The sequence below is a fragment of the Corallococcus sp. AB011P genome (assembly GCF_003611605.1).
In the GTDB taxonomy this organism is placed as follows: Bacteria; Myxococcota; Myxococcia; order Myxococcales; family Myxococcaceae; genus Corallococcus; species Corallococcus coralloides.
This window is the reverse complement of sequence record NZ_RAVX01000004.1, coordinates 341,814-572,499: the sequence shown is the minus strand read 5'-3', so window position 1 is coordinate 572,499 and position 230,686 is coordinate 341,814. Positions and strand designations below refer to the sequence as shown.

The 230,686-nt window shown below is 70.4% G+C and carries 171 protein-coding genes and 2 pseudogenes (1 of these 173 running past the window's edge); 72 read left to right on the top strand and 101 right to left on the bottom strand.

Annotation, left to right across the window (positions count from 1 at the left end; genetic code table 11):
- Window positions 1-972: the 3' portion of a M4 family metallopeptidase gene (locus D7X30_RS15510; protein WP_120563675.1), read on the top strand. It extends 180 nt beyond the left edge of the window; only the last 972 of its 1,152 coding nucleotides appear in the window; its start codon lies off the left edge, out of view; it ends in the stop codon at window positions 970-972.
- Window positions 973-989: 17 nt separating this feature from the next.
- The gene (locus D7X30_RS15505) at window positions 990-1,313 is read left to right on the top strand and encodes a protealysin inhibitor emfourin (RefSeq protein ID WP_120563674.1); all 324 of its coding nucleotides are present in this window, start codon (window positions 990-992) and stop codon (window positions 1,311-1,313) included.
- 3 nt (window positions 1,314-1,316) lie between these two features.
- Here the strand turns inward: D7X30_RS15505 and D7X30_RS15500 are convergent, their stop codons facing one another.
- A complete protein-coding gene (locus D7X30_RS15500) occupies window positions 1,317-2,846 on the bottom strand; it encodes a M91 family zinc metallopeptidase (RefSeq protein WP_120563673.1) in 1,530 nt (509 codons plus the stop codon).
- Window positions 2,847-3,197: 351 nt separating this feature from the next.
- Between D7X30_RS15500 and D7X30_RS15495 the strand changes: the two genes are divergently transcribed.
- A complete protein-coding gene (locus D7X30_RS15495) occupies window positions 3,198-4,520 on the top strand; it encodes a porin (protein ID WP_120563672.1) in 1,323 nt (440 codons plus the stop codon).
- A 1-nt stretch (window position 4,521) separates the two neighbouring features.
- On the opposite strand, the gene D7X30_RS15490 is transcribed toward D7X30_RS15495, so the two are convergent.
- From D7X30_RS15490 to D7X30_RS15470, 5 genes are all read right to left on the bottom strand, one after another.
- Window positions 4,522-7,080 (bottom strand): polynucleotide kinase-phosphatase, encoded by a 2,559-nt coding sequence (locus tag D7X30_RS15490; protein WP_120563671.1) that lies wholly within the window; start codon window positions 7,078-7,080, stop codon window positions 4,522-4,524.
- On the bottom strand, window positions 7,077-8,477 hold the full coding sequence (locus D7X30_RS15485; protein ID WP_120563771.1) for a 3' terminal RNA ribose 2'-O-methyltransferase Hen1: 1,401 nt from the start codon (window positions 8,475-8,477) through the stop codon (window positions 7,077-7,079). The genes D7X30_RS15490 and D7X30_RS15485 overlap by 4 nt, the downstream gene beginning before the upstream one ends.
- A gap of 81 nt (window positions 8,478-8,558) precedes the next feature.
- Complete coding sequence (locus D7X30_RS15480; protein WP_120563670.1) at window positions 8,559-9,563, bottom strand: fumarylacetoacetate hydrolase family protein; 1,005 nt, start codon at window positions 9,561-9,563, stop codon at window positions 8,559-8,561.
- A complete protein-coding gene (hmgA, locus tag D7X30_RS15475) occupies window positions 9,560-10,870 on the bottom strand; it encodes a homogentisate 1,2-dioxygenase (protein ID WP_199724327.1) in 1,311 nt (436 codons plus the stop codon). The genes D7X30_RS15480 and hmgA overlap by 4 nt, the downstream gene beginning before the upstream one ends.
- 41 nt (window positions 10,871-10,911) lie before the next feature.
- The gene (locus D7X30_RS15470; protein WP_233591575.1) at window positions 10,912-11,610 is read right to left on the bottom strand and encodes a MarR family winged helix-turn-helix transcriptional regulator; all 699 of its coding nucleotides are present in this window, start codon (window positions 11,608-11,610) and stop codon (window positions 10,912-10,914) included.
- Between the two features lie 75 nt (window positions 11,611-11,685).
- Between D7X30_RS15470 and D7X30_RS15460 the strand changes: the two genes are divergently transcribed.
- Both D7X30_RS15460 and D7X30_RS15455 read left to right on the top strand, forming a co-directional pair.
- Window positions 11,686-12,084 (top strand): hypothetical protein, encoded by a 399-nt coding sequence (locus D7X30_RS15460; RefSeq protein WP_120563667.1) that lies wholly within the window; start codon window positions 11,686-11,688, stop codon window positions 12,082-12,084.
- Between the two features lie 542 nt (window positions 12,085-12,626).
- Entirely contained in the window at window positions 12,627-12,893 is a 267-nt protein-coding gene (locus D7X30_RS15455; protein WP_120563666.1) for a hypothetical protein, read from the top strand.
- A gap of 150 nt (window positions 12,894-13,043) precedes the next feature.
- Here D7X30_RS15455 and D7X30_RS42905 read toward each other — a convergent pair whose 3' ends face one another.
- Window positions 13,044-13,304: a hypothetical protein gene (locus D7X30_RS42905; protein ID WP_233591574.1), complete on the bottom strand. Its 261-nt coding sequence runs from the start codon at window positions 13,302-13,304 to the stop codon at window positions 13,044-13,046.
- 149 nt (window positions 13,305-13,453) lie between these two features.
- Here D7X30_RS42905 and D7X30_RS15445 point away from each other — a divergent pair, with 149 nt between their 5' ends.
- Entirely contained in the window at window positions 13,454-13,876 is a 423-nt protein-coding gene (locus D7X30_RS15445; RefSeq protein WP_147443200.1) for a hypothetical protein, read from the top strand.
- A 502-nt stretch (window positions 13,877-14,378) separates the two neighbouring features.
- Here D7X30_RS15445 and D7X30_RS15435 read toward each other — a convergent pair.
- Entirely contained in the window at window positions 14,379-14,747 is a 369-nt protein-coding gene (locus D7X30_RS15435; RefSeq protein WP_120563769.1) for a DUSAM domain-containing protein, read from the bottom strand.
- A gap of 152 nt (window positions 14,748-14,899) precedes the next feature.
- Entirely contained in the window at window positions 14,900-15,304 is a 405-nt protein-coding gene (locus D7X30_RS15430) for a hypothetical protein (protein WP_120563664.1), read from the bottom strand.
- Window positions 15,305-15,566: 262 nt separating this feature from the next.
- Between D7X30_RS15430 and D7X30_RS15425 the strand changes: the two genes are divergently transcribed.
- Entirely contained in the window at window positions 15,567-16,538 is a 972-nt protein-coding gene (locus tag D7X30_RS15425) for a type III secretion system effector protein (RefSeq protein WP_120563663.1), read from the top strand.
- Window positions 16,539-16,665: 127 nt separating this feature from the next.
- Window positions 16,666-18,360, top strand: coding sequence for a tetratricopeptide repeat protein (locus tag D7X30_RS15420; RefSeq protein ID WP_120563662.1), 1,695 nt, complete (start codon window positions 16,666-16,668; stop codon window positions 18,358-18,360).
- Between the two features lie 2 nt (window positions 18,361-18,362).
- Here D7X30_RS15420 and D7X30_RS15415 read toward each other — a convergent pair whose 3' ends face one another.
- The 4 genes from D7X30_RS15415 to D7X30_RS15400 all read right to left on the bottom strand — a co-directional run bounded on the left by D7X30_RS15415 (window position 18,363) and on the right by D7X30_RS15400 (window position 22,845).
- Window positions 18,363-19,766 (bottom strand): hypothetical protein, encoded by a 1,404-nt coding sequence (locus D7X30_RS15415; RefSeq protein WP_120563661.1) that lies wholly within the window; start codon window positions 19,764-19,766, stop codon window positions 18,363-18,365.
- Between the two features lie 53 nt (window positions 19,767-19,819).
- Window positions 19,820-21,100: an MFS transporter gene (locus D7X30_RS15410; RefSeq protein WP_120563660.1), complete on the bottom strand. Its 1,281-nt coding sequence runs from the start codon at window positions 21,098-21,100 to the stop codon at window positions 19,820-19,822.
- A gap of 11 nt (window positions 21,101-21,111) precedes the next feature.
- On the bottom strand, window positions 21,112-21,849 hold the full coding sequence (locus D7X30_RS15405; RefSeq protein ID WP_120563659.1) for a dienelactone hydrolase family protein: 738 nt from the start codon (window positions 21,847-21,849) through the stop codon (window positions 21,112-21,114).
- 129 nt (window positions 21,850-21,978) lie between these two features.
- Complete coding sequence (locus D7X30_RS15400) at window positions 21,979-22,845, bottom strand: hypothetical protein (RefSeq protein ID WP_120563658.1); 867 nt, start codon at window positions 22,843-22,845, stop codon at window positions 21,979-21,981.
- Window positions 22,846-23,154: 309 nt separating this feature from the next.
- Between D7X30_RS15400 and D7X30_RS15395 the strand changes: the two genes are divergently transcribed.
- From D7X30_RS15395 to D7X30_RS15385, 3 genes are all read left to right on the top strand, one after another.
- Complete coding sequence (locus tag D7X30_RS15395; RefSeq protein ID WP_120563657.1) at window positions 23,155-24,270, top strand: alpha/beta fold hydrolase; 1,116 nt, start codon at window positions 23,155-23,157, stop codon at window positions 24,268-24,270.
- A gap of 18 nt (window positions 24,271-24,288) precedes the next feature.
- Window positions 24,289-24,804, top strand: coding sequence for a GNAT family N-acetyltransferase (locus D7X30_RS15390; protein ID WP_120563656.1), 516 nt, complete (start codon window positions 24,289-24,291; stop codon window positions 24,802-24,804).
- A gap of 83 nt (window positions 24,805-24,887) precedes the next feature.
- On the top strand, window positions 24,888-27,299 hold the full coding sequence (locus tag D7X30_RS15385) for a hypothetical protein (RefSeq protein WP_147443199.1): 2,412 nt from the start codon (window positions 24,888-24,890) through the stop codon (window positions 27,297-27,299).
- A gap of 56 nt (window positions 27,300-27,355) precedes the next feature.
- Here D7X30_RS15385 and D7X30_RS15380 read toward each other — a convergent pair whose 3' ends face one another.
- The 6 genes from D7X30_RS15380 to D7X30_RS15355 all read right to left on the bottom strand — a co-directional run bounded on the left by D7X30_RS15380 (window position 27,356) and on the right by D7X30_RS15355 (window position 35,984).
- Window positions 27,356-29,788: an ABC transporter permease gene (locus D7X30_RS15380; RefSeq protein ID WP_120563654.1), complete on the bottom strand. Its 2,433-nt coding sequence runs from the start codon at window positions 29,786-29,788 to the stop codon at window positions 27,356-27,358.
- Between the two features lie 198 nt (window positions 29,789-29,986).
- Complete coding sequence (locus D7X30_RS15375) at window positions 29,987-32,710, bottom strand: PQQ-dependent sugar dehydrogenase (protein ID WP_120563653.1); 2,724 nt, start codon at window positions 32,708-32,710, stop codon at window positions 29,987-29,989.
- A 55-nt stretch (window positions 32,711-32,765) separates the two neighbouring features.
- Entirely contained in the window at window positions 32,766-33,302 is a 537-nt protein-coding gene (locus tag D7X30_RS15370) for a hypothetical protein (protein WP_120563652.1), read from the bottom strand.
- Between the two features lie 97 nt (window positions 33,303-33,399).
- On the bottom strand, window positions 33,400-33,936 hold the full coding sequence (locus D7X30_RS15365) for a hypothetical protein (protein WP_120563651.1): 537 nt from the start codon (window positions 33,934-33,936) through the stop codon (window positions 33,400-33,402).
- Between the two features lie 176 nt (window positions 33,937-34,112).
- The gene (locus tag D7X30_RS15360; protein ID WP_120563768.1) at window positions 34,113-34,667 is read right to left on the bottom strand and encodes a hypothetical protein; all 555 of its coding nucleotides are present in this window, start codon (window positions 34,665-34,667) and stop codon (window positions 34,113-34,115) included.
- 78 nt (window positions 34,668-34,745) lie between these two features.
- Complete coding sequence (locus tag D7X30_RS15355) at window positions 34,746-35,984, bottom strand: citrate/2-methylcitrate synthase (RefSeq protein WP_233591572.1); 1,239 nt, start codon at window positions 35,982-35,984, stop codon at window positions 34,746-34,748.
- 173 nt (window positions 35,985-36,157) lie between these two features.
- On the opposite strand from D7X30_RS15355, the gene D7X30_RS15350 reads away from it, so the two are divergent.
- A complete protein-coding gene (locus D7X30_RS15350) occupies window positions 36,158-36,934 on the top strand; it encodes a class I SAM-dependent methyltransferase (protein WP_120563649.1) in 777 nt (258 codons plus the stop codon).
- A gap of 61 nt (window positions 36,935-36,995) precedes the next feature.
- A complete protein-coding gene (locus D7X30_RS15345) occupies window positions 36,996-38,342 on the top strand; it encodes a S9 family peptidase (RefSeq protein ID WP_120563648.1) in 1,347 nt (448 codons plus the stop codon).
- A gap of 3 nt (window positions 38,343-38,345) precedes the next feature.
- On the opposite strand, the gene D7X30_RS15340 is transcribed toward D7X30_RS15345, so the two are convergent.
- From D7X30_RS15340 to D7X30_RS15325, 4 genes are all read right to left on the bottom strand, one after another.
- Window positions 38,346-38,642, bottom strand: coding sequence for a hypothetical protein (locus tag D7X30_RS15340; protein WP_120563647.1), 297 nt, complete (start codon window positions 38,640-38,642; stop codon window positions 38,346-38,348).
- Entirely contained in the window at window positions 38,639-39,667 is a 1,029-nt protein-coding gene (locus D7X30_RS15335; RefSeq protein ID WP_120563646.1) for a prephenate dehydrogenase/arogenate dehydrogenase family protein, read from the bottom strand. Before D7X30_RS15335 ends, D7X30_RS15340 begins: the two co-directional genes overlap by 4 nt.
- Before the next feature lie 101 nt (window positions 39,668-39,768).
- On the bottom strand, window positions 39,769-41,271 hold the full coding sequence (locus tag D7X30_RS15330; protein ID WP_120563645.1) for a hypothetical protein: 1,503 nt from the start codon (window positions 41,269-41,271) through the stop codon (window positions 39,769-39,771).
- Between the two features lie 102 nt (window positions 41,272-41,373).
- Window positions 41,374-42,735, bottom strand: a complete 1,362-nt coding sequence (locus D7X30_RS15325; protein WP_120563644.1) for a DoxX family protein — start codon at window positions 42,733-42,735, stop codon at window positions 41,374-41,376.
- A gap of 428 nt (window positions 42,736-43,163) precedes the next feature.
- On the opposite strand from D7X30_RS15325, the gene fusA reads away from it, so the two are divergent.
- Together fusA and D7X30_RS15315 are read left to right on the top strand one after the other, a co-directional pair.
- On the top strand, window positions 43,164-45,269 hold the full coding sequence (gene fusA / locus D7X30_RS15320) for an elongation factor G (RefSeq protein WP_120563643.1): 2,106 nt from the start codon (window positions 43,164-43,166) through the stop codon (window positions 45,267-45,269).
- A 127-nt stretch (window positions 45,270-45,396) separates the two neighbouring features.
- Window positions 45,397-46,653 (top strand): RNA polymerase sigma factor, encoded by a 1,257-nt coding sequence (locus tag D7X30_RS15315; RefSeq protein WP_120563642.1) that lies wholly within the window; start codon window positions 45,397-45,399, stop codon window positions 46,651-46,653.
- A gap of 9 nt (window positions 46,654-46,662) precedes the next feature.
- On the opposite strand, the gene D7X30_RS15310 is transcribed toward D7X30_RS15315, so the two are convergent.
- The 3 genes from D7X30_RS15310 to D7X30_RS15300 form a co-directional block, all read right to left on the bottom strand.
- Window positions 46,663-48,111: a hypothetical protein gene (locus D7X30_RS15310; protein WP_120563641.1), complete on the bottom strand. Its 1,449-nt coding sequence runs from the start codon at window positions 48,109-48,111 to the stop codon at window positions 46,663-46,665.
- A gap of 42 nt (window positions 48,112-48,153) precedes the next feature.
- Window positions 48,154-50,352 carry a DUF4082 domain-containing protein gene (locus D7X30_RS15305; protein ID WP_120563640.1) on the bottom strand — a complete coding sequence of 733 codons (2,199 nt, stop codon included), beginning with the start codon at window positions 50,350-50,352 and terminating at the stop codon, window positions 48,154-48,156.
- A 209-nt stretch (window positions 50,353-50,561) separates the two neighbouring features.
- Complete coding sequence (locus D7X30_RS15300; protein WP_158619273.1) at window positions 50,562-51,086, bottom strand: DUF2007 domain-containing protein; 525 nt, start codon at window positions 51,084-51,086, stop codon at window positions 50,562-50,564.
- Window positions 51,087-51,303: 217 nt separating this feature from the next.
- On the opposite strand from D7X30_RS15300, the gene D7X30_RS15295 reads away from it, so the two are divergent.
- Both D7X30_RS15295 and D7X30_RS15290 read left to right on the top strand, forming a co-directional pair.
- A complete protein-coding gene (locus D7X30_RS15295; protein ID WP_120563638.1) occupies window positions 51,304-52,443 on the top strand; it encodes a glycosyltransferase in 1,140 nt (379 codons plus the stop codon).
- Between the two features lie 20 nt (window positions 52,444-52,463).
- Window positions 52,464-53,600 (top strand): glycosyltransferase family 4 protein, encoded by a 1,137-nt coding sequence (locus tag D7X30_RS15290; RefSeq protein ID WP_158619272.1) that lies wholly within the window; start codon window positions 52,464-52,466, stop codon window positions 53,598-53,600.
- A gap of 746 nt (window positions 53,601-54,346) precedes the next feature.
- Here the strand turns inward: D7X30_RS15290 and D7X30_RS15285 are convergent.
- Window positions 54,347-55,591 carry a glycosyltransferase family 4 protein gene (locus D7X30_RS15285; protein ID WP_158619271.1) on the bottom strand — a complete coding sequence of 415 codons (1,245 nt, stop codon included), beginning with the start codon at window positions 55,589-55,591 and terminating at the stop codon, window positions 54,347-54,349.
- Window positions 55,592-55,887: 296 nt separating this feature from the next.
- Between D7X30_RS15285 and D7X30_RS15280 the strand changes: the two genes are divergently transcribed.
- Together D7X30_RS15280 and D7X30_RS15275 are read left to right on the top strand one after the other, a co-directional pair.
- Window positions 55,888-57,708 (top strand): aminopeptidase P family protein, encoded by a 1,821-nt coding sequence (locus D7X30_RS15280; RefSeq protein ID WP_120563635.1) that lies wholly within the window; start codon window positions 55,888-55,890, stop codon window positions 57,706-57,708.
- Window positions 57,709-57,825: 117 nt separating this feature from the next.
- Complete coding sequence (locus tag D7X30_RS15275; protein WP_120563634.1) at window positions 57,826-58,155, top strand: hypothetical protein; 330 nt, start codon at window positions 57,826-57,828, stop codon at window positions 58,153-58,155.
- Between the two features lie 12 nt (window positions 58,156-58,167).
- Here the strand turns inward: D7X30_RS15275 and D7X30_RS15270 are convergent, their stop codons facing one another.
- Genes D7X30_RS15270 through D7X30_RS15260 form a run of 3 tightly spaced genes read right to left on the bottom strand, consistent with a single transcriptional unit; the run spans window position 58,168 to window position 60,884 of the window.
- Window positions 58,168-58,878, bottom strand: a complete 711-nt coding sequence (locus D7X30_RS15270; RefSeq protein ID WP_120563633.1) for a LytTR family DNA-binding domain-containing protein — start codon at window positions 58,876-58,878, stop codon at window positions 58,168-58,170.
- Window positions 58,875-59,912, bottom strand: coding sequence for a sensor histidine kinase (locus tag D7X30_RS15265; protein WP_120563632.1), 1,038 nt, complete (start codon window positions 59,910-59,912; stop codon window positions 58,875-58,877). Before D7X30_RS15265 ends, D7X30_RS15270 begins: the two co-directional genes overlap by 4 nt.
- Window positions 59,913-59,954: 42 nt before the next feature.
- Window positions 59,955-60,884, bottom strand: a complete 930-nt coding sequence (locus tag D7X30_RS15260) for an alpha/beta fold hydrolase (RefSeq protein WP_120563631.1) — start codon at window positions 60,882-60,884, stop codon at window positions 59,955-59,957.
- A 194-nt stretch (window positions 60,885-61,078) separates the two neighbouring features.
- Here D7X30_RS15260 and D7X30_RS15255 point away from each other — a divergent pair, with 194 nt between their 5' ends.
- The 3 genes from D7X30_RS15255 (at window position 61,079) to D7X30_RS15240 (ending at window position 66,975) form a co-directional block, all read left to right on the top strand.
- Window positions 61,079-61,441 carry a hypothetical protein gene (locus D7X30_RS15255; RefSeq protein WP_120563630.1) on the top strand — a complete coding sequence of 121 codons (363 nt, stop codon included), beginning with the start codon at window positions 61,079-61,081 and terminating at the stop codon, window positions 61,439-61,441.
- Between the two features lie 245 nt (window positions 61,442-61,686).
- Window positions 61,687-65,079 carry a Dauer Up-regulated gene (locus D7X30_RS15245; protein ID WP_199724324.1) on the top strand — a complete coding sequence of 1,131 codons (3,393 nt, stop codon included), beginning with the start codon at window positions 61,687-61,689 and terminating at the stop codon, window positions 65,077-65,079.
- A 306-nt stretch (window positions 65,080-65,385) separates the two neighbouring features.
- A complete protein-coding gene (locus D7X30_RS15240; protein WP_120563627.1) occupies window positions 65,386-66,975 on the top strand; it encodes a peptidoglycan-binding protein in 1,590 nt (529 codons plus the stop codon).
- 24 nt (window positions 66,976-66,999) lie between these two features.
- Here the strand turns inward: D7X30_RS15240 and D7X30_RS15235 are convergent, their stop codons facing one another.
- Window positions 67,000-67,584: a TetR/AcrR family transcriptional regulator gene (locus D7X30_RS15235; RefSeq protein WP_120563626.1), complete on the bottom strand. Its 585-nt coding sequence runs from the start codon at window positions 67,582-67,584 to the stop codon at window positions 67,000-67,002.
- Window positions 67,585-67,647: 63 nt separating this feature from the next.
- Window positions 67,648-68,838, bottom strand: coding sequence for a toxin-antitoxin system YwqK family antitoxin (locus D7X30_RS15230; protein WP_120563625.1), 1,191 nt, complete (start codon window positions 68,836-68,838; stop codon window positions 67,648-67,650).
- Between the two features lie 206 nt (window positions 68,839-69,044).
- Between D7X30_RS15230 and D7X30_RS15225 the strand changes: the two genes are divergently transcribed.
- Together D7X30_RS15225 and D7X30_RS15220 are read left to right on the top strand one after the other, a co-directional pair.
- Entirely contained in the window at window positions 69,045-69,866 is an 822-nt protein-coding gene (locus tag D7X30_RS15225; RefSeq protein ID WP_120563624.1) for a hypothetical protein, read from the top strand.
- Window positions 69,863-72,361, top strand: coding sequence for a kelch repeat-containing protein (locus D7X30_RS15220; RefSeq protein ID WP_233591571.1), 2,499 nt, complete (start codon window positions 69,863-69,865; stop codon window positions 72,359-72,361). The genes D7X30_RS15225 and D7X30_RS15220 overlap by 4 nt, the downstream gene beginning before the upstream one ends.
- Window positions 72,362-72,429: 68 nt before the next feature.
- On the opposite strand, the gene D7X30_RS15215 is transcribed toward D7X30_RS15220, so the two are convergent.
- Together D7X30_RS15215 and D7X30_RS15210 are read right to left on the bottom strand one after the other, a co-directional pair.
- Window positions 72,430-73,662 carry a S8 family serine peptidase gene (locus D7X30_RS15215; RefSeq protein ID WP_120563623.1) on the bottom strand — a complete coding sequence of 411 codons (1,233 nt, stop codon included), beginning with the start codon at window positions 73,660-73,662 and terminating at the stop codon, window positions 72,430-72,432.
- Between the two features lie 150 nt (window positions 73,663-73,812).
- The gene (locus D7X30_RS15210) at window positions 73,813-75,960 is read right to left on the bottom strand and encodes a M13 family metallopeptidase (protein WP_120563622.1); all 2,148 of its coding nucleotides are present in this window, start codon (window positions 75,958-75,960) and stop codon (window positions 73,813-73,815) included.
- Window positions 75,961-76,177: 217 nt separating this feature from the next.
- Here D7X30_RS15210 and D7X30_RS15205 point away from each other — a divergent pair, with 217 nt between their 5' ends.
- The 3 genes from D7X30_RS15205 to D7X30_RS15195 all read left to right on the top strand — a co-directional run bounded on the left by D7X30_RS15205 (window position 76,178) and on the right by D7X30_RS15195 (window position 80,190).
- On the top strand, window positions 76,178-76,807 hold the full coding sequence (locus D7X30_RS15205) for a GNAT family N-acetyltransferase (RefSeq protein WP_120563621.1): 630 nt from the start codon (window positions 76,178-76,180) through the stop codon (window positions 76,805-76,807).
- Between the two features lie 164 nt (window positions 76,808-76,971).
- Window positions 76,972-78,492 (top strand): CocE/NonD family hydrolase, encoded by a 1,521-nt coding sequence (locus D7X30_RS15200; protein WP_233591570.1) that lies wholly within the window; start codon window positions 76,972-76,974, stop codon window positions 78,490-78,492.
- A 90-nt stretch (window positions 78,493-78,582) separates the two neighbouring features.
- A complete protein-coding gene (locus D7X30_RS15195) occupies window positions 78,583-80,190 on the top strand; it encodes a hypothetical protein (RefSeq protein WP_120563619.1) in 1,608 nt (535 codons plus the stop codon).
- Window positions 80,191-80,218: 28 nt separating this feature from the next.
- On the opposite strand, the gene D7X30_RS15190 is transcribed toward D7X30_RS15195, so the two are convergent.
- The 22 genes from D7X30_RS15190 to D7X30_RS15085 all read right to left on the bottom strand — a co-directional run bounded on the left by D7X30_RS15190 (window position 80,219) and on the right by D7X30_RS15085 (window position 102,244).
- Window positions 80,219-80,650 (bottom strand): excinuclease ATPase subunit, encoded by a 432-nt coding sequence (locus D7X30_RS15190; RefSeq protein WP_120563618.1) that lies wholly within the window; start codon window positions 80,648-80,650, stop codon window positions 80,219-80,221.
- Between the two features lie 17 nt (window positions 80,651-80,667).
- Window positions 80,668-81,906, bottom strand: coding sequence for a beta-ketoacyl-ACP synthase (locus D7X30_RS15185; protein ID WP_120563617.1), 1,239 nt, complete (start codon window positions 81,904-81,906; stop codon window positions 80,668-80,670).
- Complete coding sequence (gene fabG / locus D7X30_RS15180) at window positions 81,903-82,634, bottom strand: 3-oxoacyl-ACP reductase FabG (RefSeq protein ID WP_120563616.1); 732 nt, start codon at window positions 82,632-82,634, stop codon at window positions 81,903-81,905. Before fabG ends, D7X30_RS15185 begins: the two co-directional genes overlap by 4 nt.
- Complete coding sequence (locus D7X30_RS15175; protein WP_014398653.1) at window positions 82,627-83,094, bottom strand: hotdog family protein; 468 nt, start codon at window positions 83,092-83,094, stop codon at window positions 82,627-82,629. The genes fabG and D7X30_RS15175 overlap by 8 nt, the downstream gene beginning before the upstream one ends.
- Window positions 83,091-84,272, bottom strand: coding sequence for a beta-ketoacyl-ACP synthase (locus D7X30_RS15170; RefSeq protein ID WP_120563615.1), 1,182 nt, complete (start codon window positions 84,270-84,272; stop codon window positions 83,091-83,093). The genes D7X30_RS15175 and D7X30_RS15170 overlap by 4 nt, the downstream gene beginning before the upstream one ends.
- A gap of 6 nt (window positions 84,273-84,278) precedes the next feature.
- Entirely contained in the window at window positions 84,279-84,848 is a 570-nt protein-coding gene (locus D7X30_RS15165) for a DUF3261 domain-containing protein (protein ID WP_120563614.1), read from the bottom strand.
- Window positions 84,836-86,065 carry an NAD(P)/FAD-dependent oxidoreductase gene (locus D7X30_RS15160; protein ID WP_120563613.1) on the bottom strand — a complete coding sequence of 410 codons (1,230 nt, stop codon included), beginning with the start codon at window positions 86,063-86,065 and terminating at the stop codon, window positions 84,836-84,838. The genes D7X30_RS15165 and D7X30_RS15160 overlap by 13 nt, the downstream gene beginning before the upstream one ends.
- Complete coding sequence (locus tag D7X30_RS15155) at window positions 86,062-88,359, bottom strand: MMPL family transporter (RefSeq protein WP_120563612.1); 2,298 nt, start codon at window positions 88,357-88,359, stop codon at window positions 86,062-86,064. The genes D7X30_RS15160 and D7X30_RS15155 overlap by 4 nt, the downstream gene beginning before the upstream one ends.
- Window positions 88,349-88,957 carry an outer membrane lipoprotein carrier protein LolA gene (locus D7X30_RS15150; RefSeq protein ID WP_120563611.1) on the bottom strand — a complete coding sequence of 203 codons (609 nt, stop codon included), beginning with the start codon at window positions 88,955-88,957 and terminating at the stop codon, window positions 88,349-88,351. The genes D7X30_RS15155 and D7X30_RS15150 overlap by 11 nt, the downstream gene beginning before the upstream one ends.
- Window positions 88,954-89,373, bottom strand: coding sequence for a thioesterase family protein (locus D7X30_RS15145; RefSeq protein ID WP_120563610.1), 420 nt, complete (start codon window positions 89,371-89,373; stop codon window positions 88,954-88,956). Before D7X30_RS15145 ends, D7X30_RS15150 begins: the two co-directional genes overlap by 4 nt.
- A complete protein-coding gene (gene hutH, locus D7X30_RS15140; RefSeq protein WP_120563609.1) occupies window positions 89,363-90,922 on the bottom strand; it encodes a histidine ammonia-lyase in 1,560 nt (519 codons plus the stop codon). The genes D7X30_RS15145 and hutH overlap by 11 nt, the downstream gene beginning before the upstream one ends.
- Window positions 90,894-91,841 (bottom strand): acyltransferase, encoded by a 948-nt coding sequence (locus D7X30_RS15135; RefSeq protein ID WP_120563608.1) that lies wholly within the window; start codon window positions 91,839-91,841, stop codon window positions 90,894-90,896. Before D7X30_RS15135 ends, hutH begins: the two co-directional genes overlap by 29 nt.
- Window positions 91,838-92,575: a glycosyltransferase family 2 protein gene (locus D7X30_RS15130; protein ID WP_120563607.1), complete on the bottom strand. Its 738-nt coding sequence runs from the start codon at window positions 92,573-92,575 to the stop codon at window positions 91,838-91,840. Before D7X30_RS15130 ends, D7X30_RS15135 begins: the two co-directional genes overlap by 4 nt.
- On the bottom strand, window positions 92,572-94,281 hold the full coding sequence (locus D7X30_RS15125) for an AMP-binding protein (protein ID WP_120563606.1): 1,710 nt from the start codon (window positions 94,279-94,281) through the stop codon (window positions 92,572-92,574). The genes D7X30_RS15130 and D7X30_RS15125 overlap by 4 nt, the downstream gene beginning before the upstream one ends.
- Window positions 94,274-94,825 carry a hypothetical protein gene (locus D7X30_RS15120; protein WP_120563605.1) on the bottom strand — a complete coding sequence of 184 codons (552 nt, stop codon included), beginning with the start codon at window positions 94,823-94,825 and terminating at the stop codon, window positions 94,274-94,276. The genes D7X30_RS15125 and D7X30_RS15120 overlap by 8 nt, the downstream gene beginning before the upstream one ends.
- On the bottom strand, window positions 94,822-95,082 hold the full coding sequence (locus D7X30_RS15115) for an acyl carrier protein (protein WP_120563604.1): 261 nt from the start codon (window positions 95,080-95,082) through the stop codon (window positions 94,822-94,824). Before D7X30_RS15115 ends, D7X30_RS15120 begins: the two co-directional genes overlap by 4 nt.
- A gap of 36 nt (window positions 95,083-95,118) precedes the next feature.
- Window positions 95,119-95,382: a phosphopantetheine-binding protein gene (locus tag D7X30_RS15110; protein ID WP_014398640.1), complete on the bottom strand. Its 264-nt coding sequence runs from the start codon at window positions 95,380-95,382 to the stop codon at window positions 95,119-95,121.
- Entirely contained in the window at window positions 95,369-96,148 is a 780-nt protein-coding gene (locus D7X30_RS15105) for a 1-acyl-sn-glycerol-3-phosphate acyltransferase (protein WP_120563603.1), read from the bottom strand. The genes D7X30_RS15110 and D7X30_RS15105 overlap by 14 nt, the downstream gene beginning before the upstream one ends.
- Window positions 96,141-96,881, bottom strand: a complete 741-nt coding sequence (locus D7X30_RS15100; protein ID WP_233591569.1) for a beta-ketoacyl synthase chain length factor — start codon at window positions 96,879-96,881, stop codon at window positions 96,141-96,143. The genes D7X30_RS15105 and D7X30_RS15100 overlap by 8 nt, the downstream gene beginning before the upstream one ends.
- A gap of 346 nt (window positions 96,882-97,227) precedes the next feature.
- A complete protein-coding gene (mdcG, locus tag D7X30_RS15095; protein WP_158619270.1) occupies window positions 97,228-97,887 on the bottom strand; it encodes a malonate decarboxylase holo-[acyl-carrier-protein] synthase in 660 nt (219 codons plus the stop codon).
- Between the two features lie 249 nt (window positions 97,888-98,136).
- Entirely contained in the window at window positions 98,137-99,675 is a 1,539-nt protein-coding gene (locus tag D7X30_RS15090) for a hypothetical protein (RefSeq protein ID WP_233591591.1), read from the bottom strand.
- Window positions 99,676-99,760: 85 nt separating this feature from the next.
- Window positions 99,761-102,244 carry a ribonuclease H-like domain-containing protein gene (locus D7X30_RS15085; protein WP_120563600.1) on the bottom strand — a complete coding sequence of 828 codons (2,484 nt, stop codon included), beginning with the start codon at window positions 102,242-102,244 and terminating at the stop codon, window positions 99,761-99,763.
- Between the two features lie 192 nt (window positions 102,245-102,436).
- Here D7X30_RS15085 and D7X30_RS15080 point away from each other — a divergent pair, with 192 nt between their 5' ends.
- A complete protein-coding gene (locus tag D7X30_RS15080) occupies window positions 102,437-103,072 on the top strand; it encodes a YafY family protein (RefSeq protein ID WP_120563765.1) in 636 nt (211 codons plus the stop codon).
- A gap of 51 nt (window positions 103,073-103,123) precedes the next feature.
- Here the strand turns inward: D7X30_RS15080 and D7X30_RS15075 are convergent, their stop codons facing one another.
- Window positions 103,124-103,648 carry a phage tail protein gene (locus D7X30_RS15075; RefSeq protein WP_120563599.1) on the bottom strand — a complete coding sequence of 175 codons (525 nt, stop codon included), beginning with the start codon at window positions 103,646-103,648 and terminating at the stop codon, window positions 103,124-103,126.
- Between the two features lie 185 nt (window positions 103,649-103,833).
- On the opposite strand from D7X30_RS15075, the gene D7X30_RS43625 reads away from it, so the two are divergent.
- Entirely contained in the window at window positions 103,834-105,699 is a 1,866-nt protein-coding gene (locus D7X30_RS43625) for a collagen-like protein (protein ID WP_120563598.1), read from the top strand.
- A gap of 27 nt (window positions 105,700-105,726) precedes the next feature.
- Here the strand turns inward: D7X30_RS43625 and D7X30_RS15065 are convergent, their stop codons facing one another.
- Window positions 105,727-106,245, bottom strand: coding sequence for a GNAT family N-acetyltransferase (locus D7X30_RS15065; protein ID WP_120563597.1), 519 nt, complete (start codon window positions 106,243-106,245; stop codon window positions 105,727-105,729).
- A gap of 173 nt (window positions 106,246-106,418) precedes the next feature.
- On the opposite strand from D7X30_RS15065, the gene D7X30_RS15060 reads away from it, so the two are divergent.
- Window positions 106,419-107,915 carry an NAD(P)/FAD-dependent oxidoreductase gene (locus D7X30_RS15060; protein ID WP_233591568.1) on the top strand — a complete coding sequence of 499 codons (1,497 nt, stop codon included), beginning with the start codon at window positions 106,419-106,421 and terminating at the stop codon, window positions 107,913-107,915.
- Between the two features lie 15 nt (window positions 107,916-107,930).
- Here the strand turns inward: D7X30_RS15060 and D7X30_RS15055 are convergent, their stop codons facing one another.
- Both D7X30_RS15055 and D7X30_RS15050 read right to left on the bottom strand, forming a co-directional pair.
- Window positions 107,931-108,401, bottom strand: a complete 471-nt coding sequence (locus tag D7X30_RS15055; protein ID WP_120563596.1) for a DUF6321 domain-containing protein — start codon at window positions 108,399-108,401, stop codon at window positions 107,931-107,933.
- Window positions 108,402-108,495: 94 nt separating this feature from the next.
- On the bottom strand, window positions 108,496-109,896 hold the full coding sequence (locus D7X30_RS15050) for a S41 family peptidase (protein ID WP_158619269.1): 1,401 nt from the start codon (window positions 109,894-109,896) through the stop codon (window positions 108,496-108,498).
- Between the two features lie 115 nt (window positions 109,897-110,011).
- On the opposite strand from D7X30_RS15050, the gene D7X30_RS15045 reads away from it, so the two are divergent.
- From D7X30_RS15045 to D7X30_RS15030, 4 genes are all read left to right on the top strand, one after another.
- Window positions 110,012-112,078, top strand: a complete 2,067-nt coding sequence (locus tag D7X30_RS15045) for a carbon starvation CstA family protein (protein ID WP_120563762.1) — start codon at window positions 110,012-110,014, stop codon at window positions 112,076-112,078.
- Window positions 112,075-112,281 (top strand): YbdD/YjiX family protein, encoded by a 207-nt coding sequence (locus D7X30_RS15040; RefSeq protein ID WP_120563595.1) that lies wholly within the window; start codon window positions 112,075-112,077, stop codon window positions 112,279-112,281. The genes D7X30_RS15045 and D7X30_RS15040 overlap by 4 nt, the downstream gene beginning before the upstream one ends.
- An 86-nt stretch (window positions 112,282-112,367) precedes the next feature.
- The gene (locus D7X30_RS15035) at window positions 112,368-113,789 is read left to right on the top strand and encodes an RICIN domain-containing protein (protein ID WP_120563594.1); all 1,422 of its coding nucleotides are present in this window, start codon (window positions 112,368-112,370) and stop codon (window positions 113,787-113,789) included.
- A gap of 84 nt (window positions 113,790-113,873) precedes the next feature.
- Complete coding sequence (locus D7X30_RS15030; RefSeq protein ID WP_120563593.1) at window positions 113,874-115,205, top strand: hypothetical protein; 1,332 nt, start codon at window positions 113,874-113,876, stop codon at window positions 115,203-115,205.
- Between the two features lie 6 nt (window positions 115,206-115,211).
- On the opposite strand, the gene D7X30_RS15025 is transcribed toward D7X30_RS15030, so the two are convergent.
- From D7X30_RS15025 to D7X30_RS15005, 5 genes are all read right to left on the bottom strand, one after another.
- Window positions 115,212-125,516 (bottom strand): non-ribosomal peptide synthetase, encoded by a 10,305-nt coding sequence (locus tag D7X30_RS15025; RefSeq protein ID WP_120563592.1) that lies wholly within the window; start codon window positions 125,514-125,516, stop codon window positions 115,212-115,214.
- A 13-nt stretch (window positions 125,517-125,529) separates the two neighbouring features.
- Complete coding sequence (locus tag D7X30_RS15020) at window positions 125,530-126,765, bottom strand: MFS transporter (RefSeq protein WP_199724318.1); 1,236 nt, start codon at window positions 126,763-126,765, stop codon at window positions 125,530-125,532.
- A 94-nt stretch (window positions 126,766-126,859) separates the two neighbouring features.
- Entirely contained in the window at window positions 126,860-127,936 is a 1,077-nt protein-coding gene (locus D7X30_RS15015) for a HAMP domain-containing sensor histidine kinase (RefSeq protein WP_120563591.1), read from the bottom strand.
- Window positions 127,933-129,399 carry an ATPase domain-containing protein gene (locus tag D7X30_RS15010; protein WP_120563760.1) on the bottom strand — a complete coding sequence of 489 codons (1,467 nt, stop codon included), beginning with the start codon at window positions 129,397-129,399 and terminating at the stop codon, window positions 127,933-127,935. The genes D7X30_RS15015 and D7X30_RS15010 overlap by 4 nt, the downstream gene beginning before the upstream one ends.
- Before the next feature lie 223 nt (window positions 129,400-129,622).
- Window positions 129,623-130,963, bottom strand: coding sequence for an MFS transporter (locus tag D7X30_RS15005; protein WP_120563590.1), 1,341 nt, complete (start codon window positions 130,961-130,963; stop codon window positions 129,623-129,625).
- A 237-nt stretch (window positions 130,964-131,200) separates the two neighbouring features.
- On the opposite strand from D7X30_RS15005, the gene D7X30_RS15000 reads away from it, so the two are divergent.
- The 4 genes from D7X30_RS15000 (at window position 131,201) to D7X30_RS14985 (ending at window position 138,715) form a co-directional block, all read left to right on the top strand.
- Complete coding sequence (locus D7X30_RS15000) at window positions 131,201-132,433, top strand: serine/threonine-protein kinase (protein WP_233591567.1); 1,233 nt, start codon at window positions 131,201-131,203, stop codon at window positions 132,431-132,433.
- 43 nt (window positions 132,434-132,476) lie between these two features.
- Window positions 132,477-133,544: a PEGA domain-containing protein gene (locus tag D7X30_RS14995; RefSeq protein WP_120563759.1), complete on the top strand. Its 1,068-nt coding sequence runs from the start codon at window positions 132,477-132,479 to the stop codon at window positions 133,542-133,544.
- 98 nt (window positions 133,545-133,642) lie between these two features.
- The gene (locus tag D7X30_RS14990) at window positions 133,643-135,700 is read left to right on the top strand and encodes a TonB-dependent siderophore receptor (RefSeq protein WP_120563588.1); all 2,058 of its coding nucleotides are present in this window, start codon (window positions 133,643-133,645) and stop codon (window positions 135,698-135,700) included.
- A gap of 69 nt (window positions 135,701-135,769) precedes the next feature.
- A complete protein-coding gene (locus D7X30_RS14985; RefSeq protein ID WP_120563587.1) occupies window positions 135,770-138,715 on the top strand; it encodes a DEAD/DEAH box helicase in 2,946 nt (981 codons plus the stop codon).
- Here D7X30_RS14985 and D7X30_RS14980 read toward each other — a convergent pair.
- The 6 genes and pseudogenes from D7X30_RS14980 to D7X30_RS14955 form a co-directional block, all read right to left on the bottom strand.
- Window positions 138,681-138,866 (bottom strand): annotated as a pseudogene (locus tag D7X30_RS14980) (Imm52 family immunity protein); the annotation flags it as partial. The gene D7X30_RS14985 and the pseudogene D7X30_RS14980 overlap by 35 nt on opposite strands.
- Before the next feature lie 7 nt (window positions 138,867-138,873).
- A complete protein-coding gene (locus D7X30_RS14975; protein WP_120563586.1) occupies window positions 138,874-139,344 on the bottom strand; it encodes an NUDIX hydrolase in 471 nt (156 codons plus the stop codon).
- Window positions 139,341-140,873 carry a DUF2380 domain-containing protein gene (locus D7X30_RS14970; protein ID WP_120563585.1) on the bottom strand — a complete coding sequence of 511 codons (1,533 nt, stop codon included), beginning with the start codon at window positions 140,871-140,873 and terminating at the stop codon, window positions 139,341-139,343. The genes D7X30_RS14975 and D7X30_RS14970 overlap by 4 nt, the downstream gene beginning before the upstream one ends.
- Entirely contained in the window at window positions 140,863-142,140 is a 1,278-nt protein-coding gene (locus tag D7X30_RS14965; protein WP_370051386.1) for a hypothetical protein, read from the bottom strand. The genes D7X30_RS14970 and D7X30_RS14965 overlap by 11 nt, the downstream gene beginning before the upstream one ends.
- Before the next feature lie 178 nt (window positions 142,141-142,318).
- Window positions 142,319-143,422 carry a winged helix DNA-binding domain-containing protein gene (locus tag D7X30_RS14960; RefSeq protein ID WP_233591566.1) on the bottom strand — a complete coding sequence of 368 codons (1,104 nt, stop codon included), beginning with the start codon at window positions 143,420-143,422 and terminating at the stop codon, window positions 142,319-142,321.
- Window positions 143,423-143,445: 23 nt separating this feature from the next.
- Window positions 143,446-144,408, bottom strand: coding sequence for a TIGR03885 family FMN-dependent LLM class oxidoreductase (locus D7X30_RS14955; RefSeq protein ID WP_120563583.1), 963 nt, complete (start codon window positions 144,406-144,408; stop codon window positions 143,446-143,448).
- Window positions 144,409-144,566: 158 nt separating this feature from the next.
- Here D7X30_RS14955 and D7X30_RS14950 point away from each other — a divergent pair, with 158 nt between their 5' ends.
- A complete protein-coding gene (locus D7X30_RS14950) occupies window positions 144,567-146,231 on the top strand; it encodes an alpha-amylase family protein (protein ID WP_120563582.1) in 1,665 nt (554 codons plus the stop codon).
- Here the strand turns inward: D7X30_RS14950 and D7X30_RS14945 are convergent.
- A complete protein-coding gene (locus D7X30_RS14945; protein WP_120563581.1) occupies window positions 146,228-147,409 on the bottom strand; it encodes a hypothetical protein in 1,182 nt (393 codons plus the stop codon). The two genes, D7X30_RS14950 and D7X30_RS14945, sit on opposite strands and share 4 nt — an antisense overlap.
- Before the next feature lie 226 nt (window positions 147,410-147,635).
- On the opposite strand from D7X30_RS14945, the gene D7X30_RS14940 reads away from it, so the two are divergent.
- Genes D7X30_RS14940 through D7X30_RS42890 form a run of 3 tightly spaced genes read left to right on the top strand, consistent with a single transcriptional unit; the run spans window position 147,636 to window position 152,120 of the window.
- Window positions 147,636-148,412 (top strand): CPBP family intramembrane glutamic endopeptidase, encoded by a 777-nt coding sequence (locus D7X30_RS14940; RefSeq protein ID WP_120563757.1) that lies wholly within the window; start codon window positions 147,636-147,638, stop codon window positions 148,410-148,412.
- 50 nt (window positions 148,413-148,462) lie between these two features.
- A complete protein-coding gene (locus D7X30_RS14935) occupies window positions 148,463-150,124 on the top strand; it encodes a DUF262 domain-containing protein (RefSeq protein ID WP_120563580.1) in 1,662 nt (553 codons plus the stop codon).
- Window position 150,125: 1 nt separating this feature from the next.
- Complete coding sequence (locus tag D7X30_RS42890) at window positions 150,126-152,120, top strand: HipA domain-containing protein (RefSeq protein WP_233591565.1); 1,995 nt, start codon at window positions 150,126-150,128, stop codon at window positions 152,118-152,120.
- Here the strand turns inward: D7X30_RS42890 and D7X30_RS14925 are convergent.
- A complete protein-coding gene (locus D7X30_RS14925; RefSeq protein ID WP_120563579.1) occupies window positions 152,117-154,009 on the bottom strand; it encodes a Hint domain-containing protein in 1,893 nt (630 codons plus the stop codon). The two genes, D7X30_RS42890 and D7X30_RS14925, sit on opposite strands and share 4 nt — an antisense overlap.
- A gap of 224 nt (window positions 154,010-154,233) precedes the next feature.
- Between D7X30_RS14925 and D7X30_RS14920 the strand changes: the two genes are divergently transcribed.
- The 4 genes from D7X30_RS14920 to D7X30_RS14905 all read left to right on the top strand — a co-directional run bounded on the left by D7X30_RS14920 (window position 154,234) and on the right by D7X30_RS14905 (window position 163,151).
- Complete coding sequence (locus D7X30_RS14920) at window positions 154,234-156,090, top strand: OPT family oligopeptide transporter (protein WP_120563578.1); 1,857 nt, start codon at window positions 154,234-154,236, stop codon at window positions 156,088-156,090.
- A 15-nt stretch (window positions 156,091-156,105) separates the two neighbouring features.
- Window positions 156,106-160,047 carry a serine/threonine-protein kinase PknK gene (locus D7X30_RS14915; RefSeq protein WP_120563577.1) on the top strand — a complete coding sequence of 1,314 codons (3,942 nt, stop codon included), beginning with the start codon at window positions 156,106-156,108 and terminating at the stop codon, window positions 160,045-160,047.
- A gap of 119 nt (window positions 160,048-160,166) precedes the next feature.
- Complete coding sequence (locus D7X30_RS14910) at window positions 160,167-161,732, top strand: hypothetical protein (RefSeq protein ID WP_120563576.1); 1,566 nt, start codon at window positions 160,167-160,169, stop codon at window positions 161,730-161,732.
- 3 nt (window positions 161,733-161,735) lie between these two features.
- On the top strand, window positions 161,736-163,151 hold the full coding sequence (locus D7X30_RS14905) for a serine/threonine-protein kinase (protein ID WP_120563575.1): 1,416 nt from the start codon (window positions 161,736-161,738) through the stop codon (window positions 163,149-163,151).
- Window positions 163,152-163,157: 6 nt separating this feature from the next.
- Here the strand turns inward: D7X30_RS14905 and D7X30_RS14900 are convergent, their stop codons facing one another.
- The 5 genes from D7X30_RS14900 to D7X30_RS14880 form a co-directional block, all read right to left on the bottom strand.
- Window positions 163,158-164,573, bottom strand: coding sequence for a sigma 54-interacting transcriptional regulator (locus D7X30_RS14900; RefSeq protein WP_370051385.1), 1,416 nt, complete (start codon window positions 164,571-164,573; stop codon window positions 163,158-163,160).
- An 87-nt stretch (window positions 164,574-164,660) separates the two neighbouring features.
- On the bottom strand, window positions 164,661-165,458 hold the full coding sequence (locus tag D7X30_RS14895) for a ZIP family metal transporter (RefSeq protein WP_120563574.1): 798 nt from the start codon (window positions 165,456-165,458) through the stop codon (window positions 164,661-164,663).
- 103 nt (window positions 165,459-165,561) lie between these two features.
- On the bottom strand, window positions 165,562-166,542 hold the full coding sequence (locus D7X30_RS14890) for a HEAT repeat domain-containing protein (protein WP_120563573.1): 981 nt from the start codon (window positions 166,540-166,542) through the stop codon (window positions 165,562-165,564).
- Window positions 166,542-167,708, bottom strand: coding sequence for a HEAT repeat domain-containing protein (locus D7X30_RS14885; protein WP_120563572.1), 1,167 nt, complete (start codon window positions 167,706-167,708; stop codon window positions 166,542-166,544). Before D7X30_RS14885 ends, D7X30_RS14890 begins: the two co-directional genes overlap by 1 nt.
- A 115-nt stretch (window positions 167,709-167,823) precedes the next feature.
- Entirely contained in the window at window positions 167,824-168,369 is a 546-nt protein-coding gene (locus D7X30_RS14880) for a peptidase M23 (RefSeq protein ID WP_120563571.1), read from the bottom strand.
- A 279-nt stretch (window positions 168,370-168,648) separates the two neighbouring features.
- On the opposite strand from D7X30_RS14880, the gene D7X30_RS14875 reads away from it, so the two are divergent.
- The 4 genes from D7X30_RS14875 to D7X30_RS14860 all read left to right on the top strand — a co-directional run bounded on the left by D7X30_RS14875 (window position 168,649) and on the right by D7X30_RS14860 (window position 172,976).
- On the top strand, window positions 168,649-170,166 hold the full coding sequence (locus D7X30_RS14875; protein ID WP_120563570.1) for a M91 family zinc metallopeptidase: 1,518 nt from the start codon (window positions 168,649-168,651) through the stop codon (window positions 170,164-170,166).
- 10 nt (window positions 170,167-170,176) lie between these two features.
- Complete coding sequence (locus D7X30_RS14870; RefSeq protein ID WP_120563569.1) at window positions 170,177-170,830, top strand: hypothetical protein; 654 nt, start codon at window positions 170,177-170,179, stop codon at window positions 170,828-170,830.
- A gap of 18 nt (window positions 170,831-170,848) precedes the next feature.
- Window positions 170,849-171,670, top strand: coding sequence for a spermidine synthase (locus D7X30_RS14865; RefSeq protein WP_120563568.1), 822 nt, complete (start codon window positions 170,849-170,851; stop codon window positions 171,668-171,670).
- Between the two features lie 70 nt (window positions 171,671-171,740).
- Window positions 171,741-172,976 (top strand): nitronate monooxygenase family protein, encoded by a 1,236-nt coding sequence (locus tag D7X30_RS14860; protein ID WP_233591564.1) that lies wholly within the window; start codon window positions 171,741-171,743, stop codon window positions 172,974-172,976.
- Here D7X30_RS14860 and D7X30_RS14855 read toward each other — a convergent pair.
- The 4 genes from D7X30_RS14855 to D7X30_RS14840 all read right to left on the bottom strand — a co-directional run bounded on the left by D7X30_RS14855 (window position 172,973) and on the right by D7X30_RS14840 (window position 180,791).
- Window positions 172,973-174,406, bottom strand: coding sequence for a serine/threonine-protein kinase (locus tag D7X30_RS14855; protein WP_233591562.1), 1,434 nt, complete (start codon window positions 174,404-174,406; stop codon window positions 172,973-172,975). The genes D7X30_RS14860 and D7X30_RS14855 overlap by 4 nt on opposite strands.
- Before the next feature lie 183 nt (window positions 174,407-174,589).
- Window positions 174,590-176,779: a serine/threonine-protein kinase gene (locus D7X30_RS14850; protein ID WP_120563565.1), complete on the bottom strand. Its 2,190-nt coding sequence runs from the start codon at window positions 176,777-176,779 to the stop codon at window positions 174,590-174,592.
- A gap of 126 nt (window positions 176,780-176,905) precedes the next feature.
- Complete coding sequence (locus tag D7X30_RS14845; protein ID WP_120563564.1) at window positions 176,906-178,720, bottom strand: serine/threonine-protein kinase; 1,815 nt, start codon at window positions 178,718-178,720, stop codon at window positions 176,906-176,908.
- A 235-nt stretch (window positions 178,721-178,955) separates the two neighbouring features.
- Window positions 178,956-180,791: a serine/threonine-protein kinase gene (locus tag D7X30_RS14840; protein WP_233591561.1), complete on the bottom strand. Its 1,836-nt coding sequence runs from the start codon at window positions 180,789-180,791 to the stop codon at window positions 178,956-178,958.
- A gap of 278 nt (window positions 180,792-181,069) precedes the next feature.
- On the opposite strand from D7X30_RS14840, the gene D7X30_RS43620 reads away from it, so the two are divergent.
- From D7X30_RS43620 to D7X30_RS14820, 4 genes are all read left to right on the top strand, one after another.
- Entirely contained in the window at window positions 181,070-183,430 is a 2,361-nt protein-coding gene (locus D7X30_RS43620) for a GMC oxidoreductase (RefSeq protein WP_120563562.1), read from the top strand.
- Window positions 183,431-183,449: 19 nt separating this feature from the next.
- A complete protein-coding gene (locus D7X30_RS14830; protein ID WP_120563561.1) occupies window positions 183,450-184,991 on the top strand; it encodes an FAD-dependent oxidoreductase in 1,542 nt (513 codons plus the stop codon).
- Window positions 184,981-186,087 (top strand): alpha/beta fold hydrolase, encoded by a 1,107-nt coding sequence (locus D7X30_RS14825; protein WP_120563560.1) that lies wholly within the window; start codon window positions 184,981-184,983, stop codon window positions 186,085-186,087. Before D7X30_RS14830 ends, D7X30_RS14825 begins: the two co-directional genes overlap by 11 nt.
- Before the next feature lie 131 nt (window positions 186,088-186,218).
- Window positions 186,219-187,124 (top strand): NADP-dependent oxidoreductase, encoded by a 906-nt coding sequence (locus D7X30_RS14820; protein ID WP_120563559.1) that lies wholly within the window; start codon window positions 186,219-186,221, stop codon window positions 187,122-187,124.
- Between the two features lie 9 nt (window positions 187,125-187,133).
- Here D7X30_RS14820 and D7X30_RS14815 read toward each other — a convergent pair whose 3' ends face one another.
- Complete coding sequence (locus D7X30_RS14815; RefSeq protein WP_233591560.1) at window positions 187,134-188,732, bottom strand: RluA family pseudouridine synthase; 1,599 nt, start codon at window positions 188,730-188,732, stop codon at window positions 187,134-187,136.
- A gap of 187 nt (window positions 188,733-188,919) precedes the next feature.
- Between D7X30_RS14815 and D7X30_RS14810 the strand changes: the two genes are divergently transcribed.
- The gene (locus D7X30_RS14810) at window positions 188,920-189,789 is read left to right on the top strand and encodes a hypothetical protein (RefSeq protein WP_120563557.1); all 870 of its coding nucleotides are present in this window, start codon (window positions 188,920-188,922) and stop codon (window positions 189,787-189,789) included.
- Here D7X30_RS14810 and D7X30_RS14805 read toward each other — a convergent pair.
- Window positions 189,786-190,103, bottom strand: coding sequence for a hypothetical protein (locus tag D7X30_RS14805; protein WP_147443196.1), 318 nt, complete (start codon window positions 190,101-190,103; stop codon window positions 189,786-189,788). The genes D7X30_RS14810 and D7X30_RS14805 overlap by 4 nt on opposite strands.
- Window positions 190,104-190,184: 81 nt before the next feature.
- Between D7X30_RS14805 and D7X30_RS14800 the strand changes: the two genes are divergently transcribed.
- The 3 genes from D7X30_RS14800 to D7X30_RS14790 all read left to right on the top strand — a co-directional run bounded on the left by D7X30_RS14800 (window position 190,185) and on the right by D7X30_RS14790 (window position 193,028).
- Window positions 190,185-190,490, top strand: a complete 306-nt coding sequence (locus D7X30_RS14800) for a hypothetical protein (RefSeq protein ID WP_147443195.1) — start codon at window positions 190,185-190,187, stop codon at window positions 190,488-190,490.
- 141 nt (window positions 190,491-190,631) lie between these two features.
- Window positions 190,632-191,870 carry a glycoside hydrolase family 2 TIM barrel-domain containing protein gene (locus tag D7X30_RS14795; RefSeq protein WP_233591559.1) on the top strand — a complete coding sequence of 413 codons (1,239 nt, stop codon included), beginning with the start codon at window positions 190,632-190,634 and terminating at the stop codon, window positions 191,868-191,870.
- A gap of 24 nt (window positions 191,871-191,894) precedes the next feature.
- Window positions 191,895-193,028: a hypothetical protein gene (locus D7X30_RS14790; RefSeq protein WP_147443194.1), complete on the top strand. Its 1,134-nt coding sequence runs from the start codon at window positions 191,895-191,897 to the stop codon at window positions 193,026-193,028.
- A gap of 10 nt (window positions 193,029-193,038) precedes the next feature.
- Here D7X30_RS14790 and D7X30_RS14785 read toward each other — a convergent pair whose 3' ends face one another.
- From D7X30_RS14785 to D7X30_RS14775, 3 genes are all read right to left on the bottom strand, one after another.
- Entirely contained in the window at window positions 193,039-195,486 is a 2,448-nt protein-coding gene (locus tag D7X30_RS14785) for a hypothetical protein (RefSeq protein ID WP_147443193.1), read from the bottom strand.
- 179 nt (window positions 195,487-195,665) lie between these two features.
- The gene (locus D7X30_RS14780) at window positions 195,666-196,970 is read right to left on the bottom strand and encodes a hypothetical protein (RefSeq protein WP_120563552.1); all 1,305 of its coding nucleotides are present in this window, start codon (window positions 196,968-196,970) and stop codon (window positions 195,666-195,668) included.
- Window positions 196,971-196,976: 6 nt separating this feature from the next.
- Window positions 196,977-198,215: a hypothetical protein gene (locus D7X30_RS14775; protein WP_147443192.1), complete on the bottom strand. Its 1,239-nt coding sequence runs from the start codon at window positions 198,213-198,215 to the stop codon at window positions 196,977-196,979.
- A gap of 123 nt (window positions 198,216-198,338) precedes the next feature.
- On the opposite strand from D7X30_RS14775, the gene D7X30_RS14770 reads away from it, so the two are divergent.
- The gene (locus D7X30_RS14770) at window positions 198,339-199,412 is read left to right on the top strand and encodes an energy transducer TonB (RefSeq protein WP_147443191.1); all 1,074 of its coding nucleotides are present in this window, start codon (window positions 198,339-198,341) and stop codon (window positions 199,410-199,412) included.
- A gap of 10 nt (window positions 199,413-199,422) precedes the next feature.
- On the opposite strand, the gene D7X30_RS14765 is transcribed toward D7X30_RS14770, so the two are convergent.
- From D7X30_RS14765 to D7X30_RS14745, 5 genes are all read right to left on the bottom strand, one after another.
- Complete coding sequence (locus D7X30_RS14765) at window positions 199,423-201,939, bottom strand: hypothetical protein (RefSeq protein ID WP_120563549.1); 2,517 nt, start codon at window positions 201,937-201,939, stop codon at window positions 199,423-199,425.
- Between the two features lie 82 nt (window positions 201,940-202,021).
- The gene (locus tag D7X30_RS14760; protein ID WP_120563548.1) at window positions 202,022-203,092 is read right to left on the bottom strand and encodes a hypothetical protein; all 1,071 of its coding nucleotides are present in this window, start codon (window positions 203,090-203,092) and stop codon (window positions 202,022-202,024) included.
- A 43-nt stretch (window positions 203,093-203,135) separates the two neighbouring features.
- Window positions 203,136-205,277, bottom strand: coding sequence for an FUSC family protein (locus tag D7X30_RS14755; RefSeq protein WP_120563547.1), 2,142 nt, complete (start codon window positions 205,275-205,277; stop codon window positions 203,136-203,138).
- A gap of 168 nt (window positions 205,278-205,445) precedes the next feature.
- Window positions 205,446-206,525 (bottom strand): hypothetical protein, encoded by a 1,080-nt coding sequence (locus D7X30_RS14750; RefSeq protein ID WP_120563546.1) that lies wholly within the window; start codon window positions 206,523-206,525, stop codon window positions 205,446-205,448.
- Between the two features lie 135 nt (window positions 206,526-206,660).
- Complete coding sequence (locus D7X30_RS14745; RefSeq protein WP_120563545.1) at window positions 206,661-207,221, bottom strand: DUF2378 family protein; 561 nt, start codon at window positions 207,219-207,221, stop codon at window positions 206,661-206,663.
- A gap of 238 nt (window positions 207,222-207,459) precedes the next feature.
- Here D7X30_RS14745 and D7X30_RS43615 point away from each other — a divergent pair, with 238 nt between their 5' ends.
- The 3 genes from D7X30_RS43615 to D7X30_RS14730 all read left to right on the top strand — a co-directional run bounded on the left by D7X30_RS43615 (window position 207,460) and on the right by D7X30_RS14730 (window position 210,790).
- A complete protein-coding gene (locus D7X30_RS43615) occupies window positions 207,460-208,905 on the top strand; it encodes a hypothetical protein (protein ID WP_120563544.1) in 1,446 nt (481 codons plus the stop codon).
- A gap of 94 nt (window positions 208,906-208,999) precedes the next feature.
- Complete coding sequence (locus D7X30_RS14735; protein ID WP_120563543.1) at window positions 209,000-209,863, top strand: ATP adenylyltransferase; 864 nt, start codon at window positions 209,000-209,002, stop codon at window positions 209,861-209,863.
- A gap of 114 nt (window positions 209,864-209,977) precedes the next feature.
- Window positions 209,978-210,790 (top strand): SAM-dependent methyltransferase, encoded by an 813-nt coding sequence (locus tag D7X30_RS14730; RefSeq protein WP_120563542.1) that lies wholly within the window; start codon window positions 209,978-209,980, stop codon window positions 210,788-210,790.
- Here the strand turns inward: D7X30_RS14730 and D7X30_RS14725 are convergent.
- Window positions 210,771-211,988, bottom strand: a complete 1,218-nt coding sequence (locus D7X30_RS14725; RefSeq protein WP_120563541.1) for an MFS transporter — start codon at window positions 211,986-211,988, stop codon at window positions 210,771-210,773. The genes D7X30_RS14730 and D7X30_RS14725 overlap by 20 nt on opposite strands.
- Window positions 211,989-212,001: 13 nt before the next feature.
- On the bottom strand, window positions 212,002-212,547 hold the full coding sequence (locus D7X30_RS43610; protein ID WP_120563540.1) for a hypothetical protein: 546 nt from the start codon (window positions 212,545-212,547) through the stop codon (window positions 212,002-212,004).
- A gap of 146 nt (window positions 212,548-212,693) precedes the next feature.
- Here D7X30_RS43610 and D7X30_RS14715 point away from each other — a divergent pair, with 146 nt between their 5' ends.
- The 3 genes from D7X30_RS14715 to D7X30_RS14705 are packed head-to-tail and all read left to right on the top strand — an operon-like array spanning window position 212,694 to window position 215,543.
- Window positions 212,694-213,206 carry a sigma-70 family RNA polymerase sigma factor gene (locus D7X30_RS14715; RefSeq protein ID WP_120563539.1) on the top strand — a complete coding sequence of 171 codons (513 nt, stop codon included), beginning with the start codon at window positions 212,694-212,696 and terminating at the stop codon, window positions 213,204-213,206.
- On the top strand, window positions 213,199-213,918 hold the full coding sequence (locus D7X30_RS14710) for a hypothetical protein (protein WP_120563538.1): 720 nt from the start codon (window positions 213,199-213,201) through the stop codon (window positions 213,916-213,918). The genes D7X30_RS14715 and D7X30_RS14710 overlap by 8 nt, the downstream gene beginning before the upstream one ends.
- Entirely contained in the window at window positions 213,915-215,543 is a 1,629-nt protein-coding gene (locus D7X30_RS14705) for a caspase family protein (RefSeq protein WP_120563537.1), read from the top strand. The genes D7X30_RS14710 and D7X30_RS14705 overlap by 4 nt, the downstream gene beginning before the upstream one ends.
- A 32-nt stretch (window positions 215,544-215,575) precedes the next feature.
- Here the strand turns inward: D7X30_RS14705 and D7X30_RS42860 are convergent.
- Window positions 215,576-215,728 (bottom strand): annotated as a pseudogene (locus tag D7X30_RS42860) (IS5/IS1182 family transposase); the annotation flags it as partial.
- Between the two features lie 415 nt (window positions 215,729-216,143).
- Window positions 216,144-218,354 carry an FG-GAP-like repeat-containing protein gene (locus D7X30_RS42305; protein WP_199724312.1) on the bottom strand — a complete coding sequence of 737 codons (2,211 nt, stop codon included), beginning with the start codon at window positions 218,352-218,354 and terminating at the stop codon, window positions 216,144-216,146.
- A gap of 602 nt (window positions 218,355-218,956) precedes the next feature.
- Between D7X30_RS42305 and D7X30_RS14690 the strand changes: the two genes are divergently transcribed.
- The 3 genes from D7X30_RS14690 (at window position 218,957) to D7X30_RS14680 (ending at window position 221,629) form a co-directional block, all read left to right on the top strand.
- The gene (locus D7X30_RS14690; RefSeq protein WP_199724311.1) at window positions 218,957-220,285 is read left to right on the top strand and encodes a M12 family metallopeptidase; all 1,329 of its coding nucleotides are present in this window, start codon (window positions 218,957-218,959) and stop codon (window positions 220,283-220,285) included.
- Between the two features lie 181 nt (window positions 220,286-220,466).
- Window positions 220,467-220,850, top strand: coding sequence for a transposase (locus D7X30_RS41960; protein ID WP_158619268.1), 384 nt, complete (start codon window positions 220,467-220,469; stop codon window positions 220,848-220,850).
- A gap of 269 nt (window positions 220,851-221,119) precedes the next feature.
- The gene (locus D7X30_RS14680; protein WP_120563535.1) at window positions 221,120-221,629 is read left to right on the top strand and encodes a formylmethanofuran dehydrogenase subunit E family protein; all 510 of its coding nucleotides are present in this window, start codon (window positions 221,120-221,122) and stop codon (window positions 221,627-221,629) included.
- A gap of 12 nt (window positions 221,630-221,641) precedes the next feature.
- Here the strand turns inward: D7X30_RS14680 and D7X30_RS14675 are convergent, their stop codons facing one another.
- Complete coding sequence (locus D7X30_RS14675; RefSeq protein WP_120563534.1) at window positions 221,642-222,019, bottom strand: DUF1304 domain-containing protein; 378 nt, start codon at window positions 222,017-222,019, stop codon at window positions 221,642-221,644.
- Window positions 222,020-222,111: 92 nt separating this feature from the next.
- Between D7X30_RS14675 and D7X30_RS14670 the strand changes: the two genes are divergently transcribed.
- The 3 genes from D7X30_RS14670 (at window position 222,112) to D7X30_RS14660 (ending at window position 225,575) form a co-directional block, all read left to right on the top strand.
- Window positions 222,112-222,705: a TetR/AcrR family transcriptional regulator gene (locus D7X30_RS14670; RefSeq protein WP_120563533.1), complete on the top strand. Its 594-nt coding sequence runs from the start codon at window positions 222,112-222,114 to the stop codon at window positions 222,703-222,705.
- 87 nt (window positions 222,706-222,792) lie between these two features.
- Window positions 222,793-224,178: an ATP-dependent RNA helicase DbpA gene (gene dbpA / locus D7X30_RS14665; protein ID WP_120563532.1), complete on the top strand. Its 1,386-nt coding sequence runs from the start codon at window positions 222,793-222,795 to the stop codon at window positions 224,176-224,178.
- A gap of 50 nt (window positions 224,179-224,228) precedes the next feature.
- Window positions 224,229-225,575: a Fic family protein gene (locus D7X30_RS14660; RefSeq protein WP_120563531.1), complete on the top strand. Its 1,347-nt coding sequence runs from the start codon at window positions 224,229-224,231 to the stop codon at window positions 225,573-225,575.
- Between the two features lie 6 nt (window positions 225,576-225,581).
- Here the strand turns inward: D7X30_RS14660 and D7X30_RS14655 are convergent, their stop codons facing one another.
- The 3 genes from D7X30_RS14655 to D7X30_RS14645 form a co-directional block, all read right to left on the bottom strand.
- Window positions 225,582-226,265 carry an abortive infection system antitoxin AbiGi family protein gene (locus D7X30_RS14655; RefSeq protein ID WP_233591558.1) on the bottom strand — a complete coding sequence of 228 codons (684 nt, stop codon included), beginning with the start codon at window positions 226,263-226,265 and terminating at the stop codon, window positions 225,582-225,584.
- A gap of 128 nt (window positions 226,266-226,393) precedes the next feature.
- Window positions 226,394-227,647, bottom strand: coding sequence for an APC family permease (locus D7X30_RS14650; protein ID WP_120563754.1), 1,254 nt, complete (start codon window positions 227,645-227,647; stop codon window positions 226,394-226,396).
- A gap of 84 nt (window positions 227,648-227,731) precedes the next feature.
- Window positions 227,732-228,265 carry a hypothetical protein gene (locus D7X30_RS14645; RefSeq protein WP_147443190.1) on the bottom strand — a complete coding sequence of 178 codons (534 nt, stop codon included), beginning with the start codon at window positions 228,263-228,265 and terminating at the stop codon, window positions 227,732-227,734.
- Window positions 228,266-228,353: 88 nt separating this feature from the next.
- Here D7X30_RS14645 and D7X30_RS14640 point away from each other — a divergent pair, with 88 nt between their 5' ends.
- Complete coding sequence (locus D7X30_RS14640; RefSeq protein WP_120563528.1) at window positions 228,354-229,478, top strand: hypothetical protein; 1,125 nt, start codon at window positions 228,354-228,356, stop codon at window positions 229,476-229,478.
- On the opposite strand, the gene D7X30_RS14635 is transcribed toward D7X30_RS14640, so the two are convergent.
- The gene (locus D7X30_RS14635) at window positions 229,462-230,511 is read right to left on the bottom strand and encodes a GNAT family N-acetyltransferase (RefSeq protein ID WP_120563527.1); all 1,050 of its coding nucleotides are present in this window, start codon (window positions 230,509-230,511) and stop codon (window positions 229,462-229,464) included. The two genes, D7X30_RS14640 and D7X30_RS14635, sit on opposite strands and share 17 nt — an antisense overlap.
- Window positions 230,512-230,686 lie beyond the last annotated feature (175 nt).

Here is a 230,686-nt window from a genome sequence, read left to right as displayed (position 1 = left end):
CGCCTCATCCCCGGCCCCATGGTCGTGGAGAGCCAAAAGCAGCGCACCATCTACGACGTGAAGAACACCGAAGCCCTTCCAGGAACGGTGGTCCGCACGGAAGGCTCGGACGACACCGGAGACCCGGCGGTCGACGAGGCCTATGTCGGCCTGGGCGCGACGTATGACCTCTACTGGGACGTCTACGGGCGCAACTCCATTGACGGCAACGGCATGCCGCTGAACGGTCACGTCCACTATGGCAGCGGCTACGACAACGCCTTCTGGGACGGCGAGCGCATGGTGTTCGGCGACGGCGACGGCGAGCTCTTCAACCGCTTCACCATCTCCGTGGACGTCATCGGGCACGAGCTGGCCCACGGCGTGACGGAGCACGAGGGCCCTCTTGCCTACTTCTCCCAGGCGGGCGCGCTCAACGAGCACATGTCGGACTGCTTCGGCTCGCTCGTGAAGCAGCGCCTGTTGAACCAGACGGCGGATCAGGCCGACTGGCTCATTGGCGAGGGGCTCCTCACGGACAAGGTCAAGGGCAAGGCCCTGCGCTCCATGAAGGACCCCGGCACCGCGTTCGATGATCCGGTGCTCGGCAAGGATCCGCAGCCGGCCCTCATGAAGGACTTCGTGAACACGTGGGAGGACAACGGCGGCGTGCACATCAACTCCGGCATCCCCAACAAGGCCTTCTGCCTCGCGGCCACCAACCTGAAGGGCTACGCGTGGGAGAAGGCCGGCCTCATCTGGCTGGAGACGCTGCGCGACCCCCGGCTGAAGCCGAACGCCTCGTTCCTCTCCTTCGCCCGGCTCACCGTGACGGCGACCGTCCGGCTCTACGGCAGCGGCGACGAGGAGCAGATCGTGCGTGACGCCTGGAACCAGGTGGGCATCAAGGTCTCCAAGGAGCGGGCAGGCCAGCCGGCCTGGACGCCGCAGGTGCAGAAGCAGGCCGCGCAGCCGGTGCAGCGCAAGCACTAGGACCTGGAGTCGATGGAATGCGAATCGAGCTCAAACGGGAGGGAGGCCTCGCCTTCTTCCCGGGCCTCTCCAGGCCCCGCACCGTGGACCTGACGGCCCTGCCTCCCGCCACGGCGGAGGCGCTCCAGAGGGAGGTGCGGGAGGCCCGCTTCTTCGAACAGCCGGCCACCGTGGGGGCTTCCCCCCAGCGGGGCGCGGACCGGACGAGTTACGCCGTCACCATCGAGGACGACGGCGGGAGGAGGCACTCGGTCCGGCTGGTGGAGCCGGTGACGGAGCCGCACCTGCGCTCCCTGCTGGAGCTCATCCAGAAGGCCGAGCGGGAGCAGCGCGCCCCCTAGGTCTTAGTAGCGCGGGCGGGTGGGCAGGTTCAGGTCGTCGCGGAGGACGTTCTCTCCGGGGCGGCCGCCCTGCACCACGTCCGGCGTGGACGGGTCCTGATCCAGGTCGATGGGCAGGCCCACCGCGGACGTCTCTCGGTTGTTCACGCCGTTCTTCTCACCGAGCGCCAGCGTGCCGTTGGCGTAGTCCGAGGCGTGCACCAGCTCGTGGAACAGGGCGACGACGGGCGGGCGGTTCATCCAGTCCTCGCTGCCCAGCGAGATGCGCGTGGTGTTGTAGTTCACCGTGCCGTTGGTGCCCTTGCCCGGCGTGCCGTCCGCGTTGAACCAGGCGTCGTCCTTGTTCTGCGCGGACGCGGAGTTGCCGCTGGACGTCTCCTTGATGGTCGTGGTGTGGCCGCTGTCATCCAGCGTGCGCAGCAGCTCCTGGCCCGAAGGCAGCGAGCGCATCGCGTCCAGGTCCGACTGCACACGCGCCTGGAAGTCCGCGCTGCCCGACACCGTCACCGAGCGCCCGCGCTGGTCGGCGTCCGTCATGTCGACGATCTCGCGCTCACCCTCGGCCGCGTCGGCGGTGGTCTCGTTCTCCTCCACGTAGAGCTTGTCCGTGCCGGTGCCGCCGCGGACCCTGTCCTGTCCCGCGCCACCCGCCACCGCGTCGTTGCCCGAGCCACCCGACAGCGTGTCGTTGCCGCGCCCGCCGATGACCTGGTCGTCGCCCGCGCCGCCGGAGGCCCGGTCATCACCCGCGCCGCCGTCGATGTAGTCCCGGCCACTGCCGCCGGACAGCACGTCGTTGCCGTCCAGACCGTAGAGCACGTCGCGGCCCTCGCCGCCCTGGATGCGGTCATCACCCGCGCCGCCCTCCAGGTAGTCGTCGCCGTCCTGGCCCTTCAGCGTGTCCTTGCCGTCGCCGCCGAGGATGGTGTCGTTGCCCGCGCCGCCGATGAGCGTGTCGTTGCCCTTGCCACCGGTGAGCTTGTCGTCGCCCGCGCCGCCGTCCAGGGTGAGGTCCTGCGTGACGCTCTCGTCCACGGTGATGGAGTCGTTGCCGTCACCGCCGTTGATGATGGCGCCCTTGGCCTGCTCCGCGGTCAGCGTCACCGAGTCGCTGCCGGACTTGATGGTCAGCCCGCCGTCCTTGTTCTGCGACACCGTCGCGGTGTTGTTGCCCGCGCCCAGGTCCACCACCGTGCGGCCATCCGCGTTCGTGCTCACCTGCGGCCCGGCGAGGGCGCTGCCCACGCGGCCCGCAAGCTTGCCCAGCGCTTCTCCAATGCCGCCGGCCGCCTTGCCCGCCGCCTTGCCCAGGGCGCCCCCAATGCCCCCGGCACCCTCACCGGAGCGCATCTCCGCGGACAGCACCGGCCGGGAGGCGGCGCCCGTACGGGGGCCCGCGTCAAAGCCGTCCTTCATCCGCTGCGCGACGGCGGCCTTCACCGCGTTGGGCTTCGCCGTGACGGGAGCCTTCGCCGGCTGCGTGCTCACGGGGGACGAGGTGGGGCGCGAACCGGGCTTTCCAATCGAGGTCATGTCGCTTCTCGCGGGTGACGGAGACACCCGGTGCGTGCCCGGCGGACGGCTGCCGGGGAGCGGATGAATGCCGCCCGGAGGGGATTGTCGCGGAAGCGTGACGCCGGTTGCCTCGGGCCTGCTTTTCCAGGCCAACCCCTGGGAATGACTCGTTCAAGGCGTGGGCGGCAGGGGCATGTCACGGACGTGTGACACGGCTCGCTCGTTCATGTGACAGGACGGCGTCGCCGGTAACGGTGTGGCAACAACAGGGGTTGGTGCGTGGCGGAAGGCGGCGCCATTCGGTAACGGAAGCGCCACATCGGGACCAGGCGGGTCCCTCCTTGTTCCCCGCCCGGCTCCCACGCACCCATGACCCTCGCCTCGTCCCACCGCTCCGTCCTTCAGGCCCTGCTGGCTGGTACCGCGCTCCTCTTCTCCTCCTCCGCCCTGTCCCAGGAGGCTCCGCCCGAGTCCGCTCCCACGGGCGAGGTCGCGCCCTCCGCGCCCGTGCCTCCCGCCGCCCTGCCGCCTCCCGCGGAGGAGAAGGAGAAGGAAAAGGAGAAGACCAGGCCCTGGTACGAGAGCATCCGCCTCCGGGGCTACACGCAGGTCCGCTACAACCGGCTGCCCAGCTTCCGGGTCAACGACTCGCTCATCAACGACCAGGGCGACCGCTTCCTGGGCAAGGACACCGGCTTCGGCATCCGCCGCGCGCGGCTTGTCATCTTCGGGGACGTGCACCCGCACGTGTCCATCTACCTGCAGCCGGACTTCGCCTCCGTCATCGGTGACCAGTACAACGTCGCCGTCATGCGGGACTGGTACGCGGACATCTTCGTGGACGCGAAGAAGGAGTTCCGCTTCCGCGTGGGCCAGTCGAAGGTGCCGTTCGGCTTCGAGAACCTCCAGTCCAGCCAGAACCGCCTGGCGCTGGACCGCAACGACGCCATCAACAGCGCGCTGAAGGACGAGCGCGACGTGGGCGTGTTCTTCTACTGGGCGCCCTCGCACATCCGCGAGCGCTTCAAGTTCCTCGTCGACAGCGGCCTCAAGGGCTCCGGTGACTACGGCGTGGTGGGCCTGGGCGTCTACAACGGCCAGACGGCCAACCGCGCCGAGCGCAACAACAGCCCCCACGCCGTCGCGCGCGTCAGCTACCCCTTCCTCTTCGGCTCCCAGTACGTGGAGGTCGGCACCGGCGCCTACTACGGCCGCTTCAACCTCAGCGCGTCCCCTCGGGATGACGCGGCCTATGCGCTCGCGCGTGGCCCCAACATGGTGGATGCCCGCGCCATCGTCAGCCTGACGGTCTACCCGCAGCCCCTGGGCTTCCAGGCCGAATACAACCTGGGTCGCGGACCGTCGCTGGGCTCGTTCCCGGACGAGGCGCTGCTCATCGACAGCCGGAGCCTGCAGGGTGGCTACGCGCAGCTCATGTACAAGCTGGACGGCGTGGTGGGCGTGTCGCTCATCCCCTACGTGCGTGGCACGCTCTACAAGGGCGGCAAGAAGTTCGAGACCAACGCCCCCCGCTACGACGTGCGCGAGCTGGAGCTGGGCGCGGAGTGGCAGATCTGGAAGGCGCTGGAGCTGACGGCCGCCTACGTCATCGCGGACCGCACCTCGTCGCGCTACCCGTATGTGCAGGAGCAGGGGCACGTGACGCGCCTCCAGCTCCAGTTCAACTACTGAGTCAGAGGCGCGGGTCCACGGGCTCGCTCTCCAGGGCGAGCACGCCGAAGACGCACTCGTGCACGCGGCGCAGGGACTCCTTCTTCGTGAAGCGCTCCAGTCCCTCCACGCCCAGCGAGAACTCACGCAGCGCGAGTGAGCGCTTGGTGCCCAGGCCCCGCTGGCGCAGCCGGTCCAGGTTCGCGGGCGTGGTGTACTCCGGGCCGTAGATGATGCGCAGGTACTCCGTGCCCCGGGACTTGATGGCGGGCTGCACCACGCCCTTGCGTCCGCGCACCGCGAAGCCGAAGGGCTTCACCACCATGCCCTCGCCGCCGCGCGCGGTGAGCTCCTCCCACCACCGCACGCCGCCGGCCACCGCGTCCGCGTCCTCCAGCGCCACGACGCGGTAGGGCGTGGCCACCAGGAACGACGGATCCGCGCGGCACACACGCGCCAGCGTCTCCATGTGCCAGACATGGTCCTTGTTCACGTGGGCCGCGCCCTCCGTGGCCAGCAGGTGGAACGGCGCCAGCCGCACGTCGTCCAGCGACGCCACCGGCCAGCAGTAGCGCCGGTACGCCTCCACGTAGCGCTGCACGTGGGTGGCCTTGTCCGTGAAGCGCGCGGACAGCTCGCCCAGCGGCAGTCCCCGGGCGGTGGCCTGTCCCAGCACGGACACCACGTCCGTCAGCGCCGCGCGGGAGGCAGCCCCCACGGCGGCGTACGGGTCGCGCAAGAGCTCCTGGGCCTTGAGCGACCAGGGCATCAGCTCGCAGTCCAGGCAGGCCCAGTCCGTCTTCAGCTCCTCCCAGAAGCCGGACGCGTCCAGCGCCGCCCGGACGCGCGCGAGGTACGCGGCCTCCAGGGCTTCGTCGGTGAAGAAGCGCCGGCCGGTGCGCGTGTAGCAGACGCCCGTCTCGCCAGAGGTGACGCCGAAGCGGCGGCGGGCCGTGTCCGCGTCGCGCGTGATGACGACGACGGCGCGCGAGCCCATGTGCTTCTCCTCGCAGACGACCTGGGCCACGCCCTCCTTGCGGTAGTAGTCGAACGCCTGCTGGGGATGCTCCAGGAAGCCGGGCAGGGTGCTCGTCTCCGACGGCGACATGGTGGGCGGCAGGTAGATGAGCCAGCGCGGATCCATGGCGAACCGGCTCATTGCCTCCAGCGCGGCGGTGGTGTTCTCCTCGCGCAGGGTGACGTTCGCGGCCAGCCGCGTGGAGATGACGCGCTTGCCCCGCACGTCCTCCAGGTCCAGCACGTCATCCGCCTGCTGCTGCGCGCTCAGGCCGGACGGGGCCGGAGCGGCCAGGGGCTTCACCGGCTCGCAGTACACGCGCTGCGCGGGCACGGACACCAGCTCCCGCTCCGGGTAGCGCAGGGCGGTGAGCTGGCCGCCGTAGACGCAGCCGGTGTCCACGCACAGCGTGTTGTTGACCCACTCGGCCTCCAGCACGGCCTGGTGGCCGTACACCACCGACGCGCGGCCCCGGTACTCCGCCGCCCAGTTGAAGCGCACCGGGAAGCCGTATTCGTCCGTCTCGCCCGTCGTCTCGCCGTAGAGCGCGAAGGTGCGCACGCGGCCGGAGCCCCGGCCCTGCATGCTCTCCTTCAGGCCCGCGTGCGCCACCACCAGGCGCCCGTCGTCCAGCACGTAGTGGGACACCCGGTCGTCGATGAACTTCGCCACCCGCTGATGGAACTCCGGCGGTTCCTTCTCCATCTGCTCCAGCGTCTGGGCCATGCCGTGGGACACGTTGACCTTGCCGCCGCGCAGCTTGCGCAAGAGCTTCATCTCGTGGTTGCCCGGCACGCACAGCGCGGTGCCGGCCTCCACCATGTCCATCACCAGCCGCAGCACGCCCGGGATGTCCGGGCCCCGGTCCACCAGGTCGCCCAGGAAGACGGCCTTGCGGCCCTCCGGTGGACGCACGTCGAAGCCCGGCGTGCCGTCCGCGCGCGGACGCACCTGGTAGCCCAGCTTCGCGAGCAGCGCCTCCAGCTCCTCGCGGCAACCGTGGATGTCGCCGATGATGTCGAACGGCCCGCGCTCGTGCTTGAGGTTGCACCAGAGCGGCTGGCGCTCCAGCACCACACGTTCGATGACGTCTGGCTTGAGGACGTGGAGGTGGCGGAAGCCCTCGCGCTCCAGGCCGCGCAGCGAGCGGTGCATCTGCGAGACCTGGTTGCGCACGAAGCGGAAGCTGGCGGCGCGGTCCGGCCGCTGCTGGTTGCGCTCGATGCAGGTGCGCTCCGGCACGTCCAGCACCAGCGCCACGGGCAGCACGTGGTACTCGCGCGCCAGCTCTACGAAGGCCTTGCGGGACTCCGGCTGCACGTTGGTGGCGTCCACCACGGTGAGCAGACCTCGTGCCAGCCGCTTCGCCGCGACGTAGCGCAGCGTCTCGAAGGCGTCCTTCGTCGCCTCCTGGTTGTTCTCGTCATCGGACACGAAGCCCCGGTAGGTGTCCGAGGAGAGCACCTCCGTGGGCTTGAAGTGCCGGCGCGCGAAGGTCGACTTCCCCGAGCCGGATGGGCCAATCAGCACGACGAGCGACAGCTCTGGAATGTGGAGGTTCATCGCGTGAACACCGCCATCTGCGTCGGCGCGCCGACCTCCGCGTCGTTCTCTCCCACGGGCAGGAAGCTCACGGTGTAGCCGTAGCGCTCGCACATGCTGGCCGCCCACGCCTCGAACTCGGCGCGGGTCCACTCGAAGCGGTGGTCTCGGTGGCGGAAGGTGCCGGCGGGGAGCGAGGTGAAGCGCACGTTGTACTCGGCGTTGGGGGTGGTGAGGAGGATGAGGCCCGGCCGCGTGTACTCGAAGAGCACGCGCTCGAAGGCCGCGAGGCGCGGCATGTCCAGGTGTTCGATGACTTCGATGACGGTGGCGGCGTCGAAGCCCGCGAGCCGCTGGTCGCGGTACAGCAGCGAGCCGTGCAGCAGCTTCACGCGCTGCCGTTGCAGGTCCGGCATCCGTTCGATGCCGAGCCGGTCGTGGGCAATCTCCAGCGTGCGGTGGGACACGTCCATGCCCACGAGCTCCGTGAAGCGGCGGTCCTTCAGCAGGGCTTTGATCAGCCGGCCCTCGCCGCAGCCCAGGTCCACCACGCGCGCGGCGCCGTGCTCCTGGAGGACGGTCATCACCGTCTGGAGCCGCTGCTCATTGAGGCTCAGGCGTGATTCGAGCACGGCCTCCTCGGCGTTGCGCGCCTCCTGGCGTTCCTCGGGCTCGGGGGCCTCGTCGCCCGCGAGCCGCTCCAGGGCCTCGCGCGCCAGGCTGTGGCGGTGGCGCAGGTAGCGGCGGGCAATCTGCTCGCGCTCCGGGTGCGCGGCGAGCCAGCCCTCACCGTGGCGCACCAGCTTCTCCACCTCCTCGTCGCCGACCCAGTAGTGCTTGTCGTCGTCGAGCACCGGGATGAGGACGTACAGGTGCGAGAGCAGGTCGCCCAGGCGCACGCGTCCCTCCAGCGTCACGGTGAAGTAGCGGCTGTCCCCCCAAGCGGGCACCGTCTCATCCAGCGCGTGGCGGGTCGCGGTGACGGTGTAGCCGAGCGGCTCGAAGAGGCGGCGCAGGAAGACTTCTCCGCCCCGGCAGGGCAGCACCGACAGGCGGGCGGAGAGTGGGATGGGCTGTTCGGCCAGCTCCGGCCGGTCCTTGCTGCGTCCGGACAGCGCGGTGCCGAAGACGCGGGACAGCGCCACGCTCATGAAGGACGACGCCACGTAGGGCCGGTCGTTGACGTACTGCTCCAACGTGCCGCCCTGGCCCCCGGACGACGGACGGCCGCGCACCAGGGCGACGGGGTCCACCTCCAGGAGGAGCGCCGCCGTGGTGCGGCTGGCGGAGGCCTCCGGGTAGAAGACGTGCGCCAGTCCAAAGGGCAGCTCGAAGGACTGGGGCCGTTCCGGGTTCTTGTGCAGCAGGTAGCCCAGGTCCGTCGCGGGCGTGTGGGTCGTCGAAAGGGTCAGGAGCATGGGAGGCGCGCGTGAATCCTGCTGCGCGCTGGACGGGTGGAACAAGAGGCCCTGACGGAAAGGGGCCTCTTCTTTCCCCGCCTACCCGCCGACCGCCTGCTCGATGGCGCCGAAGATGCTGGCGCCCGAGTCGTCCCGCATCTCGATGCGCACCCGGTTGCCGCGCTTGAGGAACGGCGTCTTCGGTGCGCCGTCCCGGAGCGTCTCCACCACGCGCACCTCCGCGATGCACGAGTAGCCTGCCCCACCCGCACTCACCGGCTTACCGGGGCCGCCGTCCGGACCCCGGTTGGACACCGTGCCGGAGCCCACGATGCTGCCCGCGCACAGCGAGCGCGTCTTCGCCGCGTGCGCCACCAGCGTGCCGAAGTCGAACGTCATGTCCACGCCCGCGTCCGCGCGGCCGAAGGGCTCTCCGTCGAGGAAGACCTCCAGGCGGCGGTGCAGCTTGCCTTCCCGCCACGCGGTGCCCAGCTCATCCGGAGTGACGAACACCGGCGAGAACGCCGACGCGGGCTTGGACTGGAAGAAGCCGAAGCCCTTCGCCAGCTCGTTCGGAATGAGGTTGCGCAGCGACACGTCGTTGACCAGCCCCACCAGGACGACGGCGCCCAGGGCCTGCTCGCGCGTGGCGCCCAGCGGCACGTCGCGCGTCACCACCACGACCTCGCCCTCCATGTCACAGCCCCACGCCTCGTCAGCGAGCGGGATGGGCTGGCGCGGCCCCAGGAAGCCGTCGGAGCCGCCCTGGTACATCAAGGGGTCGGTCCAGAAGGAGGGTGGCAGCTCCGCGCCGCGCGCCTTGCGCACCAGCTCCACGTGGTTCACGTACGCGGAGCCGTCCGCCCACTGGTAGGCGCGGGGCAGGGGCGCTGCGCACCGGGCGGGGTCGAAGGGCGCTCCCGGAACCTCTCCGCGCTCCAGCCGCTCCGACAGCGCGAGCAGGGCCGGTGCGTGGCGGTCCCAGTCATCCAGCGCGGCCTGGAGCGTGGGCGCGATGGCGGACGCATCCGCCTGCCGGGACAGGTCCTTCGTCACGACGACGAGCCGTCCATCCCTTCCTGCGTCAATCGAGGCGAGCTTCACGGCTGACCGCCTCCCGAGGACGAAAGCTTCGCCTTGGGCAGGTCCGCCCAGCAGGCGTCGTAGTCCTTCTGGAGGACGGGGCTCTCCATGGCCTGGCGCGTGGGCGCGATGACCCAGCGGGTCTCGAACATGAAGGCGAGCGTGTTGTCGATCTTCTTCGGCGTCAGCTCCGCGGCGACGGCGGCTTCGTAGGTCTTGCGGTCCGGGCCGTGGGCGCTCATGCAGTTGTGGAGCGACGCTCCGCCGGGCAGGAATGCGTCCGCCTTGGCGTCGTAGACACCGTGCACCAGGCCCATCAGCTCGCTCATCACGTTGCGGTGGAACCAGGGCGGCCGGAAGGTGTTCTCCGCGACCATCCACCGGGGCGGGAAGATGACGAAGTCGCAGTTCGCCGTTCCCGGCGTGTCACTGGGCGACGTGAGCACCGTGAAGATGGACGGATCCGGGTGGTCGTAGCTCACCGTGTTGATGGTGTTGAAGCGCGCCAGGTCGTACGTGTACGGCACGTTGTTGCCGTGCCACGCCACGACGTCGAACGGCGAGTGGTCCAGCATCGTCTCCCAGAGGTTCCCCTGGAACTTCTGCACCACGCGGGTGGGGCGCTCCACGTCTTCATACGCCGCGTGCGGCGCCACGAAGTCGCGCGGGTTCGCCAGACCGTTGGAGCCGATGGGCCCCAGCTCCGGGAGCCGGAACTGCGCGCCGTAGTTCTCGCAGATGTAGCCGCGCGCGGGGCCGCCGGGCAGCTCCACCCGCATGCGCATGCCGCGCGGGATGAGCGCGACGTGGCCGGGCGGGACCTCCAGTACGCCCAGCTCCGTGACGATGCGCAGCGTCCCGGACTGGGGGACGATGAGCAGCTCACCGTCCGCGTTGAAGAACGCCGTGTCCGTCATGGACGCGGTCGCCGCGTAGAGGTGCACCGCCGCGCCCGCGTTCTCGGCCGGGGAGCCATTGCCGCCCAGCGTGAAGAGGCTCTCCAGGAAGGTGGTGGGCGTGGTGGGCATGGGCGCCGGGCTCCAGCGCAGCCGGTTGGGCGAGGGAGGCACCTCCCGGAACGGTCCGCTCTTCAGCGTGCGGGCCTCCACGGGCCGGTATGCCGGGTGGCCCGCGCTGGGCCGCAGCCGGTACAGCCACGTGCGCCGGTTCACGCCGCGCGGCGCGGTGAACGCGGTGCCGGAGAGCTGCTCGGCGTAGAGGCCGAACGCGACGCGCTGGGGCGTGTTCTGGCCTACGGGAAGCGCACCGGCGACAGCCTCCGATGCGTGCTCGTTTCCAAAGCCTGTCAGATGGCGGACGTTTTCCATGGCGTCCGAAATAGTAACAGATGTAACCAATCCGGCAAGGCTCAGGGGCCGGGCTTGAGGGCGCGGATGGCGGCGCGCTCCACGCGCTCCAGCAGCGAGCGCAGGACCTCGCGTTCAGAGGGCGACAGCTCCGCGAGCACCTCTGCCTCCGCTTCGAGCGCGGCGGGGGCGATCCGCTGGTAGAGCCTGCGTCCCGAGGCGGTCAGCGTCAGGCGTCGCGAGCGGGCGTCGCTCTGGCTCGTGGCGCGCCGCACCAATCCGCGCTCCTCCAATGCGCGCGCGGCGCGGCTCACCGGGACCTTCTCCATCCGCGTGCGCCGGACGAGCTCCAACTGTGAGCGCTCCCCGTCCTCGCCCAGTACGGCGATGAGCCGCCACTCCTGCGTGGAGAGGCCGTCCTCGGCCGCGTACACGCGGGCGATGCGCTGGCTCACGACGTTGTCCGCGACCGACAGGCGATAGGGGAGGAACTCATCGAGGGTGAGGCTCGCGGTGCGTGCTTTCTTCATCGGGCTGGGGACTATAGCCAGCGCGGCCCGCGTGCCATGGCTCGTGTGGAGGGCGGTGCTGGTGTCGCGCGCCCATCCGTCCTCGGAAGGAGTTCCCTGCATGCTGTCGCTGCTCGCCGCCGTCATGCTTGCGTCCTCGCCCACGCCCTCTTCGTTGTCGCTGTTGGCGCTGGAGGATGGGCCCGCGCACTCCGCGCGGCTGCTGGTGGCGCAGGCCCCGGAGACCGGCATTCAGGAGGTCCCCGTTCCCTCGACTCCTTTCCGGACCGGGGCCTGGATGCGCGCATCCAGGAGCTGACGCAGCGAGTGGGTCTGCTCCAGGAGGAGATCGACGGCATCCGTCTGGGGCGCCCGCGCAGCTCGAAGGTCATGACGACCATCGGGTTCATTCTGGCGGCGGCGCTGCTCATTGGCGTGCCGGTGATGATCGACGGCCTGATGGACTCGGGCACGGATCAGACGCTGAAGCTGTTCGTGGGACTGCCCATCACGGCGGTGGGCGTCGTGGGGGTGGTGCTGGTCGTCGTGGGCTTCAGCCGGGGAGGGCGCATCGCGCTGGAGAACAAGGCTCGCCGCGAAGCGCTCGTCGAAGAGAAGACCCAACTGGAGGCGGAGTCGCGGGACCTGCGGGCCCGCAGCGATGGACTGCGTTCGCGGCAGTGGCAGCCCCGCCCCTCCGTCCCCCTCATTGCCGTGAACTTCTAGTCCTCGTCCCGGATGAAGTCCTCCGGTTGGTAGCCTGGGGCTCTTCGCCTTCTCCGAGGCCAACGGCCGTAAGCAGATGGCTGGCGCGGGCGCGTGGTGGACGTTCGGCTGGTGATGCATGGCGGCCTGCTCCGGTTGATCGGGGCGGGCTGCTGGGCTTGACGCGCTAACTTTCTGCGAGGCCCTGGTGGGTAGATGCTGCCCCTCCCCACGGGGCAGGTTTCCGCCGGAATGTGCGGTCGTTAATAGCCATACCGCGCAGGGCGCCGTACCAGCACCCCCTGCTTGGTGGGGAAATGTTTCGTTGGCTCAACTTGGATTCGCACACCAGGGAACTCATGGAGGAGGAGGTTCAGAAGGACATTGACGATGGGAACCTTTACCTGAGCGGCCGCCTCACGGAGGCTGGCAGAAAGGCATACCCTGGCCACCTACTTGAGGCCGTCAAGTTGGGCACGGAAGCAAGTCTTGCAGAGGCTCTTCGACGCCCCGGCTACTTCAACTCGCATGAACCGCGTGGAAACTCGATGGCAAGAGTTCCCGTGACCGCTCCGGATACGTTTGCGGAAGGGGAATTTAATCGTTTCTACATCCGAGCCTTGTGCCGGCGCGCGGAGGAAGACGACATCGAGCACTTGGTCATCTACCGGGCCAAAGCTGCGGAATCCCCGCGCGTGGAGAGCGAGATGCGGATCGGGCAGGCGATGGTACCTGATCGCCTGCTGCGTGACCTGCGCACGAACATTGGTGTGGGCACGGCGCTTGGTCTTCCGCAGCCCAACAGCGGGCTCAGCGTGCACTTGCCGTAAGAGCTGCATCGCCGATGTGTCATCGGCCCGCTACTGGGAACCCTGCACCTCATGCTCCGGCAGGGCGTTCTGGTGGACCATTGCGCCTACCGCATCCAGCGAGACGCTGCAGGTGGCGCAGCGGTAGACGCGGCAGCCACCTGCCAGCACCTATGTGGCCACCTCAGGATGCCGCACCAGTAGATCGAGCGCGCGGGACGGGCGAGTGCGAGGGATGCCCGCGCGGCCGAACTGGGCCGTCAGGTCCTCGATCCGGACCCAGGCCTCGCTGGAGAGGCGCAGCCCGTCGATGCGCACAGTGGTTCCGGCGGGCGCGCGGCGTCGCTCCGGCGGCGTCTTCGTCTTGTCGTGGATGGGCACGGTGCGGACTTCGCACGCGCGAGGCCGCAACACGACGTGGTAAAAGGTCATGCTTGGGCAGCGCACGCATGGGAGGGGAACTGATGGCGCTTTGTCAGCTCTGCGGGCAGCGTGGAGGACGTCACACCGACATCTGCCCCAGATTCAGGGGGAGTCGTGAAACGCAAGAGCCAGAACGCTTCAGGTCACAGGAGCCGGAGATGACAAGAGCGCAAGCCGCGATGATCGATCTTGCTCGGCTGCTTGGTGACGACGGATGGACCTTGGAGCACTCGGTATTCAGCGACCGCACCTACGTGCGGCACCACACCGCAATTGTGTTGCGCGGGCTCAATGGTGACAGCTTCCGCGCGGACAGCTATGTGCGGCTGCTCGGTCGCACGGACCTCCGTGCGAACGAGTTGTTGACCGGCTATACGGGGCTCGAGCCGACGCCGGCAGCTTTCTTCAGCATCCGGGTGCGCGCGGAAGGTTTCGATGTTGAGGAACAGGTTGGCGACGAGGTGACGAAGAGGACCTCGTCGCGCCCTTACTCGTGTCCCTCTGTGCCGGTCCTGTACCGCCTCGTGTCATCGCGCTCCGAAGCCGTCGTGGCTGAGAAAATGGGATCTCCGCAGGCGTAAGCGAAAGGTGTTCCGGCCGATGGGCCACGCTGGTGGCCGCGCAGCCGCTCGGGCTCCGCGCGGTATTCGTAGAACTCAATGATCGCTACTGCGAGACGGCAGCCCACTGCCTGAAAGAGGACGGCGGCCTCGCACGCTCAGACTGAGGTTCATGCGGGCTGAGGTGCTCCACAACCTCTAACGCCAAGAGGGCGCGAAGCACCTGCTGTGCCTATAGCCGTGCCATCATCGTTGAGAAGGAGTTGGGCACGTGCACCGCCGCCGGGTACGGCGGGTGCATTCTTAAGGGCGAGTACGTGGCCTTCACCGCGGCCACTGTCTCGCGGCACCTGGAGTGCGCCGGTGCACACGGGCAGGCGCCCCAACCTCAAGGCAGGGAAGTGCCGCTGCGGCGCCCAGGTGGCCTCGCATGAGGACTCCCTCCTCCTGGAGGAATCTGGGCCCGGAGGCCGTCTCGTGAAGAAGTGACTGGTGCGGTGCTCGAAGTGTGGATGGGCGCCCGTCAGTCCATGTCCCCCAGGGCTATCTCCGCCAGTTCGCGGTAGAGCGGCACCACCTCTACCGCGAGCAGGTCCTCCATCACCTTTCGAGCGCCCGCGGTGTCTCCTGCCTGCCGGAGCCGACGGACCTCGGATCGCGCAGCCATCATCCGCATGGAGCTGCTTCGGATTCGGCCCCGCTCCTCTCGGAGCAGGGCCGTCGCGGTGGTGACGTCCTGGATGGCTGCCTGTGCGTCGGCCTCGGAGATGGCCACCTCGCGTGCCGTGCGCAGCAGCAGTTCGCGCACGTCCTGAGTGAGCACCAACGCTTCGCCCGCCTCCACGCGGGCGGCGAGGGCTCGCACCTCATCCCAGTTGAGGTCTTCGGACATGCTCAGCGCCTCTTCCTCTTCGGACGGCACCTGTCGTCCGGCCATTCCCCCCGCTGCCCTTCGCAGTATCTGCTCAAAGAGAAGATCCAACTGGAGGCGGAGTCGCGGGACCTGCAGGCCCGCCCCTCCGTCCCCCTGCTCGCCGTGAACTTCTAGTAGGCGCAAGCGCGGTTGTTGCACCACCCCTGCGTCGTGCCGCAGACGCAATCCGAGTCGTCGATGCACCGGGTGGACGGGCACGTCGGACCGCCACCACCGCCGCCACCGCCCGGGAGTTGGTAGGAGCAGGCGTTGCGCGTGCACGAGACAGACCGCGCGTTGGGACACGCGTTCCAGCAGTCATCCTCCGAGGAGCACCGGACGGAGAAACAGATCAGCCCCGCGGCCTCCTCGGGCGTGGGCTCGGAGGTCAGGGCCTCGGAGGACTCGGTGGCGGCACACACCGCCTGCGTGGCCATCTCCAGGGCCGGCGCGGACGGCTCCGCGAAGGCCGCGGTGGCCGCGAAGGACAGCAGGACTGCGACGCTCCAGGACAGGCTTCGGCGGGACGACGACATGACGGCGGGCTCTTTCCTCCCAGTGAAGTCATGCGGCGCTGCATGGGGATTCCTGGGAACACCAAATTAACATGGCTGTCCGGGCTGGGACCGCGCGCCCCCTGGTGACAGCCGCCATCAGGCGCATGACGGCAGCCATCAGGGCAGGGCCCCCGGGGCTGGGGCAAACCCCTGGAATCAGGTGCGGGCCGGGGGCTCCGGGGGCGGCACGACGGTTGCTGTAGGGGAGGGCACACGACGTCTTCCGCAGCCGAGGCCCACCATGAAGCTCCGCTCCTCCTCCTTCTCCAAGCCGTCCCTCTCCTCCGGCTCCCGCACGCGCAGCCCCAGCGCGCCCCCCAAGCTGACGACGCCCGGGACGGTGAAGCCGGAGACGGTGAAGTCGCAGAAGGCGCCCACGGCCCTGGAGCTGCAGGATGGCAAGAACAAGCTCAAGCCGGCGGACCACGGCGTGGTGCACCCGGACCTGTCGGGCATCCGGACCCGCCGTGACAGCCGTCAGTCCGGCGCGGACTTCGCGGACTTCACGCAGGACGCGCGCAACTCCACGCACCAGCTGATGAGCCGCCCCGTGGGCAACCAGATGCTGACGGAGCTCAACGGCCGCACGCAGCACGTGAACCCCGGCGCGACGGGCACCGCGCAGAAGCCGCTGACGGTGGCGGACATCTACTCCGGCCGCAGCGAGGCCATGCCCATGTCGCACCGCCCTCGCCACGACGGCACGCTCCAGTCGCTGCGCCCGGCGTACCGCTACGACGGCCAGGCCAGCGCGGGCCAGGCCAGCCGCATCAACTACAACGAGAACCAGCCCAGCCAGCGCTTCAACAGCCTGGGCCACGAGTCCGTGCACGCCTGGCGCGCCGCCAATGGCGTGCAGGTCAGCCCCCTGGCCGCCAGCAAGCACGCGGACGCGGAGGTGTTCAAGCGCTACCCCAGCCACTCGGCCGCGATGAAGGACACCGTGGAGACGCGCCTTCAGCTGCGCGAGGAGTTCGAGACCGTCGGCCTGCGCCCCACGCCGCGCATGCCGAATGCCCCCACGGAGAACGCCATCCGCGCCGAGCACGGGCTCCCCGCGCGCCAGGACTACTCGGGCTTCCGGCCCGGCGCGAACAAGAACCAGGCGAACTTCGAGAACTTCGACGCGGGCTCGGATGACCGCAGCCGGTTCCAGAAGTTCATGGGGACGCCGTCGCCGCTCGGGCAGATCGTCGGCGACCTGGAGAAGTAGGCGCTCGCGCCGGACGCGTCCCGGACAAGGGGTTCATCGGTTGGATTGATACCCGGCCTGGGCCCGATTGCCGCGTGCGCCAGGTCCCCCCACCGTTCCCGGGAGACCGCAGGCCCGGGGGGACCTCATGCGCGCGCGACTCCTGTTCATCCTCATCCCGTCTTTGATTGTTCCGGGGACGTATGCCGGAGCACAGGACGCCAGCTCGGCCGCGCACGGAACGCATGGCAAGCCTTCCGCGCTGTCGAGCCTGACCTCGCTCGCCCAGGGCGCGGTGCTCTTCGATGACCTGGGAACCCTCCAGCGGAAGGTGACGACCCGGTCGCCCGAAGCGCAGGCCTTCTTCAACCAGGGCCTGCGGCTCACGTATGCCTTCAACCACGACGAGGCCGCGCGCTCGTTCGCCCGCGCCGCGCAGCTGGACCCCTCCTGCGCCAGTTGCTTCTGGGGCGTCGCCCTGGTGCTGGGGCCCAACTACAACGTGCCCATGCTGCCGGACCGGGCCGCGACCGCGTGGACGGCCCTGCAAAAGGCCCAGGCGCTCGCTCCCACGGCGACTCCCACGGAGCAGGCGCTCATCGGCGCGCTGTCCCGGCGCTACGGCGGGCCGGAGCCCCGCACGCCCGAACAGATGAAGCCCTTCTCCCAGTCCTACGCCAACGCCATGCGCGACGTGGCGAAGCGCTTCCCGGACGACAACGACGTGCAGGTGCTCTTCGCCGAGTCCCTGATGAACCTCAACCCGTGGAAGCTGTGGACACTGGAGGGCAAGCCGGAGCCGGGGACGGGAGAGATTGTCTCGCGGCTGGAGACAGTGCTCGCGCGCGCGCCGAACCATCCGGGCGCCAATCACTATTACATCCACGCCGTCGAGGCCTCGGAGCATCCCGAGCGCGCGCTGGCTTCCGCGGACCGGCTGCCGGGGCTGATGCCCGGCGCGGGACACGTGGTGCACATGCCGGCGCACATCTACCAGCGGGTGGGCCGGTATGCGGATGCCTCGGAGAGCAACCGCCGCGCCGTCCAGGCGGACAATGACTATCTGCGCCAGGTGGAGCCCATCGGGTACTACCCGATGTACCTGGCCCACAACTGGGGCTTCCTGTCGTTCTCCTCGTCCATGGAGGGACGCGCGGGGGAGTCCATCCGCGCCGCGCGCGAGTCCGCGAACGTCCTGCCGCCGGAGATGCTGAAGGAGATGCCGGGCATGGACTTCTTCGCCTCCGAACCCCTGCTCGCGATGGTGCGCTTCGGGCACTACGACGAACTGCTCACGGAGCCGCGGCCGGATCCGAAGTACCCGGTGCTGACGGGGCTGTGGCTGCACGCGCACGGGCTGGCGCTCGCGGCGAATGGGGAGTTCAAGGAGGCCCGCGCGGAGCACGCGGAGCTGGTGAAGCTGGCCGCCAACGTCCCCGACACGATGACCGCCGGAAACAATTCGGCGAAGGACGTGCTGGACGTAGCGGCCCGCGTGCTCGACGCCTCCATCGCGGAGCGCCAGGGCTGCGCGGACGCGCTGACTCGCTGGGAGGACGCGGTGCGCGCCGCGGATCAGCTGGCCTATTCGGAGCCCAGTGACTGGTTCTACCCCGTGCGTCACTTCCAGGGCGCGGCGCTGCTGGACGCGGAGCAGTACAAGGCCGCGGAGGCCGTCTACCGCGAGGACCTGCGCCGCAACCCCGGCAACGGCTGGGCGCTCTTCGGACTCGCCCAGTCGCTCAAGGGGCAGGGCCGCACGGCCGAGGCCTCCGCCGTGCAGCAGCGCTTCAAGAAGGCCTGGGCGGGTGCCGACATCGCGCTCACCCGCACGGCCTTCTGACGTCAGAAGCGGGCCTGGAGCAGGACGCTCACGCCCACCGCGCCGGCGGGTTGAAAGACAGGCCGGGAGACTCCCGTCTCGTCATCCTCGAAGAGGGTCCGGTTCGGGTCGTGCGTGTAGGAGACCTCCGCCAGCACGCCGGCAATCGTTCCCAGGTCCCAGCGCGCCGTGGCCTTCACCGTCACCACCAGCTTCGGGTCCTCGCCTTCGGGCAGGAGGGTGAGCCTGTTGGGCCCCTGGAACACGGCGGTGGAGTTGCTGATCAGGGGGCTCACCGGTGGGTTCCGCAACGAGGCGGGGCGGGTGACGCGCACGAGCAGCCCGGGCGTCAGCCCCCAGTCCTGGAGGTGGTAGTCACTGCTCAGCGTGCCGGATACCTCCGCGCGGGTCTCCGCGTCGCTCATGAAGGCCTGGTACGGGGGGAACCCGGGGACGTCGACCTGGATGAATCCGAGGGAGCGGACGTAGGCCAGCACATGCGCCCGCCAGAAGCCCTGCTTCACCCGGGCCTCCAGGGCTCCAGCCCCCGACGGCTGGGTGCGCCGCTGGGGCGGGTCGGTCTCCCGATCATGCAAGCCCTGGGACACGATGCTGCCCTCCAGCGACACCGACGCGGCGAAACCGCCGGGGTACGTCTCCGGCTGGAAGAAGCGTTCGAAGAAGGTCGGGTCGCCCTGGTACAGGGCCAGGTCGACGTTGTTCCCGATGGGCGCGCCCCGGTGCCAGACCGCGCCCAGCGAGGCCCCGCGTACGGGGACGTGCATCTCGATGCCCAGGTTCGCGACGCCGGGGATCTGCCCCCGGTCGAGCACGGTGCCCTTCGCGGCCAGCCGCACCTCGGGCGTGACGTCCAGGAAGCCGCCCGCGAGCAGGGCGTAGCGGCGCGAAGCCTCCAGCTCCAGGTCGTCGAACACGGGGGCGGACTTGAGCGCCACGAAGGCGTCCCACCGCTGCCGGGACAGGCGCAGCTCCAGCGCGGACTCGGCGGCCGAGCGGCGCGGGAAGGCCTGCCGCTCCCACGTCACCGGGTAGGTGAAGCCCATGTAGAGCCGGGACGTGGACATGGGGTGGACCACCGCGGAGAGCCCCTCTCCGGCCTCCCATCCAGAGGGCCGGTAGCGCAGCCGGAAGGTGCTGCCGTTGTCCGAGAAGCCCATGCCCTGCGAGTTGCCCAGGGTGAGGAAGAACGACAGCGCGGCCTCCGCGCGCAGGCCCGACGCGAGCTCCGGCGTATGTCCTTCCAGCGCCGCGTGGAAGGAGGTGCCGGTGGGGGCGCCTTGGGTGTCGATGCCCTCGTCGGTGGCGTAGAAGGACAGCCGCGCCTGGAAGGGCGGCTCGGTGGACGTGGGTGCGGAGGCCTGTCCCAGCAGGAGCAGCAGGGGAAGCGTCAGGAGTGGAGACGTCATGGGCGCGCGCGCATAGCACGTCCCGCCTGGGGCAGGCATTGCCAGCAGGCGCTTCAGGACGCGGCGTCAATGCGGCTGTGGCGCCGCGTGTCTGGCATCACCGTGTAGACCAGCAGCGAGCAGAAGATGCAGGCCGTGACGTACCAGAAGAACCACGGCTCGTGCCCGGCCAGCTTCAGACGCGTGCCCACGTACTCCGCGGTGCCGCCGAAGAGGGACACCGTCAGCGCGTAGGGCAGCCCCACGCCCAGGGCGCGGATGCGCGCCGGGAACAGCTCCGCCTTCACCACGGCGTTGATGGACGTGTAGCCGGAGAGGATGACCAGCGCGGCGAGCACCAGCAGGAACGCGGTGAAGGCGTCCCGCGTCCGCGTCAGCGCCGTGAGCAGCGGCACCGTGCACAGCGTGCCCAGCACACCGAACCCCATCAGCACCGGCCTGCGCCCCACGCGGTCGGAGACGTACCCCAGCACCGGCTGGAGGAACATGTAGAGGAACAGCGAGCCCGCGGAGATGAGCGTGGCCTCGTCCCGCGTCAGCCCCACGGAGTTCACCAGGAACTTCTGCATGTAGACGGTGTAGGTGTAGAAGGCCAGCGTCCCGCCCATCGTGAGCCCCACCACGACGGCGATCTCCTTCGGGTGGCGCAAGAACTCCCGCATGGGGTCGTGCTCGGACTTCTTCGCGGCCTCGCGGGTGAAGGCCTCCGTCTCCACCATGTTGCGGCGCATGTAGAAGCCGAAGATGGCCAGCGCCGCGCCAATGCCAAACGGGATGCGCCAGCCCCAGGCCTCCAGCTGCGGGCCCGTCAACACCAGCCGCTGCAACACCAGCAGCGTCAGCGTGGCCAGCAGCTGCCCCATGATGAGCGTGACGTACTGGAAGGAGCTGTAGAAGCCTCGGTGGCGGGAGGTGGCCACCTCGCTCAGGTAGGTGGCGCTGGTGCCGTACTCGCCGCCCAGGGAGAGGCCCTGGAGCAGCCGCGCGAGCATCAGCACCACGGGCGCCGCCACGCCGATGCGCGCGTACGTGGGGCACACGGCGATGATCAGCGAGCCCAGGCACATCAGCGTGACGGACAACGTCAGCGCGGACCTGCGGCCCTGGCGGTCCGCGTAGAGCCCCATCAACCACCCGCCCACCGGCCGGATGAGGAAGCCCAGCGCGAACACCCCGGCGGTGTTGAGCTGCTGCACCAGCGGATCCGCGTCCGGGAAGAACGCCTGCGCGAAGTACAGCGAGAACGCCGAGTAGACGTAGAAGTCGTACCACTCGATGAGGTTGCCCACCGAGCCGCCGAAGATGGAGAGCAGCCGCTGCCGCACGGGGGACATCGGGTGGGGGCTCAGGCCTTCAGCGTGCGGCCGAACAGGTCCTCGAGCCGGCTCCAGTGCGTCTCCGCGACCTCCGCGTTGAACTGGGGCGTGCCCGGCACCGAATAGCCGTGCTGCGCGCCGGGGTAGAGCTCCGAGCGGTACTTCACGCCCGCGTCCTTCAGCGCCGCCTCCAGCGTGCGGATGGCGTCCGCGGGCATGGAGTTGTCCTGGTCCGCGTGGCCGAAGTACAGCTCGGCCTTCACCTGGCTCACCAGACGGTGGGGACTGTCGGGCGCATCCGTGGCCAGGCGGCCGCCGTGGGAGGACGCCACCGCGCCGATGCGGTCCGGGAAGTCCGCGCCCATGCGCACCGCGATGCCGCCGCTGAAGCAGTAGCCGGCCACGCCCGCCTTCGGGCCCTTCACGAAGGGCTGCCGGGCGAGGAAGTCCAATTCAGCGCCCGCGTCCAGCTTCAGCCGTTCCGGCGTCAGCGTGCCGATGAGTCCGTAGATGCGCTTGCGGAACGCCTCATCCGCGAAGGTGCCCTTGAGGTCCAGCTTCGAGGCGGGCGCCTCCCGGTAGAACACGTTGGGCAGCAGCACGACGTAGCCGGACTTCGACAGGCGCCGGGCCATCTCCTCGGAGACGGGCCGGACGCCAAAGGCATCCGGAATCATGATGACCGCCGGCCACGGTCCCGAGCCCTCCGGCTGGAAGAGCTTCGCGTCCATCACTCCATCCGCGGTCTTGATGTCGACGTCCTGCATGGCGTGGGTGACCTCCAGCGCGGGCGGTGCATGCGCCCGGCAGGAGGGTGACACCACACGCGCGGGCGATGCGCCATCCGTTTCGCGGCGGGCCCCCACCGCCCCGCGCGAAACGGACACTTGCTTGGATTACTTGACGCAGTTGCTCCAGCCGCGCTTGCTGTTGCTGACCGTCATCTCCCAGTAGCGGGTGCCGCTGTTGTAGTCGATGGAGACGCCGTCGTTGAAGTCGCTGGTGCTGAAGTTGCCGCCGATGCCAGACAGCAGGCAGGCCACGCCGCCGGGGTTGTAGTCCAGGTTGTGCGTGAAGGTGCCCGGGTAGCCCGCGATCCACAGCCAGCCGCCCTGGGCCGTGGGGACGTCCACGCAGATGGCGCGGGCGCCGCCGGACGCGCCCAGGTTGCCGCCCAGGTACCAGTTGTTGCCGTCGTTCCAGACGCGGGCGTAGTCGGAGTTGGACGTGAAGCCACCCGCGGCCTCCACCTGCGTGAGGAAGCAGCGGCGGTCCGCGGTGACGGCGCCCAGCAGCTTCGCCGCCTGGCCCTTGTACCAGGCCATCTCCGCGGTGCGGTTGGTGGCGGTGTTGAGGCACTGGACGCCCGTGCCCAGCGCCTTGCTGTTGGTGTGGTTGACGAAGAGCTGCCAGTTGCCGGCGTACTGGTACACGCCCGCGCTGGCCCAGCTGGTGCCCTTGAGGTTGCCCTGGATGCCGGTCAGGAAGCAGGTCCGGCCCGTGGAGGTCCCGATGGCGGTGGAGGTCAGGCCGTTGTTGGAGGTGCCCCACCAGTAGGTCCCACCCAGGGTGACAGCCTGCTCGCTCGTCGCGAGGGACGCGTCCTCGGGCGCGACGGGGGTGGCGGTCTCGGTGACGGCCTCGCCCGCGGGGGCCTCGCCCGACAGGGTCTCGTCCATCATCGGGTCGCCGCCACAGCCCACCGCGAAGAGGCAAAGGGGGGCCGCCAGGAACAGCTTTCGCGCGAAGTGATTCGTGTGCATGTCGCTTCTCCGTCCGTCGTTTGGGAATGCCAGCGATGCGTCCGGCTGGCCGGGGTTCGTCCCGGCCGGGTCGCCAGCGGGGAACGTGGCGGGCCATGAGCAACGGGGATGCCAGCGCCGCGTCCCTGGGGCGCGTGTCGAAGGAGGGCTCGGGGAACGGCAAGCCTTGCGCTTCCACGACGCGTGCGGGACGGCAAGGCTTGCACGGACGGCAAGCGTTGCACGGTGGGGCGGCCGGGACGTGTGTCCGGGCGGGGCTCCTGGCAGGATCGCGCAATCAGTCTACGGAGCGGGGAGGGCAAGTTGGGCATGCATCGCGAAGGCGCGGCCGTGGTCCGGACGCTGGTGGTGCTGGGCGCGCTGTTCGGAGCCGGTGCGCGGGCGGAGGTGACGCGCGCGGAGTTCCTGGTGCCGTCAGACGAGGGCATCGAGGTGTCCGTGCGCGAGGTGAAGGACACGGGCATGCAGGTGGCCAACCTGCCGCCGCTCATCCTCCTGCACGGCGCGCGGGTGCCGGGGCGGGCCTCGTTCGATTTGCCCGTCGAGGGCGGCTCCATCGCGGCGGAGCTCGCCCGCGCGGGGCATGCGGTGTACCTCCTGGATGCGCGCGGCTATGGCGGCTCCACGCGGCCCCTGGCCATGAGCACGCCCGCGAAGGGCCGGCCCCTGGTGGGCTCACATGAAGTCGTCCAGGACGTGCACGCGGTGGTGGGCTGGGTGAAGGCGCGCACGGGGCAGCGCCGCGTGGGACTGGTGGGCTGGGCCACGGGAGGTCACTGGGCGGGCATGTACGCCAGCCTCCATCCGGACAACGTCAGCCACCTGGTGATGCTCAACGCGCTGTACGCGGGCAGCGCGGAGCACAAGATGCTGGGCAAGGGTACGGACTTCGAGGACCCGAAGCGGCCGGGGCACTTCAACGCGGAGGGCATTGGCGCCTACCGGTGGAACACGGGTGCGTCGCTGATGGCCGTGTGGGACCGGCAGCTGCCCGCGGAGGAAGAGGAGCGGGTGAAGTGGCGGGACCCGGAGGTGGCGGCGTCGTTCCAGCGCGAGGCGGTCACGAGTGATCCGCTGGGGCCGTCACGCACGCCGTTCGCCTTCCGGGCGCCGTCCGGGGCGCTGGAGGACAGCTTCTATCTGGCCACGGGCCGGCAGCTGTGGGACGGAGCGTCCATCACGGGGAAGGTGCTCATCCTGCGCGCGGAGAACGACTTCTGGAGCCGGCCGGAGGACGTCACGCGCCTCCAGGAGCACCTGAACCACGCCGCCAGCGTGAAGGCCGTGGTGCTCCCGGGCGCGACGCACTTCGTGCACCTGGAGCGGCCGGAGCGGGGCCGCCGCCTGCTCATGGACGAGCTGCTGCGCTTCACCGGCGCCCGCGTCACCCCCGCGCCGAAGCCCCCGAAGCCCGTCGCGCCGTGAGCCGCTAGACTGGTGGGGATGATTTCCATCCGGAGACTCGAACAGGCGACCCTCGACGAGCGAGAGGCGCTGGCCGAACTGCTCATCGACTCCGTGGACGGAGGCGCGTCGGTGGGCTTCCTGCCGCCGCTCTCGCGGGACGTGGCGGTGGAGTACTGGCGGGGCGTGCTCGCGGCGCTGGGGCCGGGGCTGGTGCTCTGGGTCGCGGAGGTGGACGGGCGCATCGCCGGCACCGTGCAGCTCGCGCCGTCGCTGCGTCCCAACGGGCTGCACCGCGCGGAGGTGCAGAAGCTGCTCGTGCACTCGCGGGCCCGCGGACAGGGGCTCGCGTCGCGGCTGCTCCAGGAGGTCGAGCAGTACGCCCGGAGCGCGGGGCGCACGCTGCTGGTGCTCGACACGCTGGCGGGCTCGAAGGCGGAGGCCGTCTATCGGCACTGCCAATGGCAGCGTGCCGGAGAGATTCCAGACTGGGCGCGGCACACCGACGGTGAGCTGCACCCCACGGTCCTCTTCTTCAAGCGCCTCGCGCCCTGACGCTCACGGCACGTGGGGGCAGGGCGGGTCGTCGGGGCAGCGGGATTGAGACTAAGCTGCGCGGACCTGCTCTGGGAGGAACAATGCCAAGAGGCTCCGGTAAGCGCGTGGTGCGCTACGTCCCCATCCGGTACGACGTGCTCGACCCCCGGGCCAATCCCTACACGGTCCGCACGGTCACCCTGGACCTTGGCCAGTGTCTCGGCGCCAAACGCCCCATCCGCGTAGCCCCCCAGAAAGTGAAGCAGGAGGTCTGGAACAACGTCATCTTCCGCTCCGTCACCCGGGACGCCCACGACTTCATCCTGGTGAAGGTTCCCGCCGCGTGCGTGAACGCCGTGCTGAAGAACGGGGTGGAGCTCGACGGCCAGCGCTTCCGGGTGGACCTCATGTCCGGCTCCCTGTTCAAGCCGGATGACCATGATCGCCGCACGCTCATCGGCATCCCAGACGCGGCGAGACAATTCTTCTCGGACCTGCTGGGCTTCGAGGAGTCCGTCTACTACGCGTCGCGGGCACTCTTCGCCCGGCACCTCACGGGGGTCCGGGGCAACATCCGGGGCCGCGCCTATCCCCTCTCGGACGAGCACCCGCCCGTCATCGAGCTGACCCATCGCATCAGCGGCCGGAAGCTGTCCCTCATGGTCCATGACGGTTGGGGCTATGTCCGGGGCTCGGTCGCGCAGGACATGGCGCGCCAGCTCTCCCAGCGCAAGCGGCGCCACAAGCCGGGCGGCAACGCGAACTACCAGATGCTCCAGTGGTTCAAGGACGAGCGGCCCGAGGTGGTCTCCGAGCTGACCTCCTCCGCGAAGCGCCACCTGTCATCTTCCCTGTCGAGCAAGGTGCGATACAGCGCCCTCACGACAGGCCGTCCCACGATGCAGCTCGGCGTGGCGATGCCCACCCCCGGGCGGTGCGTGGTGTTTCCCTCCGGCCAGGAGCGCTTCGAGCCCGCGGCCCAGGGCGGGCTCATCCTCTCGCGCTCACCGGCGGACAAGCCGAACTGCCATCCGGTCCACTGGGATGACGTCGAGACCGTGGGGCCCGCCTCGGACTTTCTCGCCCAGATGGAGTGCCTCCAGTACACGTGGACGGGCTTCGACCGGGGCCACCTGACGTTCTTCAAGGGCATGCTGGGCATCATCCCCGAGGCGTGGTGGCCCGCCGAGTGGGAGAGCCGCAGCGTCATCGTCTGCGCCAAGGATCGCAAGCTCGACGAGCGCTGGACCACCGAGAAGAAACGCGACGAGGCCCATGCGCTCCAGGAGGACTTCCTGCTCGAAGACAGCAGCCTGGTGGCGGTGGACTGGTTCGAGGCGGGGGAGGCCATCGGCGTGCCGTATGACATCCAGTCGTGGCTCGGCGGCGACTACGACGGCGACAAAGTCCAGGTGTTCTTCGAGAAGCACAACCCGCGCCTCTTCCAGCAGGCCGTCGATGAGTTCGACCGCGAGGCGCTCAACCCCAAGCTCGCCAAGCGCTTCAGCCATGCGCCCGGCCGCACGCGCCGGGGGCGGCTGCTGGCCATGACCTCGAAGAACACCGAGTTGTGGTCGGTGATCGCCGCCACGGTGAACGCACTGACGGAGACGCAGCGAGGGAAGCTGGCCACCTCCCTGGGGTTCACGGGGGAGAAGGCGGAGGCCGAGCTCTGGGCGACCATCGAGCGGGGCATCAAGGTCGGGACCGACAGCTACAAGACCTCGGAGGATGTGCGGACCTGGGAAGCGCGCGCCCGCGAATATCAGAAGGTCCTCCGCAAGGAGTTCGGCGCGAGCCGGTTGCCCTACAGCAAGGCCCTGCGCGGGCTCCTCGAACAGACGGCCCAGCCGGTGCTCACCGACCCGGAATGGCGCGGCGTCTACTTCCAGTGCATCAACACCTACCCCCTGCCGCCCCTCCAGGGCACCCTGGCCTTGCGCGGCGTGCCCGTGAGGGTGTTGGGGCATGTGCTCCATCGGCTGCTCCCGGCGGAGCAAAGGACTCCCGAGGCCCTCCAGGGCTTCTTCGAGCAATGGCTCCGCGAGCGCTCCCTTCCCACGGAGGAGGCCCACCGGATCGCCACCAGCCGCGAGGTCCAGGAGATGTTCGCCACGCTCCTCAAGGACTTCGCCCAGGCGGAGGCCGAGCCTGTGAAGAACCGCTCCGCGTATGTGCCGCGGCCCGCGACGCGAGGCTCCCTGGGCTGGAGCAGCCACCTGCGAAACGTCCACGGCTACGTGCCCAAGACCGGAGGGGTGCTCGGCGTGCTGGACGTCCTGTACCTGATGGCGGACTCCGGGGAGGAAGGAGGCCCCGCATCGTTCTGGCAGGCGTATCAGCTTTTCGTCCGGGACCACCCGCAGCACCGCTACAAGCTGTCCCCGGTGGACGTGATTCGCTGGAAGAAAGGCATCTCCCCCACGGGGCTGTACATCGTGGCGGGCCGGGAGGAATGGGCCGAGTACGAGCGCTTCAAGCAACAGCACCCCGAGTTCGAGTACTCGCACTGAGCAGTTCCAAGGCCTACCGGCACCATGTGTCCAATACGGCGGGCTGGGATAGGGGCTCAGTCCGCCCGGAGCACGACCGCGGGGGGCACGTGCGCGGCCCTCCTTGCTGGCAACAGCGCCGCGAGGAACGCCACCGCGCCGAGCACCGCCACCACCAACCCATACGTGAGTGGATCCGTGGGGCGCACGCCGTTGAGCAGGTGCGACAGCGCGCGGCTGGCACCCCATGCGAGCCCCAGCCCCAACACCAACCCCACCGCCGTGAGCCGCAGGTAGTGGCTCAACACCATGCCCATCAGCTGGCCCGCCCTCGCGCCCAATGCCATGCGGATGCCAAGCTCGCGCGTGCGCTGCACCACCGCGTAGGCCACCACCCCGTAGAGCCCCACCGCCGCCAGCACCAGCGCCACCCCCGCGAAGAGGCTCGCCAGCAGGAGATAGAAGCGCAGTGGCGCCACCGTTCCATCCACCACCGACGCCAGTGTCCGCACGCTGCCCAGCGCGAGGTTCGCGTCCAGCCCCCGGACCTCCGCCCGCACCGCCCCGGCCAGCGCGAGCGGCTCTCCTGTCGTGCGCAGCACCAGCGTCATGTCCGTGGTCCGTGCCTGCTCAAAGGGCACGTACACCTCCGGCGCGGCCGGCGCGGCCAGCCCCTCCGTGGCCAGGTTCGCCACCACCCCCACCACCCGGCCTCCGAACGCGCCGTTGCCCAGGTCCATGTCCATGTCCAGCGTGCGGCCCAGCGGGTCCTCTCCCGGCCAGAAGCGGCGCGCCGCCTCCGCGTTGATCAACACCGCGCGCCCACCCGCGCCCCGGTCCTCTGGCAGCAGCCCCCGGCCGCGCAGCACGGGCACCCGCAGCGCCTCCAACGCGCCCGGCGTGACGATGCGCATGCTGGCCTGCCAGGGCTCCGTGCCCGGAGCCACCGGCCGCTGGGGGTCTCGCACCGCGAGCGTCCACCGCTTCCCTTCCATGGGAACTGCATTCACCGCGCCCGCCACGGTCACTCCGGGCAGGCCCCGCAGCCGCTCGAGCAGCCCGTCGTAGAAGGCCGCGGGCGCCGCGCTGCCCATCGCGTAGTGGATGGGTGGAAGGCTCAGCTTCACCGTCAACACGCCCTCCGGCTGGAAGCCCGGGTCGACCCGCCGCAGGTGCACGAAGCTGCGCAGCAGCAGCCCCGCGCTCACCAGCAGCAGCACCGCCAGCGCCGTCTCCGCCACGATGAGCGCCGCGCGGGTGCGGTGGTGGTGCGCGGCGCCGCCCGCGCCCTCGCCCGCGGTCCGCAGCACGCGCGCCAGCTCCACCCGCGACGTCTGCCACGCCGGCACCAGCCCGAAGAGCAGCGTGGTGAACACCGACAGGCCCGCGGTGAACGCCAGCACGGTGCCATCGAGCGACACCTCGTCGATGCGCGGGATGTCCCTGGGCCCGAACGCCGCCAGCGCATCCAGCGCCCACATCGCCGCGAGCAGCCCGGCCCCTCCACCCAGCACCGACAGGAGCGCGCTCTCCATCAGCAGCTCCCGCGCGATGCGCCCCCGGCTGGCGCCCAACGCGAGCCGCACGGACGTCTCCGCCTCGCGCGACGCGGCCCGCGCCAGCAGCAGGTGCATGAGGTTGGCGCACGCGATGAGCAGCACCAGCCCCACCGCGCCCAGCAGCAACAACAACGAGGGACGCACCTGGCCCAGCAGCACGTCGCGCAAGGGCTCCACGCTCGCGCCCATGTCCGCGTTCGTCGCCGGATACCGCGCCGCCAGGCTCCGCGCGACCGCCGCCGCGTCGGCCCTCGCCTGCTCCAGGCTCACGCCGGGCCCCAGCCGCCCATACACCTCCAGCCAGTGCGCGCCGCGCGCCTCCGGCTTCGTCATGGACTCGTCCTGGGTGAGCGGCGTCCACAGCTCCGCGCGCGACGGGAAGTCGAAGTCCGGCGCCATCACGCCCACCACCGTCCAGGGCAGCGGGCCGCCCAGGCTCACCGTGTGCCCCAGCACGTCGGGGCTGCCGCCGAAGCGGCGCTGCCAGAGCGCATGCGACAGCACCGCGACCTGGGGCGCCCCCGGCGCGTCATCCCCGGCCTGGAGCGCGCGGCCCAACTGCACGCGGGGCCCCAACACCTGGAAGAACCCGGCCGTCACCATCGCGGTCTGCACCTTCATCGGCGAGGCCTCCGTCCGGTCCGCCCCGAGCGTCACCATCGCGGGCGCTACACCGGCGAGCCCCTCGAAGGCCCGCGTCTGTTCGCGCAAATCCAACAGGTCCGGCGGCGACGTGGGCCCCGGCCCCTGCCGGCCCACGCTGAACAGCCGCACGAGCCGCGCATCGTCACGCAGGGGCAACGGCCGCAGCAGCACCGCGTGCACCACGCTGAAGATGGCGACGTTGGCGCCAATGCCCAGCGCCAGCGTGGCCACCGCCACAAGGGTGAAGGTGGGGCTGCGACGCAGTCGCCGCAGCGCGAGCAGGAGGTCTTGGAGGAGGAGAGCCATGGCGGACGCCGTTGAGCATGGCGCATGCCAGGGAGCCCGGACAGCCACGCCCAGGCGACAGGGCGGAGGAACTGACCGGCGCTGGGAATCCGCGTCCCGCTTCCGGACACGCGCACGTGCCTTCATGCGGCGCTGACGCGAAAAAAGAACGGGAGGGCATCCGCACGGGCGCCCTCCCGTTGCTATTTCAGCAGGGCATCAGCTCGCGCGTGACCGCTTGCGACGGGTGGCCAGCGCGACGAGCGCCAGCCACGCGAGCGGCGCCACCGGGGCCGCGCCGCAGCCGCAGCCGGAGTCGTCCTGGGGCAGGGGATTGTTCGTGCCCGCGTCCGGGGTCCCCGTGCCGGCATCCGGCTCACCCGCCTCGCAGCTTCCGTCCCCGACACAGACCGTCACCGTGGCCTCGGCGGTCGCGCCCTGCGTGTCCACCACCACGAAGCGCACGGTGTGCGGGCCCGGCGAAAGGCCCGTGGTGTCCCAGAGGGCAGGCGCGCCACCGAAGTAGAAGCGGTTGTCCGGATTGACGTCCGTGTAGACCTGCGTGCCGTCCACGTAGAACCCGGCGCCGGTGCAGCCCACGTCGTCCTCGCACTCGCCGAAGAACTCCGCCGTGGCGCCGGACACGCGCTCGCCCTGGGTGGGGCGGATGAGGATGGCGCGAGGCGGCTCATCCGCCTTCGTGGTGAGGGTGAAGGCCTGCTCCGCGTCCGGCGACACGCCGTTGGCCGCCCGCACGCGCACGTCCACGGTGCCCGCCGCCGACGGCGTCCAGGTGATGAGGCCGGTGGCCGCGTCGATGCTCATACCCTGCGGCACCGTGCCCTCCAGCGAATACGTGGGCTGCGGCCGGCCCACCGCCTCCACGTCGTAGCGGTAGGCGCTCCCCGCCACGGCGGTGGTGACGGGCGTGGAGGTGATGGTGGGCTGGAGCGGTTCGTCATCCACCTCCACGGCCTCCAGCGTGCGCGCGTCCAGGCCGGGCATGGCGAGCGTGATGGTGGCCGTGCCGTCCACGTTGTCCGCGTCCTGCGCCGCCCGGAGCGTGACGGTCTGAGGCGTGTTCCAGTTGGACGCCGTGAACGTGAGCGTGGACGCGGAGGTCACGGTGAGGTCCGGATCCCCCTGCGTGGCCGCCACGGTGACGGTGACGTTCGACGAGGGCCTCAGGGACAGGGACACGTCGAAGGTGGCGGTGCCTCCCTCGGGCACGGAGAGCCGGGTGGTGGACAGCACCAGCCGGGCCGAGTTGGTGTCGATGGTGGTGGCCACTACCGACTCGGTCGTCAGGCCCTCCGAGGCCACCGTGAAGGTGGCGACGTCCGCATCCGCGTCCGCGTCCTCCACCGCCTCAAGCACCACGACCTGCGGCGCGCTCCAGTTCGCGGGGGAGAAGGTGAGGGTGCCACCGCCCGTCAGGCGCAGGTCCTCGGAGCCGCCCATGGCTCGCGCCACGCTCACCGTCACGGGCGCGGTGGGCGCCTGGGCCAGCCGCACGGTGAAGGCCGCGCGCCCGCCCTCCATCAGGCGCAGGTTGAGCCCGGACACGACCAGCTTCTGGCCGGTGGCCGTGGGCATCACCCGGCGCACCACGCCGTTGGTGTACCCCAGCGCGTAGAGCGCGCCATCCGGCCCCACGCTCATGTCCACGTTGGCGGAGAAGCCCGTCCCCCACTCGTCCACCGTCGCCACCGAGTTGTCCGCCGCCAGCGTGGCGCGCGTCACCTGGGCGCTGTTGAAGTCGCCGAAGAAGTAGTTGCCGCGGTACTCCGCCGGGAAGAGGGTGGCGTCGTAGAAGACGCCGCCGGTGATGGAGCCGCCCAGCGCCTGCGTCGTCGCGTTGCCCCCGCCGCTGGTCGCGTCCGGCAGGCCCGGCTGGGCCACGGTGAAAGTGGTGGTGGTGGGCGCGTTGTTGGCGCTGGCGACGTAGAACTCGCCGTTGAAGCTCGCGACCCCCACGCCTTCGAGCGTGAGCTTCTCCCCCTTGCGGAAGCCGTGCGGCGTGGCGGTGGTGAACGTGGTGATGCCCCCGCTGCGCACCGCGCCCGTGGCGGTGAGGTTGCGTGAGTCAACCGAGTTGGTGCGGTACTTGATGACGGGGGTGATGGAGTCGTTCCCGACGGGCTGGTTGTTCTCGTAGTCGTTGTAGCCGGCGTGGCTGCGCCGGGTCACGACGAGGACCTGCTCGTAGCCGTCTCCCACGTCGTTGACCCACAGGAGTCCGGTGGTGGGCTGGAACGTGAAGGTGAACGGGTTTCGCAGGCCGCGCGCCCAGATGTATTCGTTGTTGGGGCCCACGCCGTCGTTGAACGGGTTGTCATTGGCGGGCGTGCCGTCCAGGTTGGCGCGGCCCACCTTGGCCGCCAGCGACGTCAGGTCCGCGTCCACGCCAGTGCCGTTGCCCAGGTCGCCAATGGCCCAATACAGCTTCCCGTCCGGCCCGAAGCCCAGCCCGCCGCCGTCGTGGTTGTTGCCCGCCGTGGGCAGCCGCGTGACGACCTCCGTGCGCGCGATGCCCGTGCCGTTGGAGTCCGTGTAGCGGACGATGCGCTGCTCGGAGGCGGAGACGGTGACGAAGAAGTAGACGTACCGGTTGACCACGTAGTTCGGGTCGAACGCGATGCCGATGAGGCCACACTCGCTGTTGGTGTGGACCGCGGGCTCCGTGGCGAACGTGCGCGTCACCAGCGTGGAGGTGCCGGGCTGCGTCTCCAGCACGCCGTCCTTCATGGCCACCGTCCGCACGACGCCGTTCTTCAGCGTGACGAACAGGCGCCCTGAACCATCCGGCGCCCACGCCATGCCGGTGGCGGGTGTCAGGCTGGTGGACGAATAGCTCGTTTCCACGAAACCAGCCGGTACGGCGGCCCGGGCTGGCGCGGACATCATCAGGAACAACAGTGAGGCCATGAGGGGGGTACGCATGGCCCCGAACCTACCGTACCCGGAGTAGGGCCCGGTGCCCTACCCGGAGGACCCCCTACCGCGTCGCGGTGAAGCTCCGCTTGATGTGGCACTTCACGCTGTTGTCCTCGGAGGAGAGGAGCTCCAGATCATACGTCCCCTCAATGACGGACCTGTCGGTGGCCGACCGGGGCGAGGGCGCGGCCACCGTCGAATCGATCCGGACGGTGCGCCTGACGCTCTTTTCGGTGAGGTACTGCGCGGTGGAGAAGTAGAGCCGCCGTGCGGGCTCACCCTCGTAGTAGGCCGACAGCGTCTCATCGCCGAACTTCGCCGTGACGTAGCTGTCGGACAGGGTCAGCACGAGCGGTCCTTGTGGCAGGCCGAACCCCAATGCCTCGCATCCCTCGCCCGGAGGCGATGAGTCCGCGAACTGGAGCGTGTAGGTGCCCGCGATGGCGCATCCCTCCTCACATTCAGGAACGCCGCTGCTACAGCCCGGGTTCCCCATGCCGCTGCCCATCGTCATCATGCCCACGGCGAGCAGCACGGGGATGCGGAGGAACGTCACGGCCTTCGGGGAACGGGCGCTGCGCGAGGACTCGATGTGCATGAAGGACTCCAGGTGGAACGGGCGGGCGTCAGACTAGCCAACGCCTGCCCTGGTCCGCACCTGGGGTCCGTGGTGTTTCACATCACGACATCATGCGTCACAGCGTGACGTTGCCGGACACCACCTCGGTGAACTTGCAGGGGATGTCGCTGGAGAGCGTGGCGCAGGTGGACGGCTGCGCCGGGGTCCACGTGGTGGCGTTCAGCTTGATGGCCGCCTGCGAACGCTGACGGTAGACGCCCGCCGCGTAGGGCGTGGGGTTCGCCGTCTGGCCACCGAAGTCCGTGTTCGTCTCCGGCCAGCAGCTGCGGCTGCCCGGGATGGCCGTCCAGGTGACCGTGCCCGTGCTGCTCACCGACTTCTGCTCCACGGTGGAGCAGATGTAGATGATGGGGTAGTCCTGGTCGCAATCCCAGGCAGACGCCTGGGCGCTGATGGGGCCACCCACGTCATACGTGTAGGGCTTCGTCGCTTCGACCACGCACGTCGTGCCCGGGATGGCCTTGGTCACCTGGGACTGGACCTGCGCGATGTCGCCGCCAGAGGGGGCCGGCTCCGTTGTTTCCGGCGCGGGGCCACAGGCGCTGAACGCAAGGGCCACCACGGCGAGGCTGCACGTCTTGAGCTTGAACATGTGGGGTGTCTCGGGGGAAATGAACCTGACGCGCTGTCACCGCCCACCGTTTGAATCCCATGCATCAACATGGTTTCCATGTGAGCAGTGACTAGCTTGCCAGCAAGGTAAATCCGTTCATCCCCTGCCGTCCACCCACGCGCGGGGCAGGAGCGTGGGCAGGACACCCCGTGAACTCAGGGCTTGCGGGACGCCACGGCGGGCGCGGCGCTCATCGCCTGGCTGAGCTTCCGGGAACCTTCCGAGAAGGCGCCGCGTGCGATCTCCTGCCCGGAGGTGCCGAGCACCTGGGCGAACACGTGGTCGAACCCCTTCTCCAGGCCCATGGACTTGTGGGGCTCACCCTTGGAGTCCGCGACCATGTAGAGCGACGAGTCCAGCTCGGCGGGCGGTGCCTCGCCCTTCTGGCGGTACAGGTCCTTCATGGCGGCGAGCGACTCGTTGTGGCTCTTGCGGATCTCCCCGCGCGCCATACCCTTGAAGAGGCCCGGGACGTCGCGCAGGTCCACGTGGATGACGACGATGGGCTTCTTCTCACGCACGTCGTAGATGAACTGGGAAGCGCGCTGGCGCAGCTCCTCCTTGGTGCCCTTGTTGGCATACAGCACCAGGGTGGGACGGCCCTGCCCGATGGGGACCTCCTTGCCGAACACGTCCTTGAGTTCAGCGGCGCTGGCCGGGAGAGCTCCCAGCAATCCGAGCAGGCAGGTCAGCAGGGCGGTCTTCTTCATGCAGTGGCTCCGAAGGGTGAAGAATCGCATCGGGTCCACAAACATCGTCACCCCCACCCTGAATCCCGACGGATGAATTCAATCCGTCTCTTGTGAAGAGGGGCCGACGTAGCGAGCCCTGGGGCGCAGCAGGTGTCCCTGCTCCCGCTGCTCCAGCACGTGGGCCACCCAGCCCGCCGAGCGCCCCACCGCGAACACCGTCGCCGCGGCGCCCTTCGGCAGCCCCAGCGCCTCCGCCAGCATCACCAGCCCCACCTCCATCGAAGGCGCGGGATGTCCCGCGTCGCGCATCACGTCCACCAGCGCGGAGCCCACGCGCACCGCTCGCGCATCCGGGCGCAGCGCCCGCGCGGCCTGGATGAGCGGGGGCGTGCGCGGGTCTCCCTGGGGATACAGCCGGTGGCCGAAGCCCGGCACCGATTCGCCCCGGTGGACGTACGTGTCCACCACCTCCTTCGCCCGCTCCGGACGGCCCACCTCCGTGAGCAGCGCCTCCACGCGGTCGCACGCGCCCCCGTGCTTCGCTCCGGAGAGCGCCGCCATCGCCGCGCCCACGCACGCGTACAGGTCCGCGCCGGAGGATGCCGTCACCCGGGCGGCGAACGTCGACACGTTCAGCTCATGGTCCGCGCAGAGCACCAGCGCCTGGTTCAACGACGCCGGGGCGTGTGATGCGCGGGCGTCCCACGCGTGCGCCAGCGAGTCCGCCACCGTCCGTTCCCTCAGGGCGGGGCCTACGCGCTCCGGCGCCCGGGCCGCGCACACCCACGCCGCCAGGTGACGCAGCAGTCCCCGGGCCCGCGCGAGCTCCTGGTCCGGTGGCGCCGCGAAGCGCACCGCGTCCCGTGCGCCCAGCAGGGACACCAGCGTCGCCAGCACCTTCGCGGGAGGCGTGCCCTGGGGCAGGAGCGCCGCCAGCGCGGCAGGAGGGAAGGGCGCTCGCGGCGCGGGCCACGTCGTGTCCCGGTGTTTCGGCAGCACGCCGGACCAGAGCAGCTCCGCCACGTCCTCGAAGGCGCGCCCCTTCGTGGCCAGCTCCACCGCGGAGTGGCTTCCCCGGTACGCCAGGCCCTTGGCCTCCACGCGCGACACGGCGGAGTCGATGACGGGCTCGCCCCAGCGCAGCGCTCCCGCCGCCACCGCCGCGTGTCCCGCCCTCGCGTCGTGGCGGACCTTCAGCCGCTCCAGGTCCGCGCGTGCGTAGCGGTTCTCCTTCGTTCCCTGCACCGGCACGCACCGCACCAGTCCCCGGCTCACGTAGGTGTAGAGCGTTGCGAGCTTCACGCCGAGCAGCGCCGCGGCCTCGCTCGCCGACACCAGGGCTTCCTCCCGCTCAGGTCGATGGTCGAATCGAGATTGAGAGCGTCCACCACGGCGTCTATCCATGCTCCACCCACCTCCTGGAAGGGGAGTGTCGGCGCGGCGCGCAGCCGCTGTCGACGTGTCTTTCCTCCTGGACGCGTGGAGCCCCGAACCCTGGAGGACATGCCATGCAGGTGGACTTTGGCCGCACGTCGGAGGACTACGCCCGGCACCGCGCCGGCTTCCCGGAGGCCTTCTTCGAGAAACTCATCCGTGAAGGTGTCTGTCATCCGGGCCAGCGCGTGCTCGACCTGGGCACGGGCACGGGCACGCTCGCGCGGGGACTGGCGAATCGCGGGGGCGACGTCACGGCGTTGGACCTCTCTGCGTCCATGTTGGATTCGGCCCGCCGGCTCGCGAGCGACGAGGGGCTGTCCATCGACTTCCGCGTGGCTCCGGCGGAGCGGACCGGCCTGCCTTCGGAGTCCTTCGGGCTCGTCACCGCCGGCACGTGCTGGCATTGGTTCGACCGCGCCGCCGCGGCCCGCGAGGCCTTCCGGGTGCTGGCGCCGGGAGGACGGCTGGTCATCGCGCACTTTGACTGGCTGCCTTTGCCGGGCAATGTCGTGCAGGTCGTCCACACGCTCATCGATACATTCAATCCCTCGCAGGTCGCGCCCTACGTCGAATTCGGACACGACGCCGGCATCTACCCGCGCTGGTTCCAGGACGTCGCCACCGCGGGCTTCACCGGCCTGGAGTCCTTCTCCTTCGACACCGTCGTCCACTACTCCTACGAGGCCTGGATGGGGCGGGTGCGCGCCAGCGCCAAGGTGGGCCCGGTGCTCTCAGAAGAGGAGGCCGCCCGCTTCGATGTCGCGCACGCGAAGCTCCTCGCGGAGCGGTTTCCCCAGACGCCGTTCGCCGTGCCGCACCGCGTGTTCGCGCTGGTGGCCACGCGGTGAGTGACAGAAGTGGAGGCCCGCGGTGTTCAAACCGCCAGCACTTCGCTGGAGGCCAGAGACCATGGGCATCACACTGGACCGTCGCTCCCTCATCCAAGCCAGCCTGGGGCTGACCGGAGGGCTCGCGCTCCTCCGGGGCGCTCCCGCCGCGGCGGCCGGACAGCCGTCCACGACCGCCTCGTCCTCCTCGTCCACCGAGGAGCCCCGGCCCTGGTGGGAGCTGGGGCCGATGGCGGACCCCATCATGGAGAGCCAACTCCTGCACTTCCTGGCTGGGACCTACAGCGCGCAGTCGGACATCAGCGAGGTGCTGGACACCGCGACCCGCATCGTCGCAGGGGATGACTGGAGCTGGCCCAATGAGTGGGTCCGCACCGCCGACCGCATCCGCGCCATGGGCGACGTGAGCCTGTCCCGCCGTCATCCCATCAGCGCGGGCAATGCCTACCTGCGCGCCGCCAACTACTACCGCGCCGCGCTCATCCACCACCCCGAGCCCAGCCACCCGAGCGTGGTCGCCACCGGGCGCAAGGCGGTGGAGGCCTACAACAAGGCGCTCCCCCTGCTGAAGATACCGGGCACGCCCGTGCGCATCCCGTACGAGGGCACCACGCTGCCCGGCTACTTCTTCCGCGCCCCGAGCGCCCGGAGCATCGCGCCGCTGCTCATCTTCCAGCAGGGCCGCGACGCGTGGCCGGAGGAGTCCAAGTACGTCATCGACGCGGCGCTCGCGAGGGGCTACCACTGCCTCATCGTGCACGCGCCCGGCCAGGGCATGGCCATCCGCGAGCAGGGGTTGCCCTTCCGTCACGACTGGGAGCAGGTCATCCGCCCGGTGGTGGACTTCGCCCTGTGCATCGCGGGCGTGGACTCACGGCGCATCGCGCTCCTGGGCTGGAGCATGGGCGGAGCGCTGGTGCCGCGCGCCGCCGCGTTCGAGCGGCGCATCAAGATCCTCATCCCCAACCCGGGCGTCCTCAACTGGGGCGAGTCCTCCTTCGAGCAGTTCAACATGTACTTCCCGGAGCTGATGCCGCTCTTGGACAGCAACCCCCAGGCCTTCGACGCGGCCATGGCCCAGCTGATGGAGCAGGTATTCCTCTACCGCTGGTACATGAAGGACGCGATGTCCAAGCACGGCGTGAGCACGCCGTCGGCCCTGCTCTTCGAGCTGCGCCGGTTCAACAACGAGCCCATCGTCCACCGCATCCGCTGCCGCACGCTGGTGATGGACGGCACCGCCGAGGCGTTCTCCCAGGGCCAGGCCCGGCTGCTCTTCGACGCGCTGGAGTGCCCGAAGGACTACATGCTCTTCACCACCCAGGACACAGGGCTCTTGCACTGCCAGGAGGGCGCGCAGGCCGTGGCCAACCACCGCATGTTCGACTGGCTGGACGAGTACCTCTGAGGCTCAGTCCAGCACGCCGCTGGACTCCCCACCGAACAACACGAACTCCGCCTCTTCCAGCGTGGAGAACGCCCGGCCATGGCGCTTCAGGTAATGGGAGAGGCGGATGGCGAGTCCATCACCCATCAGCATGAAGTCCCGCACGAGCGCGCCGTCGTGGGGCATGCGCGTCCAGTGCTGAAGCTCGCCGGCCACCAGTGCATAGGTGCCTCCGAGCCGCGCTTCCTGTTCGAGGATGTGCTTCACCGCCGCGGCCTCGCGCTGCCAGGCCTGGGTCTTCCGGCCCTGGCGCCGCGTCATCGCAGGTCGCTACCCAGCACGACTCGGAAGACGGCCTCCACCTCCTGCGCGTCCACGCCCAGCTCCCGGGCCCACGCCCGGCGCACGGCGAGCAGCGCCTCCGTGCGCGCGGGCTCGTTCCCGGTCTTCTGGGCGCGCCGCTGACGGCGGGCCAGCTCCTCGCGGCGGGCGAGCAGTTCCACCAGTTCGCGGTCGAGCGCATCGATGTGCTCGCGCGGCTCGCGGGGCGCAGGTGCTTCCGGCTCCAGCCCGGGCACGGCGACGCCCGAAGCCTCCGGCGCCTGCGCCACCGTGGGCGCTGCCTCCAGGTCGCGGTGGATGTCCTGGAGCGCGGCGAGCAGTTGCCCTCGCGCCTGCGTGGCGAAGGGATTCTCCTGCTGGATGGCGTTGAAGAGGTGGCCCGCGTCCGCGCGCACGGTCTCGATGGTGCGCGACAGCGCCTTGAAGCTGGCCGGCGCGAAGGGCACGTCCGCCGCCGCGCCGGAGTCCACCATCCCCTTGGCCACGAAGAAGGTGAGCGCATGCGTGCGCGCCATCACCTCGTCATGTCCCTCGGGCGTCTGCTCAATCACCTCGCAGCCCAGCCCCTCGTAGAAGCGCCGGGCGCGTGGGGCCGCTTCCGGATGCAGCGGGTTGGGGCAGAGCACGACGCGCATGGGGCGCTCGGCCATGGCCAGGCTCAAGGGGCCGAAGAGGGGATGGGTGCCCACCCAGGGCACCCGCGCGCCCAGCACCTCCGTCAGCGCCTCCACGGGCTTCACCTTCACGCTGCCCACGTCCAGCACCAGGTGCTCCGGCTTCAGGTGGGGCCGCAGCGAACGCAGCACGTCCCGCATCTGGGGCACCGGCACCGCCACCACCACCAGCTCCGTCCCTTCCAGCAGCTCACTCACCGAGTGCGCGCGGAGCGGCTCCGGGATGTCCGCCACCGGGTCCAGGGCGCGGTGCTCCACGCCTACCGCCTCCAGCAGTGTTCCCAGTGCGCGTCCAAAACGTCCGTATCCCACGAGTGCGACATGCGGCATGCGCCGGAGTCTACGCGGGCACGCGGCCAAGAAACGACCGCCGGGTCCCTCGTGAAGAGGGGCCCGGCGGGGGACGACTTGCCAGGATGGACGGCCGGGGACTACCGCTTGAGGACCATCTGCTCCGTGAGGCAGGAGTCCGTCTTCTCCGGGACGACGAAGAAGGGCTGCTGGCGGCTCAGGCCCTGGGTGGTGCCCAGCCAGCCGTCGCCAATCTGCCCGGCGCCGTCGTACACCAGGGCCAGCCAGTCATTCTGCGACGCCGGGAAGAGGTCCACGCTGTCGGAGTCGCGGTTGAAGTTGTAGGCGAAGGACGCGGCCTGGATGGCGCCGCTGCCGTTGATGTCCAGGTTCGCGCTCGCGGTGCCCGTGCGCTGCACGCCGTTGATGCGCACGCCGATGCGGGCCAGGTCCGCCTCCGTGGTGGGGGCGATGGGCGCGAAGGCGGACACCTCGTTGACGGACGTCTCACTCACGGAGGCGACGCGGACGCGCGAGTAGTCCAGCACGTTGTCCACGCCGTCGATGCGCAGGCCGAACGTCTGGTACTCGTAGTTCATCACGCTCAGGTAGTTGGGCTTGTAGTTGGCGCCGTCGTTGCCGCCGTGCTGCAGGCCGATGTTGTGCCCCAGCTCGTGCATGAGGGTGCCTGCCTGCTGCAGCTCCGTGCCGCCCGGCGTGGACCAGCCGCCCAGCGTCACGATGAGGTCATGGGCGGGGATGCCGCGCGACAGGCCGCTGGAGGTCGTCGTGCCGTAGGTGTTCGCGAACAGGGCGTAGTGGAAGAAGGGCGCCCGGCGCGACTTGAAGTACTTGCTCTTGATGGTGTCCACGCCCACCCAACCGGTGTCCAGGTTGGAGATGGCGTCCGCGGCGGCGATCTGCGAGTCCAGCACCAGGTGGAGCGCGATGCCCGTGGTGCCGTTGGGGTTGGACACCGGCGCGTTGGCGAAGGCCGTCGTCACGCTGTCCAGCGCGCCCTGCGTGGGCTTGCGGTCCGCGTAGTAGTCCACCTCCACGAAGACGTCCTTCTTGAGCGGATTCGCGCCCCAGTAGCGCAGGTCCACGCCGCCGTAGCCGAACAGCTCCGCGAAGTCGCTGATGCGGTCGCCGTCCGTGTCGGAGCTGTTGGGGTTGGTGCCGTAGCGGGCCTCGGCCGCGTCACAGACGCCGTCGCCGTCGGAGTCCACGGCGTTGAGCGCGCACAGGTACACGGGCTGCACGGCGGAGACCTCATACTCGGTCCCGTCCTGCGTCATCGTCGTGTACTTGGGCCGGTGGTAGACGGTGACGGACCGGAAGCCCGCGCGGGAGTAGACGAGCCGCACCGCCTCCTCGCCGGACGCCGCGGTGATCAGCTGGACGTTGTTCTCACCGTGGCGGTTGCCGTAGGCGTCGAAGACATAGAGGCCGGACGAGTCCGTGGACTGGGTCGCGAGCCCGGTGCCGCAGCCGGTGCCGCTGCAGGTGCCGGAGGCGACGATGACCGTCACGCCTTCCACGGCGCTGCCCGACGCGGAGTCGTAGATGTAACCGTAGACACACCCATTCAAGCCGACGAGACCCATGGAGGCCGTCAGCAGGCTCTTGTAGAACGTGGACATACTTCCCCCTCGGAGGAACCAGGGGTTGGCTTCTGTCGCCAACCGCCACATCTACGGCGCGCGCGGCGGATATTCTTTCGGGATTTATTTCCCGGCGGCGGACTACCGGTTGAAGGGGTACTCCTGGATCCAATGGAAGCCCCGGTCCACCAACTGGAACGTGGAGGCCTCCACCTTCTTGAGCCGGGCCTGGACGGAGGCGCCCCGGAAGACGCCTTCGACGACGAGGTGCCCCTCATCCGGGCGGGACCACGCCAGCGTGAACGCCTCCGGGTCGTTCTCCCCGGGGTAGCTGTTCGCGGTGAGCTGGAGGCGCTGCTCCGGGGCGTCCGCCATGCGGAAGCGCTTGCCCGTGTCGTCCATGAAGCGCAGGGCCAACCGCTCCCGGGTGCCAATCAGCACGTAGCGCCATGCCGTGGCGTCGCCCGCGAGCATCGGCACGGCCTGTCCGTCGCGGGTGAAGGACTCCACCACGTAGACGCCGTGGAGCGGATGGCGCGGCGCTTCCTCTCCGTGGCTGGCCTGCCGCTCCAGCGCCTTGCTCGCGTCCGAATAGAGGACCCACCCCGCGAAGAGGCCCTTCACCGCCCGGCTGCCGCGCTCCGTCCACGGGCGCGAGAAGGGCGTGCGGAACACCACCGGCCGGGTGGGCCGGTTGAGCACCAGCACGTTGGCGATGCGCTCCAGGTCCGGCAGGAGCAGGAACACGGACATCAGCAGGAGGTGGGAGGAATAGAGCTTCACCGGCACGTCGTACGCCAGGTTGAGCGCCACCACGTTGGTCATCACGGCGGCCACCAGCACCGCGCCGAGCGTCGTGGTGCGCCGGAAGAGCAGCAGCACCCCGCCCACCACCTCCAGGCCCCCCGTGAAGAGGTTGTAGCCCCGCGAGTAGCCCATGAAGGTCCACATCAGTCCCATGGGGGATGACTCGCCAAGGGGCTGCAGCAGCTTCTCCGGGCTGGGGAAGGGGAACTGCATCCAGAGGACCTTCGACAGGCCGTAGGACACCAGCGTGTAGGCCAGGAAGTAGCGCAGGGCGATGCGCAGCAGGGCGTGCGCCGTCTCATGCCGCGTGGGCGTCCGGGCCCTCGCGGACCAGGCGGCGGTCGCCAGGCCCGCGAGCGCGAGGAAGCACAGCAACTGGACATGGTTGTACGTCGTGTCCCCGCTGCCGTTGGGGAACACGGTGATGGCGGTGTCCAGGTGCAGGACGTGCTGGCCCACCCAGGGGACGAGGGCCTGCCACGCTTCGCGGTACGCGCCGCTGAGGCGTTGCGTGCCCGGCAGCATCCCCAGGGGGAAGGGGAGGACGTGGAGGAGGAGGTAGACGCTGGCGAACCGGAACGCGAGCCGCCGCGCGAGGCTCCACCCGGAGGTAGGCGCGGCCGGGGCCGGGCTGGTCGCATGCAACGCGGAGGATGTCTCGGCGGGGGACGCGGCTTCGGAGGGCGCGTGGGTCATGGAGCCTGGAGCCTGGAGCCAGGGTGGCCGGGTTGACAGCGAGGGCTGTCTGTCTTATCTCAATTCCATCATGAGGCCCGTCACCATCCATGCCCTGCCGACCCTGAGCGCCTTCGCGCCGGCGGCGGACGTGCGCCTCGCCCCCCGTCACGAGGTCCTGCTCGATATTTGAGCAGGCGGACCGGAGTCCTCCGGTGCGCGCGTGGCTGGTTGCCCGCGCACCGTGAGCTCTGTCTCCGCCCGTCCCCTCCCTGGGGGTGCCTTCGTGTGTCCTCGCGCCATCCCGTGGCGGCCTGACGTGCCGCTCCGGCCCTGCGTGCGCGTGCGCACCTGAAGACAGCCACCGGTCCATTCCACTCATCCAACCGGCGTCTCAATCCAATACACACCCGCGGGCCTCGCTGCCCGGACGGGAACGGGAGTCTTCCATGTCTCGCACCACGCGCATCGAGCGGTATCGCAACATCGGCATCATGGCCCACATCGACGCGGGCAAGACGACGCTCACCGAGCGAGTCCTCTTCTTCACCGGCCGCATCCACTCCACGGGAGAGGTGCACGCGGGCTCCACGGAGATGGACTGGATGGAGCAGGAGAAGAAGCGCGGCATCACCATCACCTCCGCGGCGACGACGGCCTTCTGGCAGCCCCGGCACGGGCGGGAGGCGGGCGTGCCCCACCGCATCAACATCCTGGACACGCCGGGCCACGTGGACTTCACCATCGAGGTGGAGCGCTCGCTGCGCGTGCTGGACGGCGCGGTGGCGGTGTTCGACGCCAGCCAGGGCGTGGAGCCGCAGTCGGAGACGGTGTGGCGTCAGGCGGACCGCTACGGCGTGCCGCGCATCGCGTTCATCAACAAGATGGACAAGGTGGGCGCGGACTTCGCCCTGAGCGTGCAGTCCATGGTGGACCGGCTGGGCGTGCGCCCGGTGGCCGTGCAGTGGCCCGTGGGCGACGGCGCGGACTTCCAGGGGCTCGTGGACCTGGTGCGCATGCGGCTCGTGCGCTTCCAGGGCGAGGACGGCGGCTTTGACGACGATGCGCCCATTCCTCCGGAGCTGGTGGAGGCGGTGCTGCCGTACCGCATGCGCCTCATCGAAGTCTGCGCGGACCTGGATGCGGGCGTGATGGAGAAGTTCGTGGACGGGCGGGTGGAGGACATCACCGCGGAGGAGCTGGAGCGCGCGCTGCGCGCCGGCACGCTCGCGCGGACACTGGTGCCGGTGCTGTGTGGGTCGGCCTTCAAGAAGAAGGGAGTGCAGATGCTCTTGGATGCGGTGGTCAGCTACCTGCCGTCACCCGCGGACATGGCCGCCGTGGAGGGCTTTGCGCCCGTCACCGGCGAGCGCGTCAGCCGTCCCGTGTCGGACTCGGGGCCGCCCACCGCGCTGGCGTTCAAGCTGATGAGCGACAAGGCCGTGGGAGGCATCGTGTTCCTGCGGGTGTACTCGGGCACGCTGCGTGCGGGCACCGTGCTGCTCAACCCCGTCACCGGACGGAAGGAGCGGGTGGGGCGCCTGATGTTCATGCACGCCAACCGCCGCGAGGAGGTGGCGGAGGTGCACGCGGGCGACCTGTGCGCGGCGCTGGGGCTCAAGGGCGTACGCACGGGCGACACGCTGTGCGACCCGGAGGCGCCGGTGGTGCTGGAGGCGTTGAACGTGATGGAGCCCGTGGTGCAGCTCGCCGTGGAGGCGCGCTCCCCCGCGGAGCTGCCGAAGCTGGAGGAGGGCCTGCAACGGCTGGCGGCGGAGGACCCGTCGCTGCGCCTGGGCGTGGACCCGGAGAGTGGCCAGGTGCTGCTGTCCGGCATGGGTGAACTGCACCTGGAGGTGGTCGTGGACCGGTTGAGGACGGAGTTCGGCGTGGAGGCGCGCGTGGGACAGCCAAAGGTGGCGTACCGCGACACGCTCCGGAGCGCGGTGCGCCAGGAGTACCGGCACGTCCGCCAGTCCGGCGGGCCCGGACAGTACGCGCGGGTGGTGCTGGACGTGGGGCCGGCGCCGCGAGGGGCGGGGCTCGTCTTCGTGGACGCCACGAAGGGTGGCTCCATCCCCCGCGAGCTGGTGCCCGCCATTGAAAAGGGCGTGGCCGGCGCCATGGCGAAGGGCATGCGGGAGGGCGTGCCGCTGGTGGACGTGGAGGTGCGGCTGGTGGATGGGGACACGCACGTGAAGGACAGCACGCCGCAGGCCTTCATGGTGGCGGGCTCCCTGGCGCTCCAGGAGGCCGCGCGGCGCGTGGGGGTGCAGGGGCTGGAGCCGGTGATGGAGGTGGAGGTGGTGACGCCGGAGGAGTTCCTGGGCGACGTGCTGGGCGACCTGGCGTCGCGGCGGGGACGGGTGCTGGGGATGGAGGCGAAGGGGGCGGCGCGGTGCGTGTCCGCGCGCGTGCCCATGGCGCGCCTGTTCGGCTACGTGACGGCGCTGCGTGGCCGCACGCAGGGGCGGGCCCAGGCGAGCATGCGCCTGGGGACGTACGAGCCGGTGCCGGAGTCGGCCGCTGGCCTGGCGGCCGAGGCGCGGGCGTGAGGTGACGGCCCCGGGCTTCCCGACGAGGGGAGGCCCGGGGCCGTGCTGTCTTCGCGGGAAATCGAACCCCGTGTCGATTTCCGGGGCGCTCATTCGACGTGCATTTGATTGAGTTCGCGCCGTGACGATGTCCAAGGCGCAGGCCGCGGTGCACGCGGTGTGGAGAATCGAGTCCGCCCGGCTCATCGCCGGGCTTGCGCGCATGGTGCGCGACGTGGGGCAGGCGGAGGAGCTGGCGCAGGACGCGCTGGTCGTGGCGTTGGAGAAATGGCCGGTGTCGGGCGTGCCGGAGAACCCGGGCGCGTGGCTCATGGCCACCGCGAAGCGCCGCGCCATCGACGAGATGCGCCGTCACAAGCTGCTCGCGCGCAAGCACGAGGAGCTGGGACACGGGCTGGAGGAGGCGGAGGTGCCAGACCTGGACGCGGCCCTGGACGACGACGTCGGCGACGACCTGTTGCGCCTCATCTTCACGTCCTGCCACCCGGTGCTGTCCCCGGAGGCGCGGGTGGCGCTCACGCTGCGGCTGTTGGGCGGCCTGACGACGGATGAAATCGCCCGCGCGTTCCTGGTGCCGGAGCCCACGGTGGCCCAGCGCATCGTCCGGGCCAAGCGCACGCTGGCGGAGAAGGGCGTCCCCTTCGAGGTCCCCCACGGCGAGGAGCTGGCGGCGCGGCTCGCGTCGGTGCTGGAGGTCGTCTACCTCATCTTCAACGAGGGCTATGCCGCGACCGCGGGCGATGGCTGGATGCGGCCGGAGCTCTGTCAGGACGCGCTGCGCATGGGGCGCATCCTCGCGGAGCTGGCGCCGGGCGAGCCGGAGGTGCACGGGCTGGTGGCGCTGATGGAGATTCAAGCGTCGCGGTCCCGGGCGAGGGTGGGGCCTTCGGGAGAGCCCGTGTTGCTGCTGGAGCAGAACCGCGCGCAGTGGGATCAGCTCCTCATCCGCCGCGGGCTCGCGGCGCTGGAGCGCTCGGAGAAGGCCGGGCCGGCGGGGCCCTACACGGTGCAGGCCTCCCTCGCCGCCTGCCACGCTCGGGCGCGCACGCCGGAGGAGACGGACTGGCCGCGCATCGCGGCGCTCTACGCGGTGCTCGCGCGGCTCACGCCGTCGCCGGTGGTGGAGTTGAACCGCGCCGTCGCCCTGTCGATGGCGTTCGGTCCCGCGGTGGGGCTGGAGCTGGTGGATCAGCTCGTGGCCGAGCCGTCGCTCAAGCACTACCACCTGCTGCCGAGCGTGCGCGGCGACCTGCTCCAGAAGCTGGGGCGGCTGAAGGAGGCCCGGGCGGAGTTCGAACGGGCGGCGTCGCTCACGCGCAACGCGAAGGAACAGGCGCTGCTTCGCGCTCGCGCCGCAGCCTGCTCGGGCGAGAAGCCGTCGTAGTCCCGCGCGCTAGGGATTGTGGCAGCTGACGAGCTGGGTGATGCCGGAGCCCTTCACCCGGTAGTCGAAGTTGTGCTTGCCGGCGTCGTGGGCGGACTCGACTTCCGGCTGGGCCCTGAGCCAGGACACGGTGTCGGCGATGTCGGCGCAGGGGGTGGGAATCTCCTGCGTGAAGCGCTGGTCCAACGCCTGCCACCGGCGGCTTCCTTCCTCGTAGCCCTTGCGCCGCGCCTCCACGAACGCCGGGGTGACGATGGTCACCTCCCGCGTGTCCGAGCCCCGGGTGCTGCCGTCCGCGAAGCGCGCCTCCACGGACAGCCGCACGGTGCGCGCGGTGGACGTGTCCAGCGTCAGCTCCGTCGTCACCTCCGCCGCGCCCGCGGGCACTGGCACCGTGGCGAAGCGCTTCTTCACCTTGCCCCGTGCATCCACCTCCACGAATGTCACCGAGGCCACCGGGGGAACGACGCTGTCGAGCCCCGACGCCTCCAGCGTCAGCGCGGCCTTCGTGCCCGTGACGTATTCCTCCGGCGCGCCGCGAAGGCCGAGCAACCGGAGGCCATCCGCGTCTTCGTCCGGGAGCTTCTGCTCGCACTTCAGGGGCAGCTTCACCGGGAGGGCCTGCTGGAGGACGGGCTCGTCCTTGCACGACAGCTCCGCGCGCAGCGTCACCGCCAGGGACGACTTCCCAGCGGCGCAGGCCCGGGTGACGTCCCGGACGGACCACAGCGGCAGGTCGAAGGTGAAGTCCTGACCGGTGTACGCGGAGTCCGCTGCGGGCTGGAACGTCCGGGGCAATCCCTTGCTCGGACCACTCAGCACCACCTTCTCCAGCCGGTCGGGGCACCGCGCGTCCAGGGTGAGCTCCGGGTGGATCCACAGCCCGGTGAAGCCGCCTCCGTCCACGGACCTCGGCTGGCCCTCCTTCACCCAGGCCTCGCTCTGGTGGCGGAGCTCGAGGCCCGGCTTCTCACGCGGCGTCCGGTGCAGCTCCCGCAGGCGCCGGGCTTCATGCAGTTGCTGCTGGAGGAGCGACAGCCGGGCCCGCTTCTCCGGGGGCAGGGGGAAGCCGGGGAACTCCTCGGCGGGCCGCGGATCATCGCGCTTGAGGGCGACGTAGCGGCCGTCCTCGCGCGTGTTCCCCACGAAGAGCAGGAGCGGTTCATCCCAGGTGGAGATGAGCGCATCGTGCGGGTCCGTCTGGCCGAGCTGCTCGATGGGGCCCCGCGCGAACGTCCGCTCCGGTGACTCGATGCGCAGGATGCGCGTGCCGGGCGTCAGCTTCGCCTGGTCGGCCGGCCTCCCTGGCACCACCTGGGTGATGATCACCGCCTTGCCGTCGGACTGGACGGTGAAGCCGGAAGGCTCCACCGCGACGGAGAATGGCGCCGCCGCGAGGAGCCACGTGGTGGCGAACAGGGACGTCGCTGCACTCAGGAGTAGGGGAGCGGCGGGCATCCGTGAAGCATGCCCGCCCTCCCATGCGTCACGCGCTCAGGCTCAGGGCCGGGGCGACAGCTCCAGGTTGTCGAAGTTCGTGTCCCAGCCGTTGGACGTGATCACCGTGAAGACCGTGCAGGGCTGCGTCCAGGTGGGCACCACGTGCGTCACCTGTCCCGCCGTCAGGGGGAAGGTGAGGGTGGGCAGGTCGATGCACTTCAGGGTGAGCGTGGCGCCGCTGTCCCAGGTGAAGGCATCCAGGCCCAGGATGCGACGCTGGCCGATGATGCCCAGGTTGGCCTGGGTGGGGCCGCCGCCGTTGAACGACACACTCTTCGTGGTGAACCCACCCCAGGGCGACGCGATGTACCAGCTGTTGAGGCCGAACTGGATGGGGCCATACGTGCCGTTGAGGGTCTCGTCCTGGCCGGGGATGGTGTCGAAGGTGACGAGGTTGGTGGACGCGCCCACGGGGATGGCCAGCGCGTGCGTGTTGTTGCCCGGCACGAAATCCGTCTCCGAGGACGAGAGGGTGGCCTGGCTGGTGAACGTCCCGGCGCTCAAGGGGATGGCCTCCACGTGGACGGTGAAGCTCGCGCCCGGCGCCAGGGTGGGGGCGCCACACTGCAGGTCACTGAAGAACCCGCAGTGCCCGCCGTTCACCGGCGGCGCGTTCGCCGAGTAGAAGAAGTAGTTCAAGCCCGCGGGGATCGGGACGTCGAGCACGACGTTGGTGGCGGTCGCCGGGCCATTGTTCGTCACGGTGATGTCGTAGAAGAGCACGTCACCGTTGGCGCCCGTGCCGGCGGGGAACGACTGCGTCACGGCCAGGTCCACCGTCGCGGGACCGCTGGGCTCCGCCGGGACGAACGTCACATCCACCCAGAAGTTGGTGTTGAGCCACGCCTCCGTGGGGAACGCGCTGCCGTTGAGGTTGCGAACGCCGTTGCCGCTGGCCTCCAGGGTGGAGGGCGCGTGCAGCGGGGGCATGTCCACGCCCGCGGTGCTGAAGTAGTACGGGGTGATGGCATAGCGCCCGCCGGTGGCGAAGTACGACACGACGTAGGTCGTGTTCGCGGCGAGGCTCACCGGCGTGGGGAAGGACAGCTCACGCCAGCCGAAGCCCGTCTCCGCGGGCGTGGTCTCCGTGGTGGCCAGCAGCGTGCCGGTGGCGCTCCACAGGTGGCCCACGTGCGGGCCGTTGTCGGTGCTGCCCTTGTAGTAGCGGACCTTCGTCACCGTGCCCGCCACGTCGGTGCGGAACTTCACGCCGACCTCCGTGGGGGTCGCGTCGGCGTTCTCGTACTGCGGGTCGCCCGTCACGCTGTTCCACAGGCTGCAGGGGTTGCAGGCCATGTTCGGGAGCGTGGTGGCGTTGATGATCGTGGAGGACGCGCTGAGGTTGCCGGCGGCGTCACGGCCGCGCACGGCGTAGTTGTACCCGGTGGAGGGCGTCAGGCCGGTGTCGCGGTAGCGCACGGTGGTGCCGGGCAGCTCCGCGATGAGCTCGTTGTTCCGGTACACCAGGTGCCAGCGAGCATTGCCCTGCATCTCACCGTTGCCGTCCACGGACGCGTACCAGGTCAGGTCGATGGCGGTGGACGAGCTGGGCAGGGCGGTGACGTTGGTGGGCGCGCGAGGCGCCGTGGTGTCGTTGGGCTGGAAGGCCACGTCCACCCAGTAGTTGCTCGCGTTGAACGAGCTGGTGGGGAAGCCGCTGGTGCCATAGCGGTAGAGGCCGTTGTTGGACGCCTCGGCGTGCAGGGGCGGCGCATCCAGCGCGGACGCGAAGCCGTTGCTCGTCACGGCGTAGTGCCCCGCGGGCGCGTGATACGAGACGACGTAGTTCGTGTCGGCGGCGATGGTGACCGGCGAGGCGAAGCGCACCTCCTGCCAGCCGGACGCCGTCTCGTCCTGGAAGGTGGCGGTGGCCATCAGCGAACCGGACGCCGTCCAAAGGCTGCCGGTGTGCGTGCCCGTGTTGCCCGCGCCCTTGTAGAAGCGCACGCCCATGATCCGTCCCGGAGCGTCGCTGCGGAAGCGAACGCCCAGCTCCACCGCGCCGCTGTCGTCCGCGGCCGTCACGGCCGGAAGCGCGGTGGTGCCCAGGAGCGACCGCTCACCGGCCAGCAAAGGCTGCGCGGCGGTCGTTGTCTCCGGTGTCTGCTGTGCAGGCGGTTCCGCCGGAGCACAGCCCGTCTGAATCCAGGTGAAACCCAACACGAACGTCGTGACCCATCGTGATGCATGTCGAAGCACGTCGGACTCCTGGCATGAGTAAACCGACGGTGGCTTCTCATGTTGTCAACATGAAATCCATGTATTCCATGGATGGTTGACATTTCTCGCGTGGCTGACGGAAAAAGGTCAGGGTCCCCGAGACAATTCCGCCAGGAATTGAAACAGCACAGTGGGTGACCATGGCGGAGAAGTGGCCGCGAAGGGCCAATGCCAGACACCTCCTGGGCTCAGCGCAGCAGGGCGTTGAGGGTGCTCGCCAGCATGAGGAGGAAGGGCGGGCCGAACAGGAAGAGGAGGATCATCCATGCGACGACCTTGCGCTTCCGGCCGCGCTGGACCTGGGCGCCCGAACCCTTGCGGTCGGCGCAGTCCTCACACACGCCGGTGGTGGCGCCATCGCAGCTCGCGCACAGGAAGGTGCCGCACCGCTCACAGGTCCGTGTGGCGCGCTGGCCGTGCACCGCGCATTGCGCTTCCTCGGAATCGGGGTCCGGCGTCGCGGTAGGACCGCTCCCGGCGGGCTCCTCATTCGGCACGCTCCGGAGCAGCTCCCGCGCGTGCTCGAGCTCGCTGGACGGGACCAGCACCCGCAGCTCGATGAAGGCCCCGGCCACGCCCAGCATGGAGCGGTGCTGCTCGCCCTGGACGAGGCATGGGATGCCGTTCGCTTCGAGCAGGGCCCGCACGAGCGCGGACTCGGATTCGTCGCCGCAGGTCGTGAGCAGCTGGAAGTCGTGATCGGGGATTCCCAAGAAGGGCTCCGGTGGGGCCCTCCAGGGGCCCGTGGGCGTTGAATGCACACGAGTCTCCCGTAGGACGGGAGCCCCGGGCAAACGGGCCGTTCCTCCTCTGGAAGGCACCGTCGCTTCACGCTCCGCGAAGGAACTTCCACTGCCGGACATCCGCCGGGTCGTGGGCCGCCCTCGGGGGGTTGTGGGGCTGGAGCGCGTGCCTAGCTTGGCCGCGTCCATGACGAACGAAATGCACCCGACGGCGCGCCCGACGCGCGTGGCTCACGTGATGTATGGCCTGGAGATGGGCGGACTCGAACAGCTGGTGGTCCGGCTGTCCCAGCATGGCCGCGAGCGGGGCATCGACTCCGTGGTGCTGGCCCTGGGGCCGGACGGTCCGGTGCGCGAGCTGCTCCAGCGCGCCAACGTCCCCACGGTCTGGTTGGGAGGCCTCGCCGGCATGACGCCCGCGGCCATCCGCCGGCTGGCCCAGGAGGTGGACGCCTTTGGAGCGGACGTGGTCCATGGCCACGACGTGGGGCCCTGGCTCAACGCCGTCGCCACCCGGACGCTGCGTCCGCGCACGCCGGTGATGGGCACCTTCCATCAGACGGTGGAGCCGCAGGGCAAGCTGCGCCCCGCGGCCATGGCCGCCGCCATGTTCACCCAGTCGCTGGTCGCGTGCGGCAGCGAGGTGCGCGCCAGCCTGGAGCGCTGGAGCCCGAAGCTGCTCTCCAATGTGGTCACCATCGAGAACGGCGTGCCGCTGGAGGTGGCTACGGGCGAGGAGGCCCGCCGGGCCGCGCGTGAGCGCCTGGGCCTGCCCCAGGACGCCACGGTGGTGGGCTACCTGGGCCGCCTCTCCGAGGAGAAGGGCCCGGACCTGCTGGTGGATGCCTTCCTGCGCCACTTCGCGGACGCGAAGGACACGCACCTGGTGATGATTGGCCCCGGCCCGATGGAGGCCTCGTTGCGCGCTCGCGCCGCCGCGTCTCCGCTGGCCGGTCGGGTGCACTTCACGGGCGCGCTGCTGGAGGCGAGCAAGCTCCTGCCCGCGTTCGACGTCTACGTGCAGCCGTCCCGTCGCGAGGGCCGCTCGCTGTCGCTGCTGGAGGCGATGGCGGTGGGGCTGCCCACGGTGTCGCACGCGATTCCCGCCATCCGCGAGGTACACAGCGATGGTCAGACGGCGCTCCTGGTGAGGTCCGAAGATGTGGATGCGCTCGGTGGCGCGGTGAAGCGCCTGACCCACGACGCGGAGCTGCGCTCCCGCCTGGGCGAGGCCGCGAAGCGCGAGGCGCAGCGCTACTCGCTGTCCACGATGGTGGACACGTACGCGAAGCTCTACCGGGGTGCCGCGGCTCGCGCCCAGGCGTGAGCGGCACGGGAGAGTCACGCGTGTCGCACGCCACCATCCTCCATGTGCGCAGCACCTGCGGCCTGTATGGCGCGGAGCGGGCGCTGCTGTCACTGGCCGCGTCCACGCCGTCACCGTGGCGTGCGCAGGTGTGCAGCCTCGTTCCGCCCGGGCGGGTGGATGTGCTGTCGGGCGCGGCTCGGGAGCAGGGGCTGGACGCGCTGACGCTGGAGGTGCCTGGCCGCTTCAGCGCGATGGCCGTGGCGACGCTCGCTTCGGAAGTCCGCCGACGCGGCGTGGGGCTGCTGCACGCGCATGACTACAAGTCGCTCACGCTGGGCGCCGCCGCGAGCGCGCTGGCCGGAGTCCCGCTGGTGGCCACGTACCACGGGGACACCGGCGCCACGCCCGCGCTGATCGCCTACGAAGGATTCGCGCGCGTGCTGGGCAACTGCACGCGTGCGGTGGCGGCGGTGTCGCGAGAGCTGACCGCGCGCCTGCGCCGGTACGTCCACCGCTCGCCAGTGGTCTACATCCCCAACGCGTTGCCGCTCGCGGCCGAGTGCACGGAGGAGGAGCGGCTCCAGGCTCGCGAGGCACTGGGGCTCGCGGCGGAGGGGTCCGTCATCGCGCTGGTCGGGCGCCTGTCGGTGGAGAAGGGTCCCCAGGTGCTGCTGGATGCGATGCAGCGGCTGGCTCGGACGCCCGGCGCCACGGTGCCCACGCTGCTGCTGGTGGGCGATGGCCCGCTGCGCGAGTCGCTGGAAGCGCAGGCTCAAGGGCTGCCGGTGCGCTTCCTGGGATTCCGCTCGGAGGTTCGCAGCGTGTACGCGGCGGCGGACGCGGTGGTGATGCCGTCCCTGCGGGAAGGCATGCCGCTGGTCGCGCTGGAGGCGATGGCGCTGGGCCGGCCGCTGGTGGCGTCCGGAGTCGGGGAGTTGCCCCATGTGCTGGGCACGGGTCGCGGGCTCGTGGTGCCGCCGGGAGACGCGGGCACGCTGGCCTCGGCGCTCGCGGGATTGCTCACGGCGCCCGGCTGGCGCACGCGGATGGCGCAGGCGGCCCGGGAGTACGTCGTGGCCCACCACGCGCCGGAGCGGATGGCGAATCGCTACATCGAATCCCTCTACCTGCCCGCCCTGCTGGATCCGCGCGAAGAGCAAGTCGCGGCCGGGTAGGGCAACCGAGGCATCACCGCCTCGTCCCCGGACAGCCCCGCGACCACCCCTCCCGCCCGGCGCGGCAAAACCTGTCCGACAGTCGGACAGGTTTCCGAGGTCCGGATGGAGGGGGGCACCCGTCGGCCGCAGCCACCCAAAACCTGTAGGACAGTCGGACAGGTTTCCGAGGCCCGGGTGGGCGGAGGCACCCGTCGGCTGCGGCCGCCCAAAACCTGTAGGACAGTCGGACCGGTTTCCGAGGCCCGGATGGGTGGGGCCACCCGTCGGCCGCGGCCACCCAAAACCTGTAGGACAGTCGGACAGGTTTCCGAGGCCCGGATGGGGGGAGGCCCCCGCCAGCCCCGGCCACCCAAAACCTGTAGGACAGTCGGACAGGTTTCCGAGGTCCGGATGGGGGGAGGCCCCCGCCAGCCCTGGCCGCCGAAAACCGTTCGGACAGGTTTCCATTGTCCGGGTGGGCGGAGGCCCCATCGGCTGCGGTCACCCAGAACCTGTCGGACAGGTTTTCGCGGCCTGGATGGGTGAGCGGCACCTGCCAGCGGCGACCGCCCAGAACCTGTCGGACAGTCGGACAGGTTTCCACCGCCCGGGTGGCGGAGGCCCCCGTCGGCCTTGGCCGCCCAAGACCTGTCCGACAGTCGGACAGGTTTTTGCGGTACGTCCCCGGCGGGCGAGCCCCGAGTGGAGCCCATGTCCGCGGGCCTGGGCGTGCGGTGGTGGCCCGCCGCACGCTGCCCCAAGGCTCAGTTGGCTTCCGCTCCGGAGGGATTCTTCCCTTCACCACTCACGGACACCGCGTTCAGGTAGAGCTCTCCCAGCCCGGCCCCGATGCCGTCCCACGCGAAGGACTCCGCCAGGCGGCGGGCGTTCTGCGCGAGCCGGCTGCAGAGGTCCGGATCATTGCGCAGCCGACGCAGCGCGGCGGCGAACTCCTCGGGGGACTCCGCCAGGAGGACATGCTGCCCCTCCACCACCGGCAACCCTTCCACCGCCAGGCGCGTGGCCACCACGGGCACTCCCGCCGCCGCGGCCTCCAATACCTTCAGGCGCGTCCCACTGCCTGCTCGCAGCGGAATGGCCGTCGCCAGCGCGCGCTCCAGGTACGGCGCCACCGACGGCACCGAGCCCGTCACCACCAGCCGCTCGTTCTCCAGGGCGCGCACGGACGCGGGCGGACTGCGGCCCACCACCATCAGCTTGCTGGTCGACAGCTCCGACGACACCAACGGCCACACCTCGCGCGCCAGCAGCAGCACCGCGTCCTCGTTCGGCCACCAGTCCATGGAGCCCACGAAGACCAGGTCGTCGCCCTTGCTCTCCCGGGGCGTGAAGTCCGGCAGCTTCACGCCGTTGGGCACCACCTGAACCCGCTTCGCTCCCATGGCGCGCAGCTGCTCCGCGTCCACGGACGAGCACGCCAGCACGGTGTCCGCCTGGCTCACGCACTCGCGCTCCAGCCGCTCCACCCGGTTGAACTGCCAGCGCAGGAGCGGACGCATCGGCCGCGGGCTCAGCGGCGCCATCCGCGCGAGCAGCTGGCTCTCCACGTTGTGCTCGTCGATGACCAGGTGCGCGGACGGGTTGAGCCGCCGCGCTAGCGGCAACAGCTGCGCCATGTGCAGGTGGTCGAAGTGGATGATGTCGAACGGGCCGCGCTCCGCCAGCACCCGGCGCAAGGCGTCCTGCACACTCTGGCGCGCGAAGCGGACGTAGGTGAGCGGTGTGCCCCGCAGGAAGGCCCGCGTGCTGTTCAGGGTCTCCTCGGGCGCCACGCGCGGCAAATCCACCAGGTGCAGCCGCGAGGCCGGTACGCCCAGCTCTCCCAGCCAGCGCCTGAAGCCCTCGGCGTCGTTGCCCGCCCGGTGCACCGCGAGCACGTCCAGCGAGAAGCGCGAGGCAAGGGCGCGCACCAGCTCGAGCGTGCGCAGGGTGCCGCCCGTATCCGAAGGCAGCGGAACATAGGGAAGGATGGCGAGTACGCGTCGCACGGTGGGAAACCAGGCCTGCTTCAGGAGACGGGTGGAGCCGGCCGCGTGCTCCTCACCGCGGCCACCGGCTTGGTAAGCACCTGCTTGCAATGGGCCCAGGCCCTCGCGGCGCTTTCCCGTCGATGGACAACACATCGTCCATTCGCGATGCAACGGGATGCTGCACAGCGTCTTCCGAGCGACAGCCATATTCCCGGCGGTCTTGACCCGGGCGGAGGCCCCCCTGCCCGTGAGGGGCCTCGAAAAGGCGCGTGGTTTGCGGCATGAGGACGCACGGCGCAACGACGGAGGATGCCATGGGCCTTGAGCAGACGCAGGGGGCCGCGGCGCGCGAGCGAATCGCGCGGGTGCGGCAGGTGATGCGGGAGCGCGGTGTGGCGGCGGTCTGGGTCCCGACGAGCGACCCGCACCTGTCCACCTACGTGCCGGCCCGCTGGAAGGGGCGGGAGTGGGCGTCTGGCTTCACCGGTTCGCTGGCCACGCTGGTGGTGACGGCGGAGTACGCCGGCCTCTGGGTGGACAGCCGCTACTGGGATCAGGCGGACGCCCAGTTGAAGGGCAGCGGCATCGCGACGGTGCGGACGATGAACGCGCCCGGGCAGTCACACCTGGACTGGCTGGCCGCGAACGTGCAGCCGGGGCAGACGGTGGCGGTGGACGGGGCGGTGCTGGGCCTGGGCGTGGCGCGCTCGGCGGCCGCGCAGCTGTCCGCGGCGGGGCTGGTGCTGCGCACGGACCTGGACGTGGTGGCGGAGGCGTGGGCGGACCGGCCGCCCCTGCCCGCCGCGCCCGTGTTCGCGCACGCGCTGTCACCCGTGCCGCGGATCGACAAGCTGCGGGCCGTGCGCGCGGAGATGGGCGTGCTGGGCGCGACGCACCACTTCATCTCCACGCTGGATGATGTCGCGTGGCTGATGAACCTGCGCGGCGCGGACGTGGACCACCTCCCGCTGTTCCTCGCGCACCTGCTGGTGGAGCCCGGCGGCGCCCGGCTGTTCATCGGGGCGGGCAAGGTACCGGACGCGCTGCGCGCGGCGCTGGAGGCGGACGGCATCACGCTCCACCCGTACGACGAAGCGGGCCGCGCGCTGGGGGCGTTGCCGGACGGGACGCGGCTGCTGGTGGACCCACGGCGCATCACCCACGGGCTGCGGCAGGCGGTGCCCAAGGGCGTGACCGTGGTGGAGGGGCTCAACCCGTCCACCGTGGCCAAGTCGCGCAAGACGGACGCGGAGCTCGCGCACTTCCGCAACGCGATGGAGCAGGACGGCGCGGCGCTGTGCGCGTTCTTCGCCTGGTTCGAGTCCGCCCTGGGCCGCGAGCCCATCACCGAGCTGACCGTGGACGAGCGCCTCTCCGCGGAGCGGGCGCGGCGCCCGGGCTTCGTCTCGCTCAGCTTCTCCACCATCGCCGCGTTCAACGCGAACGCCGCCATGCCGCACTACCGGGCCACGCAGGCCTCGCACGCGACGGTGTGCCTGCCAGGGCAGAAGCCGCAGGGCCTGCTGCTCATCGACTCCGGCGGCCAGTACACGTCCGGCACCACGGACATCACCCGCGTGGTCCCCGTGGGCGAGCCCACGCCCGAGCAGCGGCGCGACTTCACGCTGGTGCTGCGCGGGAACATCAACCTGTCCCGCGCCCGCTTCCCCCGGGGGACCCGCTCCCCGAACCTGGACGCGCTGGCGCGGGCGCCGCTGTGGGCGGAGGGGCTGGACTACGGCCACGGCACGGGCCACGGCGTGGGCTTCTTCCTCAACGTCCACGAGGGTCCGCACGGCTTCTCCCCGACGCTGCCCAACGACCTCACCACGGCGATGGAGCCGGGGATGATCACCTCCAACGAGCCCGGCCTCTACCGTCCGGGCCGCTGGGGCATCCGCATCGAGAACCTCATCGCCGCCGTGCCCGACCGCAAGACGGAGTTCGGCGACTTCCTGCGCTTCGAGACGCTGAGCCTCTGCCCCATCGACACGCGGCTGGTGGACCCGGCCCTGCTGTCCCGGGAGGAGGTGGACTGGCTCAATGCCTATCACGCCACCGTGCGCGAACGGCTCCAGCCCCACGTCGAAGGCGCGGCGCGCGACTGGCTGAACCAGCGCACCCAGCCGCTCTGAACCGCACTGCTCGCGACCCGACGGAAAGGCAGACGCGTCGCTGGACGCGTCGCCCTGAAGGCGCGCAAGCTGGGCCGCGCGGGGGGCCGGCCCCGCATGTGATGGGAAGGGCTTCGCATGCGACTGACCCGAGTGCTGTTCCCCCTGCTGGCGGTGTTCCCCCTGCTGGCCTGTGGAGACAGCGATGGCGGCGTGGGGGAGAGCTGCGGTGAGGACGGCTGTGATTCCGGCCTCTCCTGCCGCAGGGACTTCCCCGGCACCTTCTGCGCGCAGGACTGCACCGCGGAAGGGGAGGGCGGAGGCTGTCCGTCCGGCACGCTGTGCACGAGCCAGTTCGACACGCTGATGTGCTCGCCCGTCTGTGACTCCGCGTCCGACTGCCGGGAGAGCTTCGCCTGCAACGGCGTCAGCAACACGAACCTCAAGGCCTGCCAGGTCAAGCTGTAGGCCCCACCGCCCTCACGGGCTCAGCCGCTCACGGAAGCGCTGGGACTGGCGGCGCGACATCTCCACTTCCCGGCCTCCCCGGAGCCGGGCGATGAGAGTGCCGCCTGGACCCGGCTCCAACGCCTCCACGAAGTCGAGGTTGATGAGGTGCTGGCGGCTCGCGCGGAAGAAGCGCGCCGGGTCCAACCGCTCCTCCAGGTGGTTGAGCGAGCGGGCCAGGAGTGGCTCCGCGTCCGGCAGGTGCAGCCGGGCGTAGTTGCCCTCGGAGCTGAAGAGCGGCACCTGCGACAGGGCCACCAGCCAGCAGCGCTCGCCGTCCCGCACGAACACGCGCTCCAGGGGCGTCACCGGCGCGCCAACCGCGCGCTGCGCACGCCCCCGTTGCCGTACGCGCTCCAGCGCCTCCGCGAGCCGCGCGGCCTCGATGGGCTTGAGCAGGTAGTCGAGCGCATTCACCTGGAAGGCCCGCAGCGCGTGGGCGTCATGCGCGGTGGTGAAGACCACGTCCGGCGGGGCTTCCAGCCGGTCGAGCACGTCGAAGCCCGTGCCGCCCGGCATCTGGATGTCGAGCAGGAGCAGGTCCGGCGCGAGCGCCTCCACCCGCTCGCACGTCTCGTCCACATGGGTGGCCTCGCCCACCACCTCCACCTCGGGGAAGGCCGTCAGCAGGCGGCGCAGCTCCGCGCGCGCGAGCCGCTCGTCGTCGGCGATGAGGACCTTCATGCCGCCTCCAGGGGGATGTGCACGCGGGCCGTCGTGACCGTGGACTGTGACTGATCCAACCGGAGGGACGCGGCGGCGCCGCAGAGCAGCCGCAGGCGCTCCGTGGCATTGCGCAGCCCCACGCCCCCCGAGTCCACCGTCCCCGCACCCACGTCCGGACTCCCCGGCGTGTTGGCGACCTCCAGGCACAGCGCCCGGTCCTCGATGCGAGCCTTCACCGACACCTCCCCTCCGCGGGGCGCGGGCGCGATGCCGTGCTTGATGGCGTTCTCCACCAGCGTCTGGACCAGCATCGCGGGCACGGAGACGCCCAGCGCGTCGGGCGCTACGTCCATGCGGACGCGCAGCCGCTCCTCCAGGCGGATGGCCTCCAGGCCCAGGTAGTCATCCACCACCTGGAGCTCCCGCTGCAGCGTCACCGTCTCCGGCCCCCGCGCACCCAGCGCATAGCGCAGCAGCCCCGACAGGCGCGTCACCGCCTCCTGCGCGCGGACGGGATCCTCCACGATGAGGCCCCGCAGCCCGTTGAGACAGTTGAAGAGGAAGTGCGGCTGGAGCTGCGCCTGGAGGAAGCGCAGCTCCGCGGACCGGGTCGCCGCCTCCAGCTTCCAGTGCTCCAACTCCACCCGCCGCGCATGCGTGACGGCCTGCACGGCGATGTAGAGGGTCAACCAGACACCCATCACCAGCGACCACATGGTGGCGCTGCTGAAGTAGCCCGCCCAGGAGGCCTCCTCCAGCGAGTACACGTGGAAGACGAACACGGCCTCCAGGAAGACGAGCGTGTTCTGGAGCAGGCCCAGGACGAGCCCCGCCGCCAGCACGCGCGCGACCAGCCGGGGCAATGGCAGACGGGCCCATGCGTGCAACCGCAGCGCCCGGCGCGCCACGTGGGTGAGCCCCAGCCCCGTCGCACCGGCGATGAGCCAGCCCATGGCCGGCGGGCCGTGAGCCCCCGCCAGCGCGATGTTGAGGAGGGTATGCAGTCCCCAGCCCCCCACCTGGCAGGCCGTGTAGCCCCGCGAGCGTGTCATCCGAATCGTGCCTCCGGTGAAGGACCGGGGAGTCGAACACACTCAGTGGACTGGTTCCACCCGGGCCACCGGCGCGGGCAGGGCGCCGAGGAAGGCGTCGGTCTCCCGCAGGAAGCCCGCCGGGTCATCCCACATGATGAAGTGCCGGGCCGTGTCGTTCAGCACCACGCGTGCACCGGAGAGGTTGCGGTACTGCGCGCGGTAGACGGCCTCCACCTGCTCCTTCGGCACCCGGCCCTTCAGCGCCACCCACGAGCCCAGCACGAGCGCGGGCACCTGGATGCGCGTCAGCTCGGGCCGCAGGTCCGTGGTGGAGAGCTCGGAGAAGGCGTTGATGATGGTTTCCAGATCGCTGTCCACGCTCCAGCGCATCGCGGTCTGGACGTTGTCCTCGTTGGTGATGAAGCCGCGCAGCGTGCGCAGCGTCTGGGCATTGCGCTGATCCGGCGGCTGCATGCGCATCCTCGCGCTCAGCTCCTCCACCTGGGGACGGACGCTCTCGGCCGTCGCGGAAGGGTCCATCGCGGCGGGAAGGAACGGCAGGCTGTCCACGAGCACGAGCCCTCCCACGAGCTCCGGTGCGTCCTCCGCCACCGCGAGCGCCAGCACTCCGCCCAGGCTGTGGCCCACGAGGATGGGGCGCTCCAGGTGCTCGCCGCGGATGTAGTCCGCCAACGCGCGGCGCATCGTCGGCAGGAAGGGGCCGGGCACCGCGGGCTGCCCCGCGAAGCCCGCGAGCGTGAAGACGTGGCAGTCATACCGGGACTGGTAGTGCGCCACCGTCGCGTCCCAGACCTTGCCAGACGACGACAGCCCGGGGATGAGCAGCAGCGGCCGGCCCTGGCCCGAGCGCTGGACACGGAACGGCGTGGGCGCCGACGCTTGAGCAGCCGTCGCGCCGCCGCCGGGGGACGCCGTCGCACAGCCAAGCAACAGGGGAAGGGTACAGAGGGCAAGCAGGATGCGGCGCATCTACGGACTCCGCGAAGGACCGCCGGTCGGACGGTGCGTGACGCGAAGAAGACTAGGGAGCCGCCAGCCCGGGTCCGCGCCTTTGTGATGAGCGGCGCGGCGGAAGGATGAGCGGTAACGACGGCATCGCCGTCCGGACAGTGTCTGTCGCCAGGGAATGACGAGGAGCCAGGACCTGGGATGGATTGAAGCCCATGTCCAAGTCCCCGCCGTCGCGCCGCTGGATGCTGACCGCCTTCCTCGTCTGGCTCCCCGGCCTCGTGCATGTCTTCCCGTTCCTGGGCGTCTACATGCTGATGTTCAACAAGGCCTACGCCCTGGCGCTGTTCGTCGGCTTCGCCCTCACCGGGCTCGCCCTGGGCCTCATCCAGGCGCTCACGCGCGGCCTCAGGGCGCTGTGGCTCACCCCGGCGTCCTTCGTCGCGGGGTGGACGCCGTTGCCGGTGCTCATGTCCCTGGACGCCCCCTTCAGCGTCGCGTGGGCGCTGACCCTGTTCACCTCCGCCGGGTGCGTGGGCCTGGGCCAGTGGATGCTCCGCTCCGAAGGCCGGGCCTGAATCGCCCTGGAGGGCATGACGCGGCCGGACAGGAGCGGGGCGCCTCGTGGAAATTACATAGCGCCCGCTATGCCTTCCCGCGTCATGCGGGCCCGAGCGATCCATGTAACCCGTCGAGCGACACTGGCGTATCGCCTGCGCTGCTCCGGGATTCACGTGATTGCGGAGAGTCAGGCAACATTCGAATCGAAATGTAGAGAATCCCGGGGACTTTCTCGATTCTCGAAAAGGTAGGAGTTCCGCCCATGACCACCCCCATTGATGGTTCCGCCGCCGCCGCTGCCCGTGCCGCCGCCGAAGCCGCCGCGCGCGCCGCCGCCGAGGCCGCTGCCCGCGCCGCCGCGAAGGCCGCCGCCGAAGCCGCCGCGAAGGCCGCCGCCGAAGCCGCCGCGAAGGCCGCCGCGAAGCAGCAGGCGAAGCAGCCCACGGTGAAGCTCTTCAATGACGGGTTCTCCTCGGGCGGCGCGCAGAACCGCGGCGGGGTGAACCGGCTGACGGGTGAGACGACCAACCCGTTCGCCACGCCGCTCGGCACCAGTGGCGGCCATGCGCGTCCCCTCAGCGGTCCGGTGACGGGGAATGCCAACGGCGCGGTCCCGGTGCGGGCCGACGTCAACGGTGCCGCTCCGGCGGCGGATCCGAAGCCGCCCAAGGCGGAGGCGCTGCCGGACAAGCCGGAGGAGCTGCCCAAGCTCTTCCCGGAGCTGAAGGACAAGAGCAAGGAGGACCTGAAGAAGGCCTACGACTCGCTCAACAAGCTGGGCACCGGCACCTTCTCGGAGAAGGCCACCGCCCTGGGCGAGCTGGCCTCGCAGTTCCCGGAGACGGTCCCCAACGCGCTGGAGCGCCTGGGCGTCCAGGACGACAAGCTGGCGAAGCTGGCCACCAACTCGGACGCGCTCACGTCGCTGGGCAAGCTGACGGACCCCAAGGCGAGCAAGGTCGACAAGGCGCAGGCGGCCCTCACCCTGGCGAAGGTCACCGGCGACACGTTCGCGCCGGAGGACCTGAAGGGCGTGCTGGACACCACGCTCAAGGGGCTGCCCGCGGCGGAGAAGCTGGTGGGCGCCATCGGCAAGTGGACGGACCCCAACGCCTCCGCCACGGACAAGGCCACCGCCACGCTGGAGCTGGGCAAGGCGCTCAAGGACTTCGCCGGGGACAAGTTCCCCGCGCTCGCCAATGACCTGCGCAAGCTGGACGGGTCGCTGCGCGCCGCGGGCGCCGCCATCACCCTGGTGGACCCCAACGCGTCCACGCAGGACAAGGCGCTGGCCGCCGCGCAGCTCCTGGCGGAGGTGCCCGACCTCAAGAAGGACCTCAAGGCCTTCGCGGACGTCCTCAAGAACGCGGGCGTGAAGAACGCGACGGACGTGGCCCAGCAGGGCGCGCGGATGGCCGACGTGAAGGTGAAGGGGTTGGATCCGCAGCTCGCGTCCAAGCTCACGCCGGATCAGCTGAAGAAGCTGGAGTCCGCCGCCACCAAGCTGGGCGGTCCGGAGTCGATGGAGGCCGCGCTCAAGGGCATCACCGACCCCAAGGCCCTGGACAACCTGGTGGGCCAGCTGGGCAAGGTGGACGCCGAGGCCGGCAAGAAGCTGGTGAGCGCGCTGGGCGGCATGGAGCACAAGGTCCTCAACGAGGTCCTGTCGGATCCGAAGACCACGGAGCAGTTCGCCAAGCTCGCGGGCAAGCTGGACGACGACGCGGCGAAGATCGTCTCCAAGCTGGTGACGGACATGGACTCCGGCGCCGTCAAGGCGCTGCTCAAGCTCACGGACGGCCTGGGCGCGGACGCGCTCAACACCACCGTGAAGGGCCTGGGCCCGCTGCTGGACAAGGCGGGCAGCAAGCTGGTGGGCCAGGGCCTGAAGGTGATTGAGAAGGTGCTGGGCAAGATCGGCGTGGAGATCACCGCCGACGTGGCCGGCAAGGTCTTCAAGAACCTGGCGAAGGTCGTCCCGGTGGCGGGCGCGCTGCCCAACGCCATCGACGCGGCGAAGTTCGAGAAGGAATCCCTGGAGCTGCACGGCAAGAACAACGACCTGGGCTACTTCGCGCACACCGCCGCGGCGCTGAACGTCGCGGACGGAGCCCTGGGCATCGCGCTGGATCTGACCGGCGTGGGCGTGGCCGTGGACGTGGGCGCCAGCGTGCTCCTGGGCGCCGCCGAGCTGGCGATGGACATCGGCTTCACCCAGGAGAAGGCCAGGTATGAGGCCGACCCCAAGGGCTACAAGGCTCCGGACTGGATGAAGGCCGTGAACCTGGCGGGCGCCGCCGCGCAGGGCCCCGCGGGCCTGGCTCACATGGCCGCGTACTACGGGCCGGAAGGCACCGCGCAGCTCATCCAGTGGGGCGTGGAGAAGGCCGCCAAGGGCGCGACGAAGGCCGCCGAGTTCGTGGGCGTGTCCCAGGCGGAGCTGGCCGGCGAGGGCCTCAAGGGGGCCGCGAAGGTCATCCACAAGCTGGCGGACGTGGTGCGCAACCCGTCCCAGTACGGCGAGGCCGCGGTGAAGGCGGCCACGGAGGCCTTCAACACCGCCATCGAGAAGGGCGGCGAGCTGGCGAAGGAGGCCAAGCAGGTCCTCGACAACGTCATCGACGGCGCGAAGCAGCTGGGTGAGAAGGGCCTGGAGACGCTCAAGTACATCGCCCAGAACCCGGGCGAGGCCGCGAAGAAGGCGCTCGATGGCATCAAGAGCGTCGTGGACTCCGGCCTGGACCTGGCCACGGACGCCGGCAAGGCGCTCTACAAGCAGGCCGTCTCCACGCTGAACGACCTGAAGGCCGGCTACGACAAGCTCACCGGCGCCGCGAAGGAGAAGGCCAAGGAGCTCATCGACGGCGCGACGACGCTCGTGTCCAACACGGTGAACAAGGCCAAGGAGCTGGGCGAGAAGGGCCTGGAGCTGCTGGCCTGGACGGCGCAGAACCCGGGCGAGGCCGCGGCCAAGGCCAAGGAGGCCATTGGCGATGCCCTGGCCAAGGGCGGCGAGCTGGCGAAGAAGGCCTGGGAGTCCGTGAAGGACCTGGGCGCCGCGGGCGCCGAGCTGGCGGAGGGCCTGGTGAAGGGCCTGGCCAACGCGGGCGAGAAGGCCGTGGAGACGCTCAAGTACATCGCGGAGAACCCCGGCGAGGCGCTCACCAAGGCCGGCGAGTGGGTGGGCGGCGCGCTGTCCGACCTGGCCCGCAAGGGCGGCGAGCTGGCGAACGCCGCGGCCGGCGCCCTCAAGGACATGATCGACTTCGGCGGCCGGCGCCTGGAGTGGGCCAAGGGCTTCGCCCGCGACCTGCTCAAGGACGGCGTGGAGTCCTTCAAGAACGTCGCCAAGGCCTGGAAGGACAACCTCTCCGAGGGCGGCAAGGAGCTGCTCATCGCCGTGGCGGACCTGGGTGACGCGGGCGTGGACGCGCTCAAGGACCTGGCCGGCGTGGGCGGACAGCTGGCGGAGGCCGCCGTCGGCCACCTGGGCGACCTGGCGAAGAAGAGCATCGAGGGCGCGAAGGAAGCGCTCGGGGCCCTGGCGGATTTCGGCGGCGAGGTGGGCGAGCTGGCCGGGGACGCGTTCAACGGCGTGAAGGACTTCTTCGACGACCTCATCCCGGACGACATCCCGGGCGTGCCCTTCGTCTGATCCACCGCGTCACAAGCCTGTAGCGCCGCACGGGGTCTGTTCCTTCACGGGAACAGGCCCCGTTCGCGTTCGTGGTGTGTGATTGGATTTTTCCACCAAACGCCCCGGGTCAACGGCTGTGAAGCCAGGCAGACCCGGGGTGTCATCGTTGCCCGTTCGTGACGAACCGGGCAATCCAGACAAGTTTGGGCGGAAAATTACGCACTGGTTAAACTGTGAGATCTTTATTTCCAGATCTCACGCAACTCACAGGGAGGGGTCTGGATAATCGGGCAGGAATTACAGCCGCCAACGAGGAATCCCCGAATGAGCCTCTCCGCGACCACGTCCCAGCGCACGAACTCTGTCTTCTCGAATCGTTCCCAGGCGCTGACGACGAGCGCGGTTCGCACCAGCGCGAACCCGAACGCCATCCTGTCCCAGTACCAGCCCACGGGCGCCTCGGCGCGCACGGCGCGGCAGGACGGGCTGCAGCCGGGCGTGGCGGCGTCCACGAAGATGGCGCAGACGGACCTGGCGCGCCTGCAGCAGTACAAGGGCAACATCGAGGCGGCGGCGGCGAAGCACGGCCTGCCCCCCGCGCTGCTGGCGGCCATCGCCAGCCGCGAGTCCCGCGCGGGCGCGGCGTTGGATCGCACGGGCCACGGCGACGGCGGCAACGGCTTTGGTGTGATGCAGGTGGATCACCGCTACCACACGACCAAGGGCGGCCCCACCAGCGCGGAGCACATCGACCAGGCGGCGGGCATCCTCAAGGGCTACGTCAACGACATGAAGAAGGCGCACCCGGACTGGTCCGAGGCGCAGCAGCTTCGTGGCGCGGTGGCCGCGTACAACTCCGGTCCGGGCAACGTCCGCACCCTGGCGGGCATGGACCAGGGCACCACGGGCAATGACTACTCCAACGACGTGTGGGCGCGCGCGCAGGCGCTGGCGCCGCACTTCGGCGGTGCCGCGACGAACGCCGGCACCAACACGAACACCAACACCTCCACGCGCCCGTCGCGGACCGCCGACACCTTCGAGCCCGCGAGCACCCAGAAGCCGGGGACGAAGACGTGGAGCGCCGCACCCTCGATGGACCAGGTGACGGCGGGCGGTAACAACCTGCGCGAGGGCATGCAGGGCCCGGCGGTGAAGCAGATCCAGGAGATGCTGGGTGTCCCGGCGGACGGCAAGTTCGGCCCCGTGACGAAGAAGGCCGTGGAGGACTTCCAGCGGGCGAACGGCGTGAGGGCGGGCAGCAACGCGGGCCAGGTCGGCCCCGACACGTTCAAGGCGCTGCAGGGCAACCGCCCCGGCAGCACCAACACCACCAACGGGACGACCAACACCCAGGGCACGACCAACACCCAGGGGACGAACAACAACGGCGCGGTGCTGGGCAACGGCGTCCGCATCAACACCAACGACCCCACGCTGCAGAAGCTGGCCACCTCGCGCCTGAACAATGGCCAGACGGGCTACTGCGTGCGCACCACGCTGGACAACATGACCCGGCTGGGCATCCCGAACACGCCGGCGGCGACGGGCAACGACCCGAACAACCCCCGCGGCGGCATGGCGCAGATGCTGCGCAACGGCTGGGAGTCCATCCCGTTCCCGGGTGCCCAGCAGAAGGCCATCAAGAGCCCGTACGGCAACGCCACCGCGAACGTCGTGACCGCGGACCAGTACCGCAAGCTCGTCGCGGACGGGAAGGTGCCGGACGGCGCCATCATCTTCCAGTCGCGCCACGGCTGGGACTACAGCGGCGGCTCCAAGGGCAACGACATGGGCATCGTGCGCAACGGCGGCAAGACGACCCACAACTACCAGTCCATGAACTCCATCATCTATTCGGACTGCAAGGAGGTCGTCATCCTGGTCCCGAAGGGCGCCATCCAGCGCGACTGATGTGAGCCGGGGAGGGGGCTGGTTTCAGGCCCCCTCCTTCGTCAGCAGCTCCGCGCCCAGCTTCCTGGCCGCGTCCAGGAACTCGTCCCCCAGCTTCGTGCCGCGCACGGCGCGCGCCAGCGACAGTGCGCCGTACATGAGCGCGATGGCGGCCAGCGCCTTCTCCCGGCGCCGCGCCCCGGACGGCAGCAGCTCCGCGTACGAGCGGACGAACTCCTGCAGCTCCGCCTCCAGTCCGCCCCGATAGGGCTCTCCCGCGCGCGACACCTCCGCGGTGATGCTGGGCAGGGGACAGGTGGGGGTGACGGCGTCGCGGTGCTTGCGCGACAGGTAGCGCTCCAGCACCTTCAGCGCGGGCGCGTCCGGCGCGTCCTCCTTCGCCTTGCGCAGGAGCGCGTTCCACGCCGTGCGAGCGGTGCTCCGGAGGGTCTCCGTGAACAGGTGCTCCTTCGAGTCGAAGTGCCCGTAGAAGCCGCCCACCGTGAGGCCGGCTCCCTTCATCACGTCCATGATGGAGCTGGCCTGGATGCCCCGCTCCAGGAGCAGCGTGGCGGCGGACGCGAGGATGGCGTCATGCGACTTCTGCTTCTGCTCCGTCTTCTGGGTCATGATGGATGACGGCAGTAATATTGCCGTCATCCTCCGTCAAGGCGGCGCTCCCTCGCGCGCCTGCTACTTCTTCTTGCGCGAGCCGTCCTCGTAGAAGGCCTCGTCCTCCACGAGCCCGCCGTCGGGGTTCCAGCGCTTGCGCGTGGTGACGCGGTCCTTCGTCCACTGCGAGTCCTCGACGAGGGTGCCGTTCTCCGCCCACACCTGGCGCCGGCCTTCCGCCTTGCCCTTCACGTAGTGCTCGCGGCGCTCCGTGCCGCCGTCCGGGAAGAAGGCCTCCGCCACGCCGTCGGAGTCGAAGCCGTTGTGGAAGTCACCCTTGAGCAGGTTCCGCCGCTCGCGCAGCGAGCCGTCGTCCTCGAAGTAGGACTCCACCGCGCGGTCTCCGGTCACGACGAGCTCGTGCTTGCGCTCGCCGTTCTGGAAGTACTCCACGCGCTTCACCTGCTGGCGGTTCTTCCAGGTGACGACCTGCTTCTTGCCGCCGTCGTTGAAGAACTCCGTCTCGTCGCCCTCCCTCTGGCCCTGGGCCCAGGTCGTGGAGGTGAGGGCCTTCCCGGCGGCGTACCGCGTGCTCACGCCGTCGAGCACGCCCGCGGAGTACGCATTGGTCGCGGTGCGCTGCCCCTCCTTGTCGAAGAGCTCCGTCACGCCTTCGCGCCGTCCGTTCTTCAGCGGGATGACGGCGCGCTTCTGGCCGTTCGGATGGAAGAACACCAGCGGGGAGGGCCCCTTCCAGACGCAGTCCTTCAGGCCGGCCTCCCATGACGAGCGCAGGCCGCAGCCCGCCTTGGTGAGCCGCCCGTTCTCGTCATAGTCCTCGTAGGTGCTCTTCTCGTCCTCCGGCTGCCGGTCCATGCGCCGGGACACCTTGCCGTTGGGGTGGTAGCGCAGCGACTCGCCCTGCTCGTTGTCGTCCACGTAGTGGCTGGTCTCCACCAGCCGGCCGTCCTCATGGCGCTTGAAGCCGCCGTGGCGCTTGCCGGCCTTGTACTCCTGCTCCACGGCGCGGCCGTCGGACCAGCGGCGCACCTCCCAGCCGTCCTGCTTGCCGTTCTTGAACGAGACGGTGTGCGTCTCCTTCTTCGTGTCCTCGTCCACGCAGCGCACGGTGCCGGTGAGGTTCGCGGTGGAGCTTCCGTTGTCCAGGTTGATGGGCTTGCCCTGGAACGAGCAGCGCTCGATGGCCCACGCGGGCGTGGAGAACAGGGGCACGGACAGCAGGACAAGACGCATCACGGAAGGCGCGCGCATGGAGGGCTCACGGACGTGGGAACGAAGGGGCCGTTTTACTCACCCTAGATGAGCGCGCGCTCCGTCAGGCCTCTTTCCCTGTGTATGGGGAATGCCTACCCGGAGTCGAAAGGTGTTCACTTGCTGTGCGTGCCCCCCTGTAGAGTCGTGGCTCGCGACGACGGGGGGACTTCATGCGCGCGCAGGAATCAGGCTTCGGGCTCCGGATGCGAAGGCTCGTGCTGGCGTGGCTCTTGGGGGTGGGGCTCGTGCTCGTTCCATCCGGGGCGCGGGCCGAGGAGCCGGGGCCCTTCCAGACGCAGGTGCGTGCGGCGCGCCAGCTCTATGACGAACTCGAATACGAACGCGCGCTGGCGGAGCTGTCCCGCGCCCGGCGGCATTCCTCGGGTGAGGCGGACGACGTGCTCCTGGCGCTCTACGAGGGCGTCATCCTGGCGGACCTGGGCCGGACGGAGTCCTCCAGCGCCGCCTTCCGGGTGGCCCTGCTGCTCCAGCCCGGGGCGGAGCTGCCCTTGAAGGTCTCGCCCAAGGTGGAGCAGCGCTTCGAGTCCGTGCGGCAGCAGGTGCTGCGCGAGCTGGCGAAGCAGGACGTGCGCGTGCCTCCGTTGGCTCCTCCGCCCGTGGCCACCGCGCCTCTTGATCCCGTCACGTCCGCGGACATGCGCGCCTCACCCGTGCCCGCCGCGCCGGAGGTCTCCACGTCAGCGACCGTGCGGAGCCGCGCGTGGATCCCCGCGACGGTGGGCGGGGTGCTGCTGGTGGGCGGTGGGGTGTCCTATCTCCAGGCCCGGAGCGAGCGCTCCCGGCTGCGGCGCGACGACGCCAGCATCGCGAACTCCCAGGACGTGGACCGGAGCGTGTCGCGAGGAAAGAGCTTCCAGACCGTGGGCCTGTTGCTCGCGGGGGCGGGTGTTGCGGGGCTGGGGCTCTCCGCGGGCATGTACCTGCTGGGCGGGCCCGCGGAGAAGGTGGGCCTTCAACTGGGGACGGACGGGACGTCCGCCTTCGTGTCCGGGAGGTGGCCGTGAACGCGCGCGCACTTCGCATCCTCTGGGTGGGCGGGCTGCTGGCCGCACTCTCTGGCTGCACCGACTTCGATCAGGAGAGGCGGGAGTTCTGCCTGCGCAACCCGGAGCGCTGCGGCGCCGACGCGGGAGAAACGGGCGACGCGGGTGATGGTCATGACGCGGGCACCGATGATGCTGGAACCGGTGACGCGGGCACGTCGCGGCCCCCTCTGTTCCTGGAGGCTCCCGCGGCGTCGAACTACGTGGAGGGCGGCGGACGGCTCACCTTCCGCGTGTCCGCGCAGGACCCCCAGGGCAGCGCGCTGCGCTTCACCTGGACCGCGAGCGTCGGGACGCAGGGGGCCGCGCAGGAGACGGCCACCACGAGCCAGATTGTGTGGACGGCGCCGCAGTGCCTGGAGCCCGGCATTGTCGCGTCGTTCACGGTGAGCGTCACCAACGCGCTGGACCTGTCGGCCGAGGCGTCCTTCGTCGCCGTCGGCATCCCGGACTGCCCCACGTGGCAACCGACGGGAATCCTGCTGAGGGGCCGCGTGTCACACACCGCCACGCTGCTGTTGTCGGGCCAGGTGCTGGTCACGGGACATGCGAGTAGCGCCGTCACGGAGTTGTTCGATCCCGTGACACTGACGTGGTTCACCTCATTGACCCTGACCCGGGCTCGCCAGGCGCACACAGCGACACTTCTGCCCTCAGGCAAGGTGCTGGTGACGGGAGGCGACGGGGGCGGCTCCACTACCGCCTCGGCGGAGCTGTATGACCCCAAGACGGGCACTTGGAGCGCCACCGGCTCCATGTCCATCGCCCGCTTCAATCACGCGGCGGCGCTGCTGCCGTCGGGCAAGGTGCTGGTGTCGGGGGGCTATACCTCGGGGGCGGGCCTCGCCTCGGCGGAGGTGTATGACCCCGCCACGGAGACCTGGAGCTCCACCGGCGGCATGGTGGGTGGTCGCTCCCTACACGCGCTCACGGTGCTGGCGTCGGGCAAGGTGCTGGTGACGGGGGGCTTCACCATGAGCGGCTCCCGCGCGGTGTCGGAGCTCTATGACCCCGCCACGGGCGCCTGGACCGCCACCGGAAGTCTGTCCTCGGATCGCTTCCGCCACACGACCACGCTGTTGCAGTCAGGCAAGGTGCTGGTGGTGGGAGGCCACAGCCTGATGGGCACGGGAACCCTCGCCACCGCGGAGCTCTACGACCCGGCCACGGGCGCATGGAAGGCCACGGGCAGCCTGCCCATGGGCATCAGCCAGCACACGGCGACGTTGCTGCCGTCGGGCAGGGTCCTACTCGCGGGAGGCCATCTGACGGACGGTAGGGAGTCCACCTCTGCGTGGCTCTACGATCCGGAGACGGAGGCGTGGACCTCGACCGTGGCGCTCAATGCTCCGCGCGGCTCGCACGAGGCCGTCCTGCTCACTTCGGGCAAGGTTCTGGCGGTGGGTGGCACGGATGGCACGACGTCCTCGCTCGCCACCGCGGAGGTGTATTCGCCGGGAATGGACACCTGGCGCGACACGGCCGCGCTGTCCACGGGCCGCGCCTCCAATGTGGCGGTGTTGCTGCCTTCGGGGGACGTGCTCGTGACGGGGGGGGCCTCGGCCACGGGCGCCCTGATGTCGGCGGAGCTGTTCAATCCGAAGAACGAGAGCTGGAGTTCCGCGGGGGAGATGCTCACCGCTCGCCAGTCGTTCGGGGCCACGCTGCTGCCGTCGGGCCGGGTGCTGGTCGCGGGGGGAACCAACGACAAGGGGCCGACGTCCGGGACGGAGCTATACGACCCGGCGACCCGCTCCTGGGCCTCCGCCGGCAACCTGTTCGCGCCCCGCTCGGAGCACGCGGTGACGCTCCTGCCGTCGGGCCGGGTGCTGCTGTCGGGCGGCGGCAGCCCCACTGCGCAGCACTACGACCCGGCGTCAGGGATCTGGGACTTCACCGGCAATCTGTCCACGGCCCGCTCGGGACATACGGCGACGCTGCTGCCTTCGGGCAAGGTGCTGGTGACGGGCGGGCGCGTGCTCGACAACCTGATCGCCACGGCGGAGCTGTATGACCCGGCGGATGGTACCTGGAGCAACACGGGAGGCATGGCGGTCACCCGGTACCGCCATACGGCGACGCTGCTTCCGTCCGGCCAGGTGCTGGTGACGGGAGGGCAGGGCGATGCCGGTATCCTCGCCACAGCGGAGCTGTATGACCCGGGCTCGGGCACCTGGACCCCTGCCGGCCGGATGTCCGTGGCGCGCAGTGCCCATACGGCCACGCTGCTGCCCTCGGGCCGGGTGCTGGTGACGGGCGGTGACAATCCAGCCCCGGGCCTTCTGTTCAGCACGGAGGTCTACGACCCGCGGACGCGCCTCTGGCGCGCGTCCGGGAGGCTCAGCGTGGGCCGGAGCAACCACGCGGCGACGCTGCTGCTGTCGGGCCACGTGATGGTCACGGGGGGCGAAGGTGATGCAGGCCCTGTGTCCGCCACGGAGCTCTTCACTCCCTGACCCGATGAAACACAACGGGCCGGGCGCGCACGCAGCGCACCCGGCCCGGAAGGTAACAGGCGGTTCTTTCAGCGCGAGGCGACGGGCTGCTGCGTCTCCGGCTTCGGCTCCACGGTGGCCTTGGCGGCGTCGATGGCGGCCTGGATGTCCAGCTTGCCGCCGGTGATGACCTTGCCCTTGAGGTCCGCGTCCTGCTCCACCGTCTTGAGGATGAGGTCGCGCACCTGCACGGCCGTCAGGTCCGGGTTCTCCGCGAACATGCGCGCGGCGGTGGCGGCCACCGTCGGCGTCGCCATGGAGGTGCCGCTCATCTCCTCCCAGTCATTGCCGGGCACGGTGCTGAGCACGTCCTCGCCCACGGCGGCCAGGTCCACCACCTTGTCGCCGTGCGACGAGAAGCGGGCCAGCTTGTCGTTGTTGCGGTCCATGGACGCCACGGTGAGGACGTTGGGCAGGTCCACGTTGGCGGGCATGTCCGGCACGTTGTTCATGTTGCTGCCGTTGCCGTTGGCCGTGGCCGCGAGCAGCAGGATGTCCGCGTCCGCCAGCTTCTGGATGGCGGCCTCCCAGCGCTTCTGGGACGCGGCGTCGCGGTAGGAGTCACCGAAGCTCGCGTTCGCGGCGCGGATGTTCACGCCGTGCTCGGTCTTCATCTTCACCAGGTAGTCCACCGAGCGCTCGAAGTTGGTGAGCAGGTCCGCGCCGTCGTACAGGCCGCCCACGCTCAGAATCTTCGCCTTGCCCGCGGCGATGCCGGTGTTGCCCTCGCCGTTGTCCTCGGCGGCGATGATGCCCGCCACGTGCGTGCCGTGGTCCGTGCCCTCGCCCTTGAACGGGTCGCCCTTGCCGGTGCCCACGTTGAAGCCGTGGATGTCATCCGCGATGCCGTTGCCGTCGTTGTCGATGCCGTCCCCCTCGACCTCACCGGGGTTCGTCCACATCGCGTCGTCCAGGTCCGTGTGCTTGTAGTCCACGCCGCCGTCGATGACCGCGATGACCGGCTCGCCCGTGAGCTTGGGCTTGGGCTGCGAAGGGTCCACCGGCTTCGTGTCGGCGACCTTGTTCGCGCCCGGCTTCACCGCGACGTTGGCGCCGCCGAAGGCAAAGGCCGACGCCGGCACGCTGGCGCCCGGAGTCGAGGGGCGGCCCGTCGGGCGGTCCACGAAGTTGGAGGGACGCGCACCCTGGGAGTCGAAGCCGTCACGCACCGTCAGGGGCTTCGCCTTGGGCGCCTGGGCGCGAGAGGTGGCCGTGTTGGCGGTGGGGGCGATGGAGGCGGGCGACTTGCGGTTGATTTCCATGGTGTTCCTCCGGGGGGATGAGGAGCGGCCTACTGACTCCTACATTGTCGCATCGCGCCTTTTTAAGTTTCGTCCCCAATGGTTTTTCAGGAGGACCCCCGGTGCACCGGACGCACGGCCTTCGTGCGCCCGGTGCGGGTGGGAAGCGGACTACCAGACCTTCACGCGCTGCTCCGGCGCCAGGTAGAGGCCCTGGCCCGGCTTCACGTCGAACGCCGGGTACCACGCGTCCAGGTTGCGCACGGTGGCGGCGCGGAACATGCCGGGCGAGTGCCCGTCCGTCACGAGCAGCCGGCGCAGCAGAGGCTCACGGAACTTGTTTCGCCACACCTGCGCGAAGCCCAGGAAGAAGCGCTGCTCACCCGTGAAGCCGTCCAGCGTGGGCGCGGGCTTGCCCTCCAGGGACATCACGTAGGCGTCATGGGCAATGGAGACGCCCGCCACGTCGGCGATGTTCTCGCCCAGCGTCAGCTCGCCGTTCACGTTCATGTCCGGCAGGGGCTTGTACGCGTTGTACTGCGCGGCCAGCGCCTTGCCCGCGGCCTTGAACTGCTCCAGGTCCTTGGGCGTCCACCAGTTGGACAGCTTGCCCTTCGCGTCGAACTGCGCGCCCACGTCGTCGAAGCTGTGGACGATTTCGTGGCCGATGACGGAGCCGATGCCGCCGTAGTTCACGGCCGGGTCGGCGTTCGGGTCGAAGAACGGGGGCTGGAGGATGGCGGCCGGGAAGATGATGGAGTTCTGCTGCGGCGAGTTGAGCGCGTTGACCTCCTGGGGCGTCATGAACCACTCCATGCGGTTCACGGGCTTGCCCAGCTTGGCCAGGTTGCGCTGGTGCTCGAAGAGCTCCGCGCGCTCCGCGTTGCCGAAGGCGTCTCCCTTGATGATTTCCAGGCCGGAGTAGTCACGCCAGGTGTCCGGGTGGCCAATGCCCACCTGCACCGTGCCCAGCTTCTCCTTGGCGCGGGCCTTGGTCTCCGGAGACATCCACGCGAGCGCGTCGATGTGGCGGCCCAGCGCGGCCAGGATGTTGCGCACCATCAGGTCCGCCTCGGCCTTGGCGGCGGGCGGGAAGTGCTTCTCCACGTAGCGCTTGCCCACCGCTTCGCCCATGGCGAAGTTGGAGAAGTTCACGCCGCGCTTCCAGCGGTCGCTCAGCTGCTGCGCGCCGGAGAGCGTCTTCCCGCTGAAGTCGAAGCCCGCGTCCACGAAGGCCTTCGACAGGTACGGGGTGCCCTGCATGATGGCGTGGAAGGCCAGGTAGTCCTTCCACGTCTGGAGGGGCTCGCTGCCCACCAGCTTCGCGATGCCGGTGATGGCGGACGGCTGCCAGACGATGAAGTCCTTTTGGGACGCGAGCCCGGCGCTCGCGAAGTACGCGGCCCAGTCCATGCCGGGCGCCTTCTTCGCGAAGTCCGTCTGCTTCCAGGGGTTGTTCACCTTCTCCACGTCCTGCGTGTCCTGCGCGGACCAGTGGGCCTGGGCGATCTTCGTCTCCAGGCCGAAGATGGCGCGGGCCTTCGCTTCCGCGTCGGGGATGCCGGCGTTCTTCAGCTGGGTCGCGATGTTCTGCTGATACTTCTCCCGCACCTCTTTGAATCGCGGCGTGTCCTTCAGATAGAAGTCGCGGTCCGGCAGACCCAGGCCGCCCTGGAGGAGGTACGCGGCGTAGCGGCTGGGGTCGTTCAGGTCCTCCGCCACCCAGAGGCCCAGGAGGCGGTCCGTGGTGGCCTGCCCGGTGTTGAGCGGATCCACGTCGCTGCGCAGCGTGGTGCCCAGGAGCGAGGCCAGGGCCTTGCGGTTGGCCACGGCGGCGATGCGGTCCAGCTCTGGCTTGAGCGGCGTGGCGCCCTTGGCCTCGATGGCGGCCTCGTCCATGAAGCTGGCGTAGAAGTCACCCAGCTTGCGCTCCTCGCTGCCAGCGGGGGCGTCCGACTTCGCGGCGGCCTCCAGGATGTCGCGCGTCTGCTTCGTGGCGTCCTCGGCCAGGCGCGTGAACATGCCGAAGGAGGAGCGGTCCGGCGGAATCACCGCGCCGTCCGCCCACTTGCCGCTGACGTATCGGTAGAAGTCATCGCCGGGGGCGACGGAGGTGTCCATGCCCGGCGTGTCGACGCCGAAGCTCCCGAAGTGCGGCTTGGGAGCGGCGGGGGCGGCCGGAGCCGGGGTGGCGGCGGCCTGGGCCGGCGGGGACTTCTCCGCGGGCGTGGTGGAGGCGCACGCGGTGATGAGCGCGGAAGCGCAGACGCCGAGCGTCATGCGCGCGGCGCCAAACGGCGGTCTGGAACGGAACGACATGGAGGCTCCTGGATGTGGCCCGTACGGGGTGGCGCACTCTGGCGCACGCGGGCGCGTCCCCAACAGCGCAAACGGCGGTTTCATCCCAGCCATTGCGTTCTGGACGTCCGGGCGCATTCGAGCTCCCGGGTTGGAACCCGGGGACGATGGCGCGGTGCGGTGTCCCGCCGGCCTCGAATTCTGATTACGGTCAGGGATTGAGCCATCCGGAGGGCCCATGACTCCCACCGCGTTTCGTCCTGCGTACACAGTCCAGACCGCGCACACCGTGCTCCGTTGCTGGTCACCGGCCGATGCGCCGCTGGCACTGCGCGCCATCGAAGCCAACCTCGAACACCTGCGTCCATGGATGGAGTGGGCGAAGCGCTATCCAATGAACGTCGCGCAGCAGGCCGGGCAGCTTCGCCGGATGCGCGGGCTGTTCGACCTGGGACAGGACTTCGCCTACGGCGTGTTCAGCCGCGACGGCTCCGAGGTCCTTGGAGGCACGGGCCTGCATCCCCGGGTGGGTGAGGGGGCCCTGGAGATCGGCTACTGGATGTCGGCCCGTCACACGGGCCGGGGGCTCGCGACGGAGATCTCCGGGGCGCTCACCCGCGTCGCCTTCGAAGTGGAGGGCGTGCGCCGGGTGGAGATCCATTGCGACCCCCGCAACGTCCGCAGCGCGGCGGTCGCCCGGAGGCTGGGATTCGTCCATGAAGGCACGTTGAGGCAGCGGCTCGTCGCACCCGACGGCACGCTCCGGGACACGATGATCTGGACCCTGCTCGCAGAGGAGTACCCCGCCAGCCCCGCCGCCGCGACCGTCGTCGAGGCCTTCGACGTGCTGGGACAGAAGCTGCTTTGAGATAACAAACATCGCGCTTGGTTTGGAATCCTGCTTGTTCTCGTCTGTGTATTGACTCGGGAGTCAACGGATCTCATATTGGCGGCGCGTCAACTACCCGCCGCCCCCGAGGTGTCTCGATGACGTTGAAACTCCCTGCGTGGTGCAAGCGTTTGCCAGTGGTCATGTTGTTCCTGTTGCTGCCGCTCACGAGCCTGGCCTTGCCGACCACCGGCTTCCGGTTCGTCGACATCCCCGGCAGCGACGGCACCGTCCTGAAAGCCAACTACATCGCGCCCACGACGCCGGGCCCGCATCCGGCGGTGGTCTTCATCTCGAGCTGGGGACTCAACGACCTGGAGTACCTGGCCCAGGCCAACGCGCTGGCGCAGAAGGGCTATGTGGCGCTGTCCTATACGCCGCGCGGCTTCTGGGCGTCCGGCGGTGGCATTGATACCGCCGGGCCGGCGGACATCGCGGACACGTCGCGCGTCATTGATTGGATGCTCGCCAACACGACCGCGAATCCCTCTCGTATCGGGCTCGCGGGTGTTTCGTATGGCGCGGGCATCTCGCTCATCGCCTCCGGCTTCGACTCGCGCGTGAAGGCGGTGGCGGCGCTCTCCGGCTGGTCGGACCTGGTGGCGTCGCTGTTCGGCGGGGAGACGCGGCGTCCGCAGGCAGTGGCGCTCTTGAACCTCGCCGCGACCCTGCTGGGCCGGCCTGGCCCCGAGCTGAGCACCACCATCAACGACTACTTCGCCAACCGGAACATCGAGTCCATCAAGGCCTGGGGCCGCGTGCGCTCGGCGGCCACGTACATCCAGCGCATCAACGCCAACAAGCCCGCCATCCTGATGGCCAATGCGTACGGCGACAGCCTCTTCCCGCCCAACCAGCTCGTGTCGTTCTACGGCCAGCTCGCGGGCCCCAAGCGGCTGGAGTTCGCGCCGGGCGACCACGCCGTCGTGGAGGCCACGGGCCTGTTGGGCCTGCCCAACGGCGTCTGGACCAGTGTGACGCGCTGGATGGACCAGTACGTCGCGGGCGTGGACACCGGCATCTCCCGTGAGGCGCCCGTCGTGCTGCGCACCTATGACGGCGACACGGAGGGCTATGCGTCCTGGGCCCAGGTGTCCACCGGCACGCAGCGCTTCGGGCTGGGCGCCATCCGCATCCTGGATGGCACCGGCACCCTGGGCGGCACGCCTTCATCGAGCGGCTCGCGGACCGTCTGGTCCGGCTTCGACACGAACGCCGACGCGGGCGTGGCGCTCCTGACCAACGGGCTCCAGGCGCTGACCGGCATTCCGCCCGTGGTCTGGCTGCCGGGCGTCAACCGCCTCAACGCGGGTGTCTGGACGTCGTCCCTCTCCACGAGCGGCATCGCCATCCGGGGCTCGGCCACGCTGCGCCTGCGTGTCACGCCCTCCACCGCGTCGGGCACGGTCGTCGCCTACCTGTACGACCTCCTGGGCGACTACGGCGGGCTCATCACCCACGTGCCCCTCACGTGGAAGAACGCGACGCCGGGCGTGCCGCTCGACCTGGACCTGGCGTTCCCCGCCACGGCCTACGACGTCCCCGTGCTGCACCGGCTGGCGCTCGTCGTGGATACGGAGGATCCGCTCTACCTGGACGCCAACACCACCGGCGCGACGCTGTCGCTCGGCGGGCCGTCCTGGTTGGACCTGCCGACGCGCTGACCTGACGCGTGACGGGGACGGAAGGGCGCTTGCAGGGCGCCCTCCGTCATTCCAGCGGGCGTGTCCGGTGTGTTAACGCTCCCGGCGCCCATGGGAACCGCCGTCTCGGAACGCACCCGCGTCGCCCTGCTCGTCCTCGCTGGCGGCGTGCTGGCCCTGTTGCTGTCGCACCATCCCGCCATCCTGTCCGGGCTGCGCCTGGTGCAGGGGGACGAGGGCGACGTGCGCTTCAACCACTACGTCCTGGAGCACGGCTGGCGCTTCGTGACCGGCGACCCGGCGCACGCGCGCTTCTGGGATCCGCCGATGTTCTTCCCGGAGCTCAACGTCGCCGCGTACTCCGACGTGCTCCTGGGCGTGGCCCCGTTCTACTGGGTGTGGCGCGCGCTGGGCCTTGGCGCGGACCTGTCCTGGCAGGCGTGGTCGCTCACCATGGCGGCGCTCAACTACGCCGCGGCGGTGTGGCTGCTGCGGCGCGGGTTTGGCCTGCGCATCTTTCCCGCCGTGGTGGGCGCGGTGCTCTTCACTGCCGGCGCGCCGCGCATCAACCAGCTCAACCACCCGCAGCTGGAAGGACAGTTCTTCGCGCTCCTCGCCGTGGGCGCGGTCATCGCGCTGACGAGGCCGGAGACGGACCGGCGGCGGGGGATTGCCTGGGCCGCGCTGCTGGTGGGCGCGTTCGTGGCCCAGCTCTACGCGGGCTTCTACTGGGGCTGGTTCCTCTTCTTCTTCCTGCTGCTGGCGTTCCTCGCCGGGCTCGCCTTCCGGGACACGCGCGGTCCGCTGCTGACGGCGCTGCGCCGCCACCTCCCGGCGCTCGCGGGCTTCGGAGTGTTGGGGCTGGCGCTGCTCGCGCCGCTCGTCCTGCACTCGAGTCAGGCCATTGGCACGGTGGGGCTGCGCACCTTCGCGGAGGTCTCACCCATGGTGCCGCGCTTCTGGAGCTGGTTCTTCGTGGGCCAGGACAGCTGGCTGTACGGGTGGACGAACGGCTTCTCCAAGTTCCAGCGCATGCCCGTGGCGTGGGAGCACCGCCTGGGCTTCGGCTTCGTCACCCCGGTGCTCGCGGGCATCGGCCTGTGGCAGGCGCGCTCACGGCCCGCGGTGCGGTTGCTGCTCGTCGTGGCGGTGGCCACCGTGGTGCTCTCGTCGCGCTACACCGGTGGCTACACGCCCTGGTGGCTCGTCTTCCACGGCGTGCCCGGCGCGGCGGCCATCCGGGCCCTGGCCCGCATCGGCATGTGGCTGCTGGTGCCCGCGGCCGTGGGGCTGGCCCTGTACCTCCAGCGGCAGTGGGAGTCCGGACGCGCGGCGCTGGCGGTGGGGCTGGGCGCGCTGTGCCTCCTGGAGCAGGGGCTCAACGGTCCCGTCTATGACCGGCACGAAGCCCGCGCGGACGTGGAGGCGGTGGCCGCGCGCATCGCACCTGGCTGCGCGACCTTCTTCTACGCGCCGACGTCCGGTGAGGCCCAGGATTGGAAATATCAACTGGATGCCGTGTGGGCGTCCGGCGAGCACGGGGTGCCCACGGTGAACGGCTACTCGGGCAACTCCCCGCAGGGTTGGAAGCTCCAGGACAACCGCCGCTTCAACGCGGAGGCCTCGGCGCGAATCGACCGCGACCTGGAGGCCTGGATGCGCTCGCGGAACCTGGCTCCGGAGAGTGTCTGCCGCATCGAGGTGCCCGCGCGGCGGTAGGGCCCGCCGCGCGGAACAACCATCAGGACTACTTGGCGATGGTGGCGTAGTCGCCCTTGAGCGCGACGCCGGTGACGAAGCTGCCGGCGTGGCACTCGATCTCGGTGGCGCTCTTGAACTCCACCTTCTTGTAGTAGCTCACGATGTTGACCACCGCGTTGGCGCCGTTCTTCTTCGCGCCGTCCTGCAGGGCGATGATCGCGGAGAGGGCGGCCCACTTGCAGGCGTAGTCGTCCGACTTGCCCACGCCGTTGGTCTTCTTGTTCGAGGTGTCGCTGCCCAGCGTCTTGAGCACGTTGGGGGTCTTCGTGCCAGCCATGTAGAACTTCACCGAGCCGTCCAGCTTCTGCTTTGCCTCGGGCAGGGCCATCACGTCCGCCAGCTTCACCTTCGTCACGGTGTCGCGCGCCAGGGCGGGGCTCGCGGCGGTCAGGGCCAGCAACAGGAGGGCTTTCTTCATGGCGAGGTCTCCAGGCATCAAGGCCAGCGGCGGAAGATCAACGACGTGTTGATGCCGCCGAAGGCGAAGTTGTTGCTCATCACCAGGTCCGTCTGCAAAGCACGTCCCTCACCCATGACATAGTCCAGGGGCGCGCACTTCGGGTCCACGGAGTCCGCCGTCAGGTGCAGCGTGGGCGCGAACCAGTCCGAGCGCATCATCTGGATGGTCATCCACGCCTCCAGCGCGCCGCAGGCCCCCAGCGTGTGGCCCATGTAGCTCTTGAGGCTGGAGATGGCGACCTTCTCCCCGAAGACGGTCTTCGTGGCCGCGCTCTCCGCCACGTCGCCCGTGTCCGTCGCCGTGCCGTGCGCGTTGACGTAGGGGATGGCGGACGCCGGCACGCCCGCGTCCTCCATCGCCAGCCGCATGGCCTCCGCCATGGTGTCCGCGTTGGGCTGCGTCACGTGGCGGCCGTCGCTGTTGGTGCCGTACCCCAGGAGCTCCGCGTGGATGGTGGCGCCGCGCGCCTTCGCGTGCTCCAGCTCCTCCAGCACCAGCGTGCAAGCGCCTTCACCCAGCACCAGTCCGTCGCGCTCGGCGTGGAAGGGGCGGGGGGACTGGTGCGGCGCTTCGTTGTGCTTGGTGCTGGTGGCGAAGAGGGTGTCGAACACCGCAGCGCCCGTGGCGTCCAGCTCCTCCGCGCCGCCCGCGAGCATCGCCACCTGGCGGCCCAGCTTGATGGCCTCATACGCGTAGCCGATGCCCTGGCTGCCGGACGTGCACGCGCTGGACGTGGTGATGATGCGCCCGGTGACGCCGAAGAAGACGCCGATGTTCACCGCCGCCGTATGGGACATCATCCGCAGGTACGTCGTCGCGGTGATGCCCTCCGTCGTCTTGTGGGTGATCATCTTCCCGAAGTCGCCCATGTTCTCCGGCGTCCCCGCGGAGGAGCCATAGGCGATGCCCATCTTCCCGCTCTTCACCAGCGGGCTGCCCAACAGGCCCGCGTCCTGGAGCGCCAGCTCGCTGGCCCGCGTCGCCATCAGCGCCACGCGGCCCATGGTGCGCGTCGTCTTGCGCGAGTACGCGGACGGCGGCAGCTCGAAGGGCAGGGCGGGCGCGCCCAGCCGCGTGTTCAGACCTTCGTACTGCTTCCAGGGCTCCATCACCTGGACGGCGTTCTGGCGCGCACGCAGCGCCGCCTCGACCGTCTTCCAGTCATGGCCCAGGGGGCTCAGCGCACCGACTCCGGTGACCACTACGCGCTTCATCCGATCATCCCCCCGTTCACCGAAATCACCTGCCGCGTGATGTAGCCCGCGTCCTCGGACATGAGGAAGGCCACCGCGGCGGCGACCTCCTCGGGCCTGCCCATCCGGCGGGCGGGAATGATTTTCAGCGCCTCCTCCAGGACCTCCGGAGGCACCATCTCCGTGTCGATGAGGCCCGGCGCCACGCAGTTGACGGTGATGTCTCGCTTGGCCAGCTCCACCGCCAGCGCCTTCGTCGCGCCGATGATGCCCGCCTTGGCGGCGCTGTAGTTCACCTGGCCCCGGTTGCCCATGATGCCGGACACGGACGACAGCGTGACGATGCGGCCCGGCTTCCTGCGGCGCACCATGGGCATCGTGAGCGGGTTGAGCACGTTGTAGAAGGCGTCCAGGTTGGTGTGGATGACGCCGTCCCACTCTTCCGCCGTCATCGCGGGGAAGGCGTTGTCGCGCGCGATGCCCGCGTTGCACACCACTCCGTAGTAGCAGCCGTGGGTCTCCACGTCCTGGAGCAGCGCGGCCTGCGTGGCAGCGCGGTCCGCCACGTCGAACTGGAGCACGCGCGACTCGCGGCCCGCCTCACGGACCTGGGCGGCCACCGCGTCCGCCTCCTCGCGCTTGCTGCGGCAGTGCACCACGACGTCGTAGCCGTCGCGGGCCAGGCGCAGCGCGATGGCGCGGCCGATGCCCCGGCTGGAGCCCGTCACCAGCACCGTCTTGTCACCCATCTGTGTTGCCCCTTCCCAGGTCCTGCCCCGGTTGCGGCTCGTAGACCGTCAGCGCCGCCGTGGCCACCTGCTCCGTCCCGATGCGCAAGGTGCAGTCGAACTGGCCCAGCCCGTTGTCCGCGGAGAACTGGCGGTGGACCTCGATGCGCAGGGTCTCGCCCAGCTTGAAGGTGGGGCGGCTGCACTCGTAGCGGCGCGTGCCCAGCAGGAAGCCCACCCGGGGCGTACCGCCGCGCTTGCGCGCATGCCACCCGGCCCACGCGGCCACGGCCTGCGCCATGTACTCGATGCCCACCCAGCCACCCACGACGCCGTCCGCGTAGAAGAGGCTGTCCTCGCGCACGGTGACCTCCGCGAGCAGCGAGTCCGCGTCGCCTTCCAGGACGCGGTCGAGCAGCCGCATGCGCCCCTGATGGGGCACCAGCTCCTCGACGGGCTGATCAATCACGATGCGCATCATGCGCGCTCCAGCACGAGGGCGGCGTTGCTGCCCCCGAAGGCGAACGAATTGCTCAGCACGCTCTTCACCGGGCGCCCCAGCGCCTCTCCCGGCTTCACCAGCGACAGCGCCGGCAGCGTCGAGTCCACGGCCCCATCCCAGAAGTGCCCGGGCAGCTTGCCGTGCGGATTGTCCACCAGCGTGAGGAACGCGAAGGCCGCCTCCAGCGCGCCCGCGGCCCCCAGCGTGTGGCCGGTGAGCGGCTTGGTGGAGCTGGCCTTCACGTCCGGCCCCAGCAGCGCGTGCACCGCGCGGGTCTCCATGGCGTCGTTCTGCGCCGTGGCGGTGCCGTGCAGGTTCACGTAGTCCACCTGCTCCGGCGCAAGCCCCGCGCGCTTCAGGGCCTCCTGGATGGCGGCCATGGCGCCCTTGCCGCCGGGCTCCGGCGCGGAGATGTGGTGCGCGTCGGAGGACTCGCCCCAGCCGGACAGGCGCACCGGCCCCGGTTCGCGAGTCATCAGGAACAGCGCCGCCGCTTCGCCGATGTTGATGCCATGGCGGTGGGCGCTCATCGGGTTGCAGCGCTCCTCGCTCACGGAGTCCAGCGAGCGGAAGCCCGCCACGGTGAAGCCGCACAGCGAATCCACGCCGCCCGTCAGCACCGCGTCCACGGTGCCCGTGCGCAGCATCCGCGCCGCGCTGGCCAGGGCCTTGGCGCTGGAGGAGCACGCGGTGGAGATGACATAGGCGGGGCCCCGGGTGCCCAGCACGTGCGCGAGCGCCAGCGCCGGGGAGCCCAGCTCCTGCTGCTGCAAATGGAAGCGGGGCGGCAGCTCGCCCGTGGCCAGGTGGCCGGCGATGGCCGCCTCCCCCTCACCGACGCCGGACGTGCTGGTGCCCAGCACCACCGCCACGCGCGAGGGACCGAAGCGGGCCACGGCCGCGTCAATCTCGGCGCGCACCTGCTCCAGCGCGGTGAGCAGGAGCGCGTTGTTGCGGCTGTGCTGCGAAGGGGGCAGGGCGTCCTGCGCCGCGAGCGGGGAAGTGACGACGCCCAGGTGCAGCGGACGGTCCGCGTACCCGGCATGCGAAGCGACGCCGGAGACGGTGTCCGCGAACAGCGCCCGGGCCACCTCCTGCTTCCCGGAGCCCAATGCGCAGACGAGGCCCAGCTGGTTGAGGAAGACAGGAGGAGGCATGGGGTGTCACTCGTCCGCGACGTGCGATTCGATGGTGAGCTGGTAGTGCTCGGAGTGGTTGGTGAGCTGCGTGCGCCCTTCCCAGCGCGGGGTGCCATCGTAGCGCACCGTCACCCATTCCCTGCCGTTCTTCGACAGGGTCCGCTGTCCCGGCCCATCCTCCAACGTCCAGCCCGCGGGCAGGGCGGCGCGCACGGCGTCGGCCGGCCAGTAGACGAGCTGAACGTCCCGCACGACCAGCGCGGAGTTGAACTGGGCGGGCAGGCGAGGGTCCCGCTCCTCGTCCAGGTGGCTGCCATCCCAGCGCAGGGTGAGGATGCGGTGCCCCATGGTCAGCCCGGCCAGTCGCATCTGGTCCGGGTCCACCTCCAGGAGGGCCTCCAGGGAGCGGGGGCCTCCGGGGTCCTGCTCGTGCGCGAAGACCAGCTGCTGCGCAAGGCTCACGGATGCCCCGAGGGCGGCGGGAGCCAGGCGCAGCTCCGGCAACGGCTCGCCAGGGGCGGCGGGCCGGGGCCGGGGCGGGGTGGTGCAGGCCACCAGCCCCGCGACGAGCAGTGCGGCGACTACGCCGCGCACAGTTCCTCGAGGACGGTCAGGCGCCGCTTGCTGTCCGCCACGTAGGGGTTGTTCTTGTCCCACGCGTAGCCCGCGAGGATGGCGGAGATCATCCGGCGCACGTCCTCCGACGGGTTCGGGTGGAAGATGATGTCCTGGAAGCCGCCCTCGTACCAGGACTCCACGAAGGTGCGGAAGGTGTCCACGCCCGCCTTGAGCGGCTTCGCGTAGTCGTTCTCCCAGTCCACCTTCTCCCCCGCGAACTCCCGGGCGATGCAGGCAGAGGCGAGGCTCGCGGACTTGAAGGCGATGGTGACACCCGAGGAGAACACGGGGTCCAGGAACTCGCCTGCGTTGCCCAGCAGCGCGAAGCCCGGGCCCCACAGCGACTTCACGTTGGCCGCGTAGCCGGTGAGCTTGCGCGCGGGCGTGTCCCAGACGGCGTCCTTCAGGAGGTTCTGCAGCGACGGCGCCTCCTTCACGATGGCCTGGAGCCGCTCCGTGTCCGTGCCGGTGTACTGGTCCAGGAACTCCTTCTTCGCGACCACGCCCAGCGAGCAGCGGCCGTCGGAGAAGGGGATGGTCCAGTACCAGACGTGCACGTGCTCCGGATGCGTCGTGACGCGGATCTTGTTCCGGTCGAAGGTGCCGAGCGGAACGTTGTCCACCACGTGCGTGAAGATGGCGCCGCGCACGGGGAAGTTGGACGGCGTCTCCAGGTTCAGCATGCGCGGCAGCACGCGGCCGAAGCCGCTCGCGTCCAGGAGGAAGCGCGCCTTCACCTGGTACGTCTCGCCTTCGGGAGAGCGCGCCGTCACCACCGGCTGCCCGCTGGAGAAGTCCACGGTCAGCACCTCGTGGCGGAAGCGCACGGTGGCGCCCTTCTTCTCCGCGGCCTGGGCCAGGATCTGGTCGAAGCGGGCGCGCTGCACCTGATAGGTGGTGGCCCAGCCGGGGGTGAACTTCTCGCGGAAGTCGAAGTCCGTGTACTTGCCGGCGCGCTCGAAGGCGGCGCCGTTCTTGTACTGGAAGCCCGCCTCCACCACGTCCTGGAGGAAGCCGGCCTCCTGGATGTACTCCATGCTCTGCGGCAGCAGGCTCTCGCCAATGGAGAAGCGCGGGAACTGCTCGCGCTCCAGCACGAGCACGTCACGGCCCTGCTTGCGAAGGAGGCCCGCCGCGACGGAGCCCGCGGGGCCCGCGCCGATGATGAGGATGTCCGCTGATTCAGTTTTCAATGTGTGGCTTTCCCGGGTGGAAGTCGGAAACAAGGGGTGAGGATCCAGATGGTGACCTCGCCCAGCAGCATGGCGAGGCCGAAGGAGCGCAGCGCGGGCGTGGCGGAGAGGCCCAACAGCCCGAAGGAGAGGAGCGTGCTCACGCCGGCCAGCGCCACCGCGAGCCACGCGGAGCCGTCACCGGGGTGCTCCAGGAGGAAGATGCCGTAGTCCACGCCCATGCCCAGGAGCAGCACCAGGCCGAGCACGGTGAAGAGCTGCAGCGGCGCGCCCACCCATCCGAAGATGGCGAGCGTCAGGAGCGTGCCCAGCACGGAGGGGATCCACGCGCGCCACGCCTGGCGGCCGAAGCGCGCCACCAGCGTGAGCAGCACCGCGACGTAGCCCGCGATGATGAGCCCGCCCATGATGCGGCGGTAGCGGCTGAGCAGGCCTGAAATCTCCGCGGTCTTGTCCACCCAGCGGACGCCCTCCAGGCCCTGGGCCACCTCTTCCAGACGGGGCAGCACCTTGGGGTCGTTGAGGCCGCGCAGCATGAGGACGCTGTATTGCGCCTGGCCCAGCGTCCCCAGCCACTGCTGCCGGATGGCCGCCGCGGCGGGCCCGGAGAGGAATTGCTTGGGCGTGAGCGGTTCCTGGGAGAACGCGGCGCGCGTGGGGGCTTCACCCGTGGATTCGCTGACGGCGGCGACCGCCAGGGCCTCCGCGCGGGCGCTCAGGGCCGCGTCCTCGCGCTGCTGTGCTTCGGACGGGAGCCAGTCGGACACGGCGCGGTAGCCCGCGAACACCTTCTCCGTGACCAGCGCGTCCAGCTTCGTCTTCAGCACGGCCTCGCGCGCGAGCACCTGTTCGTCGCTGTCGCCCTGCACCAGGAAGAACTGCGCCGGGCTGGGCAGCCCCAACAGGCGCCCCAGTTCGCGCTGATCCGCGATGAGGTTCGCGGGCGCGCCCTGCAGCTGGCGCAGGTCGTCCCGGGGCTCCAGCTTCCAGATGCCCACGGCCACCAGCACCGTGAGGACCGCGCCGGACAGCCACCACGCCGGGGTGGACGCGATGCGCGGCCAGCGGGTGATGGACGCGGAGAAGCGCTCCGCGAAGGAGGTGACGGGCAGGGCGCCGGTGTCCAGCGAGGGGAACCAGCACACCACGGTGAGGAACGCGGCGGTCAGCCCCGCGGCGGAGAACACCGCCATCTGCCGCAGGCCCGGGAAGGGCGCCACGCCCAGCGCCAGGTACGCCACCACGCTGGTGACGAGCGCGAGCACCATGCCGGGCAGGAGCGCGCGCATCACCGGCCCTCGCTCCGACGGGGCCTTGCCCTGGCGCGCGGCGAAGTAGTGGAAGCCGTAGTCCTCCGCCACGCCCACCAGGCTGGAGCCGAAGACGAGCGTGAGCAGGTGCACCCGGTCGAAGACGAGCGCGGTGACGGAGAGCGCCACCGCGCAGCCCAGCGTGAGCGACACGCCCACGAGGAGGATGGGCCGCAGCGAGCGGAAGGTGAGCCAAACGAGGATGAGCACCGCCGCCAGCGACCCGAAGCCGATGGTGGACATCTCCCAGCTCGCCTGCGCTGCGGCGGCCTCCGCGTACAGCGGCACGCCCGCGGCCACCAGCCGTCCGCCGGGCACCGCCGCCTCCACCTGCGAGCGCGCCCGCTCCACCGTGGTGGTGACGCGCGAGCCGTCCCCCAGCGCGAAGGCGGACACCTTGCTCTTCCACATGAGGAGCACCCACTCGCGCCCCTCGCCGGACAGCCACATCCGTCCGTCGCGGGGCCGGGCGGACGTCTCCGCCGCGCGGGCCTGCCACCAGTCCTGCCACAGGCCCAGCGGATCCGCGTTCCAGTCCGTCAGCCGCGCGCCCGCGGGCTGGTACAGCTTCATCAACGCCGTGCCGCCCAGCTCCTCCGGCGTCGCGCGCGACAGCCACTGGCGCTGCGCGGGCGTGAGCAACCGGTCGCGATAGGGACGGTAGAAGTCCACCGCCTGCTCCAGCGCGGACGTGTCCACCACCGCCGGCTCCAGCAGGTCCGAGGCCTCCGTGAGCACGCGCGTGGCCTCGTCCGCGGCCTTCTGCGCGGACGGCCAGTCGTTGGCGCCCACCAACAGCACCACCTGCCGGCCGGCTTCGTCCGCGAGCTTGCGCGTGGCGGCGTCCACCTCTGGTGCCTGCTCGTCCTCCGGCAGGAGCGCGAGCACGTCCGTGTCCAGGCTCGCGGAGCGCCAGAACTGGACCTGGTGCACACCCACGGCGAGCACCACCAGCGCCCACAGGATGGCCAGCTTATTTGCCAAGGCGTTCCGCTTCCGTGGCGTCGGGAGGAGGCGTCTGCGCGAGCTGCTCGAACGTGATGACGCTGCTGTCGCCGCGCGTCTCGTCCAACTGCACCTGGCGCACGTACCCGTCCCCCTCCAGGTGGATGTGCTTGAAGACGCGCGCGAGCCCCGCGTCCGTGGGCGTCAGCTCCAGCTTCCAGCCGGCGGTGCCCACCAGCTCGCCCTCCACCTTGAAGCGCTTCTGGAGCGCCGCGACGTCGCCCGACAAGAGCGCGAAGAGCAGCTCGTTCACCGCCGCCAGCGCGGGCTCCTTGGTGGAGTCCAGGTGGTACGCCGCGCCGCCCGTGGCCTGCTGCGCGCTCAGCGACTTGCGCGTGAGCGTCAGCGTGGAGGCGAACGGCGTGCGCGTGTTCCAGAGCACGCCCTGGTCGCGGGCGAGGAGGAAGTCCCCCTTGGACACCAGCGGCTTCTTGAAGCCCGCCACGGTCTTCTTCTGTTCGAACTGACCGCGCACCAGCGGCGCGTCCACCAGGCGCGCGCGTACGTCCTTCACCAGGTCCGCGGCGTGGGCGCTCAGGGATAGCAGCGACAGCATCAACACGAGCAAGGGCTTCATCCCGGCCACACTCCCAGCTTCTTCCAGAGGACTTCCGGGCAGACGTATTCCATCTCGCCTGTCTTCAAGGACACCGCGACCTGGATGGTGTGGGCCTGATTCACCTTGCGGCCGGTGTCCGCGTCGCGCAGCAGGTAGTCGAAGCGCAGCCGGTTCTCCCACTCGGTGATTTCGGCGCGCACGATGATGCGCTGCTTGTAGGAGATGGGAGAGACGTACTTGAGCTTCATCTCCACCACGGGCCAGCCGTAGCCGGACTCGCGCATCTGCGGCCAGTCGTAGTCGTGCTTGCGCAGGATGACGGCGCGCGCCAGCTCCAGGTACTTCACGTAGTGCCCGTGCCAGACGATCTCCATCATGTCGAGGTCGTGGAAGGCCGGGTCGATCTCCAGCTCGCAGCTCAGGTCAGGCTTCATGCAGGCTCCACTCCCGACGGCGGATGGCGGTGAGCAGGCCCTGCAGCTCACCGTCCAGCGCCCGGTCCTCCACCAGCAAGGGGATGCGTGCCTCCAGGTCCGCGTGCATCGCGGCCATCGCGGGGCCGGGCTTCGCGTCCGCGTCCAGCCGCTGGCGCAGGGTGACGCCCTGGCGCGCGGCGATGAGCATGGCCGCGGCCACCTGCTCCGTCAGCTCCAGCACGCGCAGGCAGTCGCGCGCGGCGATGGTGCCCATGCTCACCTTGTCCTGGTTGTGGCACTCGGTGGAGCGGGAGAAGACGGACGCGGGCATGGTCTGCTTCAGCGCTTCCGCGGTCCACGCGGAGACGCTGATCTGCGCCGCCTTGAGGCCGTGGTTGATGGCCGCGCGGGCGCCGGTGGACGCGGAGAGGTTCGCGGGCAGCCCGTGGTTGAAGCGCGGATCCACCAGGAGCGCCAGCTGCCGGTCCAACAGGTCCGCCACGTTGGCCACCGCGTTCTTCAGCCCGTCCATGGCGAAGGCGATGTGGCCGCCGTAGAAGTGGCCGCCGTGCAGCACCCGCTCGCCGTCCGGGTCGATGAGCGGGTTGTCGTTGGCGCTGTTCAGCTCGTTCTCGATGAGCGTGCGGAAGTACGGCAGCGCGTCCTCCAGCACGCCGATGACGTGCGGCGCGCACCGCAGCGAGTACCGGTCCTGGAGCCGCTGCTCGTTGCGCGGAGGCCGGTCCGTGACCAGATCCGCGCGCAGCCGGGCCGCGACGCGCTGCTGGCCCGCGTGGGGCTTCGCCGCGAAGAGCGTCTCGTCGTAGTGGTGCGCGTTGCCGGCGCTCGCCAGCACGTTGAACGCCGTGAGCCGCGTGGAGAGCCGCGACAGGTACTCCGCCCGCTCCCACGCCAGGCACGCCAGGGCCGTCATCACGGCGGTGCCGTTCATGATGGCCAGGCCTTCCTTCGGCCGCAGCTTGAGGGGCGTGATGCCCAGCTCCTTCAGCACCTGCGCCGCGGGCTTGCGCTCGCCCCGGTGCCACACGTCGCGCTCGCCGCAGAGCACCGCCGCCACGTAGGACAGGGGCGTCAGGTCGCCGGACGCGCCCACGGAACCTTCCGCCGGAATCATGGGCAGCACGTCGTGCTGGAGCAGCAGCTCCAGCTGGGTGAGCAGCGGCACGCCCACGCCGGAGAAGCCCTGCGACAGCGACGCCAGCCGCGTGGCCAGCACCGCGCGCGTCTCCTCCGGGGTGAGGAACCGGCCCGCGCCGATGCCGTGGTACGTGTAGAGGTGGTGCGGCAGCTCCGCGATGAGCGCGGGCGGGATGGACACCGTCACGGAGTCGCCGTAGCCGGTGGTGACGCCGTAGATGACGCCGTCCTCCGCCAGCAGCCGGTCCAGGAACGCGGCGCCCTTGGCGATGCGCTGGCGGAAGGCGGGGGCCGTGCCCAGCTCCGCGGGGCGCTCGCGGCGCGACAGGGCGCCCACGTCCTCGAGCGTCAGCCGCCCGCCGTCGAAGCGGACCGGGGTGTCAGATAGTTGGGGGCTTCGCGGAGACATTCACCTGATCCCAGAAGGGAAAGAAGTTGAACCAGTCGTAGGGCGCGCGCTGGAGGAGCGACGTCACCCGGCCTGCGTAGTGCTGGGCGCAGTCGGTGAGCGCCTGCTCGCGCTTGCCCCGGGGCAGCACGACGCGCTCGAAGAGGCGCTCGAAGTGGATGGTGTAGCTGTCGCCCTCATGGATGCAGCCCAGCAGATAGAGCGGACACTTGAGCAGCGCCGCCAGCACGTAGGGGCCCACCGGAAATGGCGCCGGGTGGCCGAGGAAGTCGACGCGCACGGTCTGGCTGGCATTCACCGGAATGCGGTCGCCCGCGATGACCACGAACTCGCCGGCCTCCACGCGCTCGTTCAGCGCGACCGCGGTGGCGGGGCCCATGTCCGTGACCTCCATCAGCCGGAAGTCGTTCTCCGGGTTGAGCCGCTTGAGCAGGCGGTTGAACTGCTCCGCGTGCCGCGTGTGCACCAGGATGTTGAGCTTCACCTCGCCCCGGCGCTCCGCCATGGTGCGGCACAATTCCAGGCAGCCCATGTGCGCGGTGACGATGATGCCGCCCCTGCCGGACTTCGCCACCTCGTAGAACTCCTCGCGGCCCTCGGTGCGGACGCTCTCGAAGCGGTAGCGCCCGCTCACCGCCAGCAGCTTGTCCAGCATGGTCTCCGCGAACATCAGCACGTGGCGCACGCTGTCGCGCCAGTGGGGCGTGTGCCCCAGGGCCCCCGTGGCGGTCTGCATCCGCTCCAGGTACTGGCGCGACGCCTGACGCAGCGCCGGACGCCTGAGCCAGTTCACCAGCACCACCGGGTAGAGGCAGACGCGGAAGGGCCAACGGCCCAGCAAGCGGTGGATCCAGTAGAGGATCCAGATGCCGGCCACGAAGGTGGTCTCCCCCATCTCCGCCCAGTGGCGGGACTTCATTTCGCCACCTTGCGCCAGAGCAGCACCGGCAGCCGTCCCAACATCCCGAAGAAGAGCCGGGCGTGCATGCCGGAGATGCGCACGTTGTCCCAGAGCACGTCGAAGTGGGAGATGCCGTCGGTGGGGTAGCGCACCTGGGTGGGCTGGTTGAGGATGCGCATGCCGCGCCAGAACAGGCGCACCAGCACCTCCACGTCGAAGTCCATCCGCTTGCCGATTCTCACCGAGTCGATGAGCGCCACGGTCGGCTGCAGCGGATACACGCGGAAGCCGCACATGGAATCGCGGATGGCGAACGACAGCGTGTTGATCCACACCCAGATGTGCGTGGCGTAGCGGCCGTAGAGCCGGCCCTTGGGCACGGACTCGTCATAGACGGGCGTGCCGCACACCATCATGTCCGGCTGCGCCTTCGCCAGCGCCAGGAAGCGCGGGATGTCGTTGGCGTTGTGCTGGCCGTCCGCGTCGATTTGCAGCGCGTGGCTGTAGCCCCGGGAGAGGGCCGCGCGCAGGCCCGCCATCATCGCGCCGCCCTTGCCCTCGTTCTGGGGCAGGCGGACCACCTCCACGTGCTCGCTGTCCTCGCGCGCCAGACTGTCCAGCACCGCCGCGCAGCCGGGCTCGCTGCCGTCGTCCACCAGCACGCAGGGCAGCCCGTGGCTGCGGACAGCCTTCACCACCGCGCCCACGGCCTCGCCGTGGTTGTAGACCGGAATCACCGCGCAGACCTTCATCCTGCCCCTCCCCCCAACACGATGCGGCCACTGGCGTGCGAGCCCGCGGCCGACGTCAACTTGAACCCCAGCCGCCCGGACTCCTTCGCCCAGGTGAGCTCCAGCGTCAGCAGCGTGCCGGGCGGAATGACCTGCTGGAACTTCAGCGTCTCGATGCGGAGGAAGTCCGGCGGCAGCGCGAAGTGCTCACGCCCCAGGAGCAGCGACCACTCCACCTGCACGACGCCGGGCAGGATGGGCGAGCCCGGGAAGTGCCCCTCGAAGTAGGGCGAGTTCGCGGGGACCTCCACCGCCAGCAGCACGCGCTCCTCGGAGCGCTCCAGCACGCGGAACGGGGGACGCTTCGGGTCGAAGAGCGCGGCGAGCGCCGCTTCGGTGGATTTGCCCTGGGAGTTGACCGGCATGGCCTCCAGATACCGGAACCGGCGCGGCAAGGCACTGGACTCGAAATGCGGGGCCAGCTTCTCGCGCAGCGCCTGGCTCAGGGACCGCCTGCCCCCCGACTCCTGGAGCCGCCAGCCTTCCGCGTCCGGCACCCCCACCACCGCCAGGATGACCCGGTGGCCCTCCGTGAGGGGCAGCACCCGGGCCTCGCGCAACAGGCCCCCGGCCACCAGCATCCGCTCCATGGCGGAGAGCGACACGCGCTTCTCCTCCAGCTTGAGCAGCCGGTCGCGGCGCCCCAAGAGCTCGAAGCCGCCGGGCACGGGCCGCGCGCGGTCCTCCGTGGTGAACCACCCGCCCGGAGGCAGGTCCAGGTGCGGGGAGCGGACGCAGAGCGCGTCCTCGTCCGCGCGGACCTCCACGCCCGGCATCGTGCGCCAGGATGCGCTGTCGTCCGTGTCGCGCCGGCGCCACGCGACGCCGCCCGTCTCCGAGCTGCCGTAGACTTCCACTGGCGCCCGGCCCAGCAGGTCGCGGCAGGCCTGGAGTGCTTCGGGGGTGAGCGGCCCACCGGAGGAGAACAGCCCGCGCAGATTCCCGCGCACGGCCGCCCAGTCCAGCGTGGCCGGCAGCCGCTTCAGGTGCGCGGGGCTCGCCACCAACAAGGAGGGGCCCGCCTGGAGCGCGGCCAGGATGTCCTCCGGATAGGGCAGGGCGTGCGCGTCGAACGGGCGGCCGGACGTCAGCGGCCACAGCACCCGGAACAGCAGGCCGTAGATGTGCTGGTGCGACACGGTGGCCAGCACCGGCACGTCCCCCACGGCCTCGTCGAACAGCCGGCCCAGCGTGGCCACCTCGCTGGACAGCTGCGACAGGCGCTTGGGGATGGCGGTGGGCTCTCCGCTGGAGCCCGACGTGTAGACGACCAGCGCGGCGAGCTGGGGCGACAGCGGCTGGAACGCGGCGGCGGTCCCGTCCTCGTTCACCGCGGGCGCGAGCGGCCCCTGGCCCTGGGGGGCCCGGCCCGCGAAGCCGTCCACGTGGGCCTTCAGCGCGTCCAGCGTGGCGGGGCGCGCGTCCGCGGGCAGGTACACGCACGCGCCCGCGTGCCAGGCGCCCATCAGCGCGGTGGCGAACTCGAAGGTGTCCTCGGTGAAGAGGGCGTAGCGCTGGCCGCCATGCGCCGCGAAGGCCGCGCGCCAGCCGGCGACCCGGGCGCGGAACGCACCGAAGTCCCGCACGCCGTCCTCGCTCCGGGCCACGGGGTGCCCGGCGGGACGGCCGTGGACGAGGAGGGTTTCGAGCGCGAGCGGCTCAACCATGGGCGTGCCGTGCGCGCACCCGCTGCCGCACCACCCACTCGCCCGCGAACAGCAGGCCCATGAGGCCGTAGGCGATGAGGCCGTTGTAGAGCGCCCAGGTCGCGTCGCTCGCGAAGAGCGCCGTGGTGAGCGCGAGCGCGCCGTTGAAGACGAAGAAACCGCACCATACCTGCGTCACCCGGCGCGTGTAGGCCACGCCCGACGGCGGCAGGTCCTTCTCCCGAAGCCGCGCCAGCCGCTCAATCACGCTGGGCGGATACACCAGGCTGGTGAGGAATACGGTGAGGAGCACCGCGTTCACCAGCACCGGGTAGAGCTTCAGGGGCAGGGCGTTGTTGCCCAGCATGCTGGAGCCCGCGAGCACCAGCGCGCCCACCGCGGCCGCGAGCCACATCTTCTCCCGCGTGGCCACCGCGCGCACCACCGCCATGGCCGCCAGAGGCAGCGCCATCCAGCGGGGCTCGAAGTGGCCCAGGCCCAGATAGACGAGCGGCGGGTAGGCGAGGCTCAAGAGCCCCAACAGCACCGGACGCAGACGTTTCACGCCGCGGCGGAGTCGCTGCCGAGCAGACCGTACAGCGCGTCCACCACGTCCTGGATGGTGCGCACGGAGCGGAAGACCTCCGGCGGAACGCGCTGGCCCGTCACCGGCTTCAGGCGCACCAGCAGGTCGATGGCGTCAATGCTGTCGATGTCGAGGTCGTCGTGCAGCCGCGCCTCCGGGACAATGCGGGACGGCTCGATGTCGAAGGTTTCCTGGAGGATGGCGCTCAGGCGCTCGAACAGCTCGTGCTTGGTCATGGGGTGACTCCTCGCTTTGTTTTTGAAGGGGGCTGCTTAGGAACGGGTGCGGTGGGTGCTGACGAAGTCCGCGAGCGCCCGAACACTGGCGAAGTGACGGCGATTCTCCTTGGAGTCGCTCGCCAGCACGACGCCATAGGACTTCTGCAACGCGAGGCCGAGCTCCAGGGCGTCGATGGAGTCCAGCCCCAGCCCTTCGACGAACAGCGGCGCCGCCGGATCGATGTCGTCCGGCTTGAGGTCCTCGAGGTTCAACGTGTCGATGACCAGCCGCTTTATTTCCTGCTCAAGCTCCAACATGTCCCTGGCTCCCCCTGGAAAAATGGTCGTGCAAACGGGTGGTGAGCTGGCGCGCGGCCCTGGCCGCCTCGCCCGCGTCCGCGTCCTGGGCCGACACGGGGATGTCGTCCTCCACGCGGATGACGTAGTGCATGGGCCGCTCCGGCACCTTCCACCAGGGCATGCCCTTGGTGAGGCCCCGCGGCGCGCAGTGGATGATGACCGGCGTGATGTCGCAGGGGCCGCGCACCGCGATGTTGGCGGCGCCGCGCTGCAACTGCATGGTCCCGTCGAGCGGCGTGCGCGAGCCCTCCGGGAAGATGATGAGGTTGTTGCCGGCCTTCACGGACGCGATGCAGTCCTGGATGAGCCCGGGCCCGGAGTCGTTGCACAGGTAGCGCGTCGCCCGGATGGGGCCGCGCATGAACGGGTTGTTCGCCAGGCTCGCCTTCACCACGCAGTCCGCGTTGGGGACCAGCGAGATGAGGAACACCACGTCGATGAGCGACGGGTGGTTGGCCAGGATGAGCAGCCCGGAGCGCGACAGCTTCTCCACGCCTTGCAACTCATAGCGCAGCACGCCCAGCGCGCGCATGTAGCCAACGAAGAAGCGGAACGTGTAGTGCACCGCGAGCCGCGCCAGCCGCTGCTGCCGCTTCGGTTCGCGCACGAAGAGCATGAGCAGCGGGAAGTAGAGGAGCCGCAGCGCCAGCCCCCCCAGCCCGAAGGTGGCGAAGGACAACCCGGTGGCGAAGATGCGCCACGGCCGGTCGAGCTTCTCAAGCATGACGCGCCCACCGCCAACACCGGCCGCCCGTCGCGTGCTCCCACCGCGAGGCGCCGGAGACGAGGAAGCGCAGGGCGCGCAGGTCCGCCGGGAGCTCCGCCGCATCCAACGGCGCGGCGGGCGAGTCTGGGGCGCTGTCCGCGCAGTCCAGGTGGATGGCGTCCGCGCCCGTGCTGGCGGAGAGGAGGCAGGCCCATGCGTGGGGAAACGCCACGTCCCGGGAGAAGTGTTCCCACGGCGTGGGCACGGGCTCGTCGTAGACGACGACCATCACCCGGGGGACGCCGTCCGACAGCAGGCCGCAGGCCTCCGTGAAGGCGGCCTCCACCGTCTCCTCACCCGCGGCGATGGCGGCGTAGGCGGACGTGTCCCCGCGCGCGATGGAGTAGAGCGCGCCGATGGCGTTGTGCACCGACAGGCTGAAGGAGGTGGGCGACAGCGGCTCCGTGCGCGCCAGCTGCGTGAGCAGCTCCACCGAGCGGCCCAGGTCGCCATAACGCGATGCGAAGATGACGGGCGCGTCCGGCGCGTCCACGTGCGCGTCATAGGCCGCCTGCAATGCGATGCGGCCCAGCCGGTCCACCCGGCGGCGCATCATCGCGGGCATCGCCGCGAGTGCGGGCGTGCCTTCCGCGGGGAGCGGATGCGGGGTCGCGAGCCACGTTTCCCAGGAAGCAGGGTTGACGAGTCCGGGGGCCCAGGCGGCCCAGCGCTGTACGGAGAATCCCATCATCGTGACGGAGAGGCCCCAATCGCCCCCAAAGACAACCTTTACCAAACCATTCACAGGGTGACAATTGGGCCCCTGGCCCGAGCGGGCCGGGCGCCGGGAGCCCGCCCTTCCGCCTGCCCTACGGTCGTTGCAACCCCACGTTCTTGTTGATGACAGACGCAATGGGGCCTCGACCTTCACGTTCTTCCGGGTTTGTCCAGGGAGATGGCGCGCCCGTGTGTCGCGCGGTGCGTGAGAGACCCCGCGAGTCATTCGAAATGGGCGGTGGAAACGGGTTGTGACGGTGGCTTGCGTGACGTGGCGGCGGGCGCGCGTATTCACGCGGCGCGTGCTTCCCCCGAGTGTTTCAGGACTCGGAGGGGAAGAGGGCGCGCAGTTCGCGGAGCGTGCGGGGGCTGGCGCCGCGGGGTCCGGTGACCCAGATGCGCTCGGGCTCCAGCGCGAGCTCGCGCCAGGACACGGCGCCGCCGTCTGGCAGCAGCACCTCGCCGTCCAGGCGCACCACCGAGTGGCGCCGGGACACCGCTTCCAGCCCGAACAGCAGCCGCTCCACGTCCGACCAGCGCGCGGGGGAGAAAAGCAGGTCCACGTCCGACAGCGGCCGCAAGAAGGGCACGCCCGAGCGGTGCTGCCAGGCCAGCGAACCGAACACACCCACCGTCAAATCCAGCGCGCTGCCCAGGGCGATGACGTCGTCCAGGGCAGGGCCCCAGGCCGCGGGGGCCGTGGCGCGCACCTCCTGCACCGTGGGTGGCGGCAGGTGGCGCTCCACGGCGGACAGGGCCACGTGCAGCGACAGGTGGCGGCGGTCGGGCAGGGTGAGCCCCAGGCGCAGGTCGTCCTCCCGGTCCGGCAGGTCCTGGCGGGAGACGGCGAAGGGCCGGCCTTGAGCCCGCCACGCCGTGACGTGCACGAGGACGTCCGGGATCATGGGAGAGCGCAGGGCTTCCGCCCAGTTGGCGCCCAGGTACACCCAGTCATGCCGCACCGGACGTTCACCGCCCATCAGCGGGCATCTCCTGCCGTCAGGAGGGAGCCGGGCCCGCTTCCGCGACGCGGGACGGGGCTGCCCCCGGGACATGCGGAAGCGGAAGCGGTGGAGCTCACTCCTCGATTCATTACCCGGATTCACGCCGCCGGTGGGAGCGATCCTGCACCGGCCCGTGCCGGTTGCTCGCGGACGCGTGAATCTCCCCGGAAAACCGGGTGGGAGCCGAGCGTACGCATCAGGGGTTCCCCTGAGGCGTGGGGAGCGCTAGCGGGGCTTCTGGAGGATGGGGCTCACGGCGCTCACGTGCTGGCGGCGCATGTCGATGAGGATGTCGTAGTTGCGCGGCTCCGGGGCGACCGGACCGGCGGCGAAGCGGTAGAGGCCGCTCACGTCGCGCTCGCGGGGGAAGCGCTCCTTCACCAGGGCCTTGAGCATCTCCTTGGCCACCCACTCCGCGTCCACGGAGACGGAGCCGAACTCGTCCAGGTAGTGGAAGGGCGCGGTGGAGTCCGACTGCTTCGCCGTGAGGACGAAGACGCGCGGCTTCTTGTCCGGGACGACGAGGCTCGCGCCCTGCTCCATCACCGCCAGCTCCCGGCCCTGGGGCAGGGCGAACAGCTCCAGGGACTGCTCGTGCGCGAGCAGGGCGCTGAAGGCCACGAACGCGGTGAGCAGGCCCGTGGCCACGCGCGGGCCATGCCTGGGCCAGATGGTGCCCAGGTTCCCCAGCGACGCGGCGAAGAACACGGCCCACACACCCGTGAGCGCGTTGAGCGTGCGGTAGGTGGGCCACCGCTCCCCGGCGAGGAAGCTCACCGAGTACGCCGCGCCCGACAGCGTCACCAGCGCCAGCAGCCAGCGCCCCACGCCCCCGAGTCCCGAGCGGCGCCCCTCCACAGCGATGCCCATGCCCAGCAGCGTCAGCGTCAGCACCACCATGGCCCGGTAGCCGTCCATGTCGCCCCCCGGCGCCTCGTTGAGCGCGGACAGCGCGAGCGCGTTGGGGAACACGTGCGTGAGCGCCCAGACGGTCTTGTCCACCCAGTGCTTCTCGAAGCTGAGCCGGGGCGAGGGCGGAAAGACGCCCGTCTTGAACAGCACCTGGGTGACGGCGTACGCGAGCGCCAGGCCCGCGACCATCACCAGCAGGTGCTTGAGCATCCAGCGCGCGGTGTCCTTCAGCGACACGTCGCGGTGCACCACCAGCGACGCCGCCAGCAGCACCGCGGAGAACAGGCCGCTCACCTGATAGATGAGCGTCGCGGTGGCCATGGTCCCCACCGCCGCCAGCGCGTACGGCCACCGGACGGGGGCCTCCGCTCCCGGCGGACCGATGGCGCGGCGGGCGAAGGCGAACGCGCCCAGGCCCAGCATCAGCGCCAGGGCCTGCGGCCAGCAGATGCTCCAGTTGGCGATGACCTGCGCGGACGGCGTGACCGTGAGAAACCCGGCCAGCAGCGCGGCGGAGCCCGGCCTCCAGCCCTCCTTGCGCAGCAGCAGGAACACCGCCGCCGCGAGCACGCCCAGGCCGGCCACGCCCATCAGACGCAGCCCCACCAGCCCGTCGATGCCGTCGGCCGCCTTCGCGGACGCCTCCAGCATCCAGCCGTAGAGCGGGCGGCCCTGCGACGCACAGAAACGGAGGATCTTCCCCGGCTCCTCGCGCGCCTCGCGCAGGATGGCGTAGTCGTCACGCAGGCCATACCGGTGGATGACCGCGCTCCAATAGATGAGCCAGGGAAGCAGGAGCAGCAGGGCCACGGTGCCGGGAACCACCAGCGCGCGCGGCGGGAGACGCTTCATCAACGAGAAGGCCATCGAAGTTGACGCAACGTAGCAGAAGCCTCCCACTGACTCCCGGAGCAACCGGGACACGGCAGGGTTCCAGTCACGGTGAGAAGGGCGGGGCTCCAACCACCTGCGTGTCCTCACCGAACTCCGGGCCTCTGGGCTCTCTCACGACGTTGAGCACGGGCCGCGCGTCCGCGAGGGACGGGGTGAAGAGGGAGGGCTGATCCGGGTCCGCGAACACGGTGGCGAAGTCCTCCGGGGCCAGGCCTCGCGCGAGCCGGGCCGCGAAGGAGTCCTTGAGCAGGCGCACGTAGTACTCGACGTCGTAGTCGCGCGTGTCGTCGCCCGTGGGCTCACCCGGAGCGGGGCGCGGGGCGGGTTCGCCGTCCTCGGTGAGCGCTTCCGGGAGCAGGCCCGCGCGGCCGCCGGTGGCGCGGTAGATGCGCACGCGCTCGCCCAGGGACCAGTGCTCGCGGCCGTTCGTGAGCAGCGCTTCGTACGGCAGTTCCCTGCGCTGCTTGCGCGTGGCCAGGTACTGCGAGGGGGACTTGGTCAGCCGCACCTGCGCGGAGACCTCGAAGGTGGGCACCTGGCGCCGCCTGAGCGCCATCACCGCGTCCTCGTACGTGTCGCGCACGGCGCGCACGTCGCCGGCCAGGAGGTGCTGGAGGGAGCGGCGCAGGAAGTCCTCTCCATAGGGCTCCGCGCGGCTGGAGCGGAAGGCCACGCCGCGCAGCAGCAGGGGGCCGGCGTAGGGCTGGAGCGCGTAGTTCTTCGGTTCGTGCGACAGCATGGCGGCGTAGCGCCCGTCGAACTCCAGCTTCACGCGCGGCGGCAGCAGGGCCGCGACCTCCGACACCACGCGGCGCTCGTCGACCTCCGTCCAGGCTTCCGGCACCGCGAAGTAGACGCCGTCCGTGTCGGCCTCCAGCAGCGTCACGCCCCGGTGCGCCAGCTCGCGGCACATCAGGCCCAGCAGCTCGCGTCCGCGCCGCGTCACCTCGTTGGCGGCGTGCACGTCCGAGAAGCGGGTGAGGCCCACCGCGCCCAGGTAGCCGTAGGCGGAGTTGATCAGGATCTTCATCGCCGCCGAAATCGCTTCGTGCGTGTGGCGCTCCTGTGAGCCGGGCGGGGCCTTCTTCGCCCTGGCCTTCGCGTCCAGGCGCTGATCCACCAGCCGGTCCACCAGCGCGAGCAGCGCGTTCAGCCGGTCGCGCTTCGGCCCGATGCGGTACTGGCGCATCAGCGACGGGTAGAGGCTGGCCACGTCCGCCTTCACGATGTGGCGCGCGACGCCGGTGGCGAACAGGTGCAGCGCGGCGCCGCTGTGGGACGTGCCGTCGCCGGATTCGTGCCCGGGCAGCGCCGCGCCCGAGCGCACGTAGGCGCGCACCAGCAGCGGATCCAACACGCCCGTCGCCGGGCCCGCGTCCGCCAGCCGCTCGTAGCGCCGGGGGGCCATGCGCGCGAGCGCGAACGCCGCGCCGCCCAACAGGTGCGCCAGCCCCGCGGCCTCCGTCACGTCCTCGCGCGCGTAGCGGCGCACGCGCTCCGGATCCTTCAGGAAGACATCGTGCACGCGCGCGCCGGGGATGAGCTCACGGTCGGGCCCGGACAGGCCCAGGTGCCGCGCCACCGCCTTGAGGCCGTGGCCGGGCAGGTCGCGGGCGGCGAAGTCATGGCGGCGCACGGCGTCCAGCGTGTCGATGAACTCGCGGCCGGGGACGGTGTAGCGCGCGCGGCGCATGGCGTCCGCGTCACGGCCTCCAGGGCCCCGGTTCAGCGCGGCGCCTCTCGCCGAGGGGCGGTGGCGCAGGCCCGGCAGTCCCGCTCGGCCCAGCGCCAGCGACACGTTCAGCCGCTTCGCGCGTTGGTCCAGGAAGGGCAGGTCGAAGCCGTGCAGGTTGTGGTTCTCCACCACGTCGGGGTCGGCCTCGCGGATGCGCGCGACCAGCCGGCGCAGCAGGTCCGCCTCGCCCGCGTCGCCGTCCGCCGTCACCTCCAGCGTCTCCGCGCGGCCGTCCGCATCCCTCACCGCCACGAGGAAGATGCGGTCCCTGGATGGGTCCAGCCCGGTGGTCTCCAGGTCGAACTGGAGCCTTCTCAGGTCGTCGAAGACCAGGTCGCGGAAGTACGTGCGGCCGGTGGCCACCAGGTACTGCTCCTCTGGAGGCAGCACCAGCGCTGCGGCCGGGCCCAGGTCGCGCAGGTGGCCCACGCGTTGGTCCAACCGCTTCGATGCGCCCTTGAGCACCGCGGACGCCAGCGCGCGGCCGTCATCCGCGCTGACGAGGAAGCGCAGCGCGCCGGGGCCCTCCAGCTCACGGAAAGTCATCGCGCCCGGCACCGGCGGTAGGCCCTCTGGGCGGAGCGCGTCCCCCAGGTGCTCCAGGTCCTGGAGCGACGCGAGTAACACCCAGGGCCGGTACCTCGCGTCCTCGCGCAGCCGCGTGTGCGTGCCCGGCTGCCGCTTCCAGATGAAGGCTCGCCCGTCCGGCTCCGCCCAGACGGACACGATGCCCGGCGTGGGGTCCCATCCCCACAACCACTCGTCCTCCAGCGGATGGGGCGGCGGGACCATGGGCGGGGACTCAGGGGACGGAAGGCGCGGCGCGCGGGCGCTGCTCCTGGCGCTCATAGGCGCGCGGGGGCCCGCTTCGCAAGGGTGGGCGGACAGGAGCGGCGTGGCGCTGTCGGAAGGGCTTCGCATCGCGGGTGCCTCTGCGTGAGCTTGAGGCCCCCGGCTGACAGCGGTATGTCAGGATTCACCGTCATGCAGCGCACCGAGCGACTCTTCGCCCTCGCCGAATACCTGAGGGGCCGCCGCACCGGCGTCACCGCGGAGGTGCTGGCGGAGCGCTTCAGCGTGACGGTGCGGACCATCTACCGGGACCTGGACGCGTTGCGCGCCGCGGCGCTGCCGGTGGGCGCGGAGCGGGGCCGGGGCGGCGGCTACGCGCTGGACCGGGGCTACAGCCTGCCGCCGGTGAACTTCACCGCGCGCGAGGCGGCGCTGGTGGTGGCGCTGGGGAGATTCGCCATCGACATGCGGCTGTTGCCCTTCACGGGGACGCTGGAGTCGGCGCTCGACAAGGTGCGCTCGGCGCTGTCCACGTCCGCGCAGCGGGAGCTCTTGGCCCGGCTGCGCGAGCTGACCTTCCTGGGCGTGCCGTCCCTGCCCACGCGCAAGCCCGTGCGCGAGGCGCTGGAGCGCGCGTGGTTCGAGCGGCAGCCGCTGCGCATCACCTACGTGGACGGCAACTTCCTGGAGACGGTGCGCGAGGTGCGCATCGAGTCCGTGGTGATGGACCGGCACGAGACGCGGCTGGACGCGGTGGACCTGGCGTCCGGGGAGCGGCGCCACTTCCGGTTGGACCGCATCACCCGTGCGGAAGTGGTGGGCGCCTGAAGCGCGAAGGAGGGGCCGTGCTCCTGGCGCGGCGTCCTCCTGCCGTGAAGCTCAGCCGCGCGAGGGGAAGACGCCTTCCGTCGCGATGATGAAGTTCACGCAGAGGTACGGGTTCTCGATGGGCACCGGCTGGTTGCCGCCAGCGATGCCCACGGCCTGGTGGCCCATCACCGTGCTGGGGGTCGTGACATACGGCGCGGGGGTGGTGCCGAGGGGGACGGCCGCGAGGTACGCGCCCTCCGGGCTCTCCGTGTTTCCCTCCTGCATGCTGGCCATCAGCGGGTGGGTGTGCGCGGGCATCTGGGGGGAGATGAGCGTCACCTGCTGCTGGCCGGCCATCTCGCCCAGCGAGTGCGGCGTGAGACCGGGTCCCTGGCCGGGCTGCATGGGGAAGCGGCCGCGCAGGTCCGGCAGCGCGAACGTCGTCGTTCCGTTGCCGCCGTAGGTCGTCCCCAGGATGGCGAAGAGCGCCTGGTTCTGCGCGATGGACAGCAGCGTGCCGTCGCAGAAGAGCCAACCCTTCGGCGCGAAGTTGCCTCCAAACATGATGATCTGCCCAACGTACGGCGTGGACATGGTGCCCCCTGGTGTGACGGCTGGTGTGAGCCAGCGAACAGACCATGGGCAGTCCCCCTGATGAAAGACCGCGGCGCGTCATCAGGCAAACCAACCCGGCGTGTGCGAAGCTTCACGTTCCGTGACGGCCCTTTTTCCTACGCCGCACGTCGCCGCACCGTCTGTCCTTGGGGAGGACCTGGTCCATGCCGCTTCGAACTTTCGTGCCCCTTCGTGGGGCGTTCTCGCGCTTTCGTGTGCTGTCGCTCTGCGCGACGTTGGCGGTGTCCGCCTGCACGGGGGAGACGGGCGATGGTCCGGCGGGACCGGAAGGGCCTCCGGGGCCCGCGGGCGCGACTGGTCCCCAGGGTCCGGCCGGCCCGCGAGGTGAGAAGGGCGCCACGGGTGAACCCGGCCTGGTGGGTCCCGAGGGTCCGCAGGGCCTGTCGGGTGCCCCGGGCGAGCCCGGTCCCCAGGGACTTCAGGGCGTGCAGGGCCCGGCGGGCGCGACAGGGCCCCAGGGTCTCATTGGCCTGATGGGCCCCATGGGTCCGCAGGGCGTCGCGGGGCCCACGGGTCCGGCGGGAGCGAAGGGCGACACGGGCGCGGCGGGTCCGACGGGGACCACGGGCGCGAAGGGCGACACGGGTGCTGTCGGTCCAGCGGGGCCCGTGGGCCCGACGGGCGCGAAGGGCGATACAGGCTCGGTGGGCGCGACCGGTCCTGCTGGCGCGAAGGGTGACACGGGCGCCACGGGCGCGGCAGGTCCGACGGGGGCCACGGGCGCGACCGGCGCGGTCGGCCCCGCTGGCGCGACCGGCCCCTCGGGTCCGAAGGGTGACACGGGCGCCACGGGCGCGGCAGGCCCCACGGGAGCGACCGGCGCGGTCGGCCCTGCTGGCGCGACCGGTCCTGCTGGCGCGAAGGGTGACACGGGCGCGGCAGGGCCCACGGGTGCGACCGGCTCGGTCGGCCCCGCTGGTGCGACGGGCCCCGCGGGTCCGAAGGGTGACACGGGCGCGGCAGGGCCCACGGGCGCGACTGGCGCGGTCGGCCCCGCTGGCGCGACCGGCCCCGCGGGCCCCCAGGGTGCCACGGGTGCCTCGGGTGCGCAGGGGCTGCAGGGACCGGCGGGCACGCAGGGGCTCTACGGCGACGGCTCGGCGGGGGCGTTCAACGTGGGCGTGGGCCAGACGGTGAACCTCTCTCTTTCGACGGGCGTGGCCCAACTGCCGTCGGGGTTCAACCTCCAGTTCAGCAGCATCACCATCGCCGGAACGCTGATCGTCCCGAGCGGCACGGTGCTGCGCTCCTCCGGGGACATCACGGTGAGCGGTAAGGTGACCGTGCTGCCCGGAGCAGAGGACCTGGGCGGCGGTGAGGCCCCGCCAGGCATCTCCCGGACGGCAGCGACCACGTACAACGGTGGCGCGGGGCTGACGTCGTTCCAGGGTGCCCAGGTGCGCCGGGTGCAATCGGCGTCAGGTGGAGCTGGCGCTCGAATCTACGCGGGTTCCAATGCCGACGGTGGCGCGGGCGGCGGCGCGCTGATGCTGGCGGCGCGCGGCAACATTCGCATCCCCGTGAATGCGTCCATCGACGCGTTCGGTGAGGACGGCGTGAACCCGGAGACCGGCGGCGTGTCCATCGTGGGCACGGGCGGCGGCGGTGGCGGCATCGTGCTGGTCGCGGCCAAGGGAAGCATCACGCTGGGGGGAATCATCAAAGCGATGGGCGGCAAGGGCGCGGATGGCTTCAACGGCAACGGCGGCACGGGTGAAGGCGGCGGCGGCGGCGGCGGCGGCGGCATCGTCCACTTCATCTCCTCGACGACCCCCAGCGTGACAGGCTCCGTGGCGGTGGCGGGAGGCGCGGCGGGTGGCAATGCGGATCCCACGGGAGGCCCGATCACCATCATTCCCGGCGGCGGGGGTGGCGGCAGTGGCGGGAGTGGTGGCAACGCGGGCGGGACCCTCCCGGGCACGACGACGAACGTCGACGCCGCCGTGGGCATGGGCGGCTACTTCCTCCAGACCATTGCCCCGGAACCCGAGACGCTGCTGGGTCTGTAGGCGCGGGGCCTCACGGGACCGGCATGCTCACCTGCCGCCGGTTCTTGCGTCGCCCTCCGGAGCCCGCCACTGGAGCTCCAGGTAAGGCGACGCCGGGTCGCTTCCCGGCACGGACGTGAAGCCGTGCCGGGTGTAGAGCCGCCGCGCCGGATTGTCGCGCGTGACATGCAGCAGCACGGGCACGCGCGCCCGCGCCGCCTCCGCTTGAATCGCTTTCAGCAGGTGCGTGCCCAGGCCTTGTCCCCGCCGCGTGGGAAGCAGGGTCACGTCCACGAGCAGCAGCTCCGAGGAGGTGCGCACGAGCCACTGGCGGCCCACGGGCACTCCCTCCACTTCGATGATGGCGTGGCCCTCCGGGGGATATGTCGCCGCGTAGTGGCGGGCCTGTGCCTGGTGCTGCATGCGCAGGAACAGCTCCGTTTGCGCGGGCGGCCAGCCCCACGCGGCCAGTTCCTGTTCGCGCGTGCTCGCGTAGAGCGTGAAGAGGAACGGTTCGTCCTCTGAGGTGACCGTGCGCAGGCAGGGCGCGAAGGAGGGGGGCGTCATCACGGCGGGGAATCCTACGCCGCGCGAACCTGTCCGACAGTCGGACAGGTTTGGGCCACCTCGGCTGGCGTCCCCAGTCCGCCGGACCTTCCCGTGGGTGCCGTGGCGGGCGGAATATGCACAGCATGAAGTTCAGGGGCTCCGTGCCCCATCGCTTCCAGGAGGTCCGTCCGGTGTCTTCCCGTCTTCCTCAGCACGTGCGCGTCGCCATCGTGGGCGCGGGCTTCGCCGGGCTGGGCATGGCCATCCGGTTGAAGCAGGAAGGCATCGACGACTTCGTCGTCCTGGAGCGCGCGGGCGACGTGGGCGGCGTCTGGCGCGACAACGTCTATCCCGGCTGCGCATGCGACGTGCAGTCGCTGCTGTATTCGTTCTCCTTCGCGCCGAACGCCGGCTGGTCGCGCGCCTACTCACCGGGCTGGGAGATCCAGGAGTACCTGCGCGACTGTGTGCGGCGGTTCCAGTTGGAATCCTTCCTGCGCTTCGGGCACGCGGTCCTCCGCGCGAAGTGGGACGTGGCGACGCGGCGCTGGGTGCTGGAGACATCCCACGGCACCCTCACCGCGGACGTCCTCGTGGCGGCGGTGGGCACGTTGAGCGAGCCCGTGATTCCACCCCTGCCCGGGCTGGAGCGCTTCCAGGGCAAGGTGATGCACTCGGCGCGGTGGGATGCGGGCTACACACTGGCCGGGCGTCAGGTGGGGGTGGTGGGCACGGGCGCGTCGGCGGTGCAGATCGTGCCGGCCATCCAGCCGGAGGTGGGCCGGCTCGTCCTCTTCCAGCGCACGCCCGCATGGGTATTGCCCCGGGGCGACAAACCCAACAGCGCCCTGCGAAAGGCCCTGTACCGGTGGGTGCCAGGCGCGCGGTGGCTTCTTCGTGGGGCGCTGCGCATCCTGCGCGACAGCCTGGCTTTGGGCTTCCAGCACCCATGGATCCTCCGGCTCGCGCAGCGATGGGTGCTCCGGCACATGTTGAAGGGGGTGAAGGATCCTTCGCTCCGCGAGCGGCTCACGCCCCGGTACACGATGGGGTGCAAGCGCATCCTCGTCTCCGACGACTATCTGCCGGCCCTCACGCGCCCGAACGTGGAGGTCGTCACCGCGTCCATCCGCGAGGTGCGCGAGGACGCGGTCGTCACCGGCGATGGTGCGGTCCACCCGGTGGACACGCTCATCTTCGGCACCGGGTTCCAGGCGACGGACATGCCCATGGGGCACCACATCCAGGGCCGGGACGGCCGGACGCTCGCGCAGGTGTGGGCGGGCAGTCCCCGGGCCTTCCTGGGCACCACCGTGAGCGGCTTCCCCAACCTCTTCCTGCTTCAGGGGCCCCACACCACCCTGGGCCACACCTCCGTGCTGTTGATGATGGAGGCCCAGGTGGAGCACGTGCTGGGCGCGCTGCGCTACCTGGAGGCCCGGGGCGCCGCCGCCGTGGAGCCGGATCCAAAGGCCCAGGACGCGTTCGTGCGTGAGCTGGAGGCGCGACTGTCCCGCTCGGTGTGGAACCAGGGGGGATGCCGGAGCTGGTACATGGACGCCACGGGGCGCAACTCCGCCCTCTGGCCCGGCACCACCGGGGCCTTCCGCCACCGGGTGGAGCACTTCGAACCGTCGGACTACGTCACGCTTCCGCGGGCGAGCGTGCCTCTCACGCTCCGGCCTTGAGGCAAGAGCGGGGCTTCAGGACTTCTTCGCGCGCTTCCGGGTCGTGGTCTTCCTCGCCGTCGCACGGCGGGCGGCCACGGCGGTCCGCGTCTTCTTGGCACCGGAGCGTTTGGCGGCGGGCTTCGAGCGCTCCTGCGACGCGTGGTAGCGCTCCAGGAGCTTCGTGCCCTTGGTGGCGAGCCGCTTCGCTCCAGCGCTGTCCTTCGGCACGGGTTCGCCCCAGGCGCGAGCGGACAGGGCGAGGCGCGTGGGCTTGCCCTTGTCATCCACCATGGGCCCGCGCGGGTGCGCGAAGTGGCGGAGCAGGAAGCTGCCCTTCCTGCGCATCTTCTCCGGTGTGTCCGCCTTGCCCTTCACGCCGGGCTTGAGGTTCGCGCCTTCCTTCTCGTGGAACCACTCGCGGCCCGCCGCGGTGAGGCCGCCCTTCGGATCCTTCAGGCGCCGCGTCCGCGTGACGCTCTTGCGAGTGGGGGAACGGGTCGGCATCGGACGTGCTCCTCTTTGGACGGAGGTGAAGGCTTCCGCATGAGAGGTAGGTCGTCCCGTCCTTGTTGGCACGCCGTGACAGGCTGCCTGCTTCCTACGGCGTGGGCTTCGCCTCCGGGGGCACCAGCGAATCCGCCAGCGCACGGATGGCGCGCGCGTGCGAGTGCCACAAGTCCTCGCCCTTGAAGAGGTCCAGCGGACGCTGGGGCGGCAGACCCCGGGCCTCGAAGTCCTGGCCCTGCGCGTCGGCGTAGTGCTCGTTCGACAGGTGCACCGTCCACCCGTTGGGTAGCGGCTTGACGAGCATGTCGGAGAACGCGCCCCGCGTGGCCATGCCCACGTGGACGACGTTCGGAAGCGCTCGCAGGGCCAGCGTGAGGACCTCGCCCGCGCTGACCGTGACGTCGCTCGTCACCACGTACACGGGCCCGTGGAAGGACGGACGCGATGAGGGCTGGAGTGTGAACACCTGCGGCGGAACATCCTTCGCGCCCGTCGCCCATTTGGAATACGCGCGCACGGGTTGGGCCGTGAAGCGCTCCGCGACGGCGCGGGCCACGGCGTCGTAGCCGCCCCGGTTGTTGCTCACGTCCAGGATGACCGCGTCCGCACCCGCGAAGGCCGTCAGCGCCTCGTCCAGCACCGGCTCCAGCGCGGCCAGTTCCTGGGCCAGCGTGGGCGTCTGTTCTCCCTCGCTGGCGACGAAGCCGCCCATCGTCAGCAGGTTGAGGTATGCGACGCGGGGCGCGGCGAAGCCCCTGAGGACGCGCTGGTTCGCGGCGTGATGTCCCTCGCCGCGCAGCACCGTCTGGAGGATGCCGTCGCGGTAGGCGCGCATCCATTCGCGCTGCACCTCGCGCTCGGGACGCCCCATCACGACCGCCGCCTGCTCCAACATTGCGAACGTGCCCGTGGAACGGGGCTCGTACGTCAACGTGTCCGAAGACGCATCGTCCGCGATCAGCTCCACGTGCGCATCGTTGAGCGAACGGAGTGCGTCCGCGAAGAGGGTGAACAGCGCGTGGCCGTCCATGCCCGGTGTCACCCGCGAGCGCTGCGCGTCCAGGCGGGCCAGCCAGTCCGGGTCTCGCTGGGGGAAGGCGGCGTAGTGCTCCGCGAAGGTCGCCCGGAACACGTCGAACATCTCCAGCGCGCTCCACACGTGCGGCGTGTCGCAGTTGGCGGGCAGGGCAGTCAGGCGGTCGAAGCGGTAGCGCGTCTCCCCCGGCCCGGCGAGGAAGTCACGGACGTCCGCCGAGGGCCCCGGCTCCTGCACACCGAACATCTCCACGAGCTCCGCCGACGATGCCGGATCCGGATGGCACCCCGCCGCCGTCTCGTGGTGCAGGCGCAGTCCCTCCGGCGTCACCGAGAGCAGCCAGCCGTAGCCTCGCGAGCGCCACACGCCGTACGCGTCCGCGGCGCTGGCCTTCGACGCGGCATGCGGCGCGGCGCACGCGGTGAGCAGGCCCGCGAGGCCGAGGAGAACGGCCACGCGCCAACTTCCTCCACCACCCGACACCCCGCCGTGAGCGGGGCGGGGGGATGCGGGGCGTGCGCTATAAACCCCGCGCGGGGTGGGGGTGGCCTGCCCGCTGATGGGAGACATCATGGGTGGAGTCGCTCGGAAGTTGGGATGGGTGGCCCTGGCGCTGGCCGGGGCCTTCTGTCTGGGCGTGGTGGCGCTGCACCGGGGAGAGTCCATCAGCGCCATCTGGCTGGTGGTCGCCTCGGTCGCAACGTTCATGCTGGGATATCGTTTCTACGGCCGTTTCATTGCCGAAAAAGCGCTCCAGGTGGACCCCTCGCGCGCCACCCCCGCCGAGCGCCGCAACGACGGCCTGGACTACGTGCCCACGGACCGGTGGGTCGTGTTCGGCCACCACTTCGCGGCCATCGCGGGCGCGGGGCCGCTGGTGGGCCCGGTGCTGGCGGCGCAGATGGGCTACCTGCCCGGCACGCTCTGGATTCTCGCGGGCGTGGTGGTGGCCGGCGCGGTGCAGGACTTCGTGACGCTGTTCCTGTCCGTGCGCCGCGACGGCAAGTCGCTGGGCGACATGGTGCGCATGGAGCTGGGGCCCGCGGCCGGCGTGACGGCCATGGTGGGCGTGCTGATGATCATGATGATCATCCTGGCGGTGCTGGCGCTGGTGGTGGTGAAGGCGCTGACGCACAGCCCCTGGGGCACCTTCACCGTGGCGATGACCATCCCCATCGCGGTGGCCATGGGCCTGTACCTGCGCTACGTGCGGCCCGGCAAGGTGCTGGAGGTGTCCATCGTCGGCTTCGTGCTGCTGATGCTCAGCATCTGGCTGGGCGGCCAGGTCTCCGAGTCCGCCACCTGGGGCCCCTGGTTCACCTTCGACAGCCGCACGCTGGCGTGGCTGCTCATCGGTTATGGGTTCTGCGCGGCGGTGCTGCCGGTGTGGCTGTTGCTCGCGCCGCGCGACTACCTGTCCACCTTCCTCAAGATTGGCACCGTGCTGCTCTTGGCGGTGGGCATCATCCTGGCGGCGCCGCACATGAAGATGCCGGCGGTGACGCGTTTCGTGGACGGCTCCGGGCCGGTGTTCTCCGGCAGCCTGTTCCCGTTCCTCTTCATCACCATCGCGTGCGGCGCGGTGTCCGGGTGGCACTCGCTCATCGCGTCCGGCACCACGCCGAAGATGCTCGCCACGGAGGGCGACGCGAAGCTCGTGGGCTACGGCGCCATGCTGATGGAGGCCTTCGTGGCCATCATGGCGCTCATCGCCGCGTCGGTGCTGGAGCCGGGCGTCTACTTCGCCATGAACTCGCCCGCGGCGCTCATCGGCACCGAAGCGGCGCAGGCGGCGGCGACGATCAGCCAGTGGGGCTTCGTCATCACCCCGGAGGTGCTGGAGCAGACGGCGCGCGACATCGGTGAGACGACCATCCTGTCCCGCGCGGGCGGCGCGCCCACCCTGGCGGTGGGCATGGCGCAGATCCTCCACGGGCTGGTGTCCGGTAAGGGGATGATGGCCTTCTGGTACCACTACGCCATCCTCTTCGAGGCCCTCTTCATCCTCACCACCGTGGACGCCGGCACGCGCGTGGGGCGCTTCATGATTCAAGAGCTGGCGGGCCTGGTGTACGCGCCGCTCAAGCGCACGGAGTCCTGGGGCGCGAACCTGCTGGCCACCGGGCTGTGCGTGGCCGCCTGGGGCTACTTCCTCTACCAGGGCGTGGTGGATCCGCTGGGCGGCATCAACACGCTGTGGCCGCTGTTCGGCATCGCCAACCAGATGCTCGCCGCGGTGGCGCTCACGTTGGGCTGCGTGGCGCTGGTGAAGATGAAGCGCGAGCGCTACGTCTGGGTGCCCGGCATCCCCGCCGCGTGGCTGGTGCTGTGCACGCTCACCGCCGGCTTCCAGAAGGTGTTCGGCGGTGACGTGCGCGTGAGCTTCGTGGCCCACGCGCGGGCCTTCTCCCAGGCGGTGGCCGAAGGGCGTCTCATCGCCCCCGCGAAGTCCGTGGAGGAGATGGAGGCCATCATCCACAATGACTACCTGGATGCCGGCCTCACCGTGTTCTTCATGGGGGTGGTGGTGGCGACAATCCTCTTCGGCGTGCGCGCCGCGCTCCGGGCCCGGAGTTCGCCGGTGCCCACGTCGCACGAGACGCCCTACGTGGCCGCGGCCGTCCCGGTGAAGCCGTGAGGCGCGCACTCACGCAGGCGCTCCAGCGCGGCTGGCGGCAGGCCGTGCGCACCGCGCGGCTGATGATTGGCGTGCCGGATTACGACACCTACGTCGCCCACATGCGCCGTCATCATCCGGACAGGCCGGTGATGACCTACGCGGAGTTTTTCAACGACCGCCTCCAGGCCCGCTACCGCGGCGGTGGCGGCCGGTGCTGCTGAGAAGATGAATCGTTGAGTCTTCCAGATAAAGCTGCTTAGTGGGTTTTACGGGTCAAGCCCGTTCAACCCCTTCGCAGGAGTCTGCCGTGTCTCGTACCTCGACGCCGTTCCGGACGTGGGCGCTGGGCGCCGTGTTTCTCGCATCGTTGGGCGGCTGCTCGGGCCCGGAGGACGCGCCTGTCGCCGGGGAGCCGGTGGGGAACGTGGAGTCGGCCGCGCTGTCGACGCGGGTGGTGGGCTACCTGCCGACGTGGGCGGGGGATGTGAATGCGCTGCAGTACTCGAAGCTGTCTCACATCAACTACGCGTTCGTGTTGCCCACGGCGTCCGGCGGGCTCACGGGGGTGAGCAGCTCTGACGCGCGGCTGCGCTCGCTGGTGACGCAGGCGCATGCGCAGGGTGTGAAGGTGCTCATTGCCGTAGGCGGCTGGAACGACGGCAACGACAGCGCCTTCGAGCAGATGGCGGCCAACGCGAGCACGCGCACGGCGTTCGTGAACTCGGTGGTGAACTTCGTCAACGCGGCCGGGCTGGACGGCGTGGACATCGACTGGGAGTACCCGGACCCCGGCACGTCGGGGAACAACTACGCGGCGCTGATGCGCGAGCTGGGCGTGGCCATGCACAGCCGGGGCAAGCTGCTCACGGCGGCGGTGGTGGCCAACGGCTACACGGGCGGCGGCGTGCAGGCGTCCGTGTTCAACGACGTCGATTTCCTCAACATCATGGCCTACGACGGCGGGCAGCCGCATTCGACGTATGACCTGGCGGTCCAGTCGCTGAACTACTGGAAGGGGCGCGGGCTGCCGGCGTCGAAGGCGGTGCTGGGCGTGCCGTTCTACGGGCGCTCGCCGTCGAGCTACGTGGGCTATTCGGAGCTCGTCGCTCGCGACTCGCAGGCGCCCTACAAGGACAACGTGGGGGACGTCTATTACAACGGCATCGCGACCATCCAGGCGAAGACGCAGCTGGGGAAGCAGAACGGCGGCGTGATGATCTGGGAGCTGTCCCAGGACACGTCCGGGAGCACATCGCTGCTCAACGCCATCTACTCCGTGGCGCAGGGCACGGGCGGCGGCACGGGGGCGTACCGGCTGGTGAACAAGGCCTCCAGCCGGTGCATGGACATCAACGGCCCCAGCACGGCGGACGGCGCCACCATCCACCAGTGGGCCTGCCACACGGGCGCAAGCCAGCAGTGGTCGATGGAGGCGACGGACAGCGGCTACTACCGCTTCGTGTCGCGCTACAGCGGCAAGGCGCTGGACGTGCGGGACGTGAGCACGGCGGACGGCGCGGGGCTCCAGCAGTGGTCCTACGGCGGCGGGAGCAACCAGCAGTTCAAGCCGGTGGCCCTGGGCAACGGCTACCACCGCCTGGAGGCGCGCCACAGCGGCAAGGTGCTGGACGTGACGGGCTGCCAGCAGGGCAGCGGTGACGGCACGCTGCTCCAGCAGTGGACCTGGTCCAACAACGACTGCCAGCAGTTCCGGCTGGAAGCGCTGTAGCCCCTTGGCGGGAGGCGGGACCGGCGCCGTGCCGGCCCCGTCGTGCCCCGGGAGCACGGGGCGGATGGTATAGGGGCGTCCGCGATGACCGACTCATTCTCCCGGTGGGGGCAGCTGCTCCGTCGTCCCATCGACCTGGGGTGGGAGCGCCTGCGCGCCCCGTACGCGACGGCGCTGGGGTTGTGCTTCGCGGTGCTGGCGCTGCGCTCGCACGCGCGGCTCTTCCAGGCGCACCTGTGGGCGGAAGATGGAGCGGTGTTCCTGACGGATGCGCTCGCGCACGGCCTGGGCGCCACGTTCATCCCCTACGCGGGCTATCTGCACATCGTTCCCCGGTTGCTGGCCTGGGGCCTGTCGTTCCTGCCCATCGAGGCGTTCGCGCTTGGGCTGGCGTTCGTCATCCTGGCCATCGACGCGGCGGTGTTCGCGCTCATCGCGCGGGTCCGCTTCCGCTGGCTGGTGCCCCATGACGGCGTCCGCGTGCTCGCCGCCATGGCGTTCTGCTTCCTGCCGGGGACCTGGGAGGTGACGGGCAACCTCGCCAACCTCCACTCCATCCTCTTCTACGCGGCCATGCTCGTGGCGCTCCAGGACCTGGAGCGGCCGCTGGGAATCGCCGACGGCGTGGTGCTGCTCGCGGCGGCCTCGAGCGCGGGCGAGAGCGTGTTGCTCGCGCCGGTCTTCCTGCTGCGTGGCGTGATGCGGTGGCGCGACGGCCGGCCCGCGCGTGAGGTGCTCTGGGAGGGGATTGCGGTGGTGGTGCTGACCGTGCCGGCGGGGGTGAACATGGTGCTCTTCCGTCAGTCGGGCATGCCCGCTTCGGACTTCGCCCACTGGCCGCTCTCCCGCATGGCCGAGCACCTCTGGAACACGTTCAACGTCCGCTACGTGCTGCACCCGGTGCTGGGCGACGGAGGGACGCTGTCCTACTTCCGCCGGCCGCTCGTGGTCCGGATCCTGGTGGCGTGCGGGTTCATCGCCGTGCTCGTCCTGGGCCTCCGCCGGGTGCCCGCGCGTCCACGCGTGTTGCTGGTGGCCGCCTGCGCGTGTGTCTTCCTGTTGATCCCGCTCACCTGGTACGTGCGCTCCGGATCCGCCGAGTACCCCACGTTCGGCGCGTTCCGGGATCCGGGGGTGGTGGAGGACCGCTACATGCTGTTCGCGCTCCCGGCGGGTGTCGTCCTCTGGGTGGCGGCGCTGGCGAGGTTCCGGCCCCTCTTCGCCGCGGGCCTGTGCGTCGCCGTGATGGTGCTGGCCTATCCACGGTGGGCCTTCGAGCCGTGGGGCCCCGAGCGCGACTGGGCCCGGACCGCCCACCTCATCCGCGTGACCCGCGAGACACCGGGCGCGGAGGCTTACGTGCCCATCAATCCCATCGGGTGGTCCGTCTTTGTCCGAGGCGCCCCGCGCCCGTGACCGCTGTCAGGGCTCCTGGGCCTTCGAGAGCGCGTCGCGCAGCCTGTCGGCCAGCACCTGGACGTGGGGTGACTTCAGGAAGGAGTAGTGGTCTCCGGGCACCGGGTGCACGTCCAGTCCGCCAGGCGCGTAGGCGGCCCAGCCGTGGTCCCAGCGTGAGTCCTCCGCTTCGAACACGGTGAAGGGCCCGCTGGCCGGAGGCGGTGCGTAGACCCAGGCCGCGTGCAGGTGGACCTCGAACGCGTGGCGCATCTCGCGCAGCGGTTGCTCCGACGCGAACAGGGGCTGGCTGGCCTGTTCCAGCGCTTCCATCCACTGGTGGGGGGAGAGCCCTTCGTTCGGAGGCAGCGGCTGGCCCGAGGCGCGCAGTAGATCCTCCAGGAACATCGCGCTCAGCCGCGCCTTCGCGTTCACGTCATCCGGGTTGCCCGAGTGCAGTCTCGCGGAGGTGTCCAGCAGCGCGAGCAGCGCCACCGTCTCGCCTTCGCGCCGCAGCTGGTGGGCCATCTCCCACGCGACGCTGCCGCCCATGGACCAGCCGCCCAGCAGATAGGGGCCGTGCGGTTGGACCTCGCGTATCGCGCGCACGTAGAGGGCCGCCATCTTCGGGATGGATTCGCAGGGGGGCTCCGCGCCGTCCAGACCGCGGGCCTGGAGTCCGTAGAACGGCTGCTGGGGCCCCAGGGCTCGGGCCAGCTCCGCGTAGGGGACGACGTTGCCTCCCACCGCGTGGACGCAGAAGAAGGGACGCACGCCTTCCTGTCCCTCCTGGATCGCGACGAGGGGCGTCCAGGGCGCGGCGTCGTCCCGGAGCAGGCCCGCCAGGTGCTCCACGGTCGCGTTCTGGAAGAGGGCCGCCACGGGCAGCGGACGGCCCAGCCTGGCGCGGATGGCGGACTGCAACCGCAAGGTCAGCAGCGAGTGCCCGCCCAGTTCGAAGAAGTTGTCGCGCACGCCAATGGGGTGCACGCCCAGCACCTCCTCCCAGATGCGCACGAGCCGCAGCTCCAGCGGCGTCCGGGGCGCCACCAGGGTCCGCGTGTCTTCACGACCTCCTTCGGGCGCGGGCAGCGCCTTGCGGTTCACCTTGCCCGAGGGCGTCAGCGGGAACCTCTCCATCGGGACCCAGCGCGCGGGCACCATGTATTCCGGCAGCCGCTGCTGGAGGAAGCTCCGCAGCGCGCCGACGTCCAGGGACTTCCCGGCGGCGCCCACCACCCAGGCCACCAGTCGCTTCTGGCCGCCGCCGTCGTCCCTTGCGTCGACGATGCAGTCCCGCACCGACGGGTGCTGCGCCAGCGCCGCTTCGACTTCTCCCAGCTCGATGCGGAAGCCGCGCACCTTCACCTGCGCGTCGCGCCGGCCGAGGAACTCCAGCGTGCCGTCCGGCAGGAACCGGGCCCAGTCGCCCGTGCGGTACAGCCGGCCTCCCGGCGTGGGGCTGTGGGGGTCGGGGATGAAGCGGTCGGCGGTGAGGCCGGGCTGCTCCAGGTAGCCGCGGCAGACCTGGACGCCGCCCACGTACAGCTCGCCCGTCACGCCTCGCGGCACCGGGCGCAGGTGCGCGTCCAGCACGTGGATGGCCACGTTGCTCAGGGGCTTGCCAATGGAGGGCAGGTCCGGCCACGCCGCCGGGTCGCCCTTCAGCGACAGCGACGTCACCGCGTGGGCTTCGGAGGGCCCGTAGTGGTTGTGCAGCACGGCGCCCGTGCGCTTCATGAAGCGGCGGAGCGCGGGCGTCATGCGCAGCTGCTCACCCGCGACCATGATCTCCCGGACGCGCGTGGGGAAGGTGCCCTCGCGCTCGGCCACCTCCGCCAGGTTCTGGAGCGCGACGAAGGGCATGAAGAACCGCTCGATGCCCGCGCCCTCCAAAAGCGCGAGCAGCTGGCTTGCGTCTCGGCGGACCTCGTCGGTGAGCAGCACCAGCTCGCCGCCCGCGGCCCAGGTCGCGAACAGCTCCTGGAAGGATACGTCGAAGCTCAGCGCGGAGAACTGGAGCGTGCGCGCCCCGGGCGCCACCGAGTCCCCCAACTGCCAGTGGAGCAGGTTCACCAGCGCCTCGCGGTGCATCGCGATGCCCTTGGGCGTGCCGGTGGAGCCGGAGGTGAAGATGACGTAGGCGAGCGCCTGCGCGTTGCCCACGGGGTCGGGACGCGCGTCGGACTCGCGGGTGAGGAGGTCCGCCTGCGTGTCGAGCTCCAGCGACAGCGCGGTGCCACTGGCCAGGACGCCGCGCAGCGCACGCGACGTGAGCAGCACCGCCGCCCCCGACGCTTGGAGCATCGCGGAGAGCCGCTCCGGCGGATAGGCCGGATCCAGCGGCACGTAGGCGCCCCCCGCCTTGAGCGTTCCCAGCACGGCCACGGCCAGCTCCAGCGAGCGGTGCAGATGGATGCCCACGCGGACGTCGGCGCTCACGCCGTGCCGGCGCAGGTGGTGCGCGAGTTGGTTGGAGCGGCGCTCCAGCTCTCCGTAGGTGAGCGTCTGAGCTCCGAAGCGCACCGCGATGGCGTCAGGCGTGCTCGTGGCCGTGGCTTCGAAGAAGGCATGGACGCTGGGCACGGCGGGGTAGGGCACCGATTGGAGCGTCCACTGCGCGAGCTGTCGTTGCTCCGTGTCGGTGAGCAGGGGCAGCGTGGTCAGCGGGGCATCCGGTGCCGCGAGCGCGCTTTCGAGGAGCTGCGTGTAGTGGTCCGCGAAGCGCGCGACCGTGTCCTCGTCGAAGAGGGCGGTGTTGTACTCCCAGGCGCTCGACCATCCATCGGGCGACTCGCGCACGAAGAGGGTGAGGTCGAACTTGGCCATTCCAGGCTCGAAGGTCAGCGCCCGCACGGAGACACCGGGCAGCTCCCAGGGAGCGCCCGCGTTCTGGAAGACGAACATCACCTGGAACAGCGGCGAGCGGCTCAGGTCACGCGAGGGAACGAGCGCATCGACGAGCTGTTCGAAGGGCATGTCCTGGTGGGCGTAGGCACCGAGGCAGGCCTCGCGGACGCGGCCCAGCAGCGCGCGGAAGCTCTCCGCGCCGGAGGCATCCACGCGAAGCGCGAGGGTGTTGGTGAAGAAGCCAATGAGGTTCTCCACCTCGCGACGGCCGCGCCCGGCGATGGGCGTGCCGACGACGATGTCCTCCTGGCCGCTGTGACGGGCGAGCAGCGCATGGAAGCCCGCGAGCAGCAGCATGAAGGGAGTGACACCGGCATCGCGCGCCAGCGATTGGATGGCGGCGGGTAGAGAAGCAGGCAATGGGCGTGAGAACTGGAGGCCCTTGAAGGACTGCACGGGCGGACGCGGCCGGTCCGTGGGCAGGTCCAACGTGGGAGGAGCACCCTCGAGGTGCTGTTTCCACCACGTGCGCTGCGCCTCCAGGGTTTCCCCCTGCATCACCTGTCGCTGCCAGACAGCGAAGTCCGGGTACTGCACGGGGAGCTGGGACAGGGCCGAGGACTCGCGCCGCACGCTGGCGGCGTAAAGGGCCCTGAGCTCGCGCACCAGGATGTCGATGGACCAGAAGTCACAGACGATGTGGTGCATGACCAGCAGCAACGCGTGACGCTCCGGCGCGGTGCGTACCAGCGTGGCGCGCACGAGCGGCCCATGCTCCAGGTCGAAGGGCTTGCGCACCTCCGCTTCCGCACGCTGGCGGAGCGCATCGTCCGAGGCCTCCTCCAGTGCGAGCGTCAGGGGCTGATGCGCACGGACGTGCTGCACGGGCTGTCCGTGCGCTTCGGAGAAGGTGGTGCGCAGGGCTTCATGGCGCTGGACGAGCGCGTCCAACGCGGCCTCCAACGCGCGAGCATCCAGCGGTCCCTCCAACTGGAAGAAGAAGGGCACGTTGTACGCGTACCCTTCCGGCTCCAGCCGCGCGAGGAACCACAGCCGCTGCTGCGCGAAGGACAGGGGAAGGGACTGCTCGCGCGACACCTCGACGATGGGCGGCACCAACTGCCCGGTGCCTCCCTTCTTCATCGCCTCCAGCCGCTCGGCGAACCTCGCCACCGTGGGCGCCTCGAAGAGCAGGCGCACGGGGACGTCCTGCTGGAGTACGTCCCGCAGGCGCGACACCACGCGCGTGGCCAGGAGCGAGTGGCCTCCCAGCTCGAAGAAGTTGTCGTGCGCACCCACGCGGCTCACGTTCAAGAGCGGCGCCCACAGCTCCGCGACCAGGGACTCCCAGCCCTCTCGCGGCGCGACGTAGGTGTCCTTGCTCCCGCTCGCGTCCGGTGCGGGCAGTGCCTTGCGGTCCACCTTCCCCGAAGGCGTGAGCGGCAGCCGCTCCAGCTTCACGATGGCGGAGGGCACCATGTGCGCCGGCAGCTTCGCGGCGAGGCTGGTGCGCAGCGCGACCTGCTCCACCTCCGCGCCGACGACGTAGGCCACCAGGCGCTTGTCGCCGGGGACGTCCTCGCGCACGACGACGACCGCGTCCGTGACGCCCTCCGAGTCCTTGAGGGCGGTCTCGATTTCTCCCGGCTCGATGCGGAAGCCGCGCACCTTCACCTGTGAGTCGTTCCGGCCGAGGAAGTCGAGCACGCCGTCGGCGCGCCACCTCGCGCGGTCACCCGTGCGATACAGCCGCGCTCCTGGCGTGGTGCTGAATGGATGCGGAACGAAGCGCTCCGCCGTCAACGCGGGCTGGTACAGGTAGCCCCACGCCAGACCGTCACCGCCCACGTACAGCTCGCCCGCCACACCCACGGGGGCCGGGGCGCCCAGCGCGTCCAGCACGTAGGCCTGCGAGTTGGCGATGGGCTGGCCAATGGAAATGGGGGCTCGCGCATCCGCGGGTACGGTCAGCCGGTGCGCGGTGGAGAGGGTCGTGTTCTCCGTGGGGCCATAGGCGTTGACGATGAGCTGGCCCTCTTCCAGAAGTCTCCGCGCGGCCACCGGGGACATCACGTCTCCGCCCGTCAACACCTGCCGTACGCGCGCGAGCGCGCGGGGCTGTGCCATCACCATCTGCTCGAACAGCGCGGTGGTGAGGAACAGCGTGGTGATGCCTTCGCGCTCCAGCGTGGAACCCAGCTCCTCCAGTGACGGCTGGTGCGCCGGGAAGACGACCAGCTTCGCGCCGTGCAGCAGCGCGCCCCACAGCTCCAGCGTCGCCGCGTCGAAGGAGATGGGCGCCAGCTGGAGGAACACCTCCTCCGGCCCGAACCGCGCGTAGTTCGCGCCCGTCACCAGCCGCACCACGCCCCTGTGCGGGATGCACACGCCCTTGGGCCGGCCGGTGCTGCCGGATGTGTACATGACGTAGGCCAGCGCCTCGGGAGGCACGTGGATGCGCGGCGCGTGCGTGGACTCCCTCGCGAACGGACGCCACGACGGCTCCAGCACCACCACCCGCGCCTCCAGCGCCGCGAGCTTCTCCTCCTGTCCCGGTTGCACGAGCAACACCGGCAATTGCGTGTCCCGGGCCATGAAGAGGAGGCGCTCGGCCGGGTAGGACGGATCCAACGGGACGTAGGCGCCACCGGCCTTGAGGATGGCCAGCGTGGCCACCACCATCTCCAGCGAGCGGCCGGTGCACAGGCCCACCGGGGTGCCTGCGCCCACGCCCAGTCCTCGAAGGTGGTGCGCGAGCTGGTTCGCGCGGGCATCCAGCTCCGCGTACGTCAGTTGGCTGCCTTCAAACGACACCGCGATGGCATGCGGCGCGCGCGCGGCCTGCGCTTCGAAGAGGGAGGGCAGGGACGCATCGCGTGGATAGTCGGCTTGGGTGTCGTTCCAGGACACCAGCAGCTGCTGACGCTCCTCCTTGGAGAGCAGCGAGATGCGGGAGAGGGGCCGCTCGAAGTCGGAGACGGCGGCCTCCAGCAGGCGCGTGTAGTGCGCGGCCATGCGCGCCACCGTCGCCTCCTCGAAGAGGGCGGTGTTGTACTCCCAGAGGAAGCCCAGGCCCTCCTGGGCCTCCTGCGCGAAGAGGGTGAGGTCGAACTTCGACATCCCTGTCTCCACGTCCAGCGGCTCCACGGCCAGGTCCGGCAGCGCCCGCGCCGGAGCGCCTCCGGCGTTCTGCAGGACGAACATCACCTGGAACAGCGGCGCGCGGCTGGAGTCGCGCTCGGGCTGGAGCGCGTTCACCAACTGCTCGAAGGGCAGGTCCTGGTGGACGAAGGACTCCAACGTGACGTCGCGCGCGAGCCCCACCAGGTCGTGGAAGCTCGTGTCCCGGGTCGCGGTGATCCGCAAAGGCACCGTGTTGATGAAGAAGCCGACCAGGCCTTCCAGCTCCTGCCGCTGACGGCCCGCGAGCGGCGCTCCGATGACGAGGTCGTCCTGCCCGCTGTAGCGGGAGAGCAGGGCGTGGAATCCCGCAAGCAGCAACATGAAGGGTGTCACGCCGTGGCGCTGGCCCAGGGCCTCCACGGCCCGAGACAGCGCGGGCGAGGCCTTCCATGCCAGGTGCGCGCCCTCGAAGGTCTGCACCGCCGGACGAGGAAGGTCCGTGGGCAGCATCAGGGCGGGAGGCGCATCCTGGAGCCGGGCCTTCCACCATCCGAGCCGCTCATCCACCGTCGCGCCCACCCACGACAGGCGCTGCCAGCGAGCGAAGTCCGCGGGCTGGAGCGGCATCGCGGGCAGCTCCGCCGAGGATCCACCCGTCTCCTCGCGGTAGAGCGCCGTCAGCTCGCGCTCCATCACGCCCAGCGACCAACCGTCGCAGATGATGTGGTGCAGCGTGATGAGCAGGGCATGGTCCCCGTCACCCACGCGCACCAGCGTCGCGCGCAGCAGGGGGCCTTCGGCGAGGTCGAAGGGACGGCGCACCTCTGCCTCCGCCCGACGCGTGAGCGCGTCCGGCGAAGACACCTGCTCGCGGAGCAAGGGCACATCCAGCACCGAGGCAATGCGCTGCACCGGCTGGCCCTGGTGCTCCACGAAGGTCGTGCGCAGCGCCTCGTGCCGCTGGACCAGACGCTGGAGGCCGCGCTCCAACGCGTCCGCGTCCAGAGGGCCCGTCCAGCGCGTGAACCAGGGCAGGTTGTACGAGAACCCGTCCGGATCCATCCGGGTGAGGAACCACAGGCGCGCCTGCGCGAAGGACAGGGGCGTCTCTCCAGGTGGGCGCGGCACGAGCGGCGGCTCCGCGCCCTGGCCGGCCTCCGGCTTCAGCGAGGCCAGATGCTCCGCCAATTCCTCCACGGTGGGGAAGGCGAACAGCGCGCGCACGGGCAGGTCCACCTGGAGCCGGTCGCGCAGCCGAGACGTCACCTGCGTCGCCAGGAGAGAGTGCCCACCGAGCTCGAAGAAATGGCCGTGCACGCCCACGCGAGACAGTTGCAGCAGCGAGGCGAAGACGGCCGCCACCTCCGTCTCCAGCGGCGTGCGCGGGGCCACGAAGTCCCGAGCTGCTTCCGCGTCGTCGTCCGGGGCCGGCAGGGCGCGGCGGTCCAGCTTGCCGCTGGGCGTGAGCGGGAACGCATCCAGCAGCACGAAGGCTGCGGGCACCATGTACTCCGGCAGCCGCTCGCGCAGCGCCGCCTTGAGCTCGCTGGCATCCACGGCCGCCCCTGGCTGTGTCACCACGTAGGCCACCAGGTGCTTGCCCCGGGCCGCGTCCTCGCGGGCCACCACCGCCACGTCCTTCACGCCCGGCAGCTTCGCCACCGCCGCCTCCACCTCCGGCAGCTCGATGCGGTAGCCGCGCAACTTCACCTGCGCGTCGCGCCGGCCCAGGAACTCCAGCGTGCCGTCCGGCAGATACCTGGCGAAGTCACCGGCGCGGTACATCCGCGCGCCCGGGTGCGGGCTCAGCGGATCCGGCACGAAGCGCTCCGCCGTCAGGTCCGGCCGGTGCAGGTAGCCTCGCGCCAGTCCCGCGCCGCCGATGTACAGCTCGCCCGCGACGCCCACCGGCACCGGCTCGCCGCGCGTGTCCAGCAGGTACGTCCGCGCGTTGGTGATGGTGCGGCCAATGGGCGGCAGGTCCGGCCACGCATCCGGGTTCCCCTTCAGCACGTGCGCGGTGGCCGCATGCGTCTCCGTGGGGCCGTAGTGGTTGTCCAGCACGCACCCGTCCAGCGCGTGGAGCAGCCTGCGCAGCGCGGGGGTCATCCGCAGTTGCTCGCCGGCGGTGTTGATCTCCCGCAGCGTCGTGGGCACGAGCCCTTCCGCGTCCGCCACCTCCGCCAGGTGCTGGAGCGCCACGAAGGGCAGGAAGATGCGCTCCACGCCGTGGGCGCGCATCAGCGTGAGCAGGGCCCGGCCGTCGCGCCGCGTGTCCTCCGGCATGAGCACCAGCTCTCCGCCCGCGGCGAAGGTGGGCAGCATCTCCTGGAAGCAGACGTCGAAGCTCAGCGCGGAGAACTGGAGCGTGCGTCCCCGGGGCGCGGCGGAGCGGCGCACCTGCCACTGGATGAGGTTGAGCAGCGGGCGGTGCGGCATCGCCACGCCCTTGGGCACGCCCGTGGAGCCGGACGTGAAGATGACGTAGGCCAGCGTGTCCGGCCCTCCCACTGGCACGGGCGCTGTCGCGGGTGTGCCAGGGTCGTCCTCCAGGAACAGCCGCTCCACGCCGTCCTCCGGTAGGCCGGACGCCAGCGAGCGCCGGGTGACGAGCACCTTCGCGCGAGACGTCTGGAGCATCAGCGCCAGCCGCTCCGGCGGATAGGCCGGATCCAACGGGCAGTAGGCCGCCCCCGACTTGAGGATGCCCAGCACGCCCACCGCCAGCTCCAGCGAGCGGTCCACGCACAGCCCCACCGCCGTGTCCGGCGTCACGCCGCGCGCCCGCAGCGCATGGGCCACGCGGTTCGCCCGGGCCTCCAGCTCCGCGTACGTCAGGTGCGCGTCTCCAAAGCGCACCGCCACCGCGTCCGGGCTCCTGCGCACGCTGTCCTCGAAGAGGGCGTGCACGCCGGAGCGCACCGGCACCTCCGCGAAGGTGTCGTTCCAGTCCACCACCGCGCGCTCCCGCTCGCGCGGCGTCAGCAGGGGGAGCTCGGAGACGGCAGACTCCGGCCGGGCGACGGCGCCCTCCAGCAGGCGCGCGTAGTGCGCGGCCATGCGCGCCACCGTCGCCTCGTCGAAGAGGTCCGCGTTGTACTCCCAGCGGGCCTCCATGCCGCCGGGGTCCTCGTAGAGGAAGAGGGTGACGTCGAAGCGCGCGACGCCGGGCTCGAAGTCCACCTCCGTCACGGTGAGGCCGGGCCACTTGAGCGCGGCCCACGGCGAGTTCACGTGCACGAACATCGCCTGGAACAGCGGCGAGCGGCTGGGGTCGCGCTGGGGCACCAGCAGGTCCACCAGCTGTTCGAAGGGCATGTCCGGATGCGCGTACGCGCCCATGCACACGTCGCGCACGCGGGCGAGCAGCGCGAGGAACGTCGGGTCGCCAGAGGCGTCCAGCCGCAGCGCCAGCGTGTTGGCGAAGAAGCCGATGAGCCGCTCCACCTCGCGACGGCCGCGCCCCGCCACGGGCGTGCCCACCACCAGGTCCTCCTGCCCGCTGTAGCGCAGCAGCAGCACCTGGAACGCCGCCAGCAGCGCCATGTACGGCGTGACGGCCGCCTTGCGGCTCAGCTCGCGGATGCCCGTGGCCAGCGCCGGAGACATGGGCAGGCGGTACACCGCGCCCCGCGACGTCTGGCGCGGCGGGCGGGGCCGGTCCGTGGGCAGCTCCAGCGCGGGCGGCGCCCCCGAAAGCCGCTCCTTCCACCACGCGCGCTCGGCCTCCAGGAAGTCGCCCGTGAGCGCCTGGCGCTGCCAATGCGCGAAGTCCGCATACTGCGCCGGCAGCTCCGGCAGGCGGGGCGGCTCGTTCCGCGTGAAGGCGGTGTAGAGCGCGCTCAGCTCGTTCGCCATCCACCCCAGCGACACCGCGTCGCAGACGATGTGGTGCGTGACGAAGAGCAGCGCGTGCTCGTCCGGAGCGAGCCGCGCCAGCGTGGTCCGCACCAGCGGCCCGCGCTCCAGGTCGAACGGCCCACGGGCCTCCGCCTCCGCGCAGTCGCGAAGGGCGCGCTCACGCGCATCCCCGTGCGTGGACAGGTCCACCCCGCGCAGGGGCACATCCAGCGCCGGAGCGATGCGCTGCACCGGCTGTCCGTCCACGGCGGCGAACGTGGTGCGCAGCGATTCATGCCGGGCCACCACGGCCTGGAGCGCCCGCTCCAGCGCGCCCGCGTCCAGCTCCCCCTTCAGCCGCACGAAGAAGTAGACGTTGTACGTGGCGCTCGTGCCCTCCAACTGCGCCAGGAACCACAGGCGCTGCTGCATGAAGGACAGCGGGAGCGCCTGCGCGCGGGAGACGAGGGGCAGCGGGGCGCGCTTCTTCCCCGGCGTGGCCGGCGAGGACGTCGTCATCGGAATGGCTCCGTTACACTTCGAAGGCGGCGAAGCCGCGCGAGCGCAGGGCGCGCAACAGCACGGCGAGGACGAAGAACCCCAGGGCCGCGCTCGCGGTGACCCACCGGATGCCCCAGCGGTCCCCCAGCGCGCCCTGCAACCACACGCCCAACGTGAAGCCCACGAAGAGCAGCATCGCGCTCAGGCTGGCGATGCGCGCCTGGAGCTCGTTGGACACGCGCGCCAGACACAGCGCGGACAGCCCCGTGAGCGTCAGCATGTACAGCGCGCCCAGCGCCATCACCGCGACCGCCGCGACCGCCAGCGACGGTGACAGCCAGTACGCCGCCGCCGTGGGGCCAATCAGCAGCAGGCCCACTTCCAGCAGCCGCCCCTTGCCAAACCGGTCCGCGAGCGCCCCCGCGCTCAGCGCCGCCAGGAGCGAGCCCACGCCCTGCGCCGTGACGAGCACCGATGTCGCGCCCGCGTCCAGCTGGAACACCTGGATGGCCATCACCGGCGCCAGCGCCGTGAAGGGCGCGATGCACACCGCGATGGCCAGCGTGCCACCCAGCGCCACCACCAGGGCCTCGTCCGCGAGCGCCACCCGGAAGCCCTGCCGGATGCCCGCCCACAACCCGCCGAAGTCCGCCGTCTTCCCCGCGGCCGTGGCCCGCACCTGCGTGAGCGACAGCACCACCGCGCCAAAGGACAGCGTGTTGAGGAGCAGCGCCCAGGCCACGTCCGCGTGCGCGATGACGAGCGCCCCCAGCGCGGGCCCGCAGATGCGGCCCAGGTTGTTCTGCGCGGCGTTGAGGCTGAGCGCGCTGTGCAGGTCCTCCTTCGGCACCGACACGGCGATCATCGCGGAGTACGCGGGCGTGAAGAGCGTCACCGCGCAGCCGTTGAGGAAGGAGATGACCGCCACCCACTGCACGGTCAGCCTTCCGCTGAAGGCCAGCGCCGCCAACGTGCCCGCGAGCACCATCTGCACCAGCGCCCCCAGGCCCACCGCCCGGCGCCGGTCGAACCGGTCTCCCAGCGCGCCTCCCAACGGCGACAGCACGATGGCCGGCAGGAACGTCAGCGCCGCCACGCCCCCCGTCCACTCCGCCCGGCCCGTGACCTTCGTCACGTACACGCCCAGCGCCAGCACCTCCATCCACGTGCCGATGTTGGACAGCGCCGCTCCGCTCCACAGCAGGGCGAAGTCGCGGTGCTTCATCACGCGCAGCGAGGACAGACGGGACGGAGGAGGCGTGGACACACTCGCTTTCTAATTCACCGAGAGCGCCGGGTGTTCACGGACTTCCAAGCTGGTTGGTTTAGATGGAGTTCCGGCGGAAACGTGCAGTGCTGCTTCAGTTCCTCCGGGGCAGGCGCAAGGTGAAGGTGGAGCCTTCACCCAGGGTGGAGCGGACGGAGAGCGAGCCGCCGTGCAGCTTCGCGAGGGCCGCGGCGATGAAGAGGCCCAGGCCGTGGCCGCGCCCGCGGTCCTCGTCCGCGCGCTGGAAGCGGTCGAAGACGTGGGGCAGGGCGTTGGCGGGAATGCCCACGCCCCAGTCGCGGACGTGGACGAGGACGAGGCCCGGGTTGAGCGTCACGCCCAGCTCGACGTGGCGCGACGTGCCGCTGTACTTCACCGCGTTGGACAGCAGGTTGTTGAGCACCTGGCGCAGCCGCTCCGTGTCCAGCATCAGCGACTCCACCGGATCCAGGGCGTGCAGGGAGAAGTCCATCTCGGGTTGCAGCTCGCGCCACTCCTGGACGAGTTCCTGGAGGAAGGGCGTCAGCTCCGTGGACGCCAGCTTCAGCTCCAGCTTCCCGTCCGCCAGCCGGGAGGCGTCCAGGATGGACGTCACCAGCCCGTTCATCCGGTCCAACTGGCGCAGGACGGCCTCCGCGGAGCGGCGCTCGTCGTCGATGCCTCGCTTCTGCACCTTGCGCAGGAGCAGCTGCGTGTTGAGCCTCGCGGAGCTGATTGGTGTCTTCAGCTCGTGCGCCACCCAGTTGAGCATCTCCTCGCGGGCCAGGCTCAGCGCGTTGGGGGCCTCGCGCGCGGCGGGGGGCCCTTCCTGGCGGGCGGCCTGATGGTTCTGGAGCGCGCTGCTCACCGCCTGCTCGAAGGTGGACAGGTCCACCGGCTTCGCGAGGAAGGTCTGGGCGGCTTCACGCCCCTGCGGACGCGCGGCGCTCAGGAGCAGGAAGGGCACGTCCGACAGGGTGGGCTCGGAGCGCATGGCGTGCAGCAGCTGCATGCCCGTCCTGCGCGGCATCATGTGGTCGCTGACCACCAGGTCCGGCGTCTCCGTGCGGGCGAGCAGCAGCGCCTCTTCGCCGTTGTGCGCGCGCACCACGCGGTGGCCCAGGTCCTCCACCACCTCGGAGAAGACCTCCAGGAGCGCCTCTTCATCCTCCGCGATGAGGACCAGGCTCATTCACCCACTCCTCCAATGGTGGTGCCCAGCGGCCGGGCCTGTCCGGTGAGCAGGCCCATGGCGGAGCGCAGCGGGGCGAGCACCTTCAGTCCCGTGTTGTTGATCTGGAACTCGCGCAGGTCCGCGGTGTATTCGCTGTCGCGCATCTTGAGCACGGACAGCAGGCGGTGCATCTGGCCGTGTAGCTCCACGTAGCGCAGGAGCAGCAGGTTCTCTCCCAGGCTTGCGACGGGCGCGTCGTTGAAGTCCAGCTCCGTGCCGACGATCTTCGACACCTCGCGGGTGAACAAGCTGGTGACCCCCCGCATGCGCAGCCGCATCGCGAGCGCCGCCAGGAAGGTGCGCCGCCGGGAGGGGTCCAGGATGGACAGCTCCAGCTCCGTGAGCCCGTCCAGCACCAGCCGCTGGACGCCGAGCGCGTCCACCTGCTCCAACAGGTCCCGGACGATCGCGTCCGCCTCCAGCTCCATGGGCGGCAGGTGGCGCAGCGTCAGCCGGCCATCGTCCAGGAGGGGGGCCACGTCCAGCCCCACGCGCAGGGCGCGGGCCCGGAGCATGGCCGGAGCATCGAAGAAGGAGATGTAGAGCGCCTTCTGGCCCTGGCGCGCGCCAGCCGCGGCGAAGTGCATGGCCACCAGCGTCTTGCCAATGCCCATGCTCCCCGCGAGCATCGTGGTGCTGAGCTCCGGAAGCCCCCCCTGCATCAGCGCGTCCATCTCCGGCAGGCCGAAGCCCATGCGCTTGAGCGTGGGCGGTTCGTCCCGGAGCTCCAGGGGAACGGCCTCCAGGCGCGGGATGAACTCCACGCCGCTCTCGCGCATGAGCATGGTGTGCTCACCGGACAGGTGGGGCCGGCCTCGCAGCTTCACTACCTCCACCCGGCGCACCCGGCGGGAGCCATGGGGCTGGACGGACAGCGACAGGATGCCGTCCACCGTGGTGGCCTCCGGCAGCGCCATCAGCCGCTCCAGCGGATACTCCGTGGTGATCAGGCCAATGCAGTTGCTGGCGGCCAGGCCAATGCCCAGCTCGTAGAGGAACTCGCGCAGCCGCGCTTCGTCCTGCCATAGGTCGCGGATGGAGCGCAGCCCGTCGATGAAGAGCATCGCCGCGCCGCGCTCGCGCACCGTCTGCAGCAGCAGCTCCCGGGCCTCCTTCGCGCCCCGCTTGAGCGCCGAGTAGGCGCTGATGAGGAAGAACTTCTCGCCCAGCACCTCCGGCTGGAAGAAGGAGAAGCCGGACAGGGCCTCCATCAGCTTGTCGTGGGGCTCCGAGGTGACGGTGGCCACCACCACGGGAACGCCGCGCGCCGCGGCCGCGAAGGCGATCTGGCTGCACAGCACCGTCTTCCCCGACCCGGGCGTCCCGGTGACGATGAAGGACTGGCGTGGGGGGATGCCGCCTCCGAGAATGGCGTCGAGGCTGGGGATGCCGCTCTGGAAGAGCGGGGGCTTGCTGGGCATGCCGGGTTCCATCGGAGAGGGTCAATGCGCGGAGCTTCCGCCTTCCGGAAACACGCGCCGGGACAAGGTGCGCACGGGAGGGGAACAGGGCATGTCCAAAGTCCCCTCCGCTGTTCCCTCCGCATAGCCGACGCGCCCCGGACGGGGTTGGCTTCGTGAACTCGCGCGTCCCATCTGTCGGCTATACGTCAACACCCCTGGCCGCCAGGTGGGCGGACGGGCGTCAGCGTGACGGCGCGGGCTGCTCGTCCGGGGCGCTGGCACGGGCGGTGAAGCCCCGGAAGAGCAGCAACGACACCACGAGCCCCACCGCGCACACCGCGGAGACGTAGTGCGCGGGCGCGAGCGGGTTCTCCTTCAGGGCCAGCGTCACGGCGAGCGGCGTGAGGCCGCCGAACAGCGCGTACGCCACGTTGTAGGAGAACGACAGGCCGGAGAAGCGCACCGCCGGGGGGAAGGCCTGCACCATCACCGCGGGCACCACGCCGGCCACCCCCACGCAGAACCCCACGCCCGCGTAGAGCGGCACCAGGTGCTCCGGCGCGCTCGCCACGCCCCGGTAGAACACCTGCGCGGCGACGAGAAGCATCCCCGAGCCGATGGCCATGGCCCGCGTGGGTCCCAGCCGGTCCGCGAGCAGCCCGTAGCAGATGCAGCCCACCGTGAGCGTGAGCGTGGCCACGCTGTTGGCCGCCAGCGCCTTCGCGGGCGGGATGCCGTGCAGCTGCTGCATCAGCGTGGGCGTCATCAGGATGACCACCACGATGCCCGCGGTGAGCACCCAGGTGAACAGCATGGACACCACGACGGCGGGCGCGTGGCCCCGGAGCGCGGCCTTGAGCGGCAGCTCGCGCACCAGCGCCTTCTTCTGGCGCATCTCCTCGAAGACGGGCGTCTCCTGGAGCCAGCGGCGCAGGAACACGGCGAAGAAGCCGAACACGCCGCCCACCACGAAGGGCACGCGCCAGCCGTACGCCAGCACCTGCTCCGGCGTGAAGGCGGTGTTGACCGCCGTGGCCACCAGCGAGCCCAACAGGATGCCCAGCGTGAGCCCGGAGGTGAGCGTCCCGCACGCCAGGCCCACGCGGCGCTCCGGCACGTGCTCGGAGACGAACACCCACGCGCCCGGCACCTCGCCGCCCACCGCCGCGCCCTGCAACAGCCGCAGCGTGAGCAGCAAGAGCGGCGCCGCGTACCCGGCCGTGGCGAACGTGGGCAACAGGCCCATGCACAGCGTGGGCACCGACATCAGGAAGACGCTCAACGTGAACATCCGCTTGCGCCCGGTCCGGTCCCCGAAGTGCGCCATCACGATGCCGCCCAACGGCCGCGCCAGGTAGCCCGCCGCGAACAGCCCGAACGTCTGCAGCTGCCGCAGCCAGTCCGCCGTCTCCGGAGGGAAGAACAGCTTCCCCATCACCGCCGTGAAGAACACGAAGATGATGAAGTCATAGAACTCCAGCGCGCCCCCCAGCGCCGCCAGCCCCAGGGTGCGGATGTCCCGGGCGGACAGCGGACGGGGAGCGGCCAGCGGGGACGGGGCGTCGGAAGGGGAGGTCGCCATGCGGGAGGACCGGGAGGATATGCCGGACGCCTCGGGTGTCAGCGATCCATCACGTTGTTAAAGTGTATTCACCGTAAAACCTGTTGACACGTTGTGCGAAACTTGTGGGGAGGTCTCGGCATAGGTATCTTCCGGGAATTGCGAGTTCCGTCCCGGGAGTACAATTTGGACAGGGTTGATACCGCGACGCCTTCGCCGGCCGCACCCGGGGTGAACATCCTCTTCGGGAAGTACCGAATGGTGCAGCGGCTCGCCACGGGCGGGATGGCGCACCTGTTCCTGGCGACCATCGACGGTCCGGACGGCTTCTCCAAGGCGTGCGTCATCAAGCGCATCCTGCCGGAGTACGCGAACCTGGAGCCCTTCGCGCGGATGTTCGCGGACGAGGCGAAGGTGGCGGCGCTGCTCACGCACCCGAACATCGTGCAGGTGTTCGACTTCGGGAAGATCGACGGTCAGTACTACCTGGCGATGGAGTGGATCCAGGGCCAGTCGCTGGACCGCATCATGCGGCACGCGGGGGCGGCGAACATTCCGCTGGGGCCCCGGGTGACGGTGGACGTGGGCCTGGCCATGTCGGACGCGCTCTCGTACGCGCACGCGAAGACGCTGTCGGACGGGACGCCGCTGAAGCTGGTGCACCGGGACATCACGCCGGGCAACGTGCTGGTGTCGCGCGACGGCATCGTGAAGCTGGCGGACTTCGGCATCGTGAAGAGCTCCGTGAACCTGGAGCGCACGGTGGCCGGGGTGGTGAAGGGCAAGTACGCGTACATGTCCCCGGAGCAGATCACCAACCGGGAGCTGGATCACCGCTCGGACCTGTATTCGCTGGGCATCGTGCTCTACGAGGCGTCCACGGGGCGCCGGCTGTTCAAGCGCGACACGATGGAGGCCACCATCATGGCCGCGTCGGCGGGGGACGTGCCGCCGCCGTCGCACGTGGCCCCGGGCTTCCCGCCGGACCTGGAGCGCATCCTGCTCAAGTGCCTGGCGAAGGACCCCGCGCAGCGCTACCAGACCGCGCGCGAGCTGCACGACGACCTGGAGCGCTACCGCACGGCGCAGCACTGGACGTCCGGCGGCCGGGAGCTGGCGGTGCTGATGGCCACGCTCTTTCCTCCGGATGCCTCCGGCCGCGTGTCCACTGCGCTGGCGGTGCCGGGGTCCATGCCGGGCTCGTCGCCGGGGGCGTCCGCGGACGCTTCGGGCATGGGCTCCACGCGCATGCCCAGCGGCATCTCCGGCCCGTCGCCCTTCGCGCCGCCGGAGCACGCGGTGGACCTGCGCGAGCCGAGCGCGCTGGTGCCCACGGGCATGCTGCCCCGGAGCACCGGGACGGGCTCCACCACGGGCGTCATCCCGCCGCCGGAGCAGGCGGCCGCGTCCGGGGCGTTCCCCTGGTGGCTGGCCGCGGCGGCGGGTGTCGCGCTGGTGGGCAGCGCGGTGTTCTGGCTGTTCATCGCGTGAAGGGCGGGCGCACCGTGTCGTCGTGGGAAGTGGGACTTTGAACGTGAAGAATCAGAAGACCTGGGTCGCCGTCATCCTGCTGGGCACCGTGGCCGTGAACGCCGGGGCGTACCTGGTGGTCCGCTCGCGCAAGGCCGCTCCGCCCGAGCCCGTGGCCGCGCGGCCTCCGGAACCCACGCCCGCCGTGGCCCTGCCTCGGACCGTGGCGGCCGTGGCCCCGCCCAAGGAGGACTCGAACGCGGGGCTGGTGCGGGCGCTGCGCGCGTCGGGCCTGGCCGCGCTGGAGGACCGCGACTACGAGCGCGCGGTCGAGCAGTTCACGGAGGCGCTCAAGCTGCGCCCGGATGACAGGGACAGCGACCTGACGCGGCTGTTGGGCATCGCCACCGACCTGCGCTCGCGCGAGCAGACGCGGACCGTGCATGCGCCCACGCCGCGTGAGCCGGCGCCTGGCCGCGCGCCGCCGCGCACCCGCGCCGCGAAGCTCGCCGCCGCGCGGGCCGCCCGCGAGCAGCAGGCCACTCCGGCCGCCGCGCAGGAAGAGGCGAGGGGCGGGCTCCTGCTGGTGACGTCCACGCCGCCGGGGCTGGTGGTGATGGTGGATGGCAGGGCGGTGGACCTGACGCCGGCGCGGCTCCCGGTGTCCGCGGGCGCGCACCGCGTGGTGCTCGCGCAGGGCGACCGCCGACTGTACGAGGAGACGGTGGAGGTGGACGCGGACTCGGTGCGCTCGCTCAACCGCGACCTCACCGCGGAGTTGACGCCGTCCGCGCCGAAGCCGGCCGTGACGCCGGTGGCGGCCGTCGCCCCGGCCTCGCCCCCGGCGGCGGATGGAGCCGTGGCGTCCCCGCGCGACCCGGAGCCCTCGAAGCCGCCGGAGCCCTCCGTGGCGAAGGCCGCGGTGGCGCAGCGGGGCGACCTGGAGGTGACGTCGCCAGGGCTCTACGGCGAGGTGTGGATCAACGGCCGGCCGTATGGCTTCCCGCCCATCTCCGCGCAGGCCCTGCCTTCCGGCCCCGCGAAGGTGGAGGTCCGCGTGAACGGCGAGGTGAAGCGGCGCATGACGGTGGACGTCGAACCGGGCCGCAGCACCCGCGTGCGCGTGAAGTGAAGTGAAGTGAAGTGAAGTGAAACAAGGCTTACGCCCGCATTCGATGCAGTACGCGCAGTCCCAGAACCTACCCCCCAACTTCGAGAAGGTTGTTTCGTATGGGTTTCACCAGGCACGGGCGTCGTGTGTGTGTATGGCTTGCGTTGCTGGGCTCGGGCACGGGCTTCGCGCAGACGGCGCCGGAGCCCACCCTGGATCCAGGGGCGCCGGAGATGCCCTCCGCCCAGGAGCAGCGCGAGGCCCAGCTGGAGGAGGAGCCGGAGGTGCACAGCCAGGTGGCGTCGTTCGCCATCACGAAGCTGCATGACTCGCCGGCAGTGGTGACGGCCATCACCGCGGACGAGATTCGCGCCTCCGGTGCGCGGGACCTGATGGACGTGCTGTTGCAGGTGCCCGGCTTCTTCTTCGGCGTGGACGTGCAGGGCACGGTGGGACCGGGCTTCCGGGGCCTGTGGGGCCAGGAAGGCAAGGTGCTGCTCATCATCGACGGCAAGGAGATGAACGAGCAGCTCTACTCCACGATGCAGCTGGGGCACGAGTTCCCGGTGGAGCTGATCGAACGCATCGAGGTCGTGCGTGGCCCCGGCTCCGTCATCTACGGCGGCAACGCGGAGCTGGCCGTCATCAACGTCATCACCCGGGGCATCCAGGGCAGCACGGACGCGCTGGCGGTGGGCACGTACGGGCAGCTTTCGCACGGCCTGGGCCGCCGCAGCCTCACGCTGTCCGGCCGCAAGGTCTTCGAGAGCGTGCCGGGACTGAGCGCGTTCGCCTCCGCGTCGCTGGGGCAGGGGCAGCGCAGCGACGCCGTGTTCGACGACTTCTATGGCGGCTCCGCGAGCATGAACGGCGCGTCGCAGCTGGACCCCACGGTGGTGCAGGCGGGCGTGGGCTACCGGGACCTCCAGCTGAGCATCCTGTACCAGCGCCAGGACACCACGTCGGTGGTCTCCGTGGACGAGGTGCTGCCCGCGCCCGCGAACACCGACTTCGAGTCGTTCCATGCCGAGCTGAGCGACCGCTTCCGGCCCACGGACCGGATTGAGATCATCCCCCGGCTGAACCTCACGCTGGGCGAGTCCTACCGGGACTCCGACGAGTCGTCGGACTTCTTCTACGACAAGCGCTACCGGCGCCTGCGGGGCCGGGCCCTGGCGCGCTGGGCGGCGTTCGACTTCCTCCAGCTCACGGGCGGCGTGGACCTGGCGTTCGACCAGGGGCAGCTCCGGGGCCCCGCGGGCATCGGCCTGCAGGAGCCCTTCAACGGCGACGAGGACGTCGTCTCCTACCGCAATGTCGCGGCCTTCATGGAGGTGTACTCGGACAACCCCATCGCCACGGTGGTGGCGGGCGCGCGCTTCGAGGACCACAGCGCCTTTGGCAGCTCGTTCGTGCCGCGCCTGGTGCTGCTCAAGTCCTTTGGGCCGGTGAGCGGCAAGGCGCTCTACAGCCGCGCCTTCCGCGCGCCGGGCATCGAGAACATCTCCCTGGGCGACGACGTCCGGCCGGAGCGCACCACGGTGTACGAGTTGGAGGCCACCGTGCGCATGGGCGAGGGCCAGAGCTTGAGCGCCAACGCCTTCGACGTGGGCGTGACGGACCCCATCATCTACTCGTACGACGCGGACACGGGGACGGAGGCGTACCGCAACCTGGGCCGCCTGGGCAGCCGGGGCATCGAGCTGGACTACCGGCTGCGCGGCTCTTGGGGCCGCGTGCAGGCGGGCTATTCGTTCTACCGGCCGGGCGGGCGCAACGACGTGGAGGACTACCTGGTGCCCGGCCAGCCCAAGGCCTTCACCGGCCTGCCCACGCACAAGGTGACGCTGGCGGGCACGGCGAAGGTGCTGCCGTGGCTGTCCGTCAGCCCCACCGCCGTGCTGGTGGGCCAGCGCTTCGCCGTGGGGGCACCGGACGAGGAGGGCGTGTCGGAGGTCCAGACGCTGTCGCCCCGGCTGCTGCTCAACCTCTTCGTGCGCGCGGAGAACGTGGGGACGAAGGGCTTGGAGATTGGCGCGGGTGTCTACAACCTGCTGGGCAGCGACTTCCGGGTGGCCCAGCCGTACAACGGCGGACACGCGCCCCTGCCGGTGTTCAGCCGCGAGTTCATGGTGAAGCTCACCTACCTTTTCGAGCCGTCGTACGACGACGAGTAGCCTGGCCGTCAGCCGAGGTGCATCCGACGTTGCGCAAGGGCGTGGCGGGGCGTAGGGAAGCCGCCTGCCATGTCCGAGAACACCCAGCTCCTCGAAGCCGTCCGGAAAGAAGCCAAGCCGGGACTCTGGTCCAAGGGCGTCAGCCTCGCGCGGGACGGCGCGGTGGCGCTCCAGTCGCGCACGGGCTCGGAGGTCGAGCTGCGCGTGAAGGTGGCGGGCCGGGCCGTGGCCTTCACCGTCGTCCTCTACCCGGGCGACGAGGCGTGGGAGTGCGACTGCCCCAGCCCGGTGGACCCGTGCGAGCACGTGGTCGCGGCGGCCATCTCCCTGGACAAGGCGGAGAAGCAGGACGCGCCGCTGGAGGCGGTGTCGGAGCGCTGGTCGCGCGTGGTGTACCGCTTCACGCGCGTGGAGGGCGGGCTGCAGCTGCACCGCGTCCTCGCGCACGCGGACGGCACGGAGGAGCCGCTGGAGGACCTCACCGGGCGCCTGGCGAAGCCCCAGGCCGGCGTCACGTTGCAGGTGGAGCAGGTGGACCTGGTGATGGAGCGCCTCTTGGAGCGGCGCACCCGGGGACCGCTGCTCGCGGAGAAGCTGGACGCGCTGCTGAGGGCCCTGGAGCCCGCGCGCAACGTGCTCCTGGACGGCCGGCCGGTGGCGGTGTCCGGTGAGGTGCTGCCCCCGCGCGCGAAGGTGGAGGACAAGGGCCAGCAGTGGGTCATCACCATCACGAGGGATTCGCGCATCACGGAGGTGGTGAGCCCCGGAGTCGCGCTGACGGCGGAGTCCCTGGTGCGGCTGGGCGAGACGGCGATGACGGGCGCGTGGCTCCAGCACCTGCCGCTCGTGCGCACGTATTCGCCGGAGCAGCTGGGGGAGTTGTCCGCGAAGATATTGCCGGAGCTGGCGCGGCGCATGCCGGTGGACATGCGGAGCCGCCGCCTGCCGTCGCTGGACCGCGACCTGAAGCCGCGCATCCTGCTGGAGCTGAACCAGCTCACCCAGGGCCTGTCGGTGTTGCCCACGCTGGTGTACGGCGCGCCGCCGACGGTGCGCATCGACAACGGGCGCATGGTGTACCTGCGCGGCGCGGTGCCGCTGCGTGACGAGGCCGCGGAGCAGAAGCTGCTCCACCAGCTGCGCGACGAGTTGAACCTGGTGCCCGGCCGCCGGCTGACGGTGCAGGGGCCGGAGATGATGCGCTTCGCGGACAAGCTGCGGAAGTTCCGGGGCGACCTGGGCGGCGACGCGGCGGGCATCGTCAGCCCGGACATGCGCCTCAAGCCGTCCCTGCGCGTGGAGGGAGGCGCATCCGGCGCGGGTGTGCCGGAGGTGCGCTTCACGCTGGAGTTCGAGGTGGAGGGCGGCAAGGGCGGCGCGCGCACGGTGGACGCGGCGGCGGTGGTGCGGGCGTGGACGGAGGGGCTGGGGCTGGTGCCGTTGGACGGAGGAGGCTGGGCGCCGCTGCCGCGCGCGTGGTTGGACAAGAACGGGCAGCGCGTGGCGGACCTGCTGGCCGCGCGCCAGGAGGACGGCCGCGTCGCGAACCACGCGCTGCCGGAGCTGACCCAGCTGTGCGAGTCGTTGGATCAGCCGCCGCCTCCGGGGTTGGACAAGCTGGCCCCGCTGGTGGAGGGCTTCGAGAAGCTGCCGCCGCCGGTGCTGCCCGCGGAGCTCAACGCCACGCTGCGCGCGTACCAGCAGCAGGGCGTGAGCTGGCTGTCGTTCCTCAAGGGCGCGGGGCTGGGCGGCATCCTCGCGGACGACATGGGTCTGGGAAAGACGCTCCAGACCATCTGCATCCTGGGGCCGAAGTCGCTGGTGGTGTGCCCCACGAGCGTGCTGCCCAACTGGGTGGCGGAGTTGCAGCGCTTCCGGCCGTCGTTGAAGGTCTGCGTGTACCACGGTCCCGGCCGCAAGCTGGACCCGGCGGCGGACATCACGCTCACCACGTACGCGCTCTTGCGCCTGGACGCGGCGGTGCTGGGCGCGCCCACGTGGGAGGCGGTGGTGCTGGACGAGGCGCAGGCCATCAAGAACCCGGAGAGCCAGGTGTCGCGCGCGGCGTTCGGGCTCAAGGCGAACCTGCGGCTCGCGCTCAGCGGCACGCCGCTGGAGAACCGCCTGGACGAGCTGTGGAGCCTGATGCACTTCACCAACCCGGGCCTGCTGGGAGGCCGCCGCCAGTTCGAGGAGAAGACGGCGCAGCCCATCGCGGACGGCAAGCCCGGAGCGGCGGAGGGCCTGCGCCGCCGCATCCGCCCGTTCATCCTGCGCCGCCTGAAGAAGGACGTGGCGCCGGAGCTGCCGCCGCGCACGGACTCCGTGATGCACGTGCAGCTGGATGAGCGCGAGCGCTCCGTCTACGACGCGGTGATGGCCGCGACGCGCGCGGAGGTGGTGGCGCTGCTCAACGAGGGCGGCAGCGTGCTCAAGGCGCTGGAGGCGCTCTTGCGGTTGCGGCAGGCGGCCTGCCACTCCGCGCTGGTGCCGGGGCAGCACGCGAAGACGTCCTCCAAGGTGCAGACGCTGGTGGACGCGCTGGAGACGGCGGTGTCGGAGGGCCACAAGGCGCTGGTCTTCTCCCAGTGGACGTCGCTGTTGGACCTCATCGAGCCGGGCCTCAAGGACGCGGGCATCGGCTTCGAGCGGCTGGACGGAGCGACGGCGAACCGGGGCGAGGTGACGTCTCGCTTCCAGGGTCAGGACGGAGCGCCGGTGCTGCTCATGTCGCTGAAGGCCGGCGGCACGGGCCTGAACCTCACGGCGGCGGACCACGTGTTCCTGATGGACCCGTGGTGGAACCCGGCGGTGGAGGCGCAGGCCGCGGACCGGGCCCACCGCATCGGACAGGAGCGGCCGGTGATGGTCTACCGGCTCGTGTCCCAGGGCACGGTGGAGGAGAAGATTTTGGGCCTCCAGGAGAAGAAGCGCGCGCTGTTCGAAGCCGCGCTCAGCGAAGCCGCGGGCGCCGCCGCCATCACTCGCGAGGATCTGCTTCAGCTCTTCGCGTAAGCCCTGCCTGGGCCAGCAGTTCGGGCACCCGTCGCGCCAGCGCGACGTGTGCGGGGTTGGCCACGGTGAATCGCTCGGGGGTGAGGATGATCAACGTGCCCTTGTCCTCCACCGGCTCGATGCGCACGGGGGCGGGCAGTGGCGGCACCGTTCGCGAGTCAGACTTCCTCGTCAGGCAAGAGCGTGCGGAGCAACTCGTCGTCGGGCCCGAGCGGACGCCAGCCAGTGGGCGGCGGATTCGAGCGGAGCGTAGCTCTGACCTGCTTCACTCGCTCCTCATGAGTCTCTGGGGTGTAGCTACTCCAGCGGGCGAGTGCCTGGGCAACATCGAATCGGTTTGTGTCGTCCAGCACGGGTGGCCATCCATTTGGAAGATACTGGAACAGTTCGCGCACGAGCTGCCCTCGAACCAGGCGCGTAACCTGCTTGCGCTGCTCAGCCTCGGCTACCAACCCGCTGAACACCTGCACCCCGGCGACGTCGCCCGCCCCAAGTTCCTCGGCCAACGCAACCAGTGATGCGGTAGGGCGTGCTTCGGCAAAGGCGGTCAGCGAGTCGTAGCCGCGCTGACGGACGCGCTCGTATAGGCGGGCCTTCCAGTTTCCCTTCCAGGATCGTCCGTCAGTCATCGCCTCCTCCCTGGGATGAAGTTCATCGGGATGTCGTACTCCTTCAAATACCCCGCGACGAGCTTCAAGATTTCGTTCTGTGTCAGCCTCTGGCCGGTTTCGGCCTCCGCGTCGCGGAGCACCTTCGTGATCATCCGGTTCCATTCACCGGGCCAGGTGCGTCCCAATCGCCAGCTTCCGCCGCCGTGAATCGCTTCGTGGTGGGCCTGCTCCAACCGGACGCAAAACTGGTCGATGTCCATGTCGCCCTTGAAGCCGCGCTGCTCGAACCACTCACGGTGCTCTTGCGGAAGCACATGGTGCTTCGGGGCGTCCGACATGCCCGCCCCCGCTCTGCCCGTCACTTGCATGCCGCGCACTTCGGGGCTGTCCCCCAGCGCGTCGCGCACGCCCTTGGGCAGGTCCTGATGCGCCTGAGCCATCATGACCTGTCCGCCCTGAATGAGGACGGCGGCGCTGACGGCGGGAACGGAGATGACGCCCGCCTGCACGAGCCGACGCATCATCTCCACCCACTCCGCGGAGACCACCATCCGCGAGCCCATCATGACTCCACCCGAGCCCATCACGAGGCTCACGCCGAGCATCGCGGGGGCCGAGGGCGGCACGCGTGGCATGGCCATCTTCATCGTGGAGATCATCGTGACCATCTCCACCGCTTGCATCGCCGCGATGACCTGCCCGCCGAGCTTCATGGTCTTGCGGGTCTCCCTCTGGAGCGTGTCGAACTCACGCGTCAGTTTCCCCATCAGCTCGGGCATCGCGGTGGTCGCCGCCTCCACGCGCTCCGGGTCCAGCGAGGCAAGGTCCGTCAGCGTGGGCTCCATCAGCCCCTGCACGCGATGAAGGTCCACGAAGAGCTTCTCGGCGCTGCACATGGGGCAGTGACGAAGCACTGCGTCCGCGAGGTGCAGGAAGTCCACCCAGGTGGCCAGCAGAAGCGTTCCGAATTGAGCCGCCTGGAGCTTCGGCCCCGTCATGCGCAGCAGGCCCAGTTCCATGTCCGTGTCGCCGACTTCCGAGGCCACCTCCGTCAACGCGGTGGCGCTCCCAATCGCACCATGAAGCCACGTCACCTGCTTGGAGCCCTGGTCGAGGTAGCGCGTGAAGACGCCGGTGAGGCTCCAGCCCCAGAGGTCCGGAGGACGGGCCGCCAGTTTGGTGAACGCAGCTTCGACGCTGGTCAGGGAGCCCTTCACCTCGTCCGTGGCGTCGAGGACTGCCTGACGCGTCAATGCAGCGCTCCGGGACCCGCCCCCCACAGCGCCCTCCCTGCTGCCATCTCCCACTGCTGTCACGTCGTCACGCGGTGGCTGGCGACGCAGGAGCCGTTGCTCGGACCCGGAGAAGGCGCGTGGGAGGAGGTCCCGGACGCGCGGGGGCTCATCGCGCGGAGTCTCCACCCACGCGGGCGAGGAGGCCTCTCTCGGCGCGTAGCTCAAGCTCCGGCCACGCCCAGGCGCCTGCGACACGGAGGCGCATCCCGCAGCCAGTAGCGCCATGGCCAGCAACAGGGCGTCAGCGCGCACTATCCACCCCCAGGCCCACCGAGGCGAACGCCCCTGACCGCAGCATCCCCTCCGGCGTGGGGAACAGCAGCGTACCGCCTGTCCCCATCGCGTAGAGCTTCCCTCCCAGAACTCGCCAGCGGACCTCGGCGGCCCCCAGGTAGCGCGCTCCCGGTTGTCCCATTCCCACTCCAAGCCCCTTCAACGCCACTTCGAGGCTGCGCGCGAAGAGCTGCACCGCCACGCGCCCATCCATGTCGAAGCGGCCCCACGAGAAGGCCTCCGCGCCCAGCGACAGCTTCAGGTGCTTGGAGAGGCCACCGTAACGGCTCGCGTCCCAGCCCATCTCCGTCTCGCCATAGGCCGAGTACCCAGCCGGGAAGGGCGACTCCGCCAGCGGCATGCCATCCGGGCCCACGGCCCTGAAGCGCGCCAGTTCGTAGTCCGGACCGAAGAATCCCTGCCGGAAGCCGCCGTGCTGTCTGCGCAGCTCCAAGCGCAGCCGCATGTCCAACGTAGGCGTCAATGCATCCACGCCCGCGCCCACCACCGCCCCCCATGCGCCGCCCTCACCGGGCCGGCCGCCCCAACCGGCAAGCAAGTGGGCCTCGAAGCCCGGCCGCACCACCACCACGGCGGTGCCGTCCAGATGCGCCAGTGTCACCGAGGGCGCGCGCCCTCCGGCCCACCCCCAGTCATGCACGGCGGAGAGGGCCAGCGTGTAGCGGCCCTGCTCGCGGGGCTGGCCGAAGAGGACGTGCTGCACGTCCAGCGCGACTTCCGCGCCCATGAGGCGCGCGCCCAGCACGTCCGAGGCAAAGGCCTGCGTGTAGAGGGGCCCCAGCGTGCCGGTGAGGAATCCACCTGCCGGGTGGTAGTCGGGATTGCTTCGGTTGGAGTAGCGACGCACGAGGTGCGCGGACAGCAGGCTGTAGGACTCCAGCGCGCCGAACCAGACGCCCACGGACGCGTTGTTCGAGCCCAGCTTGAGGCCGCGCACCACCTGTCCGAAGTCCGAGAGGCTGTCCCAATCCTCTCTCCGCACGAGGCCCGTGCCGCCCCACGCTCGCAATCGGACCGGAGCGCCGAGGTTGAGACCGAACTCCGCGCCTCCGTCGAGAATGAGGGTCGGCTCCACCTGCACGAACCCTTCATCCGTGCCCACGCCCGCTCGCGACTGAAACGTCAGCGTTGCCACCTCCAGTCGTGCCAGTGAAGACCACGAGCGGGGCGGCTCCTTGGGGACCGAAGCCTCGGAGTCGGGAGAAGCCGTGGCCGCTCCTCGCATGGAAAGGAGCCCCAGCCAAAGTACCGCCCACCAGCGGTTGCCCATCGCTCGCGACTCCTGGCAGCACTCCGGTCTGGCGTGCAGCGCCCGGTCATAACCGCCGGGTCCGACAACCCGGCCAACCCAGTGGGCCCATGCCCCAATGGCATGTCAGGACTCGAGATGTTCCTCGGCGCTGCTAGGTGGCGAACCGCACCGCCACCTTCGCGGCGTCCGGGTCGCTGAAGCGCAGGAGGTCCTCTCCCTCCTGCACCAGTGCGTCGCGGACGGGCTTCTTCAGCGGGTCGAAGGCGTTGCACACCAACGTCGCGGTGCCCTTCGTGCGCTCGGTGGTCCAGACGCCAGCGGTGCGCCCGTCCACGAGGAACACGTTCAGCACACGCAGGTTCTTCGTGGACAGCTTCTCGCGGTGCTCCTCCGGCACGACGCGGGTGCGGTCCGCGTGGGAGAGGATGAGGTTGTCGAAGTCCGGCAGGAAGCGCACCGGCGCGGGCGTGTCTTCCGGCGGGCGCGGGGCCTTGGGCAAATCAAAGAGGACGCGCTTCTTCTCGTCGCGGAACTCCACCAGCTTGCCGCGCACCTTCTCGAAAGCGTCCTTCAACGGCTTGATGCCGGACCAGGACTGCATGTCCGCCACGGTGGCGGGACCGAAGGCGGCCAGGTAACGCAGCACCAGCGGTGACGCGTCATCGTCCGTGGAGAGCTTCTCGCCCAGCCACGACTCCGCCAGCGTGAAGCCGGAGTTGCCGGGCCAACCCCACTCCAGCCCCTCCTCGGGCACCTGGACGAGCGGCAATCCCATCCGCGTAGCGAAGCCCATCGCCCGCTCATCGCCGTCCACATGGTGCTTCATCAGGTGCTCGCGCACCTCCTCGAAGGTGCGGGGCTGCTCCTGGAGGAAGGGCTTCGCGGTGGCCAGCAGCGCGGGCAGATCCAACGCCGCGGCGCGCTCCTTCAGCACGGATCCGATGGCGGCGGTGAGCAGGGGCTGGAAGAGGCCGCGGTAGCGCAGGTAGTCCTTCGCGGTCATCAGGTGCAGCGTGCCGCGCATCATCGTGCCGCGCGCCAGCTCCCGCTTCAGCGCCAGCTTCGTGAGCGTGTCGCGCTGGAAGCCCTGGAGGCGCGACCAGAGGGCCAGGTACGGCGGACGCGCGAGCTGGGCTTGCAGCCCCACCAGGTGCTCGATGGCGCGCGGCACGGTCATCTTCTCGCGCGTGAGCAGCAACTGACGCGCGAGCGTGGCGCGGTTGAGGGCCTGACGGGACAGCACTTCGGTGGACATGCGCCCGAGCATAACCAGCGGCTTCAGCGGGTGAGGGCCGGAATCACCTTCTCGCCGAACGCCTCGATGAAGCCGTCCTGCTCGCGGTTGACGTTGTGCAGGTACAGCCGGTCGAAGCCCAGGCGCAGGTCCTCGCCCAGCCAGTCCACGTGCTGCTGAAGGCTGCTGGAGACGCGCAGCGGGCCGTCCAGGTCGTGCGGCTGCACCACGTTCGCGGCCTCCTGGAGCTGCGCGGGGGAGCGCAGGTCGGTCAGCACGCTGTTGGCGAAGATGTTGGACGCCCACTGGTTGTACGCGCCTTCACGCGCGAGCTCGTCGTCCTTCGCGTAGGACAGCTGCACCTTGAGGAACATCGGCTTGCCCTCGCCGCCGCCCTCGCGGAAGGCGTCCACCACCTTGCGCAGCTCCTCCGGGGGCCTCGCGGTGGTGATGAGCCCGTCCGCCCAGCTGCCCACCCAGCTCGCCGTCTTCGGCGTCACGGCCGCGCCCACCAGCAGGGGCATGTCCTTGGGGCGCGTGTAGAGCTTCGCCTCCTCCACCGTGACGAGCCCCCGGTGTGTCACCGTCTCGCCCCGGAAGAGGGCGCGCATGATGTCCACGCACTCCTTCAGGCGCGCGTTGCGCAGGTCCTTCGCGGGCCAGCCCGTGCCGGTGATGGCCTCGTTGAGGTACTGGCCGCTGCCGAGCGCCATCCATGCCCGGCCGGGATACATCTCGTTCAGGGTGCCCAGCGCCTGTGCGACGATGGCCGGGTGGTAGCGCTGGCCCGGCGCAGTGACGGAGCCGAAGGACAGCCCGGTGGTCGCGAGCGCCGCGCCCATGAACGCCCAGGCGAAGCCGCTCTGCCCCTGCGCTTCCGTCCACGGGTGGAAGTGGTCGGAGTTGAGCGCGGCCTGGAAGCCCGCGCCTTCCGCCTTCTGACTGAGGCGCAAGAGCTCGCTGGGCGGGAACTGTTCGTGCGACGCGTGGAAGCCGATGAGGGGCATGGATGCGTCCACCCTGGAGCCGGAGCGGCCCTCCCGCGAGGCCCGTGTTCACGCGAGTGTTGGCTGAACGAAGCCTGTCTGCCCCCGGGTGTGGGGTTCCTCACGGCGCGCGGGAGTCTCCGGATGCCGCCCGGGAACGGAGGGCTAAAGGGAACGGCATGATTGAAGACCTCTGGTACAAGAACGCGGTCGTCTACTGCCTCGACGTCGAGACGTTCATGGACGGCAATGGCGACGGCGTGGGGGACTTCACGGGCCTGCGCCGCAAGCTGGACTACCTGGCGGGCCTGGGCATCACCTGCCTGTGGCTCTTGCCCTTCCAGCCCACGCCCAACCGCGACAACGGCTACGACATCAGCGACTACTACGGCGTGGATCCGCGCCTGGGGGACCTGGGCGACTTCGTGGCCTTCACCCACGAGGCGAAGCTGCACGGCATCCGCGTCATCATCGACCTGGTGGTGAACCACACGTCGGATCAGCACCCGTGGTTCCAGGCCGCGCGCAAGGACCCGGACAGCCGCTTCCGCGACTACTACGTCTGGTCGAAGAAGAAGCCCAAGGACGCCAACAAGGGCATGGTCTTCCCGGGCGTGCAGCCCTCCACGTGGACGTACGACAAGGAGGCGCGCCTCTGGTACTTCCACCGCTTCTTCGACTTCCAGCCCGACCTCAACGTGGCGAACCCGGAGGTGCGCGAGCAGATCCTCAAGGTGATGGGGTACTGGCTGGAGCTGGGCGTGTCCGGCTTCCGGGTGGACGCGGTGCCCTTCCTCGTCGAGCTGAAGGGCGTGAAGAACCCGGACGTGAAGAACCCCTACAAGCTGCTGGAGGAGATGCGCGAATTCCTCTCATGGCGCAAAGGGGACGCCATCCTGCTCGCGGAAGCCAACGTCACCATGCACGAGGTGGTGGAGTTCTTCGGCGACAACGACCGCATGCAGATGGTGTTCAACTTCCTGGCGAACCAGAACTTCTACCTGGCGCTCACGCGCGGGGACGTGACGCCGCTGGTGCAGGCGCTGAAGTCAGCCCCCAAGCTGCCGCACACGGCGCAGTGGGCGAACTTCCTGCGCAACCACGACGAGCTGGACCTGGGGCGCCTGTCGGACGAGGACCGGCTGGAGGTCTTCGAGGCGCTGGGACCGGACAAGGGCATGCAGCTGTATGACCGGGGCCTGCGCCGCCGGTTCGCGTCGATGCTGGACGGGGACCGCCGCCGCATCAAGGTGGCCTACAGTTTGATGTTCTCACTGCCGGGGACTCCAGTGCTCTGGTACGGCGACGAGCTGGGCATGGGGGAGAACCTGTCACTCGTGGAGCGGCAGTCGGTGCGCACGCCCATGCAGTGGAGCCCGGAGCCGCACGGCGGCTTCACGCTGGCGGAGGCGCCGGTGAAGCCCCTGGTGTCGGAGGGGCCGTTCGGCTTCCGGCAGGTGAACGTGGCGCAGCAGCGCCGCGACCCGGCCTCGCAGCTCAACTGGACCGAGCGCATCATCCGCGCGCGCAAGGAGTGCCCGGAGCTGGGGTGGGGCGCGTGGAAGGTGCTGCGCACGGGCAACAAGGGCGTGCTGGCCATCCGGTACGAATGGAAGGGCAACGCGCTGGTGGTGCTGCACAACCTGTCCGCCCGGCCCTGCACGGTGAAGCTGGATCCGGGCGGCGAGGCGCCGTGCACGCTGTTCAACGTGCTGAGCGAGGACCACTCCGAGCCCGTGGACGGCCAGCGCCACGGGCTCACGCTGGAGGGCTACGGCTACCGGTGGTTCCGCGTGGGGTTGGAGAACCCCGCGCGCAAGCACCGGACGGAGCCGTTGCCCTAGAACAGGTTGGCGATGTCCTTCACCGGCTGCGGGGCGGCCTCGGTGCTGCCCAGCGCGCCCATGACGCCTCCGAAGATCATCCCGGCCGGGTTGGCGCGGCCCTTCGTGATGGAGCCGATGACGCCCTCCGCGGCGCCCTTCAGGGTGTTGACGTAGCCCTTCGCGGCGCCCTCGAGGACGCCCTTGAAGCCGCCCTCCGAGTTGCCCACGCCCGTCAGGACGTTGCTGACTCCCGGCAGGAACCAGAGGGCCTTGCCCGCCTCGCCCGCGGCCCACTGGAAGTTGTCCTTGTTGCTGCCGTCCGCCTTCACGTGGGTGTCCTTGGTGGTCGGCAGCTGGTGCTCGCCCAGGAAGGAGTAGCCCTTCTCGGCGAAGTCCTTGACCATGCCGGCCTCCGTGCCGTGGCGCGCGTCGCCGTCCTTGGTGATGCCCTCGATGTTGCCGTCGCCCTTGCCGTTCTGGACCTTCTTCGACCGGTCGTCGCCCGTGGAGGCCTTGGCGCTGTCGATGAACTCCAGCACCTTGGCCAGACGGTAGACACCGTCGGCGTTCTGCTTCGGGTCCTTCAGGTCCAGCTTGGGGTCGACGCCCGTCTGCTTGCACAGCTGCTCGAACTTGATGTCCTTCTGGCGGCCCAGGTTCTTCAGCGCGGGCGTGTCGTCGACGATCTGCGCGGCGGACCGCTTGTCCCCGGCCGGGCGCTTGTCATTGGCGCTCGGGACGCCGGAGTTGGAGGCCTGCGGAGCCGGAGCCGGCTCCTTGGTCTGAGCCGGAGCCGGGGCCAGGTCCTGGAGCTGCGGGGGGAGCCCCCGGGGGGCGAAGGTGACCGGTGCCGGCGCCAGGTCCTGGAGCTGCGGGGGGAGCCCGCGGGGGGCGAAGTTGACCGAGGCCGGCGCCAGGTCCTGGAGCTGCGGGGGGAGCCCGCGGGGGGCGAAGGCGGCCGGGGCGCCGAGCATGTCCGCCGCCCCCTCCAGCCCGGGCATCGCGAGCGGCTGCCGCCGGTTGATGATCACGGGCTCGAACGAGTCCACCTGGCTGAAGCCCCGCGCGGGCATGCTCCGGGAGGCGTCCGCCACGGGCCCCGCGGAGAGCTGTGCCTTCGGGTTGACGAGCGCGGACTCCGCGGCGTTGGGGCGCATCAGGGAGGAGGAGCGGGCCGTGGCCTTGAGGTCGATCATGGTTTTCACCTGGGGTCTGAGCAGCGACGTTGCCCTCACCCATTGCAGCGCGCATGCCGCCCCGGGGCCGCTCGTAACTCGTGGATTTTCCAGGGATGAGGATGCGGTGGCGGGCGCTCCGGCGGTGACTCCAGTCACCAGGAGGATGGCGCCAGTCACCACGGCAGGGGCTTCAAGGTTGGCTGTGCGGTGGGGACATTTCCCGCGTTAAGAGGGGGCCTTGTTCATGAGCCACGCACCTTCCGAGTCATCGTCTCCTCCGGGCGTCGCGCTGCGCTACGCGTTCGCGTTCGCTGTGCTGTTCGCCTGCTACGAAGCGCCGGAGGGGATTGGCGGCCGGGTGCTGGGCAGCTTCGCGGTGACGGCGGCGCTGATGCTGCTCTTCCACGCGGTGGCCTGGGGCGTAGGGCGGTGGCTGGGCTACCGCAATGGCTTTCATGCGTATGCATTGGAGTGGCGTGGCTCCGCGCTCGCGCGGGCGCTGGCGGTGATGCTGGTGCTCAAGCCGCTGTCCGTGCTGGTGGGTGTGGCGGTGGGCGTGATGCGCGTGCAGCCCCTGGAGAAGCCGCTGATGGGCACGACGCTGCTGGTGGCCGCGCTGGGCGTGGCGGTGTCCACGTTCGTTCCCTCCGTGGCGGAGGACATCGTGGCGCGCGGCTTCTGGTACCGCGCGTGGCCGGTGGCGGGGCAGGGCGCGGGCTACGTGGCCCTGTCCGCGGGCGTGTTCGTGCTCACGCACGTGTACCGGTTGGGGAATGGTCCGCTGGAGTGGCTGATGTTGTTCTGCACGGGGCTCGCGTACGCGGCGGCGGTGGCCCGCACGGGCTCACTGTGGGGCGCCGTGGGGCTGCATTGGGGCTGGAACCTGGCGAACGCCTTGCTGGACCTGCAGCTGGACATCAACGCGGTGGGGCAGGGTGGCCGCGTGCTGTCCGCCGTGACGGGCCTGGTCGCGCTGGGACTGGTGGGGCTGCTGCCGAAGCGACGTGGCTCCACGGTGTAGGTGGCGGGTTCGGGAGCTTCGGGTTACAGACTTGGGGGAGGAGGCTCGCGATGCCCGCTCCCCTGACGCGGCGCCCGGAGACGAAGTCGTTCAGCATCGAGGACCTGCTCGACCGCGTGCGGCGCGGCGAGGTGCGCATCCCCGACTTCCAGCGCCCCCTGCGGTGGACCGCGGAGGACGTGCGCGACCTGCTGGACAGCGTGTACCGGGGCTATCCCATCGGGACCCTGTTGTTCTGGCGCCGGGAAGCCCCCGCCGCCAATGTCAGCTTCGGCCCCGTGCGCATCGACGCGCCCTCCACCAGCCAGGGCCTGTGGGCCGTGGATGGACAGCAGCGCGTGACTGCGCTCGCGGGCGTGCTGCTGCATCCGTCCTATGGCGACGAGGCCGGACGCGATGACTTCCACCTGTACTTCGACCTGGAGACGGAGGAGCTGCACGCGCCTCCGGAGGCCGGGGCACCGCCACCGCACTGGCTGCCGATGAACGAGGTGCTGGACAGCGAGTCGCTGCTCCACTGGCTCAACCGCTACCCGGGCCGTGAGGCGCACCCGGAGCACCTGCGCGCCGCCATCCGTCTGGGCAAGGCCATCCGCGAGTACCAGGTGCCCGCGTACGTCGTGGACACGGCGGACGAGAAGGTCCTCCGCATCATCTTCAAGCGCCTCAACACCGCGGGCCGCCCGCTCACGGATGAAGAGGTGTTCAACGCGCTGTACGTGGGCTCGCGCTCGCTCAGCCTGGAGTCCGTGACCGAGGGGCTGCGGGAGCTGGGCTTCGGGAGCATCCCGGAGTCGCTGCTGCTGCGCGCCGTGCTGGCCGTGCGTGGCCTGGACTTCACGCGGGGCTACCAGGAACAGCTCAACCAGGACGACGAGCTCACGGAGACCGTCCGCCGCACGGACCGGGCGCTCCGGGACGCCATCGTGTTCCTCAAGCGCGATGCGTTCATCCCGCACCTCAAGCTCCTGCCCGCGCCGGAGAACTCGCTGGTGCTTTTGACGCGGTTCTTCCAGCTGCACCCGGAGCCGACACCGCGTTCGCGCGAGCTGTTGTCGCGCTGGCTCTGGCGCCACATCGTCTTCGGCGGCTGGGAGCTGAAGCCCCCGGAGGCCCTCCAGGTCTTCGCGGCCATCCGCTCCGACGAGGAGCGCTCCCTCCAGACGCTGCTGGCGCAGGTGCCGCCGCCGCTCATCCGCTGGTGGATGGAGACGGGCATGCCCGTCATTCCCCACTCCATCGCGCGGCCCCCGCTGGTCCTGCGCATCGCGATGCTGTCCCTCCAGCCGCGCCACCTGCTGACGGGCGCGGTGCTGGAGCCCGGGGAGCTGCTGGAGCAGCCGGGCGACGGCTTCCAGCCCCTCCTTCCCGCGGGCGACCCCCGGTGGAGCACGCAGCGGGTCTTTGACCGGAGGACGGTCCGGCGCCTGATGGAAGGGACCTTCAACTTCCTCTTCCATCCCCCGGTGCCGGGACACGCCCTCTCCCAGATGCTCGAAGCGCAGCCGCCTCCGGGCGAGGACATCCTCCACAGCCACGGCCTCAGCCCGCAGGCCCTGGAGTCCTTGCGGCGCAATGACGGCGCGTTCCTCCACCTGCGCCAGATGGTCCTGGAGCCCGTCCTGCGCCAGTTCATGGAGGCCCGCACGCGCTGGGACGACTCGGACCGGCCTTCGCTCCAGTCGATGATCATCGACGACGATGAGGACTGACATGGACCCCACGCTCCCCGTGTCCACCACGGGCATCCTCGACGTCCTCATTGGCGACGTGCACGTCGGCACGCTCACGCTGCTCGCGGACGAGCGCATCGAGTTCAGCCTCTCCGAGGACTACCGCCAGCGCTACCCGCGCCCCGTGCTGGGCCAGTTCTTCGAGGACGACCTGTCGCGCCGCCACACCAGCCGCATGCGGCTGCCGCCGTTCTTCTCCAACCTCCTGCCCGAAGGCCCGCTGCGCGACCTCATCTCCGAACGCCAGCACATCGCCCGGCAGCGCGAGTTCTTCTTCATCGCCCACCTGGGCGCGGACCTCTCCGGCGCCGTCATCGTCCGCCCCGCGGGTGAGCTCGCCGGCCACGACGCGCCGCTCGTGGACGTCCCCGCGGAGCCCGTGTCGGACGGCGAACCGCTGCGCTTCTCGCTCGCGGGCGTGCAGCTCAAGTTCTCCATGCTCCGGCGCGACCGGGGCATGACGCTGCCCATGGGCGGCCTGGGCGGAGACTGGATCGTCAAGCTCCCGGACAACCGCTACGACCGCGTGCCGGAGAACGAGCTGTCCGTGATGACGTGGGCGCGGGCCACCGGCATCGACGTGCCGGAGCTCCAGCTGCTCCCGGTCTCCGAGCTGCACGGCCTTCCGGAGGGCATCACCCTGCGCGAGGACCTGGCGTACGCCATCCGCCGCTTCGACCGGCCGTCCCCCGGCCGCCGCGTGCACATGGAGGACCTGGCGCAGGTGCTGGGGCTGTACTCCGACGAGAAGTACAAGAAGTACAACTACGAGACCATCGCCAACGTGCTGCTCAAGGTCGCGGGCCTGGAAGCGCTCCAGGAGTTCCTGCGGCGGCTGGTGTTCATCATCGCGTGCGGCAACGGCGACGCGCACCACAAGAACTGGTCGCTCTACTATCCGGACGGCACGCGCCCCACGCTGTCGCCCGCGTACGACTTCGTCTCCACCATCCAGTACATGCCGCAGGATCAGCTCGCGCTGAACCTGGCGAAGTCCAAGCGCTTCGAGGACGTGTCGCTCCAGAGCTTCGAGCGCCTGGCGCGCAAGCTGGGCCTGGCGGACGAGGACGTCCTCCCGGTGGTGAAGGGCGCCGTCGAAGTCGCGCTCGACACGTGGACCACGCTGCGCGCGGACCTGCCCATGCCGGAGCTCTTCAAGCAGCGCATCGAGGAGCACTGGAAGCGCGTCCCGCTGCTCCAGGGCAACGTGAAGCGCAGCGCGGGCGAGCTGCGCCAGACGGTCAACGCCTTCTTCACCCTCTACAACGAGCTGCCCCGCCTGGGCCCCGGCAGCGACGCCTGCACCCGGGATGCGCTGCGGCGCCTGTCCCCGCTGCCTCCCTCGCCGCGCGTGCTGGACCTGGGCGCGGGCACCGGACGGCAGTCGCTGGTGCTCGCGCGGGAGCTGGGCACGCGCGTCACCGCCGTGGACCTGCACCGGCCCTACCTCGACAGGCTGGAGCGCGAGGCCCGCGAGCAGGGACTGGCGGACGCCATCGTCACGCGTCAGGAGGACATGAGCGCGCTGTCGCTGCCGCCTGCTTCCGTCGACCTGCTCTGGTCCGAGGGCGCCATCTACCTGGTGGGCTTCGAGCAGGGGCTGCGCCAGTGGCGGCCGTTGCTCGCGCCCGGTGGGCGGGTGGCCGTCACCGAGTGCACCTGGCTCACGGACGTCCGGCCCCCGGAGGCGGTGCGCTTCTGGTCCGCCGGGTACCCGTCCATGGGCAACATCGCCCAGAACCGAGCCAGCGCGGAGGCGGCGGGCTTCACGGTGCTGGACACCTTCACGCTGCCCGCGTCCGCGTGGTGGGACGACTACTACACGCCGCTCCTGCAGCGCATCGAACGGCTGCGCCCCACCGCGGACGCGGCGCTGCGCGAGGTCATCGCGGCGGCGGAACAGGAGGTGAACCTGTACCGCCGCCACGGGGACAGCTACGGCTACGTCTTCTACCTGCTGCGTTCGCGCGATTAGCGGCGGCTGTTCAGGTAGTCCGCGTGCCACGCGGCGGGCAGCACGGCCAGCACGTCCGAGGAGACGGGCGAGTGCTTCTCACGCGCCAGGTCCGTCTGCATGCGCGCGTCACCGACCAGGAAGCCGTTGGCGATGAGCGTGTGCTCCTTCGCGCCCACGTCCAGCAGCTCCGTGTCCGTGCCCAGGGTCAGGTTGTAGACCTGGCCCTTGAAGGGCACGCGCTCCACGGAGGCCAGCGTCGCCTCGCCGTCCTTCGTCAGCAGCACGTCGCCCACCGCGAGCTCGCCCGCCGTCACGACGCCGCGGGTGCGGCTGACCATGGGGTGGGTGTTGGTGACGAGCACGTCCTGGCCCTTGCCCGCCTTCAGGCGGACCATGGGCTGGGACTCGGTGCCCTTCGTCACGGTGGTGACGGTGAGGGCGCGGCCGTCCGCGTTCGACAGCACGCGGTCACCGACCTTCACGGACTCCACGGGGACGGACTTGCCGTCCGCGCGCAGCACGCGCGTGCCCGCCGCGAGGCAGCTGTTCTTGAAGTCCAGCACCGCCAGCCGGCGGAAGCCCACGCGCGTCACCGGGCTGAAGCCGCCACCGGAGCGGGGGCACGTCGCCACCACGGTGGTGAAGGCCTGCATCGCCACGTCCTGCTCGTGGGCCAGGCAGTCCGTACCCAGGTCCATCAGCCCGTTGAAGGGAATGCTGGACGCGTCCACGCCCGTGCCCAGCGGCAGGCTGCCCGTGAGCACGACCTGGCCCGGCGTGGTCGCCGCGACGTTGTTCACCTTGCAGCGGCCACCCGCGCTCAGGAGGACGATGTTCACCTCGCTCTTCACCGACTGCACGGAGCAGTTGGCCGGCAGGCCCGTCACGTAGGTGCCCTGCGCCGGCAGGTACAGCTTGGCCGCGTTGAACGCGCCCGGCGTGGGCCAGTAGGCCGTCGTGTCCGGCAGCCACTTCTTCGCGACCACGGACTGCTGGGCGTTCACCGCCGCCACGCCCGTGTAGCCGCCCGCGAAGGCGGTGATGTTGCCGGCCGCGTCCTTCTTCGCCAGCGTGTAGTCGCAGTCCAGCGCGCCCGTCGCGGAGCCGCGCTCCAGGCAGGTGCGGATGGCGTTGCCCGCCAGGCCCGTGCCGATGAGCTCACGCGGGTGGTCGAAGTTCAGGCCCGGCGGCAGCAGCAGCACCGTGGTGTCCGCGGTGGAGTAGAAGGTCTCCATCCGGCCGCTGGCCTCGTCGTAGGCCATTGCCACCGAGTCGTAATACAGGACCCGGTCCGGACCCGCGTCCAGCACCACGTTCAGCGGATCCGTCTCCAGCGTCTTGGCCAGGTAGTCCTCCGTGGCCGTCGTGGCCAGCAGCTGGAACTCCTGGCGGTCCGGCGTCGTGGAGTACGCGTTGAAGTCCACGTAGGAGTAGTCCGCCCCGCCAGCGCAGGTGAGGTAGCCCGAGCCCTCGAACGTCGTCTCACCGTTGCCGTGAGCAATCTCCTCCAGCGGCAGCAGGTGGCCGCACCACTCGGCGGTCGTGGTCTGTGCCTTCACGTCGCCGGAGGCCCTCTGGGCCAGCACGCGCTCACGCTGCCGCGACAGGCTGGAGAACAGGCGCGGGGAGTTGGCCGGGGTGTTGCCCGCCGCCTCCAGGCGCTTCATCAGGAAGGCGTACTGATCCGCGTCGCCCAGGTCGAGCGGCATCTGGGTGCCATTGGCGTGCTGCTGCTTCCACTGCGCGTACAGCTTCGACATCTTCAGCGAGTCGTGGGCCCGGTCCTGGCGCACGGCGGCCGCCGGAGCTTCGCGCGTGGGTTCGGCCGTGCAGCCGGCCATGAGGGGAGTCGAGAACACCATCGCCGACAGGGCGAGGCGCTTCCAGCTGGGGGTGACGTGGAGCATCGGGGAACTCCGCGAACCGGACGCCGACTCACCATGAGTGTTGGCTCGGTTCACATCGAGTATGCATCCGACAGTTCCTGATGTCCCATGAAATCAGATTGACGTCTGTGACATCTGGGTGCCTGTGATTAAGAGGGTGGGGACGACAGGGATTGAAACATCCCGGGTCGCGGCTGAGCGGGGATGTAGCGCGGGAGGGGGCGAACGGAGAGGATGGGCCGCGCATGCCGGCCCCCGCCCCCCGAGCCGTCCCCGCCGGGGACACGCCCACCGACGCCTCGCTGACGCTGCTGCGCATCCCCGGCACGACGCAGGCGGAGGTGGACACCTACTGGCTCACGCGCGTGTACCAGGGCGACCGGCTGCCCCAGCTCACCCTGCGCGCGGTGCTCCTGGGCGCGGGGCTGGGCGTGCTCACCTGCGCCACCAACCTCTACGCGGGCCTGAAGACGGGCGTGGCGTTCGGCGTGGCCATCACCGCCGCGCTGCTCGCGTCCGCGACACATGGGGCGCTCCGGCGCTTGAGCCCCCGTGTCGCGGGGAGCCCGCTGTCCCTGCTGGAACTGGGCTGCGCGCAGACGGTGGCGTCGTCGGCGGGGTATGCGACGGGCGGCGCGCTCGTGTCGGTGCAGGGGGCGTGGCTGCTGACAACGGGGCACCACCTGCCTGGGGTGACGTTGCTCGCGTGGACGTTCCTGTTGTCCGCGCTGGGCGTCCTGTTCGCGGTGCCGCTCAAGCGGCAGTTGGTGGACCGGGAGCAGCTCCCGTTCGCGTCCGGGACGGCCGCGGCGGCGACGGCTCGCGCGCTGCACTCGGGCGGGGAGACGGCGGGGCCCCGGCTGCGCATGCTGGGCGTGGGCGGGCTGATCGCTGGCGTGTTGACGCTCGCTCGCGATGGGTTCGGGCGCGTGCCTTATGCGTATGCGTTTCCCGGGACGCTGGGTGGCGTGTCGCTGGAGCGGTTGGGGTTCGCGCTGGAGACGGGGTTGATGCCGGTGGGCGGGGGCGCGCTGCTGGGCGTGCGCGTCACTGCGTCCATGTGGCTGGGGGCGCTCGTGGTCCATGGCGTCGTCGCGCCCCGGTTGATGGCGGCGGGCGTGGTGGCTCCGGATGGGGACTTCCTCGCGTGGGCGCTGTGGCCGGGCGCGGCGGCGCTCACCACCGCGTCGCTGTTGCAGTTCGCGCTCCAGGCCCGCGTGTGGGGCCGGGCGCTGCGGGGGCTTTGGAGCCGCGAGCCGCGTCAGGCACCGCATCCCATTGAAGCGCTCCAGGTGCCCGGGCGGTGGTGGGTGGCGGGGATGCTGGTGCTGACGCCCGCGACGGTGGCGCTGGCGAGGGTGGGCTTCGACGTGCCGGTGCCGCACGCGCTGCTCGCGGTGGCGCTGTCGTTCGTGCTGTGTCTCATCTCCTGCCGTGTCACGGGGGAGACGGACATGAGCCCCGTGGGCGCGCTGGGGCAGGTGACGCAGCTCACGTATGGCGTGCTGCTGCCCGGGGACGTGCGCGCGAACCTGGCGACGGCGGGCCTCACGGTCAACGCGGCGTCCTCCTCCGCGGACCTGCTCACGGACCTGAAGGCGGGGCACCTGCTGGGCGCGAATCCGCGCCGCGTGTTCCTGGCGCAGCTGGTGGGGTGTGTCGTGGGCGCGCTGGTGGTGGTGCCGCTGTTCTACCTGCTGGTGCCGGAGCCCTCCGTGCTGGGCTCGGAGCGCTTCCCGGCGCCGGCCGCGACGGTGACGGCGGGTGTGGCGCAGGTGCTGGCGTCAGGGCTGGATGCCGTCTCGGCGGACCTGCGGATCGCCATGGCCTGGGCCGCGGGCGCGGCGGCCGTCCTCACGCTGGGCGAGCAGGCGTTGCCGGAGCGCTTCCGCGGCTGGACGCCCTCGGCGGTAGGGGTGGGGCTGGCGTGTCTGCTGCCTGCCTCCACCTGCCTGGGGTTCTTCCTGGGCGGGCTGGGGTGGGAGCTGGCCCGACGGTGGAGGCCCGCGTCGGAAGGGCCGGGCGTGACGCTGGCGGCCGGGCTCATCGCGGGCGAGGGACTGGTGGGGGTAGGCATCGTGCTGGCGCAAGCGCTCTGGTAGCCTTCGGGCATCCGCATGCGCTGTCCGGTCTGCCACCGCCGCCTCGCTCCCGGCGCGGCGTGTCCCGTGAATGGCGTCGCCGCCGAGCCGGGTTTCCCCCTGGAGCCGTTGGCGATCCCAGACGTCCCCGGCCTGTCCGGTGCCACCCTGTTGGGAGTGGGGGGCTTCGCTCACGTCTTCACCGCGGTGCGCGAAGCGGAGGGTCGCGAGGTGGCGCTCAAGGTGGGACTGGGGCCGCACCATGCGCGCTTCGCCCATGAGGCGGAGGCGCTCCGGCGCGTAGGGCCACCCACGGTGCCCCAGGTGCTGGAGGAGGGGCGGGTGGGGGGCAGGCCCTTCCTGGTGCAGGAGCTGTTGCGAGGGCAGACGCTCGCGGCGTGGATGGCGGCGCTGCCAGGGACGGGCGCGGCGTCCGTAGCGCGCGTGCGGGAGCTGCTGACGGGGCTGTGTCCGGCGGTGGCGCGCGTGCATGCGGTGGGGGTCGCGCACCGGGACCTCAAGCCGGAGAACATCTTCCTGCGCGAAGGTGGCGCGCTGAGCCTCCTGGACTTCGGGCTCGCGCGGTGGAGGGACGCGGGGCCGGCGGAGGCGGCGGGCAACCGCGCGGGCACGACGGTCTACATGGCGCCGGAGCAGTGCCTGGACGCGCGCGAGGCGGGCCCGGCGGCGGACATCTACGCGCTGGGCGTCCTGCTCTTCGAACTGCTCACGGGGACGCCGCCCTTCCACGGCACTCCGGACGAGGTGCGCGAAGGCCACGTGAGCCAGCGTCCGCCGCGTGTGTCGGAGCGTGCAGCGGTCCCGGTGGCGCTGGACGCGGTGGTGGCGCGGTGCCTGGCCAAGGAGCCGGCGCAACGGTACGCGAGCGCGGAGGAGGTGCTGGCCGCGTTCGAGGCCGCGTGCGCGGAAGGGCCTTCGCTGTCTGGTGTCGTCGGGGCGAGGGATGCGCGGCCGGCGCAGGCGCTGGTGACGTTCGCGGGCGCGCGTCCGGTGGCGGTGCTGGGGCTGCGCACGGCCGCGTCGGTGGAAGGGCTGGCGGCCACGCTGGAGCCGTTCGGCGGAGTGCTGGCGCGGGTCGCGGCGGGCGGCTACCTGCTCGTCTTCTGCGAGTCGTTGTCCGCGGAGGCGAACGTGCGCGCGGGCGCGCTCGCGGCACGGCGGTTGGTGGAGTCTGGAGAGGCCTCGGCGGTCCTGCACGTCGCGGTGCTGTACGTGCATCCGGGCACCACGTTGCCGCGCATCGCGGGCGCCGCGCTGGAGCGGCCGGAGACGTGGTGGGGAAGGGCACTCGCGCAAGGCGAGGTGCGGGTGTCACCGGAGGCGGTCGCGCGGCTCGAGCCTGGATGGATCGAGCCCGTCACCCGGCAGGACGACAGTGACGCCGAGCCCGTAAGCCGTGAGTCCATTCCCTCGCAAGCGGCCGGAGAGGGCGAACACGCCGCGACACAGGCAGCCGGGACACGTGAATCTGCCGTGCCGCGAGCAGCCGCGGAGGGCGCACGCGCGGCGTCACCGCGCCCCGTGGACGCCGCGCGCGAGAACGGAGCGGTCTTCCGTCTGCGCCTCCACGACGAGGACGGCGCTCGTGCTGATGGAGAGCCTCCTCCGTTCGTGGGCCGCGAAGCGCTGCTGGATGCACTGGTCGCGGACGCGGCGCGGAGCCTGTCGTCCTCGGCTCCGGGCCTGGGCGTGCTCACCGGTGAGGTGGGGCATGGCAAGTCACGGTTGCTCAAGGCGCTCGCGCTCCAGTTGGAGTCCGCGGGCCATGCCCGGGTCGTCCGACTGCGCGCGCCGCCGCCAGATGCGTCGCTGTCCAACGCCCTGCTGGACTCCCTGCGCGCCGTCGCGGGCCGTCCGTCCGCGGAGCCTCGCATCCTGGCCGAGGCACTCCTCGCCCAGGCCCGTGAAACCCCGCTCGTGCTGTTGCTGGACGATGCGCACCTCGCGGATCCCCTGAGCCTGGATGTGCTCGAGCGCGCCACGCTCGAAGGTCCGAGGGCGCCCCTGTGGATCTGCGTCGCCGGACGGCCTTCGCTGCTGGGCCTGCGTCCCCACCTGGGCGAGCGCAGTGCCCAGGCCTCACGCCACACGCTGCCGCCCCTGCCTCCGGAAGCCAGCCGTGCGGTGCTCGTCCACCTGCTGCGCCCGGCGGAGCACATCCCCGAACCCGTGCTCGCGCGCCTGGAGCTCCTGGCGCAGGGCGTGCCCCTGTCCCTCGTCGAGCTGGCCCGCGCACTCCGCGCCGCCGGGGCCCTGCGTTCAGCGCCGGGCGGTGGATGGTACGTCGCGCCGGACGCGCTGCTGGACGTCTCCGTCACGCCGCTCTTTGAACGGCTGGCCCCACGCGTGCTCGCGAGCCTTCCGGAGGCCCACCGTGTGCTCGCGCGGCTGTGCGCGGTGCTCGGCACGGAGGTGGACGTCGCACGGGTGGACGCGGCCCTGCGCCACCTCACCGCTGGGCCGGAGCTGTCGCGCGCCGCCGCCCTGGACGCGGGCGCCGGCCTGCAACGGCTGACCCGCGCGGGCCTCCTGCGTCCCACCGGTCCGGGGCGCTTCGCCTTCCGCCACCCGCTCCTGCGCGAGGCCCTGGAGGCCCTGCTGCCTCCCGCGCCCCGCCGCGCGCTGCACGCCGCCGCGCTCAAGGCCAGCGTGGGGGATGACGTGGCCGAACGCCGCCGCCGGGCCCACCACGCGGCCGTCTGCGGCGCCCACCTGGAGGCCTCGCGCGACTACCTGTCGCTGGCGGAGGAGGCCCGCACCGGCCACCTCTCCGTGGAAGCGGAGCAGCACTACACACGCGCGCTCGCGCTCCTCCCGGAGTCCGACGACGCGAGAAGGGCCCAGGCGCTCGCGGGACGGGGCAAGGTCCGCCACCGCCTCCAGCGCTTCCGTGAAAGCCTCGCGGACCTGTCCACCGCGCGCGCCCTGGCCCGCACCCGAGGCGACGCCGCGCTCGAAGTGGACCTGCTCCTGGAGGAAGCCACCGCGCGCGACTGGATGGAGGACTCGGAGGGCTCCGCCGCCTGCACGCGCGAAGCGCTCGACGCCATCGAGCCCCTGGACGCGCCGCGCCTGTCCCTTCGCTGTGGCCTCGCACGCGGCCGCCTGCACGTGCGTCAGGGCGAATGGGCCGCCGCGACCCGCGTGCTCACCTCCACCGCCGAAGGCGCCGAGCGCGCCCGGGACCACGAGACGCTGGTCGTGTCGCTGGCCCTGCTGGGCGCCGCGCTCACCTTCCTGGACCGCGCGCCGGAAGCGGCCGAACGCTTCGACGAGGCCCTGGAGCGCTGCGAGTCCGCGGGCGACGGACTGCACAAGGCCGCCGTGCTGAGCAACCGCGTCCTCCTGTGGCTCCGCCAGGGTGACGTGCACCGCATGGAAGCGGACCTGCGCCGGGCCATGGCCCTGGGCCGGGAGCTGGCCCACGCGCAGATGGAGCGCTGGTCCACCTTCAACCTGGCGGAGGTCCTCTACATGCAAGGCCGCCTGGACGAAGCGCTCCCCCTCGCGCAGCGCGCGTATGAATTGGGCGTGCGCTTCTTCCGTGAACACCCCGTGCCCGTGGACGCGCTGCTCATCGCTCGCATCCAGGCCGCCGCGGGAGACGAGGCAGCGGCGGCCCGCCAGCTCGCCTGGATTGCCGAGCGCTGTCCGCCGGAATCCCTGCCGCCCACCGCCATCATGCGGCGGCTCGTGGAGCTCCAGGTCCATCAGCAGGCCGCCGGCGCCTTCCTCGCGACGGACTGGGCCGCGCTCCACACCGAAGCGGACGCGCTGGCCTCACCGGATGAGAAAGCGGAGATCCTCCTGCAGGCCACCGACATCGCGCGCCGCACGGGCGCCATGGACGAGGCCCGCGCGTGGCTCGAGCGTGCCGGACCCGCCGTGGCGGAAGCCCCCCTGTGGTCTACGCGTTTCCACGCATTGCGTGCCGCGCTCGCACCCTCAGCGCTGTAACGGGAATCGTTACACGGTGCCGCTCACGTAACCTTTCGCGCTACAGGGAGACAAGAAGGCCGCGCCTGGGGTTTCCTTCCCCTCCCATTTCCAAATCCTACCCAAGGAGTGTTCGCGCGATGGCCTCCTCCGTCCTCCGAGTCCCCTGGTGTTTCCTGTTGCTGGCCCTGACCGGCTGCGAGCCCTCGCTCCCGGAAGACACCACCGCCAGCGCCGATGCCGACGTGACGCTCGGCACGAGCAAGGCGGACATCCGCATCGCCAACTCGCTCACGACGCGGGAGCTGGTGCTCAACGCCATCGCCGCGAACCACGACGCCAACGCGGCCCTGTCCACCAACACGCTGGAGTCCCTCTTCGACCCCGACGAGATGATCCCCGGCGCGGACAGCGCGCTCGTCAACCACCAGCTCCGCGACCCGTACGCGCAGCGCTTCATGGCGTACCTGGTGAGCTGTGCGTTGGGCGAGGGCGAGACGCTCGAATACCTCAACCCCTTCAAACCCGCTGGCGCCCAGCGCAGTGAATGGGCCGGCTCCGCGGGCCTCTGTCCGTGGTGGCGCACGCAGGCGCCGGGCGACGCGTGCCTCCGGCGCGTGACGGCGTGTCTCCTGTCGCGCAACAACGGCATGGGCTACCGCGTGGAGCTGTCCATGCGCGGGGAAATCCATGAGCCCGTCCTCTCCATGGCGGAGCCCTTCGCGCTGGACGCGTGGACGGAGCCGCTGGCGCACGTGCCGTCCACGACCGCGTCGGTGAGCAGCGCCGTGCCGTGCGACGAGCAGACGGTGGGCGCGGAGCGGAACTGTGGCTGGAAGATGCACTCGGTGGGGTGGTGTCCGGCGGGCCAGACCATCTCCGTGGGCGCGGGAGGCCCGGCGGTCTGCCCGTCGGGGACGCCGCTGGGCTCCAGCTCCGGAGCGCGCATGGTGCTGCGCGTGTGCAATGGCATCGCCGGCTGCGACAAGACGGACGCGCGGCACGTGGAGTCCAGCCAGGGGTGTGTGCCGGAGTCCACGGACCCCTCGCCCTCCATCGATACGGACCCCTCCGTGAAGTTCACCTGCCCCGTGTCGGGTGGGTACTTCACGGTGATGACCGCGCCCTGGGACAGCGGCGCGGAGGGCACGGCGACCGTGGGCGTCTCGGCCGGAGTGCAGGCGCCGCTCTCCGAGCGCGCCGTGTACCGGGTCCGCGAGGGCGCCTTCTACGGCAACCTCTTCGGCAGGGACGCGCTGCGCGACGACATCAACGTGACGGTGACGTTGGTGGCGGGGCAGAAGGACCGCTACACCGTCAACCGTCCGAAGGGCCGCCAGTCGAAGCCCGTCTTCAAGGACCTCTACTCCTGCTACGACCCGGGTTGGGTGTACGGCCGGGCCTACGCGACCTACCGAGTCTGCGCGCTGCCGGGCACGCAGGAGGACTGCGCGGCCACCGTGACGGGCCCGTGCTGGAGCACCGCCCCGAACGTCCCCTACCAGTGCAAGACGCAGGACGGCCCGCTGCTGTCGGGCGACGGCGACTTCGAGTCCTGCATGGACACGTCCAACCAGCTCTGGGAGGAGCCCGTCACCGTCTTCCTCAACGGCGCGTGCGACCTGGTGGATGAAGAGCACCGCGAGCTGTGCAAGCGCTGGACGGAGCCCCCGCCGCCCCAGGAGAGCTCACGGGGCAAGCGCTAGCCCATGGCGGGCAATGGCGAGGAGGCCCTCTACGGCGAGGAGCTGCGGCCCGGCGCGCTCGTGGGCGAGTGGGTCGTGGACCGCGTCCAGGTCCACGGCCCCGTGTCCGCGCTGTACCGGGCGCGGCACGCGCAATCCGGAGTGCCCGCGGCGCTGAAGGTGCTGCACCCGCAGGTGGCCGCGGCGGCGGTGGCGCTGCGGCGCTTCCGGCGTGAAGCGGCCACGCTGCAGCGGCTGCACCACCCGCACATCGTCACGGTGCTGGGGTACGGCGAGCTGTCGGACGGCCGGCCCTTCATCGCCATGGAGTGGCTGGAGGGGCAGGACCTGGCGGCGGAGCTGGCCACGCGAGGGCCCCTGTCCCCGCGCGAGGTGCTGGAGGTGATGGAGCAGGTGGGCGCGGCGCTGCGCGTGGCGCACGCGGCGGGCGTGGTGCACCGCGACCTGAAGGTGCAGAACGTGGTGCGGCTCGCGCCGGGGCGCGGAGGCCCCGCCGTGAAGCTGGTGGACTTCGGCGTGGCGAAGGGGCTGGTGCCGGGCGCTCCGGGCAGCTCGTCGCTCACGCACACCGGCGTGGTGCTGGGCACGCCGCTGTCCATGGCGCCGGAGCAGATCCGCGGCGAGGTGCCGGACGCGCGCACGGACCTGTACGCCGCGGGCGTGCTGCTCTTCCAACTGCTCACGGGCATGCCGCCCTTCCAGGGCACCACGCGCCATGAGGTGGAGCAGCAGCACCTGCACGCGCCGCCGCCCCGTCCCGGAGAGCACGCGCCGGTGTCCGCCGCGCTGGACGCGGTGGTGCTGCGGTGTCTGCGCAAGGCGCGCGAGGAGCGCCACCCGGACGTGGACGCGCTGCTGGAGGACCTGCGGGGCGCGGTGCTGGGAGGCGCGGCGCCGGTGGAGGTGCCACGCGCGGTGGGGCTGTACGTGGAGGCCCGGCTGACGGGCGAGCCGAACCCCGCCGCCATGGAGGACCTGGACGCGGGCCTGGAGCGCGCGAGCACCCTGGCGCGCGAAGCCGGGCTGGACGTGAGGGTGATGGGCGGCGCGTGCCTGCTTGCCGTTGCCAGCCTCCCGGACGACGTGCGCCGTGAACGTGAGCTGCGCGCGCGGGTGCTGGACGTGGGGCTCGCGCTGACGGGCAAGGACACCTCCACCGCGAGCCTGCTCGTCACCGTGCACGTGGACCGGATGACATCGCGGGAAGACGCTCACGGCTGGACGGAGACCACGGCCTCCGCGTGGGACGCGACGGGCGGGGAAGGGGGCCTGCTCCACCTGCCCGGCTGGGTGCGGGATGACGGAGAAGCGGCCACGCCCATCGTCACCGGCCCGGCGCTGCGGGGACTGGAGGCGGACTTCGTCGCCAGCCCCGTGCCGGAGGCCGCCGAGCGCTGGCGGCTCTCCTCCCGGCGCTGAAGCCGCCTACGGCTTGATGCCGTGCCTGCGCAGCAGCCGGTAGAAGTGCACGCGGTCCATGCCGGCGGTGACGGCGGCCTGGGCCACCTTGCCCTGGTGCTTCTCCAGGAGCGCCCGCAGGTATCTCCGCTCGAAGTCGTCCACCACGCGCCGGCGCTGCTCCGCGTATGGCCGCGACAGGTCCAGCTCCAGCGGGCTGCCCTCCGGGCGCGAGTCCTCCTCCGCCAGGGGCAGCGCGTCCTCGAACACCAGGCAGCGCTCCAGGTGGTTGCGCAGTTCGCGCACGTTGCCCGGCCACGCCGCGTGCCTCAGCCGCGACATGAACTCCGGCGTGCGCAGCGCGCCCGTGCGCTCCGGGTCCGCGCCCAGCGACGCCAGGATGCCCGACACCAGCATGGACAGGTCCTCCGGCCGCTGGCGCAGGGACGGCATGGCGATGCGCAGCACCGCGAGCCGGAAGAACAGGTCGGAGCGGAAGCGGCCCGCGTTCACCTCCGCGCGCAGGTCGCGGTGCGTGGCCGCGATGAGCCGCACGTCCACCGGCTGGTACGTGTTGCTGCCCACCCGGCGAATCTCCCGGTTCTCCAGCACACGCAAGAGCTTGGGCTGCAACTCCGGGGGCAATTCGCCAATCTCGTCCAGGAAGACGGTGCCGCCGTCGGCCTCCTCGAAGACGCCCGCTCGCCGGCTCACCGCGCCGGTGAAGGAGCCCTTCTCGTGGCCGAACAGCTCGCTCTCCAGGATGTGCGCGGGGATGGCGCCGCAGTCCACCACCAGGAACGCCGCGTCCTTGCGCCGGCTGGCCTGGTGGATGGCGAGCGCCGCCTGGCTCTTGCCCGTGCCCGTCTCTCCCTCCAGCAGCACCGTGACGTCGCGCGCGGAGGCCCGCTCCATCATCGCGAAGCAGCCGCGCATGGCCACGGACGTGCCCACCAGCGTGCCGAAGCGCGTCAGCTCCGACAGGGGCAGCCGGTTGCTCTCCGCGCTGAAGTCGAACCGCAGCACCACTCGGCCCAGCCGCAGCAGGCTGCCGCTGCGCAGGATGCCCTCCACCACCTGCACGCCGTCCACGATGACGCCGTTGAGGCTGTCCAGGTCCTTCACCTGCGGGCCCTTGGGCCCGATTCGCACCTCGCAGTGGAAGCGCGACACGGTGGAGTCCTCCACCGCGAAGTCGTTGAGCGGATGCGAGCCCACCGAGCAGGTGTCCGCCGTGGACTCCCACACCGTGCCCGCGCCCGGGCCCTCCACCACGGACAGGCGGAAGCGGCGCACCGTGGGCAGGTCCCCCGGACGGCGGGCCTGCTCATACGGCAGCGTCACGTGGAGCGCGGCCTCCTGCCCCTCCTCGTCCAGGTGGGCGCCCTTGTCCTTCGACTCCCCGGGGGTCCCGTCGACGCGGGTTCGATCCGACACAGACATGCACCTGAAACTACCACGTCCGGGCCACACGGGGCGGGGACGCCGGGTGTCCGGCAGGACACAGACGCGGTGCGCGCACGCACAGCGTCAGCTCAGCGTCACGTCCAGGAACATCATCAGCACGAAGCCCACCATCAGCCCGGCGGTGGCCTCCTTCGCGTACTCCTGGCGGTGGCTCTCGGGGATCATCTCGTCGCTGACGACGTACAGCATGGAGCCGCCCGCGAACGCGAGCGCCCACGGCAGCACGCCTGACGCGAACGACGTGGCGAAGAAGCCCACCAGCGCGGCCAAGCCCTCCACCAGCCCCGTGTAGAGCGCCACCAGCACCGCCTGCTTGCGGCTGTACGCCACGCCCATCAGCGCCAGCGCGACGACGAAACCCTCCGGGATGTCCTGCAGCCCGATACCCACGAGGATGGGCACGGCGATGGTCATGGAGCGGCTGCCCACGCCGGTGCCCACCGCCAGGCCCTCCGGGAAGTTGTGCAGCGCGATGGCCAGCACGAACAGCCAGATGCGCTTCAGGTTCGCCGCCTGTGCGTTTCCCTCCTGGCCCTTGATGAAGTGCTCGTGAGGGATGAAGCGGTTGCACAGGTGCAGGAACAGGCCACCCACCAGCATGCTGCCGCCCACCACCAGCGCGGGGACGAAGCGCGACGTGGTGCGCTCCTCCGCCAGGTGGATGGCGGGGACGACGAGCGAGAAGGCCGTGGCCGCGAGCATCACGCCCGCGCTGAAGCCCATCAGCACGTCCTTGGTGCGCTGGGAGATGCCGCCCATGGCCAGGGCGGGCACGGCGCCCAGGCTGGTGGAGAGCACGGTGACGGCGCTGCCAACGAGCGCCAGGGCGAGGGTGGACGAGCCGAAACCACTGTCGGACATGGCCCCCTCAACCTGTCGCACTCCCCTCCGCCCGGCCACCTTTTCGGCGGGGCCGGGCGCGAAGGATGCCCGCCATGGAACTGCGGTGTCCGGGAGGATGCACTCAGGGCGACAGGCGCTGCTTCTCTCGCAGGATGAGGTGCCACTCCTGGAGGTTCTTCTGGAGCGCGGACAGCCACGCGTCGATCTCCGGGTCCAGACGCTTGTCCACGCCGCGCAGGGATTCCAGGAGCGGCCGGGCGCCGGACTGGCCCAGCCGCGCGAGCCCCTCCAGCGCGGACTTGCGCACCGCGAGGTCGCTGTCGCTCCGGTACAGAGACGTGAGCGAGCGGCGCGCACCCGCGGACTCGGAGCCCGGCACACTGCCCAGCGCCTTCGCCGCCGCCGCGCGCAGGCCCGCGTCCTCCGAACGCAATTGCTGGGTGAGCTTGCGAACCACCTCCGGGCTCGCGGCCTCCATGGAGACCTCGCCCAGCAGGCGTTTGGCCAGCGCCGGGTCGTCCGTGGCCGTGGCGACCTTCACCGCCGCTTCGGCCAGCTCCGGGTTGTGGCCGAAGTAGATGCCCGCGCTCTCCGTCACCAGGTTCTCCACCACCGCCTGGCGCACCTCCGGCGCGCTGTCACGCACGAGCTGCTCGTAGGTGACGACGTCGCCGTTCTTCGCCATGAACTCCACCGACGGCGAGCCCTGGAGCGCGCGCACCGCCGCGGCGCGCAGGCCGGGGTCCGCGTCCTGGCTCGCGCGGGAGAGCAGCGGCTGGAGCAGCTCCGGCTTCTGCGCGTTGCTCGCCTTGGTGGCCAGCGCCGCGCCCACGGCCTCCAGCACGGCGGGGTCTCGCTCCTGGCTCACCGCCCGGCCCAGGGCCTCTGGCGGCATGGCGATGGCGGCCTCCTTCAGGCGCAGCCGCGCGTACTTGCGGTACGCGGGCGAGCCCGTCTTCATGGCCACGCGCACCTCGTCCAGCATGCCCTCCACCGTGCAGGCCGTCCGGGTGGGGACGGCAACGGGCGCCCCCTGCGCCAGGGCCAGGCCGGGCAGCAGCGACAGCCAGAGCACCCGGGCCTTCATCGTTCGCGAGCCCATCAGTGCGGCGCTCCTTCCTCGACCACGCAGGCGTGGTGTTCCTTCTTGCCCTGCCAGATGCGCGCGAAGTCCGTCGTGCCGGTGGCGTACAGCGCCTTGAAGTCCAGATAGTCCTGCCGTAGGCGCGGGTCCTTGCGCGCGAACTCCTCCACCAGGGGCAGGGCATCCGCGCCGGCCGCGCGCACCGCGAAGCGCAGGAAGGCCCAGCGCACGCACAGGTCATGTTCACCGTCGAAGGCGGCGCGGTACGCGGCCAGGGCCTTCTGGGGGTCTTCAGTGACGGCGAGCCGGAAGGCGGCCATCTCGCGCACGTCGCGCTCCTTGTCGGTGCGCATCACCTTCGCCAGCGCGTCGATGGAATCCGAGTCGAGCAGCGGGTCGGAGTACGACGGCATCTCCAGCGCGAGCAGCCGCACCGCCGAGTCATCCGACGTGGTGCCGATGTCCAGCAGGTCCTTCCAGTACGGCGCATACGTGCCGGTGCGCTCGTAGTCCTCCTTCATCACCCGGCCCAGCGTGCGCGTGGCCATCCACGCGGCGGAGTCGGCGGAGTCATCCATCGCGATGGCCTTGAGCCGGCCGCGCGTCTCCGGCGTGAAGCGGTGCTGCGTCTCCAGCGCGTCCAACGCGGAGGCCCGGTCCGTCGTGGCCACCGACTTGTCCTCGGCCACCGACACCAGCTTCTCCGTGACGCGCGGGTGGCGCACGGCGGGCGAGGCCTTGAGGGCCTCCAGGTAGATTGCCGGCTCTGGCGGCGCGGAGTTCATCGCCCACGCCACCAGTTGCAGCGCTCGGTCCGGGTCGTTGCCCACGAGCTCCGTCAGGCGCTCCTGGAGATAGGCCACCAGCGCTGTGTCGCGCGCCTGGATGGCGGCGGCCACGGCGGCGTGCAGCGACTCCATCGTCGCGGACCTGTCCAACGCGGCGAGCCCGTCCCAGCACCCGGGCATCGGAATCTCCTCGCGCGGGCCCGTGCGCGCGGAGGGCGGAGGCTCCGCGTTGGTGGCATTCCCGGCGGCGGCCGTGGCCATGGCAGGAGTCACCGCGACGTGCGGCGGAGGACCGGCGTCATCGCTCCCGGCCGAATCTCGCCACCACACGACGCCCAGGGCGACGAGGAGGACGAGGCCGGCGAGCGCGACCTTGAAGAGGGGACGGGAGGTCATGTCGAAGGGGGCTCACGCGGAGGAGGAAGGACGGGCGCACGCGCGCCGGACATCGGAGATGTGAAGCCGGGCAGGGGACGTACGGCCCCCGCCCGAGGACACCTGCACGCTTTGGCTACAGCGTGGGAACGCCCAGCCGGTTGGTGCAGTTGGCGTTGGTGCCGCACGTGGTGCCGACGCTGGTGTACCAGGCCGACTTGCGCGTGCCGTACTGCCGGTTGTCCGCGTGCACGTGCGGGCCAGTGGCGCTGCCCGTGCCGCCCACGAGCCCCAGCGCGCAGCGGTCGCACGTCTTCGTGCCGGAGCTGACGTTGGCGTAGAAGTGCAGCTGGCGGAAGTCCCAGCCGTTCGCGCCGGACACCACGTAGTAGTTGCCCGCGCCGCCGTTACACGTGGATCCGTAGCAGGCCGCCGCGCAGCCGCCGTAGTAGTAATAGTAGTAGTTGCCCACCAGCATGCCGCGGTGGTTCCACTCGCCGCAGGATCCGTTGCCGATATCCAGCGCCGTGTGGCTGCTCCCGGTGCAGTTGTAATAGGTGGTCGAGTTCACGTAGGCCGCCGGGTCGCAGATGGGGCCGTTCGCCGTGGCCGCCACCCCCGGACTGGCCCACGCCGCGGCGGCCAACGCCACCCCGGCGGACAGCAACGTCTTCAGCTTCATGCGGTGCTCCCTCCCGTCATCCACCCCCCCGTTTCCCCTCGAATGGGGCGGGGGTGGTGAAGCCGTAATACATGAAAAACTGGAAACCGTCTCGCGAATCGGGAATTGAGAAACACAACGATTCCAAGGGCTTCCGTGCCGCGCCGTGTCGTTTCCCGGTGTGCGACGCAACTGGCGGCAAACGTTCACGACAATCTGGAATGTCGGCGTTCTGCCGACCCTGGCGCACCGCTGCCGGGACCCTCAGGCCAGGTGTCTCCGTCACCTGGGAGAAGCGACATGACCACGATTGGCAAGCCCGGCTCGCGCACGACGTCCCCTGTCAGCACCCCGCAGCCGAAGACGCCCGCCGCGCCCGGGAAGCCGAACGCGGTGAAGGCCGCTGTCACGCAGCGGATGTCGGACGGCTTCGACTCGGGTCCCCGCGCGGGTTCGCGTCCCCAGCTGACGGAGGTCCGCACCACCGAGACGGCGCTGAAGAAGGACAAGGACGGCGGTGGCTTCCTGGGCGGAATCGGGTCGGGCATCGGCTCGGCCATCGACAAGATCGCCAAGGGCGTGGCGAAGGCGCTCGCGCCGCAGGTGAGCACGAACGCGGACGGCCGCACGGTGGTGGACCTGGGCGCGGGCAACAACACCGCGACGGTGTCGCAGAACAAGGACGGTGGGCTGACCATCAAGTCCGGCAGCGACACGGTGACGCTCACCGCGGAGCAGGCCAAGGGCGCCATCATCAACGGCGGCGCGGGCAACGACTCCATCACCGTGGACAAGAGCGTCACGCAGGACATCACCCTGGATGGCGGTGAGGGCGATGACAAGCTCACGGGCGGCGCGGGCAACGACACGCTCATCGGCGGCGCGGGCAACGACACCGTCATTGGCGGCGAGGGCAAGGACACCCTGAAGGGCCAGGACGGCGACGACTACCTGGAGGGCGGCGCGGGCGATGACCGCATCATGGGTGGCGAGGGCCGCGACGTGATGTACGGCCTGGACGGCAACGACTCCATGTCCGGCGGCAAGGGCCGGGACTACATCGACGCGGGCGCGGGCGATGACCGGGCCTACGGCGGCGAGGGCGACGACCAGGTCATCGGCGGGCGCGGCAACGACACGCTGTCGGGTGGCGCGGGCAACGACGCGGTGGCGGGCGGCGCGGGCAAGGACACCGTCCGTGGCGGCACGGGCACGGACAAGCTCTACGTGGAGGAGGGCGAGACCACCGCCGACGCGGCCGAGGGCGAGCGTGAAATCGTCGACATGACGGACGCGGACCAGCGGGGCTCCTCCGTCTCCGTGACGGGCAGCGCGGAGTTCCAGGCGCGCGTGCAGTCGGACCTGGACGCGATGCGCTCGCTGCCTTCGGGCCAGGACCTGCTGCGCACGCTGGACGACAGCGGCAAGAAGACGGTCATCCGCGAGACGTCCAGCGGCAACAGCGCGGGCGGCACGAACTTCAACGACGGCTTCATGAACGCGGACGGCACGCCGGGCAAGGGCACGGACTCGCAGGTGAACTACAACACCACGCGCATCTCGTTGGGCAGCGAGGAGTGGATGAACCGCCCGCCGGTGGTGGGTCTGTTCCACGAGCTGGTGCACGCCTCGGACATGAACAACGGCACGCTGGCGCTGGGCTCCAAGGATGGCACGCGCAACCTGGAGACCTCCGCGGTGGGCCTGCCCATCGACCTGGACCAGAACCCGGCGACGCCGGACGTGGTCCAGGGCGGACGTCCCGGAGAGAACGTCCTGCGTGACGACCTGAACCTGCCCACCCGCCCGCGCTACTAGGATTCGGGGGATGAAGACCTTCCGCCGCGCTGGTGCCATCATGGCGCTGGCAATCATCGTGGGCTGTGCGCGGGCGCCGGAGCGGCCCGCGCCCCCAGCGGAGCCAGGAGGACAGCGCGTGGCCCAGGCGGACGTGGAGCTGAAGGTGGAGTCGGTGACGCACGAGGCGGACACGCTCGCCGTCACCTACGCGGTGCACAACCGGACGCAGAAGGCCGTGCTGCTCACGGACGGCCTGTGGGACGTGGGCTTCAGCGGCCACCTCACGCTGGCACCCGAGCGGGCCTACGTGGACCTGTCCGGCGGCAAGGTGGTGCTGTCGCGGATGTTGGTGCCGGTGCCGGAGAACCTGGAGGTGGAGGCGCCGGAGGTGCCCGCGGTCAGCCGCGTGGAGCCGGGCGCCACGGCGAACCGCCGCGCGGTGGTGCCGCTTCCCCTGCGCACCGCGCTGCCGTACCCCACGGGCCCGGAGGAGACGCGCGAGCTGTCCACCGTGCGCGAGGTGTCCCTGCGCGTGGGCTACCTGCCGGACGCGGACGCCATCACGCTCAGCCAGGGGAAGGACGCGCAGGGCACGCCCATCCAGACGCCCCGGTACGGGCCGGTGGTGATGGCACAGCGGGTGTTGGACAGCGGACCCCTGCCGGTGACGGACGCGAAGTAGGGAGCCCGGGCCCTGGCGGTGGAGGACGATCGCGATGACGGCTCCGGGCCCGTCATCGTCACCGAGGACGAGCAAGGGCGCCGCTCGCTGCGCTTCGGCGACGGGGGCGCGCGCCAGAGCGTGGTGTGGCCCGGCGAGCCGCTGCGGCTGGAGCTGCCGTACACCCGCATGGCGATGGTGTCGCTGGCGTTCGTGCCCCGGCCGGAGAACATCCTCGCCATCGGGTTGGGGGGTGGCGCCATCCCCATGTTCCTGCGCGCGGTGCTGCCGGACACGCACATCGACGTGGTGGAGCTGGACGCGGCGGTGGTGGACGCCGCGAAGGAGTACTGCGGCTTCCAGGAGGACGCGCTCCTGCGCGCGCACGTGGCGGACGGGCGGGCCTTCATCGAAGCGGACGGGCCGCCCTACGACCTCATCCTCCTGGATGCATACGGAGCGGATCAGATTCCCGGGCACCTGGCCACGCGCGAGTTCCTGGGCGCGGTGCGCGCGCGGCTGACGCGAGGCGGGGCGGTGGTGAGCAACGTCTGGGAGTCCGCGGCGAACCCGCACTACGACGCGATGGTGCGCACCTACCAGGTGAGCTTCCACGGCCTGTCCGTCTTCGAGGTGCCCACCACGACCAACCGCATCCTGGTGGGGCTGGAAGGCCCGCTGCGGCTGACGCGCGAGGCGCTGGTGGAGCGGGCCCGCCGGGTGGAGCGGGAGCGCAAGCTGCCTTTCCGGTTGAGCACCCTGGTGGCGCAGCGCTACCGGCCCCTGACGCGGCGGCTGGGGCGGGGCCGGGTGTTGACGGACGCGGAACTGGGGCCCGGCGGCCTCATCCCGGAGGAGTGAGGCCGCTCTGCTGGCCAGTGAGCACAGCCCCGCCCGGCCGCGGCTGAATCAGGGGGTGGCGCTGCTAATCTTGAAGGCTCGGTACGTCAGCATCCTTTCGGGAGACGCGATGAACGGCGCGAACGACGGACGACCCGGCCAGCCCTCTGCTTCCTCCGAGGACGAGGCGACGCTGGCGGATGGCGAGTCCGATGCCGCGGGCCTGGAGGCCCGTCCGAAGTCGAAGCCCATCTACGTGTTGGAGGGCAACACGCTGAGGACGCGGCTGACGCGCGAGCTGGGCATCCACTATCCCTTCGTCGGAGCAGGCATGGCGTTCGTGTCCCTGCCTCCGCTGGTGGTGGCGGTTTCGGAAGCGGGCGGCCTGGGAATGTTGGGCACGGCGCCAGAGCCGCCGGGCGTGCTGGAGGCGCGGCTGAAGGCCATCCAGGCGGGCACGCAACGCCCCTACGGCGTGGACTTCATCGTGGACAAGGAGCCACACGGCTTCACGACGCGGGACCACGTGGACACATGCATCGCGGCGAAGGTGCCGGTGGTGGTGTTCCACTGGGCGTTGCCGCCGCGCGAGTGGATTCAAGCGCTGCAGGCCGCGGGGACGCGGGTCTGGGTGCAGGCAGGCACGGTGGAGCTGGCGAGGCAGTCGCTGGACGCCGGGGTGGAGGGGCTCATCGCCCAGGGGCGGCAGGCGGGCGGGCGCAACCTGGGCTGCACGCCGACGTTGGTCTTGCTGAAGGAATTCCGGAAGCTGACGGACGCGGTGCCGGTGCTCGCGGCGGGAGGCATCGCGGATGGGTTCAGTGCGGCGCGCGCGCTGCATCACGGCGCGGACGGCGTCTGGGTGGGCACGAGGCTGGTGGCGTCGGTGGAGGCGTACGCGCACCCGCTCTACAAAGAGCGGCTGGTGGACGGGGACGCGGGCGACACGGCGATGACGACGCTGTTCGGGCCGGAGTGGCCGGGCAAGCGCATGCGGGTGATCCGCAACCGCGTGGTGCGCGAGTGGGCGGGGCGCGAGTCGAGCGTGCCGGCGACGGCGGAGTCGGGCGCCATCGGGACGACGCGGCTGTTCCCGGGCGTGCTGGACGTGCAGTACGTGATGCCGAGGTTCAGCTCCTTCCTGCCCACGCCGGACACGCAGGGAGACCTGGAGGAGATGAGCCTCCCGGCGGGAGGCGCGAGCATGGCGCGCATCGACACCGTGCAGCCCGCGGGGCAGATCGTCGTGGAGATGATGGAGCGGGCCCGGCGGTTGTTGGAGTCGCCGGAGGGGCTGGATGAGGCGGACGAGGACGACCGGGGTTAGCGCGCCGGGAAGCGCTGTTCGAGGCGGTCTTCCCAGTCGTCCAGCGCGGAATTGGCCCCCGCGTAGTCCTTTGCGGAGCGCGCGTAGCTCGCGGACTGCGCGATCGCTTGCAGTGACTCCTTCAGCGCCTTTGCTTCTGGTGCGCCCGCGCTTCTGCGAAACAACTCCGTCCGGAGCCGCTGGATGCGCTGAAAGAGCTCCTTCTTTGCCTGTGAGGGCTTCGGAGACCTGGCGTCCACGCCCGCGTCGGTCCCAGGGGTGCCCGCGTCAGCCCCCTGGATGACTTCATGAGTCTCATGTGGGCCCGCGTCAGTCCCATGGGGGCTCGCCTCAGTCCCATGGGGGTTCGTATCGGCTGGGGTTTCGGTAGGAGGAGAAGGCACTGAGCGGAGCCGGACGATGCCAGCGCCTACGCTCAGCAGCACCAACGCGCCAAGCAGTGCCCATCCAATGCCCGGCGGTTGGCGAATGGCCTTGAGCGCTTCCTGCGTGCTGGGCGTATTGCTGTCACCCGCAGGGAGCGGGATCTCGGTCTTCGTGAGGGATGGCGCGCGAGGAGGCGAGCGCAGTGGGATGCGCTTCAATTGCTCACGCACGGCTTCGGCGGAAGGCGGCCGTGACGCGGGGTTCTTCGCAAGCAGATGGAGCACCAGGGCGTCCACTTCCTGCGGCAGTCCCGGGAGGCGCGACGAAGGCAGCGGCGGCGCCTGCTCCAGGTGCGCGAACATCACCTGGACGGACTCGCCCTGGAAGGGGCGCACGCCAGTGAGCAACTGGAACATCAGCACGCCCACCGCGTAGAGATCGGTCGCCGGCCCGACGGTGTCGCCGCGGATCTGCTCGGGCGCCATGAACTCCGGCGTGCCGATGACCATGTCGTCCGCCGTCAGCGGCTTGTCGCGCGACTCCATCAACTTCGCGATGCCGAAGTCGACCAGCTTCACGGCGGCCGGAGTCGATGGCGCTTCCACGATGAAGACGTTGGGTGGCTTCAGGTCGCGGTGCACCACGCCGGCACGGTGCGCGGCGCTCAGCGCGGAGAGCATCTGGTCCATGACCCAGACGACGGACTCCAGGTCCATGGGGCGCTTCGCGCGGACGAAATCAGAGAGCGCCCGTCCCTGGAGCAACTCCATGATGACGTAGGGGCGCTCATCCGGGAGGGTGCCAAAGCCGAAGATGTCGATGATGCCCGGATGCCGGACGGCATTGACCGCACGGGCCTCCACCAGCAGGCGCTGCACCTGCTGCTGCGACACCATCTCGATGCGCATGACCTTGATGGCGACCTGCTTGCCAATCAGCGGGTGCACGGCGCGGTACACCACGCCCATGCCGCCCGCGCCGATGCGCTCCTGGACGACGAACTCCCCCAACTGCGAACCCAACAAAGGATCCGGAGGCGTGCTGACCCGCGATGGGGGGCGCATGACCTGTGTGGCATCGCTTCGAGAGGAGCGGGGGCTTTTCATGGGGGCGCTGGCGCGCGAACCATAGGCATGCGCTCCCAATGCATTCAAACATCCGCGGGTCAGCGGATCACGATGTGGAGGATCTCCTGGGACAGGGAGACCCACAGGGTCGTGCCTGACATCGCTTTGGTGAAGAAATGATCAGAGGGGGTAGCGTGTCTTCAGCTGCTCGAACCACTTGTCCATTTCTTGGTGGAGCGCCATGCGCTCAGTGTCGGTCAGCTCCTGAGCGGCACGCTCATGGAAGTGCAGGAGCCGCCATTCCAGATCCAAAGAGCTACGAGCGCCCGCTGTCCGTCGTAGGAACTCACGGGTGAGCTGCTGCACGCGGCTCGCAAGCTGCACCTCTTGGGGCGTCGTTCTTCGCAGTTCGGGCAGGGAGCCGAGGGGATGCGGTCGCGACGGCGGCTCCGAAGGAGGCGCAGGGACAGGTTGTGGCTTTTGCTGCCCGACCAGGGCCGGTGCGGCGGCGACCGGCGCTTCGGCGGGCAATCCCCGCCATTGATCGAAGCGCCTTTCCCATTCGTAGGCACCCGTGCTGACGTCGGTCCGTTCGGTGGCGGTGCTGGCCTTGGCGGCCTGACGCATAATCCACATCAGATCGTCGAGAAGCTCCTTGGGAGGATTTCCTTTGGGGCTCGGGGCATGGATCTTGTTGAACAGTTTGGTCAGCCGGGCTGCCAGGGCCTTCTGGGTAGCATTGTCCCTGGGCAGCTCGGGCATCGCGTCACGGGGCGCGACAGGGGCTGGCGTCGGTGGTGCCGTCTGGGTCGAACCGGTTGTCCCCATGAAGGCATTGCCTTCCGACTCTGTGACATCGGTCACAGTGGCCTTGCCCTGGGCCGCTAGGGGCGGCGCTGGAGTCACAGCGGGGATGGGCTCCGGCAATGGCGATGAGGGGACCTTGGTCTTGTAAGTGATTCTTCCCGTGCGAGAGGGCTGGGAAGGTGCCCCTTCCTCGTCGGACTCGGGCTGCGCATCTTCAGCCTCCCCAGCAGGAGCTTCCGCCTTCTTGGAAGGCGCGGACCTGGTGGTGGCCACGGCCTGGGGAGTTTCCGGAGTGGTCTGCTCGACTCGAACTTCGTTCGTGGGCTCTGCTTTGGGCGTGGGCTCGAGTTCAGGCTTGGGCGCTATCTGCGTGGGGACCGCTTCCGTCGGAGCAGCCGGGCGGCTCAGCCACCACGCTCCAGCCCCCAGGCCCACGAGCAACGCCGCGCCTCCCAGCATCCAGCCCCGGTGCGTCGGACGCCGGAGGGGCTGGAGCGTCCCCGTCCCCGAGTCTTCATCATCCGCGACCACGACAGGCGCACGGGTGGGGGCACGGGCCGCGGCGGGCTTGGGCTCAGGGGCCGGGCGCTGCGTGGACGCCTTGGGCTTCAGGCCTGGGGGCCTCGCGAAGGGCTGGGTGCGCGACTCCGCGGGCACCCGCTGAAGCTGCTGCTGCACGGCCTCGGCGGAGGGTGGGCGCAGGGCGGGGTCCTTCGCCAGCAACTGGAGCACCAGCGTGTCGAGCTCTGGAGGAATGCCCTCCGCGCGCGAGGAGGGCAGCGGCGGGATCCGATCGACATGGGCGAACAGCACCTGGACGGGATCGCCCTGGAAGGGCCGCGCGCCCGTAAGCATCTGGAACGCCATGATGCCCAGCGCGTAGAGGTCCGTGGCAGGGCCCACCGTGCCGCCGCGGATCTGCTCGGGCGCCATGAACTCGGGCGTGCCCAGCACGGAGCCATCGAGGGTCGTCGGGCTCTCCCTGTTCTCCAGCAGCTTGGCGATGCCGAAGTCGACCAGCTTGATCGTGGGCGCGGCGTTCGGCGGCTCCACCATGAACACGTTCGCTGGCTTCAGGTCCCGGTGTACGACCCCCGCCCGGTGTGCCGCCCCCAGCGCTGAGAGGATCTGATCCAACATCCAGAGGACGGTGGGCACGTCCAACCGCTTCTGGTCGGACAGCAGCTCGGAGAGCGGCCGGCCCTCCAGCAGCTCCATCACGACGTAGGGGCGCCCATCCGGAAGCTTGCCGAAGCCGAAGATGTCGATGATGCCCGGGTGCCGGATGGCATTCACCGCACGGGCTTCCACGAGCAGCCGCTCATGCACCCGGGGGGAGACGAGCTCCGCGCGCAACACCTTGATGGCGGCCTGCTTCCCGATGAGGGAATGGGTGGCCCGGTAGACGACCCCCATTCCTCCGGCGCCGATCCGCTCCTCGACGGTGAAGTCACCAATCTGTGACGAGAGCAGCGGATCCACGAGAGGCGTGGTGTCCGCCGACGCGGTCTTCCGCAGGGTGAGCGTCGCCCCGTCGGGAATGGAAGGACGGTGGGTTTTCATGAGGGGAGTTCGCGCGGACCATAGCCGCCCATTTCCCCTGATTCCAAACAACCCACCAGCATGGGGCGGCGGGTCGTGAATGACTGCCGGGATGTAAAATCATACCCGCCAGCGATTGGCTCCCGCTCACTTCGGGAAGCGCGACGTCAACCGTTCCTGCCACGCGTCTAGCGCTTGGTACACCTCCGTGCGCTCGACGGCGGTCGTGGCGTTCGCCGCGGACCGGTAGATCTCCACCAACTGCTTCGTAAGGTCTGGAGCGACGTCCTGGCCCTTCGTGCGTTTGCGCAGCTCCGCGACCAGCCTGTCCAACCGCTGGGCCAATCGCTGCTCATACCCACTGGTCCGGGGCAGGGTGGGCAGCGCGGGCAGCACGAGCGGCGGGACCTTGGGCATCTCCGGGACGACGACCACGGGCGGCGCGTCATGCAAGGCGATGCGCTGCGCCAGCTCCTTCTCGATGCCATCCAGCGCCATGTGGATCCGCGCGCGCTCGGCCTCCGTCGTCGCGTCCGCGGCGGCCCGGTACTGGTGGATCAACTTGCCGCGCAACGCTCCTTCCTCGTCCACGTCCTTCGCTCGCGCCCGCTGTTGCTTGAACAACCCGGACAGCCGCCGCGCCAGCTTCTTCTCCGACGCCGTCGTGAGCGGCAGCGGAGGCAGTCCTGTCTTCACCTCCGTTTCCGTCTCCGGCGCCTCTTCCTCGAGTGCCTCGGGCTCAGGCTCGGCTGTCACGACCGGATCCGGAGCGGGTGGCACCACCGGATCCGGCGCCTTCACCACGGGCGGGACCGGCATGGGCAGACGCTGCTCCAGCTTGGGAGGTGTCTCCGCGGGCCGCGTCATCCACCAAAGCCCCGCGCCCAGCAGCGCCACCCCCGCGACCGCCGCCGCCGCGAGCGGTGCCACCTTCCAGCGATCCGCGAGCCCCGGCGGCCGGGGCGCCGCCGGAGACGTGGGCTCCTCCCGCTTCGGCTCCACCGCCACGGAAGGTCCCAGCGCATCCGGAGGCCGCTCCAGGGACAGCGCCTTCAACCTCTGCCGCACCTCCTCCGCGGATGCAGGCCGCTTCGCCGGAGCCTTCTCCAACAACTGGAGCACCAGCGCGTCGAGCTCTGGCGGAATGCCCTCCACCTTCGACGAGGGCGGCGGCGGTGCCTGTTCGACGTGCGCGAACAACACCTGCACGTTGTCTCCCTGGAACGGACGCGCGCCGGTGAGCATCTGGAACGCCATCACGCCCAGCGCATACAGGTCCGTGGCAGGGCCCACCGCGCCGCCGCGGACCTGCTCCGGCGCCATGAAGTCCGGCGTCCCCAGCACGGATCCGTCCGCGTGCGTCAGTCCCTCTTGCGACTGCAGCACCTTGGCGATGCCGAAGTCGACCAGCTTGAGCATGGGCGCCGCGTCCGGCCGCTCCGCCATGAACACGTTCGCCGGCTTCAGGTCCCGGTGCACCACGCCCGCCCGGTGCGCCGCCCCCAGCGGCGAGAGGATCTGATCCAACATCCAGACCGCTGTCCCCACGTCCAGCCGCCCCCGCGAGCGCAACACCTCCGCGAGCGACTGGCCCTGGAGCAGCTCCATCACCACGTATGGCCGACCATCCGGCAACGACCCGAAGTTGAAGATGTCCAGGATGCCCGGATGACGGATGGCGTTGACCGACCGTGCTTCCACCAGCAACCGCTGCGCCTGCTCCGGCGACATCAACTCCGCGCGCAACACCTTGATGGCGGCCTGCTTGCCAATGATGGGGTGCTCCGCCCGGTACACCACCCCCATCCCACCCGCGCCAATGCGCTCCTGGATGATGAACTCACCCAGCTGCGCCCCCAGCAGCGGATCCGCCTTTGGCGCCGTGGGTGCCATCGCCACCGGCACCTCCCGCTCCGTCAGCGCCCGGTGTGCCCCCGTCTCCGGAATTCTTCGCGTCTTCATGGAAAAGCTCGTTTTGCGGTGACAGTACCGTGAGCCCGGGACGCCGTCGCGTGCCCTGAGGACTTGCCGGTTGTTCGCTCGTTCGACAGGCGACGCGGAGGTCCCCTTACTTCCAGTGAGCCGGTCCTTTTCCTCCCTGTTACCTCCGGAGGAATCCCTCATGGCGACGCCCGCCAAGGCCCGTCATGTGGATGTTGAGGGCTCGGGACTTCCGTGGATCCCCTGGACGTAATGCTCAGCGCGGGAAGCGCGCCGTCAGCCGCTCCTGCCACGCATCCAAGGCCTGATGCACGGTCATGCGCTCGGTGGCGGTCGTGGCGTTCGCCGCGGCCTTGTAGATGTCCACCAGCTGCTTCGTGAGCTCCGGCGCGACGTCCTGGTTCTGCGTGCGCTTGCGCAGCTCCGCCACCAGCTTGTCCATGCGCTGGGCCAGCCGCTGCTCGGAGGCATTGCCCTGGGGCAGGGTGGGGAGCTTGGGAATCACGAGCGCCGGAACCTTGGGCGGCTCAGGGGGAGCGACGACGGCGGCGGGCACCGGGGGCGCGTCGTGCAGCGCGATGCGCTGGGTCAGCTCCTTCTCGGTGTCATCCAGCGCGACATGGATGCGTGCACGCTCGGCGTCCGTCGTCGCTTCCGCGGCGGCCCGGTACTGCTGGATCAGCTTGCCGCGCAGTGCTCCCTCCGCATCCACGTCCTTCGCCCGCGCCAGCAGCAGCTTGAACAGACCTGCCAGCCGCTGCTCCATCTTCTTCTCGGAGGCAGTCCCCGCCGGCAACGGTGGCAACTTCGTGGACTTCGCCAGGGTCGCTGTCGCGGTCTCCGCCTCCGCGGACGCTTCTTCCTCGATGACCTCGGGCGGCTCCTCGACAGGGGCCTGCGTCGCAGTGACCGGCGGCGGTTCCACCGGAAGCGTGGGCCTCGTGTCCACCATCACCGGCTCGGAAGGTCGCGGCGGCGCAATCACTTGCGTCTGCTCCGCCTTCCGCGCCTGCATCCCCAACCCGTAACCCACTCCCAGCAGCGCCACCCCGGCAACCGCCGCCACCGCGATGGACACCCCGTTCCGGCGAGGCGGAGCCACGTTGGCCGTGGGCACCTCCGGAACAGCCCGTGACTCGACACTCGACGGCGGTGCAGCCTCCGGCTCCACGTTCACGGATGGCACGGGCGGTCGCGCCAGCCCGCGGAGCTTCAGCCTCACGGCGGTCGCGGTCGCGGGCCTCTTCGCTGGCGCCTTCTCCATCAACTGGAACACCAGCTCATCGAGCTCCGGCGGAATCCCCTCCACCCGCGACGACACCCGGGGAGGGACCTGCTCCACGTGCGCGAACATCACCTGCACGTTGTCACCCTGGAACGGCCGGGTGCCCGTGAGCATGTGGAACGCCATCACTCCCAGCGCGTACAGGTCCGCGGCCGGGCCCACCTCGCCGCCGCGGATCTGCTCCGGGGCCATGAAGTCCGGCGTCCCCAGCGTGGAACGGTCTGCCCGAGCAAGCGCGTCGTGCTCCTGCATCACCTTGGCGATGCCGAAATCCACCAGCTTGATCAGCGGCGCCGCGTCCGGCTGCTCCATCAGGAACACGTTCGCGGGCTTCAGGTCCCGGTGCACCACCCCCGCCCGGTGCGCGGCCGCCAGCGCGGCCAGGACCTGCTCCAACACCCAGGCCGTGGTCCCCACGTCCATCCGGCCCCGCTCGCGCATCCGGTCCGCGAGCGACTGGCCCTGGAGCAGCTCCATCACCACGTACGGCCGGCAGTCCGGCAGCGTCCCGAAGTTGAAGATGTCCAGCACGCCCGGATGCCGGATGGCGTTCACCGCCCGCGCCTCCACCAGCAGCCGCTGCTCCTGCTCCGGGGACACCAGCTCCGCGCGCATCACCTTGATGGCCGCGTGCTTGCCAATCAGCGGGTGCTCCGCCCGGTAGACGACCCCCATCCCTCCCGCGCCCACGCGCTCCCGGATGATGAACTCGCCAATCGTCGACCCCACCAGCGGATCCACCGACGGCGCTGGCGCCGCCGGGACCTCCTCGTCCGTCACCACCTCCGGTGACCCCGCTTCTGGCAATCGTCGGCGTTCATGGGAGAGCCCGTCTGGGGCCATGGTATCGGGCCATCGCCATGACGTCGCGCGTCCAAGCGAGCCATCTGCCCGCTCGCCCGCCGACCTATCCTCGCTGATCAGAGAATCCAGTTCTCCAGAGCGAAAAATGCTGATCCGTGGAGGGGGCCCGGCCTCAAGGAAACGGGGGTGACCCGTTGTAGAATCAGGTCCGTCCTCACCTGGACGTTCCCGGGTCGCGCTTCCGGATCCCTGCTCCCCAGGGACCGCACCCGAGGGGGAACATGGCACCGGCATACGACGCCCTGGTCATCGGCACCGGGTTTGGCGGGGCGGTGGCGGCCTGTCGGCTCGCGCAGGCGGGTTTGTCCGTGCGCGTGCTCGAGCGCGGCCTGCGCTACCCGAAGGGCAGCTTCCCTCGCGACTTCGAGGACCCTCGCAACGGCTGGCTGTGGCAGCACCGGCAGGGGCTCTTCGACATCAAGCTCCTCAAGGGGATGAGCGTGGTGCAGGCCGCGGGGTACGGCGGCGGCTCGCTCATCTACGCCAACGTGCACCTGCGCCCGCCGCCGGACGTGTTCGCGTCCGGGTGGCCGGAGGGCTTCAGCCGGGAGTCGTTGGATCCGTACTACGACCTGGTCGCGCACATGATGGACGTGCAGCCCATCACCGCCTCCGCGCGCGGCCTGCCGCCCAAGACGAAGCGGATGCAGGAGGTGGCGAAGAAGCTGGGCCGCGAGGCGCAGTTCTTCTACCCGAACCTCGCCGTGCGCTTCGCCCCCGCGGGCGAGCCCCTGCCCAACAAGTTCGGCGTGCTCCAGGAGGGCTGCAACTACTGCGGCGAGTGCGACATCGGCTGCAACCGCCGCGCGAAGAACACCCTGGACCTGAACTACCTGGCCGTCGCCGAACAGCGGGGCGCGGAGGTCACCACGCAGGCGGAGGTCACCCGCATCGAGCCCCTGTCGCCGGGCTATCGCGTCACCTTCACCGACCACGCGAGCGCCGGCATGCAGCGCACCGTGGACGCCCGCCGCGTCTTCCTGTGCGCGGGCGCGGTGAACTCCACGGAGCTGCTGCTGCGCAACCGCGACGTGCTCGGCACGCTGCCGGACCTGAGCGCTCGGCTGGGCACGCGCTATTCCGCCAACGGGGACTTCCTCGCCTTCGCCTTCGACACGAAGGAGCCGTGGGATCCGGCGGTGGGCCCCACCATCACCACCGGCATGGTGGTGGATGAAGGCCAGGGCAAGGACAAGACCTGGTTCCTCTTCCAGGAGGGCGGGCACCCGGTGCAGGCCGCGGGGCTGATGGTGGCCATGGACCCCGACCGCGCCATGTCGCTCCCGGCGGACCTGCTCCAGCGCGAGCTGGTGAAGGTGCTGCGCACGCGCTCCAAGGAGATGGCCGCCATCGAGAACGAGCGCGGCCGCTTCCAGGCCGTGTTCCTGGCCATGGGCCGGGACAAGTCCAACGGCCGGCTGACGCTGTCCCCCATCACCCGCGAGCTCCAGGTGCAGTGGGACGTGCCCGCGAACCTGCCGCTGTACCGCACGCAGGAGCAGCTCTGCGAGGACGTGGCCCGCGCGCTGGGCACGCGCGCCGCCTACAACCCGCTGTGGGAGCGGCTGCACCTGCCGGTGTCCGTGCACAACCTGGGTGGCTGCGCGATGGCGGAGGAGCCCGCGTACGGCGTCCTCAAGCCCGACGGCCAGGTGCACGGCTATCCCGGCCTGTACGTCATGGACGGCGCGGCGCTGCCGGTGGGCGTCGGCGTCAACCCGTCCTCGACCATCGCCGCGGTGGCGGAGCTCAACGTGGAGCGGGCCATCCGCGAGGCGAAGGACGCGCCGGGCTGGGTGGCGCCGGAGCGCGCGCCCATGAAGGCCGCGCCCGCGTACCCGCCTCGCGTCAGCCTGCGGATGATGCCGGAGGTGGAGGCGGTGGCCCCGCCGGTGGTGCCGGGAACGGATCCGCTGGGCGACGTGGTGATTCCTGTCGGCGGCACGGTGGTGTCCCCCACGCCGGTGGTGGGCCTGCGCTTCACGGAGCGGATGAAGGGCTTCCTCCAGCCGAACCACCCGTCGCCGGAGGACTTCGCCGGGGCGGCGCGCGCGGGCCAGCGCGCGGGGCAGACGGCGGAGTTCGTCGTCACCATCACGCTGCCCAACCTGGACCGCTTCCTCGCGGAGGAGTCCCACGGCGGCATCGTGCAGGGCACGCTGCACGTGCGCGGCTTCACGCCGCCCGGGGGCGCGCCGGTGGAGAACGGCGTCTTCAACCTCTTCGTGGGCACGGAGCGCTTCTACGAGCGGCGCATGCTGTACCTGATGCCCTTCACCGGCGTGGACGGCCAGCCGTATCTCCTGGATGGCTACAAGGAGGTCAACGACGACGCGGGCTTCGACGTGTGGAGCGACACGTCCACGCTCTACACCGTGCTGCGCAAGGGGCACGAGCGCACCGGCCCCATCGTCGCCACCGGCATCATCCGCCTGCACCTGCCGGACTTCCTCCAGCAGCTCACCACGTTCTCCGTGCTGGGCACGTCCTCGCCGCTGAAGCAGGCGGACGCGATGCGGCGCTTCGGCGGGATGTTCATGGGCACGCTCTGGGACGTCTTCGCCCGCGCGAAGTTCGACTAGGGGGGAACACATCGTGGGCATGGCGAAGAAGTACGACGTGGTGGTGGTGGGCTCCGGGTTCGGTGGTTCCATCACCGCGCTCCGGCTGGCGCAGGCGGGCAAATCCGTGGCGGTGCTGGAGCGGGGCCGCCGGTACAACCCGGGCCAGTTCCCCCGGGACGTCACGCGCGCGGACGAGCTGCTCTGGCGCCATCCCATCCGCCCGGAGGCGCGCGGGCTCTACGACGTGCGCTTCCTGTCCGGCATCGGCACGGTGACGGCGAGCGGCGTGGGCGGCGGGTCGCTCGTCTACGCCAACGTCCACGTGCGGCCGGACCCCGTCGTCTTCGACCATCCGCGCTGGCCCCGGGGCTTCAGCCGCGAGGCGTTGGATCCGTATTACGACAAGGTGGCGAGCGAGCTGGACGTAAGCCCGTTCCCCGCGTCCATCCCGCTGAAGAAGCGCGACCTGTTCCAGCAGGCCGCGCGGCGCATGGGCCGCCAGACGTTCGACCCGGACGAAGCCGTGTCCTGGACGGAGCCCTCCGCTCCGGGCCGCAAGGCGTGCCAGCGCTGCGCGGAGTGCGAGTTCGGCTGCCAGTACGGCGCGAAGAACACCCTGGACCTCACCTACCTGGCGCGAGCGGAGAAGCTGGGCGCCACGGTGTGGCCGGGCCTGTCCGTGTCCCACGTGCAGCGCGTGGCGGGCGGCTACCGGGTGCACTTCAAGGACCTGGCCACTGGAGAGAAGACGTCCGTGGAGGGCAGCCGCGTGGTGCTGTCCGCCGGGGCGCTGGGCACGGTGGAGATCTTGCTGCGCAGCCGCGACCGGACCCGCACGCTGCCGCTGGTGAGTGATTGGCTGGGCAGGGGCTACTCCGGCAACGGCGACTTCCTGGGCTCGATGCACGGCAGCCGCGAGGAGATCCTCCCGTGGGAGGGGCCGGACGTGGCCACGGTGATGCGCTTCTTCGACGCCGCGCCGCGCTTCACCATGGTGACGGCCACGTTCAACCGGCCGGCGACGGCGGTGCTCGCGGGGATGGGGCAGCCGCAGCTGGGGCTGCTGGGCGGCGTGGGGGCCCCGCTGTGGCCCAAGCTGTGGCCGCTGCTGCACGGCGCGTTCGCCAAGGGGCTGTTCAACAAGCCGCTGGGCACCGGCGTGGATCCGGCGCGCACGAGCAACCTGTTCGCCATTGGCCAGGACAATGCCAATGGGCACATGGTGCTCAAGGGCGACCGGCTGGACATCGAGTGGGACTACGCGAACGAGAACGTGGCGCTGGTGAACCGCATGACTTCCGCGATGCAGGAGCTGGCGTCGCAGTACGGCGGGACGTTCGCGCCGCTCGTCACGTGGGAGCTGTTCCGCCGGCCGTTCACGGTGCACTCGCTGGGCGGGGCGCACCTGGCGGAGTCGCCGGCCCGAGGCGTCGTGTCGACGGAGGGCGAAGTGTTCAACTACCCCGGACTGTACGTGGCGGACGGCTCCGTCATCCCCACGTCCATCGGTTTCCATCCGGTGATGACCATCAGCGCGGTGGCCGAGCGCATCGCGGAGGCGGTGGCCCATGGCTTTTGATTATCGAAGCAGCGCGGCGGTGTTCCGGACGCGGTCCCAGGATGTGACGCTCCAGGGCCTGCCCATGGCGGAGCGGTACGACTTCCTCGCGGGCGACGGCGTGCCCCTCAAGCTCACCCGCTACGTGGGGGGCACGAAGGGGCCGGTGCTGCTGGTGCACGGCGCGGGCGTGTGGAGCGGCATGTTCATGCTGCCCACGCTGAAGGAGAACTTCGTCCAGTACCTGGTGCGCCACGGCTACGACACGTGGCTCCTGGACTGGCGCGCCAGCGTGCAGCTGCCCCTGCGCCAGTTCACGCTGGACGACGCGGCGGACCACGACATGCCGGCGGCGGTGCGGCGCATCCGCGAAATCACCGGCGCGGAGTCGCTGCAGGCGGTGGTGCACTGCGCGGGGTCCGCGGCGTTCTTCATGTCCATGGCCGCGGGCCACCTGCCGGACGTGCGCACCGTGGTGGCGTCGCAGGTGGCGCTGCACCACCACACGCCGGCCTCCACGCGCTTCAAGGCGCTCCTGCGGGTGCCGGAGCTGCTGGACGCGGGGCTGGATTCGCTCACGCCGGATGACGCGTCCCGCACGCCACTGTTCCAGGCGGCCTTCACGAAGGTGTCCAGCTTCCTGCGGATGGAGTGTGACAGTCCGGTGTGCCACCGGCTGTCGTTCATGTACGGCCGGCTGTACCGGCACGCGCGCCTCAACCCGGAGACACACGCGCGGCTGGAGGAGCAGTTCGGCAGGTGCAACCTGCTGACGTTCCGGCACCTGGGGCAGATGTCGCGCGGCGGTCACGCGGTGAAGTTCGACTACGGCCGCGCGGAGAACCTGCGGCGCTACGGGCAGGCCCGGCCGCCGGACTACCTGGATCCGGAGCCCTTCCAGCGGCCCATCACGTTCGTCTCCAGCGAGCAGAATCGCACGTACCTGCCGTCGTCCACGGAGCGCACCTTCCAGTGGCTGCGCGAGGCGAACGGCGCGCGCTGGTACCAGCGCCGCATGCTGCCGGGTTACGGACACCTGGACACCTTCATGGGCAGCACCGCCGCGGAGGACACGTATCCGGTGCTGCGCGAGGCGCTGGAGTTCCAGCCCCGCTGACAGGCCGCCACCGTCCAGGGGAGCAGGAGGCGGGGCGACCGGTCGCCGACGATGGCGGCCCCTTCGCGGGTGCTTACCGTTGGGCCGACGTTGGAAGTCTCTTCTCTCGCTCGGCTTTAGTGGAGGCCCGGATGAAAGCGGTCGTGCTCAAAGGCTATGGGGACGTGGATGTGCTCGCGGTGCAGGAGATGCCCGAGCCGAAGGTGGGGCCGGGCGAGGTGAAGGTCCGCGTCACCGCCGCGAGCATCAACCCGGTGGACTGGAAGATCCGCCGCGGGGACATGAAGGGGCGGATGGACCTGAAGTTCCCCACCATCCTCGGGCGCGACGTGGCCGGTGAGGTCGTGGAGGTCGGCACGGGCGTGGAGTCCTTCGAGCCGGGCGACCGCGTGATGGGCCTGGTGAACGCCGGCTACGCGGAGACGGTGGTCGCGCCCACGGAGGCCTGGGCGAAGGTGCCCGACACCCTGGACCTGCGGGACGCCGCCGCGCTGCCGCTGGTGGCGCTGACGGGCACGCAGCTCATCGAGGAGCACGTGCGGCCCTCGCAGGGGGAGACGGTGCTCGTCACGGGCGCGCTGGGCGCGGTGGGGCGCTCGGCCGTCTTCGCGGCGCGGGCGCGGGGCGCGCGCATCTGGGCGGGCGTGCGGAAGAAGCAGGTGGAGGAGGCCCGGAAGCTGGGCGTGGACGGCGTCGTCGCGCTGGATGATCCGAAGGACGTCGCGAAGCTGCCCACGCTGGACGCGGTGGCGGACACGGTGGGTGGTGAGGCCGTGGCGGCGGTGCTCGGCAAGGTGAAGCACGGCGGCACCGTGGGCACCGTGGTGGGGGAACCGAAGGGCGCGAAGGAGAAGGGCCTCGTCGTGCGCAGCTTCATGGCCCATCCGGATGCGCACCGGCTCGAGCAGATTGCCCAGAGCGCGGCGAAGGGCGAGCTGGTGATTCCCATCAGCCGGACGTTCAAGCTGGACGACGCGCGCGAGGCCCAGAAGGTCGCGGAGCAGGGCGGCGTGGGCAAGGTGCTGCTCGTCAACTGACGCGAGCGTTCAGAACGGGGCGGCGCGGGTGAAGGACACGCGCTGCCCCGTCGCCGGATGCACGAAGGACAGCGTTTCGGCGTGCAGGTGCAGGCGCAGGCCCGCGTGTCCGTACAGCGGGTCTCCCACGATGGGCGCGCCCAGGCCTTGCGGATGCGCTGCGTGGACGCGGAGTTGGTGCGTGCGGCCCGTGCGTGGATGGAAGGCCACGCGCGTGTGGCTCGCCGCGCGGTGGAGGACCTCCCAGTCGGTGACCGCGGGCTTGCCGTGGATGGGGTCGACCATTTGCCGGGGTCGGTCGTCCAGGTCCACGCGGAGGGGCAGGGTGATGGTGCCCGCGTCGCCGTGCACGGGACCGTCGATGAGCGCCACGTAGCGCTTGGCCACGTCGCGGTGGAGGAACTGGCGTTGAAGGGACGTGTGCGTGCGGCTGTCCAGCGCGGCGACGAGCAACCCGGACGTGTCCAGGTCCAACCGGTGCGCGAGCAGCGGTCCCGTGGCGTTGGGGTATCGCGCGCGCAGGCGGGTGAGCACCGAGTCCAGCAGTGAGGCATCCCGGCCCGGCACGGACAGCAGGCCACAGGGTTTGTCGATGACGACGAGCCACGCGTCCTCGAAGACGATGGACAGGTCCGGCGTGGGCGCGGGCGGCGGGACGAAGACGCGGGGCGCGGAGACCTCCAGGCCCTCCAGCATGAATGGGAGCAGGGGGCCGCACTTGTCTCGGCACGCTGGATAGAAGGCGCCCTGGATGCGGCCCCCGGACGCGGGCGGCGTGCCCCACCAGAACTCCGCGAGCGCCACCGGCTGGAGTCCGTGCGCGAAGGCATGGGCGAGCAGCTTCGCGCCCGCGCAGTCACCGGCACCGGACGGAGGCTCCGCGCCGCCGTAGAGCGAGCGCAGGGGGCGGGATTCGCCTCGGGCGTTGGTGATGGCGTAGGTGTCGTGGAACTGCTTCATGAAACCGCGAGAGACGATGCGGCGCAGGCGGTCCAGCGCGCGCACGCGACGTTCCGCTTTCGCTCGGGCAGGGGCGAGCAAGCGCCGGGCTTCTTCCTGGGCCGCGTCCCACCTGCGCTTCTCCGCCTTGTCACCCCTGCTCTCCTGGTCGAGCGCGTGCAGTGCCTGGGTGCGTTCGGTCTCCGTGATCGCGGACATGGCGAGAATGTCTGCTCGTCGCTCATGGCGCTGGCGGCGCCGGGCGTCGTGGCGCAGGCGCATGGCCTCGCGCTCCGTGGCCTCGCGCGACTGGCGGGCGTCATCGTCCTCGCGCAGGCGACGCAGCTCCTCGGAGGTGCTCCATGCTTCGGCGCGCGCGAGCAGGGCCTTCACCGTGGCGTCGGCCACTGGCTCCACGCGGGCGCGTGCTTCGCGGTCGAACACGGGGGGCACGAAGCCCGGTACGTCCCAGCGTCCCGCGAGCATCGCGGAGAAGGCTCGCAGTACGCCGAGCGTTCCATCCGGCTGCCGCACCACGAGCACGCCGAACATCTTCCCGCCGTCAGGCCCCTGAAGGATGGAACTCGGGAGCCCGGGCGCGATGAAACCCTCGCGGAGCGTGGCCTGCAGCGCCTCCGCGGCCCGGCGCGCGAGTGCGTGCGGACCCACGGCGTCGAAGGGGCTCGGGAACGCTCCTGGCACTTCATCCGCTCGGGGTGCCGGTTCGAGGAGGGTGAAAAGCGGGTCCACTGCGCCGGAGTAGCACGAAACTCGTACGCAGGCCCCACCGGTCCTGAGCGCCTGGCGGGCAGGCTGGCTGCCATTGCAAGTGCATGTCAGGATCGCGCTTCCATTCATGCCCATGCACCTTTCATCCGCGACGTATCTCCTCTGGTCCGCCGTGCTCCTGACGGTCCTCGCGACAGCTCCGGCGGCCGCCGAGGAGCCCCCGTCCTCCACGCCCCCCAGCAAGGGCAGCCAGGACGCATGTCCACCGGCGCTCCGCGTCGTGGTGGATCCCCAGGAATTGAAGAAGCAGGTGCGCGCTGCGAAGACGACCACCGGATTGCGCAAGCTCCTCCACCCGCTGGGCTTGGACTCCGCGTGGGAGCAGCACGAGTGCCTGAAGGAGGAGGGACAGGTGTCCGCGCAGCTCGACGTCTTCCGGGCACGCATCCTGTTGGCGGACGCGCAGGACTTCGTCCTCCAGGCACGGGGACAGGCGTGTGATGGGCTGAAGCTGTTGGATGGGGTGGTGCTTCATCCGCTCGGCGGCAAGAACACCTTCTGCGCCATCCCGATGGACTTCCTTCCGGGCGTGGTGGAGAGCCAGGCCTATCGCGCAGTGTTCTCCTTCGAGAACCTCACCGACCCGGTGCGGCAGGTCGTCCGGGTCGAGAAGTCCGACGCGGACTCGCGCAACGAATACCAGACGCTGTCGTACTGGGAGGCGCAGGAGGGCACGCTGCGCTCCATCTTCACCATCGAGTCAGGAAGCCACATGGGCTTCGTCCATGGCGCGACCGAGGTGAAGGTCACCCCGGTGGGAGACGCCTTCCCACGCTTCCTCCAGGTCAAGGAGTCCAGCCGGGACTGCGGCAGTTTCGTCGACATGCCCTCGGGTGAGAGCGTCTATGAGTCCAGTTGCAGGGACGCCGAGAACGAGGTGCGCATGTGCTACCGCGGCAAGTCACCCGGTGCCCCGGGGGTCTATGACAAGTGCTAGGGCGCTGGGCGCGCGGGTCGGCTGGCGCGGAAGAGGGCGGCAGCGCGGTCCATGCATCGCTGGACGTCATCCAGTTCCAGGTAGCCCGCGTCGTAAGGCCCGCCCGGCCAGACCTCTTCGTGGCGCCAGCCCTCTCCACGAGCCATCGCAGCCTCGTCGACGTCGAGCGGGTCGCAGCCTGGTTGCGCGATGTCCAGCTCCCACGAGTCCCAGCGCGCACGGAAGTAGAACGGAAGTCCATCCACCTCGCCGTCGCCCTGCATCGGGCAGGACCCGCCGAAGTCATCGCTCCATCCGTTTCCCTCGGGCTTCACGGTACGAGCTCCTGAATGCGTCACAGCCCATCCCGGATGGGCCATGTTCGAACGAACCCCGCGTGAAATGGAGGCGAAGTGATGGACATCCCTGTGCGGTTGCGTGAGTGGATCTCCGCAGGGCGACAAGTGGGGAAGAGTGGATACCGGGCTCGCGAGGGAGAATCGATCTGCCAAAGCATGGGGATTCAGCGCTCAGGGGATGTTTTTGTTGCCTATTACTTTGAGATTCCTGAGGCGCTGATGGCTGTTGAGGAGAATGCTCTTGAGTTGATGGAGAGATTCGAGACGTTGGAAGCCGCCCTCGCTTTTCTAGAGAAGGTTTCGGGTTTAGACGTGCTCGACATGACGCCTCAGAAGGGGCACAAGATTTTCCGAGTTCGATGAGTGGATCAGCTGATGTGAAAATGTCGGAAAGGGCTGTTGAGATTCTGCGAGACCTCCGTAGTCGAGGCCTGACAGTGGAACAGGCGTTGGATGAGATGCGGGGGATGAAGCTGGGGCTTATCAATGTCGTGATCGCTCTTCGTGCTGTGGGCTCGCACCGCCATCCTGAAGGCAGGGGAGGGCTGGAAGCTGGAGGTGGACGGCCAGCCCTACGTGGCGAAAGGCGTCACTTTCAATGGCACGGGAGGGCCCGCGAACTTCGACAAGGATTGCGAGCAACTCAAGGCCCTGGGCGTCAACACGCTGCGCACCTGGGGCACGGGTGATGAAACGCCCGCGCTGCTCGATGCCGCGCAGAAGCATGGCCTGCGAGTGCTCGTCGGACTGTGGCTGCGGCCCGGCCGTCCGGGCATGGAGAATGACGACGCCTTTGACTACGTGCGCGACGCCAAGGGCTGTGAGGCGCAGCTCCAGGCCACGGTCGCGCAGGTGCGCCGCTTCAAGGACCACCCGGCGGTGCTCGCTTGGGGCGTGGGCAACGAAGTCATCCTCAATTCGCCGAATGAGCCGTCCAAGGTCGCCTACGCGCGCTTCCTGGAGAAGGTCGTCCGCGCGGTGAAGAAGACGGACCCCGCGCACCCGGTGCTGTCCGTGGATGCTTGGACGCTGGGCATCCCGTTCTGGGAGAAGTACGTCCCCTCGCTGGATGCGTATGGCTTGAATGTCTACGGCCGGGGCATCCATGCGCTGGCGGACGCGGTGAAGCAGGCCGGTGGCCGCAAGCCCTGGTTCATCACGGAGTTCGGCGCCCAGGGCGAATGGGAGGCCCCCAAGGACGCTCGCGGCGTGCCCCAGGAGCCGGGTGACGGCGAGAAGTACGACGTCATCGTGGACGGCTGGCGCAACGCGCTGGCTCCGCACGTCCAGGCGGGCCGGTGTCTGGGATTGTTCGTCTTCAACTACAGCGCGGCGCTGGACCACACCGGGCTGTGGCTGGGGATGTTGTCCGGCACTTCCACGCGGCCGGCGTGGCACGCGGTGCGGGAGGCGTACACGGGTGTGAAGCCAGTGCCCGCTCTGCCCGTGCCGGTGCGCCTGGAGGTCCGGGGCTTGGAGAAGGACTGGGCGACCGTGGCCTTCGACGTCACGTCCGCCACGCCGCTGGAGGTCTCCTTCGCCTACAACTGCCGGGGCGCGCCGACGCGAGCGGAGCGCGACCGCGTGACGGTGCTGAAGTCCCGGAAGGGGACCACTCCCGGTACGTGGCGGGTGCGCCTGCCAGTCGTGACGGGCGCCATCAAGCTGTACGGCCTGGCGAAGGACGGCGCGGGGAACCTGGTCGCGGCCACGACGTCCGTACCGGCTCCAGCGACTCCCTGATGCCCTGCGCTACAGTGCGCCGCCATGTCCTGGCGTCTGCTGTTCCTCTTCCTGCTGTGCCTTTCAACGGGTTGTGGCCACTACGGTCTTCCCCCATCCACGGCGAGTCACGGTCATCTGTCGCTGGCCATGGATGCCTACCTGGACGACCCGAGTTCCTATGAGCGCCGCATCGCCCAGGGCACGAACTTCGGGTTTGTCACCACCGACGCGCTCGCTTCCTTGAGGGCCCCTTCCGTGGAGCTGGAGCCTGACCAGGCGCCCCGTGTCTTCGAAGAGGCCGTCCAGGTCCTGAAAGGAAATCCCTCCGACGAGGAACTCCGCCGCGCCTTCGGGGAGCTGCGAGCCGCCTGCGACGCTGACCATGAGCAGGCGTGCGTGTTCTTGAAGGAGCAGGTGCAGCCCGCGGTCATCCTCGAGGCAGCGGCGGTACGCCCCATGAAGAGGGAGCCGCGGTTCACCCATGCCGAGTACGCGCTGATCATCCTCGGCTGCCGGCTGGATGTGGATGGCCGCCTGCGCGACTGTCAGGTCATCGAGAATGGGCCGGAGCATGAAGCAGAGCACCTCATCGCGCAGCTCTCCATGGACCGGTACAAACCATGGATGCTGGCGGGACATCCGATGAGCCGCCCGTACACCGTCAACTTCCTTCCCGTTTACGGCAGCAACCGGAGTCCGGACCTGTCCACGGAGTTGAAGCTGGAGTGGGCCCGGAAGCGGGTGGGGTGGTCTCCCACGAGCACATCGGCCTGGACCAACCTGGCCGCGCAACTCGCCATCCATGCACCGGATCATCCGCATTATCCCCGGGTGCTGGCCCGGGCGTACGCGCTGGCGCCCGAATACTGGTGGATCGCCACGGAGATGGCCTGGCAGCGCGTCCAGGCGGGCCAGCACACCGACGCGCTGATGGCACTGCGCCCCGCCATCCGCCGCTCTTCGCTTTCGCTGGGCGAGCACCCCAACCCCTACGTGCTGGAGACCGCCGCCGCCGCGCACTTCGGGCTGAAACAGTGCACCGAAGCGCTGGCGCAGCAGCGCAAGGCCGTGGAGCTGGTGCCCGCGCAATGGCCCGCGCCGGAGCGGGAACGCTTCCAGCGCAAGCTCCAGGACTACCAGTCCTCCTGCGCTCCTTCCGCGCCAGCGGCTCACTGAGCTCGCGCGGTCAAGGCGCCTTGGGCCCGTCCTCCGGGAACTGCCGCCGCCACCCGGGCGCGAGGTTGGCATTGGCCTTCAGCGCGGCGTCCCGGTCCTCGCGGGCCTGGGGCGAAGCCGGGTCCTTCGTGCGCAGGATGGCCGCGCGCAGCAGCAGGGCTTCGGGCCAGTTCGGACGCTCCTTGAGCAACACGTCCGCCAGCGTGAGTCCCTTGACCAGGAGGGGCTCTGGGTCCTGCTTCGCGGCCTTTCGCACCACCGCCCACTCACGGAACAGGTGCCCCTCCTCCAGACGGATCTCCCGGTTCAAGGGCTCCACCTGGAGGGCCTCCTCGTAGGACTTCTCCGCGCTGAGGAACTCCTTCTCCGCCTTCTCCGGATCCGTGCGGGCCGAATGGCGGGCCCGCAGGCCGGACATCGCCCCGGTGGCGCGATGACGCAGGACGGGGTCCTGACCAATCCGGCCCATGATGTCGAGGCCCTCCCACGGCCGCTTGAGCACGGGCTCGGGATCCTGGCCCTGCTCCAGCAGTTGGTGCGCCAGGAGGTGGGAAACCTTCATGCGGCCTACGAACTGCTGATTCTTCTGGGTTCTGAAGAAGGGGCGCGCCTGGCTGTAGAACGCGTCCGCCCGCTCCGCCTCCTCGGTGGGATCCGCTCCCCGCCACCAGGCGTACTCCGCCCGCGCAGCATGGACCGCCGCCTGCCCGACCTTGCCCAGGTACTGGGAGGGCGCCCGCTTCGCCGCCTGGACCTGGGCCGCCTCCGCCTGATCAATCAGGGCGGTGGGGTCGCCTCCGTGCTCCCAGAGTTCCCTTGCGTGCTCCAGGAGGACGAGCCCCAGTTCGTGATGCAGGGTCGGATTGTGGGTATCGTTGATGAGGGCATTGCGAATGTTTTGCGCGGCCTGCTCGAACCTCCACGGGGCCGTCTCGCCTTGGGCCCGCTTCCGCAAGGCATGGGCCACGTCGTGGTGTGCCCACAGGAGCCACACCTCGGGTGCCTTCGTGCTGCCCCCTTTCAGAGCATTCGACACGGCCACTCCCGCTTGCTCCAGGTCCTCGTCGACATCCTTCGCCGTGGGATTGGAAGCCCGGGCCAGGAGGAGCTCTCCCAGCCGGACCCAATACGCGGGGACGCGCTCCTCGAGCGCGACCACGCTCCGGTAGGCTTCGATGGCCTGCTCCTGGTGCTGCCAGCCTTTGGATCCGGCCCTCCAACTCCCTGCCTGGAGGTCGGCCTCCGTCCAGAGATGGAGGAGCCGGGCGCGCAGGAGGTGATACGCGAGATCCCGTCCAGACGGAGGAACGGCGTCCAGCAGAGAGAGGGCCTCCTGGAGCTTGTAGAAGTCCACGGGGCTCTCCTGCAGGACCTTCTCGGTCTCCTGCACCATCACCCGGGTCCGCTCCATGCGGCCGCATGCGCTCGTCGGATCCAGCGCCAGGGTGTGTTGCGCGGCCTCGACGGCCCTGCTGCGCAGGGAAAGGAGGGCCCCATAGGAGTTCGGGCGCTCCGCGAGCATGGTGAGGAAGCGCGCCTTCTCGCAGGCGAACCCTGCATCGCCGGGATCCACCTGGGTGGCCGCGTCCATCGCCGCGAGCCCCGTCTGCGCCGGGCCTGGCTTGTCGTCGTCCTCGCTGGAGAGCATGAACACGGTCCCGTCGAAGTGGGTCCGCACGAGTTTCATCCCAGCGGCCTGGTAGCGCCCCATGGCGAGGTGGGCCGGGGCGAAGCTCTCCGCGGTGGCCCGGGCATCCGTGAACGCCTGGAACGCGGCTGTCATGTCCTCGCCCGTCTCCTTCCGCCGCTGCTGCCTCCAGTGCCAGGCCGCACGCAGCAGGAGCACGTCCGCGCGCATCAGCCGCGCTTCCACGAACCAGGGATGTTTCCTGCCCACGGCCTCCAGGAGCTCCAGCGCCGCGTCCAGCCGTTCCTCGTGCATCGCGACCAGCGCCGCGCCGTAGTCCGTTGACGGAAACTCCGCCCCCGCGGCCTGCCGCAGCAGCGTGAGCACCGGCTCCCGGTACCTGCTCTCCGCGTCCTCTTCGCGCGCCTTCCGCTCGTCCCCGTCGGGAGCGGCGATGGCTTCCATCCGCAGCACGCGGTAGCGCTCGCTCAGGATCTGCGCACGGACCCACGCCACGCGAGGATCGCGGAAGCCCGCGTTCCAGGCCGCATCCAGCTGCGCGAGCGCTTCCGTCTCGCGACCCAGGGCCCGTTCCCCACACGCGAGCGCGTAGTGTCCGGGCCCCTGGGCCTCTGCGCCGCCGAGCGCCATCTCCTTGGAGACGGTCTCCATCCAGCCGCGCAGCTCCGCCTGCTCCGCGCGCACGTCGTGCAGGCGGGCCATGCCCACCGAGCGGGCCCGGGCCTCGATGCGGTCCGCGGCGCTGGTGAAGTGCGCGGCCCAGACCGTGTCCCGCTGGGATTGCCTGTCCGCCGCGCATGACGTTGCCACAATGATTAGCAGGACCTGCAAGGCCCGCACGCCGCTCCGGGACCTTCCAGCGGTTGCGCTGCTCGGGACGTCATTCAATGGCGCGGCTCCTGGTGCGTTCCGTGACGGACACAGAACGTGTGCCATTCCAGGATACAAAGCCTTACGCCGTTATGGATATTTTGCTTGCCGCGCGGCGCTCAAGGCACCGGGAGCTTGTCCTCCGGGAACTGACGCCTCCACCCGGGGGCGAGGTTGGCATTGACCTTCAGCGCCGCGTCCCGGTCCGCGCGGGCCTGGGCCGAAGCCGGGTCCTTCGTGCGCAGGATTGCCGCGCGCAGCAAGAGGGCTTCGGGCCAGTTCGGACGCTCCTTGAGCAACGCGTCCGCCAGCGCAAGTCCCTTTGCCAGCAAGGGCTCCGCGTCCTGTCCGGCGGCCTTCCTCGCCATCGCCCGGTACCGGTTCACCTCACCCAGATCCAGACGGACCTCGTGACTCCGAGGCACGTTCTCCAGGGCCTTGGTGAGGGTGGCTTCCGCGCCGTCGAAGTGCAACTCCGCCTGCCGTGGATCCGTCCGGGACGTCCACCGGGCCAGCAAGAGGGCGTCCCCGCTCGCGAGTCGCAGGTATTGGACTCGCCGTATCAAGGCAAGACGGGCCATCAGGTCGATGGACTTCCCCCCGCGGTCGAAGGCGGGCTGCGGATCCCGCCCCTGCTCCAGCAGGAAGCGCGCCTGGATTTGAAGCACCCGCATGAGGCCCAGGACGGCCTCCGCGTTCGAGGGCCCCTCGGGCATGGCTTGGAGATAGAAGGCTTCGGCCCTGTCCACGTGGCTGGAAGGATCCTCTCCCCGCCGCCAGGCGTACTCCGCCCGGAGCGCATGGATGTCCGCCTGCGCCCGCTTCCCCGGGCCATGCCCGGAATCCAGCGTCGTGGCTTCCGCCTGCGCCGCCTCCGCCGCGTCGAGCAACCCGGTGGGATCGCCTCCGCTTGCCCATCGCTCCTTCGCCTGCTCCAGGAGGACCTGACCCAGACCGTGATGGAGTGACGCTTCACGCGGATACGCGGTGAGGCCATCACGAAGGCGGAACTCGGCGGTCTTCCACGTGAGACCGGTGGCCTCGCCCCGGGCCTGGTGGCGCAGGGCCTTCGCCATCTGGGCGTGGGCTCCCAGCAGCCACAGGCCGGGCGTCTTCGTGTGCAGGGAACCCGCCTTTTCCCAGGCCTCCTCCGCCAGATCCAGGCCCTCTGCCCGGTTCACCGTCAACGGGTCCAGGCTCCGGTCCACGAGGAGCTCCCCGAACCGGACCCAATACGCGGGGACGCGGTATTCGCGCGCGAGGATGACCTGCCAGACGTTGATCGCCTGGTCCCGGTGCGCGCCGTACCGGAATCCGACCCGAGGCCCTCCCCATTCGTTTTCGAGCGCCACCTCGTGCTCCAGGATCCGGGCGTGCAGGAGGTCGAACGCGAGGCCCCGCTCGGCTGGGGGAATGGCCTTCAACAGGTCCTACACCGAGGGCATCGATGAGCTGAAACGCTCCTGCCTCGCCTTCTCCGCTTGGGACACCTGGGTCCGGAGCCGTTCCTCATGGACGCAGCGGTTGGTCGGGTCCCGGGCCAGCATCACGTTGGCGATTTCGCTCGCGTGCTGGGCCAGGTGGCCGTTGAAGGCCTCCTGGCGCCGGGGATGCTCCACCAGGGCATTGAGCAATCGCAGCCGCAGACAGGGAGGGACGGGGGCGGAGGGATTGAGCCGGGACGCCGCGTCGAGCGCGCTGAAGGCGCGGCCCGCGGGACCCGAGCCCTCGGGGCCGTGAAAGGACATGACGCCGGGCACCGGTTCCTCTCGGTCGTAGGAGGGCATGGTGCCGGGCAGGTCGGTACGGAGGAGGGCGATGACGGCGGATTCGAACCGGACCTGAGCCAGGTGGGTCTGCATCCGGCTCTCCGCCGTGCTCCTGGCTGCGGCGAGGGACTTGCGGCCGTTCTCCAGTTGCGCCCGGGCCGCATCCTTGTGGCCTTCCTCCCACAGCTGTGCGGAGCGGAGCAGCAGCACGTCCGCGCGCAGCAGTGGCGCCTCGACGAACCAGGGATATTCGGTGGCCACGGACTCCAGCAGGTCCGCCGCGGCGTCCAGCCGGTCCTCGTGCAGGGCGACGAGCGCCGCGCCGTAGTCCGCCGACGGGGCCTCCTTCCCTCGGGCCTGACGAAGCATGTCGAGCACCGACCTGCGGTATATGAAATCCACGTCCTGTTCGCGCACCCTCCGCTGATCCAGATCCAGCACGGTCAACGCCTCGACGCGCTGCTCGCGGTAGCGCTGGCTGAGCACCAGGGCCCGGGTCCACGCCACGGAGGGCTCGTGGTAGCCCGCGCTCCATGCGGCCTCCACGTGCACGTAGGTCGCGTGCAGGTCGCCCAGGGCCAGCGCCGCTCGTGCGAGCGCGGCTTGTCCGGGGCCCCACGCCTTGGGACCCGCGAGCATCATCTCCATGGACAGCGTCTGCATCCAGTCGCGCAGCTCCGCGTGTTCCATGCGCACGTCGTGCGACCGGGCCAGGTCCACCGCGCGGGCCCGGGCCTCGATGCGCTCGGCTGCTTCACTGAAGTACGCGGCCAGGGACGTGTCCCTCTGGAAGGACGTGCCCGTCGCGCAGGCCGGGGCCGCGACGAGCCAGAGGACCTGCAAGGCCAGCACCGCGCTTCGGGGCCATCCAGGGGGCGCGGCGTTCGCGGCGTCTTTCAATCAGACAGCTCCAGGTGCGTTCCGGAAGGGAATCCCACTCCAGGATACGCAGCTTCGCGGCGCCACGGGTTGTTCCCCGGGGCCATTCCAGCCCGTGCCGACTCATGTCTAGAGTGCGGACCCATGCGTTGGAGCTGGCTGTTCCTGTCCCTGCTGCTTGGATTCACCGGATGTGCTCATTCAGGCATCCCGACCCTGCCCGCGAGTCATGGCCATCTGATGTCCGCGATGGAGTCCTTCCAGGTGAAGAAGGGCCTCCCGTCGACGGGGATGTGGGACGTCGCGATCGGGGCCGAGGTGTCGCCGAAGCCGCCGCGCAAGCTGGAGCCAGAGCAGGCACCTCTTGTCTTCGAGGAGGCGGTCAGGACGCTGCGTGGCACCCCCGGAGAGGACGCCATCCTCAGCGCGTTCCAGGACATCGCGGCCGCGTGTGTGGCGGGTCTCGCCGAAGCTTGCAGGCTCGAGTCCGAGGCGTTCAGCGGTCCGGCGGTGATCTCTCCGGCGGCCCTCACGTATCCCGAGCCGTTGCTCAGGCAGGGGGCGTTCGCATTCATGGTCTTCCACTGCCGCATCGGCGCGGATGGCCAGGTGCGTGACTGCAAGGTCGTGGAAGGGGCGCGGCTGCCCGGCGTCGAAGAGAACCTCGCGGCCTGTCAATTGGCTCGGTACCGTCCCGCGACCATCTCGGGGCACCCCGTGAGTGTCGACTACACCTTCCACGTGCGCTTCGTGCCGGAGGGGCGCACGTTGACCCGGCATCAAGAACAGGAATGGGCCCGGCTGCGGGTCCGCCAGAATCCCGAGAGCCGTTCGGCATGGCTCAACCTCGCCCGGGAGCTCGCGAAGAATGATCCAGGGGATCCGCTCTATCCCCAGGCCGTCGCCCGCGCATACTTCCTGGCGCCCAGGAGTGGGTGGGCCGCCAGCGAGACCGCGTGGCAGCTGGTGCAGTCAGGCCAGTATGCGCCGGCCCTCAGCGCGGTGCGCCCCTTCCTGCGACGCAGCCACAATCCCTATGTGCTGGAGACCGCCGCCGCAGCGCAGTTCGGGTTGAAGCAGTGCACCGCCGCCCTGGCCGAACAACAGAAGGCCGTGGAGCTGCTGCCCGCGGAGTGGCCCGCGCCGGAACGGGAGCGCTTCCAGCGCAAGCTCCAGGACTACCAGTCCGCCTGCGCCGCGCCCCCGGCCACTCCCTGAAGCCAGGCGCTCAGGGCTTGAGCGGCCCGTCCTCCGGGAACTGACGCCTCCAGCCGGGCGCGAGGTTGGCATTGGCCTTCAGCGCCGCATCGCGGTCCTCGCGGGCCTGGGGCGAAGCCGGGTCCTTCGTGCGCAGGATGGCCGCGCGCAGCAGCCGGGCTTCGGCCCAGTTCGGACGCTCCTTGAGCAGCGCGTCCGCCAGCGTGAGCCCCCGTGACAGCAGCGGCTCCGGGTCTTTCTTCGCGGCCTTCCGCGCCACGGCCCACTCACGCAGCAGCTGGCCCAATTCCAACCGGGCCTCCTGGTGCGTGGGCTCCAGGTTGAGGATTTCCGCGTAGTGCTTCTCCGCGCCGCTGAACCCCAGCTCCGCCTCTTCCGCGTTCGTGCGGGCCGAATAGCGGGCCAGCAGGCCATAGAGCGCGCCGTGGGCTCGGTGATGCACGACGCGATCCCGGTGGAACCCCTCCATCGTGTCGAGTTCATGCAGCGGGCTCAGGAGCATGGGCTCGGGATCGCGGCCCTGCTCCACCAGGGGGCGCGCCTGGAGCTGGGCGGAATAGTAGAGGCCCGCGAACCGCTCATCCTTCCGCGGTCTCGGGACTGAACGCGCCTGGCTGTAGAACGCGAACGCCCGGGCCGCCTCGTCGGTGGGATCCGCTCCCCGCCGCCAGGCGTACTCCGCCCGCGCCGCGTGGACCGCCGCCTGCCCGAGCCTTCCCATCGCCAGGAGAGGCGCCAGCGTCGTCGCCTGGGCCTGGGCCGCCTCCGCCTTGTCGAGCAGGGCGGATGGGTCGCCCCCGTGCTCCCAGGCCTCCTTCGCCTGCTCCATCAGGATGCGCCCCAGCGCGTGATGCAGGGACGGCTCGCGGGCCCCGGGGGTGATGGCGGCTTCGATGACGGTCGCGGCCTTCGCCAGGTTCGGCCCCGCGTCTTCCCCGCGGGCCCGCTGCCGCAGGGCTTGAGCCATGCGGATGCGCGCCTCCAGGAGCCACACCTCGGGCGCTTTCATGTGGAGCCGGACGGCCTTCTCCCAGGCCGCTTCCGCCTGGTCCAGGTCCGCGCTGGCGTCCTTCGCCGCGGGATCGGACCCCCGGGCCAGGAGGAGCTCCCCCAGCCGGACCTGGTCCGCCGGGATGCGCGCCTCGATCGCGAGCACGAGCCGGTAGGCCTCGATGGCCTGGTCCCGGCGCTGCCAGCCGAGTGAGCCAACCGCCGGCCTCCCCGTTTCGAAGATGCTGTCCGCCCACGCATGGAGGAGCCGGGCCCGCAGCCGGTGGAACGCGAGGTCCCGTGCGGACGGAGGCGTGGTGTCCAGCAGCTCCAGGGCCTCCCCGAGCTCGGGGCTCCCCACGGAGTTCTGCCTCGTGAACTCCTCCGTCTGCTGCACCAGCGCCCGGCTCCATTCCGCGCGGCCACATGCGCTCGCCGCATCCAGGGCCAGGGCGTGTTGCGCGGCCTTGATGGCATCCTCGCGCACGGCGTCGTTGTGGTGCTGTGCGCGGTCCAGGTGCTCCACCAGGACGTTGAGGAAGCGCGCCTTCTCGCAGGCGAACCCGGCGTTGCCGGGATCCACGCGGGCGGCCATGTCCAGCGCCTCGACGCCCCACTTCGCCGGGGTCGGATCCTCACCGGACAAGAGCAGCACGGCGCCGGAGAGGTCGGCTCGGGTGAGGTTCATCGCGGCGGTCTCGAAGCGCGCCTGCGCCAGGTGGGCCGGCGCGAAGCTCTCCGCCGTGGCCCGGGCCTCCGTGAGCGCCTGGCGTCCGGCCGTCAGGTCCTCGCGGGCATGGACCTTGTCGCCCCGGCCCCAGCGCTGAGCGGCGCGCAGCAGGAACACGTCCGCGCGCAGCAGCCGCGCCTCCACGAACCAGGGATGCTTCGTGCCCAGGGGCTCCAGGAGCGCGAGCGCCGCGTCCAGGCGGTCCTCGTGCAGCGCCACGAGCGCCGCGCCGTAATCCGAGGACGGCACCTGCGCCCCCGAGGCCTGCCGCAGCAGCGTGAGCACCGGCTCCCGGTACTGGCGCTCCGCGTCCTCATCGAGCACCTTCCGTTCGTCCGCGTCCGGCGTGGCCAGCGCCTCCAGCCGCAGCACGCGGTAGCGCTCGCTCAGGGCCTGCGCCCGGGCCCACGCCACACGAGGCTCGCGGAAGCCCGCGTTCCAGGCGGCTTCCAGGTGCGCGCGGGACTCCGCGTCCTGTCCCAGCGCGCGCGCCCCGCACGCGAGCGCGTAGTGTCCGGGCCCCTGCGCCTCGGGGCCGCCGAGCGTCAGCTCCTTCGACAGCGTCTCCATCCATCCGCGCAGTTCCATCTGTTCCGCGCGCACGTCATGCAGCCGGGCCATGCCCACCGCGCGGGCCCGCGCCTCGATGTGCACGGCCTGTTCAATGAAGTGCGAGGCCCAGGCGGCATCCCGCTGGGAGGTTTTGTTCGACGCGCAGGCCGATGCCGTGACGAGCAGCAGGACCTGCGAGGCCAACACCGCGCGCCTGGGCCATCCCGCGGTCGCGTCATTCAGGGAGTCTTTCAAGTCGACGGCTCCAGGTGCGTTCCGACATGTGTTCCATTCCAGGATACGCAGCCTCGTGCCGTCACGGGTCGCCCCCTGGTGCCTACTTCGTCCAACTGTCCCCGTGGCCCTTCGTGATGCCCAGGTCCTCCACCCAGTAGTCCGCCTTCGCGGAGGCGGGTGACAGGGCGAGACCGCTGCCCTCGACCTGGCCGTTCTTCACTCCGTCCACCTTCCAGTTCACGTCCTCCGGCCGGTACTGCGCATGGCGCCGCATGTGTTCGACCATGCCGGAGAAGATGCTCTGGATCCCCAATGCGCCGGCCAGGGTGCGTTTCTGCTGGGCGAACTCCGCATCCACGAAGGTGTTACGCAGCTGGGAACGCAGGCTCTTGGGCTGGACGGGCGCCCCGCAGAAGCCAAACGCCTCCGCCCGGGCGATGTAGTGGCGGGCAATCGTCCACATCATCGGGTGCCGTGACGGCGCGTACATGGCCCACATGTCCGTGCCGTTGAGCTGCGTCAGCTCGTCCGAGGGGTCCTCTTCCATGCCCATCTGCAAGGCGAACTCGTCCTTCATGAAGGAAGGGTGCTTCGCATTGAAGGTGAGGCTGTCCTCGAGCTTGAGGAACGTGGGGACCTTCGGAGGCTGCGCGAGCATCTTCTCGAACTGCTTGCGGTCCTCGATGACGCAGTTCGCGTCGAGGAAGTACCCGCCGTTCACGCCCAGCGTCAGGAACGTCAGGATGTCCTTGGCGGGCGCGTGGCCCTTGTTGGCCAGGTAGAACGCCAGGAGCTGGTCCAGCTTGTCCAACAGGAGCGCGCCCAATTCCTTGCGCACGACCGGCGCCCCCAGGACTTCGTCCAGCCCGTGCACCTTGACGCGCTTGCCCAGTGCCCGCTCGAACTCAGGGGCCATCTGGGGCAGGCACCAGAAGTACACCGTCGCGGAAGCAAAGCCAGACGCGATGGCCTTCGGCGTCTTCGTGTTCGAGTCGTTCGGCTTGCCCGTCCCGTACCAGACGAAGTGGAGCGCCGTCTTGTGGGGCGCCGGCTTCCGTTCGGGCCCCGGCTCCGGCTCCTGGACGCCATCCTGCAGGACGTCGAACGGATTGAAGCGGGGGTTGTCCTTGCGGAGGTTGGCGATGGAGAAGGGCTTGGGGGAACGGGGCATTCCATGAGTATCGGCTGTGTTCACGGCAGGTGACAATGCCGCGTCAGCGCAGCGACGGGTCCTCGCTGATCCGCGCCACCGCGCCGTGCAGGATGCCCAGTTGCCGGGGCACGCGCTCCAGCAGCTTGCCCAGCACGGGGTCGTCGCTGGTGCGCGGCAGTGCCAGGGCGGGCAGGGGCGGGGGCTCGCGCCGCTCCTGTAGCGCGCGGGCGAGCAGCTCCAGGCTGTCACTGGCCCGCTGCGCCAACTGCTGCGGCAGCACCGACGTCGTCCTTCCTTCGAAGCGCCCCGTGCCCAGCGCAGTCACCGCCAGCGCGAACCTGCGCGTGTAGGTGAGCAGCGCCATGCCCGGCTCCAGGTGCCCGGGCGGGCCCCGGTACTCCGTCATCAAGCGCTGGAAGGACGACTCCGCCTCCAGCAGCGCCTGGTCCAGGAGGCGGCGCTCCTCGTTCACCGCGGGCTCCGTGCCGCTGCGGTGCGTGACCAGCTGTTGCAGGTACTTCCCGTCCGCGCGCAGGGCGGAGGCCGCCGCGTCCGGGAAGCGGCGGCGCTCCGGACTGGGCCACAGCGTCCAGGAGCCCACCAGCGCCAGCGCCCCCGCGATGAGCACGCCCAGCGAGCGCTGCGACGCCACCGTCCAGTCCCCGGAGCTGAGCGTGGCCATCAGGAGATAGTCCGGCGTGAGCAGGACCTGGAACGCGCCGAAGTTCAGCGGCAGCAGCGCCACGGAGATGGCCGTCAGCCCGCTGATGACGCCAATCATCATCGGCGGCGTGTGCACCGTGGTCGCGATGAGCGCCGCCAGGCTCGCGCCCACCAGCGTCCCCAGCGTGCGCTGGAGCACGCGCTCCTCCGTGCTGCCCGCGTAGGGCTGGAGGATGGAGATGACCACGAGGCTCACCCAGTGCGCGTCGCCCACCTGCAACGCCCGCGTCAGCCCCAGCGCCGCCGTGGCCACCATCCCCGTGCGCAGCGCGTGCCGCAGCACCACCGAGTCCGCGTGCAGGTGGTCGCGAATCGGCCGCCACAGGGAGAACCCCGGCGCCTGCCGGGGGCCGCCCACCGTGCCCTTGCCTCGCGCCGACACCGGGTCTCCGAAGAGCAGGCCCGACGCCGTCTCGTGCGCCACGCCCGCGTGCTCACGCAGCCGGTCCAGCAGCGTGGCGACGTGCGTGGACAGCGGCCCCTCCGCGCTCTGACGCACCGGCGGCGCGGCCATCCTCGCGGGCTGCCTGCGACGGGGCCTCAGCGCCAGCCGGGGCGGCTCGCGCATGCCCTCGTTGCGCTCCTGCAGCAGCGCCCGCGACACCCATTGGTCCATCGCGCCGAAGGCCTCGCACAGCCGGATCACCCGGTCTCGCGTCGCGTGCATGTGCGGGTCGCGTCCCACCACCTGCATCGCCTCCGCCAGCGCGCTGAGCAGCGCCACCATGGGCTCCACCAGCTCCACCAGCACCAGCAGGTGCTCGCCCCGCCGGGACTCGTCAGGCCTCCCGCGCCGCGTGGCCGCGAGCACGTCGCGCGCCCGTTCAATGTCCGGGCGGAGCCTCGCGTGGCGCTGCAGCCCCGCCGCCCACGCCTCGGCCGTGGCTCCGTCCCGCGTGGCCCTCCCCAGGTCCTCCGCCGCGATCGCGAGCCCCGCGTACACCTGCGCCACCGCCCGGCGCGCGGGGCGGTAGGGCCTGAGCGGCCACAGCAGCAGCGACAGCGCCATCGCCCACAGGCCGCCCAGCAGCAGCGCCACGCCTCGCAGCACCGCCTCTCGCGGCGAGGCGGCGGGCGCGCCCAGCGACACGACGAAGATGACGGCGAGCTGACCTCCCACGGAGCCCGCTGTCTCGCCGTAGCAGCGCGCGAAGTTCGCCGCCGTGACACCCAGGAGCAGCAGCGTGGCGTCCACCACGTACGTGTAGCCCGCGGGCGCGGCGAGCAGGCCGACCAGCGCCCCCAGCACCGTCACCACGCCCATGACGCGCGCCCGTACGCGGTAGGAGCCGCCCTTGTCCGCGAGCGTGACGAGCAGCCCCGTGAGGCCCGCCCAGCCGGCCTGCGGCACGGTGGTCAGGAACGACAGACACAAGGGCAGGGCGGTGGCGACGGCGGCCCGGATGCCCGCCCACAGGGCCGGTCTTCCGGGGTCCACCCGGAGGAGCGACTGGAGGTGTCTCCGCAGTCGATGGCGCATGGGCTTCAGGGGAGCGGCGGGCCGTCACCCCAGAGGGTGGCCACGGCCGTCCCCATCCACACGCGGAGGAGGCTCCTCCCCTCGAGGCCTGGGCGCCACCCGGGCAGTACCCCGGGCCCCGTCCCACAAGCCCCTCCCTCCCGGAAGTCGGAGGCGGGGGGCCTGGCGTCAGCCCATTCCCAGGGCCGGCGCGTCCTCGGCGGGTGCGCCTTCCGCTTCGAGCGTGGTGCCATCCCAGGGGATGTAGCGCACGCCCGGCATCGGCTCCGGACCGTGGAACTCCAGCGCGCCCACGGTGGAGGTCAGCTTCCCGGTGGGCTTCCACGCCGCGAAGGGGTGGGGCCGGGAGAAGAGCTGCACCTCGCACCGGGCCACGTCGCTCTGGGCCACCAGCACGTCCCAGCCCGTGGGGTCGCGGTACGCATAGCCCACCAGCGTGCGCGGGTCGCACCACGCGCGGCCCTCAATGGCCACGGTGGCGGAAGCGGCGCGGAAGGACAGCTCCCCGGACGTGGGCGACGTCACGCGCGACAGGAGCACGTGGGGCATTTCATGGAAGGTGTGCTCGGCGTCGCGCGTGCGCAGGTAGATGGGCGACAGCCGCGGGTGGCCCCGCTTGCGCTTCGCGCGCACCGCCATGATCTCCAGCCGCGCGTCCGGGTCCTCGGCGAAGCGCGGGCAGTACAGCCACGTCAGCTCCTCCAGCCGCCGGTGGCCCCACAGGTGCTTCTGCAGGCCGGGCGCGCCCTTCACGTCGATGCGCTCGCCGTCCACCGTCACCGTGCCTTCGAAGGTGACGTCGTCGTGCACGTGGGCGACCTGCGTGGGCAGGGGCAACAGCGCGGTGCCTCGCGGTTCGCGGCGCACCGGTTCGGGGTGACCGCCCTGGAAGCGCAGGTCCCACGTGATGGAGTGCCCGCCGCTGGCCACCTGGCCGTGGACGTGGCCGGGCGTCAGCTCCGAGTCCGCGATGCGCACGCCGCCGTTCGGCAGCGCCGTGAACGCGGAGGCCGGATGGATGGCCTTGAGCGCCACCGCGGGCCGGTCCTGGGATGCGCAGTCGAACGCCGCCGCCCACATCGTGGCGCGAGGCTCGCCGCCGCTTCCCGGCGCGGGAGTGAACAGGGTGTAGCGCAACCACCAGGCGCGGTCTCCGCCCGGGTCGAGCACCACCAGGAACCAGATTTCGAAGAACCCCTGCTGATGACCGTTCCAGCGCGGCAGGTTGGCGCGCTTGCTCGACGGCATTTGGATGAATCCCCCTCTTCGCGCGGCCGTTCACGGCCCGGACGCCACGCGCAGACCCTCACGCTGGCAGATGGGGCCCGGTGCGAGCAAGGGGCCCCGGGGTCGCGGATCCGCGCTCAGGGGGACGCCGGTGACTCAGGCGCCCGGAGCGCCCCAGGACACGCGGTACGTGACGCTGTCGTCGTCGAACTGGACCACGTCCACCTGCGTGGCCGGGCCGCTGGCGGCGCGCACCGTGGCCAGCATCACGCCCTGCTTGAAGTAGCGCAGCAGGCCGGGCTCGTTGAGCCACAGGTCCGCTTCGCGCTCGCCGCGCTCGGTGATGCGCACCTCGGTGTAGTTGTTGCCGGTGCGGAAGCTGTGCTGCGTGCGCAGCAGCATCCGCTTGGGCCCGATGAGCCGCAGCACGCCCAGGAGCGCCCGGCCCACCATCGTGTCGCGGTAGCCGTCGATCATCCGCTCGCCGAGCATCCGCCACGCCACCGGGTCCGGCTGCTCCGGGTGCAGCGTCTTCGCTGTCAGCGCCACGCAGCGCGTCCACGTGTCCAGCGAGTACGCCGGCTGCAGGGGCCGGTCCAGGTCCAGGCCCTCCTTGCGCAGCTGCTCCTTGAGGGCGAAGGGCACCTTCCCGGAAAGTCCCCGGACGAAGAGTCCTTCGACGATGGTCGGGAATACGAGTTTCTCGGCGGTGGCCATGGGGGCCATTCCGCCCAGCACCGCGCGTTCCGGTCAAGACCTACCGCCCGCGTGGCGTCCAACGCCCGAAAGCGCGGTCGTCCTCCAGGGCCATTCCACCCGTTCCGGCGCCCGTGAAACATCGCGTGTATCCATGAAATTCACGCAAGGTGCGTAAACACTCCCAGCCCTCGCGGGGCGCGTCCATCTGGTAGCGTCCGGGTGCCCCCTGGCTCTCCCTGGCTTCCCACTGGCCCTGATGACGTCCCGTGTCCTGACGTGCCTGCTCTTGTCCGTGCTGTGCGCGCTCCCGGCCCTGGGCGCCCGGCCGGTGCCCGCGCCGGCCGCGGACGGCATGGTGATGCTCCAGCGGGTGGACACGGCGCGGGTCCAGGGCAGCCCCAGCACGCTGCGCACGGAGCTGGACGCGCAGCAGGCGAAGGCGCCCAAGGACCCCATGCCCCGGGTGTACCGGGCCTTCCTCGCGCTGCCCTCGGACGAGAGCTTCGCCGAGTTCAAGGCGCTGGCGGTGGTGTACCCGGAGAACCCGTGGCCGCACGTGGGCATGGGGCTCGTCTACGTGCGCTGGGGCATGTTGAAGGACGCGGCCGCGCCGCTGGAGACCGCGCGCAAGGCGGTGCCCGGCTTCGCGCCCGCGCTCTGGGCGGACGGCCTGCGGCTCCAGGCGGAGGGCAAGCCCGCGGAGGCGGAGGGCCGGCTGCGCGAGGCGCTGGCGAAGCTGGACATCCCGCGCTTCCGCACGGACCTGGCGCTGCTGCTGGCGGGCCGTCCGGGTGGGGCGGCGGAGGCGCGGGCGCTCTTGGTGCGCTCGGTGAAGGAGTGGCCCGAACAGCCGGAGGCGCTCCAGGTGCTGTCGCGGCTGGCGCGCGAGGCCGGGGACGCGAAGGCGGGCGCGGAGGCCGGGGCGCTGCTCGTCGCGCTCCAGCCGCATGACCGCGAGGCGCACCGTCGGCAGGCGGAGGCGTGGCTCGCCGCGGGTGACAAGGCGCAGGCGGTGAAGATGCTGGAGCGCTACGCGACGCTCGGGGGCGCGGAGCCCGCGGTGCTCGCCACGTGGGTGAAGCTCACCGTGGAGCTCGACCGTCCGGAGGACGAGGCGAAGGCCCTGGTGCGCCTGGCCGCGGCGACGCCCAAGGACCCCGAACCGCTCCTGCGGCTGGCGACGCTGGCGGAGGCGAAACAGGACGTGGCCGCCACTGAAGCGCGGTTGGATCAGGCGGCGGCGCTGGCCCCGCAGCGAGCGGACATCCAGGTGCGGCGGGCGCGGCTGTTGCTCAAGCTGGAGCGCTACTTCGAATCCATGGCGGCGTACCGCGCGGCGCTCGCCGCTCCGGAGCGGCCGGTGCCCGAGGCGGTGGAGGAGGCCGCGCAGCTGACCAAGAAGCTGCACCTGCCCGCTTCGCCCGCGAAGGGCACGGTGGAGCAGATCTACGACCGGGTGTCGCTGGGGCTGGTGGCGCTGTACCTGGAGCACCTGATGGAGAAGCCGGACCTCAAGGGCAACCTGAAGGTGCGCGTGGACCTGGACCCCACCGGGAAGGCCACGAACGTGGTGGTGCTCTACGACAGCCTCCAGGACGTGCTCATCACCCACAGCGCGCACGTGGCCTTCATGGACGCCCAGTACCCGCCCGGCAGCGAGCCGCAGGTGTACCAGTACGTCTTCCGCCCTCCTCCGCGCTGAGGCGGACATCCGGAGCGCTCCCTTGCCGCAAGCGGGTTGACGCTGGCGTGAGCGGACGGCACAGACTGGAAGGCCTCGCGCCAGGAGCCCGCCCGTGAACGCCGCCCCGCTGTCGCCCGCCGCCCTGTGGCCCCGCACGCTGGACGTCACCCGCCACGCGCTGGAGACGGGGGCGCTCCAGCCCATCGCCACGGAAGCGCGCACGGTGCCGGTCGCGGGCACGGAGTTCCAGGTGCGCGTGCTGGGACGGGTGGCGCTCAAGGAGCGCAAGCGTCCGGCGCCGTCTGGCTCGGAGCCGTTCAATCCGTTCGCGAACCCGGAGCCGGACCTGGTGCTGGGGGACGTGGCGCCCGCGCACGTGTGCCTGCTCAACAAGTTCAACGTCGTGGAGCACCACCTGCTGCTGGTGACGCGGGCCTTCGAGTCGCAGGACGCGCTGCTGACGCACGCGGACTTCGACGCGCTCTCCACGTGCCTGGAGGGGCTGGACGGGCTGGCCTTCTACAACGCGGGGGAGACGGCCGGCGCCAGCCAGCGCCACAAGCACCTGCAACTGGTGCCGCCCCTGGGACCGGACCGCCTGCGCGCGCCCGTGGAGGCGCTCTTCCCCGTGCTGCCGGGGCCGGGCCGCGTGGTCGCCGCGGAGTCGCTGCCGTTCGCGCACCTGCTGGCGGGCCTGGGGCCGTGGGGCGCGCCGGGGCAGGGCGCGCGGATGTTGGCGGCGTACCGGCTCCTGCGGGACGCGCTGGGCCTGGCGGAGAGCGCGCCGTACAACCTGCTCGCCACCCGGGACTGGATGCTGCTGGTACCCCGCGGCCGCGCGGAGCACCTGGGCGTCAACGTCAACGCGCTGGGCTTCGCGGGGTCGCTGCTGGTGCGCACGCCCGAGCAGTTCGACGCGGTCGCCGCGCTGGGGCCGCTGGAATTGCTGCGCCAGGTCGCGGGCGTCGCTCCGTAGGAAGTGTGCAACCGCGCGAGCGGACCGGCACAATGCCCGGGCAGCAGGCTCACCCGTCAACAAGGGCAGTCGCACGACGCGGGTGGGGGGCCCGAACCGGATGGAGCGACGACCATGGATGTGAACGAGCTGGCCCGCGTGCCGGGCGTGAATCCCCAGGTTCCCGACGCGGCACGCATCTACGACTACACGCTGGGCGGCACCCACAACTTCGACGCGGACCGGCAGGCGGCGGAGTACATGTTCTCGCTGCTGCCCTCCACGCGGAAGTGGGTGCGGATGCTGCGCGCGTGCCTCCAGGGCGCGGCGAAGCGGCTGTCCACGGAGGGCTTCACGCACTGGGTGGACTTCGCGTCCGGCCTGCCCACCAATGACCACGTGCACGGCGTGCTGCCGCCGGACGTGAAGGTGCTCTATTCCGACATCAATCCGCTGACGATGGCGCAGGCGCGCGTGCTGTTGGGGAACGACCCGCGCGTGCGCTACCTGGAGTGCGACATCCGCCAGGCGAAGTCCTTCCTGGAGCGCCCGGACGTGCGCGACTTCCTGGGCGGCGAGCGCAAGGTGGTCCTGGGCGCCAACGGCATCACCGTGTTCCTCAAGGCGGAGGAGAACCGGGAGTTCTTCCGCGACCTCTACGACTGGGCCGCGCCGGGCTCCCGGCTCTTCACCACGTTCGAGACGAAGGACCCCGCGAAGACGACGCCCCAGTGGGAGCAGTTCGTGGGCATGTTCCAGAAGATGGGGGAGAGCTTCGAGCTGTTCTCCCTGCCGGAGTACCTGGAGCTCTGCAAGCCGTGGACGCCGGGCCCTGGAGGCGTGCAGACCGTGAGCCGGTTCCTGGGGCTGCCGGACGGCTCCATCACCGAGGAGGACCGGCAGGGCGTGGGCATCGAGTTCTACGCGGTCATCCTGGAGAAGAAGTAGCCGCCGTCTTCGCGCGGTAGCGCAGTCCGATGAGCGCCGCGACGAAGCCCGCCGCGGCGCCCACGCCCAATGCCTGGCGGGGACCGAACGTGTCCGCGACCCACCCGACGATGGGGGCACCCAGGGGCGTACCGCCCAGCGCGATGGCCAGGAGGATGGCGAGCACGCGCCCGCGCATGGACGGCTCGGTGGACAGCTGCACCAGGCTGTTCGCGGTGGTGGTGAAGGTCTGCGCGGACACGCCGATGATGACGAGCGTGACGCCGAAGAGGGCATAGACGGGCATCAGCGCCGCGAGCGTGAGCCCTACTCCGAAGACCGCGGCCCCCGTCACCAGCAGGCCGATGCGCGGCTGCGCGCGCCGGGCGGAGAGCAGCGCGCCCGTCACCGAGCCGATGGCCATGATGGACGTGAGGAGCCCGTAGCCGCTGGCGCCCTGGCCGAAGACGCGCACGGACATGGTGGAGATGAAGATGGGGAAGTTGAGGCCGAAGGTGCCGATGAGGAAGAACATGGTCAGCACCGCCACCAGGTCGGGCCGCTTCCAGACGTAGACGAAGCCCTCCAGCAGGCCTCCGCGCGTGCGCGGCGCCCGGTCCCTCACGTGCAGTTCGTGCACGCGAAGCAGGCTCAGTGAGCAGAGCACGGCGCCGAACGAGGCCGCGTTGAGCACGAACATCCACCCGGAGCCCACGGTGGAGATGAGCACCCCCGCGATGGCGGGGCCGAGCATGCGCGCGGCGTGGAACGAGGTGGAGTTGAGCGCCACGGCGTTGGCGAGGTCCTCCTCGCCCACCAGCTCCGACACGAACGTCTGGCGCGCGGGGGCGTCGAACGCGGTGACGCACCCCAGGAGGAACGCGAACACGTTCACGTGCCACAGCCGGATGTGTCCGGAGAGCGTGAGCAGCCCCAGGCCCAGCGCCAGTGCGCCCAGGGCCGCCTGCGTGGCGAACAGGAGCTTGCGCCGGTCGAAGTGATCCGCCGCGAAGCCCGTCAGGGGCAGGAACAACAGCGGCGGCGCGAACTGGAGCGCCATGACCACGCCCACGGCCGTGGCGTTGTTGTGGGTGAGCTGGGTGAGGACGATCCAGTCCTGGGCGGTGCGCTGCATCCACGTGCCCACGTTGGACACGAGCGCCCCGGCCGCCCACGTCCGGTAGTTGTAGCCGCGCAGCGAATGGAAGGTGCCCTTCATCCCGCGGGAGACCTTATCCGCATGACTCCCCGTTGAGTGCGCAGCGGCCGGACGCGCAGGGCGTGAAGGAAGCGCTGGAGCAGCCCGTGGCCTCGCAGCGGCAGGTGGTGACCCGGTGGGTGGACGGGTCGCAGCACGGCGCGTAGTTCGTCACCGGCGGGGGGCCCGCGTCCGTGCCGGCGTCCACGCCCGCGTCGGTGCTGGTGCCCGCGTCGGTGCTGGTGCCCGCGTCGGTGCTGACGCCGCCGTCTTCGATGCCGGTGCCTGCGTCGGTGGTTCCCGCGTCGACGCCGGCGCCTCCGTCGAAGGTCGAGCCGCCGTCCTGGCTGCCGGGGAGGGTCTCGCAGCTGTCCCGGAGCGACGGCGTGCAGGTGCCGGCCGAGCACGCCTGGAAGCGGGTCTCACAGCCGTTGGGGTCCTCGCAGAGGCAGGTGTCCACCTGGTTGCGGACGCAGCAGACGGCCCAGGACACCTCGCCCAGTTCGTCCGGGTCCTCGTAGAGCGGGTCGAAGCAGGCGCCCAGGAGCGCGACGAGGGTGGCGAGGACGAGTCGTTTCACGGCGGTTGGGACACCCGGTGCGGCCGGCCTGGGACATGCCGCCGGGGTGCGACTAATATCCCACAGCCCATCGCGGATGCGATGCGATGTCCCAGGCCGCCGGGGCCGGGTGTCTCAAGGACGAAAAGGAAGGTCGGACCCATCGGATGGCGAGCGGGCTCGGTGCGGAGGAGCTCAGGGAGCTCTACGAGCGCTTCGCGCCCGTGGTGCACCGTCGCGCGCTCGCGCTGCTGGGCCGCGATGCCGACGCCTGGGACATCGTGCAGGAGGTCTTCGAGCGCATGTTGACGGCTGGCGCGCGGTTCCGACGGGAGGCCCGCCCCATGACGTACGTGTACCGCGTCACCACCAACCTGTGCTTCAACGCGCTGCGCTCGCGCCAGTTGCGGGAGCCGGTGCTCCTGGAGGCCCCGGAGGCCGCGGCGCTCACGCCCAGCCAGTGGGAGGCCGCGGACTTCATCCGCCACCTCGTGGGGCGGATGGGCGAGCGCGAGCTGGAAGTGGCCACGCTGCACTTCTTCGACGGGCTGACCCAGGAGGAGATCGCCGGGATGCTGGACGTGTCGCGAAAGACCATCGTCCGCGACCTGGACTCCATCCGGAAGAAGGCGGCGGAGCTGGGGCGGCTGCCGGAAGCGTTGGAGGCGGAGCGTGGCTGAGCACCTGACACGGCTGGAGCTGGACGAGTGGCTGTCGGGGCTGGATGCCTCGGGGCGCGCGGAGCGGCACGTGGCCGCCTGCCAGGCATGCGGGATGATCGCCGAGCGGCTGCGGCAGGCGCGCGCGTCGAGCCTGGCACAGCCCCGAGCGAGGGCGGTGCTGGCGAGGCTGGAGGAGAAGCGCGCCCGGTCCGCGAGGCCCTGGTGGAGTTGGGGCGTGCCGCTGGTGACCGCGCTGGTGGTGGGGCTCGCGCTGGTCGTCTATGTGCCGCGAGGCGCGGAGGACGGCGTGCGGCTGAAGGGGACCGTGGCGCTGCGGCTCTTGTCCGTGCAGGGCGCGCCGGTGCAGGACGCGAGGTCCGGTGAGCAGGTGACGCTGGCGGTCGGCACGGGGCCGTACCGGAACGTGCTGGTGCTCGCGGTGGATGAAGCGGGCGCGGTGGATGCGCTCTGGCCGAGGGAAGGTCAGGCGAGCGGCACGGTGGATCCGGGCGCGGAGGTCCGGTTGTCTCCCGCGTTGGAAGTGACGCCGGGGTCGGTGGCGTTGCATGCGTTCTTTTCGGATGCGCCGCTGGACGTGGAGCAGGCGCGCGAGGCGCTCACGTCGCGCGTCGCGGAGGCGCGCGGGAAGGGGCAGGGACCGCTGGAGGTGGCGACGCCGGAGGACATCGGGAAGGCCCAGGCGCGCACGCTGCTGAGGGTCGTGCCGTGAGCCGCACGCTGGGCCTGGGCTGGCGGGTGGGCGCGGTGCCGGACCCGCCGCGAGTGGGCGCGGAGGATGCGCGGCGCCGCTGGGCACTGTGCCTGGGGGGACGGTTGCTCGCGGTGCTGCTCATGGTGCTGGGACCGGCTCCGGTCGCCGCCGCGGAGGGGGCGCCGCGCCGCTGGGCGCTGATCGTGGGAGAGAACCAGGGTCTGGCCAGCGAGGAGCGGCTGCGCTTCGCGGAGACGGACGCGCAGCGGATGCGCGAGGTGCTCCAGGAAGTGGGCACCGTGTCGCCGGAGCGCACGATGACGCTGCTGGGCGCGGATGCCGCGAAGCTGCGCGAAGCCCTGGCGCGCTTCCGGGCGCGGCTGGCCGTGGAGGCTTCTCCGAAGGATTGGCTCCTGCTCTACGTGTCGTCGCACGCGGGCGACGGAAGCCTGCACCTGCGCGGCACCGAGCTGCCGATGCGCGAGCTGGTGGACTTCCTCAAGGGCGCGCCAGTGGGCGTGGGGCTGCTCATCCTGGACTCATGCCGTTCCGGTGTCGCCACGCGGTTGAAGGGCCTGAAGCCCGTGGCCGTGCCGGTCACGATGGAGGCCGCGGACCTGGAGGGCCGGGTCGTCATCAGCGCGTCTGGCGCGGATGAGTACGCGCAGGAGTCGGATGCGTTGCAGGGCTCCTTCTTCACGCACCATCTGGCGGTGGGGTTGCGCGGAGCGGCCGATGCTTCGCGCGATGGGCGCGTCACGCTGGAGGAGGCGTACCGCTACGCCTACGCGAGGACGCTGGAGTCCACGCTCGTCTCCCCGGGAGGCATGCAGCGTCCCACGTTCCGCATGGACCTGCGTGGGCGCGGAGAGTTGATCCTCTCCGAGCCCCAGCGCGCGCGAGGCCGGCTGACGCTCGACGTGAAGGCCCCGGGGCGTTGGCTCGTCATGGCGTCGGAGAGTGGCGCGCTGGTGGCGGAGCTGGAGAAGGGTGAGGGCCCCACGACACTGGCCGTGGCGCCCGGTGCGTACCGGCTGCTGCTGCGCGCGGAGGACGGATACCTGGAGCGGTCGGTGCGGGTGCCGCTCGACGGGACCGTGTCGGTGGGAGGCGAGCCCCTGGAGCAGGCCGCGAGGATGAGGCTCGCGCGAAAGGGCGGAGCGGGTTCGGAGCTGTTGGTCGCCGTGGGGCCATCGCTGACGTCAGGCATCGTGTCGGGCCTGTCGTCGCTCGCGGGCCTGGACGTGCGCTTGGTGCGCGAAGGGCGGCTGTTCACCGGCGTGGACACATCAGGCCTGGGGCTCGCGGTGCGGCGGGGGACGGGCAGCAGGGTGTCCTTCCAGCAGACGGAGCTGGAGCTGAGGCTGGGCGCGGGGCCGCACTGGAAGCTCGGAGCCTGGACGTTCAGCGGCGCGCTGGAGGCCGGGGCACTGGCCGTCTTCCAGTCGCGCATCCCGGACGAAGATGCGCGCTTCGGGCTGGAGCCACTGGCGCTCGTCACCGGGGGCGTACGGCTGGACGTGCGAAGCCGCCTGTCGATGCTCCTGAGCGCGTCCGCCGGAGGCGTCATGGCGAAGCGGGACTCCGGCACGGCACTGGTGCCCAGGGCGTCCGCGTCACTGATGGTCGGCTATGCGCTCTGACCTGTCGCGTTCGCCGGGCCGGGCCCTTGGGCTTATTTCGGTTGGAGCAAGTGGAACCAGGTGAGGATGCCCAGCGCAAAGTGCCACATCGCTACGTAGGCGCCCTCTCGTTTCTCCCAGCGCACCAGAAAGCGCCGGAAACGGTTGAGCCAGGAATGAGTCTGCTGGACGACCCAGCGGAGTGAAGGACGTCGCCGCTGCGACTGCGTGGGTCTTCGCAGGCCGCATCGCCTGGGATCCCGGAGTGTAAAATCAGACTCCCGGGCAGTTCGCGCACGGGCTTGAATGTGTAACCCAGGTCGACGAACGTCGTTTGCCGACAGCTGCGATTCGGCAGAGAACGTCGGATCGGAATGGGCTCAAGCGTGGCTCGCGCCAGCGTGAAGTCGTTCGCGTTGGCGCCAGCGACCAAGAGGCCGAGGGGGACGCCGCGTGGTCCTGAACCCGTGTGGAATACGGCCTCTGTGGAGGTGAGGTCGGGTCAGGCGCCTGCGCGTCTTTCGGTGCGCCGCGCGCGAAGCCCGCGGCGCACCGATTCTCCTACCGAGACCGCGCTTGAATCAGGGCACACCGCCTCATCGCGGCATCGCGGACAACTACTCAGAGTCCGTTGGGGACCACGGTCACGGTGCCGGAGCCCCTGTTGGTCAGGATGAGATCGGCGTACCCGTCCGCGTCCATGTCCGCGGTGGCGATGGCGTTGAGGCCAGGCGAGGCGCCGGTCGTGACGACGGTGCCAGAGGTGAAGCCTCCGTTGCCGTTGCCAGTCATCGGGCGGACGCCGCCCGATGCCGCGGTAACGAGGATATAGGCGTCGAGCTTGCCATCGCCGTTGAAGTCATCGGCCACGACGCCCAGCGCCGAGTTGGCGGCCGTAGTGGCCGCGGCGGTGGACTGAACGCCGCTCGCGAAGGTGCCGTTGCCGTTCCCCTTGAAGAAGAAGAGAAACCGGCCGGCCGCGCCGTTCGAGAGGATGTCGAGCGTGCCGTCGCCGTCGGCGTCACCGAAGGCGATGCCCGCCGTCTGGCCGTTTGCGGAGTTGCTGTAGGCGACGGGAGCGGCGAACGAGCCATCGCCCTGGTTGATGAGGACCGACAGGCGTGCGGTGGCGGGGCTCGTCACCACGAGGTCGGAGAACCCATCGCCGTTCAGGTCACGGCAGGCGATGGTTGACTGCGCGCCGCCGGTGTTTGAGATGCCGATGAACGTGGGCGAGCCGAAGCTGCCCGCGCCGCTGCCGAACAGCACGCTCACCTGGTTCTGGGTCACGCTGGTCGTGGCGATGTCAGCCACCCCATTGTTATCGAAGTCCCCGGTGCAGAGGTGGACGGAGCCCGGGGTGCCAGTGGTGAAGCTCGTCGGCGCGCCGAAGGTCCCGGGCGCGCTCGAGCCCAGGTTCTTGTAGACGCTGATGTTTCCGTTGATGAGGGGCAGGTTGGTCTGCCCGTTGACGGTGACGGCGTCGAGCCACCCGTCGCCGTCCACGTCCACGGCCACGACCGCGTTGCTGGAGAGCGAGGCGCTCCCGTAGTTGACCTCCGACTGGACGCTGGCGTCGCCATTCCCAAGGAAAACGGAGAGCGAGCCAGAGGGAGTCTGGGTCGACTCGGATTCGGCGTTGGCCACCAGGATGTCGAGCTTGCCGTCGCCATTCACATCGGCGACCGCCGGGGCCAGCGGGTTGTGGTTCGCGGGGGAGCTGACTGGCGTGCCGGGGACCTGGCCGGTGGGGGCGACCTGGCAGGTGGCGTTCGAGCAGATCTGACCCGCCGAGCACACGATGCCGCAGGCGCCGCAACTATCGGCGTCGCTCTGGAGGTTCACCTCGCAGCCGTCGGACGAGTTCCCGTTGCAGTCCGCGAGGGTGCCGGAGCAAGACTGGCAGTGGGTCCCCTCGTAGGTGGGCGCGCACTTGCAGGTGTAGCTACCCACGCTGTCGATGCAGGTGCCACCGTTCAGGCAGGGGCTTGCGGCGCACTCGTCGATGTTGGTGCAGGTCACGCCGTCGCCCTCGTACCCCGCATTGCAGGCACAGGTGAAGGAGCCCCCGATGTTGGTGCAGGTGGCGTTTTCGTTGCAGTTGTCGGTACCGGCGGCGCACTCGTCGATGTCGGTACACACTGTCGGCTCTCCCGTGCAGGTGTAGCCCGGCTCCAATTGGCAGACGCTGTTGCAGCCGTCTCCCGAGAGTTGATTGCCGTCGTCACAGACTTCGAATCCGCTCAGCACTCCGTCACCACAGATGGCCCGCAGCGACGTCTCCACCGCGTCCACCAGATAGAGCGCGAGCACCGCGCCCCTCATGCGCACGTAGCGATAGGGCACGTTCCCCGGGTACGTCGCCACCGCGATATGCGTCCCCAGGCCCAGCTCCTTCAGGTGCAACGTGCTGGAGCCGATGAAGGTCCCATCCGCCTTCAGGAAATCCACCTGGGCTACGAGTGCCAGCGTGAGTCCCTGGTAGTAGACGCGCAGGTCTCCGGTGCCTTCCTCTCCCTGGCCCAGGTCCAGGACCAGCGCTGAGTTGAGCAGGCTCAGCATGGTCGCGGCCTGCCCGTCCGGAGCGCCCAGCGCCGCGCTCGCGTTGAGCACCGCCGCCGTGGTGCTCGACACCACCGCGTCCGCATACGGGTCCCACGTCAAGGAAGCTTCCGGCCTCTCACGCGTCAACGCCGTGTCCACCTCTTGCGACACCCCGTCCTCCGGAGGACCTACCTTCTCATCGAGGGACTCCACGGCACACGCCCCCAGCGACAATGCCAGCGTCACGCCCAGTCCCCACGACCACAGCACACCAGAATGACTTCGCATCGAGTGTCTCCCCATCGAGGAGCAGGACGAAGCCCGGAATGGATCACCCCTCCTCATGGAATGAACGACACCATTTCGCGCTAACTACAGCCAGGCATGCAAAACTTTGATGGCAAACGTTTTCGGGCTGCCTGCCAACAAGCCCTGGAGGACCATCGACACCAAGTCCATGTCAGGTCTGTGTCCGTCTCCGCGAATCGATGCGCAGAGATGGGAATGGTAGCGCATCGCCAACAGTGCCGGTGAGCCCCAGGTGCGCGGCCAGGCGTAAAACCTTCGAGTGGAGGTGACGCCAGCACAACAGGAAGTGCCAGTCATCCAGGCGCGGCATAGGCAAACGAGGAGGACTTCCCCCGCCCCCCGCCCGTTCGCGGAGGCGAACCGGATGCTCGGAGCCCCAAAGGCGCTGAAATGCCTCCCCGCTTCCTGGTGGAGCCCTTGCGCCTTGGCGCTCATGAGTCCAGACGCAGTGCATTTCCTCCATGCGGCGGAGTCTCCGGGGTGTGTCGCGAATTGATGACGGTCCTTAATTTCAAACGACAAATGCCAGAGTGGTGTGGTTGTCTCCTGCTCCCCGGAATGCCTTCCGGAAAGGAGGCACCATGCTTCGAAGCACATTGAAGTCCGCGCTGGTTGCACTGGTCATCCCCAGCCTGCTGCTCACCGCCTGCGGTGAGGGATTGGAGTCGCGTCCCGCCCTGGACCCGGAGATGGCCCGAGTGCCGGCTGGCGCCCCGGTTCGCGAGGGCTACGCCTGGAACGTCGCGAGAGGGAAGCTGGTGCCAGTGAAGTACGCCGAGGTGGATGGCCTGGCCATCCTTGAGGGAGACATGGTTCTCGGCACGGTGGAGGAGATGGAGGCGCGCGTGCGCGAGGTGAAGGCCCGGGGAGGTCTCCACGCCCCGGGGGTCCAGGCCCAGGGCGTGGCCATCACCGGAGCAAACTTCCGCTGGCCCAACTCCGAGGTGCCCTACACCATCGACGCGGCTGTGCCAAACCAGGCGCGAATCATGGACGCCATCAATCACTGGCAACAGCGTACGCACCTGCGCTTTGTGCAACGCACCGTGCTTAACGCGGCGCTGTATCCGAACTATGTCAATTTCCAGACGGGCACTGGGTGCGCTGCCAACGTGGGCCGGATTGGTGGCAGGCAAGGGGTGTGGCTGGATGGCACCTGCAGCACTGGAAACATCATTCATGAAATCGGACACGCTCTGGGGCTGTGGCACGAGCAGTCGCGCGAGGACCGCAATAACTACGTGCTCGTCCGGCCCGAGAACATCATCCCGGGCTATGAGCAGAACTTCAGCCAGCAGATCGCCGACGGTGACGACATCCTCGCCTATGACTACGGCTCCATCATGCACTACCCGAGGACGGCGTTCTCGCGGAACGGGCTGCCCACCATCGAGCCGCTGGGGGGGCAGGCTATCGGGCAGCGCGATTCGCTGAGCATCACGGACGCGGCAACCGTGGCGCGTCTCTACTCGAGAACCATCTCCCTGCGTGCCTTGCGCGGCCACTACGTGGTTGCCGAGGGCGGCGGTGGCGGCGCGGTGAATGCTAATCGTGCCGGCGTTGGCCCCTGGGAGAAGTTCCAACTGGTGGACCGCAACGGGTTCGAACTGCAGACCGGCGACCTCATCCACCTGCAGACGGCCTCAGGTAACTATGTCATGGCCGTGAACGGTGGCGGCTCGGAGGTGACAGCCACCCCCACGGCGCCTGGCAACTATGAAACCTTCCGCATCTTGAAAATAGCCGGCACGGGCCTGCTCACCATCGGTACCGGAGACACCGTGGCCCTGTCGACGAACAATCTCCTCAACCCCCGCTACCTGTATGCCGATAACGGTGGCGACGGAGCGGTGTATGCCGCCGGCGCCGCCGTGGGGCAATGGGAGCAGTTCACCATCACCTTCTACTGAGGGACGGGGTAGGGCCGAGGAACTCCGGGCGAGAGCAGACACGCGTCTGGGAGGGCGTGGTCGCGGGAAGTGCCGTGGCCACGCCCAGGTCCTCGTAGAGGAGGGCCGCTCCCGCCTTTGCCCATTCACTCCGTCCGCTCGGGATGTTGCTGCCTGGCGCCAGGCAGGATCAACGCGGGCTGTGCGCCGACATGAACAGAGCGATGCCGAGTGGAGCCGCATCGAGCCCCTGCTGGGCTCCAGGACTGGTCCTCGCTCGAAGCGAGGGGACCGTGACTTCATCAACGCGGTGGTGTGGCGCGTGAAGCCCGGGTTTCAGTGGCGGGACTTGCCCGAGCGGTTCGGTCACTGGAAGACGGTCTACAATCGGTTCCATCGCTGGACGAAGACAGGACGATGGGAAGCCATCTTCAAGGCGCTACGGCTCCTGGAGTCACGTGGGGCCGCCAGGGGACTGCGGAGCAAGCCCCGGAAGCTGCTCTACGAGCGTCTGGTGGATGTGCTGCCCGCTGAGGTGCTGCGCACGGAGGTCCGGCGCCTGCTCAAGGCGCGTGAAGACTGGTGAGCTGCTTCAGCACCTTGGCGATGTGATGGTTCGTTCCCACCTTGCGCCGCAGGGCCGGGTTTCCAGATGTCTCCGCACCACCAGCGCATCTGAACCTCAATGTTCCCCCTGGGATTTGCAGTCGCTCTTCCAGCCAGCCCGGGCACATCTGCTCGACGGAGAACCTGTCGCCGTGAGGCGTTCCAGAGAGGAGCAGGCCTCTGCTTCAGTCGTCAGCGGCTGATGCTTCCAGGTAGAACACGCCTCGCCTGTCTTTCACCGGAGCCCCCATGACCCCGCGCCGCCACTTCCTGCTGTCCGTCACGCTGGGCCTCACCCTGGGCTGTGCGGGTGCGAAGCCCACCGCGACCCCGTCCGCTGAACCTGGCGCTCTGGAGCGCGTGGCACTGGTGCATGGTGGCGCGGGGCCGTGGGCGGTCGCGGGCTATCGGATGGGCGATTACGCGCTCCAACAGCTGGGTCTGCCCCGGGGCAGCTTCAAGCTGGAGGTCATCCATCACAGCCCCGCGAAGGTCCAATACACCTGCGTCGCGGACGGAGCGGCGGCGGCCACCGGCGCCAGCCTGGGCAAGCTCAACCTGTCGCTGGTGGCCACTCCCTCGCCGGAGGACGTCGCGACCACGTTCCGCAACCGCGACACAGGCCAGGCCCTCACGCTGCGCCCGTCCGCCAGCTTCGTGCAGCGCTTCCGCGACGTCCCTCGCGAGAAGCTGGGCGAAGCGGGCCGTGCCGTCCTCACCCTGCCAGACGCCGAAGTCTTCGAGACCGTCACGCCCTGAGCGGAACGCCGCTCAGGAGGCGACGAGCGCGATGGCCAGCGCCGGCAGCGCGCCCTGGACGATGCTGGCCGTGAGGAACTTCCGGTTGCTGCTCACCAGCACCAGCGCCGCCATCAACATGCACCCGCAGCCGAACACCACCGCTGCCACGCCCGACGCCACCGCGCCCCTGTGCACCAGCACCACGCCCACCAGCACGCCCACGGCGAGGAACAGGTTGTAGAAGCCCTGGTTGAGCGCCATCGGCTTCACCACATCCGCGTCCGCCTGCGACTTCAGCCCGAAGCGCTTCCACACCTTCGGCTGCGAGAAGACGATGCTCTCCATCACGAAGAACAGCACGTGGATGAGCGCGGCGATGACCGCGAAGACCTGCGCCAGTGGCGACATGATGACTCCCCCTCCGGGGTTGGGATATTCTGAACCAGTCAGTTCCGAATTCATATTGAAACGGTCAGTTCAGAATTGTCAAGGAGGGTGACGTGGCGCGGACGCGGGCGTTCGACGAGACAGAGGCGGTGCGGGCGGCGCTGGGGGTGTTCTGGTCGCGCGGCTACGAGGCGACATCGCTGTCGGACCTGGAGGCCGCGACGGGGCTGAACCGCTCCAGCCTGTACCAGACGTTCGACAGCAAGCGCGGGCTGTTCGCGCGGGCCATCGCGCTGTACCTCCAGGAGGTCATCGGGCCCCGGCTGGGTGTCTTCGCGAAGGACGCGCCGGGCCTGGAGCAGGTGACGGAGTACTTCGAGTCGCTCGCGGCGACGATGGCCACCGCGCCGCCAGCGCTGACGCGGCGGGGCTGCCTGCTGGTGAATACGGCGACGGAGCTGGGTCCGCATGACGCGGAGGCAAAGCAGGCGGTGGAGGACTACCGGGCGCTGCTGCGAGGCCACCTGACGCGGGCCCTGGAGGGCGCGGCCCGGGCGGGCGTGCTGCCTCGCAAGACGGTGGCGCGCCGGGTGGAGCTGCTCCTGGGAGCGGTCATTGGCGTGCTCGTCACGGCGCGCGTGGACCCGGCGGCCGCGGCGAAGCTGGCCCAGGCGGCGGCGAGCGAGGTGGCGGGCTGGGAGGGGTAGGGGGCGCCGGGCTTGTCCGGCGTGGGAAGGCTGGTACAAGGGCGCGTTCTCCCGAGGCGCCCCGTGCCTCCGTCCCCCGAGGCTCCGATGGAATTCTCCGCGCTCGCGCTGTCGCCCCCGCTGCTCCAGGTGCTGGAGGAACTGGAGTTCAAGACCGCCACCCCCATCCAGGCGCAGAGCATCCCGGTGCTGTTGCAGGGAAAGGACCTGGTGGGCCAGGCGCGCACGGGCAGCGGGAAGACGGCGGCGTTCGCGCTGCCCATCCTGCAGAAGGTGAAGCTCACGCAGGACCGGCGGCTCCAGGCGCTGGTGCTCTGCCCCACGCGCGAGCTGTGCGCGCAGGTGGCGGGAGAGATTCGCCGGCTGGCGAGGCGGATGCCGGGCGTGCAGGTGCTGGCGCTCGCGGGAGGGCAGCCCATCCGGCCGCAGGTGGAGGCGCTGGAGAAGGGCGTGCACATCGGCGTGGGGACACCCGGGCGCATCATTGACCTGCTGGACCGCGAGGTGCTGGACACGCGGCACCTGGCCACGGTGGTGCTGGATGAAGCGGACCGGATGCTGGACATGGGCTTCCGGGAGGACATGGAGCGGGTGCTCGGCGCGACGCCCGCGAAGCGGCAGACGGTGCTCTTCTCCGCGACGTTCCCGGACGACATCGAGAAGCTGAGCCGCGCGTTCCAGAAGGACCCCGTGCGGGTGTCACTGGCGCAGGAGGAGGCCGCGCCGGACATCCAGCAGGTGGGGTACGCGTGCACGCCGGAGGAGAAGCAGGCACTGCTGCTGCGGCTCCTGCGGCAGCACCAGCCGGCCTCCGCCATCGTGTTCTGCAACTTCAAGGCGGTGGTGGTGGAGTTGACGCGCGCGCTGGTGCAGGCGGGCGTGAGCGCGGACGGGTTGCAGGGCGACCTGGAGCAGTTCGACCGGGATCGGGTGATGGCGAAGTTCCGCAATCACAGCACACGCGTGCTGGTGGCGACGGACGTGGCGGGCCGGGGCATCGACGTGGAGGCGCTGGACGCGGTGGTGAACTACGAACTGCCGCAGCAGCCGGAAGCGTACGTGCATCGCATTGGCCGCACGGGGCGCGCGGGCCGTCGCGGGCTGGCGCTGTCGCTGGTGACGCGCTCGGACAGCCGCAAGGTGGACGACATCGAAGGTACGACGGGCGTGAAGCTGGAGAAGGGCGACGTGGACGCGCTGGTGCCGGAGAACGTGCCGGGCGTGTCGCTCATCTCCGGCTGGGAGACGCTGTCCATCTCCGCGGGGCGCAAGGACAAGATGCGGCCCGGAGACATCCTGGGCGCGCTGACGGGCGAGGCGGGCGGCCTCAAGGCGGAGGACGTGGGCAAGATTGAGATCCACGACCATCACGCCTTCGTCGCCGTCTCCAAGCGCGTGGTGAAGGTCGCGTTCCAGCGGCTGAGTGAAGGCCGCATCAAGGGCCGCAAGCACCGCATTGAACGCGTGCGGTGAGGAGCTACTAATCTACTTCGAAATTAGTAGTAGATTGGTAGTTCAAGCCCATGCGACTCCCCGCGACGCCTCCCGGCCTCCACGCGTTCGTCCAGACGGTTGCCAAGTCAGGGAAGGAGCGCCTTGTCGCTCTGCTGGAGCACAAGGCCGTGGGGCCAGAGCTCGACGGACGCTATCTCCACTGGGACGAGCTTCGCCGGCATCCCGCGCCCGAGGGCATGACGCATGAGGAGTGGTGGTACCGGGTCAAGACCGCACGAACCACGTTGAGCGCCGAACTGCCTCTCCTGGACAAGACGGGGCAGCCGTTCTCCTTCACCCGCCCCGACGGGCTCCTTTCCTCGCTGCATCGGATAGACCGGCAGCTCGGAAAAGGGCTGGAGCTGGCGGACCCTCAACTGGCCAACTCAGGCGTCCGGGATCGCTACATCGTCGAATCGTTGATGGAGGAAGCCATCACCTCCAGTCAGCTGGAGGGAGCCTCGACGACCCGAAAGGTCGCCAGGGAGATGCTGGAGCAGGGACGTCCGCCTCGGACCAAGGACGAGCGGATGATCTTCAACAACTTCCAGGCCATGGAGCTGATGCGCCGGAATGCTCATGTGCCCCTGACGACCTCCCTGCTGCTGGAGCTTCACGAAACCATCACGCGTGACACGCTCGACCCTGGAGGAGAGGGCCGCTTGCGGCGGGGCGGTGAGCCCATCACGGTCCAGGACCGGGCGAGTGGAGAGATCCTCCACGTCCCCCCTGACGCCAGTGAACTGCCCGGCCGATTGCGGAAGCTCTGTGCGTTCGCGAACGGCTCCGACGGGAGTGTCTTCATCCATCCCGTCGTACGCGCCATCGTGATTCATTTCATGCTCGCCTATGACCATCCCTTCGTGGATGGAAACGGCCGCACCGCACGGGCCCTGTTCTACTGGAGCATGATCCGGGAGGGATATTGGATCGCGGAGTTCCTCTCCATCTCCCGGATCATCCAGCGCGCCCAGATGCAATACAGCCGGGCGTTCCTGTTCACGGAGACGGACCGGGGAGACCTCACCTACTTCCTCCTGCACCAACTGGACGTCATCCAACGCGCGACCGATGACCTCTACGCGTATCTGGAGCGGAAGGGGCAAGAGGCCCGGCAGGTGGATCTTCTCCTCAAGAAGGATGCGGGCCTCAATCCCCGGCAGCGGGAGCTGCTGGCGCATGCCCTTCACCATCCGGCCGCGCGCTACGACATCCAGTCGCACCGGCGTCGGCACGGAGTGGTCTATCAAACCGCCCGACAGGACCTGCTCGACCTCGAAGCCGCGGGGTTCTTGGAGAGGGATCAGATCGGACGGGCCTACTTCTTCTCGCCCGTTGCCCACCTGGAGCGACGCCTCAAGAAGCACAAGCCCTGAAGTGGGTCACCCCGGTGCGCTCTTGCGCTCCGTCGCGACCGGCGCCTCCGTGTGCTTCGCCAGCGCCTCCATGATCTGCTCCGCCTTCCATCCCGGATCCAACACGGGACAGAAGTAGCCCGGACCCGCGCGCTCTCGCACGGCCCAGGCGAAGAAGTCCCTCGCCACGGTGTGGACTTCTTCGGGCAGGAAGAGCGCCGCGACGTCGTACTCCGTGAAGCGCAGGAGGCCTGGGGCGCGCCACTCCCGTTCCCAATCGAAGCGGTAGCTGTAGGGCGCGTTGTGCGCGTCGCCCTGGATGTCCACGAAGGGCGTTACCGCCCACACGGGTTCCTTCTGGGGCTCCTTCGCCGCCAGGGCCTGGTCCAACTGGTGCCTCATCGCCAGGTGCGCTGGCGAGCCGTACTGCACGTACCAGACGGGTCCTCCGCCCTGCGACAGGATGAAGCTCTTCCGGAAGGCGATGCCGTACAGGCTCCGGCGCTGCACGAGCCTCGCGAGTTGATCGAGCGGAATCTCGCTGAAGCACACCGAGCGGTGCCGGTCCGCCACCACGGACTCCCTCCGCGCGATGCCAAACCCCTCCGCGCCCGGGATGAGCGTGCGCGCTCCCAGGATGCTCATCATGTTCTGGTAGGCGTCGTGGTACGGGGGCCCGGGCTTCGTGAAGTGCACCACGAAGTCAGACATGTCCCGCCACTGCGCATTCGCCTGATACCCGAGCATCGCCTCGCGAGTCTCCCGGCCCGGTCCCTCCTTCGCAACACAACGTGCTGGGTTGTCCCAAGGCCTGCCCGCCCTCCTGACGTGCGAAGGCCTCAGGACAGGCGGACGGGCGCTGGCTCCCTCGGCCGCGACAGGCGCATCAACGCCAGCCCCGCGAGCACCGCCACCGACGCCACCGCTGCCTCCCGTGCGCTCGCGCCGAAGGCCACCAGCGTCAGCCCCAGCACCAGCGTGGGCACCGCCAGCAACGCGTGCACCGGCCGCAGGTTCCGCTCCCGCCGCAGCGACAGCACCGCCAACGCCGCCGCCGTGACACCGAATTGCATCAGCACCGCGATGGCGGAGAGCGCGAAGAGCTCCGACAGGTCCCCCAGGTTCACGAACCCCAGCACCAGCGCCCACGTCACCGCCAGCGCCCGCATGGGCACGCCCGACGCCGACATTTGCTCCAGCCCGAACAGCGAACGCTCCCCGGAGGCCAGCGCGGACAGGTAGCGCGGCGTCGTCACCATCATCCCCACACAGATGCCCAACGCGGACACGCTCGTGCCCGCGCCCACCAGCCGCTCGAGCCCCGCGCCGCCCCACACCCCCGCCGCCTGCGCCAGGGGCGCGGTCGCCCTCGCCAGGTCCGGCAGCGCCGCGACACACGCCCACACGAGCCCCACGTACAGCAGCATCGCCAGCAGCAGTGAGCCCACCGTCGCCATGGGCACCGTGCGCTCGGACGCGCGCACCTGTCCCGCGATGACCGGGACGATCTCGAAGCCCTGGTAGGCGAACATCACCGTCAGGCCCGCCTTCAGCCAGGACGCTCCCGTGGCGGGCAGCGGTGGCGGCACATCCCTGTCAGGCAGGAAGAAGAACGCACCCAACAGCACCGCCAGCGGCACGAGCTTCAGCACCGTGAGTGCCGTCCAGGTCCGCGCCGACACGCGGATGCCCGACGCCACCAGCGCCGCCAGCCCCGTCACCAGCGCGGAGGCCAGCAGCCGCTCGCCCACGGGTCCGCCCAGGCCTACCGATGGCGCCACCGCGCGCGCCAATCCCGCCATCACCGCGGACGTGCTCAGGAAGGCGCTGACGTAGGCCACCCATCCGACGAGGAACGACACGCGCTCGCCGAACGCCGCCCGCGCGAACACCACGGGCCCACCATCCGAGTCGAACCGCCGGCCGAGCACCGCGAACGCGAACGCCACCGGCACCAGCGCCAGCCCCGTCAGCGCGAAGGCCCACACCGCGCCCAGGCCGGGGGCCTGCGCCGCGACCTCCGCGGGTGCGAAGAAGATGCCGACGCCCACGATGCCGTTGACGCCCAGGGCCAGCAGTTGGAACGGCCCGATGGTGCGCTCGGGCGCGACGCCGGAGGGAGGGGTGGACACGGCGTGGACTTCACTACACCCGCGCCCCGCGCACCATCGCCGTGCTCAGGGATGGGCGAGCAGCACGCTCAGCGCCGCCATGCGCCCGGTCGCGGACTCCCGCTCCAGGGACTTCGGGATGGAGACGAACACGTCGTTCTCGCGCTGGTCGCCGCAGGCGCGCGTGCCCCGGTAGTGCTTGCGGTCTCGCTCGATGATGAGGTTGTAGCCGCACGGCCCCACCGACCCCGTCAGCGCGTCCGGGCTGAGCGTCAGCGACGAGGGCTCGCCCGCGAAGGTGCCCATCATCTCCACGACGTCCGGACGCTCGTCCACGGTGAGCTCCACCGGCTTCTCCCCCACCGTGCCCTCGATGCGCCGCTCCGACAGCTTCAGGTCCACGGGACGCTGGAAGGCCTGGCCCTTCAACGCGTTGTCCGACAGCTGAAGCTTCAGGTCCGGACCCTGGAGACCCTGCGCGTCGACGTTCGCACGCACGGTCGTCCGGGGCGTCCGCAGCTCCACGGTGTCGTTCTTCTTCGCCACGGCGGATCCGCCCGCGAGCAGGGCGGCAACGGTCAGGATGCGAGCGATTCTCATGCTCCAAAGCTGGGGCGCCGGGCCACGCGTCACCAGGGCCATGCCCCGGCTGCTCGGCGGGCCGCACGTTCGTGATATCCGTGCGCACGTGTCCCGCACGCGCCTGCTGGCCCTCCTCGTCGCACTCGTCGCCATCGTGGTCGCGGTCTGGCAGCGCTCCCGAGCGGTGGAACGGCTGGGCCAGGACTTCGACGAGGCGACCTACCTGCCCATCGCCTTCACCTATGCCCGGATGATGGACGAAGGCCGCTGGGGCGACATCGGCCAGCTCCGGGAGAACTTCGAACATCCGCCGCTGGTGAAGCTGCTCTTCGCCGAGTCCGTGCGCGTGACGGGCGCCCCGGAGCCGGACTGGCGGGACGTCCCCATGGGCCGGCCCATTCCGGACGCCGCGCGCCCCGCGTTCGACGTGACGCGAGGCCTGTCCGCGGTGGCCGGCGTGCTCCAGGTGGGGCTCGTCGCCCTCGTGGATCCGCTGGGCGCGCTCCTGCTCGCGTGGGACCCGTACCACACCAAGTACACGTCCCAGGCGTACCTGGAGGCGGTGCCGGGGCTGCTCGCGGTGCTCGCGCTGCTCGCGTTTGAACGCGCCCGGCGCGGAGGCTTCGCTCCGGGATGGACGGCGGTGTCCGGCGCGCTGCTGGGGCTCGCGGCGGCGGGGAAGTATCCGTATGGCCTGGTGGGCGGGCTCACCTTCCTGCCGTTCCTGATATCGGGCGCGCGCACGCGGTGGCGCCCGTGGGCCGCCATCGTCGTGTCCACGGCGGCGGTGTTCATCCTGGTGAACCCGGCCCTGTGGGCGTCTCCGTTCGCGTCGCTGTGGGAGTCCATCACCTTCCACTGGGGCTACTCCCACAACGAGCACGTGCGCCGCGCTGGGCTGCCCTGGTACCAGCCGCTCGTGTTCCTCACGGACACGTGGCTGTCGGGCTCCGACCCGGGCATCTACCTCACGCACTTCAACGCGCGGGCGCTGTTGCCGCTGGCGGTGGTGGGCCTGCCCCGCACGTGGCGCGAGCGGCCCGTGTGGGCGGTGGCCGCCGTCGTGGGCCTGGTGTTCCTGCTGCTGTGGAACACCAAGTGGCCGCAGTACCTGCTGCTCGTCATTCCCGCGCTGTGCGTCTGCGCGGGCGGGGGCGTGCGGACCCTGGCCCGCGGGGCCGTGTGGCTGCTGCGCAAGGTCCAGGGCTCGCGCGTCAGCGCAGGTGCGTGAAGACGCACGGGTCCGCGGGCATGTCCAGGTCGCAGATGGGCATCAGGCACGTCACCTTCGCGCGGCGGGGCAGCGGCACCCAGCCCGAGCGCAACAACAGACAGGCCGACGTGCCGGGCCCGCGCAACATGCCCGCGAACGCCACGCCCCGGCGCTCCATGTCCTGCATGGCCACCTGGAGCAGCCTCTGCCGGTCCTCGGTGGACACGGAGGCGTGGAAGGCCATCAGGTCCACCACCTCCGCGGTGAGCTCTCCCACGCCCGTCATCAACAGGCTGTGTGAGCTCACCAGTCCGCGCACCTCGCCGTCCTGCTCCAGCACGAAGGTCCGGGGCACGTCGCGGTACTGGAGCTGGGCCGCCAACTGCTCGGTCGTGTACGTGTAGCCCAGCGTCACCGGGCGCAGCATGTCGTGGACCAGCGCCGTGCATGGGCCCAGGTCCGCCGGATGGTAGGGGCGGATGCCCTGTGGGTCCGCTTCACGGAAGCGGTGCCGCAGGAAGGGATGCGCCAGCGTGAACAACCTCCGCTCGTTGTCCGTGAACGACCAGCGGGCGAGCGCTCGCGCATCAAAGGCATACAGCCACATCCCCTGGCCACCGAAGAGGCGCGTGTTCCACGCGTGCCGCCAGAAGCCCGGCGGGCGGGGCTCCGTGGTCGTGAAGCCCAGGGTGAGCCGCGCTGCCCGGTCCTGGTGCCTCCGGAGCAGCTCGTGCGCGAGCTTCGCGGCAATGCCCTGTCCTCGATGGGAGTTCGTGACGGTGGCCCGCAGTCCATAGCTGCCGTCCACTTCCAGGCGTCCCAGGCGCAGCTTCGCGGGCTCCGCGAAGAGGGTGCCCACCAGCGTCTTTCCCTCGTACGCCGCCAGCAGGTAGTCGCGCGGCGCCTGTCCGTCCCGAAACAGCCGCCAGTCGCAGAAGCGCTTGTCCCAGACGGGGATGGGGGCCGTCTTGCCGTAGGTGGATTGCCAGACGCGGTTGAGGAACCACGACGCCTCGGAGGCGTCACCTTCGAAGGTGCGCACCTCAATCATGGCCTGCCCTCCGGGACGGGATGCCGGAATGCCCGGGGATGGCGTGCCGCATTCGCCATGCGATTGCTGTTCATGGCAAGGAAGGTAGGGAGGGGGGCCGGGCTGGAAATCGGCCGCCGAGGACGGTTCCTCCCTGGCTGTCATTGCCGCGTCAATGCCAGGCCTCCCACGTGCG

What these genes read in the sequence shown, in the direction of transcription:
- fusA (WP_120563643.1), top strand. Translation starts at nt 43,164, where the DNA reads ATGTCTCGCACCACGCGCATCGAGCGGTATCGCAACATCGGCATCATG.
- D7X30_RS14920 (WP_120563578.1), top strand. Translation starts at nt 154,234, where the DNA reads ATGCCGGCCCCCGCCCCCCGAGCCGTCCCCGCCGGGGACACGCCCACC.
- D7X30_RS14680 (WP_120563535.1), top strand. Translation starts at nt 221,120, where the DNA reads ATGACCCCGCGCCGCCACTTCCTGCTGTCCGTCACGCTGGGCCTCACC.
- D7X30_RS15500 (WP_120563673.1), bottom strand. Translation starts at nt 2,846, where the DNA reads ATGACCTCGATTGGAAAGCCCGGTTCGCGCCCCACCTCGTCCCCCGTG.
- D7X30_RS43625 (WP_120563598.1), top strand. Translation starts at nt 103,834, where the DNA reads ATGCCGCTTCGAACTTTCGTGCCCCTTCGTGGGGCGTTCTCGCGCTTT.
- D7X30_RS14750 (WP_120563546.1), bottom strand. Translation starts at nt 206,525, where the DNA reads ATGCCGTCGAGCAAGCGCGCCAACCTGCCGCGCTGGAACGGTCATCAG.
- D7X30_RS14845 (WP_120563564.1), bottom strand. Translation starts at nt 178,720, where the DNA reads ATGAAGACGCGAAGAATTCCGGAGACGGGGGCACACCGGGCGCTGACG.
- D7X30_RS15230 (WP_120563625.1), bottom strand. Translation starts at nt 68,838, where the DNA reads ATGCGCGCGCCTTCCGTGATGCGTCTTGTCCTGCTGTCCGTGCCCCTG.
- D7X30_RS14715 (WP_120563539.1), top strand. Translation starts at nt 212,694, where the DNA reads ATGGCGAGCGGGCTCGGTGCGGAGGAGCTCAGGGAGCTCTACGAGCGC.
- D7X30_RS15330 (WP_120563645.1), bottom strand. Translation starts at nt 41,271, where the DNA reads ATGTCCACGTTCTACAAGAGCCTGCTGACGGCCTCCATGGGTCTCGTC.
- D7X30_RS14820 (WP_120563559.1), top strand. Translation starts at nt 186,219, where the DNA reads ATGAAAGCGGTCGTGCTCAAAGGCTATGGGGACGTGGATGTGCTCGCG.
- D7X30_RS15310 (WP_120563641.1), bottom strand. Translation starts at nt 48,111, where the DNA reads ATGCCCGCCGCTCCCCTACTCCTGAGTGCAGCGACGTCCCTGTTCGCC.
- D7X30_RS15110 (WP_014398640.1), bottom strand. Translation starts at nt 95,382, where the DNA reads ATGTTGGAGCTTGAGCAGGAAATAAAGCGGCTGGTCATCGACACGTTG.
- D7X30_RS14830 (WP_120563561.1), top strand. Translation starts at nt 183,450, where the DNA reads ATGGCGAAGAAGTACGACGTGGTGGTGGTGGGCTCCGGGTTCGGTGGT.
- D7X30_RS15215 (WP_120563623.1), bottom strand. Translation starts at nt 73,662, where the DNA reads ATGGAAATCAACCGCAAGTCGCCCGCCTCCATCGCCCCCACCGCCAAC.
- D7X30_RS14990 (WP_120563588.1), top strand. Translation starts at nt 133,643, where the DNA reads ATGGGTTTCACCAGGCACGGGCGTCGTGTGTGTGTATGGCTTGCGTTG.
- D7X30_RS14635 (WP_120563527.1), bottom strand. Translation starts at nt 230,511, where the DNA reads ATGATTGAGGTGCGCACCTTCGAAGGTGACGCCTCCGAGGCGTCGTGG.
- D7X30_RS14895 (WP_120563574.1), bottom strand. Translation starts at nt 165,458, where the DNA reads ATGTCCGACAGTGGTTTCGGCTCGTCCACCCTCGCCCTGGCGCTCGTT.
- D7X30_RS14660 (WP_120563531.1), top strand. Translation starts at nt 224,229, where the DNA reads ATGCGACTCCCCGCGACGCCTCCCGGCCTCCACGCGTTCGTCCAGACG.
- D7X30_RS14745 (WP_120563545.1), bottom strand. Translation starts at nt 207,221, where the DNA reads ATGGCCACCGCCGAGAAACTCGTATTCCCGACCATCGTCGAAGGACTC.
- D7X30_RS15225 (WP_120563624.1), top strand. Translation starts at nt 69,045, where the DNA reads ATGCGAAGGCTCGTGCTGGCGTGGCTCTTGGGGGTGGGGCTCGTGCTC.
- D7X30_RS14810 (WP_120563557.1), top strand. Translation starts at nt 188,920, where the DNA reads ATGCCCATGCACCTTTCATCCGCGACGTATCTCCTCTGGTCCGCCGTG.
- D7X30_RS14855 (WP_233591562.1), bottom strand. Translation starts at nt 174,406, where the DNA reads ATGCGCCCCCCATCGCGGGTCAGCACGCCTCCGGATCCTTTGTTGGGT.
- D7X30_RS14755 (WP_120563547.1), bottom strand. Translation starts at nt 205,277, where the DNA reads ATGCGCCATCGACTGCGGAGACACCTCCAGTCGCTCCTCCGGGTGGAC.
- D7X30_RS15185 (WP_120563617.1), bottom strand. Translation starts at nt 81,906, where the DNA reads ATGAAGCGCGTAGTGGTCACCGGAGTCGGTGCGCTGAGCCCCCTGGGC.
- D7X30_RS15385 (WP_147443199.1), top strand. Translation starts at nt 24,888, where the DNA reads ATGCCAAGAGGCTCCGGTAAGCGCGTGGTGCGCTACGTCCCCATCCGG.
- D7X30_RS42305 (WP_199724312.1), bottom strand. Translation starts at nt 218,354, where the DNA reads ATGCGAAGTCATTCTGGTGTGCTGTGGTCGTGGGGACTGGGCGTGACG.
- D7X30_RS15115 (WP_120563604.1), bottom strand. Translation starts at nt 95,082, where the DNA reads ATGACCAAGCACGAGCTGTTCGAGCGCCTGAGCGCCATCCTCCAGGAA.
- D7X30_RS15245 (WP_199724324.1), top strand. Translation starts at nt 61,687, where the DNA reads ATGACCACCCCCATTGATGGTTCCGCCGCCGCCGCTGCCCGTGCCGCC.
- D7X30_RS15315 (WP_120563642.1), top strand. Translation starts at nt 45,397, where the DNA reads ATGTCCAAGGCGCAGGCCGCGGTGCACGCGGTGTGGAGAATCGAGTCC.
- D7X30_RS15430 (WP_120563664.1), bottom strand. Translation starts at nt 15,304, where the DNA reads ATGTCGTCGTCCCGCCGAAGCCTGTCCTGGAGCGTCGCAGTCCTGCTG.
- D7X30_RS15015 (WP_120563591.1), bottom strand. Translation starts at nt 127,936, where the DNA reads ATGAGCCTGGTCCTCATCGCGGAGGATGAAGAGGCGCTCCTGGAGGTC.
- D7X30_RS14975 (WP_120563586.1), bottom strand. Translation starts at nt 139,344, where the DNA reads ATGACTGACGGACGATCCTGGAAGGGAAACTGGAAGGCCCGCCTATAC.
- D7X30_RS14950 (WP_120563582.1), top strand. Translation starts at nt 144,567, where the DNA reads ATGATTGAAGACCTCTGGTACAAGAACGCGGTCGTCTACTGCCTCGAC.
- D7X30_RS14690 (WP_199724311.1), top strand. Translation starts at nt 218,957, where the DNA reads ATGCTTCGAAGCACATTGAAGTCCGCGCTGGTTGCACTGGTCATCCCC.
- D7X30_RS15395 (WP_120563657.1), top strand. Translation starts at nt 23,155, where the DNA reads ATGCATCGCGAAGGCGCGGCCGTGGTCCGGACGCTGGTGGTGCTGGGC.
- D7X30_RS14885 (WP_120563572.1), bottom strand. Translation starts at nt 167,708, where the DNA reads ATGACCTCCCGTCCCCTCTTCAAGGTCGCGCTCGCCGGCCTCGTCCTC.
- D7X30_RS15325 (WP_120563644.1), bottom strand. Translation starts at nt 42,735, where the DNA reads ATGACCCACGCGCCCTCCGAAGCCGCGTCCCCCGCCGAGACATCCTCC.
- D7X30_RS15145 (WP_120563610.1), bottom strand. Translation starts at nt 89,373, where the DNA reads ATGAAGCCTGACCTGAGCTGCGAGCTGGAGATCGACCCGGCCTTCCAC.
- D7X30_RS15340 (WP_120563647.1), bottom strand. Translation starts at nt 38,642, where the DNA reads ATGACGCGGCGCCAGGGCCGGAAGACCCAGGCCTGGCAGCGCGAGGCC.
- D7X30_RS15135 (WP_120563608.1), bottom strand. Translation starts at nt 91,841, where the DNA reads ATGAAGTCCCGCCACTGGGCGGAGATGGGGGAGACCACCTTCGTGGCC.
- D7X30_RS14900 (WP_370051385.1), bottom strand. Translation starts at nt 164,573, where the DNA reads ATGTCTGTGTCGGATCGAACCCGCGTCGACGGGACCCCCGGGGAGTCG.
- fabG (WP_120563616.1), bottom strand. Translation starts at nt 82,634, where the DNA reads ATGGGTGACAAGACGGTGCTGGTGACGGGCTCCAGCCGGGGCATCGGC.
- hmgA (WP_199724327.1), bottom strand. Translation starts at nt 10,870, where the DNA reads ATGGAAAACGTCCGCCATCTGACAGGCTTTGGAAACGAGCACGCATCG.
- D7X30_RS15425 (WP_120563663.1), top strand. Translation starts at nt 15,567, where the DNA reads ATGAAGCTCCGCTCCTCCTCCTTCTCCAAGCCGTCCCTCTCCTCCGGC.
- D7X30_RS15370 (WP_120563652.1), bottom strand. Translation starts at nt 33,302, where the DNA reads ATGCACATCGAGTCCTCGCGCAGCGCCCGTTCCCCGAAGGCCGTGACG.
- D7X30_RS15090 (WP_233591591.1), bottom strand. Translation starts at nt 99,675, where the DNA reads ATGAAGCGTCTCCCGCCGCGCGCGCTGGTGGTTCCCGGCACCGTGGCC.
- D7X30_RS14645 (WP_147443190.1), bottom strand. Translation starts at nt 228,265, where the DNA reads ATGAGAATCGCTCGCATCCTGACCGTTGCCGCCCTGCTCGCGGGCGGA.
- D7X30_RS42905 (WP_233591574.1), bottom strand. Translation starts at nt 13,304, where the DNA reads ATGACCTTTTACCACGTCGTGTTGCGGCCTCGCGCGTGCGAAGTCCGC.
- D7X30_RS15085 (WP_120563600.1), bottom strand. Translation starts at nt 102,244, where the DNA reads ATGGTCCCGCCGCCCCATCCGCTGGAGGACGAGTGGTTGTGGGGATGG.
- D7X30_RS14940 (WP_120563757.1), top strand. Translation starts at nt 147,636, where the DNA reads ATGAGCCACGCACCTTCCGAGTCATCGTCTCCTCCGGGCGTCGCGCTG.
- D7X30_RS15490 (WP_120563671.1), bottom strand. Translation starts at nt 7,080, where the DNA reads ATGAACCTCCACATTCCAGAGCTGTCGCTCGTCGTGCTGATTGGCCCA.
- D7X30_RS15345 (WP_120563648.1), top strand. Translation starts at nt 36,996, where the DNA reads ATGGGCATCACACTGGACCGTCGCTCCCTCATCCAAGCCAGCCTGGGG.
- D7X30_RS15415 (WP_120563661.1), bottom strand. Translation starts at nt 19,766, where the DNA reads ATGACGTCTCCACTCCTGACGCTTCCCCTGCTGCTCCTGCTGGGACAG.
- D7X30_RS14875 (WP_120563570.1), top strand. Translation starts at nt 168,649, where the DNA reads ATGACCACGATTGGCAAGCCCGGCTCGCGCACGACGTCCCCTGTCAGC.
- D7X30_RS15400 (WP_120563658.1), bottom strand. Translation starts at nt 22,845, where the DNA reads ATGCACACGAATCACTTCGCGCGAAAGCTGTTCCTGGCGGCCCCCCTT.
- D7X30_RS15125 (WP_120563606.1), bottom strand. Translation starts at nt 94,281, where the DNA reads ATGGTTGAGCCGCTCGCGCTCGAAACCCTCCTCGTCCACGGCCGTCCC.
- D7X30_RS15380 (WP_120563654.1), bottom strand. Translation starts at nt 29,788, where the DNA reads ATGGCTCTCCTCCTCCAAGACCTCCTGCTCGCGCTGCGGCGACTGCGT.
- D7X30_RS15100 (WP_233591569.1), bottom strand. Translation starts at nt 96,881, where the DNA reads ATGATGGGATTCTCCGTACAGCGCTGGGCCGCCTGGGCCCCCGGACTC.
- D7X30_RS14905 (WP_120563575.1), top strand. Translation starts at nt 161,736, where the DNA reads ATGGCGGGCAATGGCGAGGAGGCCCTCTACGGCGAGGAGCTGCGGCCC.
- D7X30_RS15200 (WP_233591570.1), top strand. Translation starts at nt 76,972, where the DNA reads ATGTTGTTCCTGTTGCTGCCGCTCACGAGCCTGGCCTTGCCGACCACC.
- D7X30_RS15170 (WP_120563615.1), bottom strand. Translation starts at nt 84,272, where the DNA reads ATGCCTCCTCCTGTCTTCCTCAACCAGCTGGGCCTCGTCTGCGCATTG.
- D7X30_RS42890 (WP_233591565.1), top strand. Translation starts at nt 150,126, where the DNA reads ATGGACCCCACGCTCCCCGTGTCCACCACGGGCATCCTCGACGTCCTC.
- D7X30_RS14925 (WP_120563579.1), bottom strand. Translation starts at nt 154,009, where the DNA reads ATGCTCCACGTCACCCCCAGCTGGAAGCGCCTCGCCCTGTCGGCGATG.
- D7X30_RS15240 (WP_120563627.1), top strand. Translation starts at nt 65,386, where the DNA reads ATGAGCCTCTCCGCGACCACGTCCCAGCGCACGAACTCTGTCTTCTCG.
- D7X30_RS15365 (WP_120563651.1), bottom strand. Translation starts at nt 33,936, where the DNA reads ATGTTCAAGCTCAAGACGTGCAGCCTCGCCGTGGTGGCCCTTGCGTTC.
- D7X30_RS14915 (WP_120563577.1), top strand. Translation starts at nt 156,106, where the DNA reads ATGCGCTGTCCGGTCTGCCACCGCCGCCTCGCTCCCGGCGCGGCGTGT.
- D7X30_RS15255 (WP_120563630.1), top strand. Translation starts at nt 61,079, where the DNA reads ATGTCCAAGTCCCCGCCGTCGCGCCGCTGGATGCTGACCGCCTTCCTC.
- D7X30_RS15130 (WP_120563607.1), bottom strand. Translation starts at nt 92,575, where the DNA reads ATGAAGGTCTGCGCGGTGATTCCGGTCTACAACCACGGCGAGGCCGTG.
- D7X30_RS14760 (WP_120563548.1), bottom strand. Translation starts at nt 203,092, where the DNA reads ATGCCCCGTTCCCCCAAGCCCTTCTCCATCGCCAACCTCCGCAAGGAC.
- D7X30_RS15265 (WP_120563632.1), bottom strand. Translation starts at nt 59,912, where the DNA reads ATGACACGCTCGCGGGGCTACACGGCCTGCCAGGTGGGGGGCTGGGGA.
- D7X30_RS15485 (WP_120563771.1), bottom strand. Translation starts at nt 8,477, where the DNA reads ATGCTCCTGACCCTTTCGACGACCCACACGCCCGCGACGGACCTGGGC.
- D7X30_RS14910 (WP_120563576.1), top strand. Translation starts at nt 160,167, where the DNA reads ATGGCCTCCTCCGTCCTCCGAGTCCCCTGGTGTTTCCTGTTGCTGGCC.
- D7X30_RS14790 (WP_147443194.1), top strand. Translation starts at nt 191,895, where the DNA reads ATGTCCTGGCGTCTGCTGTTCCTCTTCCTGCTGTGCCTTTCAACGGGT.
- D7X30_RS15235 (WP_120563626.1), bottom strand. Translation starts at nt 67,584, where the DNA reads ATGACCCAGAAGACGGAGCAGAAGCAGAAGTCGCATGACGCCATCCTC.
- D7X30_RS15375 (WP_120563653.1), bottom strand. Translation starts at nt 32,710, where the DNA reads ATGCGTACCCCCCTCATGGCCTCACTGTTGTTCCTGATGATGTCCGCG.
- D7X30_RS15420 (WP_120563662.1), top strand. Translation starts at nt 16,666, where the DNA reads ATGCGCGCGCGACTCCTGTTCATCCTCATCCCGTCTTTGATTGTTCCG.
- D7X30_RS15495 (WP_120563672.1), top strand. Translation starts at nt 3,198, where the DNA reads ATGACCCTCGCCTCGTCCCACCGCTCCGTCCTTCAGGCCCTGCTGGCT.
- D7X30_RS15175 (WP_014398653.1), bottom strand. Translation starts at nt 83,094, where the DNA reads ATGATGCGCATCGTGATTGATCAGCCCGTCGAGGAGCTGGTGCCCCAT.
- D7X30_RS15025 (WP_120563592.1), bottom strand. Translation starts at nt 125,516, where the DNA reads ATGACGACGTCCTCGCCGGCCACGCCGGGGAAGAAGCGCGCCCCGCTG.
- D7X30_RS15210 (WP_120563622.1), bottom strand. Translation starts at nt 75,960, where the DNA reads ATGTCGTTCCGTTCCAGACCGCCGTTTGGCGCCGCGCGCATGACGCTC.
- D7X30_RS15065 (WP_120563597.1), bottom strand. Translation starts at nt 106,245, where the DNA reads ATGACGCCCCCCTCCTTCGCGCCCTGCCTGCGCACGGTCACCTCAGAG.
- D7X30_RS15270 (WP_120563633.1), bottom strand. Translation starts at nt 58,878, where the DNA reads ATGAAGGTCCTCATCGCCGACGACGAGCGGCTCGCGCGCGCGGAGCTG.
- D7X30_RS14730 (WP_120563542.1), top strand. Translation starts at nt 209,978, where the DNA reads ATGGATGTGAACGAGCTGGCCCGCGTGCCGGGCGTGAATCCCCAGGTT.
- D7X30_RS15055 (WP_120563596.1), bottom strand. Translation starts at nt 108,401, where the DNA reads ATGCCGACCCGTTCCCCCACTCGCAAGAGCGTCACGCGGACGCGGCGC.
- D7X30_RS15410 (WP_120563660.1), bottom strand. Translation starts at nt 21,100, where the DNA reads ATGTCCCCCGTGCGGCAGCGGCTGCTCTCCATCTTCGGCGGCTCGGTG.
- D7X30_RS14850 (WP_120563565.1), bottom strand. Translation starts at nt 176,779, where the DNA reads ATGAAAACCCACCGTCCTTCCATTCCCGACGGGGCGACGCTCACCCTG.
- D7X30_RS14985 (WP_120563587.1), top strand. Translation starts at nt 135,770, where the DNA reads ATGTCCGAGAACACCCAGCTCCTCGAAGCCGTCCGGAAAGAAGCCAAG.
- hutH (WP_120563609.1), bottom strand. Translation starts at nt 90,922, where the DNA reads ATGTCTCCGCGAAGCCCCCAACTATCTGACACCCCGGTCCGCTTCGAC.
- D7X30_RS15190 (WP_120563618.1), bottom strand. Translation starts at nt 80,650, where the DNA reads ATGAAGAAAGCCCTCCTGTTGCTGGCCCTGACCGCCGCGAGCCCCGCC.
- D7X30_RS15335 (WP_120563646.1), bottom strand. Translation starts at nt 39,667, where the DNA reads ATGCCGCATGTCGCACTCGTGGGATACGGACGTTTTGGACGCGCACTG.
- D7X30_RS15295 (WP_120563638.1), top strand. Translation starts at nt 51,304, where the DNA reads ATGACGAACGAAATGCACCCGACGGCGCGCCCGACGCGCGTGGCTCAC.
- D7X30_RS15045 (WP_120563762.1), top strand. Translation starts at nt 110,012, where the DNA reads ATGGGTGGAGTCGCTCGGAAGTTGGGATGGGTGGCCCTGGCGCTGGCC.
- D7X30_RS15470 (WP_233591575.1), bottom strand. Translation starts at nt 11,610, where the DNA reads ATGCCGGTCTCCGGGGCCTGCGCCACCAGCAGCCGCGCGGAGTGCGCG.
- D7X30_RS14770 (WP_147443191.1), top strand. Translation starts at nt 198,339, where the DNA reads ATGCGTTGGAGCTGGCTGTTCCTGTCCCTGCTGCTTGGATTCACCGGA.
- D7X30_RS43615 (WP_120563544.1), top strand. Translation starts at nt 207,460, where the DNA reads ATGACGTCCCGTGTCCTGACGTGCCTGCTCTTGTCCGTGCTGTGCGCG.
- D7X30_RS14825 (WP_120563560.1), top strand. Translation starts at nt 184,981, where the DNA reads ATGGCTTTTGATTATCGAAGCAGCGCGGCGGTGTTCCGGACGCGGTCC.
- D7X30_RS15390 (WP_120563656.1), top strand. Translation starts at nt 24,289, where the DNA reads ATGATTTCCATCCGGAGACTCGAACAGGCGACCCTCGACGAGCGAGAG.
- D7X30_RS15405 (WP_120563659.1), bottom strand. Translation starts at nt 21,849, where the DNA reads ATGCAGGACGTCGACATCAAGACCGCGGATGGAGTGATGGACGCGAAG.
- D7X30_RS43620 (WP_120563562.1), top strand. Translation starts at nt 181,070, where the DNA reads ATGGCACCGGCATACGACGCCCTGGTCATCGGCACCGGGTTTGGCGGG.
- D7X30_RS15030 (WP_120563593.1), top strand. Translation starts at nt 113,874, where the DNA reads ATGACCGACTCATTCTCCCGGTGGGGGCAGCTGCTCCGTCGTCCCATC.
- D7X30_RS14965 (WP_370051386.1), bottom strand. Translation starts at nt 142,140, where the DNA reads ATGCGAGGAGCGGCCACGGCTTCTCCCGACTCCGAGGCTTCGGTCCCC.
- D7X30_RS14960 (WP_233591566.1), bottom strand. Translation starts at nt 143,422, where the DNA reads ATGTCCACCGAAGTGCTGTCCCGTCAGGCCCTCAACCGCGCCACGCTC.
- D7X30_RS15105 (WP_120563603.1), bottom strand. Translation starts at nt 96,148, where the DNA reads ATGCTTGAGAAGCTCGACCGGCCGTGGCGCATCTTCGCCACCGGGTTG.
- D7X30_RS14880 (WP_120563571.1), bottom strand. Translation starts at nt 168,369, where the DNA reads ATGAAGCTGAAGACGTTGCTGTCCGCCGGGGTGGCGTTGGCCGCCGCG.
- D7X30_RS15360 (WP_120563768.1), bottom strand. Translation starts at nt 34,667, where the DNA reads ATGAAGAAGACCGCCCTGCTGACCTGCCTGCTCGGATTGCTGGGAGCT.
- D7X30_RS15350 (WP_120563649.1), top strand. Translation starts at nt 36,158, where the DNA reads ATGCAGGTGGACTTTGGCCGCACGTCGGAGGACTACGCCCGGCACCGC.
- D7X30_RS15080 (WP_120563765.1), top strand. Translation starts at nt 102,437, where the DNA reads ATGCAGCGCACCGAGCGACTCTTCGCCCTCGCCGAATACCTGAGGGGC.
- D7X30_RS15000 (WP_233591567.1), top strand. Translation starts at nt 131,201, where the DNA reads ATGGTGCAGCGGCTCGCCACGGGCGGGATGGCGCACCTGTTCCTGGCG.
- D7X30_RS15010 (WP_120563760.1), bottom strand. Translation starts at nt 129,399, where the DNA reads ATGCCCAGCAAGCCCCCGCTCTTCCAGAGCGGCATCCCCAGCCTCGAC.
- D7X30_RS15260 (WP_120563631.1), bottom strand. Translation starts at nt 60,884, where the DNA reads ATGCGCCGCATCCTGCTTGCCCTCTGTACCCTTCCCCTGTTGCTTGGC.
- D7X30_RS15275 (WP_120563634.1), top strand. Translation starts at nt 57,826, where the DNA reads ATGCGACTGACCCGAGTGCTGTTCCCCCTGCTGGCGGTGTTCCCCCTG.
- D7X30_RS15075 (WP_120563599.1), bottom strand. Translation starts at nt 103,648, where the DNA reads ATGTCCACGCCGTACGTTGGGCAGATCATCATGTTTGGAGGCAACTTC.
- dbpA (WP_120563532.1), top strand. Translation starts at nt 222,793, where the DNA reads ATGGAATTCTCCGCGCTCGCGCTGTCGCCCCCGCTGCTCCAGGTGCTG.
- D7X30_RS14955 (WP_120563583.1), bottom strand. Translation starts at nt 144,408, where the DNA reads ATGCCCCTCATCGGCTTCCACGCGTCGCACGAACAGTTCCCGCCCAGC.
- D7X30_RS14935 (WP_120563580.1), top strand. Translation starts at nt 148,463, where the DNA reads ATGCCCGCTCCCCTGACGCGGCGCCCGGAGACGAAGTCGTTCAGCATC.
- D7X30_RS15280 (WP_120563635.1), top strand. Translation starts at nt 55,888, where the DNA reads ATGGGCCTTGAGCAGACGCAGGGGGCCGCGGCGCGCGAGCGAATCGCG.
- D7X30_RS15435 (WP_120563769.1), bottom strand. Translation starts at nt 14,747, where the DNA reads ATGTCCGAAGACCTCAACTGGGATGAGGTGCGAGCCCTCGCCGCCCGC.
- D7X30_RS15205 (WP_120563621.1), top strand. Translation starts at nt 76,178, where the DNA reads ATGACTCCCACCGCGTTTCGTCCTGCGTACACAGTCCAGACCGCGCAC.
- D7X30_RS15445 (WP_147443200.1), top strand. Translation starts at nt 13,454, where the DNA reads ATGACAAGAGCGCAAGCCGCGATGATCGATCTTGCTCGGCTGCTTGGT.
- D7X30_RS14890 (WP_120563573.1), bottom strand. Translation starts at nt 166,542, where the DNA reads ATGGGCTCGCGAACGATGAAGGCCCGGGTGCTCTGGCTGTCGCTGCTG.
- D7X30_RS14945 (WP_120563581.1), bottom strand. Translation starts at nt 147,409, where the DNA reads ATGATCGACCTCAAGGCCACGGCCCGCTCCTCCTCCCTGATGCGCCCC.
- D7X30_RS14675 (WP_120563534.1), bottom strand. Translation starts at nt 222,019, where the DNA reads ATGTCGCCACTGGCGCAGGTCTTCGCGGTCATCGCCGCGCTCATCCAC.
- D7X30_RS14800 (WP_147443195.1), top strand. Translation starts at nt 190,185, where the DNA reads ATGGACATCCCTGTGCGGTTGCGTGAGTGGATCTCCGCAGGGCGACAA.
- D7X30_RS15195 (WP_120563619.1), top strand. Translation starts at nt 78,583, where the DNA reads ATGGGAACCGCCGTCTCGGAACGCACCCGCGTCGCCCTGCTCGTCCTC.
- mdcG (WP_158619270.1), bottom strand. Translation starts at nt 97,887, where the DNA reads ATGGGCGGTGAACGTCCGGTGCGGCATGACTGGGTGTACCTGGGCGCC.
- D7X30_RS15150 (WP_120563611.1), bottom strand. Translation starts at nt 88,957, where the DNA reads ATGAAGCCCTTGCTCGTGTTGATGCTGTCGCTGCTATCCCTGAGCGCC.
- D7X30_RS14725 (WP_120563541.1), bottom strand. Translation starts at nt 211,988, where the DNA reads ATGAAGGGCACCTTCCATTCGCTGCGCGGCTACAACTACCGGACGTGG.
- D7X30_RS14655 (WP_233591558.1), bottom strand. Translation starts at nt 226,265, where the DNA reads ATGTCTGACTTCGTGGTGCACTTCACGAAGCCCGGGCCCCCGTACCAC.
- D7X30_RS15505 (WP_120563674.1), top strand. Translation starts at nt 990, where the DNA reads ATGCGAATCGAGCTCAAACGGGAGGGAGGCCTCGCCTTCTTCCCGGGC.
- D7X30_RS14870 (WP_120563569.1), top strand. Translation starts at nt 170,177, where the DNA reads ATGAAGACCTTCCGCCGCGCTGGTGCCATCATGGCGCTGGCAATCATC.
- D7X30_RS15005 (WP_120563590.1), bottom strand. Translation starts at nt 130,963, where the DNA reads ATGGCGACCTCCCCTTCCGACGCCCCGTCCCCGCTGGCCGCTCCCCGT.